The sequence below is a fragment of the Dankookia sp. P2 genome, from assembly GCF_050632255.1.
In the GTDB taxonomy this organism is placed as follows: domain Bacteria; phylum Pseudomonadota; class Alphaproteobacteria; order Acetobacterales; family Acetobacteraceae; genus Paracraurococcus.
This window is the reverse complement of record NZ_CP192581.1, coordinates 3,660,956-3,882,732: the sequence shown is the minus strand read 5'-3', so window position 1 is coordinate 3,882,732 and position 221,777 is coordinate 3,660,956. Positions and strand designations below refer to the sequence as shown.

At 71.7% G+C, this 221,777-nt stretch carries 204 protein-coding genes, 44 pseudogenes and 1 riboswitch (2 of these 249 running past the window's edge); of the genes and pseudogenes, 141 read left to right on the top strand and 107 right to left on the bottom strand.

Annotation, left to right across the window (positions count from 1 at the left end; genetic code table 11):
• Positions 1-243, bottom strand: partial view of a LysR family transcriptional regulator gene (locus ACQ86J_RS22815; RefSeq protein WP_431272503.1) — the 5' portion only. The gene continues 219 nt to the left of window position 1, outside the view; 243 of the gene's 462 nt are visible here — the first part of the coding sequence; the start codon lies at positions 241-243; the stop codon falls past the left edge of the window.
• Positions 244-377: 134 nt separating this feature from the next.
• Between ACQ86J_RS22815 and ACQ86J_RS22810 the strand changes: the two genes are divergently transcribed.
• Genes ACQ86J_RS22810 through ACQ86J_RS22800 form a run of 3 tightly spaced genes read left to right on the top strand, consistent with a single transcriptional unit; the run spans position 378 to position 1,366 of the window.
• A complete protein-coding gene (locus tag ACQ86J_RS22810) occupies positions 378-785 on the top strand; it encodes a TSUP family transporter (RefSeq protein ID WP_431267326.1) in 408 nt (135 codons plus the stop codon).
• Positions 746-1,123, top strand: a complete 378-nt coding sequence (locus ACQ86J_RS22805; protein WP_431267325.1) for a hypothetical protein — start codon at positions 746-748, stop codon at positions 1,121-1,123. The genes ACQ86J_RS22810 and ACQ86J_RS22805 overlap by 40 nt, the downstream gene beginning before the upstream one ends.
• Before the next feature lie 12 nt (positions 1,124-1,135).
• Positions 1,136-1,366: a hypothetical protein gene (locus tag ACQ86J_RS22800; RefSeq protein WP_431267324.1), complete on the top strand. Its 231-nt coding sequence runs from the start codon at positions 1,136-1,138 to the stop codon at positions 1,364-1,366.
• Here ACQ86J_RS22800 and ACQ86J_RS22795 read toward each other — a convergent pair.
• The gene (locus ACQ86J_RS22795; RefSeq protein ID WP_431267323.1) at positions 1,357-1,800 is read right to left on the bottom strand and encodes a hypothetical protein; all 444 of its coding nucleotides are present in this window, start codon (positions 1,798-1,800) and stop codon (positions 1,357-1,359) included. The two genes, ACQ86J_RS22800 and ACQ86J_RS22795, sit on opposite strands and share 10 nt — an antisense overlap.
• Before the next feature lie 210 nt (positions 1,801-2,010).
• Between ACQ86J_RS22795 and ACQ86J_RS22790 the strand changes: the two are divergent.
• Positions 2,011-2,721: pseudogene (locus tag ACQ86J_RS22790) on the top strand (LOG family protein); the annotation flags it as partial.
• 222 nt (positions 2,722-2,943) lie between these two features.
• Here ACQ86J_RS22790 and ACQ86J_RS22785 read toward each other — a convergent pair.
• From ACQ86J_RS22785 to ACQ86J_RS22755, 7 genes and pseudogenes are all read right to left on the bottom strand, one after another.
• Entirely contained in the window at positions 2,944-3,669 is a 726-nt protein-coding gene (locus tag ACQ86J_RS22785) for a non-canonical purine NTP pyrophosphatase (protein WP_431267322.1), read from the bottom strand.
• On the bottom strand, positions 3,669-4,391 hold the full coding sequence (rph, locus tag ACQ86J_RS22780) for a ribonuclease PH (RefSeq protein ID WP_431267321.1): 723 nt from the start codon (positions 4,389-4,391) through the stop codon (positions 3,669-3,671). Before rph ends, ACQ86J_RS22785 begins: the two co-directional genes overlap by 1 nt.
• 344 nt (positions 4,392-4,735) lie before the next feature.
• Positions 4,736-5,170: a response regulator gene (locus ACQ86J_RS22775; RefSeq protein WP_431267320.1), complete on the bottom strand. Its 435-nt coding sequence runs from the start codon at positions 5,168-5,170 to the stop codon at positions 4,736-4,738.
• Positions 5,171-5,281: 111 nt separating this feature from the next.
• On the bottom strand, positions 5,282-5,530 hold the full coding sequence (locus tag ACQ86J_RS22770; RefSeq protein WP_431267319.1) for a hypothetical protein: 249 nt from the start codon (positions 5,528-5,530) through the stop codon (positions 5,282-5,284).
• 239 nt (positions 5,531-5,769) lie between these two features.
• The gene (locus ACQ86J_RS22765) at positions 5,770-6,051 is read right to left on the bottom strand and encodes a tripartite tricarboxylate transporter substrate-binding protein (protein WP_431272502.1); all 282 of its coding nucleotides are present in this window, start codon (positions 6,049-6,051) and stop codon (positions 5,770-5,772) included.
• Positions 5,943-6,317: a tripartite tricarboxylate transporter substrate-binding protein gene (locus tag ACQ86J_RS22760; protein ID WP_431272501.1), complete on the bottom strand. Its 375-nt coding sequence runs from the start codon at positions 6,315-6,317 to the stop codon at positions 5,943-5,945. The genes ACQ86J_RS22765 and ACQ86J_RS22760 overlap by 109 nt, the downstream gene beginning before the upstream one ends.
• A 69-nt stretch (positions 6,318-6,386) precedes the next feature.
• Positions 6,387-6,748: pseudogene (locus ACQ86J_RS22755) on the bottom strand (Bug family tripartite tricarboxylate transporter substrate binding protein); the annotation flags it as partial.
• Positions 6,749-6,908: 160 nt separating this feature from the next.
• A riboswitch (SAM riboswitch) is annotated at positions 6,909-6,987 on the top strand.
• A gap of 73 nt (positions 6,988-7,060) precedes the next feature.
• Here ACQ86J_RS22755 and metZ point away from each other — a divergent pair.
• Together metZ and apaG are read left to right on the top strand one after the other, a co-directional pair.
• Positions 7,061-8,281 carry an O-succinylhomoserine sulfhydrylase gene (gene metZ, locus ACQ86J_RS22750; protein WP_431267318.1) on the top strand — a complete coding sequence of 407 codons (1,221 nt, stop codon included), beginning with the start codon at positions 7,061-7,063 and terminating at the stop codon, positions 8,279-8,281.
• A 55-nt stretch (positions 8,282-8,336) separates the two neighbouring features.
• Positions 8,337-8,753, top strand: a complete 417-nt coding sequence (gene apaG / locus ACQ86J_RS22745) for a Co2+/Mg2+ efflux protein ApaG (RefSeq protein ID WP_431267317.1) — start codon at positions 8,337-8,339, stop codon at positions 8,751-8,753.
• Between the two features lie 66 nt (positions 8,754-8,819).
• Here the strand turns inward: apaG and ACQ86J_RS22740 are convergent, their stop codons facing one another.
• The 7 genes and pseudogenes from ACQ86J_RS22740 to ACQ86J_RS22710 form a co-directional block, all read right to left on the bottom strand.
• Positions 8,820-9,446, bottom strand: a complete 627-nt coding sequence (locus ACQ86J_RS22740) for an ABC-type transport auxiliary lipoprotein family protein (protein WP_431267316.1) — start codon at positions 9,444-9,446, stop codon at positions 8,820-8,822.
• On the bottom strand, positions 9,443-10,465 hold the full coding sequence (locus ACQ86J_RS22735) for an MlaD family protein (RefSeq protein WP_431267315.1): 1,023 nt from the start codon (positions 10,463-10,465) through the stop codon (positions 9,443-9,445). Before ACQ86J_RS22735 ends, ACQ86J_RS22740 begins: the two co-directional genes overlap by 4 nt.
• 47 nt (positions 10,466-10,512) lie before the next feature.
• Positions 10,513-10,677 (bottom strand): hypothetical protein, encoded by a 165-nt coding sequence (locus tag ACQ86J_RS22730; RefSeq protein ID WP_431267314.1) that lies wholly within the window; start codon positions 10,675-10,677, stop codon positions 10,513-10,515.
• Positions 10,664-11,281, bottom strand: a complete 618-nt coding sequence (locus ACQ86J_RS22725) for an ABC transporter ATP-binding protein (RefSeq protein ID WP_431267313.1) — start codon at positions 11,279-11,281, stop codon at positions 10,664-10,666. Before ACQ86J_RS22725 ends, ACQ86J_RS22730 begins: the two co-directional genes overlap by 14 nt.
• Before the next feature lie 3 nt (positions 11,282-11,284).
• Positions 11,285-12,403 (bottom strand): ABC transporter permease, encoded by a 1,119-nt coding sequence (locus ACQ86J_RS22720; RefSeq protein ID WP_431272500.1) that lies wholly within the window; start codon positions 12,401-12,403, stop codon positions 11,285-11,287.
• Positions 12,400-12,945 carry a TrmH family RNA methyltransferase gene (locus ACQ86J_RS22715; protein WP_431272499.1) on the bottom strand — a complete coding sequence of 182 codons (546 nt, stop codon included), beginning with the start codon at positions 12,943-12,945 and terminating at the stop codon, positions 12,400-12,402. The genes ACQ86J_RS22720 and ACQ86J_RS22715 overlap by 4 nt, the downstream gene beginning before the upstream one ends.
• Positions 12,946-12,982: 37 nt before the next feature.
• Positions 12,983-13,174 (bottom strand): annotated as a pseudogene (locus ACQ86J_RS22710) (TrmH family RNA methyltransferase); the annotation flags it as partial.
• Positions 13,175-13,258: 84 nt separating this feature from the next.
• On the opposite strand from ACQ86J_RS22710, the gene ACQ86J_RS22705 reads away from it, so the two are divergent.
• The 4 genes and pseudogenes from ACQ86J_RS22705 (at position 13,259) to ACQ86J_RS22690 (ending at position 16,204) form a co-directional block, all read left to right on the top strand.
• On the top strand, positions 13,259-13,717 hold the full coding sequence (locus ACQ86J_RS22705) for a DUF3237 domain-containing protein (RefSeq protein ID WP_431267312.1): 459 nt from the start codon (positions 13,259-13,261) through the stop codon (positions 13,715-13,717).
• Positions 13,718-14,240: 523 nt separating this feature from the next.
• The gene (locus ACQ86J_RS22700; RefSeq protein WP_431267311.1) at positions 14,241-14,459 is read left to right on the top strand and encodes a hypothetical protein; all 219 of its coding nucleotides are present in this window, start codon (positions 14,241-14,243) and stop codon (positions 14,457-14,459) included.
• Positions 14,459-15,460: pseudogene (locus tag ACQ86J_RS22695) on the top strand (PAS domain-containing protein); the annotation flags it as partial. The gene ACQ86J_RS22700 and the pseudogene ACQ86J_RS22695, both read left to right, overlap by 1 nt.
• 15 nt (positions 15,461-15,475) lie before the next feature.
• Complete coding sequence (locus ACQ86J_RS22690; RefSeq protein ID WP_431272498.1) at positions 15,476-16,204, top strand: HWE histidine kinase domain-containing protein; 729 nt, start codon at positions 15,476-15,478, stop codon at positions 16,202-16,204.
• A 40-nt stretch (positions 16,205-16,244) separates the two neighbouring features.
• Here the strand turns inward: ACQ86J_RS22690 and ACQ86J_RS22685 are convergent, their stop codons facing one another.
• The 3 genes from ACQ86J_RS22685 to ACQ86J_RS22675 form a co-directional block, all read right to left on the bottom strand.
• On the bottom strand, positions 16,245-17,087 hold the full coding sequence (locus ACQ86J_RS22685; RefSeq protein ID WP_431267310.1) for a Bug family tripartite tricarboxylate transporter substrate binding protein: 843 nt from the start codon (positions 17,085-17,087) through the stop codon (positions 16,245-16,247).
• Positions 17,088-17,298: 211 nt separating this feature from the next.
• Positions 17,299-18,030 (bottom strand): NAD(P)-dependent oxidoreductase, encoded by a 732-nt coding sequence (locus ACQ86J_RS22680; RefSeq protein ID WP_431267309.1) that lies wholly within the window; start codon positions 18,028-18,030, stop codon positions 17,299-17,301.
• A 429-nt stretch (positions 18,031-18,459) separates the two neighbouring features.
• A complete protein-coding gene (locus ACQ86J_RS22675) occupies positions 18,460-20,181 on the bottom strand; it encodes a stimulus-sensing domain-containing protein (protein WP_431267308.1) in 1,722 nt (573 codons plus the stop codon).
• 207 nt (positions 20,182-20,388) lie between these two features.
• Between ACQ86J_RS22675 and ACQ86J_RS22670 the strand changes: the two genes are divergently transcribed.
• Entirely contained in the window at positions 20,389-20,712 is a 324-nt protein-coding gene (locus tag ACQ86J_RS22670) for a hypothetical protein (RefSeq protein ID WP_431267307.1), read from the top strand.
• Entirely contained in the window at positions 20,709-21,023 is a 315-nt protein-coding gene (locus ACQ86J_RS22665) for a heme-binding beta-barrel domain-containing protein (protein WP_431267306.1), read from the top strand. The genes ACQ86J_RS22670 and ACQ86J_RS22665 overlap by 4 nt, the downstream gene beginning before the upstream one ends.
• 12 nt (positions 21,024-21,035) lie before the next feature.
• Here ACQ86J_RS22665 and ACQ86J_RS22660 read toward each other — a convergent pair.
• Positions 21,036-21,738: pseudogene (locus ACQ86J_RS22660) on the bottom strand (response regulator transcription factor).
• 95 nt (positions 21,739-21,833) lie between these two features.
• On the opposite strand from ACQ86J_RS22660, the gene ACQ86J_RS22655 reads away from it, so the two are divergent.
• The 6 genes and pseudogenes from ACQ86J_RS22655 (at position 21,834) to ACQ86J_RS22630 (ending at position 26,272) form a co-directional block, all read left to right on the top strand.
• A complete protein-coding gene (locus ACQ86J_RS22655) occupies positions 21,834-22,559 on the top strand; it encodes a HugZ family protein (RefSeq protein WP_431267305.1) in 726 nt (241 codons plus the stop codon).
• 109 nt (positions 22,560-22,668) lie between these two features.
• Positions 22,669-22,938: pseudogene (locus ACQ86J_RS22650) on the top strand (phosphoenolpyruvate carboxykinase (ATP)); the annotation flags it as partial.
• On the top strand, positions 22,916-24,304 hold the full coding sequence (pckA, locus tag ACQ86J_RS22645) for a phosphoenolpyruvate carboxykinase (ATP) (protein ID WP_431267304.1): 1,389 nt from the start codon (positions 22,916-22,918) through the stop codon (positions 24,302-24,304). The pseudogene ACQ86J_RS22650 and the gene pckA, both read left to right, overlap by 23 nt.
• Before the next feature lie 6 nt (positions 24,305-24,310).
• Positions 24,311-24,433: pseudogene (locus ACQ86J_RS22640) on the top strand (DUF2237 family protein); the annotation flags it as partial.
• Between the two features lie 62 nt (positions 24,434-24,495).
• Positions 24,496-24,717 (top strand): DUF2237 family protein, encoded by a 222-nt coding sequence (locus ACQ86J_RS22635; RefSeq protein WP_431272497.1) that lies wholly within the window; start codon positions 24,496-24,498, stop codon positions 24,715-24,717.
• Positions 24,718-24,928: 211 nt separating this feature from the next.
• A pseudogene (locus tag ACQ86J_RS22630) lies at positions 24,929-26,272 on the top strand (ammonium transporter).
• Between the two features lie 99 nt (positions 26,273-26,371).
• On the opposite strand, the pseudogene ACQ86J_RS22625 reads toward ACQ86J_RS22630, so the two are convergent.
• Positions 26,372-27,865 (bottom strand): annotated as a pseudogene (locus ACQ86J_RS22625) (SulP family inorganic anion transporter).
• A 174-nt stretch (positions 27,866-28,039) separates the two neighbouring features.
• Positions 28,040-28,883 (bottom strand): annotated as a pseudogene (locus ACQ86J_RS22620) (prephenate dehydratase).
• 71 nt (positions 28,884-28,954) lie between these two features.
• Here ACQ86J_RS22620 and ACQ86J_RS22615 point away from each other — a divergent pair.
• From ACQ86J_RS22615 to ACQ86J_RS22550, 14 genes and pseudogenes are all read left to right on the top strand, one after another.
• Positions 28,955-29,728, top strand: a complete 774-nt coding sequence (locus ACQ86J_RS22615; protein WP_431267303.1) for an inositol monophosphatase family protein — start codon at positions 28,955-28,957, stop codon at positions 29,726-29,728.
• A 207-nt stretch (positions 29,729-29,935) separates the two neighbouring features.
• The gene (locus ACQ86J_RS22610; RefSeq protein ID WP_431267302.1) at positions 29,936-32,710 is read left to right on the top strand and encodes a VCBS domain-containing protein; all 2,775 of its coding nucleotides are present in this window, start codon (positions 29,936-29,938) and stop codon (positions 32,708-32,710) included.
• On the top strand, positions 32,674-32,880 hold the full coding sequence (locus tag ACQ86J_RS22605; protein ID WP_431267301.1) for an integrin alpha: 207 nt from the start codon (positions 32,674-32,676) through the stop codon (positions 32,878-32,880). The genes ACQ86J_RS22610 and ACQ86J_RS22605 overlap by 37 nt, the downstream gene beginning before the upstream one ends.
• Positions 32,847-33,710, top strand: coding sequence for an FG-GAP-like repeat-containing protein (locus tag ACQ86J_RS22600; RefSeq protein ID WP_431267300.1), 864 nt, complete (start codon positions 32,847-32,849; stop codon positions 33,708-33,710). Before ACQ86J_RS22605 ends, ACQ86J_RS22600 begins: the two co-directional genes overlap by 34 nt.
• Positions 33,711-33,779: 69 nt before the next feature.
• A pseudogene (locus ACQ86J_RS22595) lies at positions 33,780-34,436 on the top strand (ABC transporter substrate-binding protein); the annotation flags it as partial.
• Between the two features lie 121 nt (positions 34,437-34,557).
• Positions 34,558-35,181, top strand: a pseudogene (locus ACQ86J_RS22590) (ABC transporter substrate-binding protein); the annotation flags it as partial.
• 70 nt (positions 35,182-35,251) lie between these two features.
• Positions 35,252-35,503: a hypothetical protein gene (locus ACQ86J_RS22585; protein ID WP_431272734.1), complete on the top strand. Its 252-nt coding sequence runs from the start codon at positions 35,252-35,254 to the stop codon at positions 35,501-35,503.
• Positions 35,504-35,510: 7 nt separating this feature from the next.
• Positions 35,511-35,669, top strand: a complete 159-nt coding sequence (locus ACQ86J_RS22580) for a hypothetical protein (RefSeq protein WP_431272733.1) — start codon at positions 35,511-35,513, stop codon at positions 35,667-35,669.
• 111 nt (positions 35,670-35,780) lie between these two features.
• Positions 35,781-36,788, top strand: a complete 1,008-nt coding sequence (locus tag ACQ86J_RS22575) for a microcin C ABC transporter permease YejB (RefSeq protein WP_431267299.1) — start codon at positions 35,781-35,783, stop codon at positions 36,786-36,788.
• A 718-nt stretch (positions 36,789-37,506) separates the two neighbouring features.
• Positions 37,507-37,932: an ABC transporter permease subunit gene (locus ACQ86J_RS22570; RefSeq protein WP_431267298.1), complete on the top strand. Its 426-nt coding sequence runs from the start codon at positions 37,507-37,509 to the stop codon at positions 37,930-37,932.
• Positions 37,933-37,978: 46 nt separating this feature from the next.
• Positions 37,979-38,452: pseudogene (locus tag ACQ86J_RS22565) on the top strand (ATP-binding cassette domain-containing protein); the annotation flags it as partial.
• A 400-nt stretch (positions 38,453-38,852) separates the two neighbouring features.
• Entirely contained in the window at positions 38,853-39,584 is a 732-nt protein-coding gene (locus tag ACQ86J_RS22560) for an ATP-binding cassette domain-containing protein (RefSeq protein WP_431267297.1), read from the top strand.
• A complete protein-coding gene (locus tag ACQ86J_RS22555) occupies positions 39,581-40,039 on the top strand; it encodes a hypothetical protein (RefSeq protein WP_431272732.1) in 459 nt (152 codons plus the stop codon). Before ACQ86J_RS22560 ends, ACQ86J_RS22555 begins: the two co-directional genes overlap by 4 nt.
• Positions 40,039-40,791, top strand: a pseudogene (locus ACQ86J_RS22550) (NAD(P)-dependent oxidoreductase); the annotation flags it as partial. The gene ACQ86J_RS22555 and the pseudogene ACQ86J_RS22550, both read left to right, overlap by 1 nt.
• 305 nt (positions 40,792-41,096) lie before the next feature.
• Here the strand turns inward: ACQ86J_RS22550 and ACQ86J_RS22545 are convergent.
• Positions 41,097-41,506, bottom strand: a pseudogene (locus tag ACQ86J_RS22545) (MarR family transcriptional regulator).
• 324 nt (positions 41,507-41,830) lie between these two features.
• A pseudogene (locus ACQ86J_RS22540) lies at positions 41,831-42,233 on the bottom strand (leucyl aminopeptidase family protein); the annotation flags it as partial.
• 219 nt (positions 42,234-42,452) lie between these two features.
• Here ACQ86J_RS22540 and ACQ86J_RS22535 point away from each other — a divergent pair.
• Positions 42,453-42,593, top strand: coding sequence for a hypothetical protein (locus ACQ86J_RS22535; RefSeq protein ID WP_431267296.1), 141 nt, complete (start codon positions 42,453-42,455; stop codon positions 42,591-42,593).
• Positions 42,594-42,626: 33 nt separating this feature from the next.
• Here ACQ86J_RS22535 and ACQ86J_RS22530 read toward each other — a convergent pair whose 3' ends face one another.
• On the bottom strand, positions 42,627-43,040 hold the full coding sequence (locus tag ACQ86J_RS22530) for a hypothetical protein (RefSeq protein WP_431267295.1): 414 nt from the start codon (positions 43,038-43,040) through the stop codon (positions 42,627-42,629).
• A gap of 585 nt (positions 43,041-43,625) precedes the next feature.
• On the bottom strand, positions 43,626-44,270 hold the full coding sequence (locus ACQ86J_RS22525; protein WP_431267294.1) for a hypothetical protein: 645 nt from the start codon (positions 44,268-44,270) through the stop codon (positions 43,626-43,628).
• A 1,038-nt stretch (positions 44,271-45,308) separates the two neighbouring features.
• Here ACQ86J_RS22525 and ACQ86J_RS22520 point away from each other — a divergent pair.
• Entirely contained in the window at positions 45,309-46,340 is a 1,032-nt protein-coding gene (locus ACQ86J_RS22520) for a glycosyltransferase (protein ID WP_431267293.1), read from the top strand.
• Here the strand turns inward: ACQ86J_RS22520 and ACQ86J_RS22515 are convergent.
• The 10 genes and pseudogenes from ACQ86J_RS22515 to ACQ86J_RS22470 form a co-directional block, all read right to left on the bottom strand.
• Positions 46,324-46,956: a D-glycero-alpha-D-manno-heptose-1,7-bisphosphate 7-phosphatase gene (locus tag ACQ86J_RS22515; RefSeq protein ID WP_431267292.1), complete on the bottom strand. Its 633-nt coding sequence runs from the start codon at positions 46,954-46,956 to the stop codon at positions 46,324-46,326. The genes ACQ86J_RS22520 and ACQ86J_RS22515 overlap by 17 nt on opposite strands.
• Positions 46,956-47,537 carry a D-sedoheptulose-7-phosphate isomerase gene (locus ACQ86J_RS22510; RefSeq protein WP_431267291.1) on the bottom strand — a complete coding sequence of 194 codons (582 nt, stop codon included), beginning with the start codon at positions 47,535-47,537 and terminating at the stop codon, positions 46,956-46,958. Before ACQ86J_RS22510 ends, ACQ86J_RS22515 begins: the two co-directional genes overlap by 1 nt.
• Before the next feature lie 540 nt (positions 47,538-48,077).
• Positions 48,078-49,158 (bottom strand): annotated as a pseudogene (locus ACQ86J_RS22505) (UDP-galactopyranose/dTDP-fucopyranose mutase family protein); the annotation flags it as partial.
• A gap of 143 nt (positions 49,159-49,301) precedes the next feature.
• On the bottom strand, positions 49,302-49,475 hold the full coding sequence (locus ACQ86J_RS22500) for a helix-turn-helix domain-containing protein (RefSeq protein WP_431267290.1): 174 nt from the start codon (positions 49,473-49,475) through the stop codon (positions 49,302-49,304).
• A complete protein-coding gene (locus ACQ86J_RS22495; protein WP_431267289.1) occupies positions 49,472-50,047 on the bottom strand; it encodes a Crp/Fnr family transcriptional regulator in 576 nt (191 codons plus the stop codon). The genes ACQ86J_RS22500 and ACQ86J_RS22495 overlap by 4 nt, the downstream gene beginning before the upstream one ends.
• Positions 50,048-50,210: 163 nt before the next feature.
• Positions 50,211-50,585 carry a phage tail fiber protein gene (locus ACQ86J_RS22490; RefSeq protein WP_431267288.1) on the bottom strand — a complete coding sequence of 125 codons (375 nt, stop codon included), beginning with the start codon at positions 50,583-50,585 and terminating at the stop codon, positions 50,211-50,213.
• 116 nt (positions 50,586-50,701) lie between these two features.
• Entirely contained in the window at positions 50,702-50,923 is a 222-nt protein-coding gene (locus ACQ86J_RS22485) for a hypothetical protein (RefSeq protein ID WP_431267287.1), read from the bottom strand.
• Positions 50,924-50,948: 25 nt separating this feature from the next.
• Positions 50,949-51,341, bottom strand: coding sequence for a hypothetical protein (locus ACQ86J_RS22480; RefSeq protein WP_431267286.1), 393 nt, complete (start codon positions 51,339-51,341; stop codon positions 50,949-50,951).
• Positions 51,342-51,551: 210 nt separating this feature from the next.
• A complete protein-coding gene (locus ACQ86J_RS22475; protein WP_431267285.1) occupies positions 51,552-53,732 on the bottom strand; it encodes a glycosyl hydrolase family 28-related protein in 2,181 nt (726 codons plus the stop codon).
• 103 nt (positions 53,733-53,835) lie between these two features.
• Positions 53,836-54,489, bottom strand: coding sequence for a hypothetical protein (locus tag ACQ86J_RS22470; protein WP_431267284.1), 654 nt, complete (start codon positions 54,487-54,489; stop codon positions 53,836-53,838).
• Between the two features lie 366 nt (positions 54,490-54,855).
• Between ACQ86J_RS22470 and ACQ86J_RS22465 the strand changes: the two genes are divergently transcribed.
• The 7 genes and pseudogenes from ACQ86J_RS22465 (at position 54,856) to ACQ86J_RS22435 (ending at position 62,859) form a co-directional block, all read left to right on the top strand.
• On the top strand, positions 54,856-55,947 hold the full coding sequence (locus tag ACQ86J_RS22465; protein WP_431267283.1) for a polyamine ABC transporter substrate-binding protein: 1,092 nt from the start codon (positions 54,856-54,858) through the stop codon (positions 55,945-55,947).
• A 136-nt stretch (positions 55,948-56,083) separates the two neighbouring features.
• Positions 56,084-57,505, top strand: a complete 1,422-nt coding sequence (locus ACQ86J_RS22460) for an ABC transporter ATP-binding protein (protein WP_431267282.1) — start codon at positions 56,084-56,086, stop codon at positions 57,503-57,505.
• A gap of 11 nt (positions 57,506-57,516) precedes the next feature.
• A complete protein-coding gene (locus ACQ86J_RS22455) occupies positions 57,517-58,815 on the top strand; it encodes an ABC transporter permease subunit (protein WP_431272496.1) in 1,299 nt (432 codons plus the stop codon).
• A 57-nt stretch (positions 58,816-58,872) separates the two neighbouring features.
• Positions 58,873-60,074, top strand: a pseudogene (locus ACQ86J_RS22450) (pyridoxal phosphate-dependent aminotransferase).
• A 4-nt stretch (positions 60,075-60,078) separates the two neighbouring features.
• A complete protein-coding gene (locus tag ACQ86J_RS22445; RefSeq protein WP_431267281.1) occupies positions 60,079-61,281 on the top strand; it encodes a pyridoxal phosphate-dependent aminotransferase in 1,203 nt (400 codons plus the stop codon).
• Complete coding sequence (locus tag ACQ86J_RS22440; RefSeq protein ID WP_431267280.1) at positions 61,278-62,258, top strand: GNAT family N-acetyltransferase; 981 nt, start codon at positions 61,278-61,280, stop codon at positions 62,256-62,258. Before ACQ86J_RS22445 ends, ACQ86J_RS22440 begins: the two co-directional genes overlap by 4 nt.
• A gap of 37 nt (positions 62,259-62,295) precedes the next feature.
• The gene (locus ACQ86J_RS22435) at positions 62,296-62,859 is read left to right on the top strand and encodes a DinB family protein (RefSeq protein WP_431267279.1); all 564 of its coding nucleotides are present in this window, start codon (positions 62,296-62,298) and stop codon (positions 62,857-62,859) included.
• Positions 62,860-62,884: 25 nt separating this feature from the next.
• Here the strand turns inward: ACQ86J_RS22435 and ACQ86J_RS22430 are convergent, their stop codons facing one another.
• Complete coding sequence (locus tag ACQ86J_RS22430; RefSeq protein WP_431267278.1) at positions 62,885-64,141, bottom strand: alpha/beta fold hydrolase; 1,257 nt, start codon at positions 64,139-64,141, stop codon at positions 62,885-62,887.
• 319 nt (positions 64,142-64,460) lie between these two features.
• Positions 64,461-64,655, bottom strand: a pseudogene (locus ACQ86J_RS22425) (metallophosphoesterase); the annotation flags it as partial.
• Positions 64,656-64,777: 122 nt separating this feature from the next.
• Between ACQ86J_RS22425 and ACQ86J_RS22420 the strand changes: the two are divergent.
• The 3 genes from ACQ86J_RS22420 to ACQ86J_RS22410 are packed head-to-tail and all read left to right on the top strand — an operon-like array spanning position 64,778 to position 66,879.
• Positions 64,778-65,176, top strand: coding sequence for a carboxymuconolactone decarboxylase family protein (locus ACQ86J_RS22420; protein WP_133287784.1), 399 nt, complete (start codon positions 64,778-64,780; stop codon positions 65,174-65,176).
• A complete protein-coding gene (locus ACQ86J_RS22415; protein ID WP_431267277.1) occupies positions 65,176-66,078 on the top strand; it encodes an NAD(P)-dependent oxidoreductase in 903 nt (300 codons plus the stop codon). Before ACQ86J_RS22420 ends, ACQ86J_RS22415 begins: the two co-directional genes overlap by 1 nt.
• Entirely contained in the window at positions 66,079-66,879 is an 801-nt protein-coding gene (locus ACQ86J_RS22410; RefSeq protein ID WP_431267276.1) for an N-acyl homoserine lactonase family protein, read from the top strand.
• A 113-nt stretch (positions 66,880-66,992) separates the two neighbouring features.
• Here the strand turns inward: ACQ86J_RS22410 and ACQ86J_RS22405 are convergent, their stop codons facing one another.
• Positions 66,993-67,295 carry a hypothetical protein gene (locus ACQ86J_RS22405; protein WP_431267275.1) on the bottom strand — a complete coding sequence of 101 codons (303 nt, stop codon included), beginning with the start codon at positions 67,293-67,295 and terminating at the stop codon, positions 66,993-66,995.
• Positions 67,296-67,333: 38 nt separating this feature from the next.
• Complete coding sequence (locus ACQ86J_RS22400; protein ID WP_431267274.1) at positions 67,334-68,275, bottom strand: Bug family tripartite tricarboxylate transporter substrate binding protein; 942 nt, start codon at positions 68,273-68,275, stop codon at positions 67,334-67,336.
• A 143-nt stretch (positions 68,276-68,418) separates the two neighbouring features.
• Here ACQ86J_RS22400 and ACQ86J_RS22395 point away from each other — a divergent pair.
• Positions 68,419-70,794 (top strand): annotated as a pseudogene (locus tag ACQ86J_RS22395) (xanthine dehydrogenase family protein molybdopterin-binding subunit).
• A gap of 242 nt (positions 70,795-71,036) precedes the next feature.
• Positions 71,037-71,396, top strand: coding sequence for a response regulator (locus ACQ86J_RS22390; protein ID WP_431267273.1), 360 nt, complete (start codon positions 71,037-71,039; stop codon positions 71,394-71,396).
• A 17-nt stretch (positions 71,397-71,413) separates the two neighbouring features.
• Here ACQ86J_RS22390 and ACQ86J_RS22385 read toward each other — a convergent pair whose 3' ends face one another.
• The 6 genes from ACQ86J_RS22385 to ACQ86J_RS22360 form a co-directional block, all read right to left on the bottom strand.
• A complete protein-coding gene (locus ACQ86J_RS22385) occupies positions 71,414-74,392 on the bottom strand; it encodes a PAS domain-containing sensor histidine kinase (protein ID WP_431267272.1) in 2,979 nt (992 codons plus the stop codon).
• Entirely contained in the window at positions 74,353-74,802 is a 450-nt protein-coding gene (locus ACQ86J_RS22380) for a hypothetical protein (RefSeq protein ID WP_431267271.1), read from the bottom strand. Before ACQ86J_RS22380 ends, ACQ86J_RS22385 begins: the two co-directional genes overlap by 40 nt.
• Positions 74,803-74,905: 103 nt before the next feature.
• Positions 74,906-76,240 (bottom strand): oxygen-independent coproporphyrinogen III oxidase, encoded by a 1,335-nt coding sequence (hemN, locus tag ACQ86J_RS22375; protein ID WP_431267270.1) that lies wholly within the window; start codon positions 76,238-76,240, stop codon positions 74,906-74,908.
• A gap of 45 nt (positions 76,241-76,285) precedes the next feature.
• The gene (locus tag ACQ86J_RS22370) at positions 76,286-76,615 is read right to left on the bottom strand and encodes a cupin domain-containing protein (RefSeq protein WP_431267269.1); all 330 of its coding nucleotides are present in this window, start codon (positions 76,613-76,615) and stop codon (positions 76,286-76,288) included.
• Positions 76,616-76,617: 2 nt separating this feature from the next.
• The gene (locus tag ACQ86J_RS22365) at positions 76,618-77,826 is read right to left on the bottom strand and encodes an AtzE family amidohydrolase (protein WP_431267268.1); all 1,209 of its coding nucleotides are present in this window, start codon (positions 77,824-77,826) and stop codon (positions 76,618-76,620) included.
• Positions 77,827-78,013: 187 nt separating this feature from the next.
• Positions 78,014-78,205 (bottom strand): AtzG-like protein, encoded by a 192-nt coding sequence (locus tag ACQ86J_RS22360; protein WP_431267267.1) that lies wholly within the window; start codon positions 78,203-78,205, stop codon positions 78,014-78,016.
• Positions 78,206-78,398: 193 nt separating this feature from the next.
• Between ACQ86J_RS22360 and ACQ86J_RS22355 the strand changes: the two genes are divergently transcribed.
• The 18 genes and pseudogenes from ACQ86J_RS22355 (at position 78,399) to ACQ86J_RS22270 (ending at position 99,463) form a co-directional block, all read left to right on the top strand.
• Positions 78,399-81,740 (top strand): maltotransferase domain-containing protein, encoded by a 3,342-nt coding sequence (locus ACQ86J_RS22355; protein ID WP_431267266.1) that lies wholly within the window; start codon positions 78,399-78,401, stop codon positions 81,738-81,740.
• Positions 81,740-85,036 carry a maltose alpha-D-glucosyltransferase gene (treS, locus tag ACQ86J_RS22350; RefSeq protein WP_431267265.1) on the top strand — a complete coding sequence of 1,099 codons (3,297 nt, stop codon included), beginning with the start codon at positions 81,740-81,742 and terminating at the stop codon, positions 85,034-85,036. The genes ACQ86J_RS22355 and treS overlap by 1 nt, the downstream gene beginning before the upstream one ends.
• Positions 85,033-87,190: pseudogene (gene glgB, locus ACQ86J_RS22345) on the top strand (1,4-alpha-glucan branching protein GlgB). Before treS ends, glgB begins: the two are co-directional and overlap by 4 nt.
• Before the next feature lies 1 nt (position 87,191).
• Complete coding sequence (gene glgX, locus ACQ86J_RS22340; protein WP_431267264.1) at positions 87,192-89,300, top strand: glycogen debranching protein GlgX; 2,109 nt, start codon at positions 87,192-87,194, stop codon at positions 89,298-89,300.
• Positions 89,297-90,955: a malto-oligosyltrehalose trehalohydrolase gene (gene treZ, locus ACQ86J_RS22335; protein WP_431267263.1), complete on the top strand. Its 1,659-nt coding sequence runs from the start codon at positions 89,297-89,299 to the stop codon at positions 90,953-90,955. Before glgX ends, treZ begins: the two co-directional genes overlap by 4 nt.
• Positions 90,843-91,085, top strand: a complete 243-nt coding sequence (locus ACQ86J_RS22330) for a DUF3459 domain-containing protein (protein ID WP_431272495.1) — start codon at positions 90,843-90,845, stop codon at positions 91,083-91,085. The genes treZ and ACQ86J_RS22330 overlap by 113 nt, the downstream gene beginning before the upstream one ends.
• A 12-nt stretch (positions 91,086-91,097) precedes the next feature.
• Positions 91,098-92,615, top strand: coding sequence for a 4-alpha-glucanotransferase (locus tag ACQ86J_RS22325; protein ID WP_431267262.1), 1,518 nt, complete (start codon positions 91,098-91,100; stop codon positions 92,613-92,615).
• On the top strand, positions 92,498-92,815 hold the full coding sequence (locus ACQ86J_RS22320) for a 4-alpha-glucanotransferase (protein WP_431267261.1): 318 nt from the start codon (positions 92,498-92,500) through the stop codon (positions 92,813-92,815). The genes ACQ86J_RS22325 and ACQ86J_RS22320 overlap by 118 nt, the downstream gene beginning before the upstream one ends.
• Positions 92,718-93,134, top strand: a complete 417-nt coding sequence (locus tag ACQ86J_RS22315) for a 4-alpha-glucanotransferase (protein ID WP_431267260.1) — start codon at positions 92,718-92,720, stop codon at positions 93,132-93,134. The genes ACQ86J_RS22320 and ACQ86J_RS22315 overlap by 98 nt, the downstream gene beginning before the upstream one ends.
• Positions 93,135-93,206: 72 nt before the next feature.
• Positions 93,207-93,455, top strand: a pseudogene (locus ACQ86J_RS22310) (alpha-amylase family glycosyl hydrolase); the annotation flags it as partial.
• Positions 93,456-94,311: 856 nt separating this feature from the next.
• Entirely contained in the window at positions 94,312-95,922 is a 1,611-nt protein-coding gene (treY, locus tag ACQ86J_RS22305) for a malto-oligosyltrehalose synthase (protein WP_431267259.1), read from the top strand.
• A gap of 335 nt (positions 95,923-96,257) precedes the next feature.
• A pseudogene (locus ACQ86J_RS22300) lies at positions 96,258-96,671 on the top strand (trehalose-6-phosphate synthase); the annotation flags it as partial.
• Positions 96,652-97,407 (top strand): trehalose-6-phosphate synthase, encoded by a 756-nt coding sequence (locus ACQ86J_RS22295; protein ID WP_431267258.1) that lies wholly within the window; start codon positions 96,652-96,654, stop codon positions 97,405-97,407. The pseudogene ACQ86J_RS22300 and the gene ACQ86J_RS22295, both read left to right, overlap by 20 nt.
• A 107-nt stretch (positions 97,408-97,514) precedes the next feature.
• Entirely contained in the window at positions 97,515-98,000 is a 486-nt protein-coding gene (locus ACQ86J_RS22290) for a hypothetical protein (protein ID WP_431272731.1), read from the top strand.
• Entirely contained in the window at positions 97,901-98,461 is a 561-nt protein-coding gene (locus ACQ86J_RS22285) for a hypothetical protein (RefSeq protein WP_431272730.1), read from the top strand. Before ACQ86J_RS22290 ends, ACQ86J_RS22285 begins: the two co-directional genes overlap by 100 nt.
• Positions 98,458-99,036, top strand: coding sequence for an amidohydrolase family protein (locus ACQ86J_RS22280; protein WP_431267257.1), 579 nt, complete (start codon positions 98,458-98,460; stop codon positions 99,034-99,036). The genes ACQ86J_RS22285 and ACQ86J_RS22280 overlap by 4 nt, the downstream gene beginning before the upstream one ends.
• Before the next feature lie 15 nt (positions 99,037-99,051).
• The gene (locus tag ACQ86J_RS22275) at positions 99,052-99,207 is read left to right on the top strand and encodes a hypothetical protein (protein ID WP_431267256.1); all 156 of its coding nucleotides are present in this window, start codon (positions 99,052-99,054) and stop codon (positions 99,205-99,207) included.
• Positions 99,170-99,463, top strand: a complete 294-nt coding sequence (locus ACQ86J_RS22270) for a hypothetical protein (protein WP_431267255.1) — start codon at positions 99,170-99,172, stop codon at positions 99,461-99,463. The genes ACQ86J_RS22275 and ACQ86J_RS22270 overlap by 38 nt, the downstream gene beginning before the upstream one ends.
• On the opposite strand, the gene ACQ86J_RS22265 is transcribed toward ACQ86J_RS22270, so the two are convergent.
• Positions 99,460-99,996, bottom strand: coding sequence for a DNA-3-methyladenine glycosylase family protein (locus ACQ86J_RS22265; protein ID WP_431267254.1), 537 nt, complete (start codon positions 99,994-99,996; stop codon positions 99,460-99,462). The genes ACQ86J_RS22270 and ACQ86J_RS22265 overlap by 4 nt on opposite strands.
• Before the next feature lie 352 nt (positions 99,997-100,348).
• Between ACQ86J_RS22265 and ACQ86J_RS22260 the strand changes: the two are divergent.
• Positions 100,349-101,060 (top strand): annotated as a pseudogene (locus ACQ86J_RS22260) (response regulator); the annotation flags it as partial.
• Position 101,061: 1 nt separating this feature from the next.
• Complete coding sequence (locus ACQ86J_RS22255; RefSeq protein ID WP_431267253.1) at positions 101,062-102,447, top strand: ATP-binding protein; 1,386 nt, start codon at positions 101,062-101,064, stop codon at positions 102,445-102,447.
• Position 102,448: 1 nt separating this feature from the next.
• On the opposite strand, the gene ACQ86J_RS22250 is transcribed toward ACQ86J_RS22255, so the two are convergent.
• Both ACQ86J_RS22250 and ACQ86J_RS22245 read right to left on the bottom strand, forming a co-directional pair.
• Positions 102,449-102,691: a hypothetical protein gene (locus ACQ86J_RS22250; protein ID WP_431267252.1), complete on the bottom strand. Its 243-nt coding sequence runs from the start codon at positions 102,689-102,691 to the stop codon at positions 102,449-102,451.
• A complete protein-coding gene (locus tag ACQ86J_RS22245; RefSeq protein WP_431267251.1) occupies positions 102,625-103,527 on the bottom strand; it encodes an LLM class flavin-dependent oxidoreductase in 903 nt (300 codons plus the stop codon). The genes ACQ86J_RS22250 and ACQ86J_RS22245 overlap by 67 nt, the downstream gene beginning before the upstream one ends.
• Positions 103,528-103,641: 114 nt before the next feature.
• On the opposite strand from ACQ86J_RS22245, the gene ACQ86J_RS22240 reads away from it, so the two are divergent.
• Genes ACQ86J_RS22240 through cofC form a run of 5 tightly spaced genes read left to right on the top strand, consistent with a single transcriptional unit; the run spans position 103,642 to position 107,827 of the window.
• On the top strand, positions 103,642-104,502 hold the full coding sequence (locus ACQ86J_RS22240; protein WP_431267250.1) for a TIGR03620 family F420-dependent LLM class oxidoreductase: 861 nt from the start codon (positions 103,642-103,644) through the stop codon (positions 104,500-104,502).
• A 13-nt stretch (positions 104,503-104,515) separates the two neighbouring features.
• Positions 104,516-105,520, top strand: coding sequence for a glucose-6-phosphate dehydrogenase (coenzyme-F420) (fgd, locus tag ACQ86J_RS22235; protein ID WP_431267249.1), 1,005 nt, complete (start codon positions 104,516-104,518; stop codon positions 105,518-105,520).
• The gene (cofE, locus tag ACQ86J_RS22230; protein ID WP_431267248.1) at positions 105,517-106,257 is read left to right on the top strand and encodes a coenzyme F420-0:L-glutamate ligase; all 741 of its coding nucleotides are present in this window, start codon (positions 105,517-105,519) and stop codon (positions 106,255-106,257) included. The genes fgd and cofE overlap by 4 nt, the downstream gene beginning before the upstream one ends.
• Complete coding sequence (cofD, locus tag ACQ86J_RS22225) at positions 106,254-107,174, top strand: 2-phospho-L-lactate transferase (protein WP_431267247.1); 921 nt, start codon at positions 106,254-106,256, stop codon at positions 107,172-107,174. The genes cofE and cofD overlap by 4 nt, the downstream gene beginning before the upstream one ends.
• Entirely contained in the window at positions 107,171-107,827 is a 657-nt protein-coding gene (cofC, locus tag ACQ86J_RS22220) for a 2-phospho-L-lactate guanylyltransferase (RefSeq protein WP_431267246.1), read from the top strand. Before cofD ends, cofC begins: the two co-directional genes overlap by 4 nt.
• Before the next feature lies 1 nt (position 107,828).
• On the opposite strand, the gene cofG is transcribed toward cofC, so the two are convergent.
• Positions 107,829-110,246 (bottom strand): 7,8-didemethyl-8-hydroxy-5-deazariboflavin synthase CofG, encoded by a 2,418-nt coding sequence (cofG, locus tag ACQ86J_RS22215; protein WP_431267245.1) that lies wholly within the window; start codon positions 110,244-110,246, stop codon positions 107,829-107,831.
• A 64-nt stretch (positions 110,247-110,310) separates the two neighbouring features.
• Here cofG and ACQ86J_RS22210 point away from each other — a divergent pair, with 64 nt between their 5' ends.
• The 7 genes and pseudogenes from ACQ86J_RS22210 (at position 110,311) to ACQ86J_RS22180 (ending at position 115,791) form a co-directional block, all read left to right on the top strand.
• Positions 110,311-111,264 carry a TIGR03619 family F420-dependent LLM class oxidoreductase gene (locus ACQ86J_RS22210; protein ID WP_431267244.1) on the top strand — a complete coding sequence of 318 codons (954 nt, stop codon included), beginning with the start codon at positions 110,311-110,313 and terminating at the stop codon, positions 111,262-111,264.
• A gap of 2 nt (positions 111,265-111,266) precedes the next feature.
• Positions 111,267-112,109: pseudogene (locus ACQ86J_RS22205) on the top strand (LLM class flavin-dependent oxidoreductase); the annotation flags it as partial.
• 223 nt (positions 112,110-112,332) lie between these two features.
• A pseudogene (locus tag ACQ86J_RS22200) lies at positions 112,333-112,659 on the top strand (acetamidase/formamidase family protein); the annotation flags it as partial.
• Positions 112,660-112,789: 130 nt separating this feature from the next.
• Positions 112,790-112,876, top strand: a pseudogene (locus ACQ86J_RS22195) (hypothetical protein); the annotation flags it as partial.
• A complete protein-coding gene (locus ACQ86J_RS22190) occupies positions 112,848-113,276 on the top strand; it encodes an acetamidase/formamidase family protein (RefSeq protein ID WP_431272494.1) in 429 nt (142 codons plus the stop codon). The pseudogene ACQ86J_RS22195 and the gene ACQ86J_RS22190, both read left to right, overlap by 29 nt.
• Positions 113,277-113,294: 18 nt before the next feature.
• A pseudogene (locus tag ACQ86J_RS22185) lies at positions 113,295-113,843 on the top strand (hypothetical protein); the annotation flags it as partial.
• A gap of 412 nt (positions 113,844-114,255) precedes the next feature.
• Complete coding sequence (locus tag ACQ86J_RS22180; RefSeq protein ID WP_431267243.1) at positions 114,256-115,791, top strand: D-aminopeptidase; 1,536 nt, start codon at positions 114,256-114,258, stop codon at positions 115,789-115,791.
• A 110-nt stretch (positions 115,792-115,901) separates the two neighbouring features.
• Here the strand turns inward: ACQ86J_RS22180 and ACQ86J_RS22175 are convergent, their stop codons facing one another.
• Together ACQ86J_RS22175 and ACQ86J_RS22170 are read right to left on the bottom strand one after the other, a co-directional pair.
• Positions 115,902-116,753, bottom strand: a complete 852-nt coding sequence (locus ACQ86J_RS22175; protein WP_431267242.1) for an LLM class F420-dependent oxidoreductase — start codon at positions 116,751-116,753, stop codon at positions 115,902-115,904.
• A 61-nt stretch (positions 116,754-116,814) separates the two neighbouring features.
• The gene (locus tag ACQ86J_RS22170) at positions 116,815-117,702 is read right to left on the bottom strand and encodes a Bug family tripartite tricarboxylate transporter substrate binding protein (protein ID WP_431267241.1); all 888 of its coding nucleotides are present in this window, start codon (positions 117,700-117,702) and stop codon (positions 116,815-116,817) included.
• Between the two features lie 312 nt (positions 117,703-118,014).
• Between ACQ86J_RS22170 and ACQ86J_RS22165 the strand changes: the two genes are divergently transcribed.
• On the top strand, positions 118,015-118,338 hold the full coding sequence (locus ACQ86J_RS22165; RefSeq protein WP_431267240.1) for a hypothetical protein: 324 nt from the start codon (positions 118,015-118,017) through the stop codon (positions 118,336-118,338).
• 24 nt (positions 118,339-118,362) lie between these two features.
• On the opposite strand, the gene ACQ86J_RS22160 is transcribed toward ACQ86J_RS22165, so the two are convergent.
• A complete protein-coding gene (locus tag ACQ86J_RS22160; protein ID WP_431267239.1) occupies positions 118,363-118,794 on the bottom strand; it encodes a tripartite tricarboxylate transporter substrate-binding protein in 432 nt (143 codons plus the stop codon).
• Positions 118,795-118,820: 26 nt separating this feature from the next.
• Positions 118,821-119,318 (bottom strand): Bug family tripartite tricarboxylate transporter substrate binding protein, encoded by a 498-nt coding sequence (locus tag ACQ86J_RS22155; RefSeq protein WP_431267238.1) that lies wholly within the window; start codon positions 119,316-119,318, stop codon positions 118,821-118,823.
• A gap of 101 nt (positions 119,319-119,419) precedes the next feature.
• Here ACQ86J_RS22155 and ACQ86J_RS22150 point away from each other — a divergent pair.
• Positions 119,420-121,080 (top strand): annotated as a pseudogene (locus tag ACQ86J_RS22150) (gamma-glutamyltransferase family protein).
• 116 nt (positions 121,081-121,196) lie between these two features.
• Here the strand turns inward: ACQ86J_RS22150 and ACQ86J_RS22145 are convergent.
• The 3 genes from ACQ86J_RS22145 to ACQ86J_RS22135 are packed head-to-tail and all read right to left on the bottom strand — an operon-like array spanning position 121,197 to position 123,005.
• Positions 121,197-122,171 carry a Bug family tripartite tricarboxylate transporter substrate binding protein gene (locus ACQ86J_RS22145; protein WP_431267237.1) on the bottom strand — a complete coding sequence of 325 codons (975 nt, stop codon included), beginning with the start codon at positions 122,169-122,171 and terminating at the stop codon, positions 121,197-121,199.
• A 58-nt stretch (positions 122,172-122,229) separates the two neighbouring features.
• The gene (locus ACQ86J_RS22140) at positions 122,230-122,772 is read right to left on the bottom strand and encodes an enoyl-CoA hydratase-related protein (protein ID WP_431272493.1); all 543 of its coding nucleotides are present in this window, start codon (positions 122,770-122,772) and stop codon (positions 122,230-122,232) included.
• Positions 122,739-123,005, bottom strand: a complete 267-nt coding sequence (locus tag ACQ86J_RS22135) for an enoyl-CoA hydratase/isomerase family protein (protein ID WP_431267236.1) — start codon at positions 123,003-123,005, stop codon at positions 122,739-122,741. Before ACQ86J_RS22135 ends, ACQ86J_RS22140 begins: the two co-directional genes overlap by 34 nt.
• A 194-nt stretch (positions 123,006-123,199) precedes the next feature.
• Between ACQ86J_RS22135 and ACQ86J_RS22130 the strand changes: the two genes are divergently transcribed.
• Positions 123,200-124,615: an enolase C-terminal domain-like protein gene (locus ACQ86J_RS22130; RefSeq protein ID WP_431267235.1), complete on the top strand. Its 1,416-nt coding sequence runs from the start codon at positions 123,200-123,202 to the stop codon at positions 124,613-124,615.
• A 147-nt stretch (positions 124,616-124,762) separates the two neighbouring features.
• On the opposite strand, the gene ACQ86J_RS22125 is transcribed toward ACQ86J_RS22130, so the two are convergent.
• The gene (locus ACQ86J_RS22125) at positions 124,763-124,909 is read right to left on the bottom strand and encodes a hypothetical protein (protein ID WP_431267234.1); all 147 of its coding nucleotides are present in this window, start codon (positions 124,907-124,909) and stop codon (positions 124,763-124,765) included.
• A 167-nt stretch (positions 124,910-125,076) separates the two neighbouring features.
• Here ACQ86J_RS22125 and ACQ86J_RS22120 point away from each other — a divergent pair, with 167 nt between their 5' ends.
• The 6 genes and pseudogenes from ACQ86J_RS22120 (at position 125,077) to ACQ86J_RS22095 (ending at position 129,064) form a co-directional block, all read left to right on the top strand.
• Positions 125,077-125,268 carry a hypothetical protein gene (locus ACQ86J_RS22120; RefSeq protein WP_431267233.1) on the top strand — a complete coding sequence of 64 codons (192 nt, stop codon included), beginning with the start codon at positions 125,077-125,079 and terminating at the stop codon, positions 125,266-125,268.
• 217 nt (positions 125,269-125,485) lie between these two features.
• Positions 125,486-125,848: pseudogene (locus tag ACQ86J_RS22115) on the top strand (aspartate/glutamate racemase family protein); the annotation flags it as partial.
• Positions 125,733-126,212 (top strand): aspartate/glutamate racemase family protein, encoded by a 480-nt coding sequence (locus ACQ86J_RS22110; RefSeq protein ID WP_431272492.1) that lies wholly within the window; start codon positions 125,733-125,735, stop codon positions 126,210-126,212. The pseudogene ACQ86J_RS22115 and the gene ACQ86J_RS22110, both read left to right, overlap by 116 nt.
• A 131-nt stretch (positions 126,213-126,343) precedes the next feature.
• Complete coding sequence (locus ACQ86J_RS22105; RefSeq protein ID WP_431267232.1) at positions 126,344-127,441, top strand: calcium:proton antiporter; 1,098 nt, start codon at positions 126,344-126,346, stop codon at positions 127,439-127,441.
• Between the two features lie 259 nt (positions 127,442-127,700).
• The gene (locus ACQ86J_RS22100) at positions 127,701-128,033 is read left to right on the top strand and encodes a winged helix-turn-helix domain-containing protein (RefSeq protein ID WP_431267231.1); all 333 of its coding nucleotides are present in this window, start codon (positions 127,701-127,703) and stop codon (positions 128,031-128,033) included.
• Positions 128,034-128,266: 233 nt separating this feature from the next.
• Positions 128,267-129,064 (top strand): hypothetical protein, encoded by a 798-nt coding sequence (locus tag ACQ86J_RS22095; protein ID WP_431267230.1) that lies wholly within the window; start codon positions 128,267-128,269, stop codon positions 129,062-129,064.
• Positions 129,065-129,067: 3 nt separating this feature from the next.
• Here the strand turns inward: ACQ86J_RS22095 and ACQ86J_RS22090 are convergent, their stop codons facing one another.
• From ACQ86J_RS22090 to ACQ86J_RS22080, 3 genes and pseudogenes are all read right to left on the bottom strand, one after another.
• The gene (locus tag ACQ86J_RS22090; RefSeq protein ID WP_431267229.1) at positions 129,068-130,057 is read right to left on the bottom strand and encodes a Bug family tripartite tricarboxylate transporter substrate binding protein; all 990 of its coding nucleotides are present in this window, start codon (positions 130,055-130,057) and stop codon (positions 129,068-129,070) included.
• A gap of 55 nt (positions 130,058-130,112) precedes the next feature.
• On the bottom strand, positions 130,113-130,880 hold the full coding sequence (locus ACQ86J_RS22085; protein WP_431267228.1) for an FkbM family methyltransferase: 768 nt from the start codon (positions 130,878-130,880) through the stop codon (positions 130,113-130,115).
• Positions 130,877-131,546: pseudogene (locus ACQ86J_RS22080) on the bottom strand (glutathione S-transferase N-terminal domain-containing protein). Before ACQ86J_RS22080 ends, ACQ86J_RS22085 begins: the two are co-directional and overlap by 4 nt.
• Positions 131,547-131,669: 123 nt before the next feature.
• On the opposite strand from ACQ86J_RS22080, the pseudogene ACQ86J_RS22075 reads away from it, so the two are divergent.
• A pseudogene (locus ACQ86J_RS22075) lies at positions 131,670-132,992 on the top strand (aspartate aminotransferase family protein).
• Positions 132,993-133,130: 138 nt separating this feature from the next.
• Here ACQ86J_RS22075 and ACQ86J_RS22070 read toward each other — a convergent pair.
• A complete protein-coding gene (locus ACQ86J_RS22070) occupies positions 133,131-133,592 on the bottom strand; it encodes an HXXEE domain-containing protein (RefSeq protein ID WP_431267227.1) in 462 nt (153 codons plus the stop codon).
• A gap of 106 nt (positions 133,593-133,698) precedes the next feature.
• Between ACQ86J_RS22070 and ACQ86J_RS22065 the strand changes: the two are divergent.
• Positions 133,699-134,675, top strand: a pseudogene (locus ACQ86J_RS22065) (CobW family GTP-binding protein).
• A pseudogene (locus ACQ86J_RS22060) lies at positions 134,672-135,710 on the top strand (WD40 repeat domain-containing protein). The pseudogenes ACQ86J_RS22065 and ACQ86J_RS22060 overlap by 4 nt, the downstream one beginning before the upstream one ends.
• Positions 135,711-135,723: 13 nt before the next feature.
• Here the strand turns inward: ACQ86J_RS22060 and ACQ86J_RS22055 are convergent.
• The 3 genes from ACQ86J_RS22055 to ACQ86J_RS22045 form a co-directional block, all read right to left on the bottom strand.
• Positions 135,724-136,212 carry an SDR family oxidoreductase gene (locus tag ACQ86J_RS22055; protein WP_431272491.1) on the bottom strand — a complete coding sequence of 163 codons (489 nt, stop codon included), beginning with the start codon at positions 136,210-136,212 and terminating at the stop codon, positions 135,724-135,726.
• Positions 136,208-136,495: an SDR family NAD(P)-dependent oxidoreductase gene (locus tag ACQ86J_RS22050; protein ID WP_431267226.1), complete on the bottom strand. Its 288-nt coding sequence runs from the start codon at positions 136,493-136,495 to the stop codon at positions 136,208-136,210. The genes ACQ86J_RS22055 and ACQ86J_RS22050 overlap by 5 nt, the downstream gene beginning before the upstream one ends.
• 81 nt (positions 136,496-136,576) lie before the next feature.
• The gene (locus tag ACQ86J_RS22045; RefSeq protein ID WP_431267225.1) at positions 136,577-136,825 is read right to left on the bottom strand and encodes a hypothetical protein; all 249 of its coding nucleotides are present in this window, start codon (positions 136,823-136,825) and stop codon (positions 136,577-136,579) included.
• 293 nt (positions 136,826-137,118) lie between these two features.
• Between ACQ86J_RS22045 and ACQ86J_RS22040 the strand changes: the two genes are divergently transcribed.
• From ACQ86J_RS22040 to ACQ86J_RS22010, 7 genes are all read left to right on the top strand, one after another.
• Positions 137,119-137,544 (top strand): DUF3775 domain-containing protein, encoded by a 426-nt coding sequence (locus tag ACQ86J_RS22040; protein ID WP_431267224.1) that lies wholly within the window; start codon positions 137,119-137,121, stop codon positions 137,542-137,544.
• A 355-nt stretch (positions 137,545-137,899) separates the two neighbouring features.
• Positions 137,900-138,136, top strand: coding sequence for a hypothetical protein (locus ACQ86J_RS22035; RefSeq protein WP_431267223.1), 237 nt, complete (start codon positions 137,900-137,902; stop codon positions 138,134-138,136).
• 91 nt (positions 138,137-138,227) lie between these two features.
• Positions 138,228-141,386, top strand: a complete 3,159-nt coding sequence (locus ACQ86J_RS22030; RefSeq protein WP_431267222.1) for a PAS domain S-box protein — start codon at positions 138,228-138,230, stop codon at positions 141,384-141,386.
• Positions 141,344-143,743: a PAS domain-containing protein gene (locus ACQ86J_RS22025; RefSeq protein ID WP_431267221.1), complete on the top strand. Its 2,400-nt coding sequence runs from the start codon at positions 141,344-141,346 to the stop codon at positions 143,741-143,743. The genes ACQ86J_RS22030 and ACQ86J_RS22025 overlap by 43 nt, the downstream gene beginning before the upstream one ends.
• A gap of 10 nt (positions 143,744-143,753) precedes the next feature.
• Positions 143,754-144,140 (top strand): hypothetical protein, encoded by a 387-nt coding sequence (locus tag ACQ86J_RS22020; protein WP_431267220.1) that lies wholly within the window; start codon positions 143,754-143,756, stop codon positions 144,138-144,140.
• A gap of 86 nt (positions 144,141-144,226) precedes the next feature.
• Positions 144,227-145,018 (top strand): SDR family NAD(P)-dependent oxidoreductase, encoded by a 792-nt coding sequence (locus tag ACQ86J_RS22015; RefSeq protein WP_431267219.1) that lies wholly within the window; start codon positions 144,227-144,229, stop codon positions 145,016-145,018.
• A gap of 181 nt (positions 145,019-145,199) precedes the next feature.
• Positions 145,200-146,396 (top strand): CaiB/BaiF CoA transferase family protein, encoded by a 1,197-nt coding sequence (locus ACQ86J_RS22010; protein ID WP_431267218.1) that lies wholly within the window; start codon positions 145,200-145,202, stop codon positions 146,394-146,396.
• Here ACQ86J_RS22010 and ACQ86J_RS22005 read toward each other — a convergent pair whose 3' ends face one another.
• Both ACQ86J_RS22005 and ACQ86J_RS22000 read right to left on the bottom strand, forming a co-directional pair.
• Positions 146,397-146,618 carry a hypothetical protein gene (locus ACQ86J_RS22005; protein WP_431267217.1) on the bottom strand — a complete coding sequence of 74 codons (222 nt, stop codon included), beginning with the start codon at positions 146,616-146,618 and terminating at the stop codon, positions 146,397-146,399. It lies immediately after the preceding gene.
• Positions 146,615-147,364, bottom strand: coding sequence for a Gfo/Idh/MocA family protein (locus ACQ86J_RS22000; protein WP_431267216.1), 750 nt, complete (start codon positions 147,362-147,364; stop codon positions 146,615-146,617). The genes ACQ86J_RS22005 and ACQ86J_RS22000 overlap by 4 nt, the downstream gene beginning before the upstream one ends.
• 110 nt (positions 147,365-147,474) lie before the next feature.
• On the opposite strand from ACQ86J_RS22000, the pseudogene ACQ86J_RS21995 reads away from it, so the two are divergent.
• From ACQ86J_RS21995 to ACQ86J_RS21985, 3 genes and pseudogenes are all read left to right on the top strand, one after another.
• Positions 147,475-148,134 (top strand): annotated as a pseudogene (locus ACQ86J_RS21995) (efflux RND transporter periplasmic adaptor subunit); the annotation flags it as partial.
• Between the two features lie 125 nt (positions 148,135-148,259).
• On the top strand, positions 148,260-148,673 hold the full coding sequence (locus tag ACQ86J_RS21990; protein ID WP_431267215.1) for an efflux RND transporter periplasmic adaptor subunit: 414 nt from the start codon (positions 148,260-148,262) through the stop codon (positions 148,671-148,673).
• Positions 148,670-151,804: an efflux RND transporter permease subunit gene (locus ACQ86J_RS21985; protein ID WP_431267214.1), complete on the top strand. Its 3,135-nt coding sequence runs from the start codon at positions 148,670-148,672 to the stop codon at positions 151,802-151,804. Before ACQ86J_RS21990 ends, ACQ86J_RS21985 begins: the two co-directional genes overlap by 4 nt.
• 623 nt (positions 151,805-152,427) lie before the next feature.
• Here ACQ86J_RS21985 and ACQ86J_RS21980 read toward each other — a convergent pair.
• The 7 genes from ACQ86J_RS21980 to ACQ86J_RS21950 form a co-directional block, all read right to left on the bottom strand.
• Complete coding sequence (locus ACQ86J_RS21980) at positions 152,428-152,739, bottom strand: dihydrodipicolinate synthase family protein (protein WP_431267213.1); 312 nt, start codon at positions 152,737-152,739, stop codon at positions 152,428-152,430.
• A gap of 19 nt (positions 152,740-152,758) precedes the next feature.
• Positions 152,759-153,190, bottom strand: coding sequence for an acyl-CoA dehydrogenase family protein (locus ACQ86J_RS21975; protein ID WP_431267212.1), 432 nt, complete (start codon positions 153,188-153,190; stop codon positions 152,759-152,761).
• Positions 153,151-153,894: an acyl-CoA dehydrogenase family protein gene (locus ACQ86J_RS21970; protein ID WP_431267211.1), complete on the bottom strand. Its 744-nt coding sequence runs from the start codon at positions 153,892-153,894 to the stop codon at positions 153,151-153,153. Before ACQ86J_RS21970 ends, ACQ86J_RS21975 begins: the two co-directional genes overlap by 40 nt.
• Positions 153,895-154,005: 111 nt before the next feature.
• Positions 154,006-154,962 (bottom strand): acyl-CoA dehydrogenase family protein, encoded by a 957-nt coding sequence (locus ACQ86J_RS21965; RefSeq protein WP_431267210.1) that lies wholly within the window; start codon positions 154,960-154,962, stop codon positions 154,006-154,008.
• Entirely contained in the window at positions 154,950-155,099 is a 150-nt protein-coding gene (locus tag ACQ86J_RS21960) for a hypothetical protein (RefSeq protein WP_431267209.1), read from the bottom strand. The genes ACQ86J_RS21965 and ACQ86J_RS21960 overlap by 13 nt, the downstream gene beginning before the upstream one ends.
• A gap of 24 nt (positions 155,100-155,123) precedes the next feature.
• Positions 155,124-157,220 (bottom strand): 3-hydroxyacyl-CoA dehydrogenase NAD-binding domain-containing protein, encoded by a 2,097-nt coding sequence (locus ACQ86J_RS21955; RefSeq protein WP_431267208.1) that lies wholly within the window; start codon positions 157,218-157,220, stop codon positions 155,124-155,126.
• Positions 157,221-157,232: 12 nt separating this feature from the next.
• The gene (locus tag ACQ86J_RS21950; RefSeq protein WP_431267207.1) at positions 157,233-158,237 is read right to left on the bottom strand and encodes a Bug family tripartite tricarboxylate transporter substrate binding protein; all 1,005 of its coding nucleotides are present in this window, start codon (positions 158,235-158,237) and stop codon (positions 157,233-157,235) included.
• Between the two features lie 146 nt (positions 158,238-158,383).
• Between ACQ86J_RS21950 and ACQ86J_RS21945 the strand changes: the two genes are divergently transcribed.
• From ACQ86J_RS21945 to ACQ86J_RS21935, 3 genes are read left to right on the top strand one after another with little or no spacing between them, the layout of a single operon-like run.
• The gene (locus tag ACQ86J_RS21945) at positions 158,384-159,073 is read left to right on the top strand and encodes a CoA transferase subunit A (RefSeq protein ID WP_431267206.1); all 690 of its coding nucleotides are present in this window, start codon (positions 158,384-158,386) and stop codon (positions 159,071-159,073) included.
• Entirely contained in the window at positions 158,985-159,548 is a 564-nt protein-coding gene (locus ACQ86J_RS21940; RefSeq protein ID WP_431267205.1) for a CoA-transferase, read from the top strand. The genes ACQ86J_RS21945 and ACQ86J_RS21940 overlap by 89 nt, the downstream gene beginning before the upstream one ends.
• Positions 159,509-159,754, top strand: coding sequence for a CoA-transferase (locus ACQ86J_RS21935; protein WP_431267204.1), 246 nt, complete (start codon positions 159,509-159,511; stop codon positions 159,752-159,754). Before ACQ86J_RS21940 ends, ACQ86J_RS21935 begins: the two co-directional genes overlap by 40 nt.
• Before the next feature lie 4 nt (positions 159,755-159,758).
• Here the strand turns inward: ACQ86J_RS21935 and ACQ86J_RS21930 are convergent, their stop codons facing one another.
• Positions 159,759-159,890 carry a hypothetical protein gene (locus ACQ86J_RS21930; protein WP_431267203.1) on the bottom strand — a complete coding sequence of 44 codons (132 nt, stop codon included), beginning with the start codon at positions 159,888-159,890 and terminating at the stop codon, positions 159,759-159,761.
• 113 nt (positions 159,891-160,003) lie between these two features.
• Positions 160,004-160,540 (bottom strand): annotated as a pseudogene (locus ACQ86J_RS21925) (NAD-dependent dehydratase); the annotation flags it as partial.
• Between the two features lie 541 nt (positions 160,541-161,081).
• Between ACQ86J_RS21925 and ACQ86J_RS21920 the strand changes: the two are divergent.
• From ACQ86J_RS21920 to ACQ86J_RS21905, 4 genes are all read left to right on the top strand, one after another.
• Positions 161,082-162,191, top strand: coding sequence for an MHYT domain-containing protein (locus tag ACQ86J_RS21920; RefSeq protein ID WP_431267202.1), 1,110 nt, complete (start codon positions 161,082-161,084; stop codon positions 162,189-162,191).
• 54 nt (positions 162,192-162,245) lie between these two features.
• Positions 162,246-163,268, top strand: coding sequence for a putative bifunctional diguanylate cyclase/phosphodiesterase (locus tag ACQ86J_RS21915; RefSeq protein ID WP_431267201.1), 1,023 nt, complete (start codon positions 162,246-162,248; stop codon positions 163,266-163,268).
• Entirely contained in the window at positions 163,180-163,557 is a 378-nt protein-coding gene (locus tag ACQ86J_RS21910) for an EAL domain-containing protein (protein WP_431267200.1), read from the top strand. Before ACQ86J_RS21915 ends, ACQ86J_RS21910 begins: the two co-directional genes overlap by 89 nt.
• A gap of 115 nt (positions 163,558-163,672) precedes the next feature.
• A complete protein-coding gene (locus tag ACQ86J_RS21905) occupies positions 163,673-164,620 on the top strand; it encodes a tripartite tricarboxylate transporter substrate binding protein (RefSeq protein ID WP_431267199.1) in 948 nt (315 codons plus the stop codon).
• 315 nt (positions 164,621-164,935) lie between these two features.
• Here the strand turns inward: ACQ86J_RS21905 and ACQ86J_RS21900 are convergent, their stop codons facing one another.
• From ACQ86J_RS21900 to ACQ86J_RS21890, 3 genes are all read right to left on the bottom strand, one after another.
• Positions 164,936-166,027, bottom strand: coding sequence for a CHRD domain-containing protein (locus ACQ86J_RS21900; RefSeq protein WP_431267198.1), 1,092 nt, complete (start codon positions 166,025-166,027; stop codon positions 164,936-164,938).
• A gap of 279 nt (positions 166,028-166,306) precedes the next feature.
• Positions 166,307-167,236: a histone deacetylase family protein gene (locus tag ACQ86J_RS21895; RefSeq protein ID WP_431267197.1), complete on the bottom strand. Its 930-nt coding sequence runs from the start codon at positions 167,234-167,236 to the stop codon at positions 166,307-166,309.
• Positions 167,233-167,469, bottom strand: coding sequence for a sulfurtransferase TusA family protein (locus ACQ86J_RS21890; RefSeq protein WP_431267196.1), 237 nt, complete (start codon positions 167,467-167,469; stop codon positions 167,233-167,235). The genes ACQ86J_RS21895 and ACQ86J_RS21890 overlap by 4 nt, the downstream gene beginning before the upstream one ends.
• Positions 167,470-167,558: 89 nt before the next feature.
• On the opposite strand from ACQ86J_RS21890, the gene ACQ86J_RS21885 reads away from it, so the two are divergent.
• The 3 genes from ACQ86J_RS21885 to ACQ86J_RS21875 all read left to right on the top strand — a co-directional run bounded on the left by ACQ86J_RS21885 (position 167,559) and on the right by ACQ86J_RS21875 (position 170,109).
• Positions 167,559-168,455 (top strand): ROK family protein, encoded by an 897-nt coding sequence (locus ACQ86J_RS21885; RefSeq protein WP_431267195.1) that lies wholly within the window; start codon positions 167,559-167,561, stop codon positions 168,453-168,455.
• A gap of 208 nt (positions 168,456-168,663) precedes the next feature.
• The gene (locus tag ACQ86J_RS21880; RefSeq protein ID WP_431267194.1) at positions 168,664-168,849 is read left to right on the top strand and encodes a hypothetical protein; all 186 of its coding nucleotides are present in this window, start codon (positions 168,664-168,666) and stop codon (positions 168,847-168,849) included.
• On the top strand, positions 168,850-170,109 hold the full coding sequence (locus ACQ86J_RS21875) for a DNA polymerase IV (protein WP_431267193.1): 1,260 nt from the start codon (positions 168,850-168,852) through the stop codon (positions 170,107-170,109).
• Positions 170,110-170,319: 210 nt separating this feature from the next.
• Here the strand turns inward: ACQ86J_RS21875 and sigJ are convergent.
• Together sigJ and ACQ86J_RS21865 are read right to left on the bottom strand one after the other, a co-directional pair.
• Positions 170,320-171,063, bottom strand: a pseudogene (gene sigJ, locus ACQ86J_RS21870) (RNA polymerase sigma factor SigJ); the annotation flags it as partial.
• Positions 171,064-171,149: 86 nt separating this feature from the next.
• Positions 171,150-171,614, bottom strand: a complete 465-nt coding sequence (locus ACQ86J_RS21865) for a carboxymuconolactone decarboxylase family protein (protein ID WP_431267192.1) — start codon at positions 171,612-171,614, stop codon at positions 171,150-171,152.
• Positions 171,615-171,756: 142 nt separating this feature from the next.
• Here ACQ86J_RS21865 and ACQ86J_RS21860 point away from each other — a divergent pair, with 142 nt between their 5' ends.
• Positions 171,757-172,179 (top strand): cupin domain-containing protein, encoded by a 423-nt coding sequence (locus ACQ86J_RS21860; protein ID WP_431267191.1) that lies wholly within the window; start codon positions 171,757-171,759, stop codon positions 172,177-172,179.
• Positions 172,180-172,205: 26 nt separating this feature from the next.
• Here the strand turns inward: ACQ86J_RS21860 and ACQ86J_RS21855 are convergent, their stop codons facing one another.
• Positions 172,206-173,249: a hypothetical protein gene (locus tag ACQ86J_RS21855; protein WP_431267190.1), complete on the bottom strand. Its 1,044-nt coding sequence runs from the start codon at positions 173,247-173,249 to the stop codon at positions 172,206-172,208.
• A 90-nt stretch (positions 173,250-173,339) separates the two neighbouring features.
• Between ACQ86J_RS21855 and ACQ86J_RS21850 the strand changes: the two genes are divergently transcribed.
• The 3 genes from ACQ86J_RS21850 to ACQ86J_RS21840 are packed head-to-tail and all read left to right on the top strand — an operon-like array spanning position 173,340 to position 174,894.
• Positions 173,340-173,891 carry an alpha/beta hydrolase gene (locus tag ACQ86J_RS21850; protein WP_431267189.1) on the top strand — a complete coding sequence of 184 codons (552 nt, stop codon included), beginning with the start codon at positions 173,340-173,342 and terminating at the stop codon, positions 173,889-173,891.
• Complete coding sequence (locus ACQ86J_RS21845) at positions 173,885-174,031, top strand: hypothetical protein (RefSeq protein WP_431267188.1); 147 nt, start codon at positions 173,885-173,887, stop codon at positions 174,029-174,031. Before ACQ86J_RS21850 ends, ACQ86J_RS21845 begins: the two co-directional genes overlap by 7 nt.
• Before the next feature lie 53 nt (positions 174,032-174,084).
• Entirely contained in the window at positions 174,085-174,894 is an 810-nt protein-coding gene (locus tag ACQ86J_RS21840) for an SDR family NAD(P)-dependent oxidoreductase (protein WP_431267187.1), read from the top strand.
• A gap of 97 nt (positions 174,895-174,991) precedes the next feature.
• Here ACQ86J_RS21840 and ACQ86J_RS21835 read toward each other — a convergent pair whose 3' ends face one another.
• The 3 genes from ACQ86J_RS21835 to ACQ86J_RS21825 are packed head-to-tail and all read right to left on the bottom strand — an operon-like array spanning position 174,992 to position 176,714.
• Positions 174,992-175,462: a hypothetical protein gene (locus ACQ86J_RS21835; RefSeq protein ID WP_431267186.1), complete on the bottom strand. Its 471-nt coding sequence runs from the start codon at positions 175,460-175,462 to the stop codon at positions 174,992-174,994.
• 7 nt (positions 175,463-175,469) lie between these two features.
• The gene (locus ACQ86J_RS21830; protein WP_431267185.1) at positions 175,470-176,366 is read right to left on the bottom strand and encodes a hypothetical protein; all 897 of its coding nucleotides are present in this window, start codon (positions 176,364-176,366) and stop codon (positions 175,470-175,472) included.
• Between the two features lie 21 nt (positions 176,367-176,387).
• The gene (locus ACQ86J_RS21825) at positions 176,388-176,714 is read right to left on the bottom strand and encodes a hypothetical protein (protein ID WP_431267184.1); all 327 of its coding nucleotides are present in this window, start codon (positions 176,712-176,714) and stop codon (positions 176,388-176,390) included.
• 913 nt (positions 176,715-177,627) lie between these two features.
• On the opposite strand from ACQ86J_RS21825, the gene ACQ86J_RS21820 reads away from it, so the two are divergent.
• The 4 genes from ACQ86J_RS21820 to ACQ86J_RS21805 all read left to right on the top strand — a co-directional run bounded on the left by ACQ86J_RS21820 (position 177,628) and on the right by ACQ86J_RS21805 (position 183,431).
• Entirely contained in the window at positions 177,628-179,214 is a 1,587-nt protein-coding gene (locus ACQ86J_RS21820) for a right-handed parallel beta-helix repeat-containing protein (protein ID WP_431267183.1), read from the top strand.
• A 232-nt stretch (positions 179,215-179,446) separates the two neighbouring features.
• A complete protein-coding gene (locus ACQ86J_RS21815; RefSeq protein WP_431267182.1) occupies positions 179,447-181,462 on the top strand; it encodes an ATP-binding protein in 2,016 nt (671 codons plus the stop codon).
• Positions 181,459-182,106: a response regulator gene (locus ACQ86J_RS21810; protein WP_431267181.1), complete on the top strand. Its 648-nt coding sequence runs from the start codon at positions 181,459-181,461 to the stop codon at positions 182,104-182,106. Before ACQ86J_RS21815 ends, ACQ86J_RS21810 begins: the two co-directional genes overlap by 4 nt.
• Before the next feature lie 263 nt (positions 182,107-182,369).
• The gene (locus ACQ86J_RS21805; RefSeq protein WP_431267180.1) at positions 182,370-183,431 is read left to right on the top strand and encodes a sensor histidine kinase; all 1,062 of its coding nucleotides are present in this window, start codon (positions 182,370-182,372) and stop codon (positions 183,429-183,431) included.
• A 43-nt stretch (positions 183,432-183,474) separates the two neighbouring features.
• Here ACQ86J_RS21805 and ACQ86J_RS21800 read toward each other — a convergent pair whose 3' ends face one another.
• On the bottom strand, positions 183,475-184,425 hold the full coding sequence (locus tag ACQ86J_RS21800) for a LysR family transcriptional regulator (RefSeq protein WP_431267179.1): 951 nt from the start codon (positions 184,423-184,425) through the stop codon (positions 183,475-183,477).
• A gap of 130 nt (positions 184,426-184,555) precedes the next feature.
• On the opposite strand from ACQ86J_RS21800, the gene ACQ86J_RS21795 reads away from it, so the two are divergent.
• From ACQ86J_RS21795 to ACQ86J_RS21765, 7 genes are all read left to right on the top strand, one after another.
• Positions 184,556-185,002 carry a DoxX family protein gene (locus tag ACQ86J_RS21795; protein ID WP_431267178.1) on the top strand — a complete coding sequence of 149 codons (447 nt, stop codon included), beginning with the start codon at positions 184,556-184,558 and terminating at the stop codon, positions 185,000-185,002.
• Between the two features lie 393 nt (positions 185,003-185,395).
• On the top strand, positions 185,396-185,944 hold the full coding sequence (locus ACQ86J_RS21790; protein ID WP_431267177.1) for a response regulator: 549 nt from the start codon (positions 185,396-185,398) through the stop codon (positions 185,942-185,944).
• The gene (locus tag ACQ86J_RS21785; protein WP_431267176.1) at positions 185,941-186,567 is read left to right on the top strand and encodes a sensor histidine kinase; all 627 of its coding nucleotides are present in this window, start codon (positions 185,941-185,943) and stop codon (positions 186,565-186,567) included. Before ACQ86J_RS21790 ends, ACQ86J_RS21785 begins: the two co-directional genes overlap by 4 nt.
• 10 nt (positions 186,568-186,577) lie before the next feature.
• Entirely contained in the window at positions 186,578-188,731 is a 2,154-nt protein-coding gene (locus ACQ86J_RS21780; RefSeq protein ID WP_431267175.1) for an ATP-binding protein, read from the top strand.
• A 77-nt stretch (positions 188,732-188,808) separates the two neighbouring features.
• Positions 188,809-189,477 carry a response regulator transcription factor gene (locus tag ACQ86J_RS21775; protein WP_431267174.1) on the top strand — a complete coding sequence of 223 codons (669 nt, stop codon included), beginning with the start codon at positions 188,809-188,811 and terminating at the stop codon, positions 189,475-189,477.
• Positions 189,478-189,633: 156 nt separating this feature from the next.
• Entirely contained in the window at positions 189,634-189,918 is a 285-nt protein-coding gene (locus tag ACQ86J_RS21770) for a hypothetical protein (protein WP_431267173.1), read from the top strand.
• 148 nt (positions 189,919-190,066) lie between these two features.
• Complete coding sequence (locus tag ACQ86J_RS21765) at positions 190,067-191,191, top strand: MFS transporter (protein WP_431267172.1); 1,125 nt, start codon at positions 190,067-190,069, stop codon at positions 191,189-191,191.
• 641 nt (positions 191,192-191,832) lie between these two features.
• Here ACQ86J_RS21765 and ACQ86J_RS21760 read toward each other — a convergent pair.
• From ACQ86J_RS21760 to ACQ86J_RS21750, 3 genes are read right to left on the bottom strand one after another with little or no spacing between them, the layout of a single operon-like run.
• A complete protein-coding gene (locus tag ACQ86J_RS21760) occupies positions 191,833-192,225 on the bottom strand; it encodes a trypsin-like peptidase domain-containing protein (RefSeq protein ID WP_431267171.1) in 393 nt (130 codons plus the stop codon).
• Positions 192,177-192,875: a trypsin-like peptidase domain-containing protein gene (locus ACQ86J_RS21755; protein WP_431267170.1), complete on the bottom strand. Its 699-nt coding sequence runs from the start codon at positions 192,873-192,875 to the stop codon at positions 192,177-192,179. Before ACQ86J_RS21755 ends, ACQ86J_RS21760 begins: the two co-directional genes overlap by 49 nt.
• A gap of 34 nt (positions 192,876-192,909) precedes the next feature.
• Entirely contained in the window at positions 192,910-193,647 is a 738-nt protein-coding gene (locus ACQ86J_RS21750; protein ID WP_431267169.1) for a hypothetical protein, read from the bottom strand.
• Between the two features lie 133 nt (positions 193,648-193,780).
• On the opposite strand from ACQ86J_RS21750, the gene ACQ86J_RS21745 reads away from it, so the two are divergent.
• The 4 genes and pseudogenes from ACQ86J_RS21745 to ACQ86J_RS21730 all read left to right on the top strand — a co-directional run bounded on the left by ACQ86J_RS21745 (position 193,781) and on the right by ACQ86J_RS21730 (position 196,695).
• The gene (locus tag ACQ86J_RS21745; protein ID WP_431267168.1) at positions 193,781-195,721 is read left to right on the top strand and encodes a heavy metal translocating P-type ATPase; all 1,941 of its coding nucleotides are present in this window, start codon (positions 193,781-193,783) and stop codon (positions 195,719-195,721) included.
• A pseudogene (locus tag ACQ86J_RS21740) lies at positions 195,693-195,941 on the top strand (HAD-IC family P-type ATPase); the annotation flags it as partial. The gene ACQ86J_RS21745 and the pseudogene ACQ86J_RS21740, both read left to right, overlap by 29 nt.
• A 163-nt stretch (positions 195,942-196,104) precedes the next feature.
• On the top strand, positions 196,105-196,500 hold the full coding sequence (gene cueR, locus ACQ86J_RS21735; RefSeq protein WP_431267167.1) for a Cu(I)-responsive transcriptional regulator: 396 nt from the start codon (positions 196,105-196,107) through the stop codon (positions 196,498-196,500).
• 21 nt (positions 196,501-196,521) lie between these two features.
• On the top strand, positions 196,522-196,695 hold the full coding sequence (locus tag ACQ86J_RS21730) for a heavy-metal-associated domain-containing protein (RefSeq protein ID WP_431267166.1): 174 nt from the start codon (positions 196,522-196,524) through the stop codon (positions 196,693-196,695).
• A gap of 143 nt (positions 196,696-196,838) precedes the next feature.
• On the opposite strand, the gene ACQ86J_RS21725 is transcribed toward ACQ86J_RS21730, so the two are convergent.
• Entirely contained in the window at positions 196,839-197,345 is a 507-nt protein-coding gene (locus tag ACQ86J_RS21725) for a macro domain-containing protein (RefSeq protein ID WP_431267165.1), read from the bottom strand.
• Between the two features lie 343 nt (positions 197,346-197,688).
• Between ACQ86J_RS21725 and ACQ86J_RS21720 the strand changes: the two genes are divergently transcribed.
• Positions 197,689-199,323 (top strand): alpha-amylase family glycosyl hydrolase, encoded by a 1,635-nt coding sequence (locus tag ACQ86J_RS21720; RefSeq protein WP_431267164.1) that lies wholly within the window; start codon positions 197,689-197,691, stop codon positions 199,321-199,323.
• A gap of 97 nt (positions 199,324-199,420) precedes the next feature.
• On the opposite strand, the pseudogene ACQ86J_RS21715 reads toward ACQ86J_RS21720, so the two are convergent.
• The 4 genes and pseudogenes from ACQ86J_RS21715 to dut all read right to left on the bottom strand — a co-directional run.
• Positions 199,421-199,672, bottom strand: a pseudogene (locus ACQ86J_RS21715) (SH3 domain-containing protein); the annotation flags it as partial.
• Positions 199,673-200,313: 641 nt separating this feature from the next.
• Positions 200,314-200,688, bottom strand: a complete 375-nt coding sequence (locus ACQ86J_RS21710; RefSeq protein ID WP_431267163.1) for a hypothetical protein — start codon at positions 200,686-200,688, stop codon at positions 200,314-200,316.
• Positions 200,689-201,513, bottom strand: coding sequence for a molybdopterin-synthase adenylyltransferase MoeB (moeB, locus tag ACQ86J_RS21705; RefSeq protein WP_431272490.1), 825 nt, complete (start codon positions 201,511-201,513; stop codon positions 200,689-200,691).
• 135 nt (positions 201,514-201,648) lie between these two features.
• Positions 201,649-202,002 (bottom strand): annotated as a pseudogene (gene dut, locus ACQ86J_RS21700) (dUTP diphosphatase); the annotation flags it as partial.
• Positions 202,003-202,172: 170 nt separating this feature from the next.
• On the opposite strand from dut, the gene ACQ86J_RS21695 reads away from it, so the two are divergent.
• Entirely contained in the window at positions 202,173-203,159 is a 987-nt protein-coding gene (locus ACQ86J_RS21695) for an alpha/beta hydrolase (protein WP_431267162.1), read from the top strand.
• 136 nt (positions 203,160-203,295) lie between these two features.
• On the opposite strand, the gene solA is transcribed toward ACQ86J_RS21695, so the two are convergent.
• A complete protein-coding gene (gene solA / locus ACQ86J_RS21690) occupies positions 203,296-204,438 on the bottom strand; it encodes an N-methyl-L-tryptophan oxidase (RefSeq protein WP_431267161.1) in 1,143 nt (380 codons plus the stop codon).
• Positions 204,439-204,729: 291 nt separating this feature from the next.
• Between solA and ACQ86J_RS21685 the strand changes: the two genes are divergently transcribed.
• Positions 204,730-205,740, top strand: coding sequence for a hypothetical protein (locus ACQ86J_RS21685; RefSeq protein WP_431267160.1), 1,011 nt, complete (start codon positions 204,730-204,732; stop codon positions 205,738-205,740).
• 84 nt (positions 205,741-205,824) lie between these two features.
• Here ACQ86J_RS21685 and ACQ86J_RS21680 read toward each other — a convergent pair whose 3' ends face one another.
• Positions 205,825-206,592 carry a TIGR03619 family F420-dependent LLM class oxidoreductase gene (locus tag ACQ86J_RS21680; protein WP_431267159.1) on the bottom strand — a complete coding sequence of 256 codons (768 nt, stop codon included), beginning with the start codon at positions 206,590-206,592 and terminating at the stop codon, positions 205,825-205,827.
• Between the two features lie 206 nt (positions 206,593-206,798).
• Here ACQ86J_RS21680 and ACQ86J_RS21675 point away from each other — a divergent pair, with 206 nt between their 5' ends.
• The 5 genes from ACQ86J_RS21675 to ACQ86J_RS21655 all read left to right on the top strand — a co-directional run bounded on the left by ACQ86J_RS21675 (position 206,799) and on the right by ACQ86J_RS21655 (position 211,413).
• On the top strand, positions 206,799-207,851 hold the full coding sequence (locus ACQ86J_RS21675) for a TauD/TfdA family dioxygenase (RefSeq protein ID WP_431267158.1): 1,053 nt from the start codon (positions 206,799-206,801) through the stop codon (positions 207,849-207,851).
• A gap of 57 nt (positions 207,852-207,908) precedes the next feature.
• Positions 207,909-208,934 carry an FAD-dependent monooxygenase gene (locus tag ACQ86J_RS21670; protein WP_431267157.1) on the top strand — a complete coding sequence of 342 codons (1,026 nt, stop codon included), beginning with the start codon at positions 207,909-207,911 and terminating at the stop codon, positions 208,932-208,934.
• Positions 208,828-209,127 (top strand): hypothetical protein, encoded by a 300-nt coding sequence (locus ACQ86J_RS21665; RefSeq protein ID WP_431267156.1) that lies wholly within the window; start codon positions 208,828-208,830, stop codon positions 209,125-209,127. The genes ACQ86J_RS21670 and ACQ86J_RS21665 overlap by 107 nt, the downstream gene beginning before the upstream one ends.
• 200 nt (positions 209,128-209,327) lie before the next feature.
• On the top strand, positions 209,328-210,179 hold the full coding sequence (locus ACQ86J_RS21660) for a hypothetical protein (protein ID WP_431267155.1): 852 nt from the start codon (positions 209,328-209,330) through the stop codon (positions 210,177-210,179).
• Positions 210,133-211,413: an OmpA family protein gene (locus ACQ86J_RS21655; RefSeq protein WP_431267154.1), complete on the top strand. Its 1,281-nt coding sequence runs from the start codon at positions 210,133-210,135 to the stop codon at positions 211,411-211,413. Before ACQ86J_RS21660 ends, ACQ86J_RS21655 begins: the two co-directional genes overlap by 47 nt.
• A 101-nt stretch (positions 211,414-211,514) precedes the next feature.
• Here the strand turns inward: ACQ86J_RS21655 and ACQ86J_RS21650 are convergent, their stop codons facing one another.
• The 8 genes and pseudogenes from ACQ86J_RS21650 to ACQ86J_RS21615 form a co-directional block, all read right to left on the bottom strand.
• Positions 211,515-211,967, bottom strand: coding sequence for a cupin domain-containing protein (locus tag ACQ86J_RS21650; RefSeq protein ID WP_431267153.1), 453 nt, complete (start codon positions 211,965-211,967; stop codon positions 211,515-211,517).
• A gap of 13 nt (positions 211,968-211,980) precedes the next feature.
• Entirely contained in the window at positions 211,981-212,688 is a 708-nt protein-coding gene (locus tag ACQ86J_RS21645) for an ABC transporter ATP-binding protein (RefSeq protein WP_431267152.1), read from the bottom strand.
• Positions 212,685-213,053 carry an ATP-binding cassette domain-containing protein gene (locus ACQ86J_RS21640; RefSeq protein ID WP_431267151.1) on the bottom strand — a complete coding sequence of 123 codons (369 nt, stop codon included), beginning with the start codon at positions 213,051-213,053 and terminating at the stop codon, positions 212,685-212,687. The genes ACQ86J_RS21645 and ACQ86J_RS21640 overlap by 4 nt, the downstream gene beginning before the upstream one ends.
• Positions 213,054-213,064: 11 nt before the next feature.
• Positions 213,065-213,439, bottom strand: a complete 375-nt coding sequence (locus ACQ86J_RS21635) for an ATP-binding cassette domain-containing protein (RefSeq protein ID WP_431267150.1) — start codon at positions 213,437-213,439, stop codon at positions 213,065-213,067.
• Positions 213,432-214,252 (bottom strand): annotated as a pseudogene (locus tag ACQ86J_RS21630) (branched-chain amino acid ABC transporter permease). The gene ACQ86J_RS21635 and the pseudogene ACQ86J_RS21630 overlap by 8 nt, the downstream one beginning before the upstream one ends.
• Positions 214,253-214,350: 98 nt before the next feature.
• Positions 214,351-215,274 (bottom strand): branched-chain amino acid ABC transporter permease, encoded by a 924-nt coding sequence (locus tag ACQ86J_RS21625; protein ID WP_431267149.1) that lies wholly within the window; start codon positions 215,272-215,274, stop codon positions 214,351-214,353.
• 1 nt (position 215,275) lies between these two features.
• On the bottom strand, positions 215,276-216,205 hold the full coding sequence (locus ACQ86J_RS21620) for an ABC transporter substrate-binding protein (protein WP_431267148.1): 930 nt from the start codon (positions 216,203-216,205) through the stop codon (positions 215,276-215,278).
• Positions 216,206-216,499: 294 nt separating this feature from the next.
• Positions 216,500-217,309: an alpha/beta hydrolase gene (locus tag ACQ86J_RS21615; protein ID WP_431267147.1), complete on the bottom strand. Its 810-nt coding sequence runs from the start codon at positions 217,307-217,309 to the stop codon at positions 216,500-216,502.
• 63 nt (positions 217,310-217,372) lie between these two features.
• On the opposite strand from ACQ86J_RS21615, the pseudogene ACQ86J_RS21610 reads away from it, so the two are divergent.
• The 4 genes and pseudogenes from ACQ86J_RS21610 to ACQ86J_RS21595 all read left to right on the top strand — a co-directional run bounded on the left by ACQ86J_RS21610 (position 217,373) and on the right by ACQ86J_RS21595 (position 220,397).
• Positions 217,373-218,721 (top strand): annotated as a pseudogene (locus tag ACQ86J_RS21610) (FAD-binding protein).
• Positions 218,721-219,041 carry a hypothetical protein gene (locus ACQ86J_RS21605; protein WP_431267146.1) on the top strand — a complete coding sequence of 107 codons (321 nt, stop codon included), beginning with the start codon at positions 218,721-218,723 and terminating at the stop codon, positions 219,039-219,041. Before ACQ86J_RS21610 ends, ACQ86J_RS21605 begins: the two are co-directional and overlap by 1 nt.
• A 5-nt stretch (positions 219,042-219,046) precedes the next feature.
• Complete coding sequence (locus ACQ86J_RS21600) at positions 219,047-219,370, top strand: 2Fe-2S iron-sulfur cluster-binding protein (protein ID WP_431267145.1); 324 nt, start codon at positions 219,047-219,049, stop codon at positions 219,368-219,370.
• Between the two features lie 53 nt (positions 219,371-219,423).
• Positions 219,424-220,397: pseudogene (locus tag ACQ86J_RS21595) on the top strand (Bug family tripartite tricarboxylate transporter substrate binding protein).
• Positions 220,398-220,546: 149 nt separating this feature from the next.
• Here the strand turns inward: ACQ86J_RS21595 and ACQ86J_RS21590 are convergent.
• The 3 genes and pseudogenes from ACQ86J_RS21590 to ACQ86J_RS21580 form a co-directional block, all read right to left on the bottom strand.
• Positions 220,547-220,903 (bottom strand): ABC transporter ATP-binding protein, encoded by a 357-nt coding sequence (locus tag ACQ86J_RS21590; RefSeq protein ID WP_431267144.1) that lies wholly within the window; start codon positions 220,901-220,903, stop codon positions 220,547-220,549.
• An 85-nt stretch (positions 220,904-220,988) separates the two neighbouring features.
• Positions 220,989-221,252: pseudogene (locus tag ACQ86J_RS21585) on the bottom strand (ATP-binding cassette domain-containing protein); the annotation flags it as partial.
• Positions 221,239-221,777, bottom strand: the 3' portion of a protein-coding gene (locus ACQ86J_RS21580) for an ABC transporter ATP-binding protein (RefSeq protein ID WP_431267143.1). 244 nt of this gene lie beyond the right edge of the window; the window shows 539 of its 783 coding nt (coding positions 245-783); the start codon falls outside the window, past its right edge; its stop codon occupies positions 221,239-221,241. The gene ACQ86J_RS21580 and the pseudogene ACQ86J_RS21585, both read right to left, overlap by 14 nt.

Below are 221,777 nucleotides of genomic sequence, written 5' to 3'. Positions count from 1 at the left end.
GCCGAGCGCCGCCACCTCCTCGGTCAGCGCCGCGAGGCCATCCAGCAGCGGGCTGAGCCCGGCGAGGTAGCGCGCGCCGGCGGTGGTCGGCGCCAACCGGTTGGCCCGCCGCTCGAACAGCGCCAGGCCGAGGCGTTCCTCCAGCAGCTTCACCATGCGGCTGATGGCGGCCGGGCTGACATGCAGCTTCGCCGCCGCCGCGGCGAAGCTGCCGGTGCGGCCGGCCGCCTCGAAGGCGCGGATGCCATTCAGGAAGGGCAGGCGGCGCAGGGTTTGCCTCGAGGGTCAGCCTCAGGAAAGCTGAGGCCAGCCCAGGCTATCTCGGTTTGTGCCGCTGGCTCAACGGGCGCATGCCATGGGCAACAAGGAATAGCCGCATGGCCCTGCCCACCATCCTCCTGCTTGCGGTCGTGATGACCGGCACCGCCTTCCTCTCCGGCATCTTCGGCATGGCTGGCGGGCTGGTGCTGATCGGCGTGCTGCTCGCCCTGCTGCCGCTGCCGGAGGCCATGGCGCTGCATGCGGTGACGCAGATGGCCTCGAACGGCTGGCGCGCCCTCCTCTGGCGCAGGCACATCGTCTGGCGGCCGATCGCCGCCATCGGCGGCGGCTTCGCCCTGGCCCTGCTGCTGTGGTCCCTGCTGCGCTGGGTGCCGGGCAAGCCGGTGGCGCTGCTCGCCCTCGGCATCACGCCCTTCCTGGTGAAGCTGCTGCCGAAGGAGCGGCGCCCGACCCGCGCAGCCCGGTGCAGGGCCTGGCCTATGGCACGGCCGCGATGTCGCTGATGCTGCTGACCGGCGTCTCCGGCCCGCTGATCGACCGCTTCTTCCTCGGCGGCGGGCTGGACCGGCGGCAGATCGTCGCCACCAAGGCGGCCTGCCAGATCCTCGGCCATGCCACCAAGCTGGTCTATTTCGGCGCCCTGGTGGACCAGACAGCGGGGCTCGACTGGACCGTGGCCGGGGTCGCCATCCTCTGCTCGATGCTCGGCACCACGCTCGCCCGGCGGATCCTGGAAACCATGACCGATGTCCAGTACCGCCGTTGGACCGACCGGCTGATCACCGTGGTCTCCGGCTACTATGTCGCCTATGGCGGCTGGCTGCTCGCCGTGGCGCCCTGAGGGAGGACCCGCATGTCCGAGACGATCATCGCCCCCCTGGTCCGCGACCTGGTCGCCTGGGTCGCCGCCAAGCCCCGCCCCTACCGCGAGGTGATCGAGGCCTGGCGCACCTCATGCCCCCGCCTCACGGTCTGGGAGGATGCACTGGAAGGCGGCTTCGTCGTCCTCGGCCCCGGCGGGCCGGAAGGGCTGCAGGTCTCCGCCACGCCGCGCGGCCGGGCGCTGCTCGCGCCTCAGGCCTGACCGCCGAGGAAGCCGGCCAGCCGGGCGCCGAACAGCGCATCGAAGGACGGGTCCTGCGCAGCGCCATGGCCGGTCGGCGCGGCCGGGCGGTCGATCACCAGGGCCTCCGCCCCGCAGCGGGCCATGCCGGCCGCGAAGGCCGCGGCGCGCGCCGCCGGGTCGGGATCGTAGGGGTCGTCGGCGAACAGCACGAGCCCGCCGCGCCGCACCGTGCCGGGCGCCGCCGCCGCGCAGGCCTCCCGGAAGGCCGCGAGCGCCGATGGCCGCCGCTCCGGCCGCGGACCATGCGCCGCCGGCGCCATCAGCAGCACCGCCTCGGCCAACGGCGCGTGGCGGAGCGCGACCAGCATGATGAAGGCGCCGCGGCTCTCGCCGACCACCGCGATGCGGCGATAGCCCTCCGACCGAAGCCGCGCGGTGCCGGCCGCGAGCACCTCGGCGCCGCCCTCCAGCGGGTCGAGGCCGGGGGTGATGGTGGTCGCCTCCGCCGGCCGGTCCAGCCGCCAAAGGTCCCAGCCCCGGCCCAGCAGGCGGCCGAGGAAGGGCGGCGGCCCGGGCGGCGGGCCGTCCCAGTAGTGCTGGTGCGCCCAGACCAGCGCGCCGGCGGCGTGCGCGGGCCCCTGCAGCGGCGCCGCGCCGGACGCATGACCCGCCCGCCCTCGGCCCGCGCCAGGCTGGGAGGAGGAGCGCCGGCAGCAGCCGGCGGGTCAGGAGGAACGCGGAGGCCATGCCGGATGCTACACCCGTCCGAGGCACAGGATGGCGGCATGACCGACAACGCGGCGCAGATGGCTTCTCCCAGCTACCGGCTGGCGGTCGAGGACCCGGATTTCCTGCGGCGCGACGAGGCCCGCGCGCTCCGCTTCGCCATGGAATACGAGAAGGCCGAGCTGGCGCTGCGCGACTGGGGCGTGCGCAGCACCGTGGTGGTCTTCGGCAGCGCCCGCATCCCCGCCCCCGAACGGGCGGTGCCGGGCACGCCGCGCGCCCACCTCGCGCCCTGGTATGCGAAGGCGCGGGAGTTCGCCCGCATCGTCTCCCTGCGCGGCGGCGCGCTGGCGCCCGAGGGCCGGCTGCGCGACAACGTCGTCGCCACCGGCGGCGGCCCCGGGATCATGGAGGCCGCCAACCGGGGCGCCGCCGATGTCGGCGCGCCCAGCATCGGCTTCAACATCTCCCTGCCGCACGAGCAGGCGCCGAACGCCTACAGCACGCCGGCGCTGACCTTCCGCTTCCACTACTTCGCCATGCGCAAGATGCACTTCGCCATGCGGGCCAATGCGCTGGCGGTCTTCCCCGGCGGCTTCGGCACCTTCGACGAGCTGTTCGAGATGCTGACCCTGCTGCAGACCCGCAAGGCGCCGCCGGTCGGCGTGGTGCTGTTCGGCCGCGCGTACTGGGAGGAGGTGGTGAATTCCGAGGCCCTGGCCCGCCACGGCCTGGTCGATCTCGCACGACCTCTCGCTCTTCGGCCTGGTGGACGAGCCGGAAGAGGGCTGGGACTGGCTGCTGGCGCATGGCCTGCAGGCCCATACCCCGGCGGAGGAGGCGGTGGCGGAGGAGGGCTGAGCGCCGGCTCACCCCGCCGGCGGCGCCAGGCAGGCCGCTTGCAGCAGGGCGAAGGCCCGGGCGCGGTGGCTGATGCGGTGCTTCTCCGCCGGGTCCATCTCGCCGAAGGTCTCGGTGCCGCCATCGGGGATGAACATCGGGTCGTAGCCGAAGCCACGCGCGCCGCGCGGCGGGTGCACCCAGGTGCCGTGCACCCTTCCCTCGAAGCCCTCCACATGGCCGTCCGGCCAGGCGAGGACCAGGGCGCAGGTGAACCAGGCGCGGCGGTCCCCATGCGGCGCGGCCAGCGCCGCCACCTTGGCCATCGCCATGGCATAGTCGCGCCCGCCCTCCGGCCGCTCCGCCCAGTCGGCGGTCCGCACGCCGGGATCGCCGCCGAGCGCGGCGACCGAGAAGCCGCTATCGTCGGCCAGCGCCGGCAGCCCGGCGGCGCGCGCCGCGGCCAACGCCTTGATGGTGGCATTGCCGAGGAAGCTGTCCTCCGTCTCCGCCGGCTCCGGCAGGCCGAGCTCGCCCACCGAGACGACCTGCATCCCGTGCGGGGCGACCAGCGCCGCGACCTCCCGCAGCTTGCCGGCATTGTGGCTGGCCAGCACCAGCCGGCCAGGCGCGAGCCGGCGGTGACTGGCTGGCCGATTCAGACCTTCGCGGCCTGCGCCGCTGCGGTCATCGGCGGTGTCGGCCGGCCGATTCAGACCTTCGCGGCCTGCGCCGCTGCGGTCATCGGACGGCATCAGCCGATCCCCACCGCGGCGCGCTGCCGGCGGAACAGCTCGTCCGTGCCGTGGCGGGCGAGCTTCAGCAGGTCGAGCAGCTGCGGCTCGGAGAAGGGCTCGCCCTCCGCCGTGCCCTGGATCTCCACCATCCCGCCGCGGCCGGTGAGGACGAAATCCGCATCCGTATGCGCCTTGCTGTCCTCCTCGTAGTCGAGGTCGAGCACCGGCACGCCCTGCCAGATGCCGCAGGAGACCGCTGCCACCTGGTCCTTCAGCGGCATGGTGGCGATGACGTTCATCTTGAGGCAGTGGCGGAAGGCCAGGTGCAGCGCCACCCAGGCGCCGGTGATGCTGGCGCAGCGGGTGCCGCCATCGGCGGTCAGCACGTCGCAGTCGAGGGTGATGGACATCTCGCCCATCGCCTTCAGGTCGGTGACGGCGCGCAGCGACCGGCCGATCAGCCGCTGGATCTCCTGGGTCCGGCCGGACTGCTTGCCGCGCGCCGCCTCGCGGTCGCCACGGGTATGGGTGGCGCGGGGCAGCATGCCGTATTCGGCCGTCACCCAGCCCTGGCCGGTGCCGCGCAGGAAAGGCGGCACGCGGGTCTCGATCGAGGCGGTGCAGAGCACCTCGGTCACCCCCATGCGGATGCGGCAGGAGCCTTCGGCATGGCGGGCCACGCCGGGCTCGAGGACGACATGGCGAAGGGCGTCGGGCGCACGGCCGGAAGGTCGGTTCATGCGGCCGGGGGTACCACGCGGGCGGAGCGACGGGGAAGGCCGCGGCAGCCGATGGCCGGAGGGGCGCCGGTCGCGGCTCAACGCCGCGCAATCCGGTTGAAGCCGCGTGCCGGAGGGCAGGCGAAAAACCCTGCCCCTGCAAGGGCCGGGCGACGATCCGGCTCAACACCTTGAGGATTTTATCGGCGGGGTGCAGCGGCCGCGACGCGTTTTCGGACAAAGCCCTGGACCGGCGGCGGGGCGGGATGGGGCTGCGGGATGGGTCATGCGCCGGGCTCCTGCCAAAGCCGGCAGGATTGCAGGAAAATAATCCTTTCACAAGCGTGATCGGCGCGCCATCCTGCTCACGGCGCCAGCACCGCCCCCGCGGTCACGACCGGCGCCAGCTCCAGCGGCGCCGGGCCCATCAGGCCGCCGAACCAGGCCGCCTCCTGCAGCCGCAGCGCCGTTCCCACCAGCGTGGCCGCATTGAAGGGCTTGGCGATCACCTGTTCCGCCGCCTGCAGCCCATGCTCCAGCAGGTAGTCCGCATTGGCGGTCACATGCACCACGGCAAGGCCGGGCAGCCGGGCCAGCGCCTCGAGCGCCAGCGCCCGGCCGTTCATCCCGGGGCCAAGATTGTAGTCGGTCATCAGGATGGCCGGCCGCAGCCCGGCACCCAGCAGCGCCAGCGCCTCCCGCGCATTGGACGCCTCGACGCAGGCGAAGCCGGCTTCCTCCAGCAGGTCGCAGATCGACATGCGGATCAGCGGCTCGTCCTCGACGACCAAAACCTGCATGGCAACAATCCCCCATAACCACTTCGATTTAGCGAGAAAATCCCCCGTGGGTTGGGTGTGCGCCAAGTAACCGTCCTTGTCCCTTTACAAACGCGAGAGGTCGCGTGCGCGTCACTGGACGTGAACAGCCCAGTCGGCCGCGACCACCAGCCCCAGCAATCCCGCCATCGCCCGGCGCCCGGGCGTGATCGCCGCCGCGGGCCAGAGGAAGTTGACCGTGCCGCGGCATACGCCGCCCAGCAAAACCGGGACATTGACGATGCTGCGCAGGCCGAGGGCCGCAATCAGCGCGTGGTCGGCGAAATGCGCGCGGATCGCCGCCTCGCCCTCGCCGACGAAAACCTGGGCTTCCAGCAGCACCTGGCGGCCCCATGCGGTGTCGCGCTTCGGCTTGGCGCCGCCGGTCGGATAGGCCGATCTCGTCCGAGCTGTAGATCCGCCGCACCGTCATCGCCGCTGCGTCGAAGCGCATCGCGGTGCAGAGCTGGTGGCCCATCGCCTCCCGTCCCACCGCATCGGCGGCGCGCAGCAGGGCCAGCGGCGCCGGGTCGCGCGCCGCGGCGGCAAGGCGCGCGAGCTGCGCCGCGGACAGCCGCGCCTCAGGCATCGCCCGCGGTCACGCCGAGCTCGCGGATCACCCGTCCCCACTTCGCCGCATCGGCGCGCATGCGGGCGGCGAAGTCGGCAGGCGCCTCGGGCGCGACCTCGACGCCGATCGCCGCCATCTTCCCCTTCACCTCCGGCAGCAGCAGGGCGCGGTTGATCTCGGCATTCAGCCGCGCCACCACCGCCGGCAGCATGCCGCGCGGGCCGAGCACGCCGTACCACACCGCCATGGCGTAGCCGGGCAGTGTCTCCGCCACCGTCGGCACCTCCGGCAGCAGGGCGCTGCGGTGCTCCTCGGTGACCGCCAGCAGGCGCAGCCTTCCTCCCGCACATGCGGCAGGGTCTGCGTGCCCGCCGAGAAGAACAGCTGCACCTGCCCCGCCACCGTGTCCAGCACCGCCGGCGCCCCGCCGCGATAGGGCACGTGCACCATCTCGATCCCGGCCATGCGGCAGAACATCGCGGCGCAGAGGTGGTTGGTGGAGCCCGGCCCGGCCGAGGCGTAGCTGAGCTTCCCCGGATTGGCCTTCGCATGGGCGATGATTCGCCGACGGTCCGCGCGGGGACCGAGGGGTGGATCACCATGGTGTTCAGCACGAAGGCGAGCAGCGCGATCGCGGTGAAGTCCTCGACCCCGTCGAAGGGCATGTCGCGCATCAGCGCCGGGTTCATCGCATGCGTGCTCATCGTGGCGAAGAGCAAGGAATGCCCGTCCGGCGCGGCGCGCGCGACAGCGGCCGAGCCGATATTGCCCGAGGCGCCGGAGCGGTTCTCCACCACCACGGGCTGGCCGAGCGCCTGGCGCAGCGGCTCCGCCAGGGTGCGCGCCAGGATATCGGTGGAGCCGCCCGGCGCCCAGGGAACGGTGATGGTGACGGGGCGGCTGGGCCAGGCGTCCTGCGCCCGTGCGGGCGCGGCGAGCGTGGCGGCGGCGAGCACCGCCCTTCGGGTCGTTCGGAATGGCGGCGTCATGGTCGGGCTCCCCGGCGGTTCCGCATCCTCGCGCAGGACCCGTGGTTTCCAAAGGCCCCAAGCCTTTCAGGAAGCCCCCTGGCGGGGTGGCCTGGAGGGGCGACGCCCCTCCAGCCTTGACCCCGCCCGCTGCCCGGACGTATGCCTAGGCCCGTCGGCCGCGGCCGGCCCTCGCGATTTGTCCGGCCAGCTTGCGGCGAGGTGAAACAAGCGCGCTAAACGGCCGTCGGGGTGACCCGTCGCCCCCCGCCCCGTTCAACGGGCCGGACGCCGCGTATCGTCGCCCCAGATGGGGCCAAGGTGTCCCTCCGCATGTCCAAGTCCCTGCCGCCCCGTGGATTGCGCCCCGCCACGCTGCTGGTCCGCGGCGGCACCATGCGTTCCAGCATGGACGAGACCTCCGAGGCTTTGTTCCTCACCTCGGGCTTCGTCTACGACAGCGCCGAGCAGGCCGAGGCGACCTTCAACGGCACCGAGACCCACTACCAGTATTCCCGTTTCGGCAATCCGACGGTGCAGATGCTGGAGCAGCGCCTAGCCCTGCTGGAGGGCGCCGAGGCCTGCCGGATGACGGCGACCGGCATGGCCGCGGTGCATGCGGCGATGCTGTCGCACCTGAAGGCCGGCGACCGCGTCGTCGCCTCCCGCGCGCTGTTCGGCTCCTGCCACTGGATCGTCTCGACCCTGCTGCCGCGCTACGGCATCGAGAGCGTCTTCGTCGATGGCGGCGACCTCGCGCAGTGGCAGGACGCCCTGTCGAAGCCGGCGGCGCTGGTGCTGCTGGAGACCCCGTCCAACCCGATGCTCGAGATGGTGGACCTGGCCGCGGTCGCCGACCTCGCGCACCGGGCCGGGGCCATCGTCGTGGTCGACAACGTCTTCGCCACGCCGCTGCTGCAGCAGCCGCTGAAGCTCGGTGCCGACGTGGTGGTCTATTCCTGCACCAAGCACATGGACGGCCAGGGCCGGGTGCTGGGCGGCGCCGTGCTGGGCAGCAGGAAGTGGGTCGAGGAGGTGCTGCAGCCCTTCACCCGCAACACCGGGCCGGCGATCAGCCCGTTCAACGCCTGGGTGATCCTGAAGGGCCTCGAGACGCTGTCGCTGCGGGTCAACGCGATGTGCCGCAGCGCCGCGCAGGTCGCCGACTTCCTTGCCGAGCGGCCGGAGGTCGCCCGCGCGCTCTACCCCTTCCGCGCCGACCATCCGCAGCAGGCGCTGGCGATGCGGCAGATGTCGGGCGGCGGCACGCTGGTGACCTTCGAGCTGCGCGGCGGCAAGGACGCCGCCTTCCGCTTCTGCAACGCGCTGCAGGTGATCGACGTATCCAACAATCTCGGCGATTCGAAGTCGATGGTGACGCACCCGGCGACGACCACGCATATGCGGATCGGCGCCGAGGAACGGGCGAAGCTCGGCATCACCGACGGCACCATCCGCCTGTCGATCGGGCTCGAGGACGTGGCCGACTTGATCGACGACCTGGCCGCGGCGCTGGACGCCGCCGGCGGCGGCGTGGCGCGCGCCGCCGAATAGGCGCTTCTGGCGGCGGCGGGACCATGGCACTCTCCCCCAGAACGGGGGAGCAGCCATGGCCGAGACCCGCAGCCCGGAATGGACCGCCGTGACGCGCGAGGTGCGCGTCACCGTCCGCACCTACTACCTGGAAGACCAGTCGGAGCCCGGCCGCGGCCACTATGCCTGGGCCTACCGCGTCACCATCGCCAATGAGGGCCGGCGCGCGGTGCAGCTGCTGAAGCGCACCTGGCAGATCACCGACGGCCAGGGCCGCGTCCAGCGGGTGCATGGCGACGGCGTGGTGGGCGAAAGGCCGGTGCTCGATCCGGGCGAGAGCTTCGAATACACCTCGGGCACGCCGCTGGCGACGCCTTCCGGCTTCATGCGCGGCACCTACCACATGGTGGCGGTAGAGACCGGCGAGGGATTCGACGTGGAGATCCCCGGCTTCAGCCTGGACAGCCCGCACCAGCCCAGCGCGGTCCACTGAGGCCGGTGCGGCTTCGCTCGAGCCGGCGATTTTCGCCCTGAGCGGCCCACTCGGGACGATTGCAGGCTACCGCTTCGCGATCGCCCCGGCCAGCGCCGCTTCCAGCCGGGCCAGCGCATCGCCCAGCGCCGCCGACATCGCCGCCGCCGCGTCGCTGGCCGGCATCCTGCCATCGGCGCGCGGCCCGCCCGGCAGGGGCGCGGTGCCGTCGGCCAGGAACTGCCCCAGCACCCGGTTGTCGCCGACGCTGCCGCTCGCCAGCAGCAGGGCCGAGAGCGAGGCGCGGGCGATGCCCTGCACCGGCTCGGCCTGCAGCCGGGTCAGCTCGCCTTCCAGCACCAGGTCGGCGCGCAGGCGGGAGCCGGGTGCGGTGACCGCGCTGAACCGCCCGCTGGCCAGCAGCCAGCGGCGCAGCGCCTCCTCCACCAGGTCGGCCGGCGGGGCGGTCCATTCGCTCCAGAAATCGACCGTCACGTCGTCCCGCGCGCCGAGCACCCGCAGGCCTCGCTGGTCGAGCCCCGGCGCGGCCCGCATGGTCCGCAGCAGCAGCACCGGGCCGCGCTTCGCCGGCGGCCGGCCGGCCGGCCGCTCCGGCGCCAGGATGAAGCGCTGGGTCTGCTGGTAGGGCCGGTCGGGCAGCACGCTGCAGGCGGGCAGCGCCAGGGCCGAGAGGATCAAGGCACGGCGTTTCATCGGCGGGATTCCGAGGGCGCGGGCGGCGGCGCGCCGAAGATGGCCTGGGAGGGATAGCGGCGCAGCTGCTCGGTCGTGTCGCGCAGGTTGGCGACCGCGGCGCGCAGGTCGCGCAGGATCGGCGCCAGCTCCGCCTGGATGTCGGTGGTGGCGCTGCGGGCGGAGCGCAGCGAGGCGTCGAGATTGGTCATGCTGCCGGGCAGCCGCGCCGCCGCGCTGCGCAGGTCGGCGGTGGCCGCGGCGGCGTTCGACAGCACCTGGTTGACCTCCCGGCTGCCGAGCAGCTTGCGCGCATCGGCCGCGGTGCCGCGCAGCTCGGCCGCCATGCCGGCCACGTCGGCATCGACCGCGGCGGCGCGCAGGGTCCGCATCAGCCCGGCCGCCTCCCGCAGGGTCACCGCGAGGTCGCCGTCCTTCACCTGGCCGCGCAGTTCCGATACCAGGCCGATGGCGTTGTCCAGCAGCGCCGGCAGGTCGGCCTCCTGCAGCTTCTGCAGCAGCTGCTCCGCCGCGCTCTGCACCTGGGCGACGGTGGAGGGAATGGCGGGCACGTAGGGGTAGCGCGGCTCCCAGGGCACCGCGCGCGGCGGGTAGCGCTCCGGGTCGACGAAGTCGAGCTCGAGGTAGTTCACCCCGGTGATGCCCTGCGCGGCGATGCGGACCCTGAGGCCGAGCTTGATCGCCTCCTCGACGTTCGGCGTCTCGCCGATGCGCGAATTGTCCACGGCGAAGCGGACATAGACCAGCTGGAAGGCGGCGCCGAAGGGGTCGCCCTGCGGCCGGCGGTACTCGGCGGAGACCAGCCCGATCTCGGAGATCCGGCCGATGCTGACGCCGCGGTAGCGCACCGCCGCGCCGACCTCGAGTCCCTGCACCGATTCGCGGATATAGGTCTCGAACTGCTGGCTGCTGCCGCTGAGCCGGTCGGCGGTCAGGAACAGGATGAAGCCGATGCCGAGCGCCAGCCCGGCCAGCACCAGCGCGCCGACGCGAAGATAGAGCCCGCCTGCCTGCGGCATCTCAGCGCCGCCCGCGCGGGGCGCGCCACGGATCATGTCGGGGACCATCACGCCATCACCTCGCGCCGGAAGAAGGCCCGCACCACGGGGTTCTGGCTCTCGTCGCGCAACCGCCGCGGATCGCCTTCGGCAATCATGCCCTTTGCCTCCTTGTCCAGCATGATGCAACGGTCGCCGATCGCCAGGATCGACTGCAGCTCATGCGTCACCACGACGAATGTGGTCCCCAGGTCGCGCGCCAATTGGCTTGATCAGGGCATCGAGCCCCGCCGAGGTGATCGGGTCGAGCCCCGCCGAGGGCTCGTCGAGGAAGAGGATCGGCGGGTCGAGCGCCATGGCCCGGGCGATGCCGGCCCGCTTGGCCATGCCTCCCGAGATCTCCGCCGGCAGCCGCCCGGCGGCGTCCGAGAGCCCCACCAGGCCGAGCTTGACCCGCGCCACCATCGCCCGCGCCTCGGCCGGCAGGCCGGTGTGCTCCTCGAGCGGCACCTCGATGTTCTCGGCCAGGGTCGAGGAGCCGAACAGCGCGCCCGACTGCCACATCACCCCGATCCGCCGCAGCAGCGCGACGCGCGCCGGCCCATCCAGCCCGTTCATCCGCACGCCAAGGATCTCGATGCTGCCCTCGGCCGGCGGGTAGAGCCCGATCATGTGCTTCAGCAGCGTCGACTTGCCGCAGCCCGAGCCGCCGAGGATGACGAAGACCTCGCCGCGGCGGACGTCGAAGGAGACGTGCTCGAAGATGGTGCGGCCGTCGAAGCGCGCCGCTAGGTCGCGCACGCGGATCACGGTCTCGGCCGCCGGGTCCTCCGCCATGGCCTACCAGCCCAGCCGGAAGAACAGCACGGCGAAGATGCCGTCGAGCAGCACGATGGAGACGATGCCGCCCACCACGGCCGAGGTCGCCGCATCGCCCACCGCGCGCGGCCCCCGCCCGGCGCCGAGCCCGGCGCGGCAGCCGACCAGGCCGATGGCGAGGCCGAAGGCCGCCGCCTTGGCCAGCCCGCCGGCCAGGTCCTTCAGGTGCACCCAGGCCTGCAGCTGGTTGACCACGGCGACCAGCGGGAAGCCCAGCGTGCCCATCACCACGCTCATGCCGAGCAGCCCCGCCAGGTTCATCAGCAGCGCCAGCACCGGCATGACCAGCATCGCCGCCAGCAGCCGCGGCAGCACCAGCCAGGCGACCGGGTCGATGCCCATGATCCGCAGCGCGTCGACCTCCTCGTTCACCGTCATGGTGCCGAGCTCGGCGGCATAGGCCGAGCCGGTGCGGCCGGCGAGGATGACGGCCGCCATCAGCGGCCCGAGCTCGCGCAGCAGGGAGATGCCGACGAGGTTCGGGATGAAGATCTCGGCGCCGAACTGCTTCATCGGGATCGAGGACTGGAAGGCCAGGATCAGGCCGATCAGGAAGCCGAGCAGGATGGTCAGGCCGAAGGCGCGCAGCCCGGCCTCGTCCAGGTGCCGCAGCACCTCCGGCCAGCGCAGCCGCCAGGGCGCCCGCAGGGTGCCCAGGCCGGCCACCAGCGATTCGCCGAGGAAGGCGACCTGGGCGGCGGCGCCCTTGGCGCGCTGCAGCGTCGCCTCGCCGACCCGGCCGAGGAAGGGCAGCGCCTCCTGCGGCCGCGGCCCGGGACGGTCCAGCGCCTCCCGCGTCCGGTCCAGCAGCGCCCGCAGCGGCCCGGCTTCCAGCCCCTGCCATGCGGCCTGGCGCGCCTCCCGCTCCAGCCGCAGCAGCAGCACGGCGCCGGCGGTGTCCAGCCCGGTGACGCCGCCGAGGTCGAGCGTGAGCGGCCGGGCGCCGCGCGCCGCGCGCACCGCCTCCGGCCAGAGCCGCGCCGCGGCGGCGGCATCGAGCGCACCGCGGAAGGCCAGGCGCCGCCCCTGGCCCTCCGACCGGATGTCGAGGCCGGCGGGGCCGGGCGCGGTCGCGCTCACGCCGCGCCCTGGGGCGCGGCACCGCCGAGGGCATGGAACAGCACCGCCGCGGCCTGCGCCACGTTCAGGCTCTCGACCAGCCCGCTGCCCGGCAGGGTGATGCGGGCCTCGCAGGCGTCGAGCGCCGCCTGGGAAAGCCCCTCCTCCTCGTTGCCCAGCACCAGGGCGACCGGGCGGTCGCGCGGGATCGCCTCGGGCCGGGCGCCGCCGGCGGCGACGGCGGCGACCGTCAGGAAGCGGCCGCGCATGCCGCGCAGCAGGTTCGCCAGGTCGCGGGCCCGCAGCACCTCGAGGTGCTCGAGCCCGCCCTCGGCGGTGCGGAAGGCGGCGTCGGACAGGTCGGCCTGGCGGGGGTCGCCGGACAGCAGCAGGGCGCGGGCGCCGAAGAAGGCGGCGGAGCGGGCGATGGCGCCCAGGTTGTGCGGGTTGCCGATGCCGTCCAGCACCGGCAGGAAGGGCGCCGGCGGCAGGTCGGGCGGCAGGGCATGGCCGGGCAGCGGCGCGGCGAAGCAGGGCGACGGCGACGGCGCAGATGCCGCCATGGTGCTGGGTGCCGGCGATCCGGGTCAGCTCCTCCGGCCCGACTTCGCGATAGGGCCGGCGGGTGCGGGCGAGGTGCTTGCAGAGCGGCCCGGCCAGCCGGCGCCATTCCTCGGTGTAGAACAGCCGAAGCACCTGCTGCGGCCGGCGCAGGAACAGGGCGCGCACCGGGGCCGGGCCGCAGATGCGGTTCGGGTCGGGGGGCCGGGGCAGGAAGGGCGCGTCAGACATGGGCGCTTATAGGCATGTCGATCCATGTTGGCATCCGGGCGACGCCGGCCAAGCGGCAACGCCAGGGGGAAGGGAAAGACGCCGATGAATGGGATGCAGGGGATGGGATTGATCGGCCAGGTCGAGGTCGCGGTGGGGCCGCCGCTGGTGGTCGGCGCCGGCCCGGCGGGGGAGCGGCGGATCGTTCCGATCCTCGGCGGCCGGGTCGGCGGGCCGCGCCTGACCGGGGAGATCCTGGCCGGCGGCGCCGACTTCCAGGTGATCCGGCCGGACGGGGTGACCGAGATCGTCGCCCGCTACACGCTGCAGCTGGATGACGGCGCGCTGGTCTATGTGGTGAACCGCGGCATCCGCCACGCGGCGCCGGAGGACATGGCGCGGCTGCTGCGGGGCGAGCCCGTGCCGCCGGAGCGGGTCTATTTCCGCACCGCCCCTGTCTTCGAAACCGCGGCGCCGGCGCATGCCTGGCTGCACCGCAGCCTGTTCGTCGGGTTCGGCGAACGCCGGCCGGACAGCGTGCGGGTGCGGATCCACGCGGTGTAGCCGCCGCCCCGGCGCACCCGGGCCGCCAGGCGCGCCCCTGGACAACCAGAGCGGGAACCGCCCGCGGTTTCCCTTTCGCGAATTTTTCATCATCAAAATCCATGCCCTGCCACGCCTTCCGTCTGGTAGGTTCGGCCGCTCGACGGTGTCGCAGGATTGGCCAGCATGGATGGCAGCAATGCCGGCCAGGGTGCCGACCGCGCCACCCTGCCGGAAGGGAAGGCGTCGCCGGCGCCCGTGCCCCGGATGGATGCGGTGCCGGAGGATGGCCCGGGCGCGCGGGCGCCCGGCCGGGCAGCGGCGCATCCGGGGCTCCGCGCCGTGCTCGCCGGCGCATTCGGCCTGCTCGGGCTGCTGGCCGCGCTGGCGGTCTCGCTGGCCGCGGGCCACCTGGCCGACCGCCGCCTGCGGGCCGATATCGGCGCCGAATCGCCACCACCGCCGAACGCGCCGCCGACCTGCTCGACCGCGGCCTGTTCGAACGGCTGCGCGACATCCAGGTCGCCGCCTCGCTCGATACCGCATGCGCGACCCGGCGGCGACGCCCGCCGCCCGCCGCGCCGTGCTGCAGCGGCTGCACGAGACCTACCCCGACTACGCCATCCTGTTCTTCGTCGACCCGGACGGCCGCATGCAGGTCAGCAGCAGCGGGGCGCTCGAGGGCGTCGACGTCTCCGCCCGCGACTACTTCATCGAGGGCCGCGAACACCCTTCGTCGGCGAGGTGCACGACGGCGCGCTGATGGCGAAGGTGCTCGGCCGGGCAGCGGGACAGCCCGCCGCGCTTCCTCGACCTCGCCGCGCCGGTGCAGGGACCGGATGGCAGCCTGGTCGGCGTGGTCGTCGCGCATCTCTACTGGGAATGGGCGGAGGGCATCCAGCGGGACGTCATGGCGCCGGTCCTGGCCCGCCACCCGGCGGCCGAGGCGCTGATCCTCGCGCGCGACGGTACGGTCCTGCTCGGCCCGCCGGGCACGCGCCAGGCGGCCCCGGCGCGGCTCGCGGCCGGGATCGCCGCCGACCTCGCCGCCGGCCGCGGCGGCAGCCAGGTCGAGCCCGGGCGGGCCGACGGCGGGATGGCCGCCACCCCGCAAGCTGGTCGGCTATGCGCCGACCCACGGGCACCGCAGCTATCACGGGCTCGGCTGGTCGGTCCTGGTGCGGCGCGACGCGGCGGCGGCCTTCGCCCCGGCCCGGCAGCTGGCCGGGCAGGTCATGCTCTGGGGCCTGGCCGCCACCGCGCTGGCCGCAGCGCTGGGCTGGCTGCTGGCCGGGATCATCGCCCGCCCGCTGGTCGAGCTGTGCGCGGCCGCCGGGCGGCTGCGGCGCGACCCCGGGCCGAGGTGCCGCCCGGCCGCGGCGCGCGGGAGGTGGTCTCGCTCGCCGACGCCATCGCCGCCCTGGTCGCCGCGGTGCGCGGGCGCGAGGCGGCGCTGCGCGACGGCGCGGCGCGGCTCCGCCTGGCCACCGAGGGAGCCGGCCTGGCCGCCTGGGAGCTCGAGCTCGGCTCCGGCCTCGTCACCCGCTCGCCGCGGCACGACGCGCTCTTCGGCCATCCGCAGCCGCTGGCGGAATGGCGGCTGGCCGAATCCTCGGCCATGTCGTGCCGGAGGAGCGCGAGGCGGTGGCGCGGCAGTTCGCCGCCGCGGTGGCGGAGGGCATGGAGCTGCGCTGCGAATGCCGCATCCTCCGCGCCGGCGACACCGAACCGCGCTGGATCGCCACCCGCGGCGCGCCGGTGCGGGAGGCCGACGGTGCGGTGCGGCGCTATGCCGGGGTGGTCGAGGACATCACCGGCCGCAAGGCGGGCGAGCGCGCGCTGGAGCTGCTGGTGCGCGAGCTGGACCACCGGGTGAAGAACCAGTTCGCCGTCTTCGACGGGCTGATCCAGTTCACCGCGCGCGGCGCCGCCGACCCGGCCGGCATGGCCGCTGCGCTGCGCGGCCGGGTGAACGCCCTGGCGGTGGCGCACGACCTGGTGCGGGACGCCTCGGGCAGCGGCCCGGCGCGCGGCCTGCGCCCGACCACGCTCGCCGCCCTGGCCGCGGCGGTGCTCGGCCCCTTCGGCACCCGGCCCCCAGGGGAGGCCGGGGCGGAGTCAGGCGCCGAGTCGGGGCCAGCGGCCGATGCGGCCGGCCGCATCGTCCTGCACGGCCCGCCGGTCGGCATCGGCCCGGCCGCCGCCGCGGCGCTGGCCCTGGCGCTGCACGAGCTGGCCACCAATTCGGCGCGGCACGGCGCCCTGTCGCAACCGCAGGGCCGGGTCGCGCTGTCCTGGGAGGCGACCACGGCGCCGGCAATCCGCCTGGTCTGGCGCGAGACCGGCGGCCCCGCGCTTGCCGGCCCGCCGGAGCGGCGCGGCTTCGGCGCGACGCTGATCCGGCAGAGCGTGACCCACCAGCTCGGCGGCCAGGTCGGCTTCGACTGGTCGGATCCCGCCGGGCTGGCCGTCACCCTGGACTGCCCGGAGGAGAGGCTGGCGCGGTGAGGCCGGCTTGCCGGCCGGCGCGCGCCGGACCGCGGCCGCGCTACTCGATCGCCTTGAAGCCGGTCGCCCGCACCACCTCGGCCCAGCGGGCGCGCTCGGCCGTCATCGTCGCGGCGAAGGGCGCGCTGCCGGCCGCGGCGGGGCGGAAGCCGGCCTCCTGCAGCCGGGCCAGCTGGGCAGGCATGGCCAGGGCGCGCAGCACCGCGGCCTCGAGCGCCGCCAGCACCGGGGCGGGCGTCGCGGCCGGCGCGACCAGGCCGAACCAGGCGCTGAAGCCCAAGCCCGGCTGGCCGAGCTCGGCCATGGTCGGCACCTCGGGCAGCACCGGCGAGCGCGCCGGGCCGGTCACCGCCAGTGCCTTCAGCCGGCCCGCCTTCACATGCGGCGCCACCACCGCGACGGTGCCGAACATGCCCTGCACCGTGCCGTTCAGCACCGCGCCCATGGCATCGCCGGTCGAGCGGAAATGCACCGGCTCCACCGCCAGGCCGGTCGCCTGGCCGAGCATCGCCGCGCCGAAATGCCCGGGCGTCCCGGCGCCGAAGGTGCCCATGGAGAGCTGCCGCTGCGCGCGGCCCCAGGCGACATAGGCCGCGAGGTCGCCGGCCGGCAGCGCGCCGGGGGTGACGAAGGCGAAGTCGGCCGCGGCGAGCTGGGCGACGGCGGCGAAGTCCTTTGCCGGGTCGTAGGGCAGCCGGGCATAGGTGCTGGGCGCCATGACCAGCTGGCCGACCTCGCCCAGCAGCAGCACGGTGCCGTCGGCCGGGGCGGTCCTTGCCACCTCCTGCGCCGCGATCAGCCCGCCGGCGCCGGGGCGGTTGTCGACGATCACGCCGGCCGGCAGGGCGTCCTTGAGCGCCTCGGCGACCAGGCGCGCCAGCACGTCCGGCCGCGCTGCCGGCGGCGAAGCCGAGCACTAGGCGCAGGGGACGGTCGGGCAGCGCCGCGCGCGCGGCGCCAAGCGGCAGCAGGGCGGCGCCGGCCAGCACGGCACGGCGGCCGGCGATGCGCGAGATCATGGATGCATTCCCCCGGGAGCCCCTCGGGGGCGTTGCGCGGCCGGCGTACCGAAGCGCCGCCGCGGGGTCAACGCGTCAGCACATCGCCAGCGCCACCAGCACCCGGGCGGCGATCAGGGAAGAGACCCGGGCATTGCTCTCGACCGTGGCGCCGGCGATATGCGGGGTGAGCAGCAGGTTGGGCACGCCGGCCAGCACCGAGGCGGGCGGCAGCGGCTCGGTCTCGAAGACATCGAGCGCGGCGCCGCCGAGCCGGCCCGCGCGCAGCGCCGCGGCCAGCGCCTCCTCCTCCACCACCCCGCCTCGGGCGGCGTTCACCAGCACCGCATCCGGCTTCATCAGGGCGAGCTGCGGCGCCGAGAGCAAGCCATGCGTCTCCGGCCCCAGCGGCACGTGCAGCGTCACCGCATCGGCGCGCGAGAGCAGCTCCTCGAGCCCCACCATCTCGGTCTTGGTCTCCGACCAGTCGGCATGGGTGGCGGAGATCAACGGGTCATGGCCGAGGATGCGCATGCGGAAGGCCTCGGCCAGCCGGGCGACGCGGCGGCCGATATCGCCGAAGCCGACGATGCCGAGCGTCTTGCCCGCCAGCTCCCGGCCGCCGATCAGCCGGTCGCGCGGCCAGCGGCCGGCGGCGACCTCCCCGGTCGCGGCGAAGGCCCCGCGCAGCAGCGTGCCGATCGCCAGCAGGACGTATTCGGCGACCGAATCGGCATTGGCGCCGGAAGCGGGGATGACGTCGATCTCCCGCGCCCGGCAGGCCGGCAAGTCGATGTTGTAGAGCCCGACGCCGAGCCGGCCGAGCACCTTGAGGCCGGGGCCGCGGCCAGCAGCTCGGCATCCACCCGGGTCTGGTTGCGGACGATCAGGGCGCGGGCATCGGCCAGCGCCGCCCGGAGCGCCGGCGGGTCCTCGTGCAGACGGGGGTCGTAGAGGGTTGGCTGGGCGGCGCGCAGGCTCTCGACCGCGGCTTCCTCCATGAACTCGGCGACGACGATCTGGCCCATGCCGTGGCTCTTCCCGCGTTCCGGCCCGCCCGACGCGGCGGTGCCGGCAGTCCTGTCCCTGGCTGCATATAGGCTGGCAACCGGCGCTGGGCACAGGGCTGCGTGCGCGCGCCGTGCGGATCTGCGCGGAACATGCGGAGACGAGCGGCGTGCGCCAGGGACGCGGCGGTGCCGGCTCACGCGACCGGCAGCGTCACGGCTTTTGCAGGACGCGCCGCGAAGCCGGTCGCTACGCGACCGGCAGCGTCACGATAAACCGCGCCCCGATCACCTTCCCCGCCGCGTCCCGGCGGTTCTCGGCGGCGATGCGGCCGCGCAGGCCCTCGACGATCTGCCGGCAGATCGAAAGCCCGAGGCCGGAATGCTGGCCGAAGCGCTCGCCGCTCGGACGTTCGGAATAGAACCGCTCGAAGATGCCCTCGAGCTTGGCCTCCGGGATGCCCGGCCCCTCGTCCTCCACCACCACCTCGACCATCGCCCCGGCCGGGCGGGCGCGGACGAAGACCCGGCCGCGCTCCGGGCTGAAGGACAGCGCATTGCCCAGCAGGTTGCGCAGCACCTGCACAACCCGCCCCTCAACGCCGCGCACCACCAGCCTCTCGGCCGGCGCCTCCAGCACCACCGCCGGGTCGTCCGCCTTCCGCGTCGCCTGGTGCAGCTCGGCCAGCGTCGAGAGGATCGGCGCGATGTCGACCGGCACCGCGACGGTGCGCGACAGCTCGGCATCGACGCGCGAGCTGTCGGAGATGTCGGCGATCAGCCGGTCCATCCGCACCGCATCCTCGGCGATGATCGCCAGCAGGCGGTTGCGCTGCTCCGGGTTCTCGATCCGCCGCAGCGTCTCGATCGCGCTGCGGACGCTGGTCAGCGGGTTGCGGAGCTCATGCGCCACGTCGGCGGCGAAGCGCTCGTTGGTGTCGATCCGCGCCCAGAGCGCGCGCGCCGCGGATTGCAGGTCGCGCGCCAGGATGCCGATCTCGTCCTCCCGCGCCAGCAGCGCGGGCGGCACGCTGCCGCTCCGGCCCTCGCCCTGGCGCATGGCGGCGGCGCTGCCCGCCAGCTGCATGATCGGGTTGGCGAGCGTCTGCGCCAGGTAGAAGGACAGCGCCACCGTCAGCACCAGCGCCACGCCGAAGATGCCGAGCACGCTGGCCCTGATCTCGAACAGCCGCTGGTCGACCTCGCGCGCCTCCCGCGTCAGCAGCACGATGCCGACCGACTGGTTGCCGCGCCGCGCGGGCTCGGCGACGCTCACCAGCAGGCGGCCATCGGCGGTGCGGCGGATATAGGGGGTGACGCCGCCCTCGAGCGCCAGCCGCAGCTCCTCCCGCCGGTCGGGGCCTAGATTGGGCTGCCAGTCGAAGGAGGGTGCGTCGGGGTTCACGTCGATGTCGACGTCCGTCCGCCCACCGCGCGGCACCACCGACAGCATGCGGTCATAGAGGCCCGAGACGGTGAGCGAGAAGGCGCCGCGCGGCTCGGGCGGGGCCAGCGGCTCGGTCACCACCGCGCCGCTGGCGCCTTCCCGCACCCGGCTGTCGGCGACGACCAGGCCGGTATTGTCGAACAGCCGCGCCTGGGTGTTCGGCGAAGGGTCCACCAGCCGCCGCAGCAGCGGCCGGGCGGCCTCCGGCACCAGCACGGCGCGGTCGTCCTGCAGCCGGGTCGCGGCCTCGGCGATGGCGCCGGCATAGATCCGCGCCTGGGTCCGCATCGCCTCGACCTCGGCCGCCAGCAGCCCGTTCTGGTACTGGTCGAGGTAGAGCATGGCGGCGGCCAGCAGGGCCGGCGGCAGGATGTTCAGCAGCAGGATGCGGCGCAGCAGGGGAGACCCAGCGGCGGCGCGGCGGCGCGCTGGCCTGGACGGCGGTTTCGGGCGGCAGGCCGATATCGGGCATGGAGCATCCTGCGCCGGGGCGATGGGACGGCGGCCGCCGCCCCGGTCCGGCATAGCACGGCCGCCGCCGCGCCGCTGCCTCGGTGAGGTCGGCCGCGCGGCACCGGACGCGCCGGCCGGTCCGATGCCGGGCCGGCCGCCCCTCCCCGGACGCGCGAGCCGCATTTGGAACGCAGCGGCCAGCAATGCCGCCCCGGCCGCACTTCAGGGCCGAATTCTGAACGCGGTATCGTTCCGGCAGGCGCATTCCGGAGACCCGCCGTGACGACCAGGCCCCATGCCGACATCTTCGCCGAGCCGGCGGAGGTGGATCCCGATACCTTGCGGAACCTCGGCCCCCTGCGCCGCATGGCGGGCATCTGGGAAGGGGCGCGGGGCGACGACGTCCACCCGGTGCGGGAGGGCGCGCGGCGCCAGGCCTTCGTCGAGCGGTTCGAGCTGCAGCCGATCGACCCGCAGACCAACGGCCCGCAAGCTGCTCTATGGGCTGCACTACGCCATCCGCGCCGTCCGCCCGGGGGAGACGCGGACCTACCACCACCAGGTCGGCTACTTCCTGTGGGAGCCGGCGACGGAGACGGGTGATCCAGGCCCTGGCGATCCCGCGCGGCCAGGTCGCCATGGCGGTGGGCCAGGCGAAGCCCGATGCCACGCGGTTCGAGTTGCGGGCGGAGCGCGGGCTGCTCACCTGGGGGATCTGCTCGAACCCCTTCCTGGAGGAAGCCTTACGGACCGACTCCTACCGCACCACCGTGACGCTGAACCCGGACGGCACCTGGACCTATGACGAGGACACGGTGCTGATGATCCGCGGCCGGGCCGAGCCCTTCCACCACACCGACTCCAACACCCTGGCCAAGGTGGCGGAGCCGACCCCAAATCCGCGCGCCGCATAGGCCGCCCGGCCGTCAGCTCTCCTTGTAGCGGTAGCCGATCCCGTACAGCGTCTCGATCTGCGCGAAGTCGTTGTCCGCCTGGCGAAACTTCTTCCGCACCCGCTTAACATGGGAATCGATGGTGCGGTCGTCGACATAGATGTTCTCGCCATAGGCGGCATCGATCAGCTGGTCGCGGTTCTTCACCATGCCCGGGCGCAGCGCCAACGCCTTGACCAGCAGGAACTCGGTCACCGTCAGCTGGATGTCGGTGCCCTTCCAGACGCAGGTGTGCTTGGTCTCGTCCAGCACCAGATCGCCGCGGACGATGACGCCGCCGGCGGGCTGGCCGTTCGCTTCGGCGCGGGACGCCTCGTTCCGCCGCAGCAGGGCGCGGATGCGCTCCAGCAGCAGGCGCTGGCTGAAGGGGCTTGGTGATGTAGTCGTCGGCCCCGAGCCGCAGCCCCATCAGCTCGTCGACCTCCTCGTCCTTGCTGGTCAGGAAGACCACCGGCATGGCGCTGCGCTGGCGGAGGCGCTGCAGCAGCTCCATCCCGTCCATCCGCGGCATCTTGATGTCGAGCACCGCGAGGTCGGCCGGCCGGGCCAGCAGCCCCTGCAGGGCGCTCTCCCCGTCCGTATAGGTGCGCACCTGGAACCCCTCCTGTTCCAGGGTCATGGAGACGGAGGTCAGGATATTGCGGTCGTCGTCCACCAGGGCGATCGTGGCAGCCATGCGTTGCTCTCCGCCGGGACTGGGCCCGGGACTCATCGAACCATGATTGGACCCAATATGGTGCGGGATTGTGGCGCAACCCGGACGGGAGCGAGATGGTGACCGACAACCCGGCTTTCGAGGCCCGCCGCCTGGTCCGCGGCGCCGCCTCGGCGGTCCTGGCGACCCAGGCCGCCGGGCAGCCCTTCGCCAGCCTGGTCACCCCGGCCACGACCGGCGACCTCTCGGTCCTGCTGCTGCTCTCCTCCCTGTCGGAGCATACCCGCCAGCTGCGGGCCGAGCCGCGCTGTGCCGTGTTCTTCCAGGGCCAGGCCGCCGAGGCCAATCCGCAGACCGCGCCCCGGGTGACGCTGACCGGCCTGGCCGCCGCGGTGCCCGGGCCGGAGGTGCCGGCGCTGAAGGCGCGCTTCCTGGCGAAGCACCCCTATGCCGCGCTCTATGCCGATTTCGGCGACTTCGCGCTGTGGCGGGTCAGCCCCGCCGCGGCGCAGCTGGTCGGCGGCTTCGCCCGGGCGCTCAGGCTGCGCGGGGCGGAGCTGCTGCCCGACCCGGCGGCGGTGGCGGGGCTGGCGGCGGCCGAGCAGGGCATCCTCGACCACATGAATGCCGACCATGCCGCGGCGGTGGCGGCGATCGCCGCCGGCCTGCCGGGCGGCGGGGACGGGGCCTGGCGGATGGTTGCACTCGACCCGGACGGCGCCGACCTGGCGTTGGGCGAGCGGGTGCTTCGCCTTAATTTCAGTGCCCCTGCAGACGGTCCGGAGGCAGTCCGCGCCGAGTTGATTCGCGCTGCCCGCGGGGCTCGTCCAGGATTGGCATGACTTGAGGTTGTAAAACCCGGTGGCCAGTTACGTTGCGAATCGTAAGCCGCCGCCGTAATTTAGCCTTTGACAGCATGGACACCGCGGGTCCCGACCCGGGCCCCCAGCAATGGCGTGGCCTTGGGATGCCCCGCCTGGAGGAATATACATGAGCCTGCCCGAGAGCGCCCTCGCCGGCACGGGTGTGACCACTGGGTCCACCGTCCATGCCAACCTGACGGCCCCGGGCCTGTATGAGCACGCGATCCGCCGCGGCGAGGGCCGGCTGTCCGCCGACGGCGCCTTCATGGCGGTGACCGGCGTCCATACCGGCCGGTCCGTGCAGGACAAGTTCGTGGTCGACGACCCCGAGGTGCATGACGAGATCTGGTGGGGCAAGATCAACCAGCCCATGCAGCCGGAGAAGTTCCGCGGCCTGCGCAGCAAGGTCCAGGCCTCGGCTCGGCGCCCGCCCGGTGCTCTTCACCCAGGACCTCTATGCCGGCGCCGACCCGGCGCACCGCATCAAGGTGCGGCTGGTGACGACCAATGCCTGGCACGCGCTGTTCGCCCGCAACATGTTCATCCGGCCGCCGGTCGAGGACCTCGCCGGCTTCACGCCGGACTTCACCATCCTGCACGCCCCGGAATACGAGGCGAACCCGGCCGAGGACGGCTGCCGTACCAGCACCTGCATCGCGCTGTCCTTCGCGGCGAAGACCATCCTGATCGCCGGCACCAGCTATGCCGGGGAGATCAAGAAGTCGATCTTCACCGTGATGAACTGGCTGCTGCCGGCCAAGGGCGTGCTGCCGATGCACTGCAGCGCCAACCAGGGCCCGGCCGGCGACACCGCGCTGTTCTTCGGCCTCTCGGGCACCGGCAAGACCACGCTGTCCAGCGACCCGGAACGCAGCCTGATCGGCGACGACGAGCATGGCTGGTCGGATACCGGCGTCTTCAATTTCGAGGGCGGCTGCTACGCCAAGGTCATCCGCCTCTCGCGCGAGGCCGAGCCGCAGATCTGGGACGCGTCCCACCGCTTCGGCGCGGTGCTGGAGAACGTCGTGGCGGATGAGCGCGGCAAGCTTGACCTCGATGACGGCTCGCTGACCGAGAACACCCGGTCCTGCTACCCGCTGGAGTTCATCCCGAACACCATGCCGGGCGGCCGCGCCGCGCTGCCGAAGAACGTGGTGATGCTGACGGCGGACGCCTTCGGCGTGCTGCCGCCGATCGCCAAGCTGTCCTCGGCCCAGGCGATGTACCACTTCCTCTCGGGCTACACCGCCCGCGTGGCGGGGACCGAGAAGGGCCTGGGCAAGGAGCCGCAGGCGACCTTCTCCACCTGCTTCGGCGCGCCCTTCCTGCCGCGCCACCCGGAGGTCTACGGCAAGCTGCTGTCCGACCTGATCGACCGGCACGGCGCCGATTGCTGGCTGGTCAACACCGGCTGGTCGGGCGGCGCGTACGGCACCGGCAGCCGGATGTCGATCAAGGTGACCCGCGCCCTGCTGCGCGCGGCGCTCGACGGCAGCCTGGCCAGGGTGGAGTTCGAGACCGACCCCTTCTTCGGCCTGCAGATCCCGAAAGCGCTGCCGGGCGTGCCCGCCGAGGTGCTGAACCCGCGCAACACCTGGGCCGACAAGGCCGCCTATGACCGCACCGCCGCCGACCTCGTCTCCCGCTTCGAGAAGAACTTCGAGGGCTTCTCGGGCGGCGTGAGCGAGGAAGTGCTGGCGGCGGCGATCCGGGCGGCCGCCTGATGCCGGATGGCGGGCTCGGTCCTGGGCGGCGCGGGCCGGGGACAACCCCCGGCCAGCAACGTCCTGGGCGGTCCGCTGCTGCCCTGCTCCGTCGCGCCGCTGACCGGATTCTTCCGGGACGGCTGCTGCAATACGGGGCAGGAGGATCTCGGCCTGCACGTGGTCTGCGCCGAGATGACGCGCGAATTCCCTTGCCTTCTCCAAGGCTCGGGGCAACGACCTCTCGACCCCGCGGCCGGAATCCGGCTTCGCCGGCCTGGAAGCCCGGCGACCGCTGGTGCCTCTGCGCCGCGCGATGGGAGGAGGCGCGCTCGGCCGGGATGGCGCCGAAGGTGCTGCTCGAGGCGACGCATATCGCCGCGCTGGAAGTCTGCAGCCTGGAAGACCTCAAGGCGCACGCGGTCGAGGCATAGACGTCCCCGCGGCGACCAAGCCGCCACCGATGCGGGCAGGCTGCACGGACAGCAGGCAGGCATGGCATCGCAGGGCGGCGGTCACCCCGACAATTCTCTCGTTTACGTGAAATACACTTCCGGCCTGTGCAGAAGACAGGCAAAAGCCGCGCAAAGCGGCGGCACCCCGGCAGCGCCCCGCGCAACTCGCCCAGGGGAACGCAGTCACATCATGAACCGATCTCTGGCCGCCCCGCTCGCCGGGCCGGCTCTGCTCGCCGCCGCCCCGGCCTGGGCGCAGGGCGCCCCGCGCATCGACACCGGCGACACCGCCTGGATGCTCACCGCCGCCGTGCTCGTCCTGCTTGATGACGGTGCCCGGCCTCGCCTTCTTCTACGGCGGCATGGTGCGGAAGAAGAACATCCTGGCGGTCATGGCGCAGTCCTTCGTGCTCTGCGCGCTGATGACGGTGCTCTGGATGGTCGTCGGCTACAGCCTCGCCTTCGGCGACGGCAATGCCCTCATCGGCGACCTCTCGCGCGTCATGCTGCGCGGGATGGAGGAAGGCTGGGACCGGTCCTTCACCCTGGGCGCCGCGACCGCCAACTCCGCTGCCGCTGACCATCCCCGAGCCGGTCTTCATGTTCTACCAGATGACCTTCTTCATCATCACCCCGGCGGTCATCACCGGCGCCTTCGCCGACCGGATGAAATTTCTCCGCCCTGCTGCTGCTGCTCAGCCTCTGGGCGCTGCTGGTCTATGCGCCAGTGGCGCACTGGGCCTGGGCGCCGCTCGGCTGGCTCAACCTGCTGGGCTTGGCCGACTTCGCCGGCGGCACGGTGGTCGAGGTGAACTCCGGCATCGCCGGCTCTGGTCTGCGCCCCCTCGTCCTGGGCAAGCGGCTCGGCTACGGGCATGACAACATGGCGCCCCACAACCTGGCCCTATGCGGTGCTCGGCGCCTCGCTGCTCTGGGTCGGCTGGCTCGGCTTCAACTCCGGCGCCGCGGGCGGGGCGAATGGCCGCGCCGCCATGGCGATCGTCGCAACCCAGGCCGCGGCGGCGGCGGCGACCCTCGCCTGGACCGCGGTGGAATGGGCGCGGCACGGCAAGCCCACCGTGCTCGGCGCCATTTCCGGCGCGGTGGCGGGGCTGGTCGCCATCACCCCGGCGGCCGGCTTCGTGCTGCCCGGCGCGGCGGCTGCTGATCGGCGCCCTCGGCCGGCGTCACCTGCTTCTGGGCGGTGACGGAGGCGAAGCGCCGGCTCGGCTACGACGACAGCCTGGACGCCTTTGGCGTGCATGGCGTGGGCGGGATGCTGGGCATGCTGCTGACCGGGATTCTCGCCCATGGCCCGCTCTCGGCCACCGCGGCGGTGCCGGAGGGCGTCTATGCCGGCGGGATCGGGCTTCTCGGGGTGCAGGCGCTCGGCGTGCTGGCGACCGTCGCCTGGAGCGGCGGCGTCACCTGGGGCCTGACGCGGGTGGTGGACGCGCTGGTCGGGCTGCGGGTCTCCGAGGAGGAGGAGCGCATCGGCCTCGACGAGACGCTGCACGGCGAGAGCCTGGGGTAAGCTTGGGGAGGGGAAGGTATCCCCTCGCCACGCGGCGGCTGCCGATTCAGAGAAGATCAGATGAGGGGTTCGGGGAGAATACCTTCTCCCCGACCTTCCCTAATGGCCCGCCGCCACCGCCCCCGGCTTGTCATGCTGCGCCAGCCGGTCGACCAGCGTCCGGCTCGCCTCGTTCATGCCGGTGATCTCGACCGGCACGCCGTGGTGGCGGAATTCTCAGCACCACCCGGTCCAGCGCGTTGATGCCGGTGATGTCCCAGAAATGCGCGGCATGGACGTCGATCACCACCGCCTCCGGCGCCTCGCGGAAGTCGAAGGCGCCGTGGAAGGCCTCGGCCGTGGCGAAGAAGAGCTGGCCGGTGACCCGGTAGGTCCGGATGCCCGTCGCCGCATCCAACGCCGATTCCACGCCGAAGAAGCGCGAGATCTTCTGGGCGAAGAACAGCCCGCTGAGGACCACGCCGACCAGCACGCCCTTGGCCAGGTCATGCGTCCCGAGCACCACCGCGACGGTGGCCAGCATCACCACGCTGGAGCTCTTCGGATGCGTCACCAGCGTCCGCAGCGAGCGCCACTGGAAGGTGTTGATCGAGACCATTACCATGACGGCGACCAGCGCCGGCATCGGGATCTGCTTCACCCAGGGCCCGAGCACGACGATCAGGAAGAGCAGGAAGGCGCCGGCCCAGAGGCAGGACAGCCGCCCCCGCCCGCCGGAGGAGACGTTGATGACGGACTGGCCGATCATCGCGCAGCCGGCCATGCCGCCGAACAGGCCGGAGGCGATGTTGCCGAGGCCCTGCCCTGGCGCATTCGCGGTTCTTGTTCGAATCCGTGTCGGTCATCTCGTCGATGATCGCCGCGGTCATCAGGCTTTCCAGCAGCCCGACCATGGCCAGCGTCAGCGCATAGGGCAGGATGATCCGCAGCGTCTCGAGGTTCAGCGGCACCATGGGCCAGGCGAAGGCCGGCAGCTCGCCCGGCAGCGCGCCCATGTCGCCCACCTTGTGGAAGTCGGTGCCGGTGGCCATCGAGAAGGCGGTCAGCAGGACGATGGCGACCAGCGGCGAGGGCACCGCGGTGGTCAGCCGCGGCAGCAGGTAGATGATGCCGAGGCCCACCGCGACCATGGCATAGACCGGCCAGCCCATGGGCTGCCAGCCGGGGCCGAACAGCTCCGGCAGGCTGCGCCAGGAAGATCAGGATGGCCAGCGCATTGACGAAGCCGGTGACGACCGAGCGCGAGACGAAGCGCATCAGGTCGCCGAGCCGGAGCGCGCTGGCGACCAGTTGCAGCAGCCCGGTCAGCACGGTCGCGGCGAAGAGGTAGTTCACCCCGTGGTCGCGCACCAGCGTGACCATCACCACCGCGGTGGCGCCGGTGGCGGCCGAGATCATCGCGAAGCGGCCGCCGGCGATGGCGGTGACGACGGCGATGCAGAAGGAGGCATAGAGGCCGAGCTTCGGGTCGACCCCGGCGATGATGGAGAAGGCGATCGCCTCCGGGATCAGGGCCAGGGCGACGACGGTGCCGGCCAGCAGGTCGCGCGTGACGTTCGGCGACCATTCGGCGCGCAGCTTGGACAGGGACATGGGGCAGCTCTTCGGCGGGCGGCCGCCGTGCGGCGGCCACCGGATTACGCAGGGGAAGTCGGCGGCGACGGAAGTCCGGCGCCTAGGGCGGGCTTACCCCGGAATGCTTGCTGCGGCATGCGCCGACCCTGCCCCATCCCCTGCTGCGGCGCAACACGCGATCCGGTGGCGGGATCAGCGCCCCTGGTGCTCCAGCCGGTAGGCATGCGCCGGATAGGCGCCCAGCACCTTCACCTCGCGGGAGAAGAAGGCCAGCTCCTCCAGCGCCCGCGCCAGGTTCGGGTCGTCCGGGTGCCCGTCCACGTCGGCCAGAAACTGCGTCGCGGTGAACTCGCCGTCCAGCATGTAGCTTTCCAGCTTCGTCATGTTCACCCCGTTGGTGGCGAAGCCGCCCAGCGCCTTGTAGAGGGCGGCCGGGATGTTCCGCACGCGGAAGACGAAGGTGGTGATGCAGGGGCCGCGGAAGGGCGCCGGCTTGCCCAGCGAGCAGACGTAGAAGCGCGTAGTGTTGTGCGCCGCGTCCTCGACGTTGCGGCGCAGGATCTCGAGCCCGTAGGTCTCCGGCCGCGAGGGCGCTGGCGATGGCCGCGTCCTCGACGCCGCCGCGCTCGGCGATCAGGTGGGCGGCGCCGGCGGTGTCGGCCTCGATCACCGGCTCCAGCCGCAGCTCCTTCAGGATCAGCCGCACCTGGCCGAGCGCGACGGGGTGGCTGTGGGCGCGCTTCAGGGTCTGCAGCGTCGCGCCCCTCGGCGCCAGCAGGCAGTGCTCCACCCGCTCGAAATGCTCGCCGATGACGGAAAGGCCGCTGTCGGGCAGCAGCCGGTGGATGTCGGGCACCTGGCCGGCGAGCGAATTCCTCGCAGGGCAACATGGCGAGCTTCGCCTCGCCGGCGCGGACCGCGTCCATCGCCGCCTCGAAGGAGGGGCAGGGCAGCGTCCGCCAGCCCGGATACGCGGCGCGGCAGGCGAGGTCGGAATAGGCCCGGGCAGGCCCTGGAAGGCGATGAGGTCTGACATGCGGCCGCCGTGGACAGGAATGAGCGCGGTGTCCAACCAACCCCCGTTGGCGCGCAAACGGGGGCCAGGGGATGCAGGAATTCATCGAGGCGGCGGAGGCCGCGGCCGAGGCGGCCGGCGCCATCATCCGCCCGCTCTTCCGCTCCCAGCTCCTGGTCGATTCCAAGGGCGATGCCAGCCCGGTGACCGAAGCCGACCGCGGGGCCGAGCTGGCGATGCGCGCCCTGCTCGGCGCCCGCTTCCCCGGCCACGGCATCTGGGGCGAGGAATACGGGCCGGAGCGGGCCGATGCGGAATACCTCTGGGTGCTCGACCCGATCGACGGGACGCGGGCCTTCGTCACCGGACGGCCGCTCTTCGGTACGCTGATCGGCCTGCTGCACCGCGGCGTCCCCGTGCTCGGGATGATCGACCAGCCGGTCACCGGCGAACGGCTGGCTGGGCATCCAGGGCCAGCCGACCCGCTTCACCGCGCCCTTGGGCGGCACGCCGCGCTGCCGGCCCTGCCCCAGCATCGGGAATGCCGAGCTGTCCTGCACCAGCCCCGACATGTTCGAGCCGGGCGATCGCCGGGCTTCGAGCGGCGGCGCGGCGCCGCCCGCCGGGTGACCTGGGGCGGCGACTGCTATGCCTATGGGCTGCTGGCGCTCGGCCTGGTGGACCTGGTCTGCGAGGCGACGATGAAACCCTGGGACTGGGCGGCGATCGTCCCCGTGGTGGAGGGCGCCGGCGGGCGGGTCACTGGCTGGGACGGCAGGCCGCTGAGGCTCGGCGGCGACGGGCGCGTCCTGGCGCTGGGCGACGCGGCGATGCTGGCCGAGGCGGTGGGGCTGCTCGGCGACTGAGAATGCCCGTCGGTGGTATCATGCCCGCAGACCGGCACCCCCTGATTGCTTGACGGATGGAACCGAACCGATCCCAATCACGGACGGTTAGCAAACACTCCATCCATCCCGCAACCGGCGAGGTGCCCGCGTGACCCAGTTCATCTTCGACGGCGGCGCCGGGAACGACCTGCTGGAGCCTCCGCGGTCGGCTCCCGGGACGTCGCGGTGCTGCGCGGCTATGGCGGCAACGACACGCTGCTCGGCGGCCGGGGCAACGACCGCTTCGATGGCGGCACCGAAGGCGACCTGATGGTCGGCGGCGACGGGGATGACGGCTTCTTCCTGACGCTCAGCGGCACGCTCAGCACCCTCGCCAGCGACCGCGACACCATCTATGGCGGCCTCGGCAACGACACGCTCTACTACAGCACCACCAGCGCCCAGATGACCGCCGCGGTGAAGGCCGAGTTCGTCCGCCTGGACAATTACCTCGCCGCCGCCGATTTCAGCGCCGCCTTCGTCTCCAGCATCCTGCGGCTCGAGCTGCACGACGTGGACGGCGCCATGGTGCGGCTCGACGGCGCGGTGAAGACGGTGGCCGACGTCCTGGCGCCGATGGTCGCCGGCGCCGATGCCTATGCCGGGACCGAGGACGCGGTGCTGTCGGTCACCGCCGCCCAGGGCCTGCTGGCGAACGATGCCAGCGAGGCGGGCGGGCTGAGCGTGCTCGCCGACACCATCGTCACGGCGCGCGGCGGCAGCGTCCTGCTGCAGGCGAACGGCGCCTTCACCTACACCCCGGCCGCCGACGTCAACGGTACCGACAGCTTCAGCTACACGCTGCGCGACTCGGTCGGCCGCACCGCGACCGGCAGCGTCACCCTGGCCCTGGCCGCCGCGGCCGATGCGGCCCGGATTACCGGCACCGCCACGGGCAGCGTGACGGAGGATGCCGGCATCGTCGCCTCGGGCCAGCTCACCGTCATCGACCCGGATGCCGGGGAGGCGAGGCTCGCCGAGGCCGGCACGCTCTTCGCCCGCTACGGCAGCTTCAGCATCGACCAGGCCAGCGGTGGCTGGAGCTACATTCTCTCGAACGGGCTGGCGGCGGTGCAGGGCCTCGGCGCCGGCCAGACCGTGACCGACGCGATCACCCTCCATTCGCTGGACGGCAGCGCCAGCCAGGCGATCACCGTCACCATCGCCGGCAGCAACGACCACGCCGTCGCCGACAATGCCTATGGCGCCGTGGCCGAGGATGGCAGCACCGCCGCCGCCGGCACCCTCTTCGTCTACGACGGCGATGCCGGGGAGGCCGGCTTCCAGCCGCCCGCCTCGCTGCTCGGCGACTATGGCAGCTTCACCTTCGACCCCGCCACCAACGCCTGGACCTATGCGCTCGACAACGCCGCCGCCCAGGTCCAGGGCCTCACCGGCAGCGACACGCGGACCGACAGCCTGGTCCTCACCTCGCTCGACGGCACCGCCACCAGCACGATCCTGGTCACCATCCAGGGCGCGCCGGACGCGGCGCGGATCACCGGCGACCTGGCGGCGGCGGTGACGGAGGACGGCACCACCGCCGCCGCCGGCCGGATCGCCGTGCTCGATCCCGACCGCGGCGAGGACCATGCCGACCCCGCCCGCTTCAACTGGCAGATGGGCAGCTACGGCAGCTTCACCTTCGACCGGGCGACCGGGAGCTGGGGCTATGCGCTCGACAACGCCTCGGCGCTCGTGCAGCGGCTCGCGGCGGGGGAGGTGGCGACCGACACGCTCGACCTGCACTCGCAGGACGGCTCGGCCCATGCCACCGTCACGGTCAGCATCACCGGCGCCAACGACGCCGCGCATCTCAGCGGCGACACCGCCCGCACGATCACCGAGGACGGTCCCCAGATCGTCTACGGCCAATTGCTGAACGACGATCCCGACCATGGCGATTCCGGCTTCCAGCCGCCCGCCGGCAGCGGCCGCTACGGCAGCTTCTCGATCGACGCCACCGGCTTCTGGTCCTACCTCCTCACCCCCTCCCTGGTGCAGTCGCTGGTCGCCGGCGAGCAGGTGACGGACGGCTTCCTCGTCGCCTCCGCCGACGGCACCGGCACCGCGGCGGTGACCATCACCATCCAGGGCGCCGACGACCCGGCGAGCATCGACGGCACGGCCACCGGCACGGTGGCGGAGGACGGCACGCTGACCGCAGGTGGGCAGCTGCTGGTGCACGATCCCGACCAGGGACAGGCCGGCTTCCGCGACCCCGCCTCGCTCGCCGGCGACTACGGCAGCTTCGGCTTCGACGCCGCGACCGGCGCCTGGAGCTACACGCTCGACAATGCCTCCGCCGCGGTGCAGGCGCTGGCGGCCGGGCAGCAGGTGGCGGACCGGCTGACCGTGCTGTCGGCCGACGGCACGGCGCGCCAGGAGATCGTGGTGACGATCGACGGCGCGGCCGACGGGCCCATCGCCGGCCCCGCCGCCGCCAGCATCGCCGGCCTCGCCGCGCGCGGCGACGGCTTCAAGATCACCGGCACGGCGCCCTTCGACCTGGCCGGCGGCTCGGTCGCCGCCATCGCCGACCGCAATGGCGACGGGCTGGCGGAGATCCTGGTCGGCGTGCCCGGGCTGGACACCCCGGCCGGCGATTCCGGCGGCGCCTTCGTGGTCTACGGCACGGCGCGGGGCAGCGACCTGTCGCTCGGCGCGCTTGGCGGCGCGCTCGGCTTCCGGCTCGACGGCATGGCGGATGGCGACAATGCCGGCGCGCCCATCCGCGCCGCCGGCGACGTGAACGGCGACGGCCTCCCCGACATCGCGCTCGGCGCCACGCATCACGACGTTTCGGTGCACGGTGCCTACGCCTTCTTCGACCCCGATCCGGCAATATGGAGTTCCCCTACGACTACACTGCCGCCGATGCCGGCGCCGTCGCGGTCTATTTCGGCGGCAATGCCGCCGGGCCGGTGCCGCTGGGGTCGCCCGGCGGCAACGGCTACCTGATCCTCGGCAGCCAGGACCAGGAATATGCCGGCTATGCCGTCGCCGCGCTCGGCGACCTCAACGGCGACGGGAAGGACGACCTGCTGGTCGGCGCGCCGGATATCGGCGACCTCACCTACAAGGGGGCGCGGCCTGGGTGGTCTGGGGCAAGGCGGACAGCGCCGACGTGACGCTGGGCGACATCGACGGTGCCAGCGCCCTCGGCTACCGGATCCGCGGCTTCGGCTTCGACGGCCGCGCCGGCTCCACGCTCGCGGCGATCGGCGACCAGAACGGCGACGGGCTGGTCGACATGGCGATCGGTGCGCCGGGCGAGGAGCGGGTCTATGTCGTCTTCGGCAAGACCGACGCCGCCACCGTCGACCTGCCCGACATCGCCGCCGGCCAGGGCGGCTACGTCATCGACGGGGAGCGCGCCGGCGGCCTCGGCTACGGCGTCTCCGCCATGGCCGACATGAACGGCGACGGCCGGCCGAAGCTGCTGGTCTCGGCCTTCGGCCTCGATGCCGCCGGCGCCGCCTACCTGGTCATGTCGCAGGCCGGCACCGCGGCGATCGACCTGGCCGCCATCGCCGCCGGCAATGCCGGCACCAGCGCCGGGTTCAAGATCATCGGCGAGAATCCCTACGACCAGCCCGGCTACCGCAACATCATCGGCGTGCCGGACCTGAACGGCGACGGGCTGCCGGACATCCTGGTCGGGGCGGCCGGCAACGACCAGAACGGGCTGAACTCCGGCGCGCTCTACATCGTCTGGGGCAAGCTGGACGGCACCCCGGTCCTGCTCTCGGAGGTGGCGCAGGGCCATGGCGGCATCAAGCTGATGGGCGAGGGCCAGTATGCCGGGCTCGGCGGCGCGGTGGACTGGCTGCCGGACCTGAACGGTGACGGCCGGCCGGAAATCCTGGTGGGGGCCGAGGCTGACATCAATGCCGGCGGGCTCTTCGCCGGCGCCGCCTATGTGGTCTATTCCAGGCCGGACTGGATCGGCCTGGGCTGAGCCGGGCCCGGCCGCCGGCCGGCGCCGGCAAAGGTTGTCGCCGCCGCCCCGAGCCCCCATCCTGCGGGGATGCAACGCCGCGACCTGCTGGCCATCGGGCCGACCCTTGGCCTCGCCCTTCCCGCGCTCCTCCGCGGCCGCCCTGCCCGCGCCGCCACGCCGGCCGGCACCCCGGGGCCGGACGGCGTCACCCGCACCCATGCGCTCGCCCTGCTGGGCGAGCCGGCGCTGCCCGCCGACTTCCCGCACTGGCCCTGGGTGAACCCGAACGCGCCGAAGGGCGGGGAGCTGGTGCTGCACGGCCTCGGCAGCTTCGACAGCTTCAACCCATTCATCCTGCGCGGCACCGCGGCGGTCGGCCTGAACCGTATCTGGGACACCCTGCTGCGCGACAGCGACGACGAGCCGAGCACCGAATACGTCCACCTCGCCCAGCGCATCGACCTGCCCGCCGACCAACACTGGGTGGCCTTCGAGCTGAACCCGGCGGCGAAGTGGCACGACGGCCGGCCGGTGACCGCGGCCGACGTGGTCTGGACCTTCGAGACGCTGCGGACGCAGGGCCGGCCGACCTACCGTTCCTACTATGCCGACGTGGCCGAGGCCGTGGCCGAAGGCCCGCGCCGCGTGGTCTTCCGCTTCAAGACCAACGAGAACCGCGAGCTGCCGCTGATCCTCGGCCAGCTCACCGTGCTGCCGAAGCATTGGTGGGAAGGGCGCGACTTCGCCAAGCCGCTGCAGGAAATCCCGCTCGGCTCAGGCCCCTACCGGCTGGAGCGCTTCGAGGTCCGGCCGCAGCCTGGTCTATCGGCGGGTGGAGGACTACTGGGGCCGCGACCTGCCGACGATGCGCGGCACGGCGAATGCCGGTACCATCCGCTACGAGTACTTCCGCGACCCGACGGTCGCGCTGGAGGCCTTCAAGGCCGGGCAGATCGACTTCCGCACCGAGAACATCGCCAAGGAATGGGCCACCGCCTACGACTTCCCGGCGGTGCGCAAGGGCCTGGTGAAGCGCGACGAGATCCGCCACGAACGGCCGACGGGGATGCAGGCCTTCGCGGTGAACCTGCGCCGCCCGCTGTTCCAGGATGCCCGCGTCCGCCGCGCGCTGATCGAGGTCTTCGACTTCGAGTGGATGAACGCCAACCTGTTCTACGGCAGCTACACCCGCACGACCTCCTACTTCTCGAATTCCGAGCTGGCCTCGAGCGGCCTGCCGCAGGGGCGCGAGCTGGAGATCCTGGAGCAGTACCGCGGCAAGGTGCCCGACCGGCTCTTCACCGAGGAATACAAGCTGCCGGTCACCGACGGCTCCGGCAATAACCGCGAAGGCCTGCGCCGCGCGCTCGACCTGCTGCGCCAGGCCGGCTGGGTGGTGAAGGACCGCAAGCTGGTCAACGCGAAGGGCGAGCCCTTCGCCTTCGAGATCCTGCTGAACGGGCCGAGCTTCGAGCGCATCGCCCTGCCCTATGTGCAGACCCTGCAGCGGCTGGGGATGGAGCCCCGCGTGCGGACCATCCGACCCGGCGCAGTACGAGGTGCGGACCGACGCCTTCGACTACGACATGACGGTCGGCGGCGCGCCGCAATCCCTCTCGCCGGGCAACGAGCAGCGCGACTTCTGGACCTGCGCCGAGGCGCAGAAGCCGGGCAGCCAGAACCTGTCGGGCATCTGCGACCCGGTGGTCGATGCGCTGGTCGAGCTGCTGATCGCGCCGCCCCCGACCGGGCCGAGCTGGTCGCCCGCACCCGGGCGCTGGACCGCGTGCTGCTCTGGCACGACTACATGATCCCGCAATGGCACAGCCGCACCTTCCGAGTGGCCTACTGGGACAAGCTCGGCCGTCCCGGGCGCAACCCCGCTACAACCTGGCGATCGACAGCTGGTGGATCGAGCCGGACCGGGTCGGCGCGGTCGAACAGGGCAAGCGCGAAGCGCAGCAATCGAAGCCCTAGGATGGGGGCCTATCTCCTCCGTCGCCTGGCCCTGGTGGTGCCGACGCTGCTCGGCATCATCCTGATCAGCTTCGCCGTCACGCAATCGCCCCGGGCGGCCCGGTCGAGCAGATGCTGGCCGAGATCAAGGGCAATGCCGGCAGCACGCTCGGCCGGCTGTCCGGCGAATCGCAGGGCGAGACCCGGCCGCAGGAGCGGCGCGACGCCTCCGCCAGCGGCGAGGGCAGCCGCTACCGCGGCGCCCGCGGCCTGGACCCGGCAGTGGTCGCCGAGATCGAGCGGGCCTTCGGCTTCGACAAGCCCTGGCAGGACAGGCTCTGGACCATGCTGTCCGGCTATGCCCGCTTCGACCTCGGCCGCAGCCTGTTCCGCGACAAGCCGGTGGCGGAGCTGATCGTCGAGAAGATGCCGGTCTCCATCTCGCTCGGCCTCTGGTCCACGCTGATCATCTACCTGGTCTCCATTCCGCTTGGCATCCGCAAGGCGGTGCGGGACGGCTCGCGCTTCGACCTGTGGACATCGGCGGTGGTGCTGGTGGGCTATGCGATCCCCGGCTTCCTCTTTGCCATCATGCTGGTGGTGCTGTTCGCGGGCGGCAGCTTCCTGCAGTGGTTCCCGCTGCGCGGCCTGCTCTCGCCCGGGATGGAAGCCGCGTCCTTCGCCGCCCGGGCGCTGGACTATGCCTGGCACATGGTGCTGCCGACCCTCGCGCTTGTCATCGGCGGCTTCGCCGGGCTGACCATGCTGACCAAGAACTCCTTCCTCGAGGAGATCCACAAGCAGTACACGGTGACGGCCAAGGCCAAGGGCGCCGGGGAGACGCGCGTGCTCTACGGCCACGTCTTCCGCAACGCCATGCTGCTGATCATCGCCGGCTTCCCCGCCGCCTTCATCGGCATCCTGTTCACCGGGGCGCTGCTGGTGGAGATCATCTTCTCGCTCGACGGGCTCGGCCTGCTCGGCTTCGAATCGGCGATCCGCCGCGACTACCCCGTGATGTTCGGCACGCTCTACATCTTCACCCTGCTCGGCCTGGTGATGCAGATCGTCGGCGACTTCGCCTATACAGCTGGTCGACCCGCGCATCGACTTCGAGGCGCGCCGGTGAGCCAGCCATGACCTCCGCTGACGCAGCGCCGGCTGGCGAATTTCCGCGCCAACAAGCGCGGCTACTGGTCGCTCTGGATCTTCGCCGCGCTCTTCGTCGTCACCCTCTTCGCCGAGTTCATCGCCAATGACCGGCCGCTGGTCGGCCGCATCGACGGCCGCTGGTTCGTGCCCGTGCTGGCCGATTATGCCGAGGAGGACATCATCCCGGACGGCCTGCCGACCGAGGCCAATTGGCACGACCCGGAGCTGCTGCGGGAGATCGCCGCGCGCGGCTGGATCCTCTGGCCCGCCATCCCCTACGCCTACAACACGGTGGTGCTCGGCCTGCCGCAGCCGGCGCCCTCCCCGCCCACGGCGCAGAATTGGCTCGGCACAGATGACCAGGCGCGGGACGTGCTGGCGCGCGTCATCTACGGCTTCCGCACCTCGGTCCTGTTCGGCTTCAGCCTGACCATCGTCGCCTCGGTCATCGGCATCGCCGCCGGGGCGGTGCAGGGCTTCTATGGCGGATTGGTGGACCTGCTGTTCCAGCGCTTCATCGAGATCTGGTCGGGCCTGCCGCAGCTGCTCATGCTGATCATCCTGGCCTCGATCATCGAGCCGGGTTTCTGGACGCTGCTGATCTTCCTGCTGCTGTTTTCCTGGATGGGGCTGACGGGCGTGGTGCGGGCGGAATTCCCTGCGCGGCCGCAACCTCGACTATGTCCGCGCCGCCCGTGCCCTCGGCGTGTCCGACACGCGGCTGATGGTGCGGCACATCCTGCCGAACGCGATGGTGGCGACGCTGACCTTCCTGCCCTTCATCCTGTCGGGCTCGGTCACCGTGCTCGCCTCGCTCGACTTCCTCGGCTTCGGCCTGCCGCCAGGCGCGCCTTCGCTCGGGGAGTTGCTGGGGCAGGGCAAGAACAACCTGCAGGCGCCCTGGCTGGCCTTCACCGGCTTCGTGGTGCTGGGTGGGTTGCTGACCTTGCTGATCTTCGTGGGAGAGGCGGTGCGGGACGCCTTCGATCCGCGGAAGCTGCCGGGGGCGGGCGATGACGGGACGGAAGATTGGGGAGAAGGTATTCTCCCCGTTGGACGCATGCGTCCAACCCCTCATCTGTTTCTCCGAGTCGTCACCCGCCACGCGGCGAATACCAACCCACAAAAATAGATGAGGTGTCCGGGGAGAATACCTTCTCCCCGGCCTTTTCCTTCGCATGACCCTGCTCCGCGTCGAGGACCTCTCGGTCGCCTTCGCCGGCCGCACCGTCGTGCGCGGCGTCTCATTTCACGTCGACCCCGGGGAGACGGTGGCCCTCGTCGGCGAATCAGGTAGCGGCAAGTCCGTCACCGCCCTCTCCGCGCTCCGCCTGTTGCCGCCCAGCGGCAGCAATCCCAGCGGCCGCATTACCCTCGACGGCGTCGATGTCCTCACGGCCGACGAGGCCGCGCTCCGCCACCTCCGCGGCGGCACCGCCGGGATGGTGTTCCAGGAGCCGATGACCTCGCTCAACCCGCTCCACACCATCGCCCGGCAGGTGGGGGAGGCGATCACCCTCCACCAGCCCTTGTCGGGCGGAGCCCTGCGTGACCGCGTGCTGCACCTGCTGCACCAGGCAGGCCTGCCGCAGGCCGAGGACCGTCTCAACGCCTATCCGCACCAGCTCTCTGGCGGGCAGCGCCAGCGCGTGATGATCGCGGCGGCGCTCGCCAACGGCCCGAAGCTGCTGATCGCCGACGAGCCGACGACCGCGCTCGACGTCACCATCCAGGCGCAGATCCTGGAGCTGCTGCAGGACCTCAAGCGCCGCCTCGGCATGGCGATGCTGCTGATCACCCACGACCTGCAGATCGTCCGCCGCCACGCCGACCGCGTGGTGGTGATGAAGGACGGCGAGGCGGTGGAGCAGGGCGCGACCGCGGCGATCTTCGCCGACCCGCGCCACCCCTACACCCGCATGCTGCTGGCGACGGAGCCGCGCGGCCGCCCCGCCGCCGTGCCCGCCGGCGCCGCGCAGGTCCTCGCCGGGGACGCCATCAAGGTCCACTTCCCCATCCGGCGCGGCCTGCTGCGGCGGACGGTGGGTTTCCGTGAAGGCGGTGGACGGCGTCAGCCTCTCGATCCGCGAAGGCGAGACGGTCGGCCTGGTCGGGGAGAGCGGCAGCGGCAAGACCACGCTCGGCCTCGCCCTGCTGAAGCTCGAAGGCAGCGAGGGCGCCATCCGCTTCGAGGGCGGCGACATCCAGCCGCTCTCCCGCGCCGCGATGCGGCCGCTGCGCCGGCGCATGCAGATCGTCTTCCAGGACCCCTACGGCTCGCTCTCGCCGCGGCTGTCTGCCGGCGAGATCATCGGCGAAGGGCTCGAGGTGCACGAGCCCGGCCTGACCCGCGCCGCCCGCGACGCGGCGGTCGCCCAGGCGCTGGAGGAGGTGGGGCTCGATCCCACCGCCGCCGGCCGCTACCCGCACGAGTTCAGCGGCGGCCAGCGCCAGCGCATCGCCATCGCCCGCGCCCTGGTCCTCAAGCCCCGCCTGGTGGTGCTGGACGAGCCGACCAGCGCGCTCGACGTCTCGGTCCAGGCCCAGGTGGTGGAGCTGCTGCGGGCGCTGCAGGCGAGGCACCGGCTGGCCTACCTGTTCATCAGCCACGATCTCCGGGTGGTGCGGGCGCTGGCCCATCGCATCGTCGTGCTGAAGGATGGCCGCGTGGTGGAGGAAGGCGATGCCGAGAGGCTTACCGCCGCGCCCAGCCAGCCCTATACCCGCGCCCTCATGGCCGCCGCCTTCGATCTCCGGGCGGTCGAGGGGACCCACCGCACGTGACGACCGAGCTGGAGCGCCTGCGCGAGCTGCTGGATGCCGACAAGGCCAAGCTCGGCGTCCATATCCGCAAGATGAACAGCCCGGGCACGCCGGTCTACCAGTCGCTGGAGAACGTGGTGCCGCCGGCGCTGATCCTGGTCGGCTCCTTCGGCGCCACCATGCTGGTGCACTTCTATCTCGGCGCTGCGATCCTGGCGGCCGGCTGCTTCTGGTGGCTGGGCAGGTACATGCCGCGGGTGAAGGACGGCGTCTTCGACCGCACCGCCGCCATGGTCCTGGCCAGCGAGAAGAACTTCGACTTCTGGTGGTCGCAGGGCGTGCTGAGCCTCTATGCGAAGCTGCCGGACGGCACGGAACGCGCGGCGACGCGCCGGCAGGACTGGCGCGCCTGGGTGCGCGACCTGCCAGAGGGGCTGGAAACCCTGCCCACCGGGCACATGATGCAGGAGCAGTGATGGCCATTCTGCTGGCGACCAACAAGAGCGCCGCGGCGAGCACGGTGGAGGCCTGGCGGCAGGCGCTGCTGGCGGTCGACCCGAGCCTCGACATCCGCGGGCGTGACGAGGCGCCCGATCCCGCCGAGATCGACGTGGTGGTGATGTGGGGCGCGCAGGACCTGGCGGCACTGCGGGCCTACCCGAACCTCAGGCTGATCTGCTCGATGGGCGCCGGCGTCGACCACCTGCTGCGCCCGCCCGGGCCACCGCCCGGCGTGCCGGTGGCGCGGCTCAAGGATGCGCGGCTGACCACCGGCATGACCGAATGGGTCCTGCTGAACGTGCTGCGCTTCCACCGCCAGGACCTCGACTACCGCGCCCAGCAGGCGGCGCGGATCTGGGACGAGCTGCCTGCGCCCGACACCGCCGCGCGCCGCATCGGATCCTCGGCGTCGGCGAGCTTGGCGACCGCCGCAGCCAAGGCGCTCGTGGCGCTCGGCTTCCCGGTCATGGGCTGGTCGCGCGGGCCGAAGGAAATCCCCGGAGTCCAGGGCTTCCATGGCCCCGACGGGCTGGCGGCCATGCTGCCGCAGACCGACATCCTGGTCTGCCTGCTGCCGCTGACCCCCGACACCCGCGGCGTGCTGGACGCGCGGACCCTGGGGCTGCTGCCGCGCGGCGCCTTCCTGGTGAACGGCGCCCGCGGTGGCCATGTGGTGCAGCCGGACCTTCTGGCGGCGCTGGACGGTGGCCATATCGCCGCCGCCGCGCTGGATGTCTTCGAGCCGGAGCCGTTGCCGTCCGACCACCCCTTCTGGGCGCATCCACGCAGTGATAATGACGCCGCATGCGGCGAGCATCACCATTCCGCAGAGCGCCGCACCGCAGGTGGTGGAGAACATCCGGCGCGCCCGGGACGGGCGGCCGGTACAGAACCTGGTGGATTTTACGCTGGGCTACTGAGCCGGCCGGCAAGTAACGAGCCTTGGGAAGTGCCACCCCCTTGCGGTGGCCATCCCGGGGCCGCGACCTGCACGGCACCGGCCCACCCGGCAATCGGGTGGGCGGGCGCGCTTCAGCCGGCCCGGCGCGCCTCGCGGCCCGGTTCGGCATTCGCCGCCCCGGCCTCGCCGCCCGCGCTGTGCAGGTGCGTCTCGGCTTCGGACATGATCTGGCGCATGTCGCGCAGGAAGGCGGTGCCCTTCAGGGTCCGCTGCACGATGACGCTGCGGCGGTCCATCGGGTCCACCTTGCGGCGCGCCAGATCCAGCTCGCCAAGGCGGTCGAGCGCCCGGGTGATCGCCGGCTTGGATACGTTCATTCCGCCGCCAGGCCGCGCACGGTATGCGGGCCGTCGGTCAGGTAGACAGTCAGGAACACGCCGAGCTGACGTGCCGACAGGTCCGGACCGTCGCGCCGCACCAGTGCGACAACCGTGTCTCGAAGAATACCGACCAGCTGGTCGGGGTTGCTCTGTACCGCCATAGCTCCAATCCCCTCGCCCCTTATGGGCTCTCCTCGGCTGACTCGGACCGGGGCGCTCGCGCCCAGGCCCGGCACAATCAGTTTGCAGGCACTACAGACGGGGTAACGCATCCTGCTATTCTGAGAGCCGTCCAACCCGAAAAGTTCCCCCGGCATCTCGTTGTCGTTACCGGCCCGGCCCCGGTATGCCACCGAACAGAGTCTCGATGGCGCCGACCAATGCCCTGAGCGCCTGCGCCTCGCCCCCTCAGGACGCCCGGGACGGCTGTTATCATTCCAGGCATAAACGTCGAGATGGGCCCACCGCATAGACGCCGGCACGAAACGTTGCAAGAATAAACCGCCAACGATAGCGCCCGCCATGGGACGGGATGAGACGTTGTTCATGTCCGCAACGGTGCTATCGAGCCATGAATCGTAACCGGCGTACAACGGCAGCCGCCATACCGGGTCGGCGGCCGCGGCCCGCCGCCAGCAGCGCCGCGGCCAGGGCATCGTCCGGGGTCATCAGCGCCGGCAGGTCGGGGCCCAGCGCCACCCGCGCCGCGCCGGTCAGCGTCGCGCAATCGACCAGCAGCAGCCGGATCCCGCTCCGCCGCGAAGGCCAGCAGGTCGGCCAGCACCAGCCTTCCCCTCGGCATCGGTGCTGCGCTCCACCTCCACGGATCAGCCCGGCCCGGGTACGCAGCACGTCGAGCGGCCGGAAGGCGTATGCCGCCGACCGCATTCTCCACCGCGCCCACCAGCACCAGCAGCCGCACCGGCAGGCCGGAGCCGCATGACCAGGGTCCGCCACCCCCAGCACCAGGGCGGCGCCGCCGCATATCCCTTCTTCATCCGCAAGCATGCCGGAGCCGGGCTTGAGGTCAGAGCCCGCCGGAGTCCGGCTGGGACCCCTTGCCGCAGAGCGCGCACCAGCGGCGCCTCCGGCCGCCCCCATTCCAGGATGGCGACGCGCGGCGGCCGCGCGCTGGCCTGGCCGACGGTGGCCAGCGCCGGGAAGCCCTCCTCCAGTGCCGCGCCCTGCACCACGCTGCCGCAGCGGGCGCCGTGCTGCGCCGCCAGCGCCAGCGGCGGCGGCCGCTAGCTCCTCGGGGCCGAGCAGGTTGGCCGGGGTGTTCTACTCAGGTCGCGCGCCAGCAGGATGGCGGCGGCGGTATGCACCGCCCGCCCGGTCCCCGGCGGCGGCATCCAGCCGCGCCGGCGCTCGGCCGGCGGGCTTGAAGCGGGTGTAGCGATAGGCGCCGAGGCACCAGCCGAGCACCGCCGGCGCGGCATGCGCCGCATCCGCCAGGCGCCAGGCACTGCCGGCGGGCAGGCATGCGGCAGGCCGCCGAAGGACCAGGGGTCGGCGGGCCCTCGCCCAGGCCGAGCACCGCGCCGCCGATGCCGCCGGGGCCCGGCAGCAGGCGGATTTCCTGCGGCCGCGCCCTCGAAGCCCGAGGCGTCGAGGAAGCCGGCCGCCCTCGGCCGGCAGGCTGTCCCGCAGCGCCGCCAGCCTGGCCGGGCCGGCGCAATGCAGCGGCAGGCCCATGGCGTCGGCGGCGGCTAGTCCATCGGATCTGCATACAATATCCTGGCGCTTTCGGCGCCGGGGGTGCGCGCCGAGGCGACGCTCCGGCGCCGGAATACTTCCGCCGAATCCATGCCGCGCGGGGCGATCCTGTCCAGCGCCAGCTGCGGCTGGCGTTTCGTTTTTTGAAGCGTGGGCGTCCATGACCTGCAGATGCGCCCTCGATCACCGGCACCGGGCAGGGCGCCGCGGCTGGCACGAGGGCCCGCCAGCCCTCGATCCCGGGCAGCCGGCCGGGGCTGCGGCGCACCAGCTCGGTCTTCAGGAAGGGGAAGCCCAGCTGCCGCACCAGGGCGTGCCAGAAATGATGCGTCGGGTTCAGCGGCTGCGACAGAAGAAGCGCCTCGCGCGCCGCCGGCGGCAGCGCCTCGAGCGCGCGCAGCAGCGGGTGGGAGGCTGCCAGCCGTGCCCGCTCCTCCGCCACGCCGAGGGCCGCGGCGACCAGCCGGTGGTAGCCGAACAGCGCCGCCACCTGGCGGCCGCGGCCGCGCATCCAGCGCGCCAGGCGCAGCTCGCCGCGCTGCACCACCAGCCACTTCGAATGGCTCATCCGCATGGCCGCCAGGAAGCCGAACAGGTCGGCGGTGGCGGCGGCGCCGCGCGCCAGCAGGAAGTAGCTCTGCAGGTGTGCGGCCCGCCCTGGATGCTCTCGGTCAGGCCGAACAGCCTCGCGCCGCCCGCGCGCAGCGCGGCGAGCACCGGCGGCAGCGGCAGGATCGGGCCGAGCACGCCGTCGTTGGCCAGCAGCAGCTCGGTCGCGCCGGGCCAGCGCCGCCGGGCCTCGGCGGCCAGGTCCTGCCAGGCGCCGAAGTCGCGGCCGAAGTTGCGCCGCTGCGCGACCAGCGCGCAATGCTGCCGCGCCACCTGCCAGTCGGGCTCCGGCAGCCGCTCGGCCATGCTGATGAAGACGATGGCGAAGCCGGCCGCGGCGAGGCCGGCGAGCTGCCGCCGCACCATCTCCGAGACCTGGCCGGAGGCGGCGTAGTGGACGTAGAGCGCGACGGAAGCGGCATCCGGCCGCGGGTCGCACCCCGGCTCCAGCCGCAGCAGCGGCGGCGCCGCCGCCGGCCAGGGCGCGGCGGCAGGTCGCGCGGCAGGGCGGTGGCGATCTCGAGCCCCACCCTGCCCGGCCCGGAAGGCCAGCCGCCGCCAGGTGCCGGCCGTGCTGTAGCCGTGAATGGCGCGCCGCAAGCCCGGATCCTCCGGGCTGAGCGGCGTGAGCGCATAGGGACGGGCCAGGGGTGGAGCCTTTCCGCGACGGGAAGGCCCGGCGCTACCACGCAACCCGGCAAGCCCGGGTTCAGGACGCCGGGAGATGTCTCGTCTCCGCAGTTAAACTGCATACAACATTCTGTGAGTTCAACGGGCAATTTCCCGCCGATTCCAGGCGCTTGCCGAAGGCCCATGCCACAGCGGCAGAGGCCTGACCGGCCGTGACCCCCGGCGCTCCGCACCGGCGCCTATCAGCCAAGCCGATGGAATCCCTGCACCTTGTCCTCCAGCGCAGCTGGCGCGCCGCCTGGGGGCGGCTGCCCGGCGGGCTGCTGCCGCTCCGCCTTCGCCCTCGCTGCCTTCTGCCCGGCGCGTCCTCGGCACGCCGCCGACCGGCCGCTACGACCCCGAGGACCGCCGCGGCTATGCCGCCTGGCTGGCCCGGCACGACCGGCTGGGCCCGGCCGAGCAGGCAGCGATCGCGGCGCATGTCGCGGCGATGCCGGCCCGGCCACTGATCTCCCTGGCGATGGGCGTCGGCGGAGTGCCGCCCGGGGCGCTGCGCGCCGCGCTCGCCGCGGCGCAGGCGCAGCTCTGGCCGCATTGGGAGCTCTGCGTCGTGCTCGACCCCGGCGCGCCGGCGCCGGTCGCCCGGCTGCTGGATGCAGAGGCGGAGCGCGACCCGCGCATCCGGGTGTCGATGCTCCCGGCCGGGCCGGTCGGGCTGGCCAATGCGGCGCTGGGCATGGCGCGCGGCGCTCTTCGTGGCGATGATCGCGCCGGATGGCCGGCTTGCCCCGCAGGCGCTCTACGAGGTCGCGGCCGCGCTGGAGGCGGCGCCGGAGCTGGCCGTGCTCTATGCCGACGAGGACCGGATCGATGCCCTGGGCCGCCGCCACGCCGCCTGGCTGAAGCCGGAATCTCGACCCCGACCTGCTGCTCGGCCAGGATCTGCTGGGCGGCTTCGTCGTCTACCGGCGCGACCTGCTGCGCGAACTGGCCGGGCTGCGCGAGCCGATGGGCGAGGCGGCGGCGCACGACCTGGCGCTGCGGGCGACCGCGGCGGCCGGGCCGGCGCGGGTGGCGCATCTCCCGGCGCTGCTCTGGCATGCCGGGCCCGGCCAGGCCACGGACCCGGCGGCGCATCGCCGCGCCGCGGCGGCCGCGCTGCAGGCGGCGGGGGAGGCGGCACGGGTCGAGCCGGCGCCGCTGGCGCCGCAATGGAACCGGGTGGTCCGCGCCCTGCCCGACCCTGCCCCGCTGGTCTCCGTCATCGTCCCGACCCGCGACCGGGCGGCGCTGCTGGAGGCGGTCGCCGAGGGCGTGCTGCGGCGGACCGACTACCCGGCGATCGAGCTCCTCGTCGTCGACAACGGGTCGGAGGAGGCGGCGACGCTGGTGCTGTTCGACCGGCTGCGGGCCGACCCGCGCGTCCGCATCCTGGCCGCGCCCGGCCCCTTCAACTACTCCGCCCTGAACAACCGCGCGGCGGCCGAGGCGCGGGGCGAGATCCTGCTGCTGCTGAACAACGACATCGAGGTGATCGAGCCCGGCTGGCTGCGGGAGATGGTGAGCCACGCGGTGCGGCCGGAGATCGGCGCGGTCGGCGCCAAGCTGCTCTATGCCGATGGCCGGCTGCAGCATGGCGGCGTGGTGACCGGCGTCGGCGGCGTCGCCGACCACTCACCTGCTGCGGGCGGCGCGGGACGATGCCGGCTATTGCGGCTCGCTCGCCCTGGCGCGGCAGGCCGGGGCGGTGACCGGCGCCTGCCTGGCGCTGCGCCGCGCGGTGTTCGAGGAGGTCGGCGGGCTCGATGCGGCGAACCTCGCCGTCGCCTTCAACGACGTCGATCTCTGCGTGCGGATCCGGGAAGCCGGCTACCGCGTGCTCTGGACTCCCCTTCGCCGAGCTGTACCACCTCGAGAGCGCCTCGCGCGGGCAGGACATCGCGCCGGAGAAGGCGCGGCGCTTCGCCGGCGAGATCGACTTCATGCGCCGCCGCTGGGGCGAGATGCTGCTGCACGACCCCTTCTATTCGCCGTGGCTGAGCCTGGAGGGCGCGCATGGCGCCCTGGCGCGCGAGCCGCGCCGGGTGCCGCCCTGGACGCCCTGGCTGGTCCCGCCCCCGAAGGGCGAGGTCACGGCTGCGCCGCGAGCCAGCGCGCCACGGCCCGCACCGAGGGCAGACGCAGCGTCTCGGCACCGGCCGCTGCCGCCGGCGCCGCGCTGACCAGGATGCGGGTGCCGATGCCGGCGCGCCGCGCCGCCTCGGCATCGCCCGGCTGGTCGCCGACCATGATGCTGCCGGGCAGGGTCGAGCCCGAGCGCGACGGCGGCATCCAGCAGCATCCCCGGCGCCGGCTTGCGGCGGGGCCCCGCGGCGTCCGGATGGTCGGGGCAATGCTCGATGCGGGCCAGCGGCGTGCCGCGGGCGGCGAATCCCGCCGCGACCCAGGCCATCAGCGCCTGGAAGTCGGCTTCCGTGTAGCGGCCGCGGCCGATGCCGGACTGGTTGGTGGCGACCACCAGCGGCAGTCCGCGCCGGGTCGCCTCGGCGGCCAGGTCGAAGATGCCGTCGACGAAGTCGAATTTCTCCCGCCGGTGGACATAGCCGTGGTCGAGATTGACGATGCCGTCGCGGTCGAGGAAGAGCGCCCGCCGCATCAGCCGCGCGGGAACATCCGCCGCTCGATCATGGCGCAGATCGTGTGGCCGGCGACCTCGTGCGCCTCCTGGATCAGCGGGGTGGAGGTGGCGGGGACCCGCAGGCAATGGTCGCAGAGCGCCGCCAGCTCGGCGCCGCCCGCGCCGGTGAAGCCCACCACCGACATGCCCTTTGCCCGCGCCGCGGCGACCGCGGCCAGGATGTTGGGCGAGCGGCCGGAGGTGGTGAGCGCGAAGAGCACGTCGCCCGGGGCGCCCAGCGCCTCCACCTGCCGGGCGAAGATGCGGTCGTAGCCATAGTCGTTGCCGACCGCGGTCAGGATCGAGCTATCGGTGGTCAGCGCGATCGCCGCCAGGCCCGGCCGGTCGTAGTGGAAGCGGGCCACCAGCTCGCCGGCCCAGTGCTGGGCATCCGCCGCGCTGCCGCCATTGCCGCAGAACAGCAGCTTGCCGCCGGCCCCGAGCGAGGCGACCGAGAGCTCGACGATGCGGGCGATGGCATCGACCGCCCCGGCATCCTCCGCCATGCGCTGGAGGGTGGCGGCGGAGTCGAGGATGGCGGCGCGGATCTCGGCGGTCATGCGGGCCCTGGCGGCTGGACTGCCCGGCCTATAGCCCATGATCGCCGTCGCTGGCAGCGGCCCGGCGCGGCCGCCGGCCCGCCGCGGGCGCTTCCCACGCCGGACGGGGGCGCGATTCACCGGCGGACCAGCGGCCCGGGTCGCCAGGATGCGATCGCGCCTGCCTCTTTGCCCAGGACTGGCAATCGGTTGAGGCCGAGACGGCGGCGCTGACGGCCTCGGCGCCTGCCGCGCCAGGCGATCCCTCCCTCACCCTGGTGACCCGCGGCCGGCGGGTGCTGCAGGACGTCTTCGCCTCGCCCGGGCCGGCGGCTGGCTGGAGGCCGGATCGGCTGGGCGACCAGGCGCTCAGGCCGGGCGGCGAAGGCCGCTACGACCTGCGCTCCGTCCGGATCGGCGGTGATGCGGCGGAGCGCCGCGCGGCGGACATCCGCGCCTGCCGCGCATGGGCGGTGAAGTCGCCGTGCTCAGCCCAGCGGGTCGAGGAAGAAGCGCCGGCGGCGCCGCCCCCTCCCGCAGCCGCTCCAGCGTCGCGCTCGCGGCGTCCATCGCTTCCCGGATGGTCACGTCCATGTCGAGGTAGCGGTAGGTGCCGAGCCGGCCGAGGAAGGAGATGCCCGGCGCCCGGCGGGCCAGCGCCACGTAGTCGGACAGCATGGATTTCTCGCCGACCAGCCGGATCGGATAGTAGGGGATGTCCTCGGCGCCGCCGAGCCGGCTGTATTCGCGGAAGCAGACCGTGCCCGCGAACTGCGCGGCTTCCCAGGGTGCGAAATGCTTGTGCTCGGAGATCCGGGTGAAGGGCACGTCCTCGTCGCAGTGATCCAGCACTGCGGTGCCCTGGAAGTCGCCCTCGGCGCGGATCTCCTCGAAGTCCAGCGTCCGGTAGCCGAGGCCGGCCGAGCCGGTAGCCGAAATAGCGGTCGAGCGGGCCGGTATAGAAGACATGGGCGAAGTCGCCGCCCGCCTCCTCGAAACGGCAGCCGAGCCGGAGCTCGATGCCAGGGTGGTCGAGGATGCCGTCGACGATGGCGGTGTAGCCATCCGCCGGCATGCCCTGGAAGGGATGGCTGAAGTAATTGTCGTCGTAGTTGAAGCGCAGCGGCAGCCGCTTGAGGATCGAGGCCGGCAGCTCGGTCGGGTCGAGCCCCCATTGCTTGCGGGTATAGCCGCGGAAGAAGGCGCGGTAGATCCGCTCGCCCACCATCGATAGCGCCTGCTCCTCGAAATTGCCGGCTCGGTGATGTCGCGCCGGGCCTGGGCGGCGACGAAGGCGCGCGCCTCGTCCGGGTTCATCGTGGTGCCGAAGACCTGGTTGATCGTATGCAGGTTGACTGGCAGGGAATAGACCGCGCCGCCGCTCAGCGCCTTCACCCGGTTCACATAGGGCATCATCCGGCCGAAGCGGTTGACGTAGTCCCAGACCTCGCGGTCGGCGGTGTGGAAGATGTGCGGGCCGTAGCGGTGCAGCATGATGCCGGTCGCGGCGTCGCGCTCGGTATGGCAATGTGCCGGCCACGTGGTGGCGTTCGTCGAGCACGACGGAGGTATGTCCAGCCTCGGCCAGGCGGCGAGCGAGCACGGCGCCGCTGAAGCCGGCGCCGACGATGCAGAAACGCATGAAATGAATGACCCTCGGGCTGGGAGGGCCGAGACCGGTGTCGCGGCCCCTCCGCGCCTCAGCGTCCGGGCCGCGCGAAAGCCGCAGGGCGCCGCGTGCAAACCTGCGTCAGCTGCAGGACAGGCGGGAAGCGGGAGCGAGGCTCAGGCGCTGTCGCCGGTGCCTTCGGCCATGGCGGTGATTGCCGGGACGTTCAGCAGCTCGACCCGGTGGTGCACCGGCTCGCGGATCCAGCCGCGCTTGCGGAAGGCGGTCAGGCTGCGGCTGACGGTTTCGAGCGTCAGGCCGAGGAAGTCGGCGATGTCCGCCCGGGTCATCGGCATCTCGAGCACCTGGGGGGCTGGCCGCGGCGGCGGCTGGCATCGACCAGCGAGAGCAGGAAGGCGGCGACCCGCGCTTCCGCGGAGCGGCGGCCGACGGTGACGAGCTGTTCCTGCGTCGCGGTCAACTCCTGCACGCAGAGGTCGAGCATGCGCCTCTCCAGCATGGGATAGCGGTGGAGCAGGCCTTCGAGCTGCGGCCGGTCGAGCCGGCACAGCCTGGAATCGGTCAGCAACTCGGCATCGAAGGGATAGGACTTGAGCGTCGTATACCCGATGACATCGCCGGCGAAGCGGAACCCGACGACCTGCTGCTTGCCGTCCGGCAGCAGCCGGGTGAGCTTGGCGACGCCGTCGATCAGGGTGAAGACGCGGCCGGCCGGGTCGCCCTCGCGGAAGACCGCGCTATGGGCGGGCAGCACCATCTGGTTTGCCTCGGAGGAGATCTCGTCCAGCGCCGCAGCGTCGAGCGGTTGGCAAAGCCCCGCGATTCGGCTCCCACACCGGTCGCAGACCTGCCCCGCGGCTTTCGCCTCAGGCGTCGGGTGCGCGGCATCAAACGGGTTCAAGGCAATCTCCGGTGCTCGGCGCCAAGTTAGCCGAGTGCGAGTATTGGATACAAGCTAACGCTTATGCACGCGGTTTCCGAGACGCCCCCGCGATACACGCATGACAAGTCTATGGGAAGAGCGGCAACAGCACGACGCCCGCCATGCCGTTGCCGCTGCAATTTCAGCTCGCGCTGAGCACCAGGGAGGCGGCGTTGAGCGTGACGGTGCCGGCCCCGGTCACCGCCGCCGGCTGCGCCAGCGCCGACCAGGTCAGCGGGTTGCCGCCGCTGGCGGCGTCGAACAGGCCGACATGGGTCAGCGTACCGGCCGCCGCCGTGAAGGTGAAGCGGATGGCATCGGTGTTCTGCTGCGCGCCGGTGCCGGTGAAGGTCACCCGCTGCCGGGCATAGCCAAGGCCGGCGGGCTCCCCGGTCAGGCCGGTGGCGTCGGCGCCGCCGGTACCGAGGCCGAGGAAGACCTGGCTGGGCAGCGCGGGGACCCGGGCGCAGAGCGCGCGGCCGAGCAGGTTCTTGGCGTAGTCGGTGAGGTCGGGCATAAGTCTTTCCTCTCGGTTATCGGCGGGCGGGGTCAGGGCGTCCTCGGCATCGGCGAACCAGACCGTGCCGTCCTCCGCCGGCCGGGTGCGGGCGGCGGCGTAGAGCGCCGCGCTGGTCAGCGCATGCAGGTCGGGCAGGCCGAGCTGCTCGGCCGTCGCGCGCGGTAGGCGAGGCCGGGCAGCGGCGCCTTGCCAGCCTGGCGGGCGTCGCGGCTCGGCCAGCCATGCAGGCGGAATTCGGCGATGCCCGCGGCGTGGTCGATCTGGCAATGCGTCAGCCGCCAGTAGGCGGCGAGGAGACCTGTGTTGCGGATCTCGATCGGCTTCGACAGGGCCATGGAAAACCTCCGTGGTGGAAAGGGATCAGCCGACGACCTCGACCGAGAGGATGCGGACGACCCAGTTGATGGTCTTGTTCGCCTCGCCGGTGACGGTGACGGCGATGCCGCCATTCGTGGTGTCGGCGCCGACGCCCATCTTCCAGGCGGCATTGGGAGCGGTGTCCCCGCCGTTGTTGGGCAGGATCTGGGTCGGACTGCCGGGGGTGATGAAGGACGTCACCGTGGCGCTGGACCCGCGGCGGACCAGGATGTCGCGGGTCCAGCTCGCGCTGTCGCCGATGCTGCCGGCGGTACCCCCGACCTGCCGCGCCACCACCATCAGGCGGGCGGCATAGGTCGCGTTGTTCGGCAGGTTGGCGAGATTGCCGGTGCCCGGCGCCTGGCCGTCGGCGGGTGAGCACGGTGGCCGTCGCATCCGTGGTCTGCCGCCGCAGCACAGACTCGCCGGCCTGCGCATCGCCGTTGCTGGCGAAGCGCCCGGAAGCCCAGGCACCCCGGCCGTACTGGCCGCGGCTGTCCGCCTGGAAGCCGCCGGGCACCCAGCTGTACTGGCCGCCGGCGGTGTTGCTGTTGCCGCCGGCGACGGTCGCCGCGGTGGCCGAGGCGGTGTTGTTGCCGCCGCCGCCTATGGTTGCCTGCGCCCCCGCCGCGACCTGGCTGGCGAGGCTGCGGGTGCCCTGCCAGTCCGTCGCATTGGTGCCACGGGCATTGCCGCCGATGCTGGTGGCATCGGCCAGCTGCGCTGCGCCGGGCGCGACCAGGCCCAGGCGGTGGTGGCCAGGGCGGTGCTGCTGTCGGTCACGGCCGGGGTTGGCGCGGTCGGGCTGCCGGTGAAGGCCGGCGAGGCGAGCGGCGCCGCGCCGGCGACATCGGCGATGCCGAGGCTGACGGCGCCGGTCCGTCCGGCGACCGAGGCCACCGGGGCCGCCACCGCCGCCGCCGCGCCGAAGCCGCCGATATCCGCGCTGGTCAGCGTCACCGCCCCGGTCCGTCCGGCGACCGAGGCCACCGGGGCCGCCGCCGCCGCCGCCGCGCCGAAGCCGCCGATATCCGCCGTCGTGAGCACGACATCCCCGGTGCGTCCGGCGACGCTGCTGACCGCGCCGATCCCGCCGCCGGCCGAGGCGGTGGCGTAGCCCTGCGCCCGCACCCAGGCGGTGGTGGCCAGGGCGGTGGAGGTGTCGCCCGCGGCCGCCGTCACGCCGCGCACCAGACCGCTGCCCTTGCCGGCCAGCGTCAGGTCGACATTCGCATCGGCGCCCTGCGCCTGCACGGCCACTGCCGCGCCGGTGCCGCCGCCGGTCACCACCAGGCGGTTGGCGGCGGCCGGCGGCGTCGCGACTTCCAGCGCATGGCTGCCGGGCACGGCGCCGAGGGTCATCGCCCCGGCGCTGGCGCGCAGCAGCTCCGCCCCGCCGGCCGCGGCGGCCAGCGCGCCGGCCGTCGGCTGGAACAGGCCGGTATCGGTACTGCCGAGCGCGAGTCCCGGCCGCGCCGCCCGGCCGGCCGGGGCGCCGAGCGCGACGGTGCCGTTGGTACTGGTGTTGGCCAGCGCGCCGCCATTGCCGCCTTCCAGCAGCGGCGGGCTGCCGAGATAAAGCTGGTTGGCCGCCGCAGCGCCGCTATCGGCCAGCGCGATCGCCGTCGCGCCGTTGTTGCGGTAGTTGTAGCGCACGCAGCGCAGCGAGAAGACGTCCAGCCGGTTGCCGCTGCCGGCGATGCGGACGGCGTTGTCCTCGACCGCATCGATCCGCAGGTTGGCGGCCTGCACCCTGGTGTTGGAGGCATTGATTAGGATGCCGCTGCCGCCGGCGAGCGGCGGGCCGCCGGCGTTGAAGATCTCGCCCTGGTGGGTCAGGTTGGCGATCTGCCCGTCGGTGTTGTTCGCCTCGATCCAGACGCCGTACTGGCAGAAATCGGCATAGGCCTGGCCGATGTAGAATTTTGCTGGTGATGCCGCTGGCGGAGGAGGCGAAGCGGAACATGCTGCGGTAGCCGAGCGCGAAGGCCTGGTCGATGAAGACGCCGTCGCAGCGGCGGAAGACCATGGCGTCGGCATTGGCCTGCTGCCAGCGGATGATGTTGTTGTCGCTGCTCCAGAAGGGCCAGAAATGGGCGCTGTGGATGCGCGGGATGTCGTAGCACTGGTCGATCTCGACGCCGGTGCGCAGCAGCTGGCCGCGCAGCCGGCGGATGTCGAGCCGGCCGGAATTCCGCGCATAGATGCCGCGGGCGACGTTGCTGAAGAAGACGTTGTCGAAATCGACCCCGCCGAAGCAGTCCTCCACCCGAAAGACGAAGTCGTAGTCGGTCGGCACCCAGGCGGCGTTCTGCGTCGCGGTGTGGGACTGCGCCACGGCGATGTCGCGCACCGCGGCGCCGCGGGCGAAGGCGCCGGTGAAGGTGAAGGGGTGAAGCCGGTGGTGTCGATCTTCAGCCAGGTGCCCTGGGCGGGCGAAGGGCCTTCGGTGAAGCCGGCGCCCTGCAGCCGGATGGTGGCGTCCGACAGCACGATGGCGGAGGCGATGCGGTAGACCCGCGGGCCGAAGCTCAGCGTGCCGCCGCCCTTGGTCTTCAGGTCGTTGATCGCCGCCTGGATGAAGGGCGCGTCGTCGGTGACGCCGTCGCCGACCGCGCCGTAGTCGCGCACATGCGCGCCGCGGTCGGCTAGCACGGCGCTGCGCAGCTGCGCGACGGTGGCGCGGCGCGTCTCGCGGGTGGCGCCGCTGGTCTGCACCAGCGGCGCGAGGTCCGCATCCGCGGGGCTGGCTGCGGCGGGAAGCTCGCTGATCCTGACGTCGGGCATCGGTCTCCGGTCCGGCTGGGCGCGCAGCGGCGCCCGGCGGCACCCCGCGGGGGCCGGCGCGCTGCGAGGCTGAGTGGTTGGGAATGCGGTCGGGCGGGCGCGGTCAGCGCTTCAGCGGGTCGCCCGCTTCGGTCGCCAGGCCGTCGCCGGCCTCGATCAGCAGGTGAGCGAGGTCGGGCGCCACGCTGAAGCTGCGGGAGGTCTCGACGATGGCCGGGTCGGCCGCGTCCTCGACCCGGATGCGGTAGCCGCTGCCGACCGGCGGGGCGGGGAAGCTGGTGGCGGCGACGCCGCCCTGCACCGCCACCGCCTGGACCGGCGGGATGACCACGCCATTGGCATCGCGCAGGCTGAAGACCACCTGGGCAATCGGCCCGGTGACGCTGGCGGAGACGGGGATGCTGCCGCCGGCCAGGATGCCGGCGGCGATCGGCGCCAGCAGGATGGTCCGCACCACGGCCGAGGCCGCCTGACTGAAGCTGAAGCCCTGGCCGGCGGCGCGGATCAGGCTGATGGGGCCGACCGGGCCGTCCAGCGTCACGCCGGTGCCGAGCACGGCATTGCTGCGGAAGGGCACCAGCGCCATGGCGTCCACCGTCTGCAGCACCATCAGGTCGCCGGGCTTCAGGCCGGCGGCGACAGGCGCGAAATAGCCGGCGGCGCTGACCACGGCACGGGTATCCGCGGTGCGGTAGTGCCAGAGATTGAAGGCGCTGGTCTGGAGCAAGGCATTGAGGTTGGCCGGGCTGAAGGGCACGGGGTTCTCTCCGTCTCGGCAGCGGCCGGTCGCGCCGGCGCACCGCGCGGCGCGGAGGCGCGGCACGGGGGACCGGGTACGGCGGGCTCGGATGGTGCGGGGGGAGCTTCGGGCACGGGTCTGCCGTCGGCCGGGTGGGGATAGCCCGGTTCAGGTCGCATTGTCAAGGAAAATGATCCTAGTTTGGCCGAATGTGGGACAACGATCCTCAGCCTATGGCGCCCGCCCGCCTCCGGGCACGTGCCGCACCGCCGCTGCCGCGGCCACCCTGGCCCGTTCAGGGGCAGAGGATCCACGCCGCCGGGCGGTTCCGCCCCGCAGTGATCTGCTTTAGCCTCGGGCCGACCCAACCGGAGCGGGATGGCGATGCGCCGACGCTTTTTCCTGGCCGCCCTGCTGGCCGTCCTGCTTGCCATGCCGGTCGCGGCGCAGCCGGTGCTCAACGTCTACAACTGGGCCGACTACATCGACCCCGGCGTGATCCAGCGCTTCCAGCAGCAGACCGGCATCAAGCTTCGCTACGACGTCTACGACAGCCTGGAGACGCTGGAAGGCAAGCTTTCGGCCGGGCGATCGGGCTACGACATCATCGTGCCGACCAGCGAGCCGACCTTCGCCCGCCTGGTCCGCGCCGGGGCGCTGCGGCCGCTCGACAAGGACAGGCTCCCGAACCTGAAGAACCTCGACCCCGGGCTGATGCAGCGCGTCGCCACCGTCGATCCCGGCAACCGCTACGGCGCGATCTACCTCTGGGGAACGGTTGGGCTCGGCATCCGCCTGGACAAGGTCCGCGCGCTCTGGCCGGAAGCGCCGCTGGACGGGCTGGACCTGCTGCTGAAGCCGGAGAATGCCGCGCGGCTGGCGAAATGCGGGCTGGCGGTGATGGACAGCGCGACCGACGTGCTGCCGTCTGTCCTCAAATGGCTCGGCAAGGACCCGGACACCACGGAGGCCGCCGACCTGAAGGCGGCGGAGCAGGCACTGCTGGCGGTGCGGCCGCATCTCCGCGCCATCCCCGGCTCGGGCGCGCTGCTCGACATGCTGGCGACCGGGGAGGTCTGCGTCGCGCTGACCTATAGCGGCGACGTCATCCAGGCGGCGGCCCGGGCGCGGGAGGCGGGGAAGGGCGTCGAGATCGGCTATGCCGCGCCGCGGACGGGCGCGCATCTCTGGTTCGACCTGCTGGCGATCCCGGCCGATGCGCCGAACCCGGAGGCGGCCCAGGCCTTCATCGACTTCCTGCTGCAGCCGGAGGTGATGGCGGCGATCACCAGCCAGGTGCGCTACCCCAATGCGGTGCCGGCCAGCCGGCCGCTGGTTGCGCAGGCGGTGCGGGACGACCCGAATGTCTACCCGGCCGAGGCGGCGCTGGCCCGCGCCTTCGTCCCCGGCACGCTCAACCAGGCCGGGGAGCGGGCGCGCACCCGGCTCTGGAGCCGCTTCCGGGCAGGGCGCTGACGGATTGGCGGCGCCGATTCAGAGCTCCGGGCCCGGCGGCCCTCCGGTCATCGGGGCCGCTGGCAGTCTGGCGGCGCCGATTCAGACCTCCGGGTCCGGCGGCCCTCCGGTCATCGGGGCCGCGCCGCTGCTGCGCGTGGAAGGGGTGACGAAGCGCTTCGGCGCGACCCTCGCGCTCGATGCGCTGAGCCTCGAGGTGGCGCCGGGGGAGTTCGTCGCGCTGCTCGGCGGCAGCGGGTCCGGCAAGTCGACGCTGTTGCGGATCGTCGCGGGGTTCGAGGCGGCCGAGGCCGGCCGCGTGCTGCTGCAGGGCCGCGACATCGGCGCGCTGCCGCCGCATGCCAGGCCGGTCAGCATGGTGTTCCAGAGCTACGCGCTGTTCCCGCATCTGAGCGTCTTCGACAACGTCGCCTATGGATTGCGGCGCGACGGCGTGGCGAAGCCCGAGATCGCCAGGCGGGTCGCCGAAGCCCTGGCGCTTGTGGGGCTCGAGGGCTTCGAGGCGCGGAAGCCGGCGCAGCTTTCGGGCGGCCAGCGGCAGCGGGTGGCGCTGGTGCGCAGCCTGGTGAAGCGCCCGCCGCTGCTGCTGCTGGATGAGCCGCTGGGGGCGCTGGATGCCTCGCTGCGGGAACGCACGGGGCTCAAGCTGCGGGCGCTGCAGCGGGCCACCGGCGCCGGGTTCGTCATGGTGACGCATGACCAGGCGGAGGCGCTGGCGCTGGCCGACCGGGTGGCGGTGCTGCAGGCCGGGCGGCTCACGCAATACGGCCCGCCTCAGGTCCTCTACGACCGGCCGGCGACGCGGCATGTCGCGGAATTCCTTGGTGCTGCGAATATCCTGGAGGGCCGGGTACGGTCGGACGGGGCGGTGGAATGCAGCGCCGGCTGCCTGCTGCGGCCGACCCGTGCCGCGCCGGCCTATGCCCTGCGGCCGGAGCGCATCCGGCTGGCGCCGCAGGCCCCGCCGGAGAACGGAGTCACGGCGCGGCTGCGCGACCTTGCCTATCGCGGGGACGGGTGGATGGCGGTGGTGGCGTTGCCGGGCGGGGCAGAGTGGCGCGTGGCGCTGCCGGCGGATGTTGCGCCGCCGGCGCCGGGGCGGCGCTCGCCCTGGCCTGGGCGGCCGAGAGCCTGGCGCCGCTGGACGGGTGATGCGCCGCCTCCTGCTCCTGCTGCCGCCCTTCGCCTGGCTGCTGGCGCTGGTGGCGGCGCCGGTGGCGATCCTGGCCGGCATCGCCTTGAGCCAGGGCGCGCCGGGGGTGCCGCCCTTCCTGCCGCCTTTCTCCCTGGCCGAGGGCTGGCAAGGGAGCTTCGAGAACATCCTGACCCTGGTGCAGGACGGCTACTACGCCGGGTCCTTCCTGCGCTCGCTGGTGGTGGCCGGCGTCTCCGCCGCCGCTCTGCCTCGGCCTCGCCTATCCCATGGCGCTCGGGATCGCGGCGGCGCGGGAGGGCTGGCGGGTGCCGCTGCTGGCGCTGGTGCTGCTGCCCTTCTGGACCGGCTTCCTGCCGCGGCTCGGCGCCTGGATCGGGCTGCTGCGGGATGGCGGCTGGGTGAACGGGGTGCTGATGCGGCTGGGGTTGACGGAGGCGCCGCTGCCGCTGCTCTACACCGATGCGGCGATGTATCTCGGCATGGTGCATGCGTACCTGCCCTTTGCGGTGCTGCCGCTGACCGCGACGCTGCTGCGGCGCGACCTGAGCGTGGAGGAGGCGGCGGCGGATCTGGGTGCCAGCCCCTGGGTGGTGTTCCGCACGGTGACCTTGCCGCTGTCGGCGCCCGGGGCGGCGGCGGCGTTCCTGCTGGTCTTCATCCCGGCGGCGGGGGAGTTCGTGATCCCGGGATTGCTCGGCCCGCCGGATGCCCTGCTGGTCGGCCGGGTCCTCTGGGCCGAGTTCTTCCAGAACCGCGACTGGCCCTTGGCCGCCGCGCTTGCCGTGGCCTTGCTGGCCCTGCTGATCCTCCCCATCCGCCTGTTCCAACGCCTTGAGGAAGGGGGTCTCGAAGGGGGCTTCGCCCCCTTCGCGGGATCCGGGGCAGCGCCCCGGGATATCGGCGTGAGACGGCTGGGGTTGATTGGTGGCCTGGCCTTCCTCTGGCTGCCCATCCTGCTCCTGGTCGGCTACGCCTTCAGCGCCGACCGCATCCCCTTCCAGTGGGGCGGGTTTTCCCTGCGCTGGTTCCGCGCCCTGGCGGCGAACGAGCGGATGCTGGAAGCGGCCTGGCTGTCGCTGCGGATCGCCGCCGGCGCCGCAACGCTGGCGGTGCTGCTGGGCGGGATGACGGGCTGGGTGCTGGCGCGGCATGGCCGGTTCCACGGGAAGGCGCTGTTCGGCGCGCTGGCCGGGGCGCCGCTGGTGCTGCCGGAGGTCGTGACCGGCCTGTCCCTGCTGCTGCTGTTCGTGGTGCTGCAGGGGGCGGCGGAGGCGGCGTTCGGCTGGCAGCTCGGGCGGGGGGCCGCCACGGTGCTGCTGGCGCATGCGACCCTTGGGCTGGCCTATGTGGCTGTCGTGGTGCAGGCGCGGCTGACGGGGTTGGACCCGGCGCTGGAGGAAGCCGCGGCCGACCTGGGTGCCGGGCCCTTCACGGTGTTCCGGACGGTGACCCTGCCGCTGATCGCCCCGGCGCTGGTGGCGGGTTGGCTGCTGGCCTTCACCCTGTCGTTGGATGACGTCGTGGTGGCCAGCTTCGTCTCCGGCCCGGCCGGGACCACGCTGCCGATGCTGGTCTTCTCCCAGTTGCGGGTCGGGCTGACGCCGGAGATCAACGCACTGGCGGCGGTGATCCTCGCCGTGGCGGGGCTGCTGCTGGGTCTGGCGGCCGCCATTCTCGGGCGGAATGGCCGGGGTGGCGCTCGCGCGGGTTGAAGCGGCGGGGGGCGGCCTGTAGGTTCCGGCCCCTCGCCAGACCGCAGGCCCCAGACCATGAAGCTCATCGCCGACCGGCTCGACCGGATCTCCCCGTCCCTGACCATCGCCATGACCAGCAAGGCGCGGGCGCTGAAGGCGGCGGGCAAGGACGTCATCGGCCTGGCCGCCGGCGAGCCGGACTTCGACACCCCGCAGAATGTCAAGGACGCGGCGATCGCCGCCATCCAGCGCGGCGAGACGCGCTACACCGATGTCGCCGGCACCCCGGCGCTGCGCCAGGCGGTGGCCGCCCGCTTCAAGGCCGACCACGGGATTGACTACAAGCCGGAGGAGATCCTGGTCGCCACCGGCGGCAAGCAGGTGATCTTCGACGCCTTCCTTGCCACCATCCAGGCGGGCGACGAGGTGATCATCCCCTCCCCTGCTGGGTCTCCTACCCCGACATCGTCGAGCTGGCCGAGGGCAAGCCGGTGATCGTCCGCGGCGACGAGAACATGGGCTTCAAGCTGCGCGCCGAGCAGCTGGAAGCGGCGATCACGCCGAAGACCAAGTGGTTCCTGCTGAACAACCCGTCCAACCCGACCGGCGCGGCCTATTCGGCCGAGGAGCTGAAGGCGCTGACGGACGTGCTGATGCGGCACCCGGATGTCTGGGTCTTCACCGACGACATCTACAACAAGCTGGCCTATGACGGCTTCCGCCCGGCGACGGTGCTGGAGGTCGAGCCGCGCCTGCGCGACCGCACCGTGACGATGAACGGCTGCTCCAAGGCCTATGCGATGACCGGCTGGCGGATCGGCTATGCTGGCGCCCCGGCGCACCTCATCAAGCAGATGGACAAGCTGCAGAGCCAGTCCACCAGCAACACCAGCAGCATCAGCCAGGCCGCGGCGGTCGAGGCGCTGACCGGGCCGCAGGACAGCATCGAGACCATGAAGGTGGCCTACAAGCGCCGCCGCGACATGGTGGTGGAGATGCTGAACGCCGCGCCGGGCATCCGCTGCCACAAGCCGGAGGGCGCCTTCTACGTCTTCCCGTCCATGCAGGGCTGCATCGGCAAGACCACGCAGGCGGGCAAGAAGATCGAGACCGACGAGGATTTCTGCATCGCCCTGCTGGAGGAGGAAGGGGTCGCCTGCGTGCACGGCGCCGCCTTCATGTATCCCGGCTACTTCCGCATCAGCTACGCCACGTCGGACGAGCAGCTGGTGGATGCCTGCACGCGCATCCAGCGCTTCTGCGCCGGGCTGAAGTAACCCCATGCCCGAGCTCGCCCAGCGCCTGTCGAACGTCAAGGTCTCGCCCTCCGCCGCCATGACGGCGAAGGCGCGGGAGATGCGGGCGAAGGGCATCAACGTCATCAGCCTGGCGAATGGCGAGCCCGACTTCGCCTCGCCCCGCCATGCGATCGAGGCCGCCTACCAGGCGGCCCTTTCGGGCGACACCAAGTACCCGCCGCAGGGCGGCACGCCGGCGCTGAAGGCGGCCATCGCGCGGAAGTTCAAGCGCGACAACAACCTGGACTACACCGCGGACGAGATCATCGTCGGCAACGGCGGCAAGCAGGTGATCTTCAACGCCTTCATGGCGACGATCGATCCGGGCGACGAGGTGGTCATCCCCTCCCCCTTCTGGGTCAGCTACGCCGACATGGCGAAGGTCGCGGGCGGCGTGCCGGTCACCGTCTCCTGCCCGCAGAACAACGGCTTCAAGCCACGGCCCGAGGATATCGAGGCGGCGATCACCCCGAAGACGAAGTGGGTGATGCTGAACTTCCCGGGCAACCCAACGGGCGCGGTGCCGACGCGGGCGGAGCTGGCGGCGATCGGCGAGGTGCTGCTGCGCCACCCGTATGTCTGGGTGCTGTCGGACGACATGTACGAGCACCTGCTCTATGACGGCCACAGGTTCAGCACGATTGCCGAGGTCACGCCGGGGCTGAAGGACCGCACGTTGACGGTCAACGGGTGTTCCAAGACCTATGCCATGACCGGCTGGCGGATCGGCTTCGGCGGCGGTCCCGCGTCGCTGATCCGTGGCATGTTCAACATGCAGGGCCAGGCGACGGCGGGCGTCTCCACCATCAGCCAGGCGGCCGCCACGGCGGCGCTGGACGGGCCGCAGGAGCTGGTCGAGACCCAGCGCGCGGCCTACGAGCAGCGCCGCGACATGGTGGTCGAGATGCTGAACGCCTGCCCGGGGCTCACCTGCCACAAGCCGGAAGGCGCCTTCTACGTCTTCCCGAACTTGGCGGGCTGCCTCGGCAAGACCAGCAAGGGCGGGCGGAAGATCGAGACCGACACCGACTTCGTCGCGGCGCTGCTCGAGGAGAAGCAGGTCGCCTGCGTGCAGGGCGCGGCCTATGGCATGTCGCCGCACATGCGCATCTCCTACGCGACCGACACGGCCAGCCTGACCGAGGCCTGCGGGCGCATCCAGGAGTTCTGCCGGGAGCTGTCTTGATCCGGGAGGGTCGGGATTCCGACGCCGAGGGCTTCATCGCCCTGATCGGCGCCTGCTGGGCAGAGTATCCCGGCTGCGTCATGGACGTGGATGGCGAGGTTCCCGAGTTGCGGGCGCTCGCCACCCATTTCGCCGGCCAGGGCGGCATGCTCTGGGCGGCGGAGCGCGACGGGCAGGTCGCCGGCGTGGTCGGGACGAAGCCGCTCGGCGGCGGCGCCTGGGAGATCTGCCGCATGTACCTGGCAGCCGGGGAACGCGGCACCGGCCTCGGCCAGCGCCTGCTGGACAGGGCCGAGACGCATGCGAAGGCGGCGGGCGCCGAGCGCCTGATCCTCTGGTCCGATACCCGCTTCGACCGCGCCCACCGCTTCTACGAGAAGCAGTCCTATGTCCGGCAGGGCGCCATCCGCGCGCTCGGCGACCTCTCGAACTCGCTCGAGTACCGCTATGCCAAGCCGGCGCGCGGGCTGGCGGTGGAGGCGCTGGACGCCGCCGCGGCCGCTAGCGCCGAGCGGCGGCTGGCGGAGATCCTCGTCGCCTGCGTCGATGCCGGCGCCAGCGTATCCTTCCTGCCACCGCTGGCGATGGACAGGGCGCGCGGCTTCTGGCGCAAGGTGGCGAAGGACGTGGCGACCGGCGGGCGGGTGCTGCTGGCCGCCTGGCTGGACGGCGCGCTGGTCGGGACTGCGCAGCTCGTGCTGGACATGCCGGAGAACCAGCCGCACCGCGCCGATGTGGCCAAGGTGCTGGTCCATCCGGATGCCCGTCGCGCCGGGATCGGCCGCGCGCTGATGCTGCGGATCGAAGCCGAGGCGCGGGCGCAAGGTCGCCGCCTGCTGGTGCTGGATACCGCGGGCGATGCGGGGGAGACGCTCTACCGCGCGACCGGGTGGCAGGAGGCCGGGACGATCCCCGGCTTCGCGCTGGACGGCCACGGGGGTGAGCTTGCTACCATCTTCTTCTGGAAGCGGGTCTGACGCCGTCCGATCGCCGGCGCGCCGGAGGTGCGGCGGCGTGAATCGGCCGGCCCTCATCGACCGGGAGGTGCCGATGATCTCCCCCGACTGGTGCCGCATGATGGCGGCCTACAATGCCGAGATGAACCGCCGGCTCTATGCCGCGGCGGCCGAACTGCCGGACGCGGCGCGCCGGCAGGACCGCGGCGCCTGGTTCGGCTCGATCCATGGCACGCTCTGCCACCTGCTCTGGGGCGACCGGCAATGGATGTCGCGCTTCGCCGGCTGGGACAAGCCGCCGCCCGGCCAGGGCACCAGGCCGCCGCTCGTCGAGGATTTCGACGGGCTGCGCGCAGCGCGCGCGGACGACGACGCGCGGATCGAGGCCTGGACGGCCGGGCTGACGGCGGACTGGCTGGCCGGCGACCTCACCTGGTTCAGCGGCGGCTCGCAGAAGGAGATGGCGCAGAGGCGCTGGGTGCTGCTGACGCATTTCTTCAACCACCAGACCCATCACCGCGGCCAGGCGCATGCGCTGATCACCCAGGCCGGGGTGCGGCCGGCCGATACCGACCTGCCCTGGATCATCGACCTCAAGGCGCTCGGCATCGGGCCGGACTGAGGCGGCCCCGCCCGACCCGCGCGACTCAGAGGAAGCGGTCGAGCGCCGCCAGCACCTCCTCCGGCGCCTCCTCAGCCAGGTAGTGGCCGCTGTTCACCGGGCCGCCCGTGAGCTCCCCGCTGGCGTATTCGCGCCAGACCGCCATGGCGTCGTACCAGCGCGGGATGGCTCCCTTGCTGCCCCAGAGCGCCAGCAGCGGGCAGGCGATGCGCTCGCCGGCGGCGCGGCTGGCGCGGTCATGCTCCAGGTCGATCGCGGTGGCGGCGCGGTAGTCCTCGCAGATCGCGGACACGGTGCCGGCTCGGCGCAGCGCCGCCAGGTAGTCGGCCCGCGCCTCCGGGTGGAAGAAGCCCTTGTCCTTCGGCTCGCGCGCGGTGTGCAGGTCGAACCAGTCCTCCGTGTCGCGCAGGATCATCCGCTCCGGCCGGTCGTGCGGCTGGGCCAGGAAGAACCAGTGATAGTAGCCCATGGCGAACTCCATGGTCGTTCGCTCGAAATGCGCGAGCGTCGGGATGATGTCCATGGTGCAGAGCTTCCCGACCGCCGCGGGGTGGTCCAGCGTCAGCCGGTGCGCCACGCGCGCGCCGCGGTCGTGCGACACCACGCGGAAGCGCTCATGCCCCAGGTCCCGCATCAGGGCGACGAGGTCCTTCGCCATCTCCCGCTTGGCATAATGGCGGCTGTCCGGCGTGACCGGCGGCTTGGCCGAGAACCCGTAGCCGCGGATGTCGGGCGCGATGACGGTGAAGCGTTGCGCCAGCATCGGTGCCACCTTGTGCCACATGGCATGGGTCTGCGGGTTGCCGTGCAGCAGCAGCAGCGGCGGGCCGTGGCCAGCGCGGCGCAGGCGGATCTGCTGGCCGTTCGCGGTGCGGGTCTCGAGCGTGAAGCCTTCGAAGAACATGGGCGTCTCTCCTCGCCCGCATCCTGCTACGGCGCGCCAGCGACCGCCACCGCCGGCGTCGCCGTCGTTGCCTGCGGCGGCACCGCGGCCCAGCGCGTGCCGTCCCAGGCACGGGCGAAGACCTCCACCGCGCCGCCCGGCGCAATGCGGATCTCGTTGAAGGCGTTCGGCTCCCCGCAGGCGGCGGGAGGTGGTGGTGGAAGAGAGCACCACCGTCAGCGGCCCTTCCGCCGCGGTGGTGGCGGCGGCGGTGCCGCGCGCCCGCGCCCCCACCTCCCGCGCCGGCTCGGCCACGTCGCCGACATGCAGATGGCCGGACAGCACCAGCCGCACTCCCTGCCGGGCGAAGGCGGCCAGCGCCCGGGCGGCGCCGCCCACCGGACGCGCCTCCGGGTCGGCATGCGGCGGCAGGAAAGGGTGGTGGGCGACGACGATCCGCGTGAGGCCGGGCGGCAGCGCCGCCAGCCGCGCCTCGCAGCGGGCCAGCCGGTCGCTGCTGACGCGGCCACGCGACCAGTCGGCATACCAGCCCGCCGCGCCGCGCGGTGTTCAGCCCGACCACCCCGACGCGGGTATCCTGGAAGACCGGCTCGGTCTCCGGCGCGACATGCCGGCGCCAGCGGGCATAGGGGTCGAGGTAGCGCTCGGCCAGCCAGTACGCCACCAGGTCGTGGTTGCCCGGCACCGCCAGCACCGGCGAGCGCAGCCCGTCGATGAAGGCCCGGGCCGCGAGAAATTCCCGGGTGCGGCCGCGCATGGTCAGGTCGCCGCTGATGGCGACCAGGTCGGGCGGGTCGCGCGCCAGCTCCTCGGCCAGGGCGGCGACGACCTCCGGCAGCTCGGCGCCGAAGTGCAGGTCGGACAGGTGGGCGATGCGGTAGGCGGGCGGCACGGGCGCGGTCTCCGGGGATACTGCCTCAACAGCCCTGCGCCGGGCCGGTTCGCGGCGCGGGGCCGGTTGACCGCGCGCCCGGCCCGCGCGAGCCTCCTCCGCCCTGACCGAGGAGGAACACCATGTCCGAAGATAGTGCCCTGTTCGACAAGGGCCTGCCGATCCGCCGCGAGGTGCTGGGCGCCGAATACGTCGATGCCTCGATGGCCAAGGCCGACGACTTCATGATGGCCTTCCAGCGCGCCACCACCACCATCGCCTGGGGCTGGGCCTGGGGCGACCCGACGCTCGACCGCAAGACCCGCAGCCTGCTGAACCTGGCGATGCTGACCGCGCTGAACCGCGCGCCGGAGATCAAGCTGCACGTTAAGGGCGCGCTGACCAACGGCGTGACGGTCGAGGAGATCAAGGCGACCCTGCTGCACGCCACGGCCTATTGCGGCATCCCGGCCGGGCTCGACGCCTTCAAGGCGGCGCATGAGGTGCTGGTCAAGGAAGGCGCCCTGCCGGGGACGAAGTGATGTCCGCTCCGATCAAGTCCGTCGCCTTCATCGGCATCGGCAACATGGGCTGGCCGATGGCGGCCAACCTGGTGAAGGCCGGCTTCGAGGTCACGGTCTGCGACGCGCGCCCCGGCCATGCCGCCAAGTTCGTGACCGAGGTCGGCGGCAACGCCGCGGCCGGCCCGGCCGAGGCGGCCAAGGGCGCCGACTGCGTCGTCACCATCGTCCCCACCAGCAAGCAGGTGGCCGATGTCGCGGCGCTGATCGCGCCCGTCCTGTCCAAGGGCGCCCTGGTCATCGACATGACCAGCGGCCAGCCCGGCAAGACGCGGGAGATCGCGGCCGACCTCGCGGCGCGGGGCGTCGCCATGATCGACGCGCCGGTCTCGGGCGGCGTGCCGCGGGCGAAGACCGGCGACCTCGCCATCATGGTGGGCGGGGAGGATGCGGATCTCGACCGCGCCGACCCGGTGCTGAAGGCCATGGGCACCAGTATCCACCGCTGCGGCGGCATCGGCGCCGGCCAGGCGATGAAGGCGCTGAACAATCTTGTGTCCGCCGGCGGCTTCCTGATGGGGATCGAGGCGCTGCTGATCGGCCAGCGCTTCGGCCTGGATGCGGCGAAGATGGTGGACGTGCTGAACGCGTCCTCCGGCATGACCAATTCCAGCCAGAAGAAGTTCAAGCAATACGTCCTGTCCCGCCGCTTCGACGACGGCTTCGGGCTGAAGCTGATGGTCAAGGACCTCGGCATCGCGCTGGAAGTGGGGCGGGAGACGAACACGCCGACGCCCTTCTCGGCACTGTGCCGGGAATCGTGGGCGGCCTCGCTCGCCGCGCTCGGCCCGGGGCACAACCACACGGCATCCGCCCAGCTGTCGGAGAAGATGGCGGGCGAGATCCTCGGGGGGAACAAGTAGATGTCCAATACCTGGGAGGCCTACGCGATCCGCTACGGCCGGCATGACCGGCCGGCGCAGTCCAACTTCCTGCTGCCGGTGCAGGACCCGCACGACGCCATGCCGCTCGACTACTTCGTCTGGCTGCTGCGGAACGAGGATGGCCACGAGATCGTCGTCGACACCGGCTTCGATGCCGCCTGCGCCGAGAAGCGCGGCCGGACGCTGAACCGCAGCGTCGGCGACAGCCTGCGCGCCATGGATTGCGACCCGGCCAGGGTGCGGGACGTGATCGTCACCCACCTGCATTACGACCATGCCGGCAGCATCGAGATCTTCTCGAATGCGAAGATCCACATCCAGGACCGGGAGATGGCCTTCGCCACGGGGCGGCACATGTGCACCGCCTGCATCCGCGTGCCCTTCGAGGCCGACCACGTCGTCTCGATGGTCCGCGCCCTGTTCGCGGACAAGGTGCAGTTCCACGATGGCGAGGGCCAGGTGGCGCCCGGCGTCACCGTGCACCGCGTCGGCGGGCATTCGGACGGGCTGCAGGTGGTGCGGGTGGAGACGGCGCGCGGCCCGGTGGTCATCGCCTCCGACGCCATGCATTTCTACGCCAATGGCGACACCGGCAACCCCTTCCCGATCATCTTCGACCTGGGCGCCATGACGCAGGGCTGGCGGATCGCCAAGAAGCTGGCCGGCGGCGACGAGACGCGGGTGATCCCCGGCCATGACCCCGCGGTGCGCGACCGGTTCCAGCAGGTGCCGGGGCAGAACGGCGACGTCGTGGCGCTGCACCTGCCGCCCGTCGGCTGACTGGAGAAGGCCGGGGAGAAGGTATTCTCCCCGGACCCCTCATCTATTTCTGTGAGTCTGGCACTCGCCGCGCGGTGACTACTGAGTTGCCTACCAGGACAGCGCCACCGTCGTCAGCAGGAACCCCAGCAGGGCCAGCCCCATCGACAACCCCGGCCAGTAGGGCCGCGCCCCTGCTGCACCAGCAGCCAATCGGCGCCGAGCGAGAGCACGATCCCCGCTGCCGGCTGGGTCCAGTGCATCTTCCAGAAGCCCCAGGCCAGCAGCACCAGCCAGAAGCCGAAGGCGGCCCGGCCGAGGATGTGGAAGACGTTGTCGGCCACCGCCGCCTCCGGCCGTAGGCCGGGGGTGGAACAGCGCGCCTCGATGACGCCGGCGATCGACAGCGCGATCAGCGCCAGGATGTAAGGCTGCATCCGCGGGTTCTACTCGGCGCGGATATTGGCCGCCAGGATCACCTCCCGCGCCCGGCCGGCCTCCTCGCGGATCGTCGCCGCCGTCTCGGCCGACGTGCCGCCGATCGGCTCCAGCCCCAGGCTTCGGCCAGGCGGCGGCGGAAGGCGTCATCGGCCAGGATGCGGTTGGTCTCCCGGTTCAGCCGCGCCACCACGCCCTCCGGCAGCCCGGCCGGGCCGGCCAGGTAGTTGAAGGCGAAGGAATCGAAGCCGGGGATGGTCTCGGCGATGGTCGGCAGGTCCGGCATCAAGCTCGACTTCCGCGCGCTGGCCACCGCCACCGCCCGCACCGCGCCGCTCGCCCGGTGCTCGGTGAAGAGCAGCAGCGTGTCGATCAGGAAGGAGATGCGGCCGGCGATCAGCTCGGCGATCGAGGGCCCGCTGCCGCGGAAGGGGATATGCGTCACGTCGATCCCGGCCTTCAGCTTCAGCATCTCCCCCGCGAGGTGGGAGGAAGCGCCGATGCCCGAGCTGCCGAAGGTCAGCTCCCCCGGCCTGGCCTTGGCCAGGGCGATGAGGTCGGCCACCGTCCGCACCGGCAGGGCGGGATTCACCACCAGCAGGTTCGGCGCCCGCACCAGGCTGACGACGGGCGTGAAGTCGTGCTCGGCATCGTAGGGCAGGCTGCGCATGAGGTACGGGTTGACGATCTGCGGCCCCGGCGTGCCGTAGAGGAAGGTGGTGCCGTCCGGCCGCGCCTTGGCCACCGCATCGGCGCCGATGGTGGCCCCCGCCCCCGGCCGGTTCTCGACGATCACCGGCTGCCCGAGCGCCGGCGCCAGCCGCTCCGCCAGCAACCGGGCCAGGAGGTCGGAGGCGCCGCCCGGCGCAAAGGGCACGACGATCCGGATCGGCCGGGTGGGCCAATCCTCGGCCCGCGCCGCGCCCGCCGCCAGCAGCCCGGCCGCGCCCCACAGGGCGCCGCGTCTTCCGAGGCTCATCCGCGTTCCTTCCCCAAGCTCGTTGCGGCCGAGCCTTCCGAAGGTGGAAGTGCCTGTCAATCGCACCGGGCCGGGGTCGCCCCCTGGACAAAGCTGGCCTAGGCTCGACATCAAGCCTCAACCAACATCGCCGAGAGATATCCATGCCCGACAGCAACATGCCGGACCTTTCCCGCCTGAAATTCGGCGTCGGCCAGGCGGTGCCCCGGCAGGAAGACCCGATCCTGTTGCAGGGCCGCGGCCGCTACACCGACGACATCAGCCTGCCCGGCGAGCTCTACGCCGTCATGGTCCACGCAGCCCCTATGCGCATGGCGTCATCAAGGCGATCGAGACCGAGGCGGCGAAGGAGGTCCCCGGCGTGATGGGGGTCTTCACCGGCGCCGACCTCGAGGGCCATGGCTATGGCGCCATGCGCTGCGTGCTGCCGCTGAAGAATGCTGATGGCTCGCCGCTGAAGAACATCGAGCGGCCCTCGCTGGCCATGGACAAGGTCCGCTTCGTCGGCGACCCCGTCGCCTTCGTCGTGGCCGAGACGAAGCAGGCGGCGCGCGACGGCGCCGAGGCGGTCTTCGTCGACATCGACGTGCTGCCGGCGGTCACCGAGGCCTCGGCCGCCGCCGCGCCGGATGCGCCGCAGCTCTACGACCACTTGCCGGGCAATCTCTGCCTCGATTTTCACCATGGCGAGACCGAGAAGGTGGCCGCCGCCTTCGCCGCCGCCGCGCATGTGACCAAGCTGTCCATTCGCAACAACCGCGTCGTCGTCTGCGCGATGGAGCCGCGCAGCGCCATCGGCGAGTTCGACGCCGAGACCGGCCGCTACACCCTGCATGTCGGCAGCCAGGGCGTCTTCGGGCTGAAGGGCCAGATGGCGAACGACGTGCTGAAGGTGCCGCCGGAGAAGGTCCGCATCCTGACCGGCAATGTCGGCGGCAGCTTCGGGATGAAGGCCAGCGCCTATCCGGAATACCTCTGCCTGCTGCATGCGGCGAAGCTGCTGGGCAAGCCAGTGAAGTGGACGGACGAGCGGACCGGCAGCTTCCTGTCCGACAGCCATGGCCGCGACCATGAGGTGGATGCCGAGCTGGCGCTGGATGCCGAGGGCCGCGCGCTCGCCGTCCGCCTGACGGCCTATGCCAACATGGGCGGCTACCTGGCGACGGTGGCGCCGCTGATGGGCACCGGCAATTTCGTCAAGAACGTCCAGTCCAACTACGCGACGCCCTTGATCGAGGTGAACACCAAGTGCCTCGTCACCAACACCACCCCGGTCTCGGCGTACCGGGGTGCCGGGCGGCCGGAGGGCAACTACTTCTTCGAGCGGCTGCTGGAGCAGGCGGCGAAGGAGACCGGGCGCAGCGCGATCGAGCTGCGCCGCATCAACCACATCAAGCCCGACGCCTTCCCCTTCAAGGCCTCGACCGGCAGCGTCTACGATAGCGGCGACTTCTCCGCCGTGCTCGACCAGAGCGCTAAAGGCGGCGGACTGGGACGGCTTCGCGGCGCGGAAGGCCGAGAGCAAGGCCCGCGGCAAGCTGCGGGGACGGGGGATCGGCAATTTCCTCGAATGCACGGCACCGCCGATGAAGGAGCAGGGCGAGATCCGCTTCGGCGAGGACGGCACCGTCACCATCATCACCGGCACCCTCGACTACGGGCAGGGCCACTGGACGCCCTTCGCCCAGGTGCTGCACCAGACCCTCGGCGTGCCCTTCGAGAGCATCCGCCTGGTGCAGGGCGACTCGGACCTGCTCATCGCCGGCGGCGGCACCGGCGGCTCCAAGTCGCTGATGGCCTCGGGCGCGGCGATCGTCGAGGCGGCGCAGCTGGTGATCGAGAAGGGCCGCACCGCCGCGGCGCACATGCTGGAAGCCTCGGTCGCCGATATCGAGTTCGACCGGGACGGCGAGGGCCTCGGCCGCTTCACCATCGCCGGCACCGACCGCAGCATCGGCATCATGGAGCTGGCGCAGCGCATCCGCACCGCGAACAATCCGCCGCCCGACCTGCCCACCAGCCTCGACGTCCGGCACGTCTTCGGGGAGGCGCCGCAGGCCTACCCCAATGGCTGCCACGTCTGCGAGGTCGAGGTCGAGCCGGAGACCGGCCATGCCGAGGTGGTGCGCTACATGTCGGTCAACGACTTCGGCGTCATCGTCAATCCGCTGATGGTCGCGGGACAGGCACATGGCGGCATCGTCCAGGGCATCGGCCAGGCGCTGATGGAGCGCGTCGCCTATTCCGAGGAAGGCCAGCTGCTCTCCGGCAGCTACCAGGATTATTGCCTGCCGCGCGCCTCCGACCTGCCGGAGTTCGGCTTCGTCAGCCACCCCTCGCCCTGCACCACCAATCCGCTGGGCGCCAAGGGCTGCGGGGAGGCCGGCTGCGCCGGGTCGCTGCCGGCGGTGATGAACGCGGTGGTCGATGCCCTGTCCGAGTTCGGCATTAGCCATATTGACATGCCGGCCACCCCGGAAATCGTCTGGCGAGCGATCGCCGAGGCGAAGGCGTCTTGAAGGCCGGAAGTGTCTCCGGGAGGGCATTCGGAAGCCTTCCGGAACACACGTCTCCCCAAAGCGTGAGTCGCGCTATCCTTTTGCGCGTGTAAACAATTCCGACAACCATGGCCTGGTTGCAGAACCGGGCCTGACAGAACCGGGTTCTGGCAGTGAGCGGCAGTGCCCGCACGGCCGATGTGGTATCATCGGCCGTGCGATGCCTCGTCGCGATGCGACGCGGCCCCAGGAGGAGTGGAAGCATGACGAGGCTCACCGGACGCCGGGTTCTGGTCGTCGAAGACGAAGCGCTTGTCGCCATGCTGGTCGAGGACGCGCTGCTCGATGCCGGGGCGGCCGTGCTCGGGCCCGCTGCCACCGTGTCCGAGGCCCTGCAGCTGCTGGACCAGGAGAGCCCGGATGTCGCGGTGCTCGACCTGAACTTGGCCGGCGAGACCTCGACCCCGGTTGCCGATGTGCTGGCGAAGCGCGGCGTGCCCTTCGTGGTCGCCACCGGCTATGGCGCCGAAGGCCTGCCGGCCAGCCATTCGCACGTGCCGGTGCTGGCCAAGCCCTACGACCCGGACGACCTGACCGCGGCGCTCGGCCGGCTCTGCAATTGAGCTGATGGTGGCGGGGCTCAGCCCCCAGCCGCCGCGGCCATCGGCCCGGCCACCGTCTGCGGCAGCCAGAGCGTCACGACCGTGCCCTCACCGGGCGTGCTCTCGATCCGTAGCGCGCCGCCGGATTGGGCGGCGAAGCCATGCGCCATCGAGAGGCCGAGCCCACTGCCCTTGCCCACCTCCTTGGTGGTGAAGAAGGGCTCGGCGGCGCGGGCCAGGGTGGCGGCATCCATGCCCTCCCCCGAATCGGCGACCCGGATTCGTGCATAGGATCCCGCCGCAAGGCCCTGCGGGTTCTGCACGGCGACCGACTCGGCCGCTGCCTCCAGCCGCAGCGTGCCGCCGCCCGGCATGGCGTCCCGGCCGTTCAGCGCCAGGTTGAACAATACAAGCTCGAGCTGCATGCGGTCCGCCCGCAGGGGCGGCAGGCAGGCCGGCGCCTCGATCTCCAGCCGGATATCGGCGCCCAGCGGCCCGTGCAGCAGCGTCGCCAGGTCCTGCAGCAGTTCCGGCAGCGCCACCGGGCCGGATTGCAGCTGGTCCTGCCGGGCGAAGGCTTGCATGCGCCGGGTCAGCTCGGCGCCGCGCCCGGCGGCCTCCAGCGCGACCTTGGCATAGCGCTCCACCCGTTCGGGCTTGCCGGCGCTGCTGGCCAGCAATTGCAAGGCGCCGGTCAGCACCTGCAGCAGGTTGTTGAAGTCGTGCGCCACGCCGCCGGCGACGCGGCCCAGCGCCTCCAGCTTCTGCGCCTCGTGCAGCCGCGCCTCGGCCCGGTTGCGCTCGGTCATGTCGAGCAGGACGGAATAGCTGTTGGCGAAGCCGCCGGCGGCATTGTGCTCCGCCCGGGCGCGCACCAGCACGTCCACCACCTCGCCGTCGGCCCGCAGCATGCGGTACTCGACCTCCCGCACCTCGTCGCCGCTAAGGGCCAAGTCCTTGACCGCCGCCTCCCAGCGGGCGGCGCTCTCGGGCAGCATGAACTCCCCGGTTCGGCGGCCCAGCACCTCCTCGCGCCTGTAGCCGAGGAAGGCCAGCCATTCCTCGCTGACCCGGATCAGCCTGCCTTCCGCATCGACCGAATGGAAGGCCGCCGGGGTGCGGTCGTAGATGCGGCGCAACTCGCGCTCCCGGTCCGCCAGCTCGGCGGTCCGCGCTGCCACCGCCCGTTCCAGCGCCGCCTTGTCCTGCAGCAGCGCCGCCTCGGCCCGCTTGCGGTCGGTCAGGTCGAGGATGAAGGCGATGGTGTCCTCCCGCGCCTCCCCCACCAGGGCGAAGCCGACCAGGACGGACACGCGGCTGCCATCCGCGCGCTGGTATTCCTTCTCGTACGGCGTGCAGGCGCCCTTCTCGCGCGCCTCGGCAATGCCGGCGGCATCCGCCGGCAGCCATTCCGGCGGGGTCAGCGTGTCCCAGCGCAGCGTCCCGGCTTCCAGCGCCGCGCGGTCGGTGCCGGCCAGGCGAAGCAGGGCGTCGTTGGCGTCCAGGATCCGGCCATGGACGTCGCCACGCAGCACGCCGATCGGATTGGCTTCCAGCATCGCGCGCAATTCAGCCTCGCGGGCCCGCGCCTCGGTGATGTCGCGATTCACGCCCAGCATGCGGACCGGATGGCCGCCGGCATCCTTCATGATCCGACCGGTGGCCGACAGCCAGCGCTCCGCCGCGTCCGAGGCCCGGAGGATGCGGAACTCCGCCACCAGCATCCCACCCTCGTCGGTCAGCGCCGCATCCGTCGCCGCCTGCAGCGCCGCCCGGTCGGCCGGATGCACCAGCCCGAACCATTGCGCCATGTCGGGCGGCGGCAGCGCGGGGTCGAGTCCGAACAGCACATATTGCCGTTCCGACCAGACCTGCCGCCCGCTGGCCAGGTCGAGGTCCCAGCTGCCGATTCCGCCCGCCTCCTGCGCCAGGCGCAGCCGCGCCTCGCCCTCCCGCAGCGCGTCCTCGGTCGCGCGGCGGCCGGTGACGTCGCGCACCGCGCCGAGCGCCCGGAGCGGTCGCCCGGCCGCGTCGGTCACGACCTCGCCGCGGTCGTGCAGCCAGCGGATACGGCCATCCGGCAGCAGAATGCGGTATTCCAGCGCATAGGGCCCGGCCTCGGCCAGGATGTGGCGGATGCGCTCGCGCAGCCGCGGCCGGTCCTCGGGATGCAGCCGGGCCAGCCAGTGCTCGTAGTGCGCGGTCCAGGTCTGGTCGGCCTCGGGCAGCGGCACACCGTGCAGCGCGGCATATTCCCGCGTCGCCCGGCCGGTATCGGCTGGGATGTCCCATTCATAGGCGCCGATCTGCCCGGCCCGCTGCGCCAGGCGCAGCCGCTGCTCGCTCTCCTGCAGGGCGGCCTCGGATTTCCGGCAGTCGCCGAGCAGCCCGTCGAAGGCCCGCGCCAGGACCACCGCCTCGGCGAAGCCGCTGCCGGGCGGCAGGGCGGCCCGGCCGCCCTCCCGCTGCTGCCGCGCCGCGGCCTCGGCCAGCCGGTGCAGCGGCGCGGCCAGCCAGGCAGCGGCGAACCAGCCGATCAGCGCGGCGATAGCGGAGGCGGCCAGGCCAAAGAGCAGGATGTCGCGCTGCAGCGCCGCTGCCGGCGCCAGTGCCAGGGTCGCCGGCCGGCGCGCCAGCACCTGCCAGCCGAGGCCGGGATAGTCCTGCCAGCCCTGGGTCGGCGCGGCCGCGGCGAGGAAGTCCGCGCCGTCCGGGAAATCCACCGGCGCGTGGCCGATCGCCGCGAGGCCGAGATGCTGGCCGAGCAGCGCGGCCGGTCCCAACAGCACCTCGCCGGCGCGGGAGAGGATGAGGATCTCCGGCTCCCCCGGCCGCGGCGTGCCGACCACCTCCGAGGCCCAGCGCCAGTCGAGATGCGCGGCGACGACGCCGACCAGCCGGCCATCTACCCCACGAACCGGCGCCGCGAGGTCGACCAGGCGGAGCGGCGCCGCCTGGCCCAGCCGGCTGGCCAGCATCAGCGCCTCGTGCACGTCCTCGACCACCGGGCCGCGCATCGCCGCCCGCACGAAGGGCCGGCCGGAGGCATCATCGCCCTCCGCCAGCGCTGCCGGCTGTCCGCCACCACATGCCCGTTCGGCGCGATGAAGGCGAGCAGGGCATAGTTGGCATAGGTGTCGTGCAGATCGCGCAGGATGCTGCGACGCGTCTGCGGCGGGGTCTCCGGATCGCGCATCAGCGGCAGGCGGGTGGCGATCTGCACGTCGCGCCAGCGCGCGCCCATGTCGCGGTCGAGCCGCTCGGCGAAGCGGGACGCCGTGGATTCCAGCATGGCGAGCTGGTTCGCCCCCACCCGGCGAGACGCGGCGTCGCCCGCGAGCAGGCTGGTGGCCAGCGCGGCGAGCAACGCGATGCCGCCGAAGGCGGCGGCCAGGATGAGCCGAAGGGGTGGGTGCGACAGTACCATCACGGCGGCAGGTGGACGCCGCTTTTACCCGGCGCAGACTCGTTGCAGCCTAAAATAGACGTGACAAGGCGTCCTGACGGCCGGGTGGCTGGAGCGCGCCGTGTCACACCGCAGCACTGTGCCGGCCGGACCCGCTGCCGAGATAGGCGTCGAAACAGGCCGCGACATGCCGCACGTGCCGCCGCCCGGCCGCGGTGACGCGCAGCAGGTCGGGCGTCAGGTCGAGCAGCCCGTCCGCTTCCAACGACGCCAGCGCTGGCCGCACCTCCGCCACCAGGGCCGGCGGCAGGACGGCGAGGTCGAGCGCGAAGTCGCACATCACCCGCTCGATGCAATGCCGGCGCAGCCGGTCCTCGGCGGTCACCGCGCGGCCGCGGCGGATCGGCAGCGTGCCGGCCTCGACCGCCGCCACCCAGCGGCGCTCGTTCGGCTCGTTCTGGGCATAGCCGGCGGCCTCGATCCCGCCGATCGAGGAGGCGCCCATCCCCAGCAGCACCGGGGCTGCATCCGTGGTGTAGCCCTGGAAATTGCGCCGCAGCCTGCCCTCCCGGGCGGCCACGGCCATAGGGTCCGCCGGCCGGGCGAAGTGGTCGAGGCCGATCGCCTGGTAGCCCGCCGCGACCAGCACCTGCTCCGCCGTCTCAGCCTGCTGCAGGCGCTCGAGCGCGCCGGGCAGGTCTTCCGTGTGGATGGCGTTCTGGTGCGGCTTCATCCAGGGCACATGCGCATAGCCGAAGACCGCCACCCGGTCGGCGCCGAGTTCGGCGGCAAAGCGCGCCGTGGCGGCCACCCGGGCGCCGGTCTGGCCGGGCAGGCCGTACATCAGGTCGAGGTTGATGCCCCGGATGCCGGCGGTGCGCAGCCAGCCGACGCCTCGGGCCACCATCTCCTCCGGCTGGATGCGGCCGATGCGGCGCTGCACCGCGGGGTCGATGTCCTGCACGCCGAAGCTGGCGCGGGTGATGCCGCCCTCGGCCATGGCGGCGACGATGTCCTCGTCCAGCACCCGCGGGTCGAGCTCGATCGCCAGCTCGGCATCGGGGCGGATGCCGAAGGTGTCGCGCAGCCCGGCGAGCAGGGTCCGCAGCCCCGCGGCGCCGAGCGTGCTGGGCGTGCCGCCGCCGAGATGGATGGCGGCGACCCCGGCATGCGCCGGCAGCGCCGCCTTCAGCAGCGCCGCCTCCTGCAGCAGCGCGGCGCCGTAGCGGGCGATGCGGCCCTCGTTCCGCGTCACCGTGGTGTGGCAGCCGCAATACCAGCAGAGCGAGGCGCAATAGGGGATGTGGAGATAGAGGCTGAGCGGGTCCTCCGGCCGGATGCCGCCGAGCCAGCCGCGATACTCCGCTTCCCCGAGCGGGCCGAAATGCGGCGCCGTGGGGTAGGAGGTGTAGCGCGGGAGGTTGGCCAGCGCGTAGCCGATGGGGATGGGCTTGCTCATGCCGGGGATGCTGGCCGGGCCCGGCGCCGGGCGCCTTGCGCGGGATCAAGCGGGCGGGAGGTGCACCGCCAGCCACAGCGTCTCCATCGCCGGGTCTGTCCAGGCGACCCGGTGCCGGCAATGCGCGGGAAGGATGGCCCAGTCGCCTGGCGCCAGGGCGCGCTCCGTCCCGTCGGCGAAGCCGAGCCGCGCGGCGCCGGCCAGCAGCAGGACGAACTCGGACTCCGCCTGGTCGTACCACTGGCCCGGCGGGTCAGCCTGGCCACGGGAGGCGATGCGGACCACCCGCGCTCCGCCGCCGGCCAGCAGCTCGGAGAACGCCTCGCCGCCAGGCGGGGCGGCCGGCCCCTGCGTGATCCGGCCGAAGCGCGGCACGATCAGGCGGCGGCCGCGAAGGCGGGCGCGACCGGCGCGGCGCAGACCCCGGCCGTCTCCAGCGCCGCGGCAGCGCGGAACAGCAGCGCCTCGGTCCAAGGCTTGCCGATCAGCTGCACCCCGATCGGCAGCGCGCCCTCGGCATTCGGGACCGGCGCGGTCACCACCGGCAGGCCGATGCCACTGATCGGCTGGGTAAACAGGCCCATCGAAGGCCGGAGCGGCACCTGCACCCCGTCCAGCTCCAGCATCTCCTGGCCGATCGGCGTCGCCGGCACGGGCGTCGCGGGCGCCAGCAGGATGTCCCAGTCCGCCATCGCCGCTCGCATGCTGTCGCGTGCCAGGCCGCGCACCCGCTGGGCGTGGTTCACCCAGGCGGCCGGCAGCAGGGCGCCAGCCAGCAGCCGGTCCTGGGTCAGCGGCTCGTAGTCTTCGTAACAGGTCCGCAGCGTCGGCAGGTGCAGCGCCGCGCCTTCCGATGAGGTGATCAGGAAGGCGGCGGCGCGGCAGGCCTCGGCCAGGTCCCATTCCACCACCTGCGTCGCCCCCAGCGTCCCGGCCACGGCGGCGACGGCTCGGCGCGCCGCAGACGATTGCTGCCGGCCGAACCAGCCGCCCAGCACCGCCACACGCAGCCCGGAGAGCCCGCCGCCGAGGCCTGGCGTCACCATCTCCGGCGGCTGCGGCGCCTGCGCCGGGTCGGCCGGGTCGAGTCCCTGCAGCGCATCATAGGCCGCGGCCAGGTCGCCGACGCTGCAGGCGAAGGGGCCGACATGGTCCAGCGAATAGACGAAGGGGAAGGAGCCGTGCCGCGACAGCCGCCCATAGGTCGGCTTCAGCCCCCAGATGCCGTTCAGCGAGGCCGGCACCCGGATCGACCCATTGGTGTCGGTGCCAAGCGAGATCGGTACCAGCCCGGCCGCCACCGCCGCGCCGGAGCCGCCGGAGGAGCCGCCGGCGATGCGGGTCAGGTCATGCGGGTTGCGCGCCGGCCCGTCATGGCTGTTCTCGGTGGTGAAGCCATAGGCGAACTCGTCCATGTTCAGCGCGCCGACGCAGATCGCCCCGGCGGCTTCCAGCTGCCGTACCAGGAAGGCGTCCCGGGTGGCAGACGGCGCGTTGCGGCGGATCTTGCTGCCGGCAAGCGTGGGCAGGCCCGCCAGGTCGAAGAGGTTCTTCGCGGCGTAGGGCACCCCGGCCAGCGGACCCACGGTCTCCCCGCCGCGATGCGCGCATCGATGGCAGCGGCATCGGCCAATGCCCGCTCGGCAAGCACGGCGGTGAAGGCATTGACCGTCGGATTGTGCACCGCGATGCGGGCCAATGCGGCCTGCACCACCGCCGCCGCCGTGGTCTCCCGGGCGCGGATGCGGGCGGCGGTGTCGAGCGCGGGGTTGCTCATGGCCGGTAGACCGGGGCGGGCTCGGCCGTCTTGGTGAGTTGCACCGCGAAGGCGGGGGCGGCGATCCGCACCACCAGCGCCAGCGCCGCGGCGACCCGGGCCTGCCGTTCCGCATCCAGCACCAGCCCCACGGCAGGGGCCACGGCGGCGACATGCGCGGCGGGATCGAAGCGGTCAGGGTCTAGCATCGGCGGGCCTCCTCGGGCGGGTCGCATCCTCCCATGCCGGAATCGTGCCGCCCAGCCTCGCGCCCCTTCTCGCGACCGCTCTCGCAGCGGTGATGGCGCCGATCCCGCCCCAGGGCGTTTCGCGCCGGGCATGGATACGGGGGTAACTATGGCGTCTCGACGCGGCGGCAAGCCGAAGACCATGGCGCGCGCCATGGCCGAACCGGTCATGGCCGAGCCGCAGGCGCCGCCCATCCTGCCGGAATCCTCCACCCGGGTGGCGGCGCCGCGGCTCTACCTGCTGCATCCGCTACTGGTCGGGCCGCTGCCCGCCTGGGATGCCGCCTTCGCCCGGGTCGCCGGGCTCGGCTTCGACGCGGCCCTGCTCGCCCCGGTTTTCGCGCCGGGGCCGAGCGGCAACATCTTCCACCTGGGGGACCCGGACGCGGCGCACCCGATCCTGGAAGCCACCGGCGATGCGGTGGCGACGCTCGCCGAGCTCGCCACCAAGGCGAAAGCGGCCGGGCTGGCGCTCTATCTCGACATCGTGCTGGACCGCGTGGCGGCCGGCGGCGCGCTGCATGCCGCCCAGCCCGGCTGGTTCGAGACCGAGGCCCAGGCCGGCCCGCCTGATCCGCGCCAGGCGCCGCCCGAGCGCGGCACCGCCCGCGCCCGCTGGGAAGAGCCGGCAGTGGCCGAGGCCCTCGGCGGCTGGTGGGAGGACCGCCTGCGCCGCCTCGCCGCGGCCGGCATCACCGGGTTCCGCTGCGACCTGCCGACGCGGGTGCCGGCCGCGATCTGGCGCCGGCTGACGGCGGCGCTGCCGCAGGCCCGCTTTCTCGCCTGGACCGCCGGCGTCCCGGCCCCCGAGCTGCCCGCCCTGGCCGGGACCGGCTTCGCCGCGGTCTTCGACAGCCTGGGCTGGTGGGATGTCGAGGGGTCCTGGCTGGTCGAGGAGGCGGCGCGCCTCTCGGCCATCGCCCCCATTGTCTCGACGGTTGAGGCGCCGTTCGGGCCACGCTTGGCGGCGCGCGACGCCGATGCCTGGACCGCCGAGCGCGCAGCGCGGCGGCACCTGCAATTGGCGGCCGGGCTCGGCGCCGGGCTGCTGGTGCCGATGGGCTTCGAATACGGCGCCCGCCGGCCGCTCGATGCGGCGCGCGACCGGCCGGGCGACTGGGAGTGGTTGCAGCGCCAGGCGAGCTTCGACCTCTCGGCCACGCTGCGCGCCGCCAATGCGGCGATCGCCGCGCGGGCGCTGGCCCGGGCGGAGCTGCGCCCGCTATCGGGCCCCGGCGCGCCAGTCGCGGCGTTGCTGCGCGCCGCCGGCCCGGATGCGCGGGAGGCCCGGGCGGCCACCCTGATCCTGGCCAATCCCGATCTGCGCGGCAGCGCCAGCGTGGCGCTTTCCAGCCTGCTGCCCGGCGCCGGCGGCGCCTTCACCCGGTTCCGCCCGGTCGCGCCGGCGCAGGGGGTGCCGCTGACCCCGACTGCGGTGGTGCAGCTCGACCCAGGCGAGGTCCGGCTGTTCGAGGCCGAGGCGCCCCGGCCGATCCTGCCGGCCGGGGCGCCCGTGCTTCCGGGGCCCGGCGCCGCGCCCGAAGCCGGCGTGCTGGCCGCCGCGGCCTCGCCGCGCATCGGGATCGAGGCCGTGTCCCCGGCGGTGGAGGATGGCCGCTTCCCGGTGAAGCGGATCGTCGGCGAGGTGGTCGAGGTCACCTGCGACCTGATCTGCGACGGCCACGACCAGCTGGGTGCCGTGCTGCAGTGGCGGGCGGCGGACGAGGCCGAGTGGACCGAGTGCCGGATGACGCCGCTCGGCAATGATCGCTGGATGGCGCGCTTCCCGCTGGAGCGCATGGGCCGCTACGTCTTCGCGGTCGAGACCTGGCGCGACGCCTTCGCCACCTTCCGCTACGAGCTGGAGAAGAAGCACGCCGCGAATGTCCCGATCGGGCTGGAGCTGGAGGAAGGCCGCATCCTGGTCACCAAGGCCGGGCAGCGAGCCGGTGGTGCGCTGTCCGACCTGGCCGAGCGGCTGCAGGGCGCGGCGGACCCGGAGCGGCTGACCCTGCTGATGTCGAAGGAGACGGTCGATTTCATGGCCGCCGCCGACGACCGCCCCTTCCGCGCCCGCAGCGCCGATATGCCGCTTGAGGCCGAGCGCACCGGCGCCGGCTTCGCCAGCTGGTACGAGCTGTTTCCGCGCAGCCAAAGCGGCGACGCCAACCGGCACGGCACCTTCGACGACGTCATCCGCCGCCTGCCGCATATCCGCGGCATGGGCTTCGACGTGCTGTACTTCCCACCGATCCACCCGATCGGCACCGCCTTCCGCAAGGGCCGCAACAACACCCTGACGCCGGGTCCGGACGATCCCGGCAGCCCTTATGCAATCGGCTCCGAGGAGGGCGGACACGACACCATCCACCCGCAGCTCGGCACGCTGGAGGATTTCCGCCGCCTGGTCGCCGCGGCGCGGGAGGAAGGGCTGGAGCTGGCGCTCGACTTCGCCGTGCAGTGCAGCCAGGACCATCCCTGGCTGAAGCAGCACCCGGGCTGGTTCGACTGGCGGCCCGACGGCACGATCAAGTACGCCGAGAACCCGCCGAAGAAGTACCAGGACATCGTCAACGTCGACTTCTACAACGGGGACGCGGTGCCGTCGCTCTGGACGACGCTGCGCGACGTTGTGCGCTTCTGGGTTGATCAAGGCGTGCGGCTGTTCCGGGTGGACAACCCGCACACCAAGCCTTTCCCCTTCTGGGAATGGCTGATCGCCGATATCCGCGCGCAATGCCCGGATGCGGTGTTCCTGGCCGAGGCTTTCACCCGGCCGAAGGTCATGTACCGCTTGGCCAAGATCGGTTTCGGCCAGTCCTACACCTATTTCACTTGGCGAAACGAGAAGGCGGAAATCCAGGAATATCTGGAGGAGCTGGCGAACACCGCTCCACGCGACTTCTTCCGCCCGCATTTCTTCGTCAACACGCCCGACATCAACCCGCCCTTCCTGCAGACTGGCGGCCGCGCCGGCCACCTGATCCGCGCCGCGTTGGCGACTACGCTTTCAGGGCTCTGGGGCATGTATCAGGGCTTCGAGCTGTGCGAGGCGGCGCCGCTGCCAGGGCGCGAGGAATACCTGGATTCCGAGAAATACGAGATCCGCGTCTGGCCGGACCGCCGGCCGGGCGACATCGTCGAGGAGATCACCCGCCTGAACATGATCCGCCGTGCCAATCCCGCCCTGCAGACGCATCTGGGTGTCGCCTTCCACAATGCCTTCAATGACCAGGTGCTCTGGTACCGGAAGGCCACTGCGGACCGCGGAAACGTGGTTCTCTGTGCCGTCAGCCTCGACCCGCGCAACGTGCAGGAAGCGGCGGTGGAGTTACCCTTGTGGGAATGGGGGCTGCCGGACCATGCGGCGCTGGAGGCGGAGGACCTGATGACGGGGCGGCAATTCACCTGGACCGGCAAGGTGCAGCGGCTGCGGCTCGATCCCGGGGCGCTGCCCTTCGGCCTGTGGCGCGTGCGTCCGGCGGGGGGCGTCTGATGGCCCGCGACAACGGCGACAGCGCCAAGCTGCGCCATGCCCGGAAGGCGGCGGATGCGCGGGAGCCGCAATGGTACCGCGACGCGGTGGTCTACCAGCTTCACGTGAAGAGCTTCTTCGACGCCAATGACGACGGCATCGGCGACTTCGCCGGGCTGCTGCAGAAGCTGGACTACATTGCCGAGCTCGGCGTGGACACGCTGTGGTTGCTGCCCTTCTATCCGAGCCCGCTGCGCGACGACGGCTACGACATCGCCGACTACCGCGGGGTCAACCCCAGCTACGGCACGGCCCAGGATGTTCGCCGTTTCGTGCGAGAAGCGCATGCGCGCGGGCTGAAGGTGATCACCGAGCTGGTCATCAACCACACCAGCGACCAGCATCCCTGGTTCCAGCGGGCCCGCGCCGCCCCGCCCGGCTCCTCCCACCGCGACTACTACGTCTGGTCGGAGACCGACCAGAGGTACACCGACACGCGGATCATCTTCCTCGACACCGAGAAATCCAACTGGACCTTCGACCCAGTGGCCGGGCAGTACTTCTGGCACCGCTTCTACAGCCACCAGCCGGACCTGAACTTTGAGAATCCGCGCGTGCTGTCGGAAGTGCTGAACGTCATGCGCTTCTGGCTGGACACCGGGATCGACGGGTTGCGGCTCGACGCCGTGCCCTACCTGCGGGAACGGGAGGGCACGAACAACGAGAACCTGCCGGAGACGCACGAGGTTCTGAAGCTGATCCGCGCTAAGCTGGACCAGGGCTACCAGGGTCGCCTGCTGCTGGCCGAGGCCAATCAGTGGCCGGAGGATACCCAGCAGTATTTCGGTGCCGGCGACGAATGCCACATGGCCTTCCACTTCCCGCTGATGCCCCGGATGTACATGGGCATCGCGCAGGAGGACCGCTTCCCGATCACCGACATCCTGCGGCAGACCCCGGACATCCCGGATGGCTGCCAATGGGCCATCTTCCTGCGCAACCACGACGAACTCACCCTGGAGATGGTGACCGACCGGGAGCGTGACTATCTCTGGTCCACCTATGCCGCCGACAAACGGGCGCGCATCAACCTCGGCATTCGCCGCCGTCTGGCGCCGCTGCTGGAGCGCGACCGCCGCCGGATCGAGCTGATGAACGGGCTGCTGCTGTCGATGCCCGGCACGCCGGTGATCTACTACGGCGACGAGATCGGCATGGGCGACAACATCTTCCTGCGTGACCGCGACGGCGTGCGGACGCCGATGCAGTGGTCGCCCGATCGCAACGGCGGGTTCAGCAAGGCCGATCCCGCCGCGCTGGTGCTGCCGCCGCTGCAGGACGCGATGTACGGCTTCCAGGCCGTCAACGTGGAAACCCAGGCGCGCGACCCGCATTCGCTGCTGAACTGGATGCGGCGCATGCTGGCGGTGCGCAAGCGAAGCCGCGCCTTTGGCCGTGGCGCGATGCGCCTGCTTTATCCCGCCAACCGCAAGGTGCTGGCCTATCTGCGGGAGCATGAGGACGACACCATCCTCTGCGTCTTCAATCTTTCGCGCTCGGCCCAGGCAGTGGAGCTCGACCTCTCCGCCTGCGCCGGCCGCGTGCCGGTGGAGATGCTCGGCGGCACCAGCTTCCCGCCGATCGGCCAGTTGCCCTACCTGCTGACCCTGCCGCCCTACGGCTTCTACTGGTTCGTGCTGGCGACCGAGAAGGCGCTGCCGCCCTGGCATGCGCCGTCGCCGGAGCCGCTGCCGGACCTCCGCACCCTTGTTCTGAAGGCTGACGTGAAGGAACTCCTCGGTGCCGCCGTGCGCGGCGATCTCGAACAGAACGTCCTGCCGGAATACCTGCCGAAGCGCCGCTGGTTTGCGGCCAAGGGGGAGAGGCTGGAAGGCGTGCGCCTCTCCGCCATCGCCGCTCTGCCGGAAGCCAAGGGCGCGGTGGTGCTGGCCGAGGTCGAGGCCCGCCTGCCCGGCCGCACCGAACGCTACTGCCTGCCGCTGGCGGGCGTGGAGGACGCCGAGGGCGTCGGGCCGCTGGCGGCGCAGCTTGCCTTGGCGCGGCTGCGGCAGGGCCGGCGCGTCGGCTTTCTAACCGATGCCTTCACCGACAACCGCATGCCGCCGGCGGTGATGCACGCGCTCCGGGACGGGCTGGTGCTGCCGAGCGACGATGGCGAGATCCGCTTCCACGCCACCTCGCGCCTGGCGGACGTCGCGGTGCCGGACAACCCGGAGATCCGCCGGCTCTCGGCCGAGCAGTCCAACTCCTCCCTCATCTACGGGGAGCTGGTGGTGCTGAAGATCATCCGCCGCATCAATCCCGGCATCCATCCGGAAGCAGAGGTGACCCGCTACCTGACCGAGCAGGGCTTCGCCAATACCGCGCCGCTGCTGGGCGAGGTGGTGCGGATCGCGCCTGACGGCACGCCCAATACGTTGATGCTGGCGCAGGGCTTCGTCCGCAACCAGGGCGATGGCTGGGGCTGGACGCAGGACTGGCTGCACCGCGCGGTGGACGAGGCGGCGCTGACCGACGCGCCGCCGGACGATCCCTTCGCGGGCTACCTCTCCTTCGCAACCGCGCTCGGCACCCGGCTGGGCGAGTTGCATGCCGCCCTGGCACGGCCGACCGACCAGCCCGCCTTCGCGCCCGAGCCGGCGACCGAGGCGGATCGCGCCGCCTGGGCAGCCGGCGCGCTGGCGCAGCTCGAGCCGGCACTCGAGCTGTTGCGCGGCCGCGACCTGCCGGCGGATGCGAAGCCGCATGCCGAGCGCCTGCTGGACCTGGCCGAGGCGCTGCGGGCGGCGACCCATCGCCTGGCGCAATCGGCCGACGGCGCGCTGAAGACCCGCGTGCATGGCGACTTCCACCTCGGCCAGGTGCTGGTTGCGCAGGGCGATGCGGTGATCGTCGATTTCGAGGGCGAGCCGGCGCGGCCGCTCGAGGAACGCCGCGCCAAGGGCAGCCCGCTGCGCGACGTTTCCGGCCTGCTGCGCAGCTTCGACTACGCGGCGCATGTGGCGACGGCGACCGAATCCTCGGCCGCCTCCGCCGCCGCACCGGTCGAGCGCCGCGCGGCCTTGATCGCCCGATGGCAGCAGGAGACGGAACGTGCCTTCCTCGATGCCTATCGGGCGGTGGAGACCGCGGCGGCCAACCCCTGGGTGCCCGCGGGCGCCGAGGCAGCGCTGATCGATCTCTTCCTGATCGAGAAGGCGGCCTATGAAATCCGCTATGAAGCGGCGAATCGCCCGGCCTGGATCGGAGTCCCGCTCCGTGGCCTGGCGACCCTGGCGGAACGGATCACGGCATGAATCAAGCTTATGATGCGCTGGCCGCGGGTCGTCATGGCGACCCGTTCTCCCTGCTCGGCCAGCATGGCGGCGAGGTGCGAACCTTCCAGCCCGGCGCCCGCGGCGTTACCGTCCTCGCGCGCGATGGCGGGGCGGAGCTCGGCCGGCTGGAACAGGTGCACCCGGCCGGCATCTTCGCCGGCAAGGTCGCCAGCACCGTGCCCTACCGTCTCCGCGTCGACTGGCCCGGCCTGCCGCAGGAAACCGAGGACCCCTACAGCTTCGGCCTACTGCTCGGCCCGCTCGACATTCACCTGTTCGCCGAGGGCCGGCATTTCGAGCTGGCGAAGGTCTTCGGCGCCCAGGCGATGGTGGTGGAGGGCGTGCCCGGCGTGCGCTTCGCGCTGTGGGCACCGAACGCGCGCCGCGTCTCGGTTGTCGGCGACTTCAACGGCTGGGACGGCCGCCGTCACCCGATGCGGCTGCGCGCCGAGGCGGGGGTATGGGAAGCTGTTCGTCCCGCGCCTGCTGCCCGGCGCGACCTACAAGTTCGAATTGCTCGGCGCCGATGGCGCGGTGCTGCCGCTGAAGGCCGACCCGCTGGCCCAGGCGACCGAGCACCCGCCAGCCACCGCTTCCCGCGTCATGGATCCGGCGCCCTTCGCCTGGACCGACGCGGACTGGATGGCGCGGCGCGGCGCCGCCCAGGCGGTGGATGCGCCGATTGCGATCTACGAGGTGCATGCCGGGTCCTGGTGGCGCGACGATGCCGGTGACTCGCCCGACTGGGACCGGCTGGCCGACCGGCTGATCCCCTATGTGCAGGGTATGGGCTTCACCCACCTGCAATTCCTGCCGATCATGGAACACCCCTTCGGCGGGTCCTGGGGCTACCAGCCGCTGTCGATGTTCGCGCCTTCCGCGCGCTTCGGGCCGACCAGCGGCTTCGCGCATTTCGTCGACCGCGCCCATGCGGCGGGGATCGGTGTGATACTCGACTGGGTGCCGGCGCATTTTCCGACCGATGCGCATGGACTTTATCAGTTCGACGGTACGCATCTCTACGAGCATGCCGACCCGCGCGAGGGATTCCACCAGGACTGGAACACCGCGATCTACAATTTCGGCCGCAACGAGGTGCGCGGCTTCCTGCTCGCCAGCGCGATCCATTGGCTTGAGCATTTCCATGTTGACGGGCTGCGCGTCGATGCCGTGGCCTCCATGCTGTACCGCGACTATTCGCGGAAGGCCGGAGAGTGGATCCCGAACCGCCATGGCGGGCGGGAGAACCTCGAGGCTGTCGCTTTTCTGCAGGAGCTCAACGCCGTCGTCGCCGAGCGCTGCCCCGGCGCGGTGATGATCGCCGAGGAAAGCACCGCCTGGCCCGGCGTGACGAAGCCGACGAGCGAAGGCGGGCTCGGCTTCCAGTACAAGTGGAACATGGGGTGGATGCACGACACGCTCCACTACATCGAACAGGATCCGGTCAACCGGAAGTACCACCACGACAGCATGACCTTCGGCCTGGTCTACGCCTGGTCCGAACGCTTCGTACTGCCGCTCAGCCATGACGAGGTGGTCTATGGCAAGGGTTCGCTGCTGCGGAAGATGCCGGGCGACCACTGGCAGCAATTCGCCAACCTGCGCGCCTATCTCGGCTTCATGTGGACCCATCCCGGCAAGAAGCTGATCTTCATGGGCGGCGAGATTGCTCAGCCGGCCGAGTGGAACCACGATGCCGCCCTGGCCTGGCCGCTGCTGGACGACCCGCGGCATCGCGGCATCCAGCGCCTGGTGCACGACCTGAACACGGCCTATCGCCGGCTGCCGGCGCTGCACCGGCAGGACGCCTCGCCCGAGGGGTTCCGCTGGGTCATCGGCGACGACCGGGCGCAGAGCGTCTTTGCCTATTTGCGCCTGGGCGCAGCGGGCGATCCGCCGGCGCTGGTGGTCGTCAATCTGACGCCGGTGCCGCGCCATGCCTACCGGATCGGTGTGCCGCAGCCGGGCACCTGGCATGAGGTGCTGAACAGCGACGGCGGCGCCTATGGCGGCACCAACAGCGGCAATGGCGGGGCGATCGAGGCGGAATCGCTGCCGAGCCACGGCTTTGCCGATAGCCTCTCGGTCTTCCTTCCGCCACTCGCCACCCTGATCCTGTCGCCGCAAGGATAGCATGGCGCCCATCCCGACCCGCCTGCTTCCCGGCCGGCCTGACCCGCTGGGAGCAGATTGGGACGGGCTGGGGGTGAACTTCGCCGTCTTCTCGGCGAATGCCGAGCGGATCGACCTCTGCCTCTTCGATCCCTCCGGCCGGCGGGAGGTAGCGCGGCTGCCGCTGCCGGAATGCACGGACGAGGTCTGGCACGGCTACCTGCCAGAAGCCCGGCCGGGCCAGCTCTACGGCTATCGCGCCTACGGCCCTTACGAGCCGCGACGCGGCCATCGCTTCAATCCCCACAAGCTGCTGCTCGACCCCTATGCGCGGCAGTTGCAGGGAGAGGTGCGCTGGTCGGACGTACTGCTCGGCTACCGTCCGGGCGGCGGCCGCACCGACCTATCCTTTGACCGCCGCGACAGCGCACCGGCCATGCCGAAAGGCGTGGTGGTGGATGACAGCTTTGCCTGGGGCGACGACCGCAACCCTTGCACGCCCTGGGACCGCACGGTGATCTACGAGGCGCATGTCCGCGGCCTGACCATGCGGCGGGAGGACATCGCCCCGCGCGAGCGCGGCACGTTCCGCGCCCTGGCCGAGCCCCGCGTTATCGAGCATCTGCAATCGCTCGGCGCCACCGCCATCGAGCTGCTGCCGATCCAGGCCTTCCTGCAGGACCGCTTTCTGGTGGCGAAGGGACTGAAGAATTACTGGGGCTATTCGACCCTCTCCTTCTTCGCGCCGGAGCCGCGCTACCTCATCGAAGCCTGGATGCGGAACGAGCTGAAGGTGGCGGTGCGCCGGCTGCACGGCGCGGGCATCGAAGTGCTGATGGACGTCGTCTATAACCACACCGCCGAGGGTAGCGAGCTTGGCCCGACGCTATCCTGGCGCGGGCTCGACAACGCCTCCTACTACCGCCTCGTCCCGGGCGACGAGCGGCACTGTATCAATGACACCGGTACTGGCAACACGGTGAACCTGTCGCATCCGCGCGTGCTGCAAATGGTGATGGACAGCTTGCGCTACTGGGTCACCGAATACCGCATCGACGGCTTCCGCTTCGACCTCGGCACCATCCTGGGACGGGAGGGCCATGGCTTCGACCCCGGCAGTGGCTTCTTCGACGCGATCCGCCAAGACCCGGTGCTGTCGCGGGTCAAGCTGATCTCGGAGCCCTGGGACATCGGCCCGGGCGGCTATCAGCTCGGCAATCATCCGCCCGGCTTCGCTGAATGGAATGATCGCTTTCGCGACGGCATCCGCCGCTTCTGGCGCGGCGATGGCGGCATGCGGGCGGAGATGGCGGCGCGGCTGACCGGCTCGGCCGAGCTGTTCGACCGGCGCCGACGGCGGCCCTGGGCCAGTGTGGATCACGCCGCGTCGCATGACGGCTACACGCTGCGCGACACCGTCACTTACGAGCAGAAGCACAACCACGCGAACGGGGAGGACAACCGCGACGGCCATGGTGACAACCACAGCCGCAACTGGGGCGTGGAGGGGGAGACCGACGACCCGGCAATCCGCGCGACCCGCCTGGCCGTGCTGCGCGCCATGCTGGTCACCGTCTTCGCTTCCGCCGGCACGCCGATGCTGCTGGCCGGCGACGAGATGCTGCGCACCCAGGGCGGCAACAACAACGCCTACAACCAGGACAACGAGACGAGCTGGGTCGACTGGACCCTGGCGGCGACGCCCGAGGCTGAGGCGCTGCGCCGCTTCACCGAACGCCTCGTTGCGCTCCGTCGGCGGCTGCCGCCGCTCCGGCCGCCCATCTTCCTGCATGGCGCGACGGAACTTCGGCCCGGCCTGAACGACATCTCCTGGTTCGATCAGCATGGAAAGCCGATGACCCCCGAGGCCTGGAACGATCCCGAGGCGCGCACCCTGGCGCTGCGCCGCGCCACCGCGGCCGAGACGGCCAATGCGGGGAGCGTGGACGTCACGCTGCTGCTGCTGAACGCCGATGGCGTCGGCCATGCCTTTGCCCTGCCGCAACCGATGCTGGACTGGCGGCTAATGCTCGACAGCGGGCACCCGGACACCGCCGAACGGCCGGTGCTGGACGAGGCCGTGCCGGTCGCACCGCGTGGCGCCGTGCTGCTCGCGGCGCGGCTGGCATGACCGGCTTCGCGCAGCCGACCCGCTGGGGCGCGACCCTGCTGGACCCGCTGGCCGGGATGCCGCGTACCCATTTCCGTCTTTGGGCGCCCGATGCAGCGCAGGTTATGCTGGAAGTGGAGCAGCATGCACCGCAGGCGATGAACGCGCAGGGCGAGGGCTGGCACGAGGTGGTGGCGCCGGTCGGCCCGGGCGCGCAGTATCGCTTCCGCGTCTCGCCCGAGCTCGCGGTGCCCGACCCCGCCTCCCGCCTCCAGGCCGGGGACGTGCACGACGCCTCCGTCGTGGTCGACCCGCGTGCCTATCGCTGGCAACAAGCGGCGTGGCGCGGCCGGCCCTGGCACGAGGTGGTGCTGTACGAGCTGCATGCCGGCGCGATGGACGGCTTCGCTGGCGTGCAGGCGGCACTGCCGCGACTGAAGGAGCTCGGCGTCACGGCGATCGAGCTGATGCCGATCAACGATTTTCCCGGCGCCCGCAACTGGGGCTATGACGGCGTGCTGCCCTATGCGCCGGACACCACGCTTGGCACGCCGGACGACCTGAAATCGCTGGTCGATGCGGCGCACGGCCTTGGCCTCATGGTCTTCCTCGACGTCGTCTACAACCATTTCGGCCCGGACGGCGCCTATCTGCATGCCTATGCCAAGCCCTTCTTCGACGAGGGCATACACACCCCCTGGGGCGCTGCGATCGACTTCAAGAAGCCGCCCGTGCGCGACTTCTTCGAGGACAATGCGCTGTTCTGGCTGAACGAGTACCGCTTCGACGGGCTGCGCTTCGATGCGGTGCACGCCATTGCCGAGACGGATTGGCTGGACGTGCTGGCGGCCCGCATCCGACGGGAAATCCCAGATCGGCATGTCCACCTGGTGCTGGAGAATGAGCGCAATGGCGCCCGCCACCTGAAGCCCGCCGGCCAGTTCGACGCGCAGTGGAACGATGACGGCCACAACATACTGCACCCGCTGCTGACTGGCGAGCGCGAGGGCTATTACGAGGACTTCGCCCGGGACGGCGCCGCCAAGCTGGCGACCGTGCTCGGGGAAGGCTTCTTGTTCCAGGGTCAGGTGTCGGAGCATCTCGGTGCGCCACGCGGCGAGCCCTCTGCGCAGCTGCCGCCGACCGCCTTCGTGCTGTTCCTGCAGAACCACGATCAGATCGGCAACCGCGCCTTCGGCGAACGCCTGCCGGCCCTGGCCGACCCGCAGGCCCTGGCCGCGGCGACCGCCCTGCTGCTGCTCTCGCCGCAGATCCCCATGCTCTTTATGGGCGAGGAATGGGCGGCGACGGCGCCCTTCCTGTTCTTCACCGACCACAATGCCGAGCTCGCCCCGCTGGTCACCGCCGGCCGGCGCAAGGACTTGCCAATTCGCCGCCTTCCAGGACCCGGCGAAGCGCGAACGCATCCCCGACCCGAATGCGGAAGCCACTTTCCTCGCCTCGATTGCCGATCCGGCCGAGGCCGGGCTGCCGCCGCACGACGCGATGCTCGCCCTGCACCGCCACCTGCTCGCGATCCGCCATGGGAGAATCATCCCGCATCTGCCCGGCGCCGCAGCGCTTGGCGCCGAGGTAATCGGGGAGAAGGCCGTGCTGGCCCGCTGGCGGCTGGGCGATGGCAGCATCCTGACCATCGTCACCAATCTCGGCGCTGATCCGGTGCCCTGCAAAGCGACCGGCGAGACGCTGTTCGAAAACCAGGCCGGCGCGCTCGGCACTGGCCGGCTGCCGGGGCGTTGCACCGTCGCCTTGATCGGCCCGCCGCGGCAGGATGTCGGGGCATGACCGGGGACCAGCATGACCACCGACGACCAGTTGCGCGCCATGGCGGAGGCCGCGGGCATCGCCACGACCTGGCGCGACGTCCATGGTGAGGAAAAATCTGTCGGCCCCGAGACGCTGCGCGCGGTGATGGCCGCGCAGGGCCTGCCTGAGAATGCCGCCGAGGCGCGCGAGGCGCTGCGCGCCCTGGCCGACCACCTGCCGCCGCTGATCACCGCGACCATCGGCCCGGATGGCGTGCATGTCCCGGGCGCCGAGATCGGCCGCCGCTTCCGCCTGGATATCGAGGGCGGCGGCCGCGTCGAGGGCCAGCTGGAACAGGGCTGGGGCGGCGAGGCCCGCCTGCCCGCCATCTCCACTCCCGGCTACCACCGCCTGCACCTGGACGATGCGCATTGCATCGTCGCCGCCGCGCCGTCGCGCTGCGTGACGCTCGACGATCTCGGCGCCTCGGCGCATGGCGGCGTGCTGCCCTGGGCGCTGGCGGCACAGATCTATTCGCTGCGCTCGCCGCGCGACATGGGCATCGGCGATTTCGGCGGTGTTGCCGCGTTGGCCGCATCCGCCGGCCGCCGCGGTTGCGCGGCCATCGCCGTCAGCCCGGCACATGCGCTGTTCTCGGCGGATGTTGGCAAATACGGACCCTACTCGCCTTCCTCCCGCATCTTCTTGAACGTTCTGCACGCCGATCCGGCCGCCGCGCTGGGCAGCCTGCCCGATGATCCCGGCCCGGCCGACGAGCTGATCGACTGGCCCTCGGCCGCGCGGCGCAAGCTTGCCCGGCTGCGCAGGCTGTACGAGGCCGCCGCCGACCATCCCGGCTTCGTCGAGTATCGCAACGAGGCCGGCGCGGCGCTCGAATCGCATGCACGGTTCGAGGCGCTGCACGCGCATCTGCTGGCGCGCGACCCGGCGCTGTGGGGCTGGCGCGACTGGCCGGTGGGATTCGGCACGCCGGACAGTCCCGGCGTCATGCGCTTCGCCCGCGACAACCCGGGCGAGGTCGCCTTCCACGCCTTCTGCCAATGGCTGGCCGATGCCTCCCGCGGCGCCGCCCACCAGGCGGCACGAGAGGCGGGGATGCCGATCGGTCTCATTGCCGACCTGGCGGTCGGCACCGATGGGGGCGGCAGCCATGCCTGGTCGCACCAGCGCGCCATCCTGCCTGACGTGACCGTCGGTGCGCCGCCCGACATCTTCTCCCCGCTCGGGCAGGATTGGGGACTGACCGCCTTCTCTCCGCTGGAGATGAAGGCCGGCGGCTTCGCCGCTTTCCTCGAGCTGGCCCGCGCCGCCTTCCGCCATTCGGGCGGCGTGCGCGTCGATCATGCCATGGGGCTGCAGCGGCTCTGGGTCGTGCCGCGCGGCGCCGGCCCGGGGACGGCGCCTACCTGCAATACCCGATCGACGACCTGGTGCGGCTGCTGGCACTGGAATCGCACCGCCACCGGGCGATCGTCATCGGCGAGGATCTCGGCACCCTGCCGGAAGGCTTTCATGGCCGGATGGAGAAGGCCGGCATCCTTGGCATGAAAGTGCTGTGGTTCGAGCAGGAGCAGGACGGCCGCTTCCGCGACCCACGCCACTGGCCGCGCAACGCCACCGCGATGACCACCACGCATGCACCTGCCGACGGTGGTCGGCTGGTGGCAGGGCCGCGACATCATCTGGCGGGCCGAGCTCGACCGCTTCCCGGATGCCGACACGGCGAAGCGGGAAGACACCAAGCGTGAGCAGGACCGCGCCGGGCTCTGGACCGCCTTCCTCGAAAGCGGCGCTGCCACCGGCGACCGGCCGGGGCCGGAGGAAGCCGAGGCCGTAGTCGATGCCGCCCTGGCCCATATCGGCATGGCCAATTGCGCTCTGGCGGTCCTGCCGCTCGAGGATGCGCTCGCCCTGCCGGAGCAGCCGAACCTGCCCGGCACGATCGACGAGCATCCGAATTGGCGCCGCCGCCCGGCCGGCGACGCCGCGACGATCCTCGACGAGCCCGCCGTATCGCGGCGGCTGGCGCTTTTCGCGCGCGCCAGGCCGCCCGCGCAGGAACCCTGAGCACCCCCGCCGCATTGGCTCCGTTTGTTGAAGCCGGCCCACCGCGCCGGCTGAGCTGACGGAGACCGACCCATGGCGAACCCGCCGCGCGATACAGGCCCGGCGGGCCTTCGCGCCACCGCGCGACTGCAGTTTCACGCCGGCTTCACGCTGGACGATGCAGTGCCGCTGGTGCCCTACCTCGCCCAGCTTGGCATCAGCCATCTCTACGCCTCGCCTGTCCTTAAGGCGCGGCCGGGCTCGATGCACGGCTACGACATCGTCGACCACGGCCAGATCAACCCGGGATTGGGCGGGGAGCCGGCGCTGCGCCGGCTCGTGGCGGCGCTGAAGGAGGCCGGGCTCGGCCTCATCATCGACATCGTGCCGAACCATATGGGCGTCGGCGGGTCCGACAATGCGTGGTGGCTGGATGTCCTCGAATGGGGGCGGCAGAGCCTGTTCGCCAGCTTCTTCGACATCGACTGGGAGCCGCCGGACAGGTCGTTGTCCAACCGCATGCTCGCCCCCTTCCTCGGCGCCCCCTATGGCGAGGTGCTGGAGTCGGGCGACCTGACATTGCAATTCGATGCCGCGGAAGGTCGCTTCCACGCCCAGTATTTCGAGCACCGCTTCCCCATCGCGCCGCAGCACTACCATCACATCCTGCAGGCTGCCGGCGATCCGCAGCTGTCGGATTTCGCGCTGGAGTTCGGACGCATCGGCCTGCACCAGCGCGACCGGCCCCTGGCGCGGGAACAGGCCGCCGCGCTGCGCGCCGCGCTGGGCGCCCGCGCCGCGACGCCGGAAGGCGGCGCCGGCATCGCGCGCGCCCTGGCCGCGCATGACGCGACCACCGAACCGGGCCGCAAGGCGCTGCATCGCCTGCTGGAACGGCAGCATTACCGCCTCGCCTGGTGGCGCGCCGCGGCGGACGAGATCAACTGGCGCCGCTTCTTCGACATCACCTCCCTCGCCGGTCTTCGGGTCGAGCTGCCGGAGGTCTTCGACGCCACGCATGAGCTGGTCCTCAAGCTCTATGCCGAGGGCGCGGTGGACGGCATGCGCATCGACCATGTCGACGGCCTGGCCGATCCGCGCGGCTATTGCCGCAAGCTCTATCGCCGGATGCAGGCGGTGCGACCGGATCGCCAGCCACTGATCTGGGTGGAGAAGATCCTCGCCCCCTTCGAGATCGTTGCGCACCGACTGGTCGGTGGACGGCACCACCGGCTACGACTTCATGGACGAGGTCAGCGGCGTCCTGCACGATCCGGAGGGCGAAGCGCCGCTGACCTCGCTCTGGACCGAGCAGACCCATCGCTCGCCGCTCTTCGAGGAGGAGGCGAAGCAGGCGCGGCGGCAGATCCTGCGCGACAACTTGGCCTCCGAGCTGAACGCCACCTCGGCGGCGCTGAAGCGCGTGGCGATGCGCGACCTGGCGACGCGCGACTTCACCCTGACCGGCCTGCGCCGTGCCCTGACCGAGGTGCTGGTGCATTTCCCGGTCTACCGGCTGTACATCTCGACCGGCGGGCGCAGCGCCGAGGACAAGCGCATCCTCGACTGGGCGCTGGCCGGCGCCCGGCGGACGGTGCGCGCCACCGACCGGCCGCTGATCGACCTGCTGGATGCCTGGCTGGGCGGCGACCCGCCGCGCAGCCTGCCGCCGGTGCTGCGCCGCGAACGCCTGTCCGCCGCCGTGCGCTTCCAGCAGCTCTCGGCCCCGGTCGCGGCGAAGAGCGTCGAGGACACCGCCTTCTATCGCTACGGCCGGCTGATCTCCCGCAACGAGGTCGGCTCCGACCCCGCCCGCTTCGCCGTCACCCCGGCCGGCTTCCACGGCGCGGCCCGGGCGCGGGCGAAGAACTTCCCGCGCGCCCTGCTGGCGACCGCCACCCATGACCACAAGCGTGGCGAGGATGTCCGCGCCCGACTGGCCGCGCTGTCCGAGCTGCATGGCGAATGGACCGCCGCAGTGCAGCGCTGGTCGCGGCTGAACGCACCGTTGCGGAAGGACCTGCCCGACGGCGCCGCGCCGGGAATGAGCGCGCAGCTCATGCTCTACCAGACCCTGGTCGGCGCCTGGCCGCTCGGTCTGGCGCCGGAGGACGAGGCGGGGGTCGCCGCCTTCCTGGAACGGGTCGCTGCTTGGCAGGAGAAGGCGCTGCGCGAGGCCAAGCGGCGCACTGAATGGGCGGTGCCGAATGCCGAATACGAGGCCGCCTGCCAGGAATTCATCACCGCCATCATGGCGCCTGACCGCGCCAGCCACATGCGGGAGGAGATCGCCGCCTTCGCCGCCCGCATCTCCCCCGCAGGAGCCGTCAACGGCCTGTCGCAGGCGCTGCTTCGCTGCACCGCGCCGGGTGTGCCGGACCTCTACCAGGGTACCGAGTTCTGGGATTTCTCGCTGGTCGATCCGGACAACCGCCGGCCGGTCGATTGGGCGGCGCGGCGCGAGGCGCTCGAGGCCGCCACGCCCCCGGCGGAGTTGCTGCAGCACTGGCAGGACGGCCGGGTGAAGCAGGCGGTCATCGCGCGTGCCCTGGCATCGCGCGCGTCGCAACCAGACCTGTTCGCCGAGGGCGACTACCAGCCCGTGACGGTCGAGGGGCCGCTCGCGCAGCGCTGTCCTCGCCTTCCTCCGCAACCGCCGCGGCGCGGCCGCGCTGGCCGTTGTCACTCGTCTGCCTGCAACCGCGCTGAAGGATTCGTCGTTTCCGCTGCTGCCGGCGGCGGAATGGAGCGGAACCGATCTCCGCCTGCCGGCTTCTTTGAAGGCACGGCACTGGCGGGAAGGCGCTGACCGGGGAGGGTCTGCGCGCCCATGGCGACCGCCTGCCCGTCGGGCAGGTTCTCGCCAAGCTTCCGGTGGCCTTGCTGGAGGTGGGATGAGTCGCATCGTCGTCGTCTCCAACCGCGTGCCGGTGCCGCAGGGCAATGCCGGCCAGGCCGGAGGGCTGGCGGTTGCGCTTCTCGGGCTGATGCAGCGCCGCGGCGGGCTCTGGTTCGGCTGGAGCGGCGCAGATCACCGAGGCCGCCGGCCCGCCCGGTCTCACCCAGCGTGGCGGCGTCGGCTACGCCACCATCGACCTGACCGAGGCGGAGCACCGCGGCTACTACACTGGTTACAGCAATGGCGTGCTCTGGCCGATGCTGCACAGCCTGCCGCATCTGATGTCCTTCCGCCGGCAGGACCTCGACGTCTATCGCAAGGTGAATCGGCGTTTCGCCGACAACTTAGTGCCGCTGCTGCGGCCGGATGACCGCATCTGGGTGCATGACTATCACCTGATGTCGCTGCCCGGTGCTCTGCGCCAGCGCGGTGTCCTGGGGCCGACCGGCTTCTTCCTGCATGTCCCCTTCCCGGCGCCGGAAGCCGCCGCCGTGGCGCCTGGCATCCGCGGCCTGGTACAGGATGTGCTGGCTTGCGACCTGCTGGGCTTCCAGACCGCCACGGACCGCGACAATTTCGCGGCCACTGCGGTCGGCTTCGCCGGCGCGGTGCGGACCGACGAGCACTTCGTCAAGCTCGGTGGCCGGCCGGTACGGCTCGGGATCTTCCCGGCCGAGATTGCCGCCCCGGAGTTCGCCGCCACCGCTGCGGCGCAGGCGGAAACCGAACCCTACCGGCTGCTGGCGCGCTCGGTGCGCGGTCGAGGCGCTGCTGCTGGGCGTCGATCGGCTGGACCCGACCAAGGGCCTGCCGGAACGGCTGGAGGCCTTCCGCCGCGTCGTTGCCCGCCGGACCGCGCGCAGCTTGACCATGCTGCAGATCGCCGCTCCCTCGCGCGAAGACGTGGCGGCCTACCGCCGGCTGCGGCAGGAAATCGACTCGGCCGCCGGTGCCATCAACAGCGAATTCGGCGAGCCCGACTGGACTCCGCTGCGCCTGCTGGCCCGGCCGCAGACCCGCGACACGGTGGCCGGCTTCATGCGCCAGGCCCGGGTCGGCATCGTCACGCCGATCCGCGACGGCATGAACCTGGTCGCCAAGGAATACATTGCCGCGCAGGACCCGGCCGATCCGGGCGTGCTTGTGCTGTCCCGCTTCGCCGGCGCAGCGGCGCAGTTAGAACTCAGCGCTGCTGGTCAACCCGCACGACGCGGAAGGCATGGCGGAGGCGATCTGCGCCGCGCTCGACATGCCGCTGGCGGAGCGCCGAGATCCGCTGGCAGGCCGCCTGGGCGGCGATCGCCGGCGCCCTCGCCCGAGGGCTGGGGGCAGGATTTCCTGCGCGCCCTGGCGCCGGAGACGCTGGACCGGATGCCCATGGCCGGCACGGCCTGAACCGGGCCGCCGGGACGGCGCTGCCGCCCGGACCAGGGCCCGAAGGCTGTTTGCGCCGCGGCACGGCCAGCGGCATTCTCCCGCCGCGAATGGCAGGGAGTCCGGCGATGTCCGAATACGATCTGGTGGTGCGCGGCGGCGAGGTAGCGACTGGCTTCGGCACGGCGCGCTGCGACATCGGCATCCGGGGCGGCCGCATCGTGGCGCTGGCGGAGCGCATCGAGGGCGGCGCCTCGACGCTCGATGCCGGCGGCCTGCTGGTGCTGCCCGGCGGCGTCGACAGCCACTGCCATATCGAGGAGCCCTCCCGCGGCGGCTATGTCAGCACCGCCGGCGTCCCGCCGGTGACGGTGAACGAGGAGAGCTTCCTCACGGCCAGCAATTCGGCCTTCGCAGGGGGCACCACCTCGGTCGTCTGCTTCGCTGCCGCAATGGAAGGGCGAGGGGCATCTTGCCGCGCCTGGCCGACTACGAGCAGCGCGCCGCGCGCGGGATGCTGGACTACAGCTTCCACCAGATCATCACCGACCCGACCGAGGAGGTGCTGGAGCGCGAGGTGCCGCAGATCGTGGCGAAGGGCATCCGCAGCCTGAAGGTCTTCTCTGACCTACAAGCCGCTGCACCTGTCGGACGAGGAGTACATCAAGGTGTTGGTGACGGCGCGGCGGAACGGCTGCCTGGTCACCGTACACTGCGAGAACTATGCCGCCATCAAGTGGCGCCACCGAGGGCGCTGCTGAAGGCCGGCATGACCGCGCCGAAATACCATGCCTGGTCGCGCCCGGGCATCGTCGAGCGGGAGGCGACGCATCGCGCCATCGCCCTGGCCGAACTGGTGGACCAGCCAATCCAGGTCTTCCACGTCTCCTGCGCCGAGGCGGCAGAGGAGATCGCCCGGGCACAGCATCGCGGCCTGAAGGTCTGGGGCGAGACCTGCCCGCAATACCTGACCCTGACCGGCGCCGACATGGACCGGCCGGGCTTCGAAGGGGCAGCCTTCATGTGCAGCCCCTCCCCCGCACCACCGAAGATCACGGGCGGGTCTGGGAGATGATCCGGCGCGGCACGCTCGACGTGGTCTCCTCAGACCATTGCGGCTTCTCGATGGGCGGCGACCATGGCAAGGCCTCGGCCGGGCGGGATGCGAGCTTCGACGCCATCCCGAACGGCATCCCGGGCCTCGCCGCGCGGCTGCCGATCCTGTTCAGCGAAGGCGTCTCGAAGGGCCGCATCACGCTCGACGACTTCGTCCGGCTGAGCGCGACCAACCCGGCCCGGCTGATGGGGCTGGCGCCCCGCAAGGGCATGATCGCAATTGGCGCAGATGCCGACCTGGCGCTGTGGGACCCAAAGAAGAAGGTCACCATCACCAACCGGCTGATGCAGCACGCCATCGACTACACTCCGTACGAAGGCATGGAGGTGACCGGCTGGCCGGTGGCGACGGTCCGCCGCGGGGCGGTGGTGATGCGCGACGGCGTGGTGCAGGCGGAACCCGGCACTGGCCAATCCTGCCGCGCAGCCCCTATGCGATGGCGACCCCGCGCGGCGTGCTGGCCAACGGCTTCGACGCGGCGCCGGCGCCGGCGCAGGGCTGACGCCGGAACCGGGCAGCGGGTCGGGCGCTGAGGCGTCATGCCGCGCATGCCTTCCCTGGTCGCGGCGGGGATGCTTGGGCTCCTCGCCGCCTGTGCCGACAGCCGCACCCCGCAGGCCTTCGACAAGCGCATGACCGGCTTTGTCGGCCGTCCGGAGGCCGAGCTTGGTCGCCGGACTCGGCGTGCCGAGCCGAAGCTATGAGGCCGATGGCCGCCGCCTGCTGCAATGGGACTTCCTGCAGCCGAGCACGACGCCGGCGGTCTATCCCAGCATCGGGCTTGGCTTCGGCGGTTTCGGCTTCGGCCGGAGCGGCGGCAGCGGGGTGGGGGTGGGCACCGGGCTCGGCTTCGGCCCGCTTGGTGGTGGCGGGACGCCGCAGGGGTGCTCGGTCGTGTTCGAGACGCGGCAGGGCACGGTGCAGGGCTTCACCCGCAACGGGCCCGGCTGCATCGCCTAACCGTCTTCGACCACAGCCCGCCCGGTTACGAAACGCCAGTGGTGCCAGAGCAGGCGCGCCGCCAGCGACCGCCAGGGTGCCCATCGCTCCGCCGTCGTCACCAGCGCCTTCGGCCCCGGCCGTGCCTCAAGCCCCAGCAGATGCGCGGCACTCGCGGCCAGGGCCGCGTCCCCGGGTGGGAAGATATCGGGCCGCTGCTCGGCAAAGAGCAGGTGGATCGCCGCCGACCATGGCCCCAACCCCTTCACCGCGGCGATATGTGCCAGCGCCTCGGCATCCGGCATGCCGGGCAGCGCGACGAAATCCAGCCGCCCCTCGACGCAGGCGGTGGCGAGCGAGCGGGCATGCGCCGCCTTCGGCCGCGACAGGCCGGCGACGCCGCAAAGCGTCGCATCGTCCATCGCCAGCAACCCGGCCGGCTCCAGCGCCCCCGGCAGGGCCGAGAACCGCTTCCAGATCGCCGCGGCCGCCTGGTTGCTGATCTGCTGGCCGCAGATCGCCCGCAGCAGGCCGGGGAAGCCGGGCTGCCGCACCCGCCAGGCCAGCGGCCCGGCCGCGGCCTCGACCGCTGCGAAGCGCGGATCGGCCGCGACCAGCGCGGCGATGCCGGCGCGGGCCCAGGCGGGCGTTGCGGGAAAGGGGGCGGCGGCGGGGTGGTTGGGAAGGGGGGGCCATCCCCGCCGCCGTTTAGAGCATCGGCGCCGGGAGGGGAGGGAGCGGCGCCAACCGCATCCCGAAGCTGGGCTTGCCATGTTGCCGGCGGAAGCCCTGAAGCGTGCCGAATTGCAACCGCCTGCAACAAGGCACGCCCTGGCAACGTCTCGCAACATGGGCGCGCACAAACCACCGCACAAACCGGGCCGGGCGCGCTATGTAACAGCCACGATGGAGCCGCAACCCCATATCCTGGTCGTCGACGACGACCGCGAAATCCGCGACCTTCTCTCGAAATTCCTCGAGCGGCAGGGCATGCGCGTCTCTGCCGCCCGCGACGCGAAGGAAGCCCGCAAGCTCTGGCCGCTCGGCCGCTACCACCTGGTGGTGCTCGACCTGATGCTGCCGGGCGAGAGCGGGCTCGACCTCGCCAAATGGCTCCGCTCCCAGGCCGAGATCCCGATCGTCATGCTGACGGCGATGAGCGAGGAAACCGACCGGATCGTCGGGCTCGAGCTCGGCGCCGACGATTACCTGGGCAAGCCTTTCAACCCGCGCGAGCTGCTGGCCCGCATCCGCGCCGTGCTGCGCCGCGCGAACGGGAGCCGGGTACAGCCAAGGAGCCGCCGGCCAAGGCCATCCGCTTCTCCGGTTGGACGCTGGAGCCGGCCCGCCGCCGCCTGCTGAACCCGGACGGCGCCGAGGTGCCGCTCACCGGCGGCGAGTACAAGCTGCTGCAGGTGCTGGTCGAGCGCCCCAATCGTGTCCTGACCCGGGACATGCTGATGGACCTCCTGCGCGGCCGCCAGGCCGGGCCTTCGACCGGGCGATCGACGTCGCCGTCTCCCGCCTCCGCCGCAAGCTGGAGGATGACGGGCGCAATCCCAGCCTGATCAAGACCGTCCGCGGCGGCGGCTATGTCCTGGCCGCCACGGTCGAAAAGGGTGAACCAGCTTTCCCGATCGGCGCAGGAGGCGCCACCACGCCGCCGCTGGGTGTTCTGGCCGCGCAGCCTGGCCGGCCGCACCGCCCTGGTGCTGCTGCTGGCGCTGACGGTGGTGCAGGCGGCCGGGCTGACCATCCATGCGCTCGACCGGATGGACCTGCAGCGTTTCGCCCAGGCACGGGAGATCTCGCAACGGGCGATCAGCGCCTGGCGCACCGTGCTGCTCGCCCCACCCGACCGCCGGGCGCAGATGCTGGCGGAGATGGGATTGCCCAGCGCCCTGTCGGCGACGCTGGACGACCTGCCGCTGGCCCGGCCGGAACTGCCCCCGATGCCGCCGCCGGTCGTTCGGGCGTTGCGGCTCGACATGCTGGCCAACAGCCCGCCCCGCTTCCGGCCGCGCGAGGTGATCACCGCCTGGATGCCTGGCGGCCCCACCTTCGCGGCCAGCCTTCGCCTGCCAAGCGGCGAATGGCTGAACCTGCACATCAACCTGCTGCCGCCGCGGCCCTGGCATTCCGAAACCTTCCTGATCGCCTTCGCCGCCATGACCCTGGCGGCGGGGCTGCTCATCCTCTGGGCGGTGCGGCGGCTGACCCGGCCGGTGCGGGCGCTGGCCGAAGCGGCCGAGCGGCTGGGCCGCGACGTGAATGCCCCGCCACTGCCGGAAGCTGGGCCGACCGAGGTCGCCACCGCGGCGCATGCCTTCAACACCATGGCGGCACGCATCCGCCGCTTCGTCGGCGACCGCACCCAGATGCTGGCCGCCATCGGCCACGACCTGCGCACCCCGATCACCCGGCTGCGGCTGCGCGCCGAGTTCATGGACGACGACGAGCAACGCCGGAAGATGCTGGCCGACCTCGACGAGATGGAGGCAATGGTGGCGGCGACCCTCGCCTTCGCCCGGGACGAGTCGGCCGCCGAGCCGACCGTCGCGGTCGATATCGCCGCGCTCTGCCGCACCGTGCTGGACGAGGCGGCGGACGGCCATCCGGACCTGGCCGAGGCGATCGCCTATCAGGGGCCGGACCGGCTGGTGGCGCAGGTCCGGCCGGTGGCGATGAAGCGGGCCATCGCCAACCTGGTCGGCAATGCGCTGGCCTACGGCTCGGCGGCGCGGCTCAGCCTTTCGGCGCCCGAGCCGCCGGCGCGCCCGCTGCGGCTGGCGATCGAGGATGACGGGCCGGGCATCCCGCTGGCCGAGTTGGAAGCGGTGTTCCAGCCCTTCCGCCGGCTGGAGGTCAGCCGCAACCGGGAGACCGGCGGGACCGGGCTTGGTCTGCCGATCGCCCGCAACATCTTCCGCGCGCATGGCGGCGACGTGGTGCTGCGGAACCGGTCGGGCGGCGGGCTGGTGGCACTGGCGACGCTGCCCGGTTGAGTCAGGCGGCCGGCGCCATCTCCCGCACCCGGGGAATCACTTCCTCGGCGAAGAGGCGGATCGTCTGGTGTCGCACCGCCTGCGGCACGCCATAGGTGGCGTTGCTGACGACCAGATAGTTGAAGCCGAGGTCGATATAGTCCTGCAGCCGCCGCGCCACCGTCTCCGGCGATCCAACTAGGTTCTGCGCGAGATAGCCGCCGAGGTTTGCGGGGTTCGACAATTGCCGCAGGTTGGCGAACATGCGGTTGAACTGCTCGTAGCCTGGGATATTGCCCCAGGGGCGTGGTCGGACTGGTAGTGCTCGACCTGAAGGGCGAAGCATTTCGGCAGGTATTCCAGTGCCTGGGCCTGCGCCGCCGCATCGGTCTCGGCCACGAAGCATTTGATCGAGATCGGGAAGGCCGCCTCGGTCGGGCGGCCGGCGGCGGCAGTCCGTTCCTTCCATGTCTCCAGAATTCGGCGCAGCAGCTTGTCGGGGTAGCTCGACAGGCAGAGCGGCGGCAGGCCGAGATCGGCCATGATCGCGGCGCTCTCGAGGCTGCCGATGGCCCCGTAGAAGCTCGGCATCCGGCCCTGCAGCGCCGGCCGCAGCACAGTTGGCGCGGACCAGTTGGCGTAGTGGCCTGCATGGGTCACCGGGCCGCCCTGCAGCGCCTTCCGGGTGAACTCCCAGGTTTCGCGGAAGCGGTCGCGGGCGGTTTCCATGCCGATCCCGAAGGCGTCGTATTCCGACTTCGCCGTGCCACGGCCCATCCCGATATGCAGTTCCCCATCGCTCAGCGTCTGCAGCATCGCGACGTCCTCGGCGAAGCGCACCGGGTCGTACCAGGGCAGCACCATGACCGAGGTGCCGAGGCCGAGCCCGGGGCAGGCCGCGGCGATGTGGGAGAGGAAGATCAACGGGTTGGGCTGCGGATAGTAGTCGCTGAAGTGGTGCTCCACCATCCAGGCGGCGTCGTAGCCCAGGCGGTGCAGTAGCTCGGCATCGCCTATCGCCTCGCGGTAGAGCTGGCGGTCGGTGAGACCCTCCTCCCCCACGGCGCCGATCTGGTAGGCGAAGCGTGCGGCGGTTGCCATGCGGACCCTCCAGGGGCGTTCTTGCCGGAACGCTAGGTTTTGCCGCCCCCGGCCGTCAACTGGCGGGCGGCGCCGGGCAGCGCCATACTGCGGCCAAGGGCGGAGGATTCGGCCATGGATTTCGGACGTCTCGGCGTATGGTGCTCGACCGACCGGCTGGACGCGGCGGGGCTGCGCGGCCTGCTGCGCAGCGTCGAGGACAAGCGCTACGGCACCCTGTGGTACCCGGAATCGCGCGGCTATGAATCGGTGGCGCTGGCCGGCTTCCTGCTGGCGAACAGCAGCCGGCTCATCATTGGCAGTTCGATTGCAAATATCTACGCCCGCGACGCCTTCACCGCGCGGCGGGCGCTGGCGACGCTGAACGCGCTGTACGGCGGCCGCTTCGCGCTCGGCCTCGGCGTCTCCCACATCCCGATGGTCGAGGGACTGCGCGGCCACCGCTACGACAAGCCGATCCCCGCCATGCGCGCCTACCTGGACGGCATCGCCAAGGGTGGCGACGCCGCGCTGGAAGGGCCAGTGCTGCTGGCAGCCCTCGGGCCGAAGATGCTGGCGCTGGCGGCGGCGCGGTCGGACGGCGCGGTGCCCTACAACGTGACGCCCGAGCATACGAAGCAGGCGGCGGAGATCCTCGGCCCCGGCAAGGTGCTGGCGGTGGAGCAGAAGGTCTGCGTCGAGACCGACAAGGCCCGCGCCCGGGCGCTCGGGCGGCGCGAGCTCGCGCGCTACATGACGCTGCCGAACTACGTGAACAACTGGCTGCGGCTGGGCTTCGCGGAGGCCGAGCTGGCCGATGGTGGCAGCGACCGCTTCATCGATGCCATGGTGATCTCGGGCGATGCCGAGACGGTGAAGGCTGGGCTGCGCGCACATTTCGCCGCCGGCGCCACCCATGTCTGCATCCAGCCGGTTACCGAGGACGGCGACACTAGGCACCGCGACGCCATGCTGGCGGCGCTAGCCGATACCTGAAGGGGCGAAGACCATGCTGACGCTCGGCTACAAGGCCTCCGCCGAACAATTCGCGCCCTCGAAGCTGCTGGACTATGGCGTGCTGGCGGAACAGGCGGGATTCGATTCCTGCTTCATCTCCGACCACTTCCAGCCCTGGAAGCACACGGACGGGCATGCGCCCAATCTGCTGGTCTGGCTCGGCGCGCTGGGCGCGCGGACGCAGCGGCTGGTGATGGGGACGTCCGTGCTGACGCCGACCTTCCGCTACCATCCCTCGATCGTCGCGCAGGCCTTCGGCACGCTGGGCTCGATGTTCCCCGGCCGCGTCATCCTCGGCATCGGCACCGGGGAGGGGCTGAACGAGGTGCCCTCGACCGGCGCGCCCTGGCCGGGATTCAAGGAACGCTTCGCCCGCATGCGGGAAGCGGTGCAGCTGATGCGGAAGCTCTGGACCGAGGAGCGGGTGAGCTTCGAGGGCCAGTACTACAAGACCGAGAAGGCGACGATCTATGACCGGCCGGAGACGCCGGTGCCGATCTACGTCGCCGCCGCCGGCGCGATGGTGGCGAAATATGCCGGCCGCGGCGGCGACGGCTTCATCTGCACCAGCGGCAAGAAGCCCGAGCTGTACACGGAGACGCTGCTGCCGAACGTCGCCGCGGGGCTGGAAGCCGCCGGCGCGCCGAAGCCGAACTACGACCGGATGATCGAGGTGAAGGTGTCCTTCGACACCGACCGGCAGCGCGCGCTGGAGGATACCCGCCACTGGGCGGCGCTGGCGCTGTCGCCGGAGGAGAAGATGTCGGTCGAGGACCCGGCGGAGATGGAGCGCCTGGCGGATGCCCTGCCGCTCGAGCGCGCCGCGAGCCGCTGGATCGTCTCCAACGACCCGGAGGAGCATGTGGAGCGCATCGGCTATTACGCCGGGCTCGGCTTCAACCACCTGGTCTTCCACGCGCCGGGGCCGGACCAGGCGCGGTTCCTGAGCCTCTATGGGGAGCGGGTGCTGCCCCTGCTGCGCCGCCGCTTCGGGTGAGCGACGCGGTCAGCCTGCTGGCGCTGCCCGGCCTGCCGATGCTGGCGGCGGGCGACGACCTCGGCGCGATCCTGGCGGAGGGGCTGGCGCGCGCCGGCCTTGTCCCACAGCCCGGCGACGTGCTGGCCGTGGCGCAGAAGGTCGTCAGCAAGGCGGAGGGGCGGAGCGTGCCGCTCGCCTCCGTCACGCCCTCCCCGCGCGCCGAGGCGCTGGCCGCGGAGACGGGCAAGGACCCGCGGCTGGTCGAGCTGATCCTGTCGGAGAGCGTCCGCGTGGTGCGGTCGCGGCCGAATCTGATCATCGTCCAACACCGGCTCGGCTTCGTCATGGCGAATGCCGGGATCGACCAGTCCAATGTCGGGGAAGCCGGGCATGCGCTGCTGCTGCCGCTGGACCCGGATGGCAGCGCCGCGGCGCTCTCGGCGCGGCTCGGCCTGCCGGTGGTGATCACCGACAGCTTCGGGCGGGCTTGGCGGCGGGGGACGGTCGGCGTCGCCATCGGCGCAGCGGGGCTGCCGGCGCTGCTCGACCTGCGCGGCCAGCCCGACCTCTTCGGCCGCACGCTGATGGTCAGCATCACCGGCTTCGCCGACGAGATCGCCGCTGCCGCCGGCCTGGTCATGGGCCAGGGTGCGGAGGGGCAGCCGGCGGTGCTGGTGCGCGGGCTGCGCTGGTCGGCGCCGCCGGTGCCGGCCTCCGAGCTAGTGCGCGTGGGCGCGGAGGATTTGTTCCAGTGATCGTGGCGCTTTCGGGCGGCATCGGCGGGGCGAAGCTCGCGCTCGGCCTGTCGCAGGTGCTGCCGCCCGAGGAGCTGCTGGTCGTCGCCAATACCGGCGACGATTTCGAGCATCTCGGCCTGGCCATCTGCCCGGATATCGACACGCTGAGCTATACGCTGGCGGGGCTCGACAACCCGGTGCTGGGCTGGGGCCGGCACGACGAGAGCTGGGCCTTCATGGAGACGCTCGGGGCGCTGGGCGGGCCGGACTGGTTCCGCCTCGGCGACCGCGACCTGGCGCTGCACGTGCTGCGAACGCATCGGCTGCGCGGCGGGGAGACGCTGTCGGCGATCACCGACGATGTCCGCCGCCGCATGGGAATCGGTTCGCGCATCCTGCCGATGAGCGACGATCCGGTGCGGACGCGCATTCGCAGCGACGACGGCTGGATCGACTTCCAGGACTGGTTCGTGTGGCAGCGCGCGGCGCCGGTGGTGCGCGCGCTGGACTTCGCCGGAGCGGCCACGGCGCGGCCGCAGCCGGAGGTGCTGGCGGCGCTGCACGCGGGGCCGCGCGCGGTGGTGATCTGCCCGAGCAACCCCTTCATCAGCATCGAGCCGATCCTGGCGGTGCCGGGGATACGGGACGCCATCGCGGCCTCGGGCGCGCCGGTGATCGCGGTCTCGCCCATCATCGCCGGGCAGGCGGTGAAGGGGCCGACCGCCAAGATGTTCTCGGAACTGGGCGTCGTGCCCTCCGCCGCGGCGGCGGCCGCGCGCTACGGCGACCTGCTGGCCGGCTACGTCATGGAGGAAGGCGACGATGCCAGCGACATCGCGCCACGCGTCTTCCGCGCCGCGACCCTGATGCGGACGCTGGACGACAAGGTGGCGCTGGCCCGTGCCGTGCTGGCCGCGGCGGATGCGCTGTGGTGACGCTCTGGGCGGTGCTGCCGGTGAAGGAGATGGCGGGGTCGAAGCAGCGGCTCTCGCCCCTGCTGTCGCCCGGGGAGCGCGTCGCGCTGATGCGGGTGATGGTGGGGGAGGTGCTGGACGCCTTGCTGCGCGCGCGCGGCCTGGCCGGCGTCGCGGTGGTGACGCTGGATGGCTGGACCACCGAGGAGGCACGGCGCCGCGGCGCGCGGGTGATCACCGCAGGCGCGCGGGACGGGCATACCGGCAGCGTCACCGCGGCGGCGCGTGTGCTGGCGGCGGAGGGTGCTTCCGGCGTGCTGACCATGCCGGGCGACATCCCCGCGGTGACGGCGGCGGAGGTCGAGGCGCTGGTCGCGGCGCATGGCGCGGCGCCGGCCTTCACAATCGCCCCGGCGCATGACGAGAAAGGCTCGAACGGCGTGGTGCTGAGCCCGCCGGGCGCGGTGCCGCTGCGCTTTGGGGAGGACAGCTACTTCCCGCACCTCGCCGCGGCGCGGGCGCAGGGGATCGAGCCGCGCGTGGTGCCGCTGCCCGGCGTGGCGATGGACATCGACCACCCCGAGGACATCGCCATGTTCGCTGGCCTAGACTTGGCCTTCGGCACGCGCACGCTGCGATGGCTGCATGAGTCGGGCGTCCTGACCCGCCTCTGACTCAAGGTGTCCAGAGGCCTTTCGGCCTTTGGCGGGGTGCGCGAGGGGCAGAGCCCCTCGCTACGCGTGTTCCCGCCTGCGTGGCGCCGTCTGCACCACCGGCGCCAGGTCCTCCGCATGGTAGGACTTGTGCCGTTGTCCCTCGGGCGGCGTCCCGTAGAGCGTCGTCCGCTGCTCCGGTCTGCGCCCGATCGAGCGAATAAGCGCCTCCATCGCCTCGGGCGGAAATTCCTGGCCGTGCTGCGTCCCGGCGGCGCGGCTGATGCTTTCGTTCATCAGCGTGCCGCCGAGGTCGTTGGCGCCGGCCTGCAGCGCCAGGGCCGCGCCCTGCGGACCCATCTTCACCCAGCTTGGTCTGGATGCTAGTGATGTGCGGGTGCAGCACCAGACGCGCGACGCTGTGCATCAGCAGCGCCTCGCGGAAGGTCGGGCCCTGCCGGGCTTGACCGCGCAGGTACATCGGCGCTTCCATGTGAACGAAGGGCAGCGGCACGAATTCGGTAAAGCCCCCGGTCTGCGCCTGCAGGTCGCGCAGCACCAGCAGGTGCCGCGCCCAGTTCAGCGGCGTTTCCACATGGCCGAACATGATGGTCGCGGTGGTGCGCAGGCCGAGCGCATGCGCGGCGCGCGCCACGGCAACCCATTCCGCGGTGTTCACCTTGTCCGGGCAGATGATGGCGCGGATCTCGTCATCCAGGATCTCCGCCGCGGTGCCGGGCAGCGTGCCCAGCCCGGCCGATTTCAGCCGCGCCAGGTAATCGCGCAGCGACAGGCCCAGCGTCGCCGCGCCCTGCGTGACCTCCAGCGGGGAGAAGGCGTGGATGTGCATGTCGGGCAGCGCGGAATGGATCGCCCGGCAGATCCCCTCGTAGGTCTCGCCGGTATAGTCGGGGTGGATGCCACCCTGCAGGCAGACCTCGGTCGCGCCGCGGGCCCAGGCCTCCTCGGCACGGCGGACGATCTCGGCATGGTCGAGATCGTAGGCCGGGCCGCGCAACGCCTCATGCGTCTTGCCCTTGCTGAAGGCGCAGAATTTGCAGCGATAGGTGCAGATATTGGTGTAGTTTATGTTGCGGTTGACGACGTAGCGGATGGTCTCGCCCGACATCGCCGCGCGCAGCCGGTCCGCCGCCGCCGCGACATGCGCCTGGTCGGCATCGCGCGCCGCAAACAGCCGCATGATCTCGGGCGCGTCCAGCCGCGCGCCGTCGGTGGCGCGGTCCACCAGGCGGGCCAACGCCGCATCGGCCGCGGCCAGGCGCGGTGCCGGCATGCGCGGCAGCCTGGTCTCGCCCGGCGACCAGTCGTCGCCCCGCGCGAAGCCCTCCGCATCGCTCGCGCGCCGCATCGCCGTGGCGACCGCGGGCGCGCACCAGGTGTCGACCGCGCGGACATACTCGGGATAGGTCGGCAGACGCTGCACCAGCACCTTGCCGGCCTCGGCGGTGCGGGCGGCCAAGTCCTCCAGATGCGGCCAGGGCGCTTCGGGATTCACATGGTCGGGCGTCACCGGGGAGACGCCGCCCCAGTCGTTCAGCCCCGCCGCGACCAGCTTCTGGTAGACGCCGGGCGACAGGTTCGGCGGCGCCTGGATGTTCATCGCGCCGCCCAGCACGATCCGCGCCGCGACGATGGTCCAGAGCAGGTCATCCAGATCCGGCTCCTCCGCCCCCGCCAGCTTGGTGCGCGGCTTGGCGCGGAAGTTCTGGATGATGACTTCCTGGATGTGGCCGTGTTCCACGTGGATCGCCGCGATTTCCCGCAGCGCTTCCAGCCGTTCGGCCCGCGTCTCGCCGATGCCGATCAGGATGCCGGTGGTGAAGGGCACGCGCAGGACGCCTGCCAGCCGCAGCACCTCCAGCCGCGCCTCCGGGTGCTTGTCGGGGCTGCCGTGGTGGACTTGGCCGGGCTCGCAGAGCCGGGCGCTGGCGCTCTCCAGCATGATGCCCTGGCTGGCGGTGACGGCGCGCAGCGCGGCGATCTCGTCGCGGCTCATCACGCCGGGGTTGGCATGCGGCAGCAGGCCGGTCTCCCGCAGCACCAGGTCGCACATGGCGGCGAGGTAGGAGATCGTCGTCTCGTGCCCTAGCGCCGCCAGCGCCTCCCGCGCCTGGCGCCAGCGCAGCTCGGGCTTGTCGCCCAGGGTGAACAGCGCCTCGGTGCAGCCGGCCGCGGCGCCGGCGCGGGCGATCGCCAGCACCTCCTCGGGCGAGAGATAGGCGTCGTGGCCCGGGCGCGGGTTCTCCGCGAAGGTGCAGTAGTGGCAGACGTCGCGGCAGAGCTTCGTGAGCGGGATGAAGACCTTGCGCGAATAGCTGATGACGCGGCCATGCGCCGCGTCGCGCAGCGCTGCCGCTTCCGCCATCAGCGCGTCCAGAGGCATGGCTTCCAGCCGGTCCTGCACCCTTGCTTCCCCCATCACTGGCCTCCATCGTGGGTCAGGCACCGCCCGGATGCAATGCGCGGGCGGAGGAGGAAACGGCATGCAGATCGGCTTCAACGCCCCCAGCGGCGGGCCCCTGGCCACCCCGGAGCACCTGACCCGCCTGGCGCAGGAGGCCGAGGCGATGGGCTACGGCTACGCCACCATCAGCGACCACGTAGTGATCCCCAAGGATATCCACGCCAAGTACCCCTATACCGACAGCGGCGAGTTCCCCGCCGGCAGCCGCGGCGAACGGCACGAGCAGTTGACCCAGGTGATGTTCCTGGCGGCGAAGACGACAACGCTGCGGATGGTCACATCGGTGATGGTGGTGCCGCACCGGCCGGCGCTGCTGACCGCCAAGATCCTCTCGACCATCGACGTGCTGTCGGGCGGGCGGCTGACGCTGGGCGTCGGCGCCGGCTGGCTGCAGGAGGAGTTCGAGGCGCTGCAGGTCCCCGACTTCGCCGCCCGCGGCAAGGTGACGGACGAATACATCCTGGCGGCGCGGGAGCTCTGGACCGCGCCGGAGCCGCGCTTCACGGGCGATTACGTCCGCTTCGAGGACATCAGCTTCCAGCCGAAGCCGGTGCAGCCCGGCGGCCCCCCGGTTTGGGTGGGCGGGGAAAGCGGCCCGGCGCTGCGCCGCACCGCCCGGCTCGGCGATGCCTGGTACCCGATCGGCACCAACCCCTCCTTCCCGCTGGAGAGCCTGGCGCGCTATCGCGCCGCGGTCGCCAAGCTGCACGGGCTGGTGGAGAAGGCGGGCCGCGACCCGGCCAAGGTCGCGCTCGCCTATCGCGTGCAGAAATACGGGCCGGAGGTGCCGGCCACGGCGGGCGACGGCGAACGCCGGCTGTTCTCCGGCGCACCGGGGCAGATCGCCGACGACCTGAAGGCGCTGCGCGATCTCGGCGTCGTCGCGGTCGACTTCACCTATCCCGGCAATACGGTCGATGAGGTGCTGGCCAGCATGCGCGAGTTCCGGGACGGCGTGATGGCGAGGCTCTGACCATGCGGCTCGGCCTCACCCTCGGCATGGGCGCCGGCGTCGACACCGCGCTGGTGCTGGAAGCCGAACGGCTCGGCTACAGCAGCGTCTGGTGCGGCGAGAGCTATGGCAGCGATGCCGTCACCCCGATCGCCTGGGTGCTGGCGCGCACCACGCGGATCAAGGCGGGCACCGGCATCATGCAGATGCCCGGCCGCACGCCGGCCTGCGCGGCGATGACGGCGATGACGCTGCAGCAGCTCTCGGGCGACCGGTTCCTCTGCGGCGTCGGCCCCTCCGGACCGCAGGTGGTGGAGGGCTGGCACGGCCAGCCCTATGGCACGCCGATGGTCCGGACGCGCGAATACATCTCCATCATCCGGGCGATCGTGGCGCGGGAGAGGCCGCTGGAACACCAGGGGGAGCACTACCGCATCCCCTATGACGGGCCGGATGCGACTGGGCTCGGCAAGCCGCTGAAGAGCATCCTGCATGGCCAGCCGCTGGAATTCTACTGCGCCTCCATCACCCCCGGCGGCATGCGGCTGGCGGGCGAGATCGCCGACGGCAACCTGCCGATCTTCATGTCGCCGGAAGGCGCCGACCTGGTGGCGAAGCCGACGCTGGAGGGCATGGCCAAGGCGGGCAAGCCGGCCGACCTGACCCGCTTCGACATCGCGCCCTATACCAAGATCAAGCTGGGCGACGACCTGCAGGCCTGCCGCGACGCGGCCAAGCCGGAACTCGCGCTCTACATCGGCGGCATGGGGGCGAAGGGCAAGAATTTCTACAACGACTATGTCCGCCGGCTCGGCTACCCCGATGCCGCGGCGGCGATCCAAGAAGCCTACCTGGCGCGCCGCCACCGCGACGCCACGGCGCTGGTGCCGGACAGGCTGGTGGACGAGATCGCCCTGGTCGGCCCCGGCCGACCGCATCCGCGGCCGGCTGCAGGACTGGAAGGCGGTGGCGAAAGATGGCCGGGTCGGCACGCTGGTGCTGACCGGGGCGTCGCAGCAGGCGCTGCGGGTGGTGGCGGAAGCGGTGCTGTAGCATCATCGCGCCTCCCGACCCGGAGACCGCCGCGCCATGCCCGCCCATACGCTCCGCGCCACGCCCGAGACGACGCGCATCGGCGTCTTCAACGCCAGCTTCCCGCCGGTGCTGACCATCGCGCCGGGCGATACGGTGGAGGTGCAGTGCATCTCCGGCCGGCCCAGCGTGATGCCGCCGGCGGGAAGCGGCTTCGCCATCCCGCCGGCGCTCAAGGCGGTCATCGAGGCCAACCGCGAGCCTTGGCTCGGCCATATCATGACCGGCCCGATCGCCATCACCGGCGCCGAGCCGGGCGATACGCTGGAGGTGCGGATCGACCGGATCGAGCCGGGCGCCGACTGGGGCTACAACATCATCCGCCCGCTGGCCGGCACGCTGCCGGAGGATTTCCACGAAACCCACCTGATGCATATCCCCGTGGACCGGGAGCGCATGGTCTGCCGGCTGCCCTGGGGCACCGAAGCTCGCGCTCGCGCCCTTCTTCGGCGTCATGGGCGTTGCGCCGCCGCGGGCCTTCGAGACCATCACCTCCATCGCACCGCGCATCCATGGCGGCAACCTCGACAACAAGGAATTGCAGGCCGGCAGCACGCTTTTCCTGCCGGTGCATGTGCCGGGGGCGAGATTTCTCGGTCGGCGATGGGCATGGCGTGCAGGGCGATGGCGAGGTCTGCGTCTCCGCGCTCGAGATGTGCCTGACCGGCACCTTCACCTTCCAGCTGCACAAGGCGACAGGCCAGGCGATGCCGCGGGCGGAGACGCCGACCCATTACGTTTCGATGGGCATCAACGAAGACCTGGACCAGGCGATGAAGCAGGCGCTGCGGGAGATGATCGCCTTCATCTGCAGCCGGACCAACCTGGCGCGGGAACAGGCCTATGCCTTCTGCTCGCTGGCGGTGGACTTCCACGTGACGCAGACGGTGAACGGGGAGAAGGGCGTGCACGGCCTGCTGAAGAAGGGCCTGCTGTTCTGACCTGAAGAGGGCAAGATCATGGACCACATCTTCGGCAGCGGAGACTTCCGTTACGAATACGTGCCAGACTGGGGCCGCCTGCCCGAGGGATGGTCGCTGAAGGAGGTCGCCGCAGTCGCGGTGGACAGCCAGGACCGCGTCTATGCCTTCAGCCGCGGCGAGCATCCGATCTGCGTCTTCGACGGCGACGGCAAGTTCCTGACGAGCTGGGGCGAGGGCCTGTTCGGCCGCGCGCATGGCCTGCACATGGGCCCGGACGACATCCTGTGGTGCACCGACGACGGCGACCACACCGTGCGCAAATGCACGCTCGACGGACGCGTGCTGCTGACCATCGGCCTGCCGAACCGGCCCGCCCCCTTCATGTCCGGCCAGCCCTTCAACCGCTGCACCCATACCGCGCTGTCGCCGGAGGGCGACATCTACGTCTCCGACGGCTACGGCAATGCCGCCGTGCACAAGTACTCGCCCGAGGGGAAGCACCTGTTCTCCTGGGGCCGGCCGGGAATGGAACCGGGCGAGTTCAACCTGCCGCACAACATCGTCTGCGACGATGCCGGGCTGGTCTATGTCGCGGACCGCGAAAGCCACCGGGTGCAGATCTTCGACGGGAAGGGCCAGTACCAGGGCCAGTGGACGAACGTGCACCGGCCCTGCTCGCTCTTCCTCGGCAAGGGCACATGCCCCTGCTGCTATGTCGGCGAAGCTCGGGCCGCAGCTGCCGGTGAACCGGGCCTTCCCGAATCTCGGGCCGCGCATCTCCGTCCTCGACATGGAAGGTCGCGTGCTTTCGCGCTTCGGCGAGCTGGGCGGCGGACCGGGGCAATTCTGGTCGCCGCATGGGCTCTGCGTGGATCTCGCGCGGCGACCTCTATGTCGCGGAGGTCAGCTTTACCGCCTATCCCCGCTACCACGACGGCAAGGCGCCGCCGCCCGAGGGCGTTCGCTGCCTGCAGAAATACCGCCGCGTGCCGGCCTGATGGACCGGCTCGAAGCCCTCGCCGCCCGGCTGCCGCGCGCCTATCCCGGCCCGGGCGGCGCCATCGCCGTGCTGCGGGCCGGCGAGGTGCTGCTGCGCCACGCCTGGGGCTATGCCAATGCGGAGCGGCGCATCGCCTTCACGCCGCAGACGCTGTTCCGCCTGTGCTCCATCACCAAGCAGTTCACCTGCGCCGCGGTGCTGGACGCCTGCGGTGACCCAGGAGTGCTGGATCCGCTGATCCGCACCCGGCTGCCGTTGCTTGGCGATGCGACACCGGGCGCGCTGCACCTGGCGCACAACCAGTCCGGCCTGCGCGACTACTGGGCGGTGGCGATGCTGCACGGCGCACCGGTTGAATCCGCCTTCGGTGACCGGGAAGCCGCGCGGGTCATCGCCGGCACCGCTTCCCTGCATTTCGCGCCGGGCACGCGCTATTCCTACGTGAACCAGAATTTTCGTCTGCTGTCGGACGCGCTGCAGGACCATACCGGCCGCGGCTTCGCCGAGCTGCTGCGGACCCGCATCTTCGACCGCGCCGGCATGGGCAGCGCCTTCCTCGCCGCCGACACCCGCGCCATGCCGGACGGGACGGAGGGCTATGAGGGCAATGTCGCCACCGGCTTCCGCGCTGCGGAGAACCGCATCCTCTGGACCGGCGATGCCGGGCTCGGCGCCAGCCTCGACGACATGATCGCCTGGGAACGGCATATCGACGCGACACGAGACGACCCGGACTCGCTGCATGGCCGGCTCGCCGTGCCGGTGACGTTCGCGGACGGCGCGCTGGCGCCCTATGGCTTCGGACTCGGTCGCGGCCGCGAATATGGCCGGGCCATCCTTGGCCATGGCGGCGCGCTGCGCGGCTGGCGCAGCCACCGCCTGTATATTCCGGCGGAGCGCGTCTCGGTCGTCGTCCTGTTCAACCACTTCGGCGATGCGCATGGCGCGGCGATGGAAGCCCTCGGCGCCGTGCTGGACGCGACGCGGCCGGGGCCGGATACGACGCTGCCGCCGCCCGCCTGGCTCGGCGCTTATCTCGAGCCGGAGACCGGCCTCGCCGCCCGCATCGACGCCGCCGCGCCCGGCCCGCTCCGGCTGCGCTTCGGCCATTCGGCCGAGTTGCTCGACCTGCAGCCGGATGGCAGCGCGACCAATGGCCAGACCCGGCTGCGCATGGCGGCCGAGGGGCTGCGGATGGACCGGCCGCAGGAGAATCTGGCGAGCCTGCTGCGGCCCTGCGACGGCGAGGCACCGCGCGACCTCGCCGGCCGCTACCGCTGTGAGGAATTGGGCGCCGAACTCGAGATCGCCGATGCCGGCGGCACGCTCTATAGCGGCTTCTCCGGCTTCCTCGGCCAGGGGCGGATGGAGCTGCTGGAGCCGATCGGCCGCGACCTCTGGGCCCTGCCCTGCCCGCGCGCGCTGGACCATACGCCGCCGGGCGACTGGACGCTGGCCTTCCGCCGCGGGGATGGCGGCGTCACGCTGGGCTGCTGGCTGGCGCGCGGGCTGGACTACCGCCGCGTCGGGTAGAAGGCTGGGGGAGAAGGTATTCTCCCCCGTTGGACGCATGCGTCCAACCCCTCATCTATTTCTGTGGGTTTGGCACCCTCGGCGCGGCGGCACCCGACTCCCAACCTTGCCTACCTCACCGCCTCGATCAGCTTCGCCCAGCGGTCCAGCTCCGGCAGGATCACGTCCCGCTTCGCCGCTTCCAGGCTCAGCACCACCCGCTGCACGCCCAGGTCGCGGTCGGCCAGCAGCGCGTCGCGGTCCTCCTTCACGCCCCAGATGGTGATCGGGACGTCCTCCTCGCGGCGGCCGGCCTCCGCCAGCATGGCGCGGGATCGCGGCACCAGCGCCGCGACATCCGCATAGTGCTTGCGCACGCGGTGCGGCATCCAGCCATTGCCGTAGCGCACCGCGCGCTTGGCGCCCCAGGGAAAGGCGCCGCCCACGATGATCGGCGGGTGCGGCTTCTGCACCGGCTTCGGCCAGGTCATCATCGGCGGGAAATCGACGAATTCGCCGTGGTACTCGGGCTTCGACTTGGTCCAGATCGCCTGCATCGCCTCGATCCGTTCCCGCGCCAGCTTGTGGCGGGTGGCGAAGACGGTGCCGTGGTCCTCGATCTCCTCCTGGTTCCAGCCATTGCCGACACCGAAGAGGAAGCGCCCGCCGGAGATCTGGTCGAGCGAGGCGACCGACTTCGCCGTCTGGATCGGGTCGCGCTGCACCACCAGGCAGATGCCGGTGCCGATCAGCAGGGTGCGGGATGCCATCGCCGCCGCGGTCAGCGTCACGAAGGGGTCCATGACGTCGTAGTACTGCTTCGGCAGCTCGCCGCCGCTGGGGTGGGACACCCGGCGGACCAGCGGGATATGCGAATGCTCCGGCGCCCAGAGGCTGTCGAAGCCGCGCTCCTCCAGCGCCAGGGCGAGCTCCGCCGGCGACATGGAATAGTCGGTGAAGAACATCGCCGCGCCGATTTTCATGGCTTCCCTCCCGCCCTTTGCGGGAAGGCTGAACCGGTGCGGCGATGTCCGCAACCCGCCCTTATTCGGCCTGGGCGCCGCTGATCTCCACCAGCGTCTTCCAGCGCGCCTCCTCGCCGCGCCAGAAGGCGCCGAACTCGGCGGGCGATGCATCGGTCATCGGCTGGAAACCGAGCGGGATCAGCCGCGCGCCGAATTCCGGCGCCTTCGCCACCTGCGCGATCAGCGCATGCAGCCGCGCCAGCACCGGCTCCGGCGTGCCGGCCGAGGCCATGGTGGCGTACCAGACCTGGGCATCGACGCCCTTGCCCGGCAGCAGCTCGCCCATGCTCGGCACGTCCTCGAGGCCCGGGACATAGGTGATCCGCTCGGCGCTGCCGACCGCGAGTGCGCGGAAGCGGCCTTCGCGCACATGCGGCATCAGCGCCGGCATGACGTCGAACATCATGTCGATATTGCCGGCGACCAGGTCTTGGATGGCCGGCCCGCCGCCGCGATAGGGCACATGGGTGACGTCGATGCCGGCGACGCGCTTCACCAGCTCCATGTACAGGTGGCTGGTGGTGCCGGTGCCGGACGATCCCATGGTGATCTTGCCCGGGTCCTTCTTCGCCGCGGCGACCAGCTCGGCGAAGCTCTTCCACGGGCGCTGCGCATTCACCACCATCAGGATCGTGCCGGTGGAGACGCGGGTGATCGGCGCGAGCTCCTTCAGCGGGTCGATCGGCATGCGGCTGCCGTAGAGGTACTTGTTCGCCGCAAGCGTGTTCGCCGCGCCGATCAGCAGGGTGTGGCCGTCCTTCTCCGCCCGCGCCACGAATTCCGCGCCGATATTGCCGCCGGCGCCGGCGCGGTTCTCCACCACCACGGGCTGGCCGAGCAGCGGCGACAGCTTCTCCCCCAGCATCCGGGCGGTGATGTCGAGCGCGCCGCCGGCCGCGATCGGCACGACGAGGCGGACCGGGCGGTTGGGCGCCCAGGTTGGTGCCGAACCCCTGGGCGCGGGCGGCGGCAGGCAGGATGGCGGCGGCGGCGGCGGCGAAGCCGAGCAGGGGACGACGGCGGATCATGGGGGAAAAGCTCCGGCGGTTAGCCCGCATGTCAGGGCTGCAGGTCCTCCGGTCAACTGAAAAGGAACCCGCCGGGCTGCGGCGCGTGGAAAACCCCATGCCGGACGAAGTTCCACCCATGGCCGCGCTGATCGAGGGGAAGACTCGACCGGCTCGGCCTGACGCCCGAGGAAGCCTGCCGCCAGGCCGGGTTGCCGGCGGATTTCCTCGACCGCCTGGCAGAGGGCCGGGTTCCGCCGCCGCGCGGCCAGAAGCTGGTCCGGCTGGCCGAGGCGCTGGCGACCAGCGTCTCTTACCTCGTCGGCCTCGACCCAGACACACCGCCCCCGGCCGAGCTGCTGGAGGAGGAGCAGGGCTCACTCGGCCTGCTGGCGGGGGACGAGGAAGCCCTGCTGCGCGCCTATCGCCGGCTGGATTTTCCGCAGAAGGCGGCGGTGGTGCTGGTGGTCCGCAGCATGGCCGGGCCGGAGCCGGTGGCGGATGCGGTGCCGCCGAAACGGGTCGGGCGGAAATAAGCGGCGCGGCCCCGGCATAGCGACTCAACCCGCCCGTGCCCCGGTTGCCTTGAGGATCGGCGCCCATTTCGCCGCCTCGGCGCGGATGAGGCGCGCCGCCTCGGCCGGACCTCCGGCCAGCGGCTCGATCCCCGCCTCGGCATAGCGCGCCTCCACGCCCGGCTCGGCGAGCGCGGCGGCGGCGGCCTCGGCCAGCCGCGCGAGGATCGGCGCGGGCGTGCCGGCGGGAGCCTGCAAGGCCTGCCAGGAGGAGGCCGCGTAGCCGGGCACGCCCGCCTCGGCCAGGGTCGGCAACTCGGGCAGCAGGCGGGACCGGTGCGCGGTAGTGACCGCCAGGGCTCGCACCCGGCCATCCCGCGCCAGCGGCGCCAGCAGGGTCTGGCTGTCGATCATCAGCTCGGCCCGGCCGGCGACGAGGTCGGTCACCGCCTGCGGCGTGCCGCGGTACGGCACCACGGTGAAATCGACCCTGGCCAGCGACTTCAGCAGCTCCCCGCCAGGTGCGACGCGGCGCCGATCCCGGTGGTGGCGAAATTCGCAGCACCTGGCCGCGCCCGCAGCCAGGCCAGCAGCTGCGGCACGTCCTCGGCCGGCACGCCGGGATGCACCGCGACGACGAAGGGCTGGTCGCCGAGCAGCGCGACGGGCGCGAAATCGGTCAGCGGGTCGAAGCCGAGATCCGCATAGAGCGCGGCCATGACCGCATGCGCTGCGCCCGAGAGCAACAGCGTGTACCCATCCGGCGTCGCGCGCGCGACGGCGCGGGCGCCGATCGTGGCGCCAGCGCCGGGCAGGTTCTCGATGACCACGGGTTGGCCGAGCCGCCGCGCCAGCGGCTCCGCCAGGATGCGGGCGACGACATCGATGATGCCGCCGGCGGCGAAGGGCACCACCACGCGGATGGGCCGCGCCGGGTAGTCCTGCGCCCGCGCCAGGGCTGGCGCGGCCAGCGCGGTGAGCAGCAGCGTGCGGCGATGCATGGCAAGGTCCCCGGCAAGCGCGACGATGCTGCCATGCCCGCTGCAGGGCGGCGAGACGGCGTGGCTTGACGCGGCGCCGGGCATGACGCGCCAATGGTTGCATGCGCCGCTTCCTTTTCGCCTTGCTCCTCCTTTCGGTACCCACCGCGGCCGAGCCCGCCCGCCGCCAGATGATCGCCACCGCGCATCCGCTGGCGAGCGAGGCCGGGCTGGCGATGCTGCGCGCCGGCGGCAGCGCGGTGGATGCCGCCATCGCCGCCGCCCTGGTGCTCTCGGTGGTGGAGCCGCATGCGAGCGGCCTCGGCGGCGGCGGGCTGCTGCTGGCCTGGGACCAGGCACGCGGGACGCTGAGGTATTTCGAGGGCATCTCGAGCGCACCCGCCGCTGTGGGCAACCGGCTGCTGACGGCGGAGGAGCAGGGCACCACCGTCGGCTTTAGCATTGCCCGCAGCGGCCGCGCCGCGGCGGTGCCAGGCAGCCTGGCGATGCTCGGTCTGGCGCATGCGAAAGCCGGCGCGCTGCCCTGGGCCCGGCTGTTCGAGCCGGCGATCCGCGCGGCGGAGGCAGGCTTCCCGCTGCCACGGGAGATGCATGTGGTGCTGTCCCGCAGCCCCGCCGCCTATGCCGCGGTGCCGGCGCTGCGCGTGCTGTATTTCGACGCGGCTGGCCAGCCGCTACCGATCGGCACGATCCTCCGCAACCCGGAGCAGGCGAAGGCGCTCCGCGCCCTGGCCGAGGACGGCGCCGCGGCGCTCTATCGCGGCCCATTGGCCGAGGCGATCACCGCCGCGGTCGCCGCCGCGCCGCATCCCGCCGGCATGACCCAGGCCGACCTGGCGGATTACCGCGCGCAGGAACGCGCGCCGGTCTGCGCCGAGGTCTTCGACCGGCGCATCTGCACCGCCGCCCCGCCCGCCTCGGGCGGCATCGCCGTGCTGCAGCAGCTCGGCCTGTTGGAGCGGCTAGGCTATGCGCGCGTCGCGCCGGGCTCGGTCGAGGCGGCACATCTGCTGCTGGAAGCCAGCCGCCTCGCCACCGCCGACCGCCGGCGCTGGGGCGCCGATCCGGACCGGGTGGAGGTGCCGGCGGCGGGGCTGCTGGATCCCGGCTACCTCGATGCCCGCGCCGCGCTGGTCTCGCCCGGCCAAGCTATGACCACGGCCCCGGCCGGCGACCCGCCACGCCGGCAAGGCGCGCTGCCGCCCGAGGCCGATCCGCTCATCACCGCCGGCACCAGCCATGTCTCGGTCATCGACGTGGCGGGCAATGCGGTGGCGATGACGGTGACGAACAACCTGAATTTCGGCGCCCGCGTCGCGCCGATGGGCTTCACGCTGAACAACGGGCTGTCCAACTTCGCCAGCGATCCCGCCGCCGCCAATGCCATGGCGCCGGGCAAGCGACCGGCGACGACCATGGCGCCGACCATCGTCTTCGGCGCCGATGGGCGGCCGGAGATCGTGGCGGGGCCGGCGGCGGCGCCTGGATCATCGATGCGGTGGCGGTGGGGCTGGCGGAGATGCTGGCGCGCGGCGCCGCGCCGCAGGCCGCGGTCGCGCTGCCGCGGATAGGCGCGCAGAACGGCGCGGCCTTCCTTGAGGCGGGCAGCGCGGCGGCGGCGCTGGAATCACCGTTGCGGGCCCTGGGCCATGCACCGCGCGTGGTGCCGGTCGATACCGGGATGCAGGCGCTGCGCGTCACGCCCAAGGGCATCGAGGGCGGCGCCGATCCCCGCCGGGACGGCGCCGCGCTCGGCGATTGAGCTCGGAGTTTGCTGGCCGGCGGTTCACGCCCTGGGCGTCTCCGCCCAGGACGATCGCGTGTCTTGCCGAGCCGGCGATTCACGCCCCGGGCGCTGCCGCCCGGGACGATCGCAGGCTACTCGATCCTGATCCCCGCGTTGCGGATCAGCGTCGCGTAGCGTTCGGCATCGGCGCGCAGCAGCGCCGCGGCATCGGCGCTGCTGCCGCCGCCGGGGAGGAAACCGGCCTCCTTGATCCGCGGCCGCAGCACCGGATCGACCAGCGCCCGGTTCACCGCCGCGGCCCAGCGGTCCCGCACGGCCTCCGTCAGGCCGGGCGGGCCCATCAGCATGTACCAGACATTGGCGTCGAAGCCGGGGAAGCCGGACTCCGCCACTGTCGGCAGGTCGGGCAGCCATTCGATCCGCTGCGGCATGGTGGTCGCCAGCGCCCGCACCCTTTCGCCGCGGATATGCGGCAGGTAGGTCGGGAAGGTGTCGATCGCCAGGTCGATGCGGCCGGCCAGGATCTCGTTCACCGCCTGGCCGGTACCCCGGAACGGCACGTGCGTCATCCTGATCCCGGCGGCCGAGGCCAGCAGTTCGGCGGCCAGATGCTGCTGCGTGGCGACGCCGGAGGAGGAGTAGTTCAGCGTCCCCGGATTGGCCTTGGCATGGGCGATGAAGCCGGTCAGGTCCCTGGCCGGGGAGGAGAGCGGCACCACCGCCACCAATGGCACCGTCGCCGCCAGCACCACCGCCGTCTGGTCCCTGTAGATGTCGAAGGGCGGCGGGGTCATCAGCGGCGGCACGACGGCAGAGGCGCTGACGGTCGACATGTAGACCGTGTGGCCGTCCGGCGCGGCGCGGCTGCCGGCCAGCGCGGCGATGGTGCCGCTGGCGCCGGGCCGGTTCTCCACCGCAATGGGCTGGCCGAATTCGGCCTGCAGCGCGGGCGCCAGGAAGCGGGCGATGATGTCGGTGCCGCCGCCGGGAGCGAAGCCGACCAGCAGGGTGATGGGACGCGTCGGCTCCCAGCGCGGCTGGGCGCGGCCCAGGCGCGGCAGCGCCAGAAGGCCTGCGACGGCCAGCATGTGGCGGCGGTGGATCATCGGGGTTTCCTCCTCCATGGCCGGGCTGCGCCGGCCTTCTGTCGCGGCGTCGCTGCGGTCAGGTGCCGGTCCACTGCATCGGTCGCTTGGCGAGGAAGTTCTGCACGCCCTCGCGGAAATCATTGCTGGTGAAGCACATGGTCACCAGATCGTCGCCGTTCACCTGGCGCGCCGCCAGGCGCAGGCGGCGCATCGCCTCCTTCGTCGCGCGCATGGTCAGCGGCGCATGGCCGGCGAGCGTGCGCGCCAGCGCCTCGGCGCGGGCCTGCAGCGCGGCGTGGTCGGGCAGGACCTCGGAGACGAGGCCGATGGCCTTCGCCTCCTCCGCCTCGACCAGGCGGGCGGTATAGACCAGGTCGATGACGCGGGCCGGGCCGATCAGCGCCGCGAGCCGGCCATAGTCGCCATCGACAGGCAATTGCCGAGCGTCTTGGCGATCGGGAAGCCGAAGCGCGCATTGGCGGCGGCGATGCGCATGTCGCGAGACCCCGGCGATGGCGGCGCCGCCGCCGGTCGCCGCCCCGGCGATCGCCGCGATGGTCGGCTTCGGGCATTCCTCGAGCGCGGTCAGCACGCCGTCGATGCGTTCCTCATAGGCCAGCGCATCCTCCGGCGTGCGGAATTCGGTGAACTGGGAGATGTCGGTGCCGGCGGCGAGGCCTTCTCCCCTGCGCCGGTGATGACGATGGCGCGCAGCGTGCGGTCGTCGCCGGCCGAGAGCGCGATCTGCCGCAGCTTCTCATACATCGGGAAGGTCAGGGCGTTGCGCGCCTGCGGGCGGTTGAGCGTGACGAAGCCGATGCCGTCGCGCGTTTCATAAAGCAGCTCGTCCATGGGGTCCTCCCGGGGTTGCGCCATTGGTGCCGGGCGGCGCGCCGCTTATCAAGCCACGGATCCGGGGAACAAAACCCGTTCCCTCGGTTCCGGGGCGCCGGGTGGGATCGGGGACGGCGATCGGCGCCCGCACCGCTTGACCCCGGCGCGGCGCTGCGGCAGCACCTCGCCTCCACACGGGAGGAACGCGACGCATGCGCATCGCTTCGGTCCGCGACGGCGTGGTGCCGATCGCCTCCGCCATCGCCAATGCCTATATCGACTTCTCCAAGATGACCGCCTCGGTCGTCGCGGTAACGGTCGAGGACGGTGCCGGCCGCAGCGCCACCGGCTACGGCTTCAACTCCAACGGCCGCTACGCCCAGCCCGGCCTGCTGCGCGAACGCTTCATCCCTCGCCTGCTGGAAACCCCGGAAGCCGCCCTCGTCCATGCCGATGGCGGGCTGGAGCCGGCCGGCGCCTGGGCCGCGATGATGCGGAACGAGAAGCCGGGCGGCCATGGCGACCGCAGCGTCGCCGTCGGCGTGCTCGACATGGCGCTCTGGGATGCCGCGGCCAAGCTGCAGGGCAAGCCGCTGTGGCGGCTGCTGGCCGACCGCTACCGCGGCGGAGAGGCGGACGAGGCCGCCTGGATCTACGCCGCCGGCGGCTACTACTACCCTGGCAAGGGGCTCGACGAGCTGGTCGCCGAGATGCAGCGCTACCTGGACCTCGGCTATTCCGTAGTCAAGATGAAGATCGGCGGCGCGCCGGGCACGCCGCTGCGCGACGCGCTGAAGCTCGACGTCCAGCGGATCGAGGCGGTCCTTAAGCTGCTCGGCGGCGACGGGTCCCGCCTGTGCGTCGACGTCAACGGCCGCTTCGGCCTGCATGCCGCGCTGGCCTACGGCGCCGCGCTCGCCCCCTACAAGCTGCGCTGGTACGAGGAGCCGCTGGATCCGCTCGACTACGCGACGCATGCGACGCTCGCCGAGCACTACAGCGCGCCGATCGCCACGGGCGAGAACCTGTTCTCCATGCTCGATTGCCGCAACCTGATCCGCCATGGCGGGCTCCGGCCGGACCGCGACATCCTGCAATCTCGACCCGGCGCTGTCCTACGGCCTCGTCGAGTACCTGCGGACCCTGGCGATGCTCGAGGAGCACGGCTGGTCGCCGCGCCGCTGCGTTCCCCATGGCGGGCACCAGTTCGCGCTGAACATCGCGGTGGGCCTCGGCCTCGGCGGCAACGAGAGTTACCCGGAGGTCTTCGCCCCCTTCGGCGGCTTCGCCGATGCGACGCCGGTGCAGGACAGCCGCATCCGCATGCCGGACGCGCCGGGCATCGGTTTCGAGCACAAGGCCAATCTCTGGGCGGTGCTGCGCGACCTCTAGGCGGGACGCCGGCGGCCGGCGTGTCACGGCTGGGTGGCCTGGTTCGTTCCTGCTTTCGCAATGCACGCTCCGGCCCGGCATTGCAGCGCCTCAGTCCTCTTGGATCGGCAGCCCCCATCCTGAGCCGCCTAGCCAACGCCGAGGACCGCTGCGGCCGGCTGACCGTGAGGCCCGCCGGCAAGACGGTACGGAGGAGGATGTCCTGCCCCGCGGCCATCATGCCGCGCACCATCTGAGCACCATCAGCACCGCGGAAGCCGAGGAGCAGCAGAGCAGCCCAGGCAGCTACGACTAGAGCCCCTCGGCCAATGGCCGATGCGCCAGCTTTGAGAGCGCCTCGACCAATTTCGCGCTCGACGACATCAACGGCGCGCCCGATATCTTCAGATAAAGACCTGAGGACCGTCAGTTTGACGCTCGTCCGCATTGGGCCGCATGGCGGGGCCGCTGACTTCCAGAGCGTGAGCCCGGTGGCCGGCGATGTCGGCGACGTCGTCTTCGCCAGCGGCGCCCGCAACCTGGTCGAACACGACGCCAACTCCGTGCCGGGCCGCTACCCCTACGACATCTTCTCTCGGCTTAGCGGCAGTCGGAGGTCGCGTCACCCGCCGCTGTGCGACAGTGCATCGCGGCCCGGCGCGGCCAGCCGCATGATCGTCCCGCACCGGGCGCTTCGGCGCCCCCCGGAAAGGATGCCATGCTCCGCCTCGCCTGCCTCGCCGCCCTGCTGCCTGCCGCCGCCTTCGCCCAGGTGCAGACGGTGGCCGCTGCTAGCGCCGACCCGTCCTTCCGACTGGTCAACCACGACCTGGCGGCGATGCACGAGATCTATGTCGCGCTGTCGGGACACGGGCCTGGGGCGTCGACCGGCTCGACCCGGACGGACTGATCCCCGGCCGCTTCGTCCGCAGCAGGCTGCCCGCCGGGCAGTGCATGATCGACATCCGCGTTCTCTTTGGCGATGGCCTCACGGTGGGCACCCTCGGGTGGATACCTGCGCCATGTCGCAGATGGCCTTGCCCTGACTAGGGACGGGCGAGCCGGCTCGGGATTTGCCCTCCAGCTCAAGCCGGGGAAGTCTGGCGCCACTCGCGCTGGAGCCCCGCATGACCCGCATCCTCGTCCTCAACGGCAATACCACCCAGGCCGTCACCGATCGCATCGCCCACGCCGCCCGGGCCGCGGCGCCGGAGGGCGTGGCGATCGAGGCGATGACCGCCCCTTACGGTCTGCCGCTGATCGTCACCCGGGCGGACTGGTTGCTCTCCGGCCCACCAATCCTCGAAGCTCTGGCGGCGAAGCGCGGCAGCTACGACGCCGCGGTCATCGCCGTCTTCGGCGACCCGGCGCTGGATGCGGCGAAGCTGCTGCTGGACGTGCCGGTCATCGGCATCTCGGAAGCCGCCTTCCATGCCGCCGCCATGCTGGGGCGGCGCTTCGGCATTGTCTCCTTCACCGCGGCGCTCCGGCCGATGTTCGAGGATTGCCTGGACCACCACGGGCTGCGCGCCCGCTGCGCCGGCTTCCGCATGGGCCCGCCCGATGCCACCTACCCCGCCCAGCTCGGCGCGGCCGGAGACGGCGCAGCTGCTGGCGCTGATCGACCAATCCATCGCCGAGGACGGGGCAGAGGCGGTGATCCTGGCCGGCGGGCCGTTGGCCGGGCTGGCGGCGCTGCTGCAGCCCTCGGTCGGGGTGCCGCTGGTCGATGGCACGGTCGCTGCGGTGCGGCTGGCGGCGGCACTGGCCGGGATGCCCCGCCCGCTGCGGCCCCGCCGGGCCCGGCCGCTGAGCGGCTATGGGCCGGAGGTAAGCGCGCTTTACGGAAAGTGAGCCCGAAAATCTCGCCATAGAGGTGTGCCGCGGTGGTTTGCCGCGCCAGTCGGCTAAAACCTGCGTCAGAGTGGCGCCCGGCCGGAACCGCTTCGCGTTGCTGCCGGCAACCGGACCGGGAGCTTCACACCATGACGATCGCTAGCTGGCTGCGCCTCGCAGCCGGATGGGGCAGCGTTGCCGCCTTTCTCACCGTCGGGGCGGGATGGCTGCACGGCTTGGCCGACCCATTGCAAGCAGCCATCCTCCTCGTCTGGCTGCTTGGCGTCATCATCTGGCTCGCCTTCGGCGTGGTGCACGAGGCGGAGGAACTGGCGGAGATGCTGGGCGAGCCCTTTGGCACGCTCATCCTCACGCTCTCGATCGTCATCATCGAGGTGGCGCTGATCAGCGCGGTGATGCTCGGCGCGAAGGAGGCGCCAGAGCTCGGCCGCGACACCATGTTCGCGGTGCTGATGATCGTACTGAACGGCGTGGTCGGGCTCGGCCTGCTGGTCGGCGGGCTGCGGCACCGGGAGCAATCTTACAACCTGCAGGGCGCCGCCGCCTATCTGGGGGTTATGATCCCGCTGTCGGTCATCGCGCTTGTGCTGCCGAACTTCACCACCTCCACTACCGACGGCTCGCTGACGCCGGTGCAGGCGGCATTCTTCTCACTCTTCACCATCCTGCTCTACGGCATCTTCCTCTGGCTGCAGACCGGCCGACACAGCGGTTTCTTTATCGACCCGGCCGAGGCGGAGGATGCGCGCCCGGCCACCGCGGCGCAGCCGCGCGGCGGGGTGCTGCCGCATGTCGGACTGCTGCTCGCGAATATCCTGCCGATCGTCATCCTGTCGAAGAGCCTGGCTGCGGTGCTGGATTTCGGCATTCACGCGATGGGCGCTCCGCCGGCGCTGGGCGGCGTGCTGATTGCCATGGTGGTCTTCACGCCGGAGGGACTCTCGGCGTTGCGCGCGGTAGCGGCGAACCAGTTGCAGCGGGCGGTCAACCTTTGCCTCGGCGCCGCCGCCTCCACCCTCGGGCTGACCGTGCCCGCGGTGCTGATGATCGGGCTGCTGACCGGGCAGACCGTGGTGCTCGGCCTGTCCGCCACCAACATGGTGCTGCTGGTGACGACGCTGATCCTCAGCGCCCTCACCTTCTCCGGCCCGCGCACCACCATGCTGGAGGGCGCAGTGCACCTGACGCTGTTCGGGGTGTTCTTCGTGCTGATCTTCAGCCCCTGAACGAGCGCCGCATCAAGCCTGATCGATGACCACCTCGGCATAGCCGGGGCGCCCTGAATCGTGCTGCTCATCGCGGTCCCTCCTCTCGGGGCAGACGGATCGTGGCCGGCCGGGCCGCACCGGTATCGCCCACCCGGCCGCGGGCTGCTTGGGGACTGCATGGGATTTGCCTTGACCCTGCTGGGGATTTTTCGGTGAAACCGGCTCGGTCTCCGCCGGGCGCCTTGGGGAGGATGCGGCGGGCCGCATGTAGGTCGCGATGCTGTACCGCGTCGACGGGTTCGAGCTCGACCCGGCGCGCCACGCGCTGCGTCGCAACGGCGTGCCCTGCCATGTCGAGCGGCTGGTCTTCGACCTGCTCGCCTTCCTCGTCCGCAATCCCGGCCGGGTAGTGGGGCGGGAGGAGGTGGTCGCCGCGGTCTTGCAGGGCCGGTCGGTGTCGGAGGCGACGATCTCCTCCTGCGTCCAGGCGGCGCGGCGGGCGCTGGGCGACAGCGGGGAGGACCCGACCCATATCCGCACCATCCGCGGCCACGGTTTTGGATTCGCCGACAAAATGATCGTTCCCGGCCGGGCCGGCCGCGGCGCCTGAGGCAAGCCCGCCGGCGGATGCCTGGCCACTGCCGATCCTCGCCGTGCTGTCCTTCGGCAACCTGAGCGATGCGGCCGACGCCTACTTCGCCGACGGGCTGACCGAGGACATCATCATGCACTTGGCGCGCTTCCGCGGCCTACGGGTGATCGCCAGGGGCCTCGATCTTCCGCTTCAAGGGTCGCGATATCGACCTGGGCGAGATCCGCACCCGGCTGCGCGCCGGCTATGCCGTGCAGGGCAGCGTGCGGCGCGATGCCGGACGGGTGCGGATCTCGGCGCAGCTGATCGATGCGGCCAGCGGGCTGCAGGTCTGGGGCGACCGCTACGACCGGGGGATGGGCGACATCTTCGCCCTGCAGGACGAGGTGACGCGCACCATCGCGGCGACGCTCGGCGTGCGGACCCAGGCGACGGCGCTGCAGCGCGCGCTGACTAAGAAGCCGGTCGAGCTGGACGCCTATGACTGCCTGCTGCACGCCCGTCGCTACACCTGGACGCTGAGCGCCGCGATGCATGCCGAGGCGCGCGAGCTGCTGGAACGGGCAGTGGAGCTCGACCCGCTGTCATCCGACGCGCATGCGCTGCTGGCCAATGTCATCCTCGGCGAGCACCGCTTCGAGATGAACCCGAACGACCCGGAGGCGCTGGCCGATGTCGGGCACTATTTCGCCTTCATGGGGGAGTTCGGGCGGGGCGTCGAATTGTCGCGCCGCGCGCAGCAACTCAACCCACTGCATCCCGAATGGTACCTGTTCAGCTTCGCCCGGCTGCATTACAGCCAGCGGCGCCACGCGGATGTGGTCGCCGACACCCAGAGGATCGGGATGCGGCATTTCTACTGGAAGCACCTGCTGGAAGCGGCGGCGCTTGGGCAGATCGGCGCTCCGGATGCACTCGCGGCCCTGGCACGCCTCTTCGCGGTGAAGCCCGGCTTCTCGGCCCAGGGCAAGCTGCGGAAATGGAATGCCGCGCCGGACGATCTCGAACATATCCTGGATGTGTTGCGGCAGGCGGGGCTGCGGGAGTGACCGTCAGTCCACGGGAATCCGCGCCTCCTGCACCACCCGCGTCCACATCGCCAGGTCGCGTGCCACCACCTGCCGCAGCGCCTCGGGGTCGGAGCCGACCGGCTCGAAGCCCAGCACGTCCAGGCGCTCGCGGATCGCGGGGGCGTGGATCGCCGCGGCGATCGCCCGCTGCAGCCAGGCTATGCGGTCGGGCGGAGTGCCACCGGGGGTGAAATAGGCCAGCCAGGCGGTGGTCTCGATCCCCGGCGCGAGGCCGGTCTCGGCCAGGGTCGGCACCTCCGGCAGGCCGGCCATGCGGGTCGGGCCGGTCGCCGCCATGGCGCGCACTGCGCCGGTATCGACGAAGGGCTTGGTGCTGCCGGAGACGGCGATGGTCCAGTGCGCCTCCCCGTTCGCCACCGCCTGCACCGCCGCACCGTCGCCGCGATAGGGCACCATGGTGCCGGGCGGGCCGCCGATCCGCAGGCGGAAGAGTTCGCAGAGCAGGTGCACGGTGGCGCCGACGCCGGAGGTGGCGAAATCCCAGCCGCCCGGGTTCTCCCGCAGCCAGGCGACGAATTCGGCGATGTCGCGCGCCGGCACCTTCGGGCTCGCCACCAGCACGAAGGGGCCGCTGCCGGCAATGGTGACGGGGTCGAAGGCGGTGCGGATGTCGATCTCCCGCGCGAAGGCGCGGTTCATCACCGGCAGGATGACGAAATTGGGCCCGCCATAGAACAGCGTGTAGCCATCCGCCGGCTGCGTCACGGCGTGGCGGGCGCCGATCGCCCCGGCCGCGCCGACCCGGTTGTCGATAACGAAGCTGCGGCCAGTCTGCCGCAGCAGGGTGTCGGCCAGCAGGCGGGTCATGATGTCGACGCCGGAGCCGGGGCCGGCCGGCAGCACGAAACGCACGGGGCGGCTGGGGAAGTCCGGCGCGGATTGGGCGAAGGCGGGCGCTGCAAGCGTCCCGGCCGCGGCGGCCAGCAGGCCGCGCCGCGAGGCATGGTTCATGGCAGGACCCTCCCGCCGGGCGGCTGCTCCGTGGCGCCGCCCTGGCCGGGTCAGGCTACACCCCCGGCCCGGGGGTTCGGGCAATCCGGCCGGGCTCCAGGCTGGCATAGACGTCGCCGCTGTTGGCCTCGGCCGGCAGGGCGGCGATCCAGGCCGCAATGCCGGCCGCGTCCAGCGGGGCGGGATGGGCGAAGGCCATGCTCTCGCCGAGGCAGGCATTGAAGGCGCTGAAGCCCAGGCCCGAGAGGCGGTCGAGGCAGGCGAAGGCGATGTCGCGCTGGATGGTGGTGAACTCGAAGGACAGCGTGCGCGGGGCGAAGGAAAGGCCGGCCAGGGCCGCGGCCTCGTAGCCCTCGACGTCGATCTTGATCAGCGCCGGCCGGCCATGGGTCGCGGCCAAGGCGTCCAGCGTGGTGACGGGCAGGGTGATCTCGGCATCCCAGCTTTGGCCTTCCCAGCCCGGCGCGCCATCGGCCGCGGCGATGAAGTCGGGGCTGGCGGTGGCGACGGTGGGGTTGGCGGTGTTCAGCCGCAGCACCGCCTCGCCCGGCGCGGCGCCGACCAGCGCGGCAACGCGTGCCATCCCGGCATCTCGGCCGAACAGCAGCCGCAGCAGCCGGGCCAGCCGGGGCTGCGGCTCCACCGCCACCACCCGGGCGCCGAGCCGGCGGAAGCTCGCCGCGCGGTCGCCGACATGCGCGCCGATGTCGAAGGCCAGCTCCTCGGGCCCGAGGAAGCAGCGGTGGAAGGCGTCCAGCCGCGCCGCCTGGCCGGGGGCGTAGTAGGTGCGGAGAGATCGGCCGATGGCGCGCGCGGTAGTCACGCGGCGGGTGGGGTTTCGTAGCCGGCGAGTTGCCATTCCTTGGGCTCGGCCAGCGCCTCGGCATACCAGCGCGCGACCAGCGGATGGGCGCGGACCGCGGCCATATAGGCCTTGGTCGTCGCCGAGAGCTCTGGCTGCCAAGTCAGGAAGCGACCGACCACCGGCGCGAACATGGCATCGGCCAGGCCGAAGCGTGGGCCGAACAGGAAGGGCCCGCCATGCGCCGCCAGTGCCTCGCCCCAGGCGGCCTCGATCCGGGCGATATCTTTCAACGCCTCGGGCGTACGGCCAAGCCCGGCAAAATCGGCCCCGGCATTGAACCACATGGCCTGGCGCAGGCCGCGCAGCCCGGCCGCCATCTCGGCCGAGAGTGACCGCGCCGCGGCCCGCGCCACCCGGTCCTCCGGCCAGAGGCCGTAAGCCTGCTCGGCGCAGTATTCGCAGATCGACAGGCTCTCCCAGACTCGGGCACCGCGGTGCTCCAGGTAGGGGACCAGCCCGGCCGGGGTGGCGGCGGGCGATCGCCGGGGTGACCGGGCCGGCATCGCGGACGAAGGGGATCAGCACCTCCTCCACCTCCAGCCCGGCCAGGTGCACGGCCAGCCAGCCACGCATGGACCAGGAGGAATAGCGCTTGTTGCCGATCAGCAGGCGGCCCTCGGGCATGGCGGGGAATCCGGAATGGCGTGCGGCCCCCGCTTAGCACGGCCCGGCCCCGCGCGGCACCTTGCCGGGCCGGCCGCCGGGGTGTTGTTTAGGCGATCCGCCGGAGCCGCCGCGATGAACGAGATGAACGTACCCCGTCCGAACAACCTCGACGCCTATTGGATGCCCTATTCGGACAACAAGTACTTCAAGGCCAACCCGCGGATGATCGCCCGGGCCGAGGGCATGTCCTACTTCACCCCGGATGGGCGGGAGATCCTGGACGGCACCGCCGGGCTCTGGTGCTGCAATGCCGGGCACGGCCGGCGGGAGATCAAGGAGGCCATCCAGCAGCAGGCCGCCATCCTCGACTACGCCCCGACCTTCCAGCTCGGCCATCCCATAGCCTTCGAGGCGGCGGCGCGCATCGCCGAGAGCTGACGCCGGAGGGGATGGACAAGGTCTTCTTCACCAATAGCGGCTCGGAGAGCGCCGATACCGCGCTGAAGATCGCGCTGGCCTACCACAAGGCTCGCGGTGAGAGCAGCCGGGTGCGGCTGGTAGGCCGGGAGCGCGGCTACCACGGCGTCGGCTTCGGCGGCATGTCAGTGGGCGGCATCGGCGGCAACCGCAAGCAGTTTGGCGCCCTGCTGCCTATGTCGACCACCTCCCGCACACGCACGGGATCGACGGGAACCTCTTCGCCAAGGGCCAGCCGAAGCACGGCGCCCACTTGGCCGACGTGCTGGAGAACCTCGTCGCGCTGCATGGCGCGGAGACCATCGCTGCGGTGATGGTCGAGCCGATCGCCGGCTCGACCGGCGTGCTGGTGCCGCCCAAGGGCTACCTCGAGCGGCTGCGGGAGCTCTGCACCAAGCACGGCATCCTGCTGATCTTCGACGAGGTCATCACCGGCTTCGGCCGCATCGGCACGCCCTTCGGCGCCGAGCGGCTGGGCGTCACCCCCGACATCATGACCATGGCCAAGGGCCTGACCAATGCCGCGGTGCCGATGGGCGCCGTCGCGGTCCGCAACGGGGTCTACGACGCGATCGTCGACGGCGCGCCAGGGGGATCGAGCTGTTCCACGGCTATACCTATTCCGGCCACCCGCTGGCTGCCGCCGCGGCGATCGCCACGATAGAGCTGCACCGGGCCGAGGACCTACCGGGCCGCGCCCGCGCCATCGAGCCCTACTGGCAGGAGGCGGCGCATAGCCTGAAGTCCTCCCCCAACGTGATCGATATCCGCGACTACGGGCTGATCGCCGGGATCGAGCTGGCGCCGCGGGCCGGCAAGGTGGGGCAGCGGGCGATGGACGTGTTCCGCCGCTGCTTCGACGACGGCGTGCTGGTGCGGGTGACCGGCGACATCGTCGCCCTGTCCCCGCCGCTGATCATCGAGAAGCCGCATGTCGACCGGCTGATCGGCACGCTTGCGGATGCGATCCACAAGGAAGCCGCTTGATCAGGTGAGTTCGGTCGCCGCGGCCCGCGTTTCGGGCCGTGGCAGACCCGCACGCCCTGGCCACCTCCCGGCCCGATCATCATTGGGACCCGGCGGATCGCTGATCCGCCCAGCCTGCGGCCTCCGCACCCGTGCGGATCAACGGTCCTGCCGAAAATACGGGCGGTCCTTGACCACCAGCAGCACGACCGGCCAGGCCATGAGTCCCACCCCGATCAAGGCGGACAGCATCGCCCCGGCCCATCCCACCTCCGCCGCGGCGTAGCAGGCGATGGCCAGCGGGTAGAACAGCAGAACGGCCGAGATCAGCCCCGGCGAGAAGCGCCCGCCGAAGCGGACCACCGGCAGCACATGGAAGAAGGTTGCATTGATGAGCATGAGCGCCGAGAAGCCCAGCGCCACCGCCGGCAGCCGCGGCGCGATGGCCGCCGCCGCGATGCCGAGCACCGCCACCACCGCGTTCACCACGTAGAAGCTGGACCATTCCACCGGCAGGCCGAGCACGTTGCGCGCCCAGTTCCGCCAGTCGAGAACGAATTCCTCGATGACATGCAGCGCATAGGCGGCGGTCGAAAGCCACAGCAGGTCGGCAAGGGTCATCCCTGGGATGCTACAGGCCCCCCGCAGCCCGGGCCAAGGGGCACTTTGCCCTTTGGCGCCGCTGCACCATATTGCGGTCCAAGCATTTTCCCTGGAGTTCCGCCAGATGAGCGACATCGCTGCGCCCGTCCCCGTCACCGTCCTCACCGGCTATCTCGGCGCTGGCAAAACCACGCTGCTCAACCGCATCCTCAGCGAGAACCACGGCAAGAAGTACGCCGTGGTGATCAACCGAATTCGGCAAGCTCGGCGTGGACAACGACCTCGTCGTCGATACCGACGAGGAAGTCTTCGAGATGAACAACGGCTGCATCTGCTGCACCGTGCGCGGCGACCTGATCCGCATCATCGGCGGGTTGATGAAGCGCCGCGGCAGGTCGACGGCATCATCGTCGAGACCACGGGCCTGGCGGATCCCGCCCCGGTCGCCCAGACCTTCTTCGCCGATGAGGACGTGGACGCGCCACCCGGCTCGACGCCATCGTCACCCTGGTCGATGCCAAGAACCTGCCGGCGCGGCTGGCCGACAGCAAGGAGGCGGTGGAGCAGATCGCCTTTGCCGACATCATCCTCCTCAACAAGATGGACCTGGTGTCGGAGGCCGAGGCCACCGAGGTCGAGCGCCGCATCCGCGCCATCAATCCCTGGGCCGAGATCCGCCGCAGCACCAAGTCCGACGTGCCGATCGCGGCCGTCCTCGGCCGCGAGGCCTTCGACCTGAAGCGGATCCTCGAGCGCGAACCCGAATTCCTCTCGGGTGAGGACCACCACGAGCATGACGGCGATATCCTGAGCGTGTCCTTCGAGGTCTCGCGCCCGGTCGACCCGGAGAAGTTCAACGCCTGGATGACCCAGCTGCTGGCCGCCAAGGGCCAGGACCTGCTACGCACCAAGGGCATCCTCTACTATGCCGGCGACGACCGCCGCTTCGCCTTCCAGGCCGTCCACATGATCGCCGATGGCGACTTCATCGGCCCGGTGAAGGATGGCGACCCGCGGAAATCGAAGATCGTCTTCATCGGCCGCGACCTCAACCGCCCGCAGCTGCGCCGCGGCTTCGAGAGCTGCCAGGTGGAGGCATGAGCGAGACCGCCGCCGCCGACTTCCTGCTGGAGACGCGCGGCACCGGCCGCGAACTCGGCGCCTGGGTCGTCGGCCTCGCCTTCGGCCGCGATGGCAGCCTTGGGCTGGGGCTCGGCGACGGCACGGTCCGCATTGCCCAGCCGCGGACGCCAGACGCCGAATGGACCACGGCCGCGGCGCATGACGGTGCGGTGCTGTCCTTCTGTGCCGATGCGAAGGACGGGTTCCTCTCCGGCGGCGACGACGGCCGCCTGGTCCGCACTGCGCCGGACGGCACGGTGACCGAGCTGGCGAAGCTCGGCGCGATGAAATGGGTCGAGCATGTCGCCGCGCATGAGAGCGGCCTCCGCGCCGCCTCGGTCGGCAAGCAGCTGCACCTGTTCGACGCCAAGGGCGAGAAGCTGAAGACTCTGCCGCATCCCTCGGCGGTCGGCGGCATCGCCTTCGACGCCAAGGGCAAGCGCGTCGCCGCCAGCCACTACAACGGGGCGAGCCTTTGGTTCGTCGCTTCGAAGGAAGACAAGCCACGGGTGCTGGAATGGAAGGGCAGCCATGCCGCCATCGCCATCAGCCCGGACGGCACCCATGTGGTGACCGCGATGCAGGAGAATGCCCTGCATGGCTGGCGCTTGGCGGATGGCCAGCACATGCGGATGTCGGGCTACCCGTCGAAGACCCACTTCCTCTCCTTCACCGCCCGCGGCAAGTGGCTGGCGACCAGCGGCGCCGATGCCGTGGTGGTCTGGCCCTTCTTCGGCGGCGGCCCGATGGGCAAGGCGCCGACCAAGCTTCGCTGGCGGCGACGGCGTGCTGGTCAATGCCGTGGCCTGCCATCCCCAGCACGAGGTCGTTGCCGCCGGCTTCGCCGACGGGCTGGTGCTGCTCGCGGAGATCGCCTCGGGCAAGGTCGTGCCCATCGCCGCGCCCGGCCATGGCGGCATCTCGGCGCTGGGCTGGAACGCCACCGGGACGCATCTGGCCTTTGGGACGGAAGAAGGCTTCGCCGGGCTAGTCGACCTGTCGAAGCGCGGCTGAGCGCGCCGGGGCGCTACATCGCCGACCAGCCGCCATCCAGCGGCAGGACCGCCCCGGTGATGTCGCGCCCGGCCTCGGAACACAGGAAGGCGGCCATGGCGCCGATCGCCTCGGCCGCGACAAAGCGCCCGGTCGGCTGCTTGCCTGCCAGGAATTGCGCGCTGGCTGCGGTCTGGTCCAGCCCGGCCGCCCGCATCGCCGCCTCGATCCGCCCGGCGATGTTCGGCGTGAGGGTCGAGCCGGGGCAGAGCGCGTTGCAGGTGATGCCGCTGTCGGCCGTTTCCAGCGCGGTGGCACGGGTCAGGCCGATCAGCGCGGTCTTGGTGGTGACGTAGCCGACCCGGCCCGTCGCCCCGACCAGCCCGTAGATCGAGGACATGTTGAGGATTCGGCCCCAGCCCCGCGCCCGCATCCCCGGCAGGCTCAGCCGGGTCAGGTGGAAGGCAGCCGAAAGATTGACTGCGAGATCTCTGTCCCATTCCTCCGGCGGTGTCGCTTCAATGGCACCGAAATGTCGAGGTGGCGGCGTTGTTGACCAGGATGTCAGGCGGGCCGATCTCGGCGACCAGCGCGGCGATCGCGTCCGGCTTCGCCAACTCCACCTGGCGATAGCAGGCTTCCACCGCATGGCCTGCCGCCAGCCCGGCCGCGACCGCATCGCCTTCCTCGGATGGAGCCAGCCCGTGCAGCACCAGGCTGCAGCCGGCGGCGGCCAAGCGTTCCGCGACCGCTAGGCCGATACCGCCGGTCGAGCCGGTGACCAGGGCGGTACGTCCGCGCAGCATCGCTTCGGTGATGGTTACCATGCCTAGACGCTAGCGCAGATCGCCGGGCAGCGTGAGCGCCCTTTGAGGGCGGCCTCGGCCTCAGGCCCGCCGTAATGACCCGACCGCGACCCAGCCGGACCTCACCGGCAGCGGCAGGGCGGCGCAGGCGTAGAAGGCGTGCTGCACCACCGCGGGCGGCTCGGCCTCCGGCGTCGGCGCGGGGGCGGAGGGCACCGCCCGTGGCCTTCGGCGCGGCTTTACGCGCTCGGCCCGCACAAGGCTGGGGCGCAGCACGGTGCGGACCGCGGGTTGCGCGCCGTCCTGCACGCCGCAGCCCAGGCTGGGCATCAGCGCCACCGTCCCCGCCGGGGCGGCCAGGGCCGGCGAACCCGTTATACCAAGTCCCGCAATCACGAGCCCGATGGCAGCGTGACGCCGCCAGGGCGTCCCGCTTGCGCGAAGCATCTGCATGGGTTGGTGGCCTTTCCTTAGCGTCCGTGCGAACGCACACTGGCTTCCCGGCAAACGCCGGCCTGGGCCATCCTGTTCCCTGCGAAGAAGTCTTGCCGAAGCTGGGAACCGGCATGCAACCGAAGCAGCCTTCGGTGCCTTACCCGGCATTCCCTGGGGATGACGAAGCGATGGCACGACCACCCGACGACGACGACGATGTGGATCTCGGCATCAGCCTTGAGACGGTGGCGACCGTGGTGGACCATATCCGCGCAGTCCAGGTTACCGAGGAGACCGACCCCGCCCAGTTGTCCGAGGACGAGAACAGCGAGGCGGCGCTGCTGCAGGAGAACCCCGACGACATGACGGAGGACAGTCTCCGAGAGTTCGTCGATGGGCTGAACGAGGACGAGCAGGCGGCGCTGATCGCGCTCGCCTGGGTCGGCCGCGGCGATTACGGCCCGGAGGAGTGGGAGGAAGCGGTGCGACTGGCCGCCGAGCGAAACGAGGCCGGCCAGGCCGGCAGCTACCTTCTGGGCATGGACATGGCCGGCGACCTGCTGGCGGAAGGCGTCGCCGCCTTCGGCCTGTCGATCGAGGACGTCGAGCGCTAGAGCAGTTGGCGGGAGAGCGTGAACGCCTGAATCTGCCCTGGATACAATCGGGTACAGCGGCACTGCGTTCATCGTTGAAGGCAAGCCGCTGTAGACCGGCCCGGCGCAGACGCTGGCGCGGCCCGTTTGACGCTCAGCCCTGGCCCCCGGTGCCCCACCTGCGCTGTTGTGGCCGGCTGCCCCCCGCCGCCCTACCCTCCCGGGCAGCGACATCATGACTCACGATTTCGCGATGTTGGATGCGATTCGAAGGCTTTGACGCTTACGGACTTAGGGCTTTATTCACGACTTCCTTATGATCAGCCGCCGTGCCCCGGTCAGGGTGCGGCTGCCTTCGCCCATGATGCGGAACGGAATGCAGACCGAGGAAGCGCTGCAGGTCGTGCCGCCGGAGGACTTGGCTGCGTCCCCGCCGCCGGCCCGGCCTCCCCGGCCGGTGGCCAAGCCTGGCTGCCAGCTCGGCTTGCCCTCGCCGTCGCGCTGCCGCTCCTGCTGCTCGGCGGTGCTGCGGCTTGGCGGCAGCAGCGTGCCGAGCGGCTTCGGGCGGAGGATGCGCTGGTCGGCCGGGCACAGGCGATGGCGTTGCTGCTAGACCGCGACCTCGCCGATGCCGAACGGCTGCTGCGCGGCCTAGCCGCCTCGCCGGCCCTGGCGCGGGACGACCTAACCGCATTCTGGGGGAGATGCGCGCTGCCGCCGCGGCCTTCGAGGCCCGCGCCATTACCCTCGTCGATGCTGCCGGCCGGATCCGCCTGAGCACCAGCTGGGCTCCGGGGGAGCGGCCGGACAGCCCGGCAGTCGGCCCGGCGCAGGACGCCCTGGCGCTCGGCCGGCCGGTCACCGGCAATCTCTATGTTAGCCCCAGCGTCGGCGGATGGGCGGTCGGGGTCGCGGTCCCGCTGCTGCTGCCGGGGCCGGACGCCACCCGCCGGGTCGCGCAGGTGCTCGGCTTCGTCCTCTCGCCTGACCGACTGGCCGCCATCCTGGCCGAGCAGCGCCTGCCCGCCGGCGCAGCCGCCGGCATCCTGGACCGCGATTTGACCATCGCCGCCGCAACGGGGTCGGAGGCCGGGACTCCGGGCACACGCCCCCCGGCCGCAGTGATCGAGGCGCTGCGCCCAGCCGCCGGGATGGTCCCGGCGCATGACGGGCCGGACGGCCAGCCGATCGTCGCAGGCTTCGCCCGGGCGCCGCAATCCGGCTTCCGCGTGACCGTTGCGCTGCCAGCCGAGGCCTTCGAGGCGCCGCTGCGGCAGGCGCTGGCGAGGACGCTGCTGCCCGGCGCCGGCCTGCTCGCCACCAGCCTCGGGCTAGGCCTGCTGCTTCTGGGCCGTGCGTCGCGGCCGGCCGCGACCGGCCCCACCACCGCCGGGCACGACGCGCCGGCAGCCCGGCAGCGCGAGGCGACCGCGCTGCGTAACCGGTTCGAGGCGGGGCCGGTGGGCTTGGCCCAGGCCGATGCCGGCGGCCGCATCCTCGGTGCCAACAACGCTTTCCTGCGCATCGTCGGCATGACCCATGCCGATCTAGATGCCGGACGGATCCGCTGGGACGATCTGACCCCGCCGGAGTGGATTGGCCGGGACGAGACGGCAATCGCCGAGGCGGTGCGGCTCGGAGCCTGCGCCCCCTACCAGAAGGAATTCGTCCGCGCCGATGGCAGTCGGGTGCCGGTGCTGGTCTTCTTCGCCTTCGACAATGCCGCGACCGGCACTGCGACCGTCTTCGTCGTCGACCTGTCCGGCTGGGCGGTGACCGAGGCGGCGCTGGTCCGGACGCATGAGCAGATGCGGCTGGCGATCGGCGCCGCCCGGATGTTCTTTTGGGACTGGAACACGGCCACCGGCGAGGTCGAATGGTCGGCCGGGCTGGAGGAGGCCTGCGGCTTGCCGCGCGGCGCCTTCGGCCGCAGCGTCGATGCCTTCCGCGCCCTGGTCCATGCCGAGGACCTGCCGCGGGTCGAAGCGGCGCTGGCCGCCGCCCTGGCCGACGAGGCGGCCTACGACGTCGAGTTCCGCATGTGCCGTGGCGATGGCGGCGAACGTTGGGTGCTGGCCCGCGGCACGGTGCTGCGCGATGGGACCGGCCGGCCGACCCGCATGGTCGGCATCGATCTCGACATCACTGACCGCAAGCTGGCCGAGTTGGCCCTCGCCCGGCACGGCGCTGACCTCGCCCGCATCGCCGAGGCCGGCCATGTCGCCACCTTCGAGGTGGAGAATGCCGAAACGAGCGAGCGGAACTGGTTCTCCCCTGCCTATCGGCGAATCTTTGGCCTGGCCCCGGATGCGCCCTGCGGCTTCGGCACCCTGGTCGACCGGCTGCACCCGGAGGATCGTCAGCGGGTGCTCGACACCCACGCGCTGCGGGCGCGCGCGGGCGGCCAGATCGCCGACGAGTTCCGCATCTTGCTGCCGGACGGCAGCATCCGCTGGCTGCAGGTAAATGGCGAGGCGGAGCCGGCGCTCGACGGCGGTACCCGGGCGGCGCGGATGCGCGGGGTGATCTTCGACGTTACCGCCCGCCGCTTGGCGGAAGCGGCGCTAGCCGCGAGCGAGGCGAAGCTCCGCCAGGTGATTGAGCACGCGCCGCTGCCGATGATGGTGCATGACGAGGCCGGCACGGTACTCCTCGTCAACCGGAAATGGTTGCAGACCAGCGGCCACCGACGGGAGGAGCTGCCGACCGTGGCGGCCTGGCTGCAGCGGGCACACGGCGAGCAAGCCGGCGAAGCGCTGGCCGCCATCGGGCGCAGCTTCGGCCGTGACCCGGACGACCTGCCCATGGCGGGCGAGTTCCCGGTGCGGACCGCCGGCGGGGGCACGCGGATCTGGCGTTTCCACGCCACCGATCTCGGCCCGGCAGCGACCGGGAAGCGGAGGCTGGTTACCGCCGCCATCGACCTCACTATCCAGGCGCAGTCGGAAGGCACCCTGGCCGACAATGCGGCGCAGTTCCGCGCCGTTTTCGAACAGGCCGCGGTCGGCATCGCCCAGGTCGGGCTGGACGGGCGCTGGCTGCGGGTGAACGCCCGGCTCTGCGCCATCCTAGGCTACGACAAAGCGGAGTTGCTGGCGCTGAGCTTCCAGGACATCACCCATCCGGGCGACCTGGACGCCGACCTCGCGCTGGTGCAGGCGCTGCTCGACGGGCGGCGCACGAGCTACACGCTGGAGAAGCGATACCGGCGGCGCGACGGGACGCTGCTCTGGGCCAGCCTCACCGTCTCCCTCCTGCGCGACGCCGAGGGCCGGCCCGAGCATTTCGTCAGCGTGGTCGAGGACATCTCCGCCCGCCGCGCGGCGGAGGCGGCGCTGGCCGAGACCGAGGCGCGGCAGCGCGAGCTGCTGGCCACGCTCGACCTTGGCGCCTTCATGGCGCGCGACCTGGACGGCACCATCCGCTTCTGGTCGAAGGGCTGCGAGCGGCTCTATGGCTGGACCGCCGCCGAGGCGATCGGCCGGCACGCGCAGGTCCTGCTGCACACCGAGTACCCCGCGCCGCGGGCCGAGATCGAGGCGGCGCTGGCGCGCGACGGCAGCTGGATCGGCGACCTGCGGCAGCGCGCTCGGGACGGCACGCCGCGCCTCGTGCAGTCGCACAGGGCGCTGCGGCGCGATGCGGACGGCAGGCCGCTGGCCGTGTTGGAGACCGTGGCCGACGTCACCGCGCAACGCGAAGCCGCGGCGGCGCTGCAGGACAGCAGCGCCGCCCTGCTGCTGTCGCAGGAGGCGGCGCGGGTCGCCAGCTATGTCCAGGACCTGCGGACCGGGAGTATCGCTGGGCGCCTGGCGCGCCCATGGTCTTCGGCTTCCCGCCCGGCCGGGAAGCGATGCCGCTGACCGAATGGCTGTCCATCCTGCACCCGGAGGACCGGCCGCGGGTCGCCGCGCAGCGGGCCGCCTCGCTCGGCCGTGGCGAGGCCGGGCAGCGCTACGAATTCCGTATTCTCCGGCCGGATACCGGCGCGCTGCGGCATGTCGAGCTGCGGTCCCGCCGGGAATACGACGCGGATGGCCGGCCGCTGCGGTCGCACGGCGTCGCCTTCGACGTCACCGAGACCCGGCTTGCGGAGGCGGCGCAGCGCGAAAACGAGGAGCGCCTGCGCCTGGCGCAGGACGCCGCCGGCATCGGCATCTGGGATTGGGACGTCGCCAGCCGGGCGCTGTGCTGGTCGCCACGCAACAACGAGCTGCACGGCATACCGCCGGACCGACTGCAGGTGACCTACGGCACCTGGCGCGCGGCCGTTCATCCGGACGACCTCCCGGCAACTGTGGCGGCGGTGGCGGCGGCGCTGGACGGCGCCGACCACTACGTGGCGGAATACCGGGTGCGTCTGCCGGATATCGGCCAGCGCTGGCTGCAGGCGCGCGGCGTGGTGCTGCGGGACGCCGATGGCCGGGCGGCGCGGATGATCGGCGTCACAATCGATGTCACCGCGGCGAAGACCGCGGAGGCGGCTCTGGCGCGCGACAATGCCGAGCTGGAGAGCCGCGTCGCCGAACGCACCCGGGCGCTGACCGAGGCCGCGGCCGAGCTGCGGGCGGAGATGCAGCGGCGCGACGAGGCGCAGGGCGCCCTGGTGCAGGCGCAGAAGCTCGAGGCGCTGGGCCAGCTGACGGGCAGCGTGGCGCACGACTTCAACAACGTCCTCGCCGCCGTCATGGGCAGCATGCGGCTGATCAGCCGCCGCGCCACGGGCAACGCGCAGATCATCGAGCTGGCCCGCAACGGCGAACGCGCGGCGGAACGCGCCGCGGCGCTGGTCCGCCAGCTGCTGGCCTTCGCCCGACGGGAGGACCTGCTGCCGGTGCTGGTCGATCCCGCCGCGCTGCTGGCCAATACCGACGAGATGCTGCGCCGTGCGGTGGGCAGCGGCATCACGCTGACGGTGGAGGCGGCGGAGGTCTGGCCGGTGCTGGCCGACCCGCACCGGCTAGAGGTGGCGCTGCTGAACCTGGCGATGAATGCGCGGGACGCGATGCAGGGGACCGGCCGGCTGCGGGTCACCGCGCGGAATGTCCTCGCCGCGGCCGGGGCGCGGCCGCCCGGCCTGAGCGGTGCCGACCACGTCGTCTTTGCGGTGCAGGACAGCGGCGTCGGCATGCCAGTCGAGGTACTGGCCCGCGCGGCCGAGCCCTTCTTCACCACCAAGCCGCGTGGCAAGGGCACCGGGCTCGGCCTGTCGATGGTGCATGGCTTCGCCCAGCAATCCGGCGGCGGCCTGCAGCTGCAGAGTGCCCCGGGCGCGGGCACCACGGTGGAGATCTGGCTGCCGCGCGCCGCACCCGGGGATGCCGCAACGCCCGGCCAGCCCCAGGCCGAACCCGACCCGTCGCTGCATGGCGCGGCGACGCTGCTGGTGGTGGACGACGACGACCAGGTCCGGCTGGTGAACGCGAGCCAGTTGCGCGAACTGGGCTATGCGGTGCTAGAGGCGAGCAGCGTCGCCAGCGGGATGGTGCAGGCCCTGGCGGCGGAACGACTGGACCTGGTGGTGACCGACGTGACCATGCCGGGCGGCAACGGGCAGGAGCTCGCCCGCCGGCTTCGCGCAGCGCGGCCCGGCGTGCCGATCCTGTTCCTGACCGGCTTCGACGACCGGCAGTCGCTGCAGGGCGAGGTAGTGCTGGGCAAGCCCTTCAGCATCGCTGAACTTGGCCGCCAGGTGCTGGCCACGCTCGGCCGCCTGCCGGCGCCGCTGCACGACCGGATGCTCATGAGGCTGGGCCGCAGCAAGCTGCGGGAAGCCTATTTCCTCTGGCGCAGCCGCCGCGATGCGCTGGACCGGGCAGCCCCGGGCGCCGCGGCGCTGCCCTGGTTCGATGCAGCCGAGGTCGCGGCGCTGTCGGGCGCGCCGCATACCTACCTGCTGGCCGTCGAGCTGGCCGGGGAGGCCCCGCCGAGACTGCGCTTTCAGTGGGTCGGCGCGGCGCTGGCGGCGCGGCCCGGCGGGATGCTCGAAGGCCGGCTGGTGGATGCGGAGATTGAAGCGGACGAGGTCTTTGGCGGGCTGGCCGCGGCCCTGCAGCGCTGCACACGCCTCGGCGTCCCCTGTCACGACTACGCGCGCTACGGCTTCCAGGATGGCGGCGAGCCGGTCTATTTCGAGCGCATCCTGCTGCCCCTGGCGGCCGACCAGGAGCAGCGGCCGACCCATCTGCTCGGCATCGCCCTGTTCTCAGGGCCCATTTGAGGACTCGCCCATGGTGGTCGCGGATTTGCCGCGCTTTGAAACGCCGCAGCTGGCCAAGGCCTTGGAAGCCGTGCCGGAGGCGATGCTCGACCAGCTGCCCTTCGGCGCCATCCGGGTGGATGCGGCCGGAATCGTCCGGGTCTACAGCGGCGCGGAACGGCGACTGTCTGGCTCGGGCGAGCGGCCGCGGCTAGGGCTGGATTTCTTCGCCGGCGTCGCGCCCTGTATGAACAATCCCCGTTTCCGCGGCCGGATCGAGGCGGCGCTGGCGGCGGGACGGCTGGACCTGGGATTCGGCTGGACCGGCGACTTCGCCGATGCCGCACGCAGCCTGCGCGTCCGCGTGCAATCGGCCAACGGCGGCGGCTACTGGATCTGCATGCTGCGCGAGGACTGACCGGCGCCGCGGTGGTTGCCTCTCCCGCGCGCTGCGGCCAGCATGGCGGCCGACCGCGGTCGAACAGCGGGAGGAGGAAACAGGCCATGGACTTCAGCGGCAACGTCGCCATCGTCACCGGTGGCGCCAATGGCATCGGCGCGGCGGTCGTGCGCGGCTTCGTGCAGCACGGCGCCAGGGTGGCGATCGTCGACCGTGATGCCGAGGCGGGCGCGGCGCTGGCCGCCCAGCTGGGTCGCGCCACCATCTTCCGCGCCGCCGACGTGACACGCGCGGCGGATGTCGCGGCCTATGTGCAGGCCACGCTCGATGCCTTCGGCCGCATCGATTGCTTCCACAACAACGCGGGAATCGAGGGCAAGGTGGCGCCGACCGCCGAATACGACGAGGCGGTCTTCGACGCGGTGATGGGCGTCAACGTCAAGGGCGTCTTCCTCGGCCTGCGCCACGTGCTGCCGGTGATGATCAGCCAGGGGAGCGGCGCGGTGGTGAACACCGCCTCCATCGCCGGGCTGGTCGGCACCGCGGGGATGCCGGCCTATGTTGCGTCGAAGCATGCGGTGATGGGCCTGACCAAGGTCGCGGCGGCCGAGGTCGGTCCGCAGGGCATCCGGGTGAACGCGGTCTGCCCCGGGCCGATCGACACGCGGATGGTGCAGGACATCGCCAGGCAGGTCTCGCCCAACAACCCTGGCAGCGTCGAGGCGCGCTATTCCGCCGGCCTGCCGCTGCGCCGCTACGGCACGGCGGAGGAGGTGGCGAACCTCGTGCTGTTCCTCTGTTCGGGCCTCGCCGGCAACATCACAGGAGCGCAGTACGTGGTGGATGGCGGGCGCACCGCGGCGCCGACGGGCATCTCGCAAGGCAGCGTGGAGTAAGGCTGGGGAGAAAGTATTCTCCCCTAGGCCCCCTCATCTATTTCTGTGAGTCTGGCACTCGCCGCGCGGCGCCGGACGACTCCCAATACAGGAAGGGTGGGGCTTGAGGAGGGAATACTTTCCCCTCCGCAACCTTGCCCTGCCTGGCCCACCATGCCGCCAAACAGTTGGGGAAACGCCGATGGCCGGGATCTTCGCGGGGCTGCGGGTGATCGACGCCGCCAGCTATGTCGCCGGCCCCTCGGCCGCCACCATCCTCGGCGATTTCGGCGCCGAGGTGATCAAGCTGGAACCGCCGGGCGGCGATGCCTATCGCGCGCTCTCCACCGCGCCCGGCCAGCCACGCGGTGAGACCGACTACCCCTGGATGCTCGACAACCGCGGCAAGCGCGGCTTGATGCTCGATTTGAAACGGCCCGAGGCGCAGGCGGTGCTGCACCGCCTGATCGCCACCACCGACGTCTTCGTCACCAATGCGATACCCCGCCTGCGCGCCGGGCTCGGCATCGCACCGGAGGCACTTGCGGCGATCAACCCGCGATTGGTCTATGCAGCGCTGACCGCCTACGGAGAGTGCGGGCCGGAGGCCGACAAGACCGGCTTCGACGCCACCGCCTATTGGGCGCGCAGCGGGCTGATGGACCTGGTGCGCGCCGATGCCGAAGCGGCGCCGGGGCGCTCGGTCGCCGGCATGGGCGACCACCCGACCGGGATGGCGCTCTATGGCGCGATCGTCACCGCGTTGTACCGCCGCGAACGCACGGGACAGGGCGGCTTCGTGCATGTCGCGCTGCTGGAAGCCGGGCTCTGGTCGAACGGCTTCATGGTGCAGGCGGCGCTGGACGGCGCCCGCTTCATCCCACGCCCGCCGCGCGACCAGGCGCCGAACGCGCTCGGCAACCTGTATCGCGCCAGCTGCGGCCGCTGGTTCCTGATGGCGCTGCTGAACGAGCCGCGGCAATGGCCGGCGCTGCTGCAGGTGCTGGGCGACCCGGATTGGGGCGGGGACCCGCGCTTTGCCACCCAGCCGCTGCGGCGGGAGAATGCGCGGGCGCTGATCGCGCTGCTGGACGAGGCCTTCTCCACGCGCAGCCTGGCCGAGTGGCGGCCGCTGCTGGATGCCGCCGGCCTCACCTTCGATGCGGTGACGACGACGCAGGAAGCCGCGGCCTCGCCCCAGGCCCGCGCCACCGGCGCCATCCGCCCGACCACCGCCGGCGGCTGGACCGTGGACAGCCCGCTGCACATCGCCGGCGAGGCGAAGGCGCCCGCCACCCCGCCGCCGGCGCCCGGCGCCGATACAGAGGCGATCCTGGCCGAACTCGGCCATGTCTCGGCGGAGATCGCCCGGCTGCGGGCGGCCGGTGCGCTCGGCTGATCAGACCGCGACCGGCGCCCCGCCGGCAGCGACCGAACGCGTGATCGCCTCGAAGCAGGCGACGGTCGCCACGGCTTCCTCGGGCGGCAGGGGATAGGGCGCGCCGCCGGCCGCTGCCGCGGCGAAGGCCGCGAGCTCGGCGCGCAGGGTGTCGACCGGGGCGAAGCCGATGCGCTCGGGCTCGCGGCCGTCCTCCCGCAGGATGATCTCGGTGTCGCTCACCGTCTCGACGCTGGCGCGGTCGCCGAAGACATGGACCCGCCAGTAGCGCGGCGTCGCCCGAACCGCCGCCAGCGTGCCGGAGATGCCGTTGGCGATCCCAGCAGGACCGAGAGGCTGTCGAGCGCGCCCGGCGCCGGCTTCTGCACCGTGAGCTGGGTCGAGACCCGCCGCGCCGGGCCGACCAGGTTGGTGAAGGCGTCCAGCACATGCACCCCGGTGCCGGTCAGCCCGCCGGCCGGGGATTCCGTCGGGTCGGCCCGCCAGGGGGCGAAATTCTGCGACGAGTTCAGGTTGCTCGAATGGCCCTCGACATGCAGCAGCCGGCCGAGCCGCCCCTCGGCGATGATCGCCTTTATCGCCTGGATGGTCGGCAGGAAGCGGCGGTTGTGGCCGATCGCCAGCGGCACCCCGGCGGCGCGGCAGGCCTCGACCGCGGCGACCGCCTCGGCCCGGGTCAGCGTCAGCGGCTTCTCGCAGAAGACCGGCTTCCCCGCCGCCGCCACCGCCTGGATCTGCGCCAGGTGCGCGCTGTGCGGCGTGGCCAGCACCACCGCCTGCACCGCGGGGTCGGCCAGCAGGGCGTCGAGGCTGGTCGAGAAGCGCAGCCCATGCTGCGCCGCGACCGGCGCGCCGGCCTCGGCATGGCGGGCGACACCGTGGACGAAGCGGAAGCCGGGGATGCCCTGCCCCGCCTCGAGCAGCATGCGCCCCCACCAGCCCAGGCCGACGATGCCTGCCGTGATCATGATGCCCGTCCCCTTCCCCGATTGGCCGCGATCCTCCGGCGCTGGGCTGGCGCTGGCAACAACGAACCGCCCGCCGCCGCCGGCGTTCGGCTGCGGGGATCCCAGAACATATGCGAAGCCGCCGCGCCCTGATGGGCGCCTGCCTTACTCTCGTGCTGATCGCCGCCGGCTTCGCGGGCTGGCGCCTGTTGACCGAGCCCGCGGCCGGGGCAGAGGACCGCAAGGCCGCCGATGCGCCGGTCACCGTCGTCCTGGCGGCGGCCGAGGCGCGCGACGTGCCGGTCTGGCGCAGCGGACTCGGCAGCGTGCAGGCCTTCCAGACCGTCACGGTCCGCGCCCGGGTCGATGGCCAGCTCGACGAGGTCGCCTTCACCGAGGGCCAGCAGGTCCGGCAGGGCGACCTCCTCGCGCGGATCGACCCGCGGCCCTTCCAGGCCTCGCTCGACCAGGCGGTGGCGCAGAAGGCGCGGGACGAGGCGCAACTGGCCAATGCGCGGCTGGACCTGCAGCGCTACACCACGCTGTCGCGCACTGAGGGGGCCTCTAAGCAGCAGCTCGACACCCAGCGCGCCCAGGTCGCGCAGATCGAGGCGACGGTGCAGTCGGATGCGGCCAGCATCGACAATGCGCGGACCCAGCTCGACTATACCCGCATCACCGCGCCGCTCTCGGGCCGGCTCGGCGTGCGGCTGGTGGATGCGGGCAACATCGTCCATGCCGCCGACACGAACGGGCTGGTGGTGATCGCCCAGTTGCATCCCATCGCCCTGCTCTTCACCCTGCCGCAGGACGATCTGGCCGCGGTGCTGCGCCGGCAGCGGGAGGCGGTGGGCGCGCAGCCCGACGCGGCGCCCGCGGAAGGGCCGCGCGAGCCGCCGTCGAACGGCGCCTGCCGGTGCAGGCCCTGGCGCGCGACGGCCAGGTCCTGTCGGAAGGCCGGCTGCTACTGGCCGACAACCGGATCGACCCTGCCAGCGGCACGGTGCAGCTCAAGGCCGCCTTCCCCAACCAGGACGACGCGCTCTGGCCGGGCCAGCTGGTCAGCGCCCGGCTGCTGCTGGAGACGCGGCGCGACGCCGTGACCATCCCCGCCGCGGCGGTGCAGCGCGGGCAGGAGGGCCCCTTCGCCTATGTGCTGAAGCCCGACCAGACCGTCGAGCTGCGGAAGCTGCGGCTCGGGCCGCAGGCCGGGGGCAGCGCGGTGGTCGAGGAAGGGCTCGCCGCCGGCGACCAGGTGGTGACGGACGGGCTCTATCGCCTGCGCCCCGGCGCGCGGGTGAAGCCGGCCGAGGCGCAGGCCAGCCGGTGACCATCTCCGGCCCCTTCATCCGGCGGCCGATCGCCACCTCCCTGCTGATGGCGGCGATCGTGCTGCTCGGCATCGTCTGCTACCCGCTGCTGCCGGTGGCGCCGCTGCCGCAGGTGGAATTCCCCACAATCCAGGTCACGGTGAACTATCCCGGCGCCAGCCCGGAGACGATGGCGAGCGCCGTCGCCACGCCGCTTGAGCGGCAATTCGCGCAGATCCCCGGCGTCAGCCAGATCGTCTCCACCAGCGCGCTCGGCAATACCAGCATCGCCGTGCAATTCGTGCTGAACCGCAGCATCGATGCCGCGGCGCAAGACATCCAGACCGCGATCAACCAGGCCGGCGGCCAACTGCCGACCGACCTGCCGCAGCCGCCGCTGTACCGCAAGCTGAACCCGGCCGACCCGCCCATCGTCATCATCGCGGTGCAGTCGGAGGTCTATTCGATCGACCAGGTGGACGACTTCGCCGATACGCGGATCGCCCAGCAGCTCTCGCAGATCCAGGGCGTCGGCCAAGTCAACATCACCGGGGAGCAGAAGCCCTCGATCCGCATCCGCCTCGACCCGGACCGGGTGGCGGCGCTCGGCCTCGGGCTCGAGGACGTGCGGGCGGTGGTGAACAACGCCACCGTCGACCGGCCGAAGGGCGCCTTCGACGGACCGCGCCAGGCCTTCGCCGTGCTGGCCAACGACCAGGTGCTGCGGGCGGCGCATTGGGAGGATGTGATCGTCGCCTACCGCAACGGCGCGCCGGTGCGGCTGCGCGACATCGGCGCGGCGGTGGACGGGCCGGAGAACAGGCTGATCGGCGCCTGGCAGAACGGAAGGCGCGGCGTGGCGCTAGTGGTCTTCAAGCAGCCCGGCGCCAATGTGGTGGAGGTTGTCGGGCGCATCCGCGAGGCGCTTCCGAAGCTGCGGGCCGCGGTGCCGCCCGCGGTCGACGTGCAGGTGGTCAGCGACCGCACCACCACCATCCGCGCCTCGGTCTCGGACGTCGAGACCTCGCTGGCGCTGACCTTCGGCCTGGTGGTGCTGGTGGTCTTCGCTTTCCTGCGGGACTGGCGGGCGACGCTGCCGCCGGCGTTGGTGGTGCTGGTCGCCGTGGTCGGCACGGTCGCCGGGATGTATGCGGCGGGCTTCAGCCTCGACAACTTGTCGCTGATGGCCCTCGTCATCGCCGTCGGCTTCGTGGTCGACGACGGCATCGTCGTGCTGGAAAACATTTTCCGCAGGGTCGAGGACGGACAGGAGCCAGAGGCCGCCGCGCTGGAAGGGTCTGGCGAGATCGGCTTCACCGTGGTCGCGATCAGCATCTCCCTGATCGCGGTCTTCATCCCGCTGCTCTTCATGGGGGCGGTGGTCGGGCGGCTGTTCCGCGGATCCGCCCTGGTCGTCACCGGCACCATCCTGCTTTCGGTTTTCGTCTCTCTCACCCTCGTTCCCACCCTCTCGGCCCGCCTGCTGCGGAAGCGCGACGCGGAGGAGGAGCGGGCGAAGCCCGGTCTGTTGCGGAAGATCGATGTCGGGCTGGAACGCGGCTTCAAGGCGATGGAGCGCGGCTACGGCTGGATGCTCGACCGGGTGCTGCGGCACCGGATGCTGACGCTCGGCGTCTTCGCGCTGACCCTGGTGGCGACCGTCGCCCTCTACGTATTCATCCCCAAAGGCTTCTTCCCGCAGCAGGATACCGGCTTCATCATCGGCACCGCAGAATCCGCGCCCGACACCTCCTTCGCCGCCATGTCGGACAAGCAGGTGGCGCTGATGGAGATCATCCGCGCGGACTCTGCGGTGGCGAACGTGCTGGCGACCGCGGGCGCCACCGGCGGCACCCAGACCTCCAATACCGGCCGCTTCTTCATCGACCTGAAGCCGCATTCCGCGCGCGATGTCTCGGCCGCGCAGGTGATCGACCGGTTGCGCGAGAAGCTGCAGACCGTGCCGGGCGTCGCTCTCTACTTGCAGGCCTCGCAGGACATCAACCTCTCGGCGCGGGGCTCGCGCACCCAGTACCAGTACGTGCTGCGCGACCCGGATCTTGAAGAGCTGAACCTCTGGGCCGGCCGCATGGTGGAGAAACTGCGCGGCCTGCCCGGCCTCGCTGACGTGGCGACCGACCAGCAGCCGGGCGGGCCGACCGCCAAGCTGACCATCGACCGCGATCTCGCCGCGCGCTTCGGCATCCAGCCGCGGCTGATCGACGACACGCTGGCCGATGCCTTCGGCCAGCGCGTTGTGGCGCAGTGGTTCACCCAGCTCAGCTACTACCACGTGGTGATGGAGGTGGACCCGGCGCTGCAGGCCGATCCGCAGGCGGCGCTGCGGCGCCTCTTCCTGCAATCGCCCACGACCGGCACGCGCGTGCCGCTCTCGACCTTCGTCACGGTCGATACTAGCGGCACGGCCTATCTCTCGATCAGCCACCTCAACCAGTTCCCGGCGGTGACGCTCTCCTTCAACCTGGCGCCGGGCGTCTCGCTCGGCGAGGCGACGGCGGCAATCGAGGCGGTGCGGCAGGAGCTCGGCGCCCCTGCTTCCGTGCAGGGCGTCTTCCAGGGCAATGCGCAGGCCTTCTACGCGGCGCTGGCCAACCAGCCCTACCTGATCGCCGCCGCCATCGTCGCCGTCTACATCATCCTCGGCATGCTCTACGAGAGCTACATCCACCCGCTGACGATCCTCTCGACGCTGCCCTCCGCGGGCCTCGGCGCGCTGCTGACGCTTTGGGCGCTCGGCTTCGGGCTCGACGTGATGGGGCTGATCGGCATCATCCTGCTGATCGGCATCGTCAAGAAGAACGGGATCATCCTGGTCGACTTCGCCCTGCAGGCGGAACGGCATCGCGGCGCCGGGACGGTGGAGGCGATCCGCGAGGCCTGCCTCAAGCGCTTCCGCCCGATCATGATGACGACGATGGCGGCAGTGCTCGGCGCGGTGCCGCTCGCGCTAGGTATCGGCACGGGGGCGGAACTGCGCCAGCCGCTGGGATGCGCCATGATCGGCGGGCTGCTGGTCAGCCAAGCGCTGACGCTCTTCACCACGCCGGTGGTCTATATCGCGCTGCACCGGCTGACCCGGCGGCGGGAGCAGGCGCCGGCCGCCGCGCCGCAGGGCGCGCCGGCCGAGTAGCGTCAGCTTCAGCCGCGCGCGCGCGTCGGTGCGGCCGAGCCGTGTCAGCAGGTACTCGACCTCGGACACCGCCTTCGCGCCGAGCTTGCCGCCCGGTGCGCGCTGTGCGGCGGAGCCGATGATGCCGCGCCGCGCCAGCACGTATTTCCGCACCGCGAGGCCGATGCCGACCTGCTGCTCGTAGCGGATCAGCGGCAGGTGGGCGTCGAACAGGTCGTGCGCCGCATCCCGCTGCCCCGTGGCCGAGAGCCGGACGAGTTCGACCAGCATGTCCGGGAAGGCATAGCCGGTCATGGCGCCGTCGGCGCCGCGTTCCATCTCGAAATCCAGGAAGAGCCCGCCATTGCCGCAGAGGATGGAGATCGGACGCATCGAGCCCTCCGCAGTATAGCCGCGCAGCGTGCTGATCTTCTCGAGCCCCGGCCAGTCCTCATGCTTCAGCATGACGCAGGAGGGGTTGTCCTGAACGATGCGGCGGATGACGCCTGGCGTCATCTGCACCGTGAACAGCAGCGGATAGTCCTGCAACACGAAGGGAATGTCGGCGCCGATCGCCTGCACCGCCTGGGCGTAATAGGTGACGATCTGGTCATCGGTCCGCAGCGTGCTGGGCGGCGCGATCATCACGCCGGCGGCGCCCGCCTCCATCGAACCCCGTGCAAGTGCCCGCATCGCGGCGAAGCCGGGGCAGAGACGCCGACGATGATCTTGGCGCTGCCGGCCCGCTTGATGATGCGCCGGCTGATCCCGAGTGATTCCGCCTGGTCGAGCTTCGGCGCCTCGCCCATCACGCCGAGGATGGTCATGCCCTCGCAGCCGGCTTCCAGGAAGAAGTCGGTCATGCGATCGGTGCTGGCCTCGTCGATCCGGCCATCCTCGTGGAAGGGCGTCGGCGCGATGACGTAGACGCCCTTCGCGGTTTCATCGAGACGCATGGTCAGGGTCCTTGTTTGCTCAGGCGACCTGATCGGCCAGCCGGTCCAGATGGGTGGCTGTATCACCGAACAGGTGCTCAATCACCATCACCCGGCGGAAGAAATGGCCGACGGCATATTCCTCCGTCATGCCGATCCCGCCATGCAACTGGACGGCGTTCTGTGAGACGAAGCGCCCGGCCTGGCCAATACCAACCTTGGCCATGGAGATGCTGCGGGCGCGCTCGGCGGCATCCTCTTCCTCCAGCGACATGGTGGCCAGCATGGCCATGGACCGGCCCTGCTCCATCGCCACCAGCATCTCCGCCGCGCGGTGCTGCAGCGCCTGGTTGTCGCCGATCGGCTTGCCGAATTGCTGCCGGGTCTTGAGGTAGTCGAGCGTCATGGCCTGCATCGCTTCCATGGTGCCGATCACCTCGGAGCCGGTGGCGGCGATGCCGGCCTCGACCACGCGCTGAATGGTGGGCAGGGCGTTGTCGACTTCGCCCAGCAGCGCCTCCCGCGGCACCTGCACGCTGCTGAAGGAGATCTCCGCCGCCCGCGTGCCGTCGCGCAGCGCATAGCCGCGGCGGGCGAGGCCGGGCGCGTTCCCATCCACCAGGAAGAGCGAGAGCCCCCGGCATCGTCGCGGCCGCCGGAGGTGCGGGCGGAAACGATCAGCCGGTCGGCGCAGTCGCCGTGCAGCACGACGCTCTTCGCCCCTTCCAGCACGAAGCCGCCATCCTTCGGCGTCGCCGTGGTCAGGATATCCGTCAGGTCGTAGCGCGCCTGCCGCTCGTAATGCGCGAAGGCGAGCTTCATCGTGCCGGCGGCGACCTCCGGCAGGATCTCGCCCTGCTGGGCATCGTTGCCGGCGAGGCGCAGCGCGGTGGCGCCGAGCACGACCGTCGCCAGATAGGGCTCCAGCACCAGGTGCCGGCCGAAGGCCTGCATCAGCAGCATGACGTCGACCGGGCCGCCGCCGAAGCCGCCGTGATCCTCGGCGATCGGCAGGCCGAGCAGGCCGAGCTCGGCATAGCGCTGCCAGAGCGTCTCGCTCCAGCCGGTCGGGGTCTTCAGCAGCGCCTTACGCTGCTCGAAGCCGTATTCGGCTGAGAGCAGTTTCGTGACGCTGTCTCCCAGCAGGCGCTGGTCGTCGGTAAGATCGAAGTCCATTACAGCCCCAGCACCGCTTTGTTCAGGATGTTCTTCTGGATCTCGTTGGTGCCGCCATAGATCGAGGCAGCCCGCAGCATGAGATAGGCCGGCGCCATCTGCGGCGCCCAGTCAGGCCCGATCGCCGGCTCGTTGGCGAAGGCCGCCAGCTCCTGCTGCCAGACCGGCATGGCCTGCGGCCCGCCGACATCCATCACCAGTCTGCTGCTCGCCTGCAGCAGCTTCCGTCCCCTTGATCTTCAGCACGGAAGACAGCGGGTCCGGCCGGTTGCCGCCGGCTTTGGCGAAGGCGGAGACGACGCGGAGCTGGGTGATCTCCAGCGCCTTCATGTCGACCTCGATCTGGGCGACGCGGGCGCGGAAGTTGCGGTCCTCGATCAGCGGCTTGCCGTTCATGCGGACCTCGCGCGCCACCTCCTTGGCGTAGCGCACGCGCTCCTTCGACTTGCCGAGCCGCGCGATGCCGGTGCGCTCGTTGCCCAGCAGGTACTTGGCGACGCTCCAGCCCTTGTTCTCCTCGCCGACCAGGTTCTCCACCGGCACCTTCACGTCGGTGAAGAAGACCTCGTTCAGGTGATGGCTGCCATCGATCGAGATGATCGGCCGCACCTCGATCCCCGGCGTCTTCATGTCGATCAGCAGGAAGGAGATCCCCTCCTGCCGCTTCGCCGCCGCCGGGTTGGTGCGCACCAGGCAGAAGCACCAGTCGGCATTATGCGCGGTGCTGGTCCAGATCTTCTGGCCATTGACGACGTAGTGGTCGCCCTCCCGCTTCGCCGCCGTCCGCAGGCTGGCGAGGTCCGACCCCGCGCCGGGCTCCGAGAAGCCCTGGCACCACCAGTCATCTAGGTTGCGGGCACGCGGCAGGAAGTGGTTCTTCTGCGCCTCGGTGCCGAACTGGATCAGCACCGGGCCGAGCATGGTGATGTTGAAGGAGAGCATCTCCGGCGCCGGCGCCGAGAGGTTTTCTTCCAGGAAGATCATCCGCTGGATCGCGGTCCAGCCCGGCCCGCCGTATTCCTTCGGCCAGGAGAAGGCCGCCCAACCCTTGGCATTCAGGATGCGCATCCAGGCGACGGTGTCCTGCTTGCGCGGGGATACCCGAGCCGCATGCGCTCGCGCGTCTCGGCCGGCAGGTTGTCGCGGATGAAGGCGCGCACCTCCTCGCGGAAGGCGGTCTCCTCGGGCGTGAATCGCAGATCCATGGTCCGTTTCCCTTCGTTGAAAGACTAGCGCAGCTTCGGCGCCTCCAATTCGCGGAATTGGCCGCCCTGCTCAGCGACCTGGCGCAGCAGCGGCGCCGGCGCCCAGCGCGCGCCATAGCGCTGGTGCCAGGCGGCGATCTGGTTGTAGACGGCCTGGGCGCCGATCCTGTCGGCCCAGAACATCAGGCCGCCACGGTAGCGCGGGAAGCCGAAGCCGTTCAGCCACATCACGTCGATGTCGCTGGCGCGCAGCGCCTTGCCCTCCTCGATCATCTTGCAGGCTTCGTTGAGGGAGCCGAACAGCAGCCGCTGCAGCACCTCCTCGTCGGAGAACTCGCGCTGGGCGATGCCCTTCTCCGCCGCGACCTGCTTGGTGATCCGCTGCACCTCGGGGTCCGGATGCGGCGTGCGGTCGCCGGGCTCGTAGCGGTACCAGCCGGCGCCGGCCTTCTGGCCCTTGCGGCCCATCTCCACCAGCCGGTCCGGGATCGGCAGCATGCGGTAGCCCGGGTCCTCCGCCAGCCGTCGCCGCCTTGTCTGGTAGCTGACGTCGAGGCCCGAGAGGTCGTTCACCGCGAAGGGGCCCATCGGATAGCCGAACTCGACCATGACGCGGTCGATCTGCTCCGGCAGCGCGCCCTCCTCCACCATCAAGTTCTGTTCCATGGTGAAGGGGATGCGGCTGCGATTGGCGACGAAGCCGTCGCAATTGCCGGCATAGGCGCTGATCTTGCCGATGGCGCGGCCGAGCTTCATCGCCGCCGCCATGGTCGCCGGCGCGGTCTTCGTCCCCTCCACCACCTCGAACAGCTTCATCACGTTGGCGGGGGCGAAGAAATGCGTTCCCGCCACCGCCTCCGGCCGCTGCGTCGCGGCGGCGATCCTGTCGATGTCGATGGCCGAGGTATTGCTGAACAGCAGCGCACCCGGCTTCATCACCCGGTCCAGCTCCCGGAACACGCCCTGCTTGACGTCGAGCTGCTCGAAGACCGCCTCGATTACCGCGTCGCACTCGGCAATCGCCTCGTAGCTCTCGACCGGCTCGATCAGCGCCAGGCGCTTATCCATCGCCGCCTGGTCCAGGCTGCCGCGCTTCACGCTGACCGCATAGTTGTCGCGGACGCGGGCCAGGCCGCGCGCCAGCGTCTCGGCTGAGGCGTCCAGCAGCTTCACGGGGATGCCGGCATCGGCGCAGCTCATGGCGATGCCGCCGCCCATGGTGCCGGCGCCGACCACCGCCACGCTGCGGATCTCGGGCGTGGCGATATCCTTCGGCAAATGAGGGAGCTTGGCCACCTCACGCTCGGCGAAGAAGGCGTAGCGCAGCGCGCGGGCCTCGTCGGAATTCTCCAGCTCGCCGAACAGCCGCTTCTCCTCGGCGATCCCCTCGGCGAAGGGCAGCCGGGTCGCCGCCTCCACCGCCGCGATGGCGTGGTAGGGCGCCTGCTGGTTGCGCGCCTTGCGGGCGATCGCCTTGCGCGCCGCGTCGAACATCCCCGCCTCGGCCGTCGCCGGCGGCATCTCGCCGATGCGGCGCAGCGGCTTGTCCGCGATGCCCTTGGCGAAGGCGATGGCGGCGTCGCGCAGGTCGCCCTCAACCAATTCGTCGACGATGCCGAGCGCCCTGGCCTCCGGCGCCGGGACATGCCGGCCTGTCGTGATCATCTCCAGCGCCGGCTTCGGCCCGATCAGCCGCGGCAGGCGCTGGGTTCCGCCGCCGCCGGGGATGATGCCGATCAGCACCTCCGGCAGCCCGACCCTGGCGGCGGGCACGGCGATGCGCCAGGTGCAGCAGAGCGCGTTCTCGAGGCCGCCGCCCAGCGCATAGCCGTGGATGGCGGCGACCACCGGCTTGGTGCTGCCCTCCAGCGCGTCGTAGCTGCGCCGTGCCGGCGTCTCCCGCTTCGTGCCGAAGCGGCGGATATCGGCGCCGGCGATGAAGCTGCGGCCGGCGCCGATCAGCACCATGGCGCGCACGGCAGGGTCGGCCACGCCGCGGTCCACCGCGGCGACGATGCCGTCCGAGACACCGGCGCCCAGCGCATTCACCGGCGGGTTGTCGACGGTGATGACCCCGATGCCGTCCTCGACCTCGAACCGCACCACCTCGCGCTCGCTCATGCTCGTCTTCCCCTATCGTACCAGCAGGCCGGCCGCGGCGGCGGCGCGGCGCGACAGATCCGCTTCCTGACGCAGCAGCGCGGCGAAGCCCTGCGGCGTGGTCGCCTCGGAATCCGCCATCAGGCTGCCGGTCTCCTCGATCTTCGCGCGCAGCGCCGGCTCGGCCAGCGCCGCGGCGAAGGCCGCCTGCAGCGTGGCGGTGATCGGCGCCGGGGTGCCGGAGGGCACCAGGATGCCGATGAAGGAGACCAGCCCGCCGCCCGGCACGCCGGCCTCAGCCAGGCTCGGGATTGCTGGCAGCAGCGGCATGGGCCGCGGCAGCGCGGCGGCGATGATCGGCAGCTGGCCGTCGCGATGCAGCGGCAGGGCGGTGGTGATCTGCTCCATCGAACAGGCCAGCGCGCCGCTCAGCAGGTCGGGCGTCGCGCCGCCGCTCGAGCGATAGGGCACGTGCACCAGGCCGATGCCGGTCGCGGCGTTCAGCAGCTCGATGTTGAGGTGGTTGGAGGTGCCGCTGCCGGCCGAGCCGCATTGCAGCTGGCCCGGCCGCGCCTTGGCGTAGGCGATGAACTCGGCGAATGTCCTCACCGGCAGCTTCGGGCTCGCCACCAGCACCTGCGGCGTGCGGAAGCAGAGGCAGACCGGGGCGAAATCCTTCGCCGGGTCGTAGGGCACCCGCTCCATGATCAGCGGGTTGATGGTCAGCGCGCCGTTCGATCCGAGCAGCAGCGTGGTGCCGTCCGGCGCGGCGCGGGCCACCACCTCGGTGCCGATATTGCCGCCGGCGCCGGCGCGGTTCTCGATGACGATGGGCTGGCCCAGCCGTTCCGAGACACCAGGGATCAGCATCCGCGCCAGGGTGTCGAGGTTGCCGCCGGCGCCGAAGGGCACCACCAGGCGGATCGGCCGGTCGGGGAAGCGCGGCTGCGCGCGCAACGGCGCAGGCATGGCGAGGCCGGCGGCTGCCACCAGCGCCGCACGGCGTGGGATCCCGGCCGGCCAGGGGCTGCGGGCCATCTGTTCCTCTCCCTCGGCGCGTCTGCGCGCGCCATGCGGCAGTGAACCACCCCCGCGGGCGCCGCGCCACCCCTGGCCCTCGCCGCCGCGCTGCGGCTACACTCGGCGCAACGCCGCTCAAAGGCAGCCAAGGGAACCGTCCGCGGATGATCGACAAATTCGTGCGCTCGATGGCGGAGGCCATGAACGGCATCCGCGACGGCGCCACCGTGCTGATCGCCGGCTTCGGCGATGTCGGCATGCCGAATGCGCTGCTCGACGGGCTGATCGAGCAGGGCGCCGGCAACCTCACCGTCGTCGTCAACTCCGCCGGCCGCGTGCACAAGCCAGGCGCCGCCACCCAGGGCATCGCCCGGCTGATCGAGCTGGGACGGGTGCGCAAGGTGATCACCAGCTTCGTCCGGGCGCAGAGCATCGCCGGCGACTGGGTGCGCGACGGCAGGATGGAGGCCGAGGTGGTGCCGCAAGGCACGCTGGCCGAGCGCATCCGCGCCGCCGGCGCCGGCGTGCCGGCCTTCTTCACCCCCACGGGCGCCGGCACGCTGGTGGCGGAGGGGAAGGAGGTGCGCACCTACAACGGCCGTCCCTGCATCCTCGAGGAAGCGCTGCCCGGCGACGTCGCATTGGTCGAGGCCTGGATGGCCGACCGCTGGGGCAACCTCGTCTTCCGCGACGCCAGCCGCAACTTCAACCCGATCATGGCTATGGCCGGCGCGCTGACCGTGGTGCAGACGCACCACATCTGCGATGTCGGCCAGCTGCCGGCGAACGAGATCGTCACCCCGGGATCTTCGTCGACCGCGTGCTGCATGTCGCGGCCGGCGATCCAAAGCTGACGCGCTGACGGGAGGCAAGGCGATGAACGACACGACCCAGGGCTACAAGCCGCTCGGCCGCACCGGCATGGCGGCGCGGCTGGCGCAGGACATCCCGGAGGGATGGTACGTCAACCTCGGCATCGGCATCCCGACACTGGTCGCCGACCACATCCCAGCGGACCGCGAGGTGGTGGTGCATTCGGAGAACGGCATCCTCGGCGTCGCCGCGGCGCCGGAGCCGCACAAGGAAAATCCCTGGCTGATCAATGCCAGCTCGCAGCGCGTCAGCCTGCGGCCGGGCGGCAGCTTCTTCCACCATGCCGACAGCTTCGCCATGGTCCGCGGCGGGCATCTCGACCTCTGCGTGCTCGGCGGCTTCCAAGTGGCGGCCAATGGCGACCTGGCGAATGGGCGCATTCGCCGACCGAGACGGGCCGGCAGATCGGCGGGGCGATGGACCTCGCGGTCGGCGCCAAGCGGGTCTGGGTGGTGATGGAACACGTCACCAAGGACGGCCAGGCGCGCATCCTGCGGCGATGCAGCTACCCGCTGACCGCGGCCGCCTGCGTCAGCCGGGTCTATACCAACCTCGCGGTGCTGGACGTGACGCCGCGCGGCTTCGTGGTGGTGGACATGGTGCCAGGCCTCGGCTTCGAGGAATTGCAGGCGCGGACGGAGGCGCCACTGCTGCGCGAGTGACGCTTCAGCGCGGCGGCAAGATGCGCGCCGCGCGATAACCCTCGATCTGCTGCGCGAACATCGCCCAGCTGTCGCGGAAGCCGGTGAAGCCGGCGACGCGGGCCGCGGTGGTCGACAGGATGATGTCGTAGTCCATCCCGAGGAAGAAGTCGGCGGAATCCGATCTGCCACCTGATCGATCGGCAAGGCCAGGTCGTGCCGGGCGCGGATCGCCTCCCAGACCGGCGCCTTGTCGGCCATCCAGCGCGCCATCGACATCGGCCGGACCATGCCGCATTCGACGCCGAATTGCGCCGCCAGGTACGGCCAGAGGTCGCGCCAGCGGAAGCAGTCGCCATTGGTGACGTTGAAGGCACGGTTGGCGGCGCGCGGCTCGCCCAGCATCCAGAGCACGCCCTCGGCGAGCAGCGACGCATCGGTAACGTCGTGCAGCGCGCCCCAGGTGCCGGGCTTGCCGGGGAAGTCGAAGGGCACGCGGAGCTCGCGGCAGATCGCCGCATAGGCGCCGAGGGTCGAGACCATGTTGCGGGCCCGGCCCGGCGCCACGTCCAGCACGAAGCCGGGCCGGCTCGCGCTCCAGGACCATGCCTTGCCCTGCTGCCGGGCGGCGACCAGGTCCTGCTGGTCGTAGTAGAAATTCGGCGGCAGGTGGCGCGGGTCGTCCTCCCGCGCCGGGGTCCGCGGCGGGCCGATATGCACGCCGTACCACTTGCCGCCATGCACCATGTGGATATGGGCGAAGCGCGGCAGGCTGGCCTCCGCCGCATCCAGCAGGTTGCGCAGCATGGCCAGGTTGCCCGGCACATCCTCGACTCCGCCCTCGCCGAAGGGGGCACGGGAGGCATAGACGATGTGGCTGATGTCCGACCGCGTCGCCAGGGCACGCTTCAGGCCCACAGCATCGGTCAGATCGGCGGCAATCCATGCGCCGGCGCCGTCGGGCACGCGGCGGGACAGGCCGGTGACGGCGAAGCCCGGATAGGCCAGCGCCTGTTCCGTCACCCGAGTCGCCGCGGCGCCGCTGGCGCCGACGATCAGCAGGCTGCGCGTATTGGCCATGATACGTCTCCCCCGCGCCGATCCTGGCGGTGCCGGGGCCGGCACGTCAATTGAGCCCAGGCGCCTGCAGCGGGGCTGCGGCCGGGGCTGCCGGCCCGAATGGAACAACGACATCTACATCTGGACGCAGCGATTCTTCTGGCGATACAGCCGGCCGGACACGCCAGGGCATGAATCATGCGCGCCCTGTGATTTTCAGCATACTTTCCCTGGCAATCTTCAACTATTAGTCGATTAAGCCCAAAGCCGCTCGTCGGAAGGACCATGAATGCTCCGCGTGATCGGCTGCCTCGGCGACACCCATGACATGATGCTGCTGGCGCTCGCGGCCTGCCTCTGCCTGCTGGCCAGCCTGGCAATGTTCGAGTTGCTGGGGCGCGCCGCCGGCGCGGCGCGGCGCTGGCCGCGGCTGCTCTGGCTTGGCCTCGCCGGGGCGGCCTTCGGCGTCGGCGCCTGGGCGACGCATTTCATCGCCATGCTGGCGTATGACCCCGGCCTGCCGCTGGCATTCGCACCCTGGCCCACCCTCGCCTCACTGGCAGTGATGGTGCTGGCTGCGGCGCTCGGCCTCGGCCTGCGGCTGGGCCGCGGCGCCTGGCTGGGCGGCGGCGTAATCGGGCTCGGCATCGGCGGCATGCACTATCTCGGCATGGCGGCGCTGCGGTTGCCCGGCCGGCTCGAATTCGATTTGCCGCTGGTCGCCACTTCCCTGCTCGCCGGGATGGCGCTGGGCGGCGCGGCGCTCGCGGCGGCGGCGTGGCCCGGGCGGCCAGCGCGAGCCGCCGCGGCCGGGCTGCTCGCCGCCGCCGTGCTGGGCCTGCACGGCACCGGCATGGCGGCCGTCGCGCTGCTGCCGGATGGCAGCGTCGCGCTGCCCGCTGCGGCGCTCGACCGCGACTGGCTGGCGGTGGTGGTCGGCGGCGGCACAGCGGCCGGGCTGCTGGCCGGCGCCGCGGTGGTAGCGGTCCGCGCCCGGCTGCACGCCGCCGCCAGCCAGGCGGCGGCGGCCTGGCTGCGCGACCTGGCCGAGGCCAGTTTCGAAGGACTTGCGATTCTGACGGCCGATCTGCGGATCGCTGACTGCAACGGCCGGCTGGCCGAGATGCTAGGCCAGCCGGCCGCAGGCCAGCCGCTCGGCGCCCTGCTGGTGCGGAATGCGGTCTCTGGCGCCGCGACCGTCGAAGCCCTGGTGGCCGAGGCGCGACAGCGCACCGTCACCGCCCTGCTGACCACCGCGCATGGCCCGCTGCCGGTCGAACTGCGCGCTGGCTGCTGGAGACCTCCGCCGGGCCGCGCCTGGTTCTGGCGCTGCGCGATCTGCGGGAAAGGCTGCAAGCCGAGGCGCGGATCGAGCACCTGGCGCACCACGATGCGCTGACCGGCCTGGCCAACCGCAGCCTCCTGGCGGAACGGCTGGGCCAGGCGCTGGCGCATGCTCGGCAGCAGGGCGGCGCGGTGGCCATGCTCTGCCATCGACCTGCGCCGCTTCGGCCCACTGACCGATGTGCTCGGCCAAGCGGGCGGCGATGCGGTGCTGCAGGCGGTCGCGCTGCGGCTGCTGCGCTGCGTGCAACCGACCGATACCGTCGCCCGGATCGGCGGCGACCGCTTCGGCATCCTGCGCACCGGCGCGCCGCAGCCGCAGGACGCCACCACGCTGGCGCGGCAGGTGCTGGACGCATTGGCCCAGCCGCTCGACCTCCCGGGTCGGGCGGTGGCGGTGGAGGCCTGCATCGGCATCGCGGTGGCCCCAGCGGATGGCGACGCGCCGGACACGCTGATGCGCCATGCCGGCTTCGCTCTGCACCGCGCCAAGAGCCGCGCGCAGCCGGGCTGGCGGTTCTTCGAGACGGCGGTGGATGCGCGCATGCAGGCGCGACGGGGGCTCGAGCTCGACCTGCGGCGGGCGCTCGAGCATTGCAGCCCGGTGCTCGGCGAAAGCGGCCTTGGCCGCACGGGATTCGAGGTCTTCTACCAGCCGACCGTCGATCTGCGGACGCGCGCGCTGCGCGGCTTCGAGGCGCTGGTGCGCTGGCGCCACCCGGAGCGCGGGCTGATCTCGCCGGCCGGATTCATTCCACTGGCGGAGGAGACCGGGCTGATCCTGCCGCTCGGCGACTGGGTGCTGCGCCGCGCCTGCGCCGAGGCGGCGGGCTGGCCCGACGGACTCAAGCTCGCGGTCAACCTGTCGCCGGCGCTGGTCGCCGGCGGCGGGCTGGTGGACATGGTGGCCGCAGCGCTCGGCATGGCCGGGCTGGAGCCGGAACGGCTGGAGCTCGAGATCACCGAGACCGCGATGCTGCAGGAGACGGAGACGACGCTCGGCATCCTGCACGGGCTGCAAGAAGCTGGGCATCGGCATCGCCATGGACGATTTCGGCACCGGTTATTCCTCGCTCGGCTATTTGCGGCGCTTTCCGTTCAACCGGCTGAAGATCGACCGTTCCTTCATTGAAGATCTCGGCCAACGCGAGGCCAGCGATGCGATCGTCCGGGCGATCCTGGCGCTCTGTAGCAGCCTTGGCATCGCGGTGACGGCCGAGGGGTGGAGACCTGGGATCAGGCCGGTGCGCTGGAACGGGCCCTGGCGAGCGGCATGGCGGCATGCTGGTGCAGGGCTGGCTCTTCGGCCGACCGGCCCCGCCGGCAGAGATTGCCGCGACGTGGTTCGCACCGGGCAGGACGGCGGCGCTGGCGCCGGGCTAGGGCGGATGGTGGAGGCGCGTGAAGGCCCAGACGCCTGAATCTACTCTGGCACTGCCGGGCTACAGCGGTGCGGCGTTCGGGTCCGGACGCAAGCCGCTGTCGATGTGCCTGGCGGCGCCTGTTACGCTCTCCCGGCCAAAGGAGACGATAAGAATGCCGGGTATCCTCGCGCTGCTGTTTTGCCTGCTTGCCTGGCCGGCGCAGGCGGCCTGGCCGGACCGGCCGATCACCATGGTCGTTCCCTTCAGCCCTGGCGGCGGCGCCGACATCGCCGGGCGCAGCATGGGGCGCTGGCTGGAAGCGCGGCTCGGGCAGCCCGTCGTGGTGGTGAACCGGCCCGGCGCGGGCGGCGCGATCGGCTTCGCCGCCATCGCCCAGGCGGCGCCGGACGGCCATACCATCGGTGTCGTCACCCTGCCCAACCTGGTCACCATCCCGATCGAGCGGCGCGCCGGCTATACGATCGAGCAGCTGGCGCTGATCGCCAACCTGGTGGACGATGTCGGCGGCGTCTTCGTCCGCGCCGATAGCCGCTTCCACAGCATGGCGGATCTGGTGGCAGCGGCGCGGCGCGATCCTGGCGCAGTCAGCTTCGGCACGACCGGCGTCGGCACCTATGCGCATCTCGGCATGCTGGCGCTGGAACGCCAGGCAGGGATCGCGCTGACCGCCGTCGCCTATGGCAGCACCGCGCCGATGCGCGCGGCGCTGCTGCAGGGCGAGCTGCAGGTCGGCGGGCTGAGCATGACCGATGCGACGCAGGAGATGGCGGCGGGGACGCTGCGGCCGCTCGGCCAGATGGCGGCGACGCGCTGGCCCGGCACGCCCGAGGTGCCGACGCTGCGCGAGCAGGGTTTCGACGTGGTGCTGAGCAGCCTGCGTGGCTTCGCCGCCCCCGCCGGCACGCCGCGGGCGATCGTCAGGCAACTGTCCGACCTGGTCGGGGAGGCGGCGCGCGACCCCGGCTTCCGCGCGCTCGCCGAGAAGCAGGCCATGCCGATCGGCTATCAGGACAGCGAGGCCTTTGCCGCCGGGATCGCCGCTATGCGGCTGCAGTATGAAAAGATCTGGCGGGAGCAGCCCTGGCGGGAGAAGGATTGACGGCGTGCTTGCCTCGGGCCCGAAACGGCGTGTTCACTCCCTGACAAGAAACCAAGGGAGGACCTGACCCATGCGCCTGCGCCGCCTCGCGCTGCTCGCCGCCGTGCCGCTGCTGCTCGGGGGCGCCGCCCTCGCCCAGCAGGCCTATAAGCCTGGGCCGCAGAATATCGAGATTGCCGGCTGGCTGGGAGGCGAAGTTCATCCGCTACGCCACGCTCGACAATGCGACGCGGAAGATCGTCCGCAACTTCTACGTCAATCCGGAAGCCTTCGTTGCCGCGAAGCCCGGTGCACCGCTGCCCGACGGCACGCTGATCATCCTGGCGGACAACAAGGCGCGGCTGGGCGCGGACGGCACGCCGCTGCTGGACCAGCAGGGGCGGCTGATCCCGGAGCCGGGCTGGACGGCGATCGGCGTGCAGGAGAAGCGCGCCGGCTGGGGCGAGGAGCTATGCCGCGGACAAGCGCAATGGCGACTGGGAATATGCCCGCTTCTTCGGCGACGGCAGGCGCAACGACGCCAGCGTCGAGGCCTGCTTCACCTGCCACCTGCAGACCCGGCCGAACCAGGACTTCGCCTTCAACTTCTGGGACTATGTCCAGGCGCGGAAATAGCCGGCACGGGCGGGGCCCGGCCGCCACGCGGCAGCCGGGCGGCGTCGCTAGCCCCAGACGCCGTCGGCGAAGCCGCTGGCCTTCCCGGATGCCGAAGGCCAGGAAATGTTCCAGCCGGTTCACACCGGCCGCCGCCACGTCCTGGCAGGCGTGCAGGTAGCCCGAGGTGCCGAAAAGCGCATTCGGGTCGCGCCCCTCCTTCCAGCCGGATCTGTCGACATGCAGCCGCGAATTGATGCTGGAGGCCGCCAACACCGTCAGGTCCGGATAGGTCTCCTTGTAGAAATCTGGGGCGAAGCCGTTGCTGATCGACCCGCCCACGCTGCCGCCGGAGACCAGCTGGCCGCGGATCTCGCCGCTCGGGAAAGCGGTGGAATGAACGTTGAAACAGAGCGGCGCGTCCAGCCCATGCGGGGTCAGGTCCAGCACCGTGTTGAGATCGGTGACCAGCATGGTGGCGGGATAGGTCCGTTTCCAGGCGCCGGTAATGGTCCAGAACCCGTCGGCATTGTGGATGACCCGCAGGTCGTCGGCATCCTGCGCCGGGTTGATCTGGCCGAAGACGACGCTGCCGTTGGAGCCCACGGAACTGGCTGTGGAAGTGCATGCTGGTGACGTCGGTGGCGGGGTGACCAGCGTCTGTGTGCCGGTCCCGGTCGCCGGGCCGAAATCGAGGCCCTTGATCTCGAGTTGGCAGCTGGCGCGGCCGGCCGCCTCGTCCCAGATCACCGTGCCGCCGCCGCTCGCGGCCGAGGCGTTGGACGGAACCTCCTGCCTGCCCGTAAGACTCACGGTGAAGATCCTGGTCATGACCAGTCTCCGCTTGCTCCGGCCGGGCTGCATGGCGCCGGCCGTCGCGCCGGCGCCCCATTCGCCTCGGGGCCCCGCCGGATCGCCGCGACGCGCCAACCCATGCCGATGTGGCACGGGCGGCTGGCCGGACGGATGTCGCCGTGCCGTATCGAGGGGAGAACATCGGCGCACCGGTTCCGGCACCCTCATTATTGAGCGAGTCGTCGTGCCCCGGCTGGCATCTCCAACGGCTTGGCCGCTCGCAGGATCGCCTGCGGCTCAGGCCCGCATCAGCACCCGTACATGCGCCGCGGTGCTGTGCGCCAGCGCCTCAAGGTCGTAGCCGCCCTCCAGCAGAGATACCACGCGGCCGCGGCGATGCCGCTCGGCGATGGCGCAAAGCTCGGCGGTCAGCCAGGCGAAGTCCGGCTCCCGCACCCGCAGCTGGGCCAGCGGGTCGCGGGCATGCGCATCGAACCCGGCCGAGATCACCAGCAGGTCGGGGGCGAAGGCCTCGGTCGCCGGCAGCAGCGTGCCCGACCAGGCCGCGCGGAAGGCAGGGCCGTCGGCACCGGGGCTAAGCGGCACGTTGAAGATGTTGCCCACGCCCCTCTCCCGCGCCTCCCCGGTGCCGGGATAGCAGGGCCATTGGTGGCTCGACGCATAAAGGATCGCCGGGTCGCGCTCGACGCAGGCCTGGCTGCCATTGCCGTGGTGCACGTCGAAATCGATGATCGCAACCCGCGCTGCGGCATGCGCCGCAATGGCGTGCCGCGCCGCCACCACCGCATTGGCGAAGAAGCAGAAGCCCATGGGCCGCGACGGCTCGGCATGGTGGCCAGGCGGGCGGGTGGCGCAGAAGGCACGGCGCACCTCGCCCCGCATCACCGCGTCGGTTGCCGCCACCGCCGCGCCCGCGGCGCGCAGCGCGGCCTCGGCGCTGCCATGGCTCATCACGGTGTCGCCGTCGAGCGGCACCGTCTCACCGGCGGCGGGGCGAATGCCGAGAATGGCCTCCACGTAGTTCCGCGGATGCACCCGGCAGAGCTGCTCCAGGGTCGCCGCAGGCGCCTCGTCACGGATAAGCTCGGCGAAATCCTCCTGGTCGAGTGCCTTCAGCACCGCGCGCAGCCGGTCCGGGCATTCCGGATGCTCCTCGCCCGGCTCGTGCAGCAGGCAGGCGCGGTGGGTCAGCAGCAGGGTGCTCATGCGGGCTCGGCCCTCTTGCGCAGCTCGAAGCGGTAGATGCCGTCGGCCTCGGTGGCGGAGACAAGCTCGTGCCCGGTCTCCTGGCAATAGGCGGGGAAATCCCGGGTGGCGGCCGGATCGGTGGCGAGCACGGTCAGCCGCGCCCCGGGCGGCAGCCCGCGCAGCGCCTTGTTGGTCTTGAGGACCGGGAGCGGGCAGGTCAGGCCCTGCAGATCGAGCAGCGTTTCCGACATGGGCCGAGTCCAGCACCCGCGCCGCGCGACCGCAAGGCTTGCCACACCAAAGGCTTGCGATCCGCCGGACCGCCCCGCACCTTGCCCCCATGTGGCGCATCGGCATTGACTTGGGCGGAACCAAGACGGAGATCGCAGCGCTGGACCCGGGCGGCGCGGTCCGGCTGCGCCGCCGGGCGCCGACCCCGCCTGACTATGCCGGGGTGATCGATCTGGTCGGCGCGCTGGTGACGACGGCGGAGGTCGAACTCGGCGGGCCGGCCACGGTCGGCCTCGGCATCCCCGGCAGCCTGTCGCCGGCGACAGGCCTGGTGCGCGGGGCGAATTCCACCTGGCTGAACGGCGGCCGGCTTGATGCCGACGTCGCCTCCCGGCTCGGCCGCCCGGTGCGGCTCTCGAACGACGCCAACTGCATGGCGATGAGCGAGGCAGCGGATGGCGCCGGGGCGGGGTACGGGACCGTCTTCGCGGTCATCCTCGGCACTGGGGTCGGGGCTGGCATCGTGCAGGATGGCCGTATCCATGAGGGCCGCAATCGCGTCGCCGGCGAATGGGGCCACAACCCGCTGCCCTGGATGACGGCCGCGGAGCACCCCGGCCCGACCTGCTGGTGCGGCCGGCGGGGCTGCATCGAGACCTTCCTCTGCGGCCCGGCGCTCGCGGCCGAGGCGGACGGGCCCGGCGCGCGCGACGCCAGCGCCCTGCCCACCCGGGCCGCGGCCGGGGATACACGGGCCGCTGCGGCGCTGGCGCGGCATACCGACCGGCTGGCGCGCGCCCTGGCGCATGTGGTCAATATCCTCGACCCGGACTGCATCGTCCTGGCGGGGGGATTGTCGAACATGGAACACCTCTACGGGCAGGTCCCGACGCGCATGGCCGCGCATGTCTTCAGCGACACGGTGACGACGCCGCTGCTGCGGGCGCGGCACGGCGACAGCTCCGGCGTGCTGGGCGCCGCGCGGCTCTGGGATGACGCGCGGTGATCGCCGGCCTCCGCCCCGGGCTACTTTATGGGCTGCTCGCCTTCCTCGCCGGCGCGGTGCTCGGAGTGATCCGCGACTTGGCGTTGGCGCCAAGCATTGGCAGCGTCGCCGCTGCCATCCTGGAAGCCGGGGTGATGGCGGTGCTGCTCTGGCTCGCCGCCCGCTACGCCGTGCGCTTCCTGCCTGCCGGGGCGCGGCGCAGAATCGCGTGCCGGCATGGCGCTGGCCGGGGTGGTGCTGGTGCTGCTCTGCGAGATTGCCCTCGGCGCCTGGTTCGAGATCCTCGGGCCTCGCGGCGCAGCGCCCGCCGCGCGGCGGGGTGGAGGAGGCGATCGGCTTCGCCTTGCTCGGCTGGCTGGCGGCACAACCCTTCCGGGTGCAACGGGAAGGCTGAATGCCCGCGCTCTGCCGGGACTGCTTCCAGGGCCTGCCGGAGGACAAGCCAAGCTGCCCGCATTGCGGCTCTCGCCGCATCGTCCGGCATGCCGAGCTGCTGGCACTGACAGTCGCCCATGTCGACTGCGATGCCTTCTATGCCAGTGTCGAGAAGCGCGACAGGCCGGAGCTGCTGTCCCGTCCGGTGATCGTCGGCGGCGGCCATCGCGGCGTGGTCTCGGCTTGCTGCTACATCGCCCGCACCACCGGCGTGCGCAGCGCGATGCCGATGTTCAAGGCGCTGCGGCTCTGCCCCGATGCCGTCGTCATCAAACCGGAGATGGCGAAATACGTCGCCGCGGCGCGGCAGATCCGGGAGCTGATGGAGGCGCTGACGCCGCTGGTGCAGCCGCTCTCGATCGACGAGGCGGTGCTGGACCTGCGTGGCACCGCGGCGCTACACCGCGCGCCGCCCGCCGCGGTGCTGGCCCGCTTCGCCCGCGAGGTGGAGACCAAGGTCGGCGTCACCGTCTCGATCGGGCTCGCGCCCAACCGGCTGCTCGGCAAGCTGGCGGCGGAGCGCGACAAGCCGCGCGGCTTCGCCGTGGTCGGCGCGGCGGAGGCCGCCGCCTGGCTGGCGCCGCAACCCGTCACCGTGCTGCCCGGCGTCGGCCCGGCGCTGGCCCGGCGGCTGGAGGCGGCGGGGTTCACCCGGCTCGGGCAGCTCGCCTCGCTCGATGCGCGGGAGGCGGCGAAGCGCTTCGGCGAGGAGGGGCCGGGCCTCGCGGCGCGCGCGCGCGGCGAGGACGGCCGGCGCGTCTCGCCGGACCGGGAAGCCAAGAGCATCAGCGCCGAAACCACCTTCGATGCCGACATCGCCAGGCTGGAGGCGCTGGAGGCGCCACTCTGGCGGCTCTGCGAGAAGCTCGGCCGACGGCTGCGGGAAAAGGAGCTGGCGGCAGCCGGGGTGGTGCTGAAGCTGAAGACCGCCGGCTTCGCCCAGCGCACCCGCACCACCCGGCTGCCGGTGCCGACCCTGCTGCCGGAAGTGCTCTTCGCCGCCGCCCGGCCGCTGCTGGCGCGGGAGGCGGACGGCACCGCCTTCCGGCTGATCGGCATCGGCGCCCAGCCGCTGGCCCCGGCGGCGGGGGCGGATCGCGGCGACCTGGCCGATCCCGGCGCGCCGCGGCGGGCGGCGCGCTGGCAGGCGGTGGAGGCTTTGCGGGCACGGTTCGGGGAGGCGGCGGTGGGGCTCGGGCGGGGGTTGAAGGGGGATTAAGGGCGGGGAGGAAGTATCCTCCCTGGACCCTCCTCTATTTTTCCGAGTTCCGCACCCTCCGCGCAGCGAGTGCCGACTCAGCAAAGGGAAGCTTGGGGAGGGAACACCTGTTTCCCGCCCCAACCTTGCTTTCCTACCCCCAAGCCGCGCCCGCACCGCCGCCAGCTTCTCCGGGTTGCGCACGACGTAGATCGCGCTGATCCGGCCCTCCCGCACCTCCAGCGCCGTGGTCTGCGGCAGGCCGTCCGGCTCCAGCGTCACATACCCGGGCAAGGTGTTGATTCGGCCGAGATGCACCAGCGGCGCGGCGGGGTCGGCCCGCTTGCGGGCCAGCCCGGCGAAGAAGCGGCCGACCTTGTCGGCGCCGAGGATCGGGTTCAGCGCCGCGGGGCGGATGCCGCCGCCATCGGTGTGCAGCACCACGTCCCGCGCCAGCAGGTCGCGCAGCGCCGCCTCGTCGCCGTTGCGCGAGGCCGCCAGGAAAGCCTGGGCGATCCGCCGCGCCTCGGCATCGGTCACCGGCTGGTGCCGGGCTTCCTCCTGCAGCCGGGCGCGGGCGCGGGTCGCCAGCTTGCGCAGCGCCGGCTCGGCGCGGCCGAGCAGCCCGGCGATCTCGGCGAAGGGGGTCTCGAACAGGTCGTGCAGGATGAAGACCGCGCGCTCGGCCGGCGAGAGCCGCTGCAGGGTCAGCAGGAAGGCGACCGAGAGGTCCTCGGCCTGCTCGCGCGCCGCCTGCTGCGGCGGGTCCGGGCTGTCGAGCACCGGCTCCGGCAGCCAGGGACCGACATAGGCCTCCCGCCGGTGCCGGGCAGATTTCAGGTGGTCGAGGCTGAGCCGGGCGGTGGCCTTCAGCAGCCAGGCGCGGGGCACCTCGACCCGGCTGCGGTCGGCGCCGTGCCAGCGCAGGAAGGCGTCCTGGGCGATGTCCTCGGCGGTCGCCCAGGACCCGGTCATGCGGTAGGCGAGCCCGATCAGCTCGGCCCGCAGCGGCGCGAAGGCCCCGGCGGAATCGGCCATGGGATCCGGCTCGCCCGGCATGCTCAGGCCGCCGCGGCGGTCGCGGGCGCCTGGCCCGGCACTGCGCGGAAGCCGATCGCCAAGCGATTCCAGGCATTGATGGTGGCGATCAGCAGCGACAGCTTGACGATCTCCTCCTCCGAGAAGTGCGGCAGCAGGCCGGCATAAACGTCGTCCGGCGCATGCGTCGCGGCGATCAGCGTCAGGGCCTCGGTCCAGGCCAGGGCGGCGCGCTCCCGCGGGGTATAGTGCGGCGCCTCCGCCCAGGCATCCAGCAGGAACAGCCGCGCCGCGGTCTCGCCCGCCTTGAGCGCCTCGCGGGTGTGCATCTCGATGCAGAAGGCGCAGCCGTTGATCTGCGACGCCCGGGTCTTCACCAGATGGATCAGGCCGGGCTCGAGACCGCTGGAGGCCACCGCCCGCTCCAGCGCGAGCATAGGCTGCAGCAGCTTCGGGGCGACGGCGAAGTAGTCAAGGCGAGGGGTCATGCGGGGCTCCTCCAGGGGCGTTGCATCCCCAAGGACGAGGCGGCGGCGCCGGATGTGACGCGGACCCCGCGAAAAAACTCGCCCGTCCCTGTCACGCCGCCCCGCCCGGCCTCGTCCTGCAGGGATGCCCCGGAGGACCAAGATGATGCCCCGCCGATCCACCCTTGCCCTCGCACTGTCCCTTGCCTGCCTCGGCCCCACCGCGGCGCAGCCGGCCCCGTCCGGCGAAGCCAAGGTCACGCTGGCCTATGCGCACCCGCTGCCCAACGTCCCGGGCAAGAGCCTCAAGGCCGTGCTGGTGGAGTATGCGCCGGGCGGCGCCTCGCCGGCGCACCGCCATGCGGCCTCCGCCTTCATCTGCGCCACGGTGCTGGAAGGGGCGATCCGCAGCCAGGTCAATGACGGGCCGGCCACCGTCTACCGCGCCGGCGAAAGCTTCACCGAGAGTCCGGGCGACCGGCACGTGGTCAGCGAGAATGCCAGTGCCACCCAGCCCGCCCGCCTGCTCGCGGTCTTCGTGGTCGATACCGCGGAGGAGGTCCTGACGCTGCCCGACCGGCCCTGAAGGCCGGGCCTACTGCGCCGGGATGGTCACGATCGGCGTCGGCTGGCCCTGGCCGCTCTCGGCCAGCACCTGCAGCACATGCACGAAGGTGAAGGCGCCCTTGGAGGCAAAGTCGCTTTGCTCGATCCAAAGGCCCGGCCGCGATAGGTCACCGCGGCATAGGCGTCCGCCGGCGCCCGATCGCCCTGGCGCACTCGGATCAGCCGCTCGCCTGGATCGGTCGGGCGGGTCTCGCCGCGGGCAACGTCCTCGGCCATCACCTCGATTTGTCCGCCCAGATCGTAGAGCACCTGCAGCACGGATCGCGTCAGCACCGCTACCTGGCCGTGGCCCCGCGGAATGCGGCCATAGACCACTTCCAGCTCCGGCATCCCCGGCGACAGGCCGAGCAGCCGCCGCACCTGCCGCGCCGCCTCCCCGGCCGTGGAACGGTCGTCGCCCAGCACCAGGAACACCCGGGGCCCGGCCTTGCCTCGCTCGAAACGCAGGCTGACCGCGCCGGCAGCCTGGATGGTCCGCAGCGCATGCATCAGTGCCATGAACCCGCCCGAGGCCGCCTGCGCCTGGCCCTCCTGCGTCGCGCCGTTCGGCAGCCCGTTCACCGATTGCACGCCGAGCCGGAACAGCAGGTCCACCGGCGCGCCGCTCTGCGCCAGGGACAGCAGCTCGGCCGGGGCAAGTGGCCGCAGGTAGGATTGCGCGAAGCGCTGGCCGGTGACCGGGGTGAAGGTGAAAGTCGGCCGGTTGGTGTACTGCACCGTGCCGCCCACCGTTGCGTAATTGCCCGGTGCCGCATTGGGATAGGCATTCAGCCCGAGCTGCCCTGTCGCCTGCACTTGGTAGCCAGCGATCAGCTGGCTGACCGATAGGAAGGTTGGAACGTCGGCATAGCGCAGCCGCACCATGTTCAGCAGCATCTGCCTCTTCAGCCCCTCGCCCAGCGCATCGGCATAGCCCATCTGGTCGAGGTCAAGGCGCTGCGGCCCGACCCCCGCATTGCAGCCGGCCAGGCCGAGGGAAAGCAGCGCCAGTGCGCGGCGGCGCAGGCGGGGAGGCGGAATGCAGGGCATGCCCCGCCAACGCCGCAACAGTGGCGGGTTTCGCCGCGCTTGCCCCGCCGCCGCGGTCCGCCCAGGCTCGGAGGCGGGAGGGCTGCCGCCATGGACGACCCCGAGGATGACGACCATGCCGCCGGCCGCATCGATGCCCGGCCTTCGCCACCACGGCCCGGTACCGCCTGGCCGCTGCCGCCGGGCCTGCACCCGCTCGGCATGGGCGAGGGCCGGGACGGGTTGCTGCGGGTACCGGCCGCCGCAGCGCCCGGCCCGCTGCCGCTGATCATGATGCTGCATGGCGCGACCGGCGACGCCACCCGCGCGTTGCGCCGCATCGCGCCGATCGCCGATGCCGCGCTGGTGATGCTGCCGGACAGCCTCAGGCGAAGCTGGGACGTGCTGGAAGGCGGCTACGGGCCCGACATCGCGCGGATCGAGGCGGCGCTGCGCCGCGTCCTGGCGGAATGGCCGGTCGACCCGAAGCGCCTCGCGGTGGCGGGGTTCTCCGACGGCGCTTCCTACGCGCTGTCGCTGGCGCTGATGAACGGCGATCTCTTCACCCATGCCCTCGCTTTCTCGCCCGGCTTCGTTGTGCCGATGCGGCTGGAAGGCAAGCCGCGGCTTTTCTCAGCCATGGCACCGCCGATCCGGTGCTGAACATCGACCTCTGCACCCGCCGCCTCGTGCCGAAGCTGCGCCATGCCGGCTACCCGCTGATCCTCCGGGAGTTCGCCGGCGGGCACGAGGTGCCGGAGGAGATCGCGGTGACCGCGCTGGCCTTCCTGATGGCGGATTGAGGCCGGCCGCTGCGGGTGCCAGCATCCTCCCGAAGCAAACGGAGGAAATGGACATGGACAGCATCGAGGAAGGCCTCGCCGGCAAGGTGGCCATCGTCACCGGCGCCGGGTCGCGCCCGGGAGAGGGTGTCGGCAACGGCCGCGCCGCCGCCATCCTGCTGGCCCGGGCCGGCGCGAAGCTCGTCTGCGCCGACGCCGTCCTACCCTGGGCCGAAGACACGAAGCGGATGATCGAGGCCGAGGGCGGCGAGGCGATCACCGTCGAGGCCGATGTGACGAAGCCCGACGACTGCCGGCGCATCGTCAAGGCCGCGACCGGCCGCTGGGGCCGGCTCGATGCGCTGATGAACAATGTCGGCATCAGTGGCCCGAAGGGCACCGCGGAGGAGGTGGACCCGGAGGAATGGGCGCACGGCCTGCTTGTGAACGTGACCTCGATGATGCTGATGGCGAAGTATGCGGTGCCGGCGATGCGCGCGGCCGGCGGCGGCGCCATCGTCAATATCGGCTCGGTCGCCGGGCTGAAGGGCGGGCATCCCTCGCTGCTCTACCCGACCAGCAAGGGCGCGGTGGTCAACATGACCCGCGCCATGGCAGTGCACCACGCGAAAGACGGCATTAGGGTGAACTGCATCTGCCCCGGCATGGTCTACACGCCGATGGTGCAAGCCAACGACATGACCCCGGCGAAGCGGGAGGCGCGGCGGAAGCGCAGCATCCTGCAGGTGGAGGGCAGCGGCTGGGACATTGGCGCGGCGGTGGCGTTCCTCTGCGGCGGGAAGTCGCGCTGGATGACCGGGGCGATCGTGCCGGTGGACGCTGGGGCGACGGCGATCGCGGCGCTGCCGGCAGGCCCGGGCTAAGGCCGGGGAGGAAGTATCCTCCCTCGACCCTCTTCTGCTTCCGTGGGTCGGCATCCACCGGACGGCGAGTGCCGACCCATGAAAGAGGCTCTCGACTTCACGGAAGCTCGGCGATCTCCTGCCATGGCATGCCGCGAAGGTCGCAGGCCGATGAGGTGACGACGCCGAGGAGCGGTTTGGTCGGAACCCGGCGGCCGACATAGTAATTCAGCACCTGCCAGTAGTGGTGCGTCCAAGGCGGCCATTTCGGCTGATCCTGGTAAGTCGCCGCATCGAAGACGAAGAAGACCTGGTCACCGGCCGAGGCGAGCCGCCGTATCACGTCGCGGTGCCAACCTTGCGGCGCGGCAAGCAGCGCCAGGACCCGGCAATCCCCGGCGGTCGCCTGGAAGAGCGGCACGTCCGGGTCGTCTCCGACCTCGCTCACTGCGAAGCCATGCCGCCTGAAGAAGGCGGTCACCCGGTCCATCGTGGCGGTCGTGCCTTGCACGGCCTTCTCCGCACCCCACAGGGACTGGTTGCCGACGGCCACCTTGCCGCCGATGCTCAGGACGAGTAGCAGCGGCAACAGGATCCTAAGCTGGAGCGAAGCGTGCATGGCGCGTGCCCCACATGCAGATCCCCAGCATCAACACGACACTCAGCGCGCCCGCGACGGCGGAGCCGACCGGACCGTGGATGAAGTCGAACTGCGCGGGGTGCAGAACCATCAGGCTGATTCGGGTGACGTTGACGGCAACGACGGAGAGACAGGCGAGAAGACACCATCCAACGCTCGCCGGGGACCAAGCGACGCCACGGTGCTGCGCGAACAGGACCCAGCAGAGGATCGCCAGGGAGATGTTGCTGAGCGAGGAGCAGAATGGGGCGATCCAGACATGGCCGTCGCCGCCGGCAAAGCGCACCGTATTGCCGATCGTCTCCATGCCGGTGAGCCAACCGACCATGCGGGCATCGGTGTCCAGGACGGGGCCGCTTGCGGAGAACAGCAGCACGCGGCCCCAGAACATCGCCCCGGTCGTAGCGAGCAGGATCCAGGCGCCGCGGCGCATGGGAGATTCGGGCCGCATGCCGGGGGGCCCGAAAGGGTCGGCCAGCATGTAGAGCGCCAGAGCGGTCAACCCGAGCCAGCTCAGATGCGCCACGGGCAGCATGATCGCCGCGAGCACACCGGCGGCCAGGAAGAGGTCAGCCCGAAGGAACGCCTCCCGCGGTCCGCGAAGCAGCATGAGCGGGCAAGCCACGAAGGCGATCCAGACGACGACGCTGGTGTTGAAGGTGCCGGCGATCGCCATCGTCGCCCCATCCTGAAGGATGGCGCCTTGCACACGGCTCATCACGCCGTTTGCGAAGCCCAGTATGCAGAGGCCCGCGAAGAGTTCGCCGCGGGAAAGACCGGCCGCTGCTGCGGCACGGTCAAGCCCGCGATGTCCGCCGTCCCGCGAGGACGTCGGAATAGCGGATACCAGCATCAGCGCTTGCCCTGACTCTGCCTAGAGCTGTTCGGTCTGGCCGCGCTCCTGACGGCTCTCGTCCCGCCGGCGCCGGACCATCTTGTAGGCGCCGGCCGCCCCGGCGATCAGCAGGAAGGGCAGCCCGGCGCCGGCGAGCGGTCCGGGCGCACCGCGGCCACCGCTACCGATGCCGTTCCCGCCTGCATGGCCGAAGTCGGAATTGCCTGGGCCCGCGCTGGCAGGCGCTGCCGCGACGACACACAGCAGCGCAGTCATCGCCAGCTTGTTTGTTTTCAACTGTACCATGCAAATCACCCACCGATTGCTAGAGCTTTCCTGGAGCGACGATCGCTGATCGCCGCTCAATACGTACCCGGCCTGGGCGAATGGACCGCAACACACATCGGTATGCGAGATTTGTATGATATCGGCACAATAATTTCTGCGGCTGGCTCAGAAGGCATTGGTAAGCCGTTGCTGCAGATGGGGATTCAGACATCGCAGCTGCATCATTCACAGTGCCGCTGCTGCCGCCCCGCGGACGGTAGGTCACGGGTTTATGTGAGACGCACCTGATGCGGTTCTGACCACTTGCAGCCCGAGTCAGTCCGGAAGGGCTGCGAGGCGGCTCCAGGCAGCGCGGCAGCTGTCTATGATGCATCGGGCTCGGGTCAGTCCCGTCAGGTCTTCTGCCGGCCGGAACCCAGCGCCTCGACTGGGCATGGCAGGCCGGCGATGCGCCGGCGCGGCCCGCCATCGCACTTCGGGCAGAGGCGTCAGGAGCGCGGCTGGTCGCGCAGACCATCGATCCCTGCGCCCCGTGACGGATTAGCCGGTCCCGCAACCTCGGTCGGTCCCCGCCGCCCGGGTCGCTGCCGCACGGCGCATGCCACCCGGCGGGCGGGCCAGCGGGGCCGATCGCAGGCTCACGCGGCCGATGCGTTTACGCCACGCCAAGCGGCGCGGCAGGCCGGAGAACAGCGCGGGTCGGCACCGAGGCTGTCCCGCAGGAGGAAGTCGGCGATGCACGCGCCAGGTACGACACCGGGCTTCGGCCTCGTCGCGCCAGGGCCGAAAGAACTGACGCCAAGCTCTGCGTCGCCGAGGACTCATATCCAGAAACTCTAAAACAAAGTAAATGTAGTCACACATTCACACGTACTTATCCGACATAAGCTATAAGGGTAAAAAAAATGTGCGAATCGCCGATTCAACATAGACCATGGATACTTATTCGCCTAAGTGCAGGAATATTGAGTATGACAATGGAGATTTTCCGGTGGACGCATCCTCTATTTCTTCTAACGCAGGAACGACTTCTACAGATTATGCGGCTCCTGCAAATGCAGTGCGTATCAGCGCGGGCGCGGATATTCAGTCTGCGGTGAATTCACATCCCAACGGCACTGCTTTTTTGTTGAGTGCTGGCACTTACTACGGGCAGACGATCCGCCCGAAGGACGGCGACAGCTTCTATGGCGAGAACCACGCGACAATTCTGGACGGCAACGGCGCCCAGCGCGCCTTCGATGGCCAGCCGGTCTCGAACGTCACGATCAGCGGCCTGAAGATCACCGATTATGCGCCGAACAACCCAGGCACCGGCGCGCTCGGCACCGACGGAAGCTCCGTCAATTGGACGGTCGCCGGAAATGAGTTTTACGGAATTAGGTCAAGCGTGCCGATCATGCTTGGCACGAACATGACCGTTAAGGATAACTATATTCACGACAATGAAATGGCCGGCATCGGTGCGTACAACACGCGTGGTTCCGTGGTGGAACACAACGAGCTTGCCAACAACAACCAGTCGCACAACGGTCCGTTCACTGCGACCGGCTCCGGCGCCGGGATCAAGGTCTTCACGGTCAGCGATGTGACCATCGCGAACAACTACGTGCACGACAACGTCACCTCGCCCGGGATCTGGGTCGATGGTGGCAGCAAATCCACGACCATCGAGAACAACTGGGTCGCCAACAACGATGCACCGGGCGTGCTGGTCGAGCTCGACTATGGCGCTTCGGTTCGCGGCAACCTCATCGAAGGCAACAACGACCCGTCCTTCCAGGGCTTCGAGGGCGGCGGGGTCTATGTCCAGAACTCGTCGAACACGGAGGTTGCCGACAACATCCTACGCGGCAATGTCGGCGGGGTCTGGGTCTTCGAGGAGAATCGCGGCTCGGGGGCGCAGGGTCCCTATGTCGTCAGCAATGACTCCGTCCACGGCAACACCATCCAGCTTTCCGCCGGCGACAACGGCATGGGCGGGACCGTGCAGAACGGCGACGTGCGCTGGTACGACAACGACTACTATCTCTCCGGCAGCGCGAGCCTGATCGCGGGCGGCGGCACGAAGAGCGTGTCGCAATGGCAAGGGTCTGGCCTCGACACCTCCTCAAGCGGCTCGACCTTCAACAGCGGGTCGTTGCCGACCAACACGTCCACCGGCTCCACCTCCCAGGGTGGGGCGGTCGCGCCGGAGCAGACCAGCAGCTCCGGCAGCACGGCAGCGGTGGTGCAGACCATTGGCTCCGGCAGCGATGAACTGGTGCTGAAGCTCTCGCAGGATTATTTCCAGGGCAACGCGCAGTACACCGTGGCGGTCGATGGCAAGCAGGTCGGCGGCACCCTCACCGCCGGGGCCCTGTCCGGCAGCGGCCAGGAAGACGTCCTTACCGTCAAGGGCGACTGGGCTTCGGGCAGCCACACGCTGACCGTTGCCTTCATCAATGACCGGTTCGAGAACACGCCGGGCTCCGATCGCAATCTGCACATCGATCAGGTGAGATTCGAAGGTACGGACCTGGGGAGCGGCTACGACGTGCTCTACAGCAACGGCCACCTGGATTTCAGCTTCGGCTAGGCAGCTGCGGACACGTTTGCGACTGATCCAGAAGGACTCCACCGGGCCGTCCCGCCCGGTGGAGTTCCTCTGCGGCGGCAGGTCGCGCAGGATGACCGGGGCAATCGCGCCGGTGAATATGCGGGTGACGGCGATCGCGGCGTTGCCGGCCGGTGTGGGACGGCGGTAAGGGTGTTCCCTTATTCACCTGTAGCGCGTGGTACGGCACGATCTTCCGCCGTACGAGAGCGATATGGACAAGTCCGTCAGCGTGCCAGCGACCCAACCCCGGCGCCGGCCCGCCCGGCCGCAACGCCGGTTTCCGCTGCTGCCGGCGGCGGCGCTGTTGCTGCCGGTACTGATCCTCGCCACCAATGCATGGGCCGACTGGCAGGCCCATTGGCGAGCCTCGGCCGCCGAAATGATCCGCACCGCCGATGCCGGGGCGGAATACGCATCCCGCGTGCTGGCCGGCTATGTCCTCGCGCTCGGCCGCATAGGCGACCTGGTGCGCGGCATGTCGGATGCGGAGATCACCGCGCGCGAGGCCGAGTTGCATGCCGGGATGCGCCGCGTCCTCAGCGAGCTGCCCCGGGCCGAGGCCGCTTTCGTCGTCGACCGCAACGGCTATCCGCTGCTCGGCGCCAACATCTTCCCGATCCCGCGCGCCGTGCCGACCGCCGCCGACCGCAGCTTCTTCCTGGCGCTTTCCGGGCCGAACCCGCCGGCGCTGCATGTCAGCGAAGTCTACCGCAACAAGTTTGACGGCGTGCCCTTCTTTGCGCTCAGCCGGCGGCGAGCCCAGACGGGCAACGGCATCGCGGATGGTGAATTCGACGGGCTGATCAACATCTCGGTCCTTCCCGACGCGCTAGGCGAGGGCATGCGCTACCTGCTGCGGGAGGCCGATGACGCGCTGACCTTGAACACCGCGGAGGGAAGGGTGATCGGGCGTACCGGCGGCCTGCCCGACGTACCGGACCGAGGCGCGCGACCGATGGCCGGAGGAGTCGAACGCGAGCTGCTGCCGGACGTGATCTCGGTCGTCGATGGGCAGCGGCAGATGCTCGCGCGGCGGCGCCTCGAGGGTTTTCCCCTGATCGTGGCTGCCCGGCGGCCGCACGCGGCGATCGCGCGCGCCTGGCTGCAGGACCAGGTGCCGGCGCTGCTCTTCGGGCTGCTGACCACGACCGCGCTCTTCCTGCTCAGCCTGCAGGTGCACCGCGCCCAGGCCCGGCTCGACCTGGCGCTGGGCGAGAGCGAGGACTGGCTGCGCCGCACCACGGAGGGCGCCGGGGTCGGCGCCTGGGAATGCCGCGGCGAGTCAGGGGAGATCGTCGCCTCCCGGCAGTTCCACCGGCTCCTCGGGTTGGTTCCGGTCCGGACGCCGGTCGACCGGCCGCAGATGCTGGCACTGATGTCACCGGAGGGGCAGGACGAATGGGCCGACGGCCTCGCGGCCGCGCGGCGGACCGGCCATGCCTGTTTCGAGCTTCCCATCCTGCGGCCCTGCCGCGGCCTGCCGCCCGAGCGGGCCTGGCTGGCAGTGGAAGCGCAATGCCCGGAGCCCGGCGGCGACGAAACGGCCGATGTATTCGGCATTGCCTACGACATCACCCCGCGCCGCGCGGCCGAAGCCCGCGCCGCCCTGCTGCTGCGCCGCATGGTGGAGCAGCAGGAGGAGGAGCGGCTGCGCATCGCCCGGGACCTGCACGACCGGCTTGGCCAGCACCTGACTCTGCTGCACCTGGAGCTCAGCGGCCTCGCCGCCGATCCGGCACCGGCGGCCCGCCTGGCCCGGCTGCACGCGATCGCCCGCGCGCTCAGCGGCGAGGCGCACCGCCTGGCCATTGAGATCCGCCCGACCGCGATCGACGACCTGGGGCTCGAGACCGCGCTGCGGCAGCTGGTGGAGGACTGGGGCACCCGCACCGGGATCGAGAGCGAGATCCACATGCGGCTGCCCGGGGCACGCCTGCCGCTGCCGGTCGAGACAACCCTCTACCGTATCCTGCAAGAGGCCCTGACCAACGTGCTGAAGCATGCTGGTGCGACACGGGTCAGCATCGTCCTTGACCGGAGCCGGCACGCGCTGCGCATGGTGGTGGAGGATGACGGCCGTGGCATGCCGGGCAGGCGCGATCCTGCCGCGCCGCAGGCGCTCGGCCTGCGCGGCATCGCGGAACGGCTGACCATGCTCGGCGGCAGCCTGGAAATCGAATCGGCGCCCGGCCGGGGCACGACCCTGCTGATCGAGGTGCCTCTGTGACGCGGCTGCGCATCCTGCTGGTCGATGACCATCCGGTGGTGCTGGCCGGCATCCGCGCCCTGGTCGAGGCCGAGCCGGACATGGAGGTGGTTGCGACCGCGATGGACGGTCATGCCGCGCTCGGGCAAGCGAAGCTGCTGCGTCCCGACATCCTGGTGCTCGACATGTCGATCCCAGGTCCGAACGGGGCCGAGGTGGCGGAGCGGCTCCGGCGCGAAGAACCACATTGCCGGATTGTCGTGCTGACGGTGCACGAGGATCGCAGCTATGTCCGCCGGCTGATGGAAGTCGGCGTCGCCGGCTACGTGCTGAAGCGCTCCGCCGCGACGGAACTGGTCCGGGCGATCCGGACGGCCGCGGCAGGCGGCCTGCACCTCGACCCGCAGGTCGCCGCCCAGGCGATCGGCCACGCCGCACCGCAGGCCGCGATCTCGGACGCGGCCGGCCAGCCGACCGAGCGGGAGGTCGAGGTGCTGCGGCTGGCCGCCGCCGGACACGGCAACAAGGCCATCGCCCAGGCTCTCGGCATCGCCGTGAAGACAGTGGAGGCGCACAAGACCAACGGCATGGACAGGCTCAGCCTGAAGAGCCGGGTCGAGCTGGTCCGCTACGCGGTCAGCCGAGGTTGGCTCGGACCCGGATAGCCTGGCGCATCAGGGTTTTCCCTGAGGTCGGGCGAGGGATCAGCCGGATGGTTAACACTTAGTAAAGATGGCAATCCGGCTCCACGGAGGATGAGCCGCAATGTTAAGTCCACCTCTGATTTCTAGTTGCCTATTCGAACACGGTCCTGTGGTCAGGGTCCAGGCCAAACGCGGCGAGGCTTGATGCCGGGACCCTGGAAGCTGTTTCGGCAAAGGTGGTCGCCGCCCCCGCCAATCCGTCCCATTTGCCCCGGAGCGGGGATGTGCCGGCGCGGGCGCCGCTCGAGGAGCTCCGCGCCTCGGCCTGGGCCATGGCGGGGCTGCAGGCGGAGAATGTGCGGCTGCAGCGCCGGATCGCGGCGCTGGAGAGCGCTGCGGCCGGCTGGCGCGCCCTGGCCGAGAGCGGCGGGGTCATCGCCTTCGCGATGGACGGCCAGGGGGCGATCCGGTGGCTGACGCCGGAGGCCTCGGGCATCCTCAGCTTGCCCGCATCCGCAGGCGGGCTGCCCGGCACAGCGACCAACCATCTCGACGGGGTTGATCTCCACGCCGAGGCCCGCCGGAGTCTCGACCGGCGCGAGACGACCGAGCGGCGCGTCACCGCCCATGCCGGCCGGGAGCGCTATCTGATGCGGCTCCTCCCCTATGCCTCCCCCGACGGGACGGCAGAGGGCGTGGTGGCGATCTTCGAGGACGCCGCGAAGCTGGCGCGGAAGGACGCGGAGGTCACGCTGGTGGAGGAGCTGAACCACCGGATCCGCAATATCGCGCAGATGGTGCTCTCGATCGCCAGTACCACGCGGCGGCACGCCACCTCGCTCGAGGAATTCAGCCGCAGCTTCGCCGGACGGATTCTGGCGATGGGCCGGACCCAGGACATCCTGGTGCAGTCCGGCTGGACTGGCGTGATGTTGCAGGATCTTGTCCGGCGGCAAGTGGAGCCGCTGATCGGGGATCCCACCTGCCTGACCCTCGACGGCCCGAAGGTCAGGCTGACGCCGAAGGCGGCGCTTGCGCTCGACCTCGTGCTGCACGAGTTGGGCACGAACGCGCTCAAGCACGGCGCGCTGTCCGTCCCGGAAGGCAAGGTCCGCATTTCCTGGTCGCAGGACGCGTCGGACGGCACGCCGCGCATTGTCCTGTGCTGGCACGAATGCGGTGGGCCAAGGCCGGCGTCATGCCCCTCCCGCCGCGGCTTCGGCTCGGAGCTGATCGAACGGCAGGCCCGCTACGGGCTCGGCGGCTCGGCGAGCATGGAATACGCGCCGGAAGGATTGCGGGCCCGGGTGGTCCTCTCGGCTGCGAATCTCGTGCGGGTCGACTGAGGCGGTCGGACTGCCCTCTGGCACATCCACCCGAGCATCGGCGCTACGCCGGTTCGTCGCGCGGCGGCCCATCCAGCCCGGCCGGCGCCACGTCGCGCGCGATGGCCAGGATCAGCCGGCGCAGCCAGGCATGGCCGGGATCGGCCTCGTGTCGCCGGTGGAAGACCAGCGAGAGCCTGGTGTGCTCGACAGAGAGGGGCGGTTCGCGCAGCACGAGGCGGTGCTCGAGCGCGAAGTGGCAAGCGAGGCGCGCCGAGAGGGTGATGATCATGTCGGTGCGCCGCAGGATCTCCGGCACCGCGGTCAGGTGCGCCACCACCGCGCCGAGGCGCCGCGGATGCCCGGCCTCGCGCATCACCTGATCCAGCGCGCCGCCGCGCGAGCCGTTCGGCGAATGGAGGATGTGCGGCACGCTGGCGAAGCGCTCGAGGGTGAGGTCGCCCTCGGCCAGCGGATGGCCCGGGCGCATGAGGGTGCAAAAGGCCTCGGGCAGCAGCCGCAGCCGCGTGTAGAGCGCGGGAGGCTCGGGCAGCACGCCGACCGCGAGGCTGGCTTGGCCGCCTTCCAGCAACGCCTCCCAATTCGTGCGGTCGGCATGGGCGATGGCCAGCATGCAGCCCGGCGCCTCCCGACCCATGCGGGCCAGCAGCGGCGGGGCCAGCACGGCCTCGGCGTATTCGCTGCAGCCTATGGGGAAGACCCGTTCGCTGGTCGCGGGGTCGAAGGGCGCGCGGGCCGCCAACGTGTCGCGCAGCCGGCCGAGCGCCTCGGCCACCGGCCCGGCCAGGCTTTCCGCCAGCTCGGTCGGCTCCACCCCGCCGGGGCGGCGGAGGAACAGCTCGTCGCCGAGCGCCGCGCGCAGCCGGGCGAGGGCATTGGAGACGGCGGGTTGCGAGAGATGCAGCGTCTCGGCCGCGCGGGTCACGTGGCGCTCCCGCGCCACCGCGTCGAAGACCCGCAGCAGGTTGAGGTCGAGGCTGCCGAGATCGGCCAAGGATCCACCCCCGCATCATTCACCGGCGTGATGATGGCCGTTCCGACCCTGCGTTGGAAGCGCGCCGCGCCGTCGATGCATCGTGCCGTCCAGCGCGGCGCCCCTGCCGCCCCACCCGACGGAGACCACGATGCTCGACGAGAAGGCCACCACCCCTTGGGCCGCCCTGCTGCTGCGGGTGGGGATGGGCACGATGTTCCTGGCGCATGGCGCGTTGCTGAAGCTCGGCACCTTCGGGCTGGCCGGAACGATGGGGTATTTCGGCTCCATTGGTTACCCACCTGCGCTCGGCGTCGTCGTCATCGCCTCCGAGATACTGGGCGGCCTGGCGCTGGTTCTCGGCATCGGGGTACGGGCGGTGAGCCTGGCGCTGGTGCCGCTGATGCTCGGCGCGCTGCTGCAGCACACCGGCAATGGCTGGATGTTCGCGGGCAAGGGCGGCGGCTGGGAATTCCCCGCCTTCTGGACCCTGGCGCTGCTGGTCCAGGCCGGACTCGGCGCCGGGGCGCTGGCGCTGCGGCCGGGGCGGTTGGCCGCGGACGGTACGGCGACAGGCCGGCAGGCGGCCGCGGCCTGAAAGGCCGGCTAAGCGCGATGATCACGATCTCGTGATGATAGCCCATCTTTAACGCTTCGGTTACGATCACTGCGCTTAGGGTGGTCGTAACCTTGCGTTCGTGAGATTAAACGGCCCATTGTCTCTTTTTTTGCGCCAGCTATGCCGTTTTTTAGGGCGGCAACCCTAGCGTTGAGGGTTAGGCTTGGCTGCGCCGGAAGCTCTGCCCCATAACGAACACAGGATTTCATCCCATATATCACTTTTATGCGACCATCGTTTCCTCTAGGGAAACGGTAGTTTCGAAGCGTTTTCAGGGCTCCGATTTCGATGAATGTTGCCAGTGGTCCAGGGGATCGGCCTCCCCGGAGCGATAGCCCGGCTCTGTCCGTCCTCGTCGTCGACGATGAGCCGATGCTCGCCGAGGAACTGGCCGACGGCCTGCGCGAGGAAGGCTTCGTCGTCGCAACGGCGAATCCCGCCATCGCCGCCCTCGCCGCGCTGCGCGCCGATCCCGCCATCGGCGTCCTCGTCTCCGACATCCGCATGCCCGGCGGCACCGGGCTCTCGCTGGCCGCCGAGGTCCTCGGCAAGGAGCCCGAGGCGACCGCCCGCGGCGTCATCCTGATCACCGCGCATGGCTCGATGGACCAGGCGGTCGAGGCGCTGCGCAGCGGCGTTTCCGACTTCCTTACCAAGCCCTTCAGCCTTGAGGATGCGGCGCGGGCCGTCCAGGCCGCGATGGACCGCACCCGCGCCCGCCGAGCCGCCGCCGCCGACCGCCTCGCCACCGATATCCGCCTGCAGCAGGCCGAGGAGAGCCGCACCGAGCTGTCCGACCGGCTGAGCGAGGCGCTGCAGCGGCTGCAGGCCGCCCGCCCTCGCTGCCGCCCGAGGCGGGCGACACCGAGAACCGGCTGCGCCTGCTGGCGCACGAGCTCCGCACCCCGCTGGTCCCGGTGATCGGCTTTGCCGAGCTGCTGGAAGGCGGCCATGCCAAGACCCCGGAAGACGCCCAGAGCTACGGTCTCCACCTGCGCGAGGCCGGTGAACGCATGCTGGAGACGGTCGACAAGCTGCTGACCTGGGAAAGGTTGAGCGGCGCCACCCGCCGCCCGACCGAGAAGGTCGATACCTATTGCCTGCTGACCGCGGCGGTCGCCCGCACCCGCCGACTTGCCGATGCCCGCGGCGTCCGCGTCCTGGTCGGCCCGCTGGCCGGGCCGAACCTCGAGGTCGAGGTCGAGCTCGTCGCCGCCGCCCTGGCCGGGCTGCTGGACAACGCCATCCGCGCCACCCCGGAACACGGGACCGTCGAGCTCGGCGCCGAGCTGGCCGAGGGGCCGGCCGGCCCGCGGGTCCGGCTTGTGGTGCGCGACAGTGGCCCAGGCATCGCCGCCGGCATCCTGGCAGATCCCGGCCGGCCCTTTGCGGTGGATGGCTCGGCGCTGACTCGCAAGCGGGACGGCCTCGGCCTCGGCCTCGCCATCGCCCGGCTGGCGGCGGAACGGTATGGCGGGCGGCTCAGCCTGCAGGCGCGGGCGGAAGGCGGGACTGAGGCGGCGCTCGAACTGCCGGTCGCGTGAGTCCCGCGGCATGCCGTTAGAGATCTCGCAGCGGCCGCGGCACGGACTGCTGCTCGGCTTCGCTCTCGTGCTGCTGCTGATCGGCGCGGCTCACCTGGCGGTCGAGGCCTTCCTCAACCACGAGCGCCGCCAGGCCGAGGACGCCGGCTTCGCCGAGGCCGGGCGTGACGCCGAGGCGGCGCGGCTGACGGTGCTGCGGACACTCGACGCCGTCGAGGCGCTCGGCCAGCTGGTGCGGGAACGCCAACTGCTGGTCGAGCGCGGCAACCGAGAGGGCGCGGCGGCGATGGAGGCGCTGGCACGCACCGTCGCGACCCGCCGCGCCTTCGGCATCCTGCAAGTCTCGGCGATCGCGCCCGACGGGAGGGTCGCCTGGTCCTCGGTCGAGGGCTGGCAGCCGGTCGACCTCTCGGACCGGCCGCATATCCGGACGCATATGCCGGACCCCGGCGGCGGCCCGCCGCCCGACCGGCTCTTCATCTCGGAACCCCTGGTCGGCCGGGTTTCCAACCTACAGACGCTGCAGGCGAGCCGCCCGGTCTACGCCGCGGATGGCAGTTTCGCCGGGATCTCGGTCATCTCGCTCGACCCGCTCGACTTGGCGCAGCTGCTTGGCGAGCTGCTGCCGGACGACCGCGGAGTCATCTCGATCATCCGCAACGACGGCACCTTCCTCAGCCGCAGCCGCGAGCCCACGACATCGATCGGCCGCCGCCTCAACCCCACGAGCCCGACCATGCGCATGGTGGAGGCCGGAGAGGAGGGCAATCTCCGCACCCGAGGCTCGCTCGGCGGCCGCGACATCCTCGCCGCGCTGCGCCGGCTGCCGGGCACGCCGCTCTATGTCGCGGCGAACATGGACGTCGGCTTGGTTCAGACGGCGAACCGGCGGCTGGAGGCGCTGCTGCGGGCCGGCGAGGTCGCGCTCGGCCTGCTGCTGCTCGGCGCCCTCGGCCTCCATCAGCTGCGGCATCAGCGCGAGCGGTATGCGCAGGCGCGGGCGACCGCTGAGGCGATGCAGCGGCAGCTCGCGCAGGTGCTGGAAGGGCTGCCCGGCAGCGCCTATCGTGCCGAGCTCGGCGTCGGCGGCCAGTTCCGCTTCCTCTATGCCAGTTCCTCCGTCACCGAGCTCACCGGGCTGTCGTGCTCGCAGATGCAGGGCCTGCCGGCCTGGCTGGCGCGGATTGAGGCAGCCGAGCCGCCGGAGGCGATCCATGGCCTGCATGCCCGCGCGGCGCGGGAAGGCCGGCAGACTGTCGACGTCCTGTTCCGCCGGCCGGACGGGGTGCGGCGCTGGCTGCGGATCACCGTCCAGCCGGTGCGGCAGCATGCGGACGGGCAAATTGAACTGGTCGGCTATCTCGCCGACATCACCGAGCAGCGCGAGGCGCTCTCGGCCATGGTGAACAGCGCCAAGCTGGCGACGCTGGGGGAGATGGCGACCGGCTTGGCGCACGAGCTGAACCAGCCTGTCTCGATCATGGCGCTCGCGGCCGAGAACACCGCCCGCGCCCTGCGCCGCCACGGCGCGGAGGCGATCCCCGACGCGCTGCAGCGGATGGAGCGGATCGGCAGTCTGGCGCAGCGGGCCAAGGGCATCATCGACCACCTGCGCGCCTTCGGCCGGACCGATCCCGGGCCGCTCGAGCCGATTTCGGTGCAGGAGGCGGTGGCCGGCGCCACCCTGCTGGTCGGCGCCGCGCTGCGCGAAGCGGAGGTCACGGTGGTGCTGGACCTTCCGGACGGGCTGCCGCGGGTGCGCGGCCGGCTGCTCCTGCTGGAACAGGTGCTCATCAACCTGCTGCTGAACGCCCGCGACGCGCTGCTGGAAGGGCGCGCCGCGGTGCGGCGGATCACCGTCGCGGCGCGGCTGGCCGAGGATCCGGCGGCGGGGCAATGCGTGCTGCTGACGGTGGCCGATTCCGGCCCGGGGATTCCGGCCGAGGTGCTGCCGCGGCTGTTCGAGCCCTTCTTCACCACCAAGCCGACCGGCCAGGGCACCGGGCTCGGCCTCTCGCTCTGCCACGGCATCATGCGCTCGCTCGGCGGCACGATCAGCGCGGCGAACCGGCAGGCGGGGCAAGGCGGGGCGGAATCCCGGCTGCAGCTGCAGCCCGCGGCGGCGCCCATGCCGGCAGCAGTGCCGGCTGCAACCGGGGCGTAATGCGGGAAGCCGCGACCCGCGCTAACGTCTATCAAATTTCTGTGTAACGCACCGGCCATGCCGGCCGTGGAGGTGTGATGCCCTGTCGGGTCGCGCTGGTGGATGACGAGCCTGATTTCGCCGCCGAGCTGGGCGCCTATCTCGAGGCGAATGGCTGCACCGTCTGCCTGCATGGCAGCGGCGGAAGCTTCCTCGACGCGCTGCCCACCGAGCGGCCGGAGCTGGTCATCCTTGACCACCGGCTGCGCGGCGAGACCGGGATCGGCGTGCTGCGCCGGCTGCGCGAGACCAGCGACCTGCCCTGCATCATGCTGACCGGCGCGGCGAATGAGGTCGACCGCATCCTGTCCCTGGAACTGGGCGCCGACGACCATGTGGCGAAGGGTGCCTCGCCGCGCGAGCTGTTGGCGCGGATCAGCGCGGTGCTGCGCCGCACCGGGCCGCGAAGCGCCGCCGACGGCTTCTGGCGGCTGGACGAGGGACGGCGCGACGTGCTGCGCCCGGGTGGCCAAGGCATCGGCCTGACCGCGGCGGAATACCGCGTCCTGGCGGCGCTAGTGGCGCGCGAGGGCGAGGCGGTGGAGCGCGAGACCATCTGCCAAGAAGCGCTGGGCCGCCCCTGGCATGCCGAGGACCGCTCGGTGGACGTGCTGGTGGCCAAGCTGCGGCGGAAGCTGGACGGGCAGGACTGCATCCGCTCGCTGCGCGGCCGCGGCTACCTCTTCAACGGGTTCGAGGCGGGATGATGCAGCCCGGCAGGCGTGCGACTGAAAACGTACTCACACCCTCTGATGTAAATTTTTTAATATAAGAACAAAAAAGTACAGTCGAATTTTGAACCTTAATGCCAGATTATTTTGGCGAGATCGGCGATTTATTACCATTTTCGGAGCATTCGCAACGTGGATACCACCCGCAGCGGCTGCAACGATGCCTTCGCCACCACTGCCGAATGCGCCGCCTTGGTGACGGTTGATGGAGGCGGCGACGACCCCTTCGAGTTGACCGGCACGGCGCAGCTCGGCAGCGTCGCGTTGCTCGACGGCGGCGCGGGCACCGATACGCTGCGCATCATCGGCGAGATCAACGGCGACGCCTACTATTTCTACAACAACGGCGCCGACCGGCTGGTGCTGAAGGGCGTGCAGGTGGCGCAGCTCTCCCTCGACGACTCTGCCTGGGTGTAGCCCGTCGCCAAGGGCCGGGCGCCATGCGATCCTACCGGCATGGCAGAGATCGCGCCGGCGCCCGGCCTCCCGTCCCCGATGGCGAAGCCGGCATGACCATGCCGCCGGCGAGGACGGCCTGACCACGCCGCCGCGCCACGCCGCGCTGGTGATCGGCCTCGCGGTCGCCGCGGTCGGGCTTTCCACCACCCTGCCGCTGCCGCTCTACGGCGCCTATGCCGCGTCCGGTGGGCATGGCGCCGGCAGCCTGGCCCTTGCCTTCGCCTGCTATGCCGCCGTGGTCATCGCCAGCGCGCCGCTGCTCGGCCCGCTGCCCGACCGGATCGGCCGCAAACCCTGCGTGCTGCTCGGCGTGGCCTTCGCTGCCTTCTCCACCCTGGTGCTGATGATGCGGCCGGGCCTCGCGGCGCTGGCCCTGGCGCGCGCGGCGCAGGGCTTCGGGATGGGCTGCGTCGCCGGCGCCGCGGCCGCCTGGGCAGCGGAGCTGGCCGGCGGCGGGCCGCGCGGCGCGGGGCAGGCGGCGCGGACCATCGCCGCGGCGACCATCGGCAGCTTCGCCACCGGCGGGGTGCTGACCCTGCTGGCGCTATGGGCCGCGCCCACGACCTATCCGCCGGTCACCTTCGCGCTGCATCTCGGCTTCGCCGGGCTGCTGCTGGTGCTGGTCGCCCGGTTGCCGGAGACCCTGGCGCCGGGGGCGCCACGCGGCGCATGGCTGCGGCGCCCGGCCTTCCCCGCGCGGCACCTGGCCGACCACCCTGGCGATCCTGCCGGGCTGGGGGTGACCGGGACGGTGCTGACCAGCGTGCCGGCGGCGTTGGCCGCGGCCGGGCTCCCCAAGGCCGGGCCGCTGGCGGCCTGCGCCATGATGGCGGTTGGCGTGCTGGCTCAGCTGGCGCTGCGCCGTCTGGCGCCGCGCCGGGCGGTTGCCCTGGGGCTCGGGCTGCTGGTGGCGGGCGCGGCCGGCTGCTTCTGGGGCACGGCGATGCTGGCCCTTTGGCCGCTGCTGCTGGGCGGCATCGCAATCGGCGTCGCGGTCTACGCGCTGGTCTATCCGGGCGGGCTGGCGGCGGTGGCCGAAGCCGCAACCGGGGAGGAACGGGCGCGGGCGGTGGCCGGCTATTTCATGGTGGCGCATGCCGGCTTCAGCGCCGGGCCGCTGACTGTCGGGCTGGCCGTCGATGCGCTGGGGACGCCGGCAGCGCTGGCCGGGACCTGGGTGGCGGTAGCGCTGGCGGCGGCGCTGCTGGGTTGGCGGCTGCGTTGCGGCTGAGAGCGTCACGGGCCGCCCGCCTCCTGCGTCGCGCAACCGCTGGTCCACGGGCCGGGTTATCCCGCCTGGACGATCCGGGATGATGACATGCTCGCCGCCTTCCTCATGGGCCTGGTCGGCGGACAGCGCGGGATGACGCCGCTGGCCGCGGTTTCCTTGCGGCCGCGCGCGGCGCGCTGCCGAGGGACAATGGGGCGCCCCTGATCCTGTCCCACCCGCTGGTCGCGGCGGCGACCGTCGCCCTCGCAGCCGCCGAGTTGGCAGGCGACAAGCTGCGCTCGGCGCCCGACCGAATCGTGCCGATCGGCCTGGCGACGCGCTTCGTCGCCACAGCCATTGCGGGGGCCTCGCTGGCGCCCCGCTCGCAGCGCTGGCTGGGCGGGGCGCTGGGGGCACGACTGCGGTCCTCGCCTCCTATCCCGGCTGGCGCGCGCGGATCGCCACCATGCCGCACCTTGGCAGGAGGCCAAGCGGCTTGATCGAGGACGCGATCGTCATCCTCGGCGCGGTTGCGATCCTGCGCTCATCGGGCCGGGCCGTCGCCGGATAGGACGGCGCGCGGCCCGGTGCGGACCGGCCTCAACGGGATCGAAATCAGGCGGGCGGAAGGTCTAAACTCAGGCATCTCTCCTCCCATGCGGCTACTTCTCGCAGCGGATGAAGACGGTGCTGCGCGCCGCCACCTCACCCACATCCGCCGCGCCGCGCTCCGGCCCGGTGCTCTCGGCCATGCGGGGGGTGATCCCGGCGCGCTGGACGAAGCTCAGCGCCGCCTCCCCCTTCACCGCGAAATTGATGTTCTGCGGGATGTCGCCGGTCGCCTGGGCCAGCTTCTGCGCATTCAGCTTGGAGACGACGACGCCGACCAGGTGGCCCTGCATGTCGAGCATCGGCCCACCGGAATTGCCCGGCTGCACCGGGGCGCTGACCTGGAACTGGCTGCGGTTGTCTGCGAGGCCCGAGAGGCCGTTGATCTCGCCCCGGGTCAGCACGGCATCCGACAGGATCCCGGCCAGCGGGTAGCCGTAGACCACCACGCCCTCCCCCGCCGGACCGGCGGGTTGCTGCGGAAGGCCAGCGGCGGGCCGGGCAGGCCGGGCACCGCCAGCAGCGCGAGGTCGAGCTTCTCGTCGACGCGCGCCGGCGGCACCGCGCCCAGCCAGCGGCCGTCTGCGGCGCGGAGGATGATGCGGTCGCAGCCATCGACCACGTGGTGGTTGGTCATCACCCGGTCGGGCGCCACCAGGAAGCCGCTGCCGGTCGAGATCCGCTTGGCCTGCGGGTTCGGCCGTTGCTGCGGCACCTGCGGCGGTGGCGTCACCGGCACCGGTAGCGGCGCGGCGGGGCGGGCGGCGGCGGCCATCTCCACCTCCCGCGCGGCGCAGATGTCCTGGTCGCGCAGCACGCTCTCCCGCCCGTCGGCCAGCACCAGGCGCAGGTCGAAGCGGCAGCCGGCGCCCTCGGACGGGACGACGCGGAAGCCGCCATCCGGGGTCAGTGCCCGGTTGCCCGGCAGCAGGTTGCCGCCCCAGTCGTTCTGCGCCCCGCGCGGGGTGCGGACGGCGTTGAGCACCGTGGCATCGACCCCGGTGCGGTTGACGACGCGGAAGGGCTGCGTCTCGGCCAGCGCGGGCGCGATGGCGAGGAGGAGCAGGGCGAGGGCGGGGAAGACGGGGCGGGACATGCGGCCGGCATGTCGGCGGAGCCTGCCCGGGGTGTCAATCTCCCGGCGCGTGCCGCCGCGCCGCGGCCTCTAGCGTGGCGAGCAGCGCCGCGGCCTCGCCTGGGCGGCGGGCGCCCATCGGCTGCGGCACCGCCTGCCAGCAGCCGGGGAAGGCGGCGTCCAGCGCGCCGCGCAGCACCGCGGCGACGGCGCTGCCGATGACCACGACATGCGCCGGGGCCAGCCCCGGCAGCCGGGCGGCGTGCCAGCCTTCCCAGCTGCCACGGATCGCCGCGGCATGGACCCGCGCCGCCTCCCGCGCCCCGCCCGGGCCGGCCACCGCGACCAGCGAGGCATCGGTCAGCCAGATCCCCCGCGCCCGCAGCCGGTGGAGCAGCCCTGCCTTGGCGGCGAGCCGCGCGGCGGGATCGGGCCAGGCGGCGCGGGTCGGGGCGGGCCTGCCGTCCAGCGCGGCCAGCAGCCGCCAGTATTGCGGCGTGCCGGCATTGCCGGCGGGCAGGCCGGGAACCAGCGCCGGCTCGCCATAGGCTGGGCAATAGACGTGGCGCACGAAGCCAGCGGGCCGCGGCCAGTCGAGGCCGGGTGGCAGCCGCAGCGGGCAGGCCAGCTTGGCGGTGGTCGTCGCCATGTGGCTCTCGGCCAGCAGCAGCAGCCGGAGCCGGGGCGGGCGGAAGGCCTCGCGCCAGGCCTCCGCCGCCAGCGCCGCGGCGGGCGGCTCGGCCAGCGGCAGGCGCGCGGCGAGCGCTTCGACGGCGGCGGCGAGTTCGGGCATGGCGTGGAGATGGGGATGATCCGGCGCAAGGCGTGGGGGCTTGACCCTCCCATAGTGGGAGACCCCAGATGAGGCAGCACCATGCCGGAAGCCCCGCTCTCCCCCGCCCGTCCTCTCCCTGCCGATCGCCGGCATGACCTGCGCCGCCTGCGCCGGACGGGTGCAACGCGCCCTCGGCAAGGTGCCGGGGATCGCGGAAGCCACGGTGAACTTGGCGACGGAACGGGCCGAGTTGCGCGGCACCGCGCCGCTGCCCGAGCTGGTGGCGGCGGTGGAGCGGGCCGGGTATGCGGTGCCGGAGGCGCAGGTCACGCTCGGCATCGGCGGCATGACCTGCGCCACCTGTGCGCTGCGGGTGGAGAAGGCGCTGGCGAAGGTCCCCGGCGTGCTGGCGGCGAGCGTGAACCTCGCCACCGAGACCGCCTCGGTCCGGCTGCTGGCGGAAACCGAGGAAGCCGCGCTGGCCGCCGCCATCGCCCGCGCCGGCTACACGGTGCGGGCGGCGGAAACGACGCCGGAGGACACTGCGGCGCAGGGCGGGCAGGAGAAGCGCGACCTGATCCTGGCGGCGCTGCTGACCGCGCCCTTCCTGGCCGGGATGCTGGGGATGGCCTTCGGCCGGGACTGGATGCCGCACCCCTACCTGCAGCTGGCACTGGCAGCGCCGGTGCAATCCTGGCTCGGTGCGCGCTTCTATCGGGCGGGCTGGGCGGCGCTGCGCGCCGGCGCCGGCAACATGGACCTGCTGGTGGCGCTCGGCACCTCGGCGGCCTTCGGGCTCTCGCTCTGGATGCTGGCGAAGCACGGGCAGCACGCGGCGCACCACCTGTATTTCGAGGCGAGCGCCACCGTCATCCTCTTCATCCTGCTCGGCAAATGGCTGGAGGCGCGGGCGCGGCGGGCGACGGGGGCGGCCATCCGCGCCCTGCTGGAGCTCCGCCCCCGCACCGCGCGGCGGCTGACGGAGACGGGCGCGGAGGAGGAGGTGCCCGCCATTGCCCTCGTGGTCGGCGACCGCGTGGTGGTCCGGCCGGGCGAGCGCATCCCGGCTGATGGCCGGGTGCTGGAAGGCCGCGCCGGCGTGGACGAGAGCGCCCTGACCGGCGAGAGCCGCGCGGTCGAGAAGGAGCCGGGCGCCACCGTCTCGACCGGCACCATCGCCCTCGACGGAAGGCTGGTGCTGGAAGCGCGGGCGGTGGGCGGGGAGACGGTGCTGGCCCGTGTCGCCGCCCTCGTCGCCGCCGCCCAGGCCAGCCGGGCGCCGGTGCAGAAGCTGGTGGACCGGGTCAGCGCGGTCTTCGTCCCCGTCGTGGTCGGCATCGCCGTGCTGACCCTGCTCGGCTGGCTGCTGGCCGGGGCGGGGGCGGAAGTCGCGGTGCTGCGGGCGGTCGCCGTGCTGGTGATCGCCTGCCCCTGCGCCCTCGGCCTCGCCACGCCCGCCGCCATCATGGCCGGGACGGGCGCCGCGGCGCGGGCCGGCATCCTGGTGCGCGACGCCGAGGCGATCGAGCGCGCCCAGGGCGTGACCCTGGTCGCCTTCGACAAGACGGGCACGCTGACCGAGGGCCGGCCGCGGCTGGCGGCGGTGCATGCGGCGGACCAGGCAGCCGCCATCCGCCTCGCCGCCGCGCTGCAATCCGGGTCCGAGCACCCGCTGGCCCGCGCCGTGCTGGCCGCAGCCGGGTCCGACCTGCCGCGGGCCGAGCATTTCCGCGCCCTGCCCGGCCGCGGCGTGGCCGGCACGGTCGAGGGCCGCGCCCTGCTGCTCGGCAGCCCGCGGGCGTTGGCGGAAACGGGCGCCGATCCCGGCCCGCTCGCCGCGATGGCCGCGGCGGAGGGGGCCGAGGGTCGGACGCTCGCCTGGCTGGTCGAGACCGGGCCGGCGCCGCGCGCCCTGGCGCTGCTGGCCTTCGAGGATGCGGAGAAGCCGGGCGCCGCGGCGGCGGTCGCGGGGCTGCGCGCGCTCGGCGTGAAGGCGGCGATGATCAGCGGCGACAGCCACGCCGCGGCAGGCACCGTGGCGGCGCGGCTCGGGCCTCGACGACGTGGCGGCCGAGGTGCTGCCGGACGGTAAGGCTGCCCGCGTCGCCGCCTGGCAGCAGGCGGGCGAGCGGGTGGCGATGGTCGGCGACGGGGTGAACGACGCCCCGGCGCTGGCGGCGGCCGATCTCGGCATCGCCATGGGAACCGGGACCGACGTGGCGATCCAGGCAGCCGCCATCACCCTGCTGCGCGGCGACCCGGCGCTGGTGCCGGCCGCCCTCGACGTGACGCGGCGGACGCTCAGGAAGATCCGGCAGAACCTCGGCTGGGCCTTCGGATACAACCTGGTGGGGCTGCCGCTGGCGGCGGCCGGGCTGCTTCCCCGCCCATCGCCGGGGCGGCGATGGCGCTGTCCTCCGTCTCGGTGCTGGCCAATGCGCTGCTGCTGGCGCGCTGGAAACCCGGGAGGACAGCATGATGAATATCGGCGAGGCCGCCCGCGCCTCCGGCGTCTCGGAGAAGATGGTTCGGCACTACGAGGCGATCGGCCTGCTGCACCCGGCACGGCAGTCCAACGGTTACCGCGCCTATGCCGAGCCGGACGTGGCCGTGCTGCGCTTCATCCGGCATGCACGCGACCTGGCCTTCCCGCTCGAGGATATCCGGCGTCTGCTCGCGCTCTGGCGCGACCGCGGCCGGGCGAGCGCGGAGGTGCGCGGCCTGGCCATGCACCATGTGGCGACGCTGGAGGAGAAGGCCCGCGCGCTGCAGGCCATGGCGGCCAGCCTGAAGCACCTGGCCGCCCACTGCCACGGCGACGACCGGCCGGACTGCCCCATTCTCGATGGTCTTGAAGGAAAACAGTCATGATCGAGCTTCAAGGTGGCGGGCATGACCTGCCAGCACTGCGTCCGCGCTGTGACCCAGGCGATTCAGGCGGAGGACCCCCGGGCTGCGGTGCAGGTGGACCTGACGGCCGGCACCGTGCGGGCCGAAACCAGTCTGCCGCGGGAGAGATTGGCGGCCCTGGTGGCGGAGGAAGGCTACCAGGTCACGGCGAGGTAGCGCCGCGCCGGCGCGTGTCAGCCGGGCCCGCGGCGACCGGCGGACCGTATTGGGTGGCTCGTCATGCGGCGTGCGGCAGGGGCAGCCGATCCGGGGTGTAGCCCGGCCCGCTCATCGTTGCGACACACCGCCTCCGGATGGGCTCAATCCTCCGGCACCATGCCGTCCAGCAGATAGACGACGGGCTGGAAGTCGCGCGCCTCCTCCTCGATCAGCGGGGCGATCGCGGACCAGCGCCCACGGGCGAGCCCCGCCCCCAGCAGTGGCATCCCAATGCGCTGAAGGCGGCCGAGCACCGCGGCCGCCTCAGGCACCGTCGCCGTCAGCCAGGCCAGGAGATTCACCTGCCGCATCACGGCACGGATCGCGTCGTAGCGGGCCAGGACCGGGCCAGCACGCCGCGCGGAATAATCGACCTGGGTGATCGCGTTCAACACGACCTTGTCGCCGCAATCCACCACCTGCACGGTGCCGAGGGCCAGACCCGCTTCCTCGAACTGACGGCGATACTGCGCGAAGGCCTTCGGCCAGCGCTGGCGGATGGCGAGGGCGATGCCGGCACCCATGGATCCGCGCGCGTTGCAGCCGTGCAGGATGTGGCGTTCCTCGGCCTCGAGCAGGTTCCCGGTCCGGTAGATGATCTGCGTCATCGACAATGCCCCCGACGTGACGGATGCAGCCCTTCACCGGCTGGTCCGGATGGATCAGGTGACCACGCCGGGGACCGCCACCGCGGTCCGCCTCCTGCCCTGAACGCTGCGCTGCCACGGCGTGCCGGGCTCAGGGTGGATCCAGGCGCGCCGGGCGTCGTGGCTTGGCTTCCATTCATCGCGCCTCAATCGTTTGCCGTCATTGACTGGTCCGCAAGCAACCCAGACGCATATTTGCGTGGACATTGCCTCACGCTTTCGCGAATGTACTGAGAGTATACAACCATTGGTTGTCTCCATCAGCAGGTGAGGTTCAGGGTGCAGCAGGCGGAATGGTGGCGCGGTGCCGTCCTCTACCAAGTCTATCCCCGCAGCTTCGCCGATTCCTGACGGCGACGGCATTGGCGACCTGCCGGGCCTGCTGGAACGGATCGACCACATCGCCGCGCTCGGCGTCGACGGCATCTGGCTCTGCCCCACCTATGTCTCGCCGCAGCGGGATTTCGGCTACGACGTGGCCGACCACTGCGCTATCGACCCCAGCTTCGGCTCGCTCGAGGATTTCGACCGGGTGCTGGATGCCGCGCATGCGCGCGGGCTGAAGGTGCTGATCGACCTGGTCGGCGGGCATACCTCGGACCAGCATCCCTGGTTCGACGCCAGCCGCCGCAGCAAGTCGGCCCCGACCGCCGACTGGTATGTCTGGGCCGACCCGGCGCCGGACGGCACGCCGCCGAACAACTGGCTCAGCGTCTTCGGCGGCAGCGCCTGGTCGTGGGAGCCGCGGCGGCGGCAGTATTTCCTGCACCACTTCCTGCCCTCCCAGCCCACGCTGAACCTGCAGCACCCGGCCTGCCTGGACGCGCTGCTGGATGTCGCGCGGTTCTGGCTGGACCGCGGGGTGGATGGGTTCAGGCTGGATGCGATCGACTTCCTGACCCATGACCTGCGGCTGCGCAGCAACTCCGCGGCGCGGCCGGCAAGCGGCGCGGTGCCGGCCAAGCTCTTCGCCCTGCAGCGGCACGACCACGACATGATCCAGCCGGCCAGCATGCAGGTGCTGCGGCGGATCCGGGCGCTGCTCGACGAATACCCGGGCAGCGTCTCGCTGGGCGAAGTATCGTCGCAGGACGGCGCCTTCGACCGCATCGCCGCCTATACCGGCGCGCCCGACCTGCTGCACATGGCCTATACGCTGCGGCCGCTGCGGCACGGCTTCGATCGGCCGACGCTGCAGGCGCTGTTGCGCGACGCCATCGCCACCTGTGCCCGCGGCTGGCCCTGCTGGTCCTTCTCCAACCACGACGTGGAGCGCGCCGCGACCCGCTGGGCGCCCCATCGCACGGAGCAGGGCGGGCAGGCCGATACCCGCTTCACCCGGCTGTTGCTGGCGCTGCTGCTCTCGCTGCCCGGCAGCGCCTGCCTCTACCAGGGGGAGGAACTGGGCCTGCCAGAGGCGCAGTTGCAGGAGGACGAGATCCGCGACCCCTTCGGCATCACCTACTGGCCGGAATCCAAGGGCCGCGACGGCAGCCGCACGCCGATGCCGTGGGAGGAGGGCGCCCGCTTCGCCGGCTTCACCGCGCCCTGGGCTTATCCCTGGCTGCCGGTCCCGGCCTCCCACCGCGCCCTGGCGGTGGACGGGCAGGAACGCGATGCGGCCAGCACCCTACGCTTTACCCGCGACCTGCTGGCGCTGCGGCGGTCGGAGCCGGCCTTGCGGCACGGCACGGCGGCGGAACTCGACCTGCCGGCGCCGCTCTTCGGCTTCCAGCGCCAGGCGGCGGGTCAGGTCGTGACGCTGGTCTTCAACCTGTCGGAGGATTCGATGCCGATCCCACCGGGGCTGCTGGCGGGGAAGGCGGGGCTCGGCGGCTTCGATGCAGCCGGGGGGCGCTGCCCGCCTTCGGCTTCGCCCTGCTGGTGCCGGAACTGGCGCGGGTGCGCGAGCCGGCCTGACCCGGCCGGGAGGGGGTAGCGGACGGGGCGTCAGTTGATCGCCTCGTCCCCCGCCACCCCCAGATCTCGGACCGCTTGATCCAGCCGCGGTAGTCGCCGACCTTGGCCTCGCACCAGCCGCTACCGGCCTCGCATTTGCGGATCGAGCCAATCACCCCGGGTTTCAGCCGGGCGACGGTATCGGCACCGTCCTCGGCCCGGCGGCGCAGCGCGCGCTCCTCGCCCTGCACCAGGAAGCTGCGGCGGGAGGTCAGTAGGGGCCGCTGCACCCAGCCCTCGGTGCCCTCGGGGTCGCGGATGCGGCGCCAGTTCTCGTGCTCCTCCACGATCTGCACCGGCAGGTCCTTACGCTGGTAGGTCCACTCGATCTTGTAGCGCAGGTCGGGGCCGATCCGCAGGTTGACCTGATTGGAGCCGAGCGCGGCGAAGCGCGGCAGCGGCAGGCCGGTGGCGCTGCCGACCGAGGGCTTCGGCGGCGGCGGCGCGGCTGGGGCAGGAGTCGCGGCGGTGCCGAGCGCGGCGCCGGCCGCCGCCCCGCGGCGGCACCGGCGGCAGGCGCCGCCTTGCGGCGGGCCGTGGCGGCGGCCGACGGGGGCGGCACCGGTTTGGCCGAATTGCTGGTGCCGGGGCGCTGCTGCAGGGTCGGCGGCGGTGCCGGTGGACGCTGAGTGGTCGCCTGCTTCGCCGCCTGCGGCCTGGTCTGCCTCCGGCTTGGTAGTCTCCGGCTTGGCGGGGGCGGCCTTCTCCGGCTTCGCCGGGACGGCGGCCTGCGCCTTGGCAGGCGGCTTCGGCGTCGGGGCGGCGACCGGGGAAACCGACGCGGCCTGCGGCGGGGCGGCCGGGGCCGCGGCACGCGGCGGGGGCAGGCTGCCGGGCTGGCCGAGGCTGGACTGCCCCCAGGCCGGGCCCGAGACCGCGGGCGCGAGCAGGAGGAGCAGGGCGGGAAGCGCGGCGCGCAGGGGATCTCGTCACCCCTATGCCATGCCAAGCCGACGCCGCCCGGGTCAAGCTAGAGCGTGACAATCTGGCCCTCGCCGACCGCGCCGAGGAAGGTCACCACGCCCGCGGCCTCGATGCCGGACAGCAATCCCGCAGCCGGGATGGCCTCGGCGCGCAGCCCGGCCTCGCAGGCGATGCGACGGATACCGAGCTCCGCGGCTGCGTCGAGCAGGGTAGCGATACCGGCGACGCCGCGGCCGGCCAGCAGCGCTTCGCGCGGCTCCGCCACCAGGGGCTGGCTGGCCAGGAACAGGCGGCAGCCGGCATTGGTGGCGAAGAGGGTCACGTCTCGCCCGAGCGCCGCGGCGCCGGTCGCCAGCACCAAAGCGTAATGCGCCCGCTCATGCTCGCCCGAGAGCAGCAGGATGCCGAGGGGCAGCGCCATTCAGGCGGCGCTGCAGACGAGCGGCGGCGCCGCATGCGCCGAGAGGTCGCGGATGCTGGCGCCCTCGCCGCAGAGGGCGCAGCCGGGGTCGCGCTTCAGCTTGATGGTGCGGAAGCGGGTGTCGAGCGCGTCCCAGAGCAGCAGGCGGCCGGACATACCCTCCCCGATCCCGAGGATCTCCTTCAGCACCTCGGTCGCCTGCAAGGTGCCCATCACGCCGGTGACGGCGCCGAGCACCCCGGCTTCCGAGCAGGAGGGCACCAGCCCGTCCGGCGGCGGTTCCGGGTGCAGGCAGCGGTGGCAGGGATGCGGCGCGCCGAGATGCGATTTGTAGGTGGAGAGCTGGCCCTCGAAGCGCAGCACGGCCGCCGAGACGAGGGGACGGCCGAGCAGGTGGCAGGCATCGCCGAGCAGGAAGCGGGTGGCGAAATTGTCGGTGCCGTCGCAGACCAGGTCGTAGCGCGGGATGAGGTCGCGGGCGGTCTCGGCATCCAGCCGCACGGGGTGGGTCTTGACCGTCACTTCGGGGTTCAGGCCGGCCAGGGTCTCGGCAGCGCTTTCCGCCTTGTTGCGGCCGATGCGGGCGGTGGCGTGGATGACCTGGCGCTGCAGGTTCGACAGTTCCAACGCGTCGTGATCGACGAGGCCGATGGTGCCGACGCCGGCCGCGGCGAGGTAGAGCGCCAGCGGCGCGCCGAGCCCGCCGGCGCCGATGATCAGCACGCGCGCGGCGCGCAGCTTCGCCTGGCCCACCGCGCCGACATCCTGCAGCAAGATGTGGCGGGAATAGCGGTGCAGCTCGGCTTCGGTGAAATCGAGGTCCATGGCAGGGATATGGGGCGACGGGTCAGCGGTGGCCAGTGGAGCCGAAGCCGCCGGCGCCGCGCTCCGACGGGGCGGTGAATCCTCCACCACGGCGAAGTCGGGCCGGACGATCGGCACGAAGACCAGCTGGGCGAAACGGTCGCCGGGCGAGAGGCGGATCGGCGGGGTGCCCGGGGCGTTGCGGTTCCAGGCGCTGACCATGATCGGGCCGGTATAGTCGGCATCGATCAGCCCGACGAGGTTGCCCAGCACCAGCCCCTGCTTGTGCCCCATCCCCGAGCGCGGCAGCACCAGCGCCGCCAAGCCGGGATCGCCGATATGGACGGCGATGCCGGAGGAGATCAGGACGGGCGCGCTGCCGGGGGCGATCTCGACGGGGGCGTCGAGGCAGGCCAGCAGGTCGATGGCGGCGGCCATCGTGGTCTGGTAGCGCGGCAGGCCCCAGTCCCGCAGCCGGGTGTCCAAAATCTTCAGCTCGATCGATGGCATCGCGGTCCCCCTCGCCCCGGGTTCCGCCCGCAAATGGCGCCGGGGTCAAGCCCCGCGGCTTGCGGGGTGACGTCCGCTGCGGTGGACTGGCGCCAATCGAGGAGGATTCGCCCATGCCCACCCTGCGCCAGACGTCCGCCGCCGCGCGGCTCAGCTAGGCCCTGGTCGCGATGGCCCAGGACCAGCCGCCGCGCGAGCTGCCGGCGCGCATCCTGCCGGTGCCGGGCACGGTCAGCCCGCAGATGCAGACGATCATCGGGATGCCGCTGCGGACCGGCTGGAACACCCCACCGACGACGCCCGAGGGCTGGCGCAAGCTGGCCGAGGCCGGCGCCGCAGCGACACGGCAAAGCCTGCCCGGGCTGCGCGACCGGCTGAAGGTGGATGTCGAGCCGGCCGAGATGGGCGCGGTGAAGGTCTTCCGCGTCACGCCGCGGGAGGTCCGGCCGGAGAACCGCAACCGCCTGCTGATCCATATCCATGGCGGCTGCTACGTGCTGAACCCCGGGGAGGCCGGGCTGCCCGAGGCGATCCTGATGGCCGGGATCGGCGGCTTCAACGTGATCTCGGTCGACTACCGGATGCCGCCGGAGGCCTATTTCCCCGCCGCGCTGGACGACGTCATTGCGGTCTGGAAGGCGGCGCTGCGCGAGCATAACGCGAAGAACATGGCGGTCTTCGGCAGCTCGGCCGGCGGCGCGCTGACGCTCGAGATGGTGCTGAAGGCCAAGGCGCTCGGCCTGCCGCTGCCGGCGGCGATCGCGCCGGGGACGCCGATGTCGGATGCGACCGGCGTCGGCGACAGCTTCCAGACCAATGCGATGGTCGACAACGTGCTGGTCGCGGTGGACGGGTTCTGCCACGCGGCGACGGTGTTCTACGCCAATGGCCACGACCTGAAGGACCCGCTGATCTCGCCCGTCTATGGCGACGTGCGCGGCTTCCCGCCGACCATCCTGACGTCAGGCACGCGCGATCTGCTGCTGAGCAACACGGTGCGGATGCACCGGGCGCTGCGCAATGCGGGGGTCGAGGCCTCGCTGCAGGTCTTCGAGGCGCAGGCGCATGCCTACTACAACCGCGACGACACGGCGCCCGAGACGCGCGAGGTGTTCGGTGAGATCGCCGGCTTCTTCGACAAGCATCTGGCGCGGTAGGAAGGTTGGGGAGGGAAACAGGTGTTCCCTCCCCAAACTCCTCCCTTCCCTTTTGGGGGTCGGGTGCCGCCACGCGGCGAGTGCCAGACTCACAAAAATAGAGGTGGGTCCAGGAAGGATACTTCCTCCCTGGCCTTCAGCGGCGAAGCCGCCCGAGCCTGAGGAAGCCGATATCGTGCCGCGTCGCGCCGTCCCCGGTGGCGAGATCGGCCAGCACCTCTCCCACCACGCTGCAGAATTTGTAGCCATGGCCGGAACAGGGCGAGGCGAGCACCACCTGGGGATGCGCCGGGTGGTGATCGAGGATGAAGTGCTCGTCCGGCGTATTGGTGAAGATGCAGGCGCGCAGCGCCATGGTCGGGCCGGTGCCTTGGGGGAAATAACGGTTGGCGAAGTCGCGCAGCAGCGCCTCGTCCGCCGGCTCCACCTCGCGGCGCATCGCCTCGGCCGGCATGTGCTCTGCGCGGTGGTGGTATCGGCCGAATCTGAAGCCGGGGACCTCGACGACGGGGAAGCCGTAGTAGCGGCCCTCCTCCACCTCCAGGTTGAAGACCGGGAAGCGTTCCGGGGTGAACAGCGCGGGCGCCTGCGGCTGCAGCCAGGCCAGCACCTGGCGTTCCGGCACCGCGACGCCCTGCAGCAGCGGCGCAAGGTCGGCCATCCAGGCGCCGGCGGTCAGCACCAGGCGGCCGGCCTCGTAGCGGCCGCGGTCGGTGGTGACGGTGACGCCCTCGCCGCCCGGTTTCGCCTCCCAGCCCAGCACCTGCTCGCGGGCGTGGATCTCGGCGCCCGCGGCCTGCGCGGCACGGACATGGGCGACGATGGCGCGCTCGCTCATCACGTAGCCGCCCTGCGGCTGGAAGATCGCCCGATGGTCGGCGGGCAGGCGATAGCCGGGGAAGCGCTCGTTCACCTGCGTGCCGGTCAGGACCTCGTGCTCCAGCGCATGCAGCCGGGCCGAGGCCAGGGCACCGTCGAAGACCTCGCCCTCCGCCAGCCCGCCATCGAGCGAGCCATGGGTGTGCAGCACGCGCTCGCCGGTCGCCGCCTCCAGCTCCCGCCACAGCGCATAGGCGCGGTGCAGCAGGGGGACATAGGCCGGGTCCTCGTAATAGGGCAGCCGGATGATGCGGGTGACCCCGTGCGAGGAGCCCATGGCGTGCGGGATGTCGAAGCGTTCCAGCCCCAGCACCCGCTGGCTGCGGCGGGCGAGCTGCCAGGGCGGCGGCGCTGCCCATGCCGCCGATGCCCACCACGATGACGTCGAATGCCATTGCACACCCCGATCCAGGCCGTGCCATTCTGCCCCGCGAGACGGGGAGGAAAACCATGCACCAGATTCCGCGCCGCGCCCTGCTGGGCGGGACCGCCGCAATGGCGCTCGGCGGCCAGGCGGGCGCCCAAGGGAGCACGCAGGCGCCGCGCCACGACCTGCTGATCAAGGGCGGGGAGGTCGTCGATCCCTCCCAGGGGCTGCGCGGCCGCCGCGATGTCGCCATCCGCAACGGGCTGGTGGTGGCGGTGGAGCCGGACATCCCCGCCAGCGCCGCGGCGCAGGTGATCGAGGCGAATGGCAAGCTGGTCTGCTCCCGGCCTCGTCGACCTGCACGCGCATGTCTATCCGGAGGTCTCGGCGATCGGCCTGCCGGCGGACGAGCTGGTGCCCTGGACCGCGACGACCACCTATGTCTCGGCCGGCGATGCCGGCAGCAGCACCTTCTCCTTGTTCCGCCATGCGGTGCTGGCGCGGTCGCGCACCCGGCTGCTGGGCTTCGTGCATATCGCCAATATCGGCCTCGCCGGCTTCCCGGTGGGGGAGATGCTGAACATCGACAATGCAATCGTGGAACTCGCGGCAAAGACCGCCGCCGAGAACCGCGACGTCTGCCTCGGCATCAAGGTGCGGATGACGGTCGAAGTCGTCGGCAGCAACGGGCTCGAGCCGCTGAAGCGCGCCGTCCAGGCGGCCGAGATGGCCGGGCCCTGGGCCAAGGTGATGTGCCATATCGGCAATGCGCCGGGGAACATCGAGGCGGTGCTGGACCTGCTGCGCCCAGGCGACATCCTGACGCATGCCTTCAGCGGCGCCGGCAACAACACGGTGCAGAACGGCAGGGTGGTGCCGGCGGCGCTGCGGGCGAAGCAGCGCGGCGTCGTCATCGATGTCGGGCATGGCGGCGGCAGCTTCGACTACACGGTGTTCGAGCCCGCCCGCGACCAGGGCTTCGGCCCGGACACCATCAGCAGCGACATCCACGCGGTGTCCGGCAATACCCCGGGCCTGCCCTTCCTGCCCTGGGTGATGAGCAAGTTCCTCAACAACGGCTATACGCTGGAACAGGTGGTGGAGATGGCCACCGTGAAGCCGGCGCGGATCATCGACCGGGTGGAGAAGCTCGGCACGCTGCAGGTCGGCGCGCCGGGCGACGTCTCGATCCTCGAGCTGGTGCGGGAGCCGGTGGAGTTCGTCGACACGCGCAACAACCGCCGGCAGGGCACGCAGTGGCTGAAGCCGGTGCAGGTGGTGAAGGCCGGGCGGCCTTTCGGACGGCCCTTCCCGTCACCCTTCGCCTGGCCTTGAGAGAAAAGCGCCGCCGCACAGCGGCTGCCAAACTCGGAGAAATAGATGAGGGGTCCGGGGAGAATACCTTCTCCCCGGCCTTGCTCACGCCACCGCCGCGACGAAGCGCCGCATCACCGCCAAGTGGTCCGCCATGCCGCGCCCGGCGATGCGCTTATGGTGCCGGCGGTTGAAGGTATTGGTCAGCGTCAGGTGCGTCGCGCCGAGCCGCTTCCAGTACTGCGCCTCCGCCCGCCAGGACGTCTCGTCGCCGGCGCCGCCGGAGATCCAGACCTCGAGCCCGACCGCCGCCGGGTCGCGCCCCGCCGCCTCGGTCAGGCGCTTCAGCGTGTCCATCTCCGCCTCGATCTCGGAGCCTGGCGGATAGGCATTCATGATCCAGCCGTCGCCAAGCGTGGCGATGCGCTCCAGCGTCTGCGGCACATGGCCGCCGAACCAGACGGGGATGCGGCGATGCACCGGCAGCGGGTTGATGCCGGCATCCTCGATGCGGTGGTACTTGCCCTCGAAGGCGACGTAGGGCTCGGCCCAGAGCTTCTGCATCACCACGACCTGCTCGGCGGAACGCCGGCCGCGGTTGGAGAAATTCTCGTTCAGCCCGGTGAATCCCACCGGGTTCCAGCCGACGCCGACGCCGAGCCGGAACCGCCCGCCGCACAGCACGTCGAGGCAGGCTGCCTGCTTCGCCACCAGCGCCGCCTGGCGCTGCGGCAGGATCAGCACCTGGGTGGAGAATTCGGTCGTGGGACGGCAGACCGCCGCCAGGTAGCCGAAGCAGACGAAGGGATCCTGGTAGAGGCCGGTCGGAGAGCGCGGCCTGCTCTCCTTCGCCCGGACGGCCCGACAGCACATGGTCCGGCAGGCCGAGATTGGTGAAGCCCATCGCCTCCGCCGCTTCGGCGACCTCGCGGATGGCGGCCGGCTCGCCGCCGATATCGCCGAGCGGCAGCATGACCCCGAGGCGCATGGGACCCTCCCCTTCTTGCTTGCCGGCCGAGCTTGCTCCGCTGGCGAAGCGCTGGCTAGGCTTGCTCCAGGAAACGACGGGGAATGCCGGCATGGCCATCACAGCGCGCAGCGGGCCGCCGCTCTGGTACGGGCCGGAGATGGCGGCGCGGAGCGATTGGACCCGGCACCTGACCGCGGCCGAGGTCGCCGCGCTGGAAGCCGCCGTCGCGCGGCTGGACGCCACCGGCATCGACATCGCCGCGATCGGCCCACGCGACCTGCAGGAACCCGCCCTGCAGCCGCTGGTGGAGGAGATCCGCGCCGCGACGCTGCACGGTCGCGGCTTCATCCTGGTGCGCGGCGTGCCGGTGCAGCGCTGGACCGTGCGGCAATGCGCCATCGCCTATTTCGGCCTCGGCACCCTGCTGGGGGAGCCGGTGTCGCAGAATGCGATGGGTCATATCCTCGGCCATGTGAAGGATATCGGCGCCGACTACGCCAGGCCGGACCACCGCGGCTACCAGACCGCGGCGCGGCTGCCCTACCACTGCGACAGCTCGGACATCGTCGGGCTGCTCTGCCTGAAGCCGGCCAAGGCAGGCGGCAAGTCCAGCATCGTCAGCAGCTGGGCCCTGTTCAACGAGATGCTGCGGCGCCACCCCGACCTGCTGCCGGAGCTGCTTGCCCCGGTCTACCGCGACCGGCGCGGGGAGGTGCCGGAGGGTGCCGAGCCCTGGTATGCCGTGCCGGTCTTCAGCCCGATGCCGGATGGCGGGCTGGTGGCGACCTATGTCCGCAGCGCCATGCGCAAGGCGCAGCGCTTCCCCGAGGTGCCGCGCACGACCCCGGCGTTGGAGGCCGCCTGCGACGCGCTGGACGCGCTGGCCGAGGACCCGGCGATTCATCTCGACATGGATTTCCAGCCCGGCGACATGCAGTTCGTCAGCAATCACTGGATCATGCATTCACGCACCGCCTACGAGGATTTCCCCGACCCGGCGGAGCGGCGGCACCTGTTCCGGCTGTGGCTGGCCTGCGCCGACGGGCCGGCGCTGCCCGCGACCTATACGGCCGCTTGGCAGGGCGCGACGGCAGGGGGCCGCCCGGCCGGCATCCGCGTGACGGGCGTGCCGCTCTCGGCTCCGCTCGACGGCAGCTGGTAGCCTCCCGCCCCGCGCGGAATGGCGCTAATCATTCCTCGGTTCGTAGGGATGGCTGGGATGCGGGTGCTGATCGCGGGCGGCGGCGTGGGCGGGCTGACCCTGGCGCTGATGCTGCACCACCGGGGCATCGCCTGCACCGTGCTGGAAGCGGCCGAGGAGGTGCGGGAGCTCGGCGTCGGCATCAACAACCTGCCGCATTGCGTCGCCGAATGGGCCGAGCTCGGGCTGCTCGAGGAGCTTCGACGCCATCGCCATCCGGACGCGGGAGCTGCGCTACCTCAACCATCTCGGCCAGGTGCTGTGGACCGAGCCGCGTGGGCTGCATGCCGGGCACGCCGTCCTGCATTCTCGATCCACCGCGGCCGGCTGCACGGCATGCTCTGGCGCGCGGCGGAACGCCGGCTGCCGCCCGGTTCGCTGCGCTGCGGCCACCGGCTGCTGGACTTCGCGCAGGATGCCGCCGGCGTCACCGCGCGCTTCGCCACGCCGGGCGGGGAGGAGGTGGTGCAGGGCGACGTGCTGGTCGGCGCGGACGGCATCCATTCGGCCCTGCGCGCCCTGCTGCATCCGGAGGACGGCGGCATCCGCTGGCAGGGCATCCTGATGTGGCGCGGCGCGGTGGACTGGCCGGCCTACGAGACCGGCGACGTCATGTTCATCGCCGGCGACCTGAAGGCGAAGCTGGTCTGCTACCCCATCGGCCCCGGCAGCACGCCGGACCGCCGGCTGACCAACTGGGCGGTCTACGCCAAGGTCGATACCGGGAGCAGCCACCGCCGCGGCGGGAGGACTGGTCCCGCACCGGAAGGCTGCGCGACGTGCTGCCGCTGGCGAAGCGGATCAAGCTGCCCTTCCTGGACTCGGAGGCGCTGGTCCGCGCCTCCCCCAGCGGCTCGAATACCCGATGTGCGACCGCGACCCGCTGCCCTGGTGGAGCATGGGGCGGGTCACGCTGCTCGGCGACGCGGCGCATCCGATGTACCCGGTCGGCTCCAACGGCGCGTCCCAGGCGGTGCTCGACGCGCGCTGCCTGGCCGATGCGCTGGCCGCCCATGCGCCGACCGAGGCGCTGCGGGCCTATGAGGCCGACCGGCTGCCGAAAACCGCGGCGATCTGCGCCAGCAACCGCAGCGGCGGGCCGGAGCGGGTCCTGGACGTCTTCGGCCAGTTGGCACCGAAGGGCTTCGCGCGGATCGAGGACGTGATCCCGCCGGAGGAAATCGCCGGCATCGTCCGCGGCTACGCGACGCTGGCGGGCTTCGCGGTCGGGCGATAGGGCGGACGACGCCCGGTCGGATCCACCCGGGCGGCGACGGGCCCGCGACCCGACGCCCTGTGCTGCAACGCACAAGGCTCTCGGAGCTTTGTGCTCGCAGGCCGGGGACCCGCGGCCAGATTAGGCCTTCCGCGCGTTCCGACCCGCCGCTGGCCCCAGGATCCCATGCTCACCACCGCCCCCTTGCCGCCGGACCGGCCGTGCTGCCGCAGGGCTGGCTCAGCCTGCCCGATCGCCGCCTGGGCGGCGCCACCATTCCGCTGGTGCTGCTGCATCCGCGCCATGGCGTGGTGCTGGCCGGCGGCCCGCCGGACGGGCCGGCGCTGCTGCGCCAGCGCCTGGCCGCCGGGCGCTTCCCGGCGATCTTCCAGGGCTACCTGCCGGTCGCCCGCACCGAACGCCCGCCTGCCGATCCCGCCGCAGCGCTGGCGGGCGAGTCGCCGCTCAGCCTGCCGGGCGGCGAGGCCTGGGTGCTGGCGGTCTGCCGCGCACTGGAGAACGAGGCGCCGGTCGGCCCGCCGCAGCGGCTCGGCTTCCGGGCGCGCCGGCGGCGTACGCGGCGGCGCCTGGCCCTGGTGCTGGGTGGGGCGACGGCGCTGGGACTGCTGCTCGGCTTCGGCCTGGCCAGCCTGCCGCCCACGCCTCTGTCCTCCCCCACCGTCCCACTCCTCGCGGGGCTAGGGCGCGCCGTCGGGGGATGCCGCAGGCGGCCAGGTGCCGCCAGCCGAGGCTCGCATGGCGGCTGCGCCGCCGGCACTGGCACCCTTCCCGCAGCTGGCATCCCCGGGCCCGCCGGCGCCGGGCCCCCTCGTCCTGGCGCCGCCTCCCCGGCAGTCGGCGGAACGCCGGAGCCGCCGTTGGCGGCCGCGGTCCTCGCCATGCCGGCGCCCCGTCCCGCCCCGGCGGAGACGCTGATCGCGCACGCCGGCCCATCCCTCGCGCAACCGGCTGCCCCCGCCGCGCGCTGCCGCTTGATCACGCAGCGCATGCAGATCGGAGAGACCGTTGCCGAAGCCGACATTCATTTCCTGCGGCAGGGCTGCCCGGGCTAGCCGACCCCTCGCCGCCGCCGCGCTGCTGGCGCTCGGCCTGGCCGGCTGCGCCGCACCGCAGCCGCCGCCACCACCGGCGCCCGCCCCGGTCGCCGCCGCGCCCTCGCCGCCGCGCCAGGCGCAGGACCTCGACGCCGCGGTGGATTCCTCGACCACCGCCGTACTGGCCCGGGCCGAGCTGCCGCCGGCCGCGGCGGGCCAGCGACGCTCCATCGTCATCGACCCGCTGATCGACCGCGCCACCGGCGCCGAGACCCGCACTACCCGGGCCATGGCGCGGCGCATCGCGGCGAAGCTGCAGGGGGAGGCCGGCTTCGATCTCCGCCCCTTCACCCAGGCCAGCCTGGAGGCGAAGCCGCTGGTCCTGCTCGGCGCCATCTCCGGCGTCACCGCCTCGGGCAGCCTGAAGGACAGCACGGAGGAGCCCGGCGCCTACCGGATCTGGGCGGTGCTGGCCGATCTCGGCAGCGGCAAGGTGGTGGCGCACGAGACCGCCTGGGTGCGGACCGACGCGGTCGACGCAACCCCGACCGAGTTCCACCAGGACAGCCCGGTCTGGCTGCCGGACCGGGCGACCGCCGCCTACCTCAAGGTCTGCGCCGCGCCGACCGGCGCACCGATCGATGCGGACTGGCAGCGCGGGCTGCGCGCCTCGACCCTGCTGGCCCAGGCGACGGCGGCCTATGAGGCTGGGCAGCCCGCCCGCGCGCTGTCGCTGTATCAGGCGGCCGACAAGGCCCAACCGGCCGGGCGGCTGCAGGGGCTGAACGGGGAGTACCTCGCGGCCAATGCGCTGGGCCGCGAGGAGGAGGCGGAGCAGGCCTTCGGCAAGCTGGTCGACTATGGCTTGGCGGAGCGCAATCTCGGGGTGAAATTCCTGTTCGCGGTGGGGCAGACCAGATTCTGGCCGGACAAGGCGATCAGCGGTCCCTATCCGATGTGGCTGCGGCAGATCGCCAACCGGACCGCGGCGGACAATGCCTGCCTCGACGTCGTCGGCCATGCCAGCCCGACCGGGCCGGACGCGCTCAACGACCGGCTCTCGCTGGCCCGGGCGCAGCGGATCAAGGCCGACCTGGTGGCGGAGCAGGGCGCGCTGCGTCAGCGCACCGCGACCGAGGGACGCGGCGCGCGGGAGCCGATCGTCGGCAACAAGCGGGACGATGCGACGGATGCGGTGGACCGCCGCGTCGCCTTCCTGCCGCAATCCTGCCGAGCGATGGCGACGCGCTGAGGGTAAGCTTGGGGAGGAAACGGCATTTCCTCCCCCAACCCCACCTTTGCTTTTTGGGTCTGGCACCCGCCGCGCGGTGGGTGCCGGATCCCCAAACCTGGTCAGGCCGGCGGCGGCAGGAAGTCCACCTCATGCGCCTTCGAGAGCCGCACGACCTCGTCCACGTCGGTCAGGTTGTGCAGCGCTTTGAACAGGTCGTGCAGCTTGCGGCCGGGCGTCACCCAGAAGAAGGCGCGGGCGGGGGCGCCGCTCTCGTTGAAGTAGCCGTGCATGATGCCGCGCGGCATCCGCACCAAGTCACCGGCCGAGGCGAAATGCGTCTGCCCGTCGAGGATCAGCTTCCAGGTGCCCTCGAGCATCAGGATGTATTCGTCCTGCGTCGGGTGGATATGCGGGGGCACGAAGGTGCCGGGCGGACTCACCGCCTCGAAGGCAAAGGAGCTCTCGCAGGACTGCTTCGGGTAGTAGGTCTGGCCGAGGATGTTCCAGACCGTGCCGTCGGTGCCGTCGAAGCCGGTGCCGGCGCGGGTGATGCCGGGGATTTCCGCTGTCATGGTCGCCTCCTCATTACAGATGCAAGTAAGTCTCGCGCAGCTCCGGCGCCGCCGCCAGGGCCTCGGTGCTGCCAGTCCAGGCGACGCGGCCCTTCTCGATCACCACATGGCGGTCGGCGAGCCGCATGACGGCAGCAAGGTTCTTGTCGATCAGCAGGATCGACAGCCCGTCCGCCCTCAGCCGAGCCAGCACCGCCCAGATCTCGGCGCGGATCAGCGGCGCCAGGCCCTCGGTCGCCTCGTCCAGGATCAGCAGCCGCGGGTTGGTCATCAGCGCGCGGCCGATCGCCAGCATCTGCTGCTCGCCGCCCGAAAGCTGAGCGCCCATGTTGCCGCGGCGCTCCCGCAACCGGGGAAACAGGGCATAGACCGCCGGCAGGGTCCAGCGCGCGGCGCCGCGGGCGGTCGCCATCAGGTTCTCCTCAACCGTCAGCGTCGGGAAGACCTGGCGGCCTTCCGGCACCAGGCCGATGCCGTACCGGGCGATGCGGTGCGGCGGCTGGCCGGCAAGCTCGGCGCCCCCGAAGCCGATGCGGCCGCCGAGCAGCGTACCGCCGGCCGCCGGCAGCAGCCCCATGATGGCGCGCACCGTGGTGGTCTTGCCCATGCCGTTGCGGCCGAGCAGCGTCACCACCTCTCCCGCGCCGATGGAGAAGCCGATGCCGGACAGCACGCGGCTCTGGCCATAGCCGGCGGCGAGGTCCTCGACGGCCAGCATCATGCCGCGTCGTCCTCGCCGAGATAGGCGGCGCGCACCTCGGCATCTGCCCGGATCGCATCCGGTGTGCCGGTGGCGATCAGCCGGCCGTAGACAAGGACGGAGATGCGGTCGGCGAGCGCGAAGACCGCCTGCATGTCGTGCTCCACCAGCAGGATGGCGTAGCGGCGCTTCAGGCCGCGCAGCAAAGCTACCAGCCGCTCCGTCTCCTCCGGTCCGGCGCCGGCCAGCGGCTCGTCCAGCAGCAGCAGGCGGGGCTGCATGGCGAGCGCGATGGCGAGCTTGAGCTGCCGCCGCTCGCCATGCGACAGCGCCGCGGCCGGCACCGCGGCGCGGCCGGCGAGGCCGGTCTGCTCCAGCGCATCCATCGCCGCTTGGTTCAGCGCCGCTTCGAGGCCGCCGGGCGGAGAAAGCGGAAGGACGACCCGCTGCGCGCCTGCACCGCGAGCGCGGCATTCTCCAGCGCGGTGAAGCCGGGCAGGACGGAGGTGATCTGGAAGCTGCGCGCGAGGCCGAGCCGCGCCCGGCGCGCCAGCGGCAGCGCCGTCACGTTCCGCCCGGCGAAGACCACCCGCCCGGCATCCGGCGGCAGCGTGCCGCTGACCTGGTGGATCAGCGTGGTCTTGCCGGCGCCGTTCGGGCCGATGACGGCGTGGATCTCGCCCGGCAGCACCTCCAGCGAGACGCCGTCCGTCACCGCCAGCCCGCCGAAGCGCTTGCGCAGCCCGTCCAGGCGGAGGATCGGCTCAGCCACGGCGCGCCCCGATCAGCCCGACCAGGCCTCCGCGCAGGTACAGCACGGCCAGCACCAGCAGCGGGCCGAAGACGATCCGCCAGTGCGCCGTGAGATGCCCCAGCCCTTCCTCCAGCCCCAGGATCGCCAGCGCGCCGAGCACCGCGCCGAAGGGACTGCCGACCCCACCGAGGATCACCATGAAGAGCAGGTCGCCCGAGCGCTGCCAGGCGAGGAAGGAGGGCGCGACGAATTCCGTCGCATTCGCCAGCAGGAAGCCGGCGAGCCCCGCGATGCCGCCGGCGATGGTGTAGGCGATCAGCCGGTAGGGGTAGGGCGAGAGCCCGACCGCCTCGACCCGCAGCGGATCTCCCGCGCCGCCCGCAGCACCCGGCCGAAGCGGGAGGCGAGCAGCATGCGAATGCCGAGGAAGACCGCCGCCAGCAGGAAGAGGCAGAGATAGTGGAAGCCGAGCCGGTCCTGCATCCAGCGGGCGCCGGCGACGGTGCTGCGGCCGTAGAGCGTGTAGCCGTCGTCGCCGCCATAGGCCGAGAGCGAGGCGGCGGTGAAGAAGGCCATCTGGCCAAAGGCCAGGGTGATCATGATGAACTGCACGCCGGCGGTGCGGATGGCGACCGCGCCGGTGGCGAGCGCGAAGACCGCCGCGGCGCCGATGGCGACCGGCGCCACCACCAGCGCCTCCGTCACCCTTGCGTCGTCCAGCACCACCACCGCATAGGCGCCGATGCCGAGCATGGCGGCATGGCCGAGGCTGACCAGCCCGGCGCCGCCGACCGGCAGCCAGAGCGACAGCGCGGCGATCGACAGGATCATGCCGCGCGCAAGCAGCGTCATCGCCCAGCTTTCGCCCAGGCCGAGGAAGGGCGCCGCGGCCAGCAGGCCGAAGACCAGCAACGGCAGTGCTCGCGCCATCACCCCGCCCGTGCCGGAAACAGCCCGCGCGGCCGCACCGCCAGGATCAGCGCCATGGCGATGTAGACCAGCATCGACCCCAGCGCCGCCCCGGTCTGCCGCGCCGGCGACGCCGCCATAAAAAGCTTCATCAGGTCGGGCATGAGCGAGCGCCCCAGCGTCTCGATCAGCCCGACCAGCAGCGCCGCCAGGAAGGCGCCGCGCACGCTGCCGATGCCGCCGATGACGATGACGACGAAGGCGAGGATGAGAACCGTGTCGCCCATCCCCGGCTCGACCGACAGGATCGGGCCGGCCATCACCCCGGCGAAGCCCGCCAGCATGGCGCCGAAGCCGAAGACCAGCATGAACAGCCGACCCGTATCGACGCCGAGCGCCGCCAGCATCGGCCGGTTGCTGGCCCCGGCGCGGACCAGCGCGCCGGCCCGCGTACGCTCCACCAGCAGCCAGAGCAGCGCGGCGGTGGCGAGGCCGGCGAACAGGATGGCCATCCGGTAGACCGGGTATTGCAGCCCGGGCATGAGCGTGATGCCGCCCTGCAGCAGGTCGGGCGTCGGCACCTGCAGCGGCGCGTTGCCCCAGATGAGCTTCACCGCCTCGTTCAGGAACAGGATCACGCCGAAGGTCGCCAGCACCTGCGACAGGTGGTCGCGGTCATAGAGATGCCGGAAGACCAGCCATTCCAGCGCCAGCCCGCAGGCCAGCGCCGCCGGCAGGGACAGCAGCAGCCCCGCCCAAAAGCTGCCGGTCGCCGCGGCGAGGCTCGCACCGAGATAGGCGCCCAGCATGTACTGCACGCCGTGTGCGAGGTTGATGAAGTCCATCACCCCGAAGACCAGCGTGAGGCCCGCGGCGACCAGGAAGAGCAGCACGCCGAATTGCAGGCCGTTGAGGGCCTGCACCAGCAGGAGCTGAACAGTCACCTCAGCGCATGCGGCACTCGGCCGCCCAGGGGTCGGTGTCGTTCTCCAGCACCTTGCGCACCGTCTCGGTCTGGAACTTGCCGTCGGCACGCTTCGCCACTTGGCAGAGCCAGAAGTCCTGCACCGGGTAGTGGTTGGCGCCGAACTTGAAGTTGCCGCGGACCGAGCGGAAATCGGCCGCGCGCAGCGCCGCCCGCAGCGCGTCCTTATCGCCAAGCTTGCCGCCCGTCTTGCGGATGGCGCTGTCCAGCAGCATCGCGGAATCGTAGCTCTGCGCCGCGTAGCTGGCCGGGACATACCCATAGCCGGCCTCGAAATCCGCGACGAAGCGGCGGTTCTGCGCATTGTCCATGTTCGGCGTCCAGGAGGCGGCCGAATAGAAGCCGAGCGCGGCGTCCTGCTGCGCCGGCAGCGTCGCCTCGTCCACCGTGAAGGTCGAGAGGAAGGGGATATGGGCGAGGCCCGCCTGGCGGTACTGCCGCACCAAGTTCACGCCGAGCCCGCCCGGCATGAAGGTGAAGATCGCATCCGGCTTGGTCGCGGCGATCCTGGCGAGTTCGGCAGAGAAGTCGAGCTGGGTCAGCGGGACATAGACCTCGTCCACCACCTCGCCCTTGAAGCGGGACTTGAAGCCGGCCACCGCGTCGCGCCCGGCCTGATAGTTCGGCGTCATGACGAAGACGCGGCCATACTTGCTGTCGGTCGCCGCCTGGCCCATCACCGAGTGGACCTGGTCGTTGTTGTAGGAGGTCGTGAAGAAGAAGGGGTTGCAGCCGCGGCCGGCAAAGGTGGAGGGCCCGGCATTGGTCGAGATCAGGAATGTGTTCGATTCCGTCACTGGCCGCATGATGGCGGCCAGGATGTTCGAGAATACGACGCCGACGACGAAGTCGACCTTGTCCCGCTCGAGCGCGGCGCGGACCTTGGTCACCGCGACCTCGGGCCGCAGCTTCGTCGTCGATCGGCACCACCTCGGCCGCGAGGCCGCCGAGCTTGCCGTCCAGGTGCTTCAGCCCCTGCAGGAAGCCGTCGCGCAGCTGGGTGCCGAGCGCGGCCTGCGGCCCGGTCTGCACCGCGACCAGCCCGATCTTCACGCCGGACGCCTGCGCCCGGCCGATCGCCGGCAATGCCAGGGCGCCCGCCGCCACGCCGCCCAGAACCCCACGCCTGCCGATGATCATGCCCCGTTTCCCCTGCGAAACCCATCTCGTTCTGGCTTCTACCGTTACCGGACCGCCAGGGCCATGGCTGCGGCGCGGCGGGTGAGCGGGCTGCCGGGCTCGGACAGCGGAGCGATGACGGTGAAGTGGTTCGCCCCGGGCACCGCCTCCGCCGTGCCGCCCCAGGCAGCGGCGAAGTCGCGGGTCTGGCGGAGGAACTCGCCGCTCTCAGCCCCGCCCACGACGGCATGCAGCGGCAGGCCCGGGGCGGGCAGCCAGCGCGGCGACATCGCCCGTGCCTCCGCCGACGCAAGCCGCAGCCCGGCGCCGATGGTGGTGGGCAGCAGAGGCTCCAGCTCGAAGACGCCGGAGATGGGGAGACCGGCGGCAACCAGATCCGCGGGCAGGCGCGGGGCGAGCGCGCGCCAATCGGTCGCCATCAGCATCGCCGTCAGGTGCCCCCCGGCGGAATGGCCGGTCGCCAGCACGCGCCGCCCGGTCCGCCGGTGCAGCAGCAGCGCCGCTGCCCGCATCTGGTCGAGGATCGTCGCCAGCGTCACCTGCGGGCAGAGGTCGTAGGAGGGCACCGCGACCGCCACGCCCTCGGCCAGCATACCGCGCGCCATGTGCGAGAAGAAGGACCGGTCCAGCGCTTGCCAGTAGCCGCCGTGGATAAACAGCGCGATGGGCCAGTCCTCGCCCGGGCCGGGACGGAACAGATCGAGCCTCTCCCGCTCGCCCGCGCCATAGGGGATGCCGAGCTCGGCCGCCGCCCATTGCGCGCGGAAGGCGGCGGCGTCGCGCTGCCAGTCCGCGATGATCGCCGGGTTCTCCGGCACGCGCGCCCGGTTGTCGTATTCCGCCTGCAGGTCCATGCGGCCATTCCAGCGCCGGGCGGCGGTTGCGGCAAGGGCCCGGGCGACTACACTCGGCCGCGCATGAGCATCCCACCTTCCGCGCGACGCCTGGACACAGAGGTCCTCGTCATCGGTGCCGGCGGCGCCGGCCTTTACGCGGCGATCGAGGCGGCGCGGCGCGGCGCGCAGGTCCTGCTGCTGGACCGCAGTCTGATCGGCCGCGGCGGCGCCACCGTCATGGCGCAGATGACCGTCGCCGCCGCGGTGGGGCCGGAAGGCACCGACCACTGGCAGGACCACCTGCGCGACACGCTGGCCGCCGGGCGCGGGCTCTGCGACACGCACCTTGCCCGCCTGCTCTGCAAGGAGGGGGTCGAGGTGATCCGGGAGATGGACGCCTGGCGCGTCGGCTGGGCACGGACGGCGCGGCGCTGCGCGCGGTGCAGGCGCCGGGCCATGACCGGCCACGCTGCGTCTATGTAGATTTCCTCTCGACCGGGCCGGCCGTCTCGAAGACCCTTCGCGGCGTGGCGCAGCGGACGCCGGGCATCCGGCGCTTGGGCGATGCGCTGGTGGTGGATCTGGTGGTGCAGGACGGCGCGGTGACCGGCGCCGTCGCCATCAACCTGGAGGACGGCGCGCCGCTGCTGGTCGCGGCGCGCGCCACCGTCATCGCCACCGGCGGGCTGACCCGGCTGTACCGCCGCAACAGCGCCAGCGCCAACATGGCCGGCGACGGCTTCGGCCTGGCGCTGCGCGCCGGCGCCACGCTGATCGACATGGAATTCGTGCAGTTCTTCCCAATCGGCCATCTCGCGCCGCGGCTGATTGGCATGGACCCGATCATGTGGGATCCCTTTCGCTACAAGCTGGGCGGCCGGCTGCTGAACGGGCGGGGCGAGGGAATTCGTCAGCCGCTACGGCGCGGAGGAGAGCAGCCGCTACGTCGTCACCCGTGACCTCGCGACGTATGCCATCACCAAGGAGGTCGAGGCCGGCCGCGGCTCCCGGCCGGCGGCGCCTGGCTGAGCTTCCGCCATGTGCCGGAGGCGGATCTGCGTGCCGCCTTCGGCCCGATCATCGACAAGCTGCTGGCCAACGGCATCGACCTGACGCGGCAGGATGTGGAGGTCGCGCCGATCGCGCATTACCACATGGGCGGCATCCGCGTGGACACGGCGATGGCGACCGGCATCCCCGGCCTGTTCGCGGCCGGCGAGGCGGTGGGCGGCGCCAACGGCGCCAACCGCCTCTCTGGCAATGCGATCACCGAGGCCCTGGCCTTCGGCCGCGCCGCCGGGCGCAGCGCCGCGGCCGCGGCACCAGGCCCGGCCTTCGATCCCGCGGCCGCGGCAGCCTCCTCGCGCTGGCCACCGCGACCGACCACGCCTGCAACACCGCCGCGCTCTTTGCCGCGCTGCAGGCAGTGATGGCGGAGAAGGTCGGGCCGTTCCGCACCGCCGCCGGACTGGAGGAGGCCCTGGCCGCGATCCGCACATTGCGCGAGACGGCCGGCACGCTGCCGCCCGGCGTGCCCGCCGCGCACGACCTGGCGCGGCTTGACTGGTTCGACCTTCGCCACGGTCTGCTGGTGGCGGAGGCGATCATCCTCTCGGCCCTGGCCCGCACCGAGAGCCGGGGCGCGCATCAGCGGGAGGATTTCCCGGGGTTGGAGGAGACCTGGACCCTGAATCAGACGCTGCGCCTGCGGGACGGCGCGCTGCAGCTCGGCCGTCAGGTGCCGGCATGAGCGCGGTGGCCACCCTGATCATCCGCCGTGGCGCCCCGGGCGAGCCGCCGCGCTTCGAGGAACACGCCGTGCCCTTCGAGCCGGGGCAGTCGCTGCTCGACGCCCTGCGCTGGCTGCGGCAGGAACGCGACCCGGGTCTCGCCTTCCGCTTCTCCTGCCTCAATGCCAACTCCTGCAAGGAATGCATGATGCTGCTGGACGGCAAGGTCGTGTACGCCTGCACCGCCCGGCTGGAGGCGCGGCCGATGCGGGTGGAGCCGCTGCCGAACAAGCCGCTGCTGCGCGACCTGGCGACCGCCATCGCGCCGCCGGATGAAAGGCTGGGCTGAGGCCTGGGCACGGCGATTGCTAGGCCGGCACGACCCGTTTCGTGGAGGCCCCGATGCCCTGCCTGTCCCGCCGTTCCCTGCCCGCCCTCGCGCTCGGCCTGGCCGCCGCGGGCGGAGCCCGCGCGCAGCTGCCGCCGGGCACGGTTCGAATCATCGTGCCCTACAACCCCGGCGGGATCACCGACATCCTGGCGCGCGGCCTGGCGCAGGAGATGACCGTGCTGCTCGGCCGCAGCGTGGTGGTGGAGAACCGACCCGGCGCCAATGGCAGCATCGGCGCAACCGTGGTCGCCCGCGCGGCGCCAGACGGGCTCACCCTGCTGCTGGGCGTGACCGACACCCATGCGGTGAACCCGGCGGCGATGCGCAACCTGCAATACGATGCGAACAAGGACTTCGCGCCGATTAGCAACATCACCAACGTGCCCCTGGCCCTGGCGGTGGGGCCGAGCCAGAAGGAGCTGACCAGCCTGCCGGCCTTCATCGCCGCGGCGAAGGCCAGGCCCGGCACGCTGACGCATTCCAGCTGGGGGTCGGCAGCGTCTCGCAGATCGCCATGCTGCGGCTGGGGGAGGCGGCGGGGATCACGCTGCTGCACGTGCCCTATACCGGCGCCGCCCCGGCGGCGCAGGCGCTGGCCGCCGGCCAAGTGGATTCCATGGTCCTGCCCGCCGGCGCGGCGGAGGCCCTGGCGCGCGACGGCACGGTGCGCATCCTGGCGGTGCTCTCGCCGCAGCGCCTGGCGCTGCTGCCCCAGGTGCCGACCCTGCCGGAGCAGGGCGTGGCGCTGTCGGTCAGCATCGTCCAGGCGGTCTTCGCCCCGGCCCGCACGCGCCGGCCGACACGGTCGCGCAGCTTCAACAAGGCAGTGGTCGAGAGCCTGACGCGGCCGGGCATGGCGGAGATCCTGCGCGCCCAGGCAGCGCTGCCGGACCCGCAGACGCCGGCGCAGCTGGCCGCGCTGGTGCTGCAGGAGCAGGAGGCCTGGGGGCGGGTGGTGAAGGCGGGGAACATCCGGCTGGATTGAAGGAAAAGGCCAGGGAGGAAAAAGTATTCCCTCCCCGGACCCTTCCCCTTCCTTTTTGTGAGTCGGCTGCCGCCACGCGGAGAGTGCCAGACTGACAAAATAGATGAGGGGCTTGGGGAGAATACTTTCTCCCCAACCTTTCTTTGCCTTTACCCGCCGAGGTACGCCGCCCGCACCTCCGGGCTCGCCAGCAGCTCGGCGCCCGTGCCGCTCCGCACCACGCGCCCGGTCTCCAGCAGATAGGCGCGGTCGGACAGGGCCAGCGCCGCCATGGCGTTCTGCTCCACCATCAGCACCGTGGTGCCGGCCGCGCGGATCTCCCGCACGATGGCGAAGACCTGCTCCACCAGCGCCGGCGCCAAGCCGAGCGAGGGCTCGTCGAACATCACCAGCCGCGGGCGGGACATCAGCGCGCGGGCGATCGCCAGCTGCTGCTGCTCCCCGCCCGAGAGCGTGCCGGCGGCCTGGCGCAGGCGTTCCCGCAGCCGGGGGAAGCGGTCGCACATCGCATCCAGGTCGGCGGCGATGCCGGCGCGGGTCGGTGCGCAGCAGCGCGCCCATCTCCAGGTTCTCCCGCACGCTCAGATGCGGGAAGACGCGGCGGCCTTCCGGGCAATGGGCGATGCCGCGGGCGAGGATGGCGCGCGGCGAGAGGCCGTGGATCGGCTCGCCCTCGAAGGTGATGCGGCCGGCGCCGGGGGACAGCAGCCCGCTGATGGTCTTCAGCGTGGTCGACTTGCCGGCGCCGTTGGCGCCGATCAGGCTGACCAGCTTGCCCTGCCGGACCTCGAGCGAGATGCCCTGCAGCGCCGGCGGCCCGCCATAGCCGGCGGCGACGCCCTCAGGCCGCAGCATGCGCCGCCCCGCTGCCGAGATAGGCGCGGATCACCTCCGGGTTCGCGCGGATCTCGGCCGGCGCGCCGCTGGCGATGATGCGGCCCTGGTTCAGCACGACGATGCGGTCGGAGATGCGCATCACCATGGGCATGTCGTGCTCCACCAGCAGCACCGTCATCCCGCGGTCGCGCAGCCGCAGGATCAGCGCCATGCAGTCCGCGGTCTCGGACGGGTTGAGCCCGGCCGCGGGCTCGTCCAGCAGCAGCAGCCGCGGCGCGGCGATGGCGGCCAGCGCGATGCCGAGCCGGCGCTGCTCGCCATAGGCCAGCACCTCGGCCGGGGTGTCGGCGCGCGCGGCGAGGCCGGTGACCTCGAGCATCGCCCGCGCCTCCTCGCGCAGCCGGGCTTCCTCCCGCCGCTGGCGCGGCGTGCGCAGCAGGGTGTCGAGCAGCCCGGCCTCGCCGCGCCGGTGCAGCGCCATCAGCGCATTCTCCAGCACGGTGCAGCCGGCGAAGACGCTGGTGCGCTGGAAGCTGCGCACCA

Coding starts and splice junctions, on each gene's coding strand:
- ACQ86J_RS22810 (WP_431267326.1), top strand. CDS start 378: ATGGCCCTGCCCACCATCCTCCTGCTTGCGGTCGTGATGACCGGCACC.
- ACQ86J_RS22800 (WP_431267324.1), top strand. CDS start 1,136: ATGTCCGAGACGATCATCGCCCCCCTGGTCCGCGACCTGGTCGCCTGG.
- ACQ86J_RS22785 (WP_431267322.1), bottom strand. CDS start 3,669: ATGCCGTCCGATGACCGCAGCGGCGCAGGCCGCGAAGGTCTGAATCGG.
- rph (WP_431267321.1), bottom strand. CDS start 4,391: ATGAACCGACCTTCCGGCCGTGCGCCCGACGCCCTTCGCCATGTCGTC.
- ACQ86J_RS22775 (WP_431267320.1), bottom strand. CDS start 5,170: ATGCAGGTTTTGGTCGTCGAGGACGAGCCGCTGATCCGCATGTCGATC.
- metZ (WP_431267318.1), top strand. CDS start 7,061: ATGTCCAAGTCCCTGCCGCCCCGTGGATTGCGCCCCGCCACGCTGCTG.
- apaG (WP_431267317.1), top strand. CDS start 8,337: ATGGCCGAGACCCGCAGCCCGGAATGGACCGCCGTGACGCGCGAGGTG.
- ACQ86J_RS22740 (WP_431267316.1), bottom strand. CDS start 9,446: ATGAAACGCCGTGCCTTGATCCTCTCGGCCCTGGCGCTGCCCGCCTGC.
- ACQ86J_RS22735 (WP_431267315.1), bottom strand. CDS start 10,465: ATGCCGCAGGCAGGCGGGCTCTATCTTCGCGTCGGCGCGCTGGTGCTG.
- ACQ86J_RS22725 (WP_431267313.1), bottom strand. CDS start 11,281: ATGGCGGAGGACCCGGCGGCCGAGACCGTGATCCGCGTGCGCGACCTA.
- ACQ86J_RS22715 (WP_431272499.1), bottom strand. CDS start 12,945: ATGGCGGCATCTGCGCCGTCGCCGTCGCCCTGCTTCGCCGCGCCGCTG.
- ACQ86J_RS22705 (WP_431267312.1), top strand. CDS start 13,259: ATGAATGGGATGCAGGGGATGGGATTGATCGGCCAGGTCGAGGTCGCG.
- ACQ86J_RS22700 (WP_431267311.1), top strand. CDS start 14,241: ATGCGCGACCCGGCGGCGACGCCCGCCGCCCGCCGCGCCGTGCTGCAG.
- ACQ86J_RS22675 (WP_431267308.1), bottom strand. CDS start 20,181: ATGCCGGACCGGGGCGGCGGCCGCCGTCCCATCGCCCCGGCGCAGGAT.
- ACQ86J_RS22655 (WP_431267305.1), top strand. CDS start 21,834: ATGGTGACCGACAACCCGGCTTTCGAGGCCCGCCGCCTGGTCCGCGGC.
- pckA (WP_431267304.1), top strand. CDS start 22,916: ATGACGAGATCTGGTGGGGCAAGATCAACCAGCCCATGCAGCCGGAGA.
- ACQ86J_RS22615 (WP_431267303.1), top strand. CDS start 28,955: ATGCAGGAATTCATCGAGGCGGCGGAGGCCGCGGCCGAGGCGGCCGGC.
- ACQ86J_RS22580 (WP_431272733.1), top strand. CDS start 35,511: ATGGCACAGCCGCACCTTCCGAGTGGCCTACTGGGACAAGCTCGGCCG.
- ACQ86J_RS22575 (WP_431267299.1), top strand. CDS start 35,781: ATGCTGGCCGAGATCAAGGGCAATGCCGGCAGCACGCTCGGCCGGCTG.
- ACQ86J_RS22535 (WP_431267296.1), top strand. CDS start 42,453: ATGGCGACGCGCGGCGGCCGCGCGCTGGCCTGGCCGACGGTGGCCAGC.
- ACQ86J_RS22530 (WP_431267295.1), bottom strand. CDS start 43,040: ATGGGCCTGCCGCTGCATTGCGCCGGCCCGGCCAGGCTGGCGGCGCTG.
- ACQ86J_RS22520 (WP_431267293.1), top strand. CDS start 45,309: ATGGGCGAGGCGGCGGCGCACGACCTGGCGCTGCGGGCGACCGCGGCG.
- ACQ86J_RS22515 (WP_431267292.1), bottom strand. CDS start 46,956: ATGCGGCGGGCGCTCTTCCTCGACCGCGACGGCATCGTCAATCTCGAC.
- ACQ86J_RS22510 (WP_431267291.1), bottom strand. CDS start 47,537: ATGACCGCCGAGATCCGCGCCGCCATCCTCGACTCCGCCGCCACCCTC.
- ACQ86J_RS22500 (WP_431267290.1), bottom strand. CDS start 49,475: ATGACCCGGGCGGACATCGCCGACTTCCTCGGCCTGACGCTCGAAACC.
- ACQ86J_RS22490 (WP_431267288.1), bottom strand. CDS start 50,585: ATGCCCGACCTCACCGACTACGCCAAGAACCTGCTCGGCCGCGCGCTC.
- ACQ86J_RS22485 (WP_431267287.1), bottom strand. CDS start 50,923: ATGGCCCTGTCGAAGCCGATCGAGATCCGCAACACAGGTCTCCTCGCC.
- ACQ86J_RS22480 (WP_431267286.1), bottom strand. CDS start 51,341: ATGCGACGGCCACCGTGCTCACCCGCCGACGGCCAGGCGCCGGGCACC.
- ACQ86J_RS22475 (WP_431267285.1), bottom strand. CDS start 53,732: ATGCCCGACGTCAGGATCAGCGAGCTTCCCGCCGCAGCCAGCCCCGCG.
- ACQ86J_RS22465 (WP_431267283.1), top strand. CDS start 54,856: ATGCGCCGACGCTTTTTCCTGGCCGCCCTGCTGGCCGTCCTGCTTGCC.
- ACQ86J_RS22455 (WP_431272496.1), top strand. CDS start 57,517: ATGCGGCTGGGGTTGACGGAGGCGCCGCTGCCGCTGCTCTACACCGAT.
- ACQ86J_RS22445 (WP_431267281.1), top strand. CDS start 60,079: ATGCCCGAGCTCGCCCAGCGCCTGTCGAACGTCAAGGTCTCGCCCTCC.
- ACQ86J_RS22420 (WP_133287784.1), top strand. CDS start 64,778: ATGTCCGAAGATAGTGCCCTGTTCGACAAGGGCCTGCCGATCCGCCGC.
- ACQ86J_RS22415 (WP_431267277.1), top strand. CDS start 65,176: ATGTCCGCTCCGATCAAGTCCGTCGCCTTCATCGGCATCGGCAACATG.
- ACQ86J_RS22410 (WP_431267276.1), top strand. CDS start 66,079: ATGTCCAATACCTGGGAGGCCTACGCGATCCGCTACGGCCGGCATGAC.
- ACQ86J_RS22405 (WP_431267275.1), bottom strand. CDS start 67,295: ATGCAGCCTTACATCCTGGCGCTGATCGCGCTGTCGATCGCCGGCGTC.
- ACQ86J_RS22400 (WP_431267274.1), bottom strand. CDS start 68,275: ATGAGCCTCGGAAGACGCGGCGCCCTGTGGGGCGCGGCCGGGCTGCTG.
- ACQ86J_RS22390 (WP_431267273.1), top strand. CDS start 71,037: ATGACGAGGCTCACCGGACGCCGGGTTCTGGTCGTCGAAGACGAAGCG.
- ACQ86J_RS22385 (WP_431267272.1), bottom strand. CDS start 74,392: ATGCGCGGCCCGGTGGTCGAGGACGTGCACGAGGCGCTGATGCTGGCC.
- ACQ86J_RS22380 (WP_431267271.1), bottom strand. CDS start 74,802: ATGGTACTGTCGCACCCACCCCTTCGGCTCATCCTGGCCGCCGCCTTC.
- hemN (WP_431267270.1), bottom strand. CDS start 76,240: ATGAGCAAGCCCATCCCCATCGGCTACGCGCTGGCCAACCTCCCGCGC.
- ACQ86J_RS22360 (WP_431267267.1), bottom strand. CDS start 78,205: ATGCTAGACCCTGACCGCTTCGATCCCGCCGCGCATGTCGCCGCCGTG.
- ACQ86J_RS22355 (WP_431267266.1), top strand. CDS start 78,399: ATGGCCGAACCGGTCATGGCCGAGCCGCAGGCGCCGCCCATCCTGCCG.
- treS (WP_431267265.1), top strand. CDS start 81,740: ATGGCCCGCGACAACGGCGACAGCGCCAAGCTGCGCCATGCCCGGAAG.
- glgX (WP_431267264.1), top strand. CDS start 87,192: ATGGCGCCCATCCCGACCCGCCTGCTTCCCGGCCGGCCTGACCCGCTG.
- treZ (WP_431267263.1), top strand. CDS start 89,297: ATGACCGGCTTCGCGCAGCCGACCCGCTGGGGCGCGACCCTGCTGGAC.
- ACQ86J_RS22325 (WP_431267262.1), top strand. CDS start 91,098: ATGACCACCGACGACCAGTTGCGCGCCATGGCGGAGGCCGCGGGCATC.
- ACQ86J_RS22290 (WP_431272731.1), top strand. CDS start 97,515: ATGTCCGAATACGATCTGGTGGTGCGCGGCGGCGAGGTAGCGACTGGC.
- ACQ86J_RS22285 (WP_431272730.1), top strand. CDS start 97,901: ATGCTGGACTACAGCTTCCACCAGATCATCACCGACCCGACCGAGGAG.
- ACQ86J_RS22280 (WP_431267257.1), top strand. CDS start 98,458: ATGATCCGGCGCGGCACGCTCGACGTGGTCTCCTCAGACCATTGCGGC.
- ACQ86J_RS22275 (WP_431267256.1), top strand. CDS start 99,052: ATGCCTTCCCTGGTCGCGGCGGGGATGCTTGGGCTCCTCGCCGCCTGT.
- ACQ86J_RS22250 (WP_431267252.1), bottom strand. CDS start 102,691: ATGTTCGCCAACCTGCGGCAATTGTCGAACCCCGCAAACCTCGGCGGC.
- ACQ86J_RS22245 (WP_431267251.1), bottom strand. CDS start 103,527: ATGGCAACCGCCGCACGCTTCGCCTACCAGATCGGCGCCGTGGGGGAG.
- ACQ86J_RS22240 (WP_431267250.1), top strand. CDS start 103,642: ATGGATTTCGGACGTCTCGGCGTATGGTGCTCGACCGACCGGCTGGAC.
- fgd (WP_431267249.1), top strand. CDS start 104,516: ATGCTGACGCTCGGCTACAAGGCCTCCGCCGAACAATTCGCGCCCTCG.
- cofG (WP_431267245.1), bottom strand. CDS start 110,246: ATGGGGGAAGCAAGGGTGCAGGACCGGCTGGAAGCCATGCCTCTGGAC.
- ACQ86J_RS22210 (WP_431267244.1), top strand. CDS start 110,311: ATGCAGATCGGCTTCAACGCCCCCAGCGGCGGGCCCCTGGCCACCCCG.
- ACQ86J_RS22190 (WP_431272494.1), top strand. CDS start 112,848: ATGGCGGCAACCTCGACAACAAGGAATTGCAGGCCGGCAGCACGCTTT.
- ACQ86J_RS22180 (WP_431267243.1), top strand. CDS start 114,256: ATGGACCGGCTCGAAGCCCTCGCCGCCCGGCTGCCGCGCGCCTATCCC.
- ACQ86J_RS22175 (WP_431267242.1), bottom strand. CDS start 116,753: ATGAAAATCGGCGCGGCGATGTTCTTCACCGACTATTCCATGTCGCCG.
- ACQ86J_RS22155 (WP_431267238.1), bottom strand. CDS start 119,318: ATGCATCGCCGCACGCTGCTGCTCACCGCGCTGGCCGCGCCAGCCCTG.
- ACQ86J_RS22145 (WP_431267237.1), bottom strand. CDS start 122,171: ATGATCCACCGCCGCCACATGCTGGCCGTCGCAGGCCTTCTGGCGCTG.
- ACQ86J_RS22135 (WP_431267236.1), bottom strand. CDS start 123,005: ATGGACGAGCTGCTTTATGAAACGCGCGACGGCATCGGCTTCGTCACG.
- ACQ86J_RS22130 (WP_431267235.1), top strand. CDS start 123,200: ATGCGCATCGCTTCGGTCCGCGACGGCGTGGTGCCGATCGCCTCCGCC.
- ACQ86J_RS22120 (WP_431267233.1), top strand. CDS start 125,077: ATGCTCCGCCTCGCCTGCCTCGCCGCCCTGCTGCCTGCCGCCGCCTTC.
- ACQ86J_RS22110 (WP_431272492.1), top strand. CDS start 125,733: ATGCGGCGAAGCTGCTGCTGGACGTGCCGGTCATCGGCATCTCGGAAG.
- ACQ86J_RS22105 (WP_431267232.1), top strand. CDS start 126,344: ATGACGATCGCTAGCTGGCTGCGCCTCGCAGCCGGATGGGGCAGCGTT.
- ACQ86J_RS22100 (WP_431267231.1), top strand. CDS start 127,701: ATGCTGTACCGCGTCGACGGGTTCGAGCTCGACCCGGCGCGCCACGCG.
- ACQ86J_RS22090 (WP_431267229.1), bottom strand. CDS start 130,057: ATGAACCATGCCTCGCGGCGCGGCCTGCTGGCCGCCGCGGCCGGGACG.
- ACQ86J_RS22070 (WP_431267227.1), bottom strand. CDS start 133,592: ATGACCCTTGCCGACCTGCTGTGGCTTTCGACCGCCGCCTATGCGCTG.
- ACQ86J_RS22050 (WP_431267226.1), bottom strand. CDS start 136,495: ATGCTGCGCGGACGTACCGCCCTGGTCACCGGCTCGACCGGCGGTATC.
- ACQ86J_RS22045 (WP_431267225.1), bottom strand. CDS start 136,825: ATGCCCAGCCTGGGCTGCGGCGTGCAGGACGGCGCGCAACCCGCGGTC.
- ACQ86J_RS22040 (WP_431267224.1), top strand. CDS start 137,119: ATGGCACGACCACCCGACGACGACGACGATGTGGATCTCGGCATCAGC.
- ACQ86J_RS22035 (WP_431267223.1), top strand. CDS start 137,900: ATGCAGACCGAGGAAGCGCTGCAGGTCGTGCCGCCGGAGGACTTGGCT.
- ACQ86J_RS22030 (WP_431267222.1), top strand. CDS start 138,228: ATGCGCGCTGCCGCCGCGGCCTTCGAGGCCCGCGCCATTACCCTCGTC.
- ACQ86J_RS22025 (WP_431267221.1), top strand. CDS start 141,344: ATGGTCTTCGGCTTCCCGCCCGGCCGGGAAGCGATGCCGCTGACCGAA.
- ACQ86J_RS22020 (WP_431267220.1), top strand. CDS start 143,754: ATGGTGGTCGCGGATTTGCCGCGCTTTGAAACGCCGCAGCTGGCCAAG.
- ACQ86J_RS22015 (WP_431267219.1), top strand. CDS start 144,227: ATGGACTTCAGCGGCAACGTCGCCATCGTCACCGGTGGCGCCAATGGC.
- ACQ86J_RS22010 (WP_431267218.1), top strand. CDS start 145,200: ATGGCCGGGATCTTCGCGGGGCTGCGGGTGATCGACGCCGCCAGCTAT.
- ACQ86J_RS22000 (WP_431267216.1), bottom strand. CDS start 147,364: ATGATCACGGCAGGCATCGTCGGCCTGGGCTGGTGGGGGCGCATGCTG.
- ACQ86J_RS21980 (WP_431267213.1), bottom strand. CDS start 152,739: ATGCGTCTCGATGAAACCGCGAAGGGCGTCTACGTCATCGCGCCGACG.
- ACQ86J_RS21970 (WP_431267211.1), bottom strand. CDS start 153,894: ATGGACTTCGATCTTACCGACGACCAGCGCCTGCTGGGAGACAGCGTC.
- ACQ86J_RS21965 (WP_431267210.1), bottom strand. CDS start 154,962: ATGCGCATCCTGAATGCCAAGGGTTGGGCGGCCTTCTCCTGGCCGAAG.
- ACQ86J_RS21960 (WP_431267209.1), bottom strand. CDS start 155,099: ATGGATCTGCGATTCACGCCCGAGGAGACCGCCTTCCGCGAGGAGGTG.
- ACQ86J_RS21955 (WP_431267208.1), bottom strand. CDS start 157,220: ATGAGCGAGCGCGAGGTGGTGCGGTTCGAGGTCGAGGACGGCATCGGG.
- ACQ86J_RS21950 (WP_431267207.1), bottom strand. CDS start 158,237: ATGGCCCGCAGCCCCTGGCCGGCCGGGATCCCACGCCGTGCGGCGCTG.
- ACQ86J_RS21945 (WP_431267206.1), top strand. CDS start 158,384: ATGATCGACAAATTCGTGCGCTCGATGGCGGAGGCCATGAACGGCATC.
- ACQ86J_RS21940 (WP_431267205.1), top strand. CDS start 158,985: ATGTCGGCCAGCTGCCGGCGAACGAGATCGTCACCCCGGGATCTTCGT.
- ACQ86J_RS21935 (WP_431267204.1), top strand. CDS start 159,509: ATGGACCTCGCGGTCGGCGCCAAGCGGGTCTGGGTGGTGATGGAACAC.
- ACQ86J_RS21930 (WP_431267203.1), bottom strand. CDS start 159,890: ATGGACTACGACATCATCCTGTCGACCACCGCGGCCCGCGTCGCCGGC.
- ACQ86J_RS21920 (WP_431267202.1), top strand. CDS start 161,082: ATGCTCCGCGTGATCGGCTGCCTCGGCGACACCCATGACATGATGCTG.
- ACQ86J_RS21915 (WP_431267201.1), top strand. CDS start 162,246: ATGCTCGGCAGCAGGGCGGCGCGGTGGCCATGCTCTGCCATCGACCTG.
- ACQ86J_RS21910 (WP_431267200.1), top strand. CDS start 163,180: ATGGACGATTTCGGCACCGGTTATTCCTCGCTCGGCTATTTGCGGCGC.
- ACQ86J_RS21905 (WP_431267199.1), top strand. CDS start 163,673: ATGCCGGGTATCCTCGCGCTGCTGTTTTGCCTGCTTGCCTGGCCGGCG.
- ACQ86J_RS21895 (WP_431267197.1), bottom strand. CDS start 167,236: ATGAGCACCCTGCTGCTGACCCACCGCGCCTGCCTGCTGCACGAGCCG.
- ACQ86J_RS21890 (WP_431267196.1), bottom strand. CDS start 167,469: ATGTCGGAAACGCTGCTCGATCTGCAGGGCCTGACCTGCCCGCTCCCG.
- ACQ86J_RS21885 (WP_431267195.1), top strand. CDS start 167,559: ATGTGGCGCATCGGCATTGACTTGGGCGGAACCAAGACGGAGATCGCA.
- ACQ86J_RS21875 (WP_431267193.1), top strand. CDS start 168,850: ATGCCCGCGCTCTGCCGGGACTGCTTCCAGGGCCTGCCGGAGGACAAG.
- ACQ86J_RS21865 (WP_431267192.1), bottom strand. CDS start 171,614: ATGACCCCTCGCCTTGACTACTTCGCCGTCGCCCCGAAGCTGCTGCAG.
- ACQ86J_RS21860 (WP_431267191.1), top strand. CDS start 171,757: ATGATGCCCCGCCGATCCACCCTTGCCCTCGCACTGTCCCTTGCCTGC.
- ACQ86J_RS21855 (WP_431267190.1), bottom strand. CDS start 173,249: ATGCCCTGCATTCCGCCTCCCCGCCTGCGCCGCCGCGCACTGGCGCTG.
- ACQ86J_RS21850 (WP_431267189.1), top strand. CDS start 173,340: ATGGACGACCCCGAGGATGACGACCATGCCGCCGGCCGCATCGATGCC.
- ACQ86J_RS21840 (WP_431267187.1), top strand. CDS start 174,085: ATGGACAGCATCGAGGAAGGCCTCGCCGGCAAGGTGGCCATCGTCACC.
- ACQ86J_RS21830 (WP_431267185.1), bottom strand. CDS start 176,366: ATGCTGGTATCCGCTATTCCGACGTCCTCGCGGGACGGCGGACATCGC.
- ACQ86J_RS21815 (WP_431267182.1), top strand. CDS start 179,447: ATGGACAAGTCCGTCAGCGTGCCAGCGACCCAACCCCGGCGCCGGCCC.
- ACQ86J_RS21795 (WP_431267178.1), top strand. CDS start 184,556: ATGCTCGACGAGAAGGCCACCACCCCTTGGGCCGCCCTGCTGCTGCGG.
- ACQ86J_RS21790 (WP_431267177.1), top strand. CDS start 185,396: ATGCTCGCCGAGGAACTGGCCGACGGCCTGCGCGAGGAAGGCTTCGTC.
- ACQ86J_RS21780 (WP_431267175.1), top strand. CDS start 186,578: ATGCCGTTAGAGATCTCGCAGCGGCCGCGGCACGGACTGCTGCTCGGC.
- ACQ86J_RS21775 (WP_431267174.1), top strand. CDS start 188,809: ATGCCCTGTCGGGTCGCGCTGGTGGATGACGAGCCTGATTTCGCCGCC.
- ACQ86J_RS21755 (WP_431267170.1), bottom strand. CDS start 192,875: ATGTCCCGCCCCGTCTTCCCCGCCCTCGCCCTGCTCCTCCTCGCCATC.
- ACQ86J_RS21750 (WP_431267169.1), bottom strand. CDS start 193,647: ATGCCCGAACTCGCCGCCGCCGTCGAAGCGCTCGCCGCGCGCCTGCCG.
- ACQ86J_RS21745 (WP_431267168.1), top strand. CDS start 193,781: ATGACCTGCGCCGCCTGCGCCGGACGGGTGCAACGCGCCCTCGGCAAG.
- cueR (WP_431267167.1), top strand. CDS start 196,105: ATGATGAATATCGGCGAGGCCGCCCGCGCCTCCGGCGTCTCGGAGAAG.
- ACQ86J_RS21730 (WP_431267166.1), top strand. CDS start 196,522: ATGACCTGCCAGCACTGCGTCCGCGCTGTGACCCAGGCGATTCAGGCG.
- ACQ86J_RS21725 (WP_431267165.1), bottom strand. CDS start 197,345: ATGACGCAGATCATCTACCGGACCGGGAACCTGCTCGAGGCCGAGGAA.
- ACQ86J_RS21710 (WP_431267163.1), bottom strand. CDS start 200,688: ATGGCGCTGCCCCTCGGCATCCTGCTGCTCTCGGGCGAGCATGAGCGG.
- moeB (WP_431272490.1), bottom strand. CDS start 201,513: ATGGACCTCGATTTCACCGAAGCCGAGCTGCACCGCTATTCCCGCCAC.
- ACQ86J_RS21695 (WP_431267162.1), top strand. CDS start 202,173: ATGGCCCAGGACCAGCCGCCGCGCGAGCTGCCGGCGCGCATCCTGCCG.
- ACQ86J_RS21685 (WP_431267160.1), top strand. CDS start 204,730: ATGGCAAGCTGGTCTGCTCCCGGCCTCGTCGACCTGCACGCGCATGTC.
- ACQ86J_RS21680 (WP_431267159.1), bottom strand. CDS start 206,592: ATGTGCTGTCGGGCCGTCCGGGCGAAGGAGAGCAGGCCGCGCTCTCCG.
- ACQ86J_RS21675 (WP_431267158.1), top strand. CDS start 206,799: ATGGCCATCACAGCGCGCAGCGGGCCGCCGCTCTGGTACGGGCCGGAG.
- ACQ86J_RS21670 (WP_431267157.1), top strand. CDS start 207,909: ATGCGGGTGCTGATCGCGGGCGGCGGCGTGGGCGGGCTGACCCTGGCG.
- ACQ86J_RS21665 (WP_431267156.1), top strand. CDS start 208,828: ATGTACCCGGTCGGCTCCAACGGCGCGTCCCAGGCGGTGCTCGACGCG.
- ACQ86J_RS21650 (WP_431267153.1), bottom strand. CDS start 211,967: ATGACAGCGGAAATCCCCGGCATCACCCGCGCCGGCACCGGCTTCGAC.
- ACQ86J_RS21645 (WP_431267152.1), bottom strand. CDS start 212,688: ATGATGCTGGCCGTCGAGGACCTCGCCGCCGGCTATGGCCAGAGCCGC.
- ACQ86J_RS21640 (WP_431267151.1), bottom strand. CDS start 213,053: ATGGATGCGCTGGAGCAGACCGGCCTCGCCGGCCGCGCCGCGGTGCCG.
- ACQ86J_RS21615 (WP_431267147.1), bottom strand. CDS start 217,309: ATGGACCTGCAGGCGGAATACGACAACCGGGCGCGCGTGCCGGAGAAC.
- ACQ86J_RS21605 (WP_431267146.1), top strand. CDS start 218,721: ATGGCGGAGAAGGTCGGGCCGTTCCGCACCGCCGCCGGACTGGAGGAG.
- ACQ86J_RS21590 (WP_431267144.1), bottom strand. CDS start 220,903: ATGTGCGACCGCTTCCCCCGGCTGCGGGAACGCCTGCGCCAGGCCGCC.